Genomic DNA, 198239 nt, shown 5'->3' with positions numbered 1-198239 from the left:
GGTACAGGGCGTGGGGTGGGGTAAAGCCTGCACCGTATGGCAAGGCGGATCCGGTTGGCGCGGATAACCGGATCCGGTTCCAGGGGCAGTATCATGACGAGGAGACGGGGCTCGCCTATAACCGGCACCGGTATTACGATGCGCAGAATGGGCGGTTCATCAGCAAGGATCCGATTGGGTTGGCGGGTGGGGTCAATGTTTATCAGTACGCGCCAAATCCGGTGCAGTGGGTCGATCCGTTAGGACTTGATCGCATCACGAATGCGGTTGAAGGTGCGCGGCGCGAAGATGTGTTCAACGCGCAGATGCGCGCGAAGCATCCGAATGCGACGGTTCAGTGTCAGTGCTATCTGCGCAACGCGCAGGGTCAGTCGGTGAAAGATCCGGTGACGGGTGAGCGCCGACGCGTCGATACTGCTGTGATCGAAAATGGACAGGCACAGACTTATGAAGTGACCAGTCCAACGGCCGACAAGACTGCTCAACTAGACAAGGAAACAAACATTCTTAATGCAGGAGGTACATATGTTCGAGATCGAACTACGGGACAGCTTGCACCGGTAAATGGTCTTTCAGAAATCGTGAGGCTACCTTGACAGATACGGACAGCAACTATTCAGTGTGGGGCACAGCCGAGTCCATAGTCCAGGCATATAAGCTCATGGACGCAAGCGGCAACATTGTTCCCGATCTGGAGTCACAATCTGTTGTGAGACGCATGCTCATTTCGCGTGCGAAGTTCTTTTCGGACAACGGTTTGCTGACGGTTGATGCATTTGATAAATCGGGTAAATTGATTGATCGACAATACTTTAAAAATGACTTTACTGAAGAAGGCTTGGCGTTGTGTCGGCGCAAGGTTCCTGCGTGGATGAGTTCGAAAGGATCGAAGAAAGACCCGCCGGATATGAAGCTGCTGGAAAAGGCGCTAGCCGAGATTCGGGCCGGGAAGTAAGCCAATGAGTGCTAGTACATATGAACCGCGATACGGGTACGATTTGATTCCGATCTACTCTGGTCAACTGTCGCGCGATGTTGGGATGCCCTGCTACACAAAGCTTTGTCGCGAGTGGGCCGACGAGGTGCACCTGTACGACAGGGAATTTGACCCGCGTCGGTGCGGATCATTGCGACGAGTGCCAGGGAACGGGCAACGACGTGTAGACGGGACTCGCTTACAATCGGCACCGGTACTATGATCCTCACTCGGGGCGGTTCCTCAGTAAGGATCCGATCGGGCTGCACGGCGCAACGTTTATGCGTATGCGCCAAATCCGGTTGGCTGGATCGATCCACTGGGGTTAGCTCGATCGGGACAGTGGACCACTGTTGGCAATGGGCGGATCAGAATTGACCCGCCACACGTGCCAAACACGAACCAGCAAGTTCATGCGCATTGCCAATGCAGATCCAGAAAACAAGAGGTCGTTGTCAACAAAGACGGCACTCAAAGTCATGGATCACGCGGCGATGTTTCTGGTCTTACGCGAACAGAGAAGGACTATTTGCGCGACAAAGGATTCGATTTATGACGGAACTTGGTGACTTGAGGATTTGGGGAACACTTGAGGGTAGTGATAAATCGCTAAAGCTAGACGAGATCTCGATTCTTGCGAAAGCGGAAGTTATCCGGGCTCTTGGTGTATTTTTGATTAATGCTGCTTACGAGATGGACGTCAATGAAGTTGAACATGTTCACCTTCAGGATTCGATAGCGAACTTCTCGTACGAAAATCACGTCGATGTGATCGTGAACAATCAAGAGAAAGTGAAGCCGATTTGACGAGAATCTGGTGGAACCGGCGTTCCTCGCGACGGGCACGGATGGGCGCTTTGTGCAGGTGCCGGCAAAGACCCGGCATGCGACGTACTTCTACCAGAATGACCACCTGGGCACGCCGCAGGAGATGGTGGATCAGTCGGGCAAGGTGGTGTGGCTTGCTCGGTATAAGGCGTGGGGTGGGGTGAAGCCTGCACCGTATGGCAAGGCGGATCCGGTTGGCACGGATAACCGGATCCGGTTCCAGGGGCAGTATCATGACGAGGAGACGGCGCTCGCCTATAACTGGTATCGGTACTATGATCCGCAGAATGGGCGGTTCATCAGCAAGGATCCGATCGGGCTGCAAGGCGGCATCAACGTCTATCAGTACGCGCCCAACCCGGTTGGCTGGATTGATCCGCTCGGGCTGACGTCCACCACGCCCCCGGCGTGTGGCTGTTTGGACTGGTCAAGAACTAATCCTAGAACGGGGGAAACTGCAACAGATCATGTGATGCAGCACGGAAATGACATTCCAGTGAAGCCATCACATGGCGTTTTTCGGATGATCCAATTGCGACGACCAACGCGGCTTGGGGCAAGGCCGTGCAGGGTGGAATAACTCCGACTGTTGGCGGCAATGGGAACTGGAACTACGATATTCCCTATCCCGAAGCCGGATTGGGCGGTGGTGTTTCTGGAAACGCGGCAGGAAATCCAATCTTGAACAGCGTGAAGATAGTTACTGCCCCTGGAACTAGTCAGGTAATTACCTCTTTCCCGAAGTAAAAGAGAAGGTGAACCTTGAACGAAAGATACTATGTCGCAATGGCAGCTAGTGTGGATAGCTATGAACAAAGTGACTATCTATGTTTTATACAGGTTGAAGGTAGTGGTGTCATTGGTTACGCCGCCGAATTCGATAGTTGTACGACCGATATAGCTGACGCATGCGTAGCCGAAAACACTCAACGTGCCAGGTGGTTTGCCTGGGATGATGGATGGGAATGGCGTGCAGCAACCCTGGAAGAAATCAAGGCATTGAAGCTGGATAAATATCTGATTGGCTCGAAGAAGGATATGAAACTCAGTACGCCGATTGAGCCGTTATAGAAACGAAGGGCCGCGATTGCGGCCCTTGGTTTATCTACCTGGAGGTCATGCCCGGCCGCGCCTGGATCTACCAGAATGACCACCTGGGCACGCCGCAGGAGATGGTGGATCAGTCGGGCAAGGTGGTGTGGCTTGCTCGGTATAAGGCGTGGGGTGGGGTGAAGCCTGCACCGTATGGCAACGTCGATCCGGTTGGCGCGGATAACCGGATCCGGTTCCAGGGGCAGTATCATGACGAGGAGACGGGGCTCGCCTATAACCGGCACCGGTACTATGATCCGCAGAATGGGCGGTTCATTACGAAGGATCCGATTGGGTTGGCGGGTGGGGTCAATGTTTACCAGTACGCTCCGAACCCGATTAGCTGGGTTGATCCCCTAGGGTTGATGGGGCGTAATGGCGCCTTCAGACAGGCCAAACGTGACGCAGGGATTCCGATGAGCCAACGTCCAGATTCCGTCACGAGGACCCCCATGACTTCACGAGGAGGATGCCCGGTCATTTGCAACGGTAAGCGCGTGGAAACACGCGAGTATCTCTTTACCCGAGAAGATGGAAGTCGGGTCGTTATTCAAGATCATGGTGCGGGACATCAATTCGGCGAAGGGGGCATCGGTGATCAAGGGCCGCATTTCAACGTAAGGCCAGCTGGCGAAACCAGAAATGGTTCGGTGCTTGGGACGGCAGCGCATTATCCTTTCGATCAATGAGTGAGAAACGTGAATCCAATCCTTAACTATTTGGACAACGGAAAATTCCTGTCGTCTTTGTACGGAGACGCTCTTAGTTTCTGCGGCGTGGACTTACAGGAAATTAAGCTTGGATGGGATGGTCCAATCGCACGATTTGTTCTCTGTCTGAAGGACTTTCCTGCGTCCCCTCCTGAAAAGTGGAGGGGACTAAACACAGTTCAGGTTGAGTTATCTCTGTTTCCCCTATATGAGGTAAATATGACATCATTTGGTCGCGGCAATCGGTGCAACCTAGATATAGAGCGCACCGAAAATGGAGTTCTGACGGTAACGCTGTCGGGAGAGTCCACCGCGTTGTTTAAGACCATGTCAGTAAGCGTTGACAGGGTGTCAGCCCTTCTCCGAGACAGCTAATGTCCATGCATATGCGCCGAATCCGGTTGACTGGATCGATCCGCTTGGTTTAAGCGTGACAACTCCGCCGACAATCAGCGCGGCGGATATAACGGACAAAACGCGCACTGAGATTCGAGATCTCGCGAATCAAAGGGGACTCGTCGTGGCGAAGCAAGATGCCTCTGGTGCGCCGATAAAACGGAAATGTCCGTGTACAGGGAAAGAACGTCTCCGACTGGGCCGTGGTCATATAGATCAGACAACAGGATTGCCCTACAACGATCTCAAAGCCGCTGTTGACCATATGCATGCTTATGACTCAACGGGGAAGGTGAAGGTTGTTTCGCCAGACGATGGCAATCCTCATTTCCCAACTAAAGGTGAATAGCAATGCACGCCGGAAAAGAGAAAGATTACTTTGAATCAAGCGATGGAGCGCTTCGGATATGGATCGAGCAAGAGTCATCCATTCATATCAAAGCAGTGACAAAAGAAGGTGATCCAGTCGAATTGTCTGAGTCGGAGGCACTGGAGATAGCAGACGTGTTGAAGAACTTCGCAAGTCGAGTCTAGTTATAAAAGGGGCCGCGATTACGGCCCTTCGTTCTTTTACTTGGCGGTAATGGTCAGGCGCCTGGTATCTGCACCTGAGCAAGCCATACCTTGCGCAGTTCGTCATTGGCGGCCTTGCGCTCGATGGCAACCGCATCATTCTTCGAAGAAGTAAAGCGCCTCCTCAACGAATAACCGCACTACAAAATAAAAAACGCGGCCTTCACCCACCAGGCCGCGTCCCTACTTCGCTACTGCACTACCTCAACCCGCCTCGCTCATCGTCGGCTCGACGCGCGCCGCTTCATGTGCGTCACGCTTACGCAAATCCAGAGCGACGTCGACGATCATATCCTCCTGCCCGCCCACCATCTTGCGGCGTCCAAGCTCCACCAGGATATCGACGGTCTTGATCCCATACTTTCTGGCCGCGATTTCCGCATGCCGCAGGAAGCTCGAATACACGCCCGCATAACCCAGCGCAAGCGTTTCGCGATCCACCCGCACCGGCCGATCCTGCAGCGGCCGCACGAGATCGTCGGCGGCATCCATCAGGCGATACAGATCGCAGCCGTGGTGCCACCCCTGACGCTCCGCCGCCGCGATAAACACTTCGAGCGGCGCGTTGCCCGCGCCGGCACCCATGCCGGCCAGCGATGCATCGATGCGATCGCAGCCTTCCTCGACCGCCACCAGCGAATTCGCGACGCCCAGGCTCAGGTTGTGGTGCGCATGCATGCCGGTCTGCGTATCGGCCTTCAGCACGTCCTTGAACGCGCGGAAACGATCGCGGATGTCGTTCATGCCGAGCGCGCCGCCCGAGTCGACCACGTACACGCAGCTCGCGCCGTAGCTCTCCATCAGCTTCGCCTGTTCGGCGAGCTTCTGCGGCGTGGTCATGTGGCTCATCATCAGGAAGCCGACCGGGTCCATGCCGAGTTCGCGCGCGAATTCCAGATGCTGGCGCGACACGTCCGCTTCCGTGCAATGCGTGGCGACCCGCACGACGCGCGCGCCGGCATCGTACGCGTTGCGCAGATCGTGCATCGTGCCGATGCCGGGAATCAGCAGCGTCGCGATCTTGGCGGTCGTCACGCTCTCGGCTGCGGCCGCGATCCACTCGACGTCGCTATGCGCGCCGAAACCGTAGTTGAAGCTCGAGCCTTCCACGCCGTCACCGTGCGCGACTTCGATGCTGTCGACGCCGGCCTGATCGAGCGCGGCCGCAATCGCCTTCACGTGCGCGATGCTGTACTGATGGCGAATCGCGTGGCTGCCGTCACGCAGCGTGACGTCGGAGATATAGAGCTTCTTGTCGATCGTTGTCATTACACGGCCTCCTTGTGTCCACGCGCGATGCCGGCCGCGATACGGCGGCGCGCCATCATGTCGGCGCAGGCGAGCGCGGCCGACGTCATGATGTCGAGATTGCCCGCGTAGGCAGGCAGATAGTGAGCGGCGCCTTCCACTTCGAGGAACACCGAGGTCTTCAGGCCATGCTTCGGTCCGAGGCCCGGCACGTTTAGCGGCTGGTCCGGCGAGACCAAGTCGAACTGCACCTTCTGTTTCAGGCGATAGCCCGGCACATACGCCTGCACGCTCGCCACCATCCGCGCGATGCTGTCTTCGATCGCCTGCTGGTCCGCAAGCTCGGACAGCACGAACACGGTGTCGCGCATGATCAGCGGCGGCTCGGCCGGATTCAGCACGATGATCGCCTTGCCGCGCGTCGCGCTGCCGAGCGTTTCGATCGCACTGCGCGTCGTCTCGGTAAACTCATCGATGTTCGCACGCGTGCCGGGTCCCGCCGATTTGCTCGCGATCGACGCGACGATCTCCGCGTAGTGCACCTTCGCGACGCGCGACACCGCCGCCACCATCGGTATCGTCGCCTGGCCGCCGCAGGTGACCATGTTCATGTTGGTCGCGTTCTCGGCTTCGAGGTTGATCGCCGGGATCACGTACGGGCCGATCGCCGCGGGCGTCAGGTCGATCACCTGCACGCCATGCTGTTGCAGCACGTCGTTGTGACGCTTGTGCGCGCCTGCCGAGGTCGCATCGAACACGATGTCGATGTCCTTGAACAGATCGAGCTTGAGCAGCCCGTCGAGGCCTTCGGCGGTGGTGGTCACGCCGAGTCGGCTCGCGCGCGCGAGGCCGTCCGATTGCGGATCGACGCCGACCATCGCGCTCATTTCGAGGTGCTTGCTGTTGCGCATTACCTTGATCATCAGATCGGTGCCGATATTGCCCGAGCCGATGATCGCCACTTTGACCTTACCTGTCATATTCACTCCGGAATCATGCTTGATGCTGCTGGTTGCGTGCTCGAGGTTGAGCGGCGCGCCGGCCGGCGCTCTACAGCCGATGCGCTGCGCGGCGCGTCAACCCCTGACGTGAAAGCCCGCGCTGCCGAGCTGTTCCATGTCGACCGACACATACTGTCCCGGCTTGATCCATTCGGCCGGCGTCGCACCGCCCGCCATCACGATCCAGCCGGCCTGCAGCGGCTCGCCGGCTTGCGCGGACAGACGCGCGGCGGCGACCAGCGAGCGCAGCGGATGACCGAGCAGCGCGGCGGTCGAGCCGACCTGCACGACGCGTCCGTCGATGTTCAGCGTGAGACCGAGGTTGCTGAAGTCGGTGCGCGGATCGCGCCACGCGCCGATCACGAAGCCGCTCGACGACGCGTTATCCGCGATCACTTCGGGCAGCGTGAATTTGAAGTCCTTGTAGCGCGAGTCGATGATTTCAAGCGCCGGCGCGATCGCCTCGACGGCCGCGAGTGCTTGCGGTCCGGTCACGTCGCCCTCGAGCGAATGCTTGAGCACGAAGGCGATTTCCGGTTCGACGCGCGGATGCACGAAGCGCGAGAAATCGACCGAGCCGCCTTCCTCGATCTGCATGCCGGCGGTCAGGCGTCCCCAGATCACATCGGACAGGCCCATCTGCACCATCTTCGCGCGGCTCGTGAAACCCATCTTCACGCCGACGCGGCGTTCGCCGCGCGCAACGCGACGCTGGATCGACGCCGCCTGAATTTCGTAGGCCTGATCCAGCGACAGACGGCCTTCGGGGTCGAACTGCGAGACTTCGGTGGCGGTGCGCGCTGCGTCGTCGAGTAGCATCGCGTATTGATTGATCTGACTCATTGACGTGCCTCGTTCGCGTTGGAGGTGGCGGTGTCGAACACGGCTCGCACCGAGCCCAGTCCGTTGATGCGCGCCTCGAAGATGTCGCCGGGCGTAACCGCGACCATCGGGCCGAGCGCGCCGGACAGCACCAGATCGCCGGCTTTGAGCGGCGTGCCGAGCGCGGCCATCGTGCGTGCGAGCCATACGACTGCGTTGATCGGATGGCCGAGGCAGGCCGCGCCCGCGCCGACCGAGACCGGCTCGCCGCGTCGCTCCATCACCATGCCGCACAGGCGCAGGTCGAAATCCGCCAGCTTGCGCGGGCTGTTGCCAAGCACGAAGGCCGACGACGACGCGTTGTCCGCGATCGTGTCGGTAATGCGGATGTTCCAGTTGGCAATGCGGCTACCGACGATTTCCAGCGCCGGCAGCGCGTAGTCGATCGCGTTCAACACGTCGAGCTGGCCGGGATTGCGCAGGTTCAGATCGCGGCCGATCACGAACGCGATTTCCGCTTCGATCTTCGGTTGCGTGAGAATCGACGCGGGAATCGGTTCGCCGTCGCCGTAGCCCATGTCGTCGAACAGCATGCCGAAATCGGGCCGGTCGACGCCGAGCTGTTTCTGTACCGCGACCGACGTCAGACCGATCTTGCAGCCGACCACGCGACGGCCGTCGGCGATACGCCGTTCGGTGTTCACGCGCTGGATTGCGTACGCGTCGTCGATACTCAGTTGTTCGTAGGTTTCGCGCAGCGGCGCGATGTATTCGCGGCTACGTTCGGCTTCCACGAGCGCGCGGGCCGCGGCTTCGATCTGTTGCGGCGTCATTTGGCCTTCTCCTGTGCAGCGGCGATTTCGTCCTTGGTCTGATCGCCGACGGCCCAGTGCGTGGCCGGCGTGACCGTTGCGTAGACGCGAATGGAATTGAGCGGCGCGCCGAGCGTTTCGTGCACCGTACGCGCGACGGCCTTGACGCAAGCCTTGATCGCGGCTTCGTCGCGACCTTCGACGAGGGAAATGTGGATGATCGGCATGATGTCTCCGGGTTGTCCAGGCGGGGAGTAGGCGGCGCGCTGCGCAAGCGATGGGGACTACGCTTGCGGCAATGCGGCGGCGCCAGATGGATCGCCCGCCATGATGGCCGCTCGGGCGACATACCGTCCAATACTGTTTTTTGAAAATCTGATACTGTTTCGGTATGAATCGAATCGCACCCTGAAGCGCGTCAATGCGCACGGAAACGGACCGATGGAACTGAAGCAGATGCGTTATTTCCTTGCGCTGGCCGAGGAGCTGAATTTTGGGCGCGCGGCCGAACGGCTGCATATCGCGCAGCCGCCGCTCACGCGCAACATCCGCGCGTTGGAGGAGGAGCTCGGCACGCAGCTTTTTATCCGCACCAGCAAGGGCGCGGAGCTGACGGAAGCGGGGCGCGCGCTGCTCGAGGAAGTGCCGAACATTCTGGCGCTGTCGCGGCGCGCGGAGGAGCAGACGCAACTGGCGGGCAACGGCTACACGGGCCGACTCGACGTCGGCATTTTCAGTTCAGGGATTCTGAACGTGATTCCGCGTCTGCTCGCCGACTTCCACACCGAGCGGCCGGCGGTGAAGATCGGCTTGCACAACATGTCGAAGGCCGAGCAGATCGCGGCGCTGCGCGAGCGGCGCATCACGATCGGCTTCAATCGGCTGGTGCCGAACGAGGCCGATATCGCGGTCGACTGGGTGCAGCGCGAATCGTATCTGGTCGCGCTTTACGAAGGGCATCCGCTGTGCGAGAAGAAAACCATCAGGCTGCGCGACCTCGATAACGAGCGGATGATCCTGTATCCGAACGCGCCGGTGCATGGGCTCGCGCAGGAGGTCGCGGCGGCGTTTCGCGCCGAGGGCGTGCGTCTGCGCGTCGAGCAGGAAGTCGAGGACGTCGTCACCTGCATCGCGCTGGTGGCGAGCCGTTTCGGCGTGTGCGTGACGACCGAATCGGCGGTCAATCTGCGTCTGCCAGGTGTTGTGTATCGGCCGCTCAGATCGACGCAGTTGCGCGAGATCGAGTTGAGCTGTCTGTATCGGCGCGACGACAGTTCGCCGATTTTGCAGGCGTTTCTGAAGCTGATCCGGGCGTCGCGCTCGAAAGGCGGGAGGGCGCGGCAGGCGGCGGGGTAGACGTGATGTCGTGAAGGCGTGGCGGCGTGAAGAGGAGAAGGAGAGGCCGCGTAAGGCTTCCCCAAACTTACGGCCGCGCAATCCCTGCAATCCACACGGTAAGGTCCTTCGTGTTGTCGCATCGGCGACGCACGAACGAGGACAGGTAATGAAAGGCAGGCTCGCAGCGCTCACGCTGGTCGCGTGCGCACTTGGCGTATCTCTCACCGCGCATGCGCAATCGGATGCGGGCGATTCCGGCAATCGGCCGCCACCGCCCTGTTTCGATCATCCGCCGGGATCGCCGCCGTCGGATTCGGGCCGTCCTCCGCCACCGCCACCGCGCGACGGTAATGGCGGCGGCAATCAGCCGCCGAAGGGACCGCCGCCCGATTGCGGCCGCCCGTCGAACTGAGCGGCAAGCGGGTGAAGCAGGACGCCGGCAGGGCCGATGTCGACGTTAGAACTCGCGACGGCGGCGCGAGTTGCTACAAAGCCGCTACAACGTCGAGGCAACGTCGAGGCGAAGTTACCGCAAGCCGCCGCGACGCCGTAGCGCTCGCGGCAACACGACCAGAACCGCTCAACGCCTCAACCCGCCGATTTCGTTTCGACAAACGCGGCCGCTCCATCGGCCGGCCTGGCGTGGCCGAAGATTCCGAGCGCCAGCATCGACATCCCCGCGAACACCGCCGGCACGCCGACGACGAGGAACAGCGACGGCATCGTCATGCCGGCCGCGAGCATCGCGCCGCCCGACAGCGAGCCCACCACCGAACCGATGCGGCCGATACCGTTGGCCCAGCTCACGCCGGTCGCCCGGCAGTCGGTCGGATAGAACGCGGCGGACAGCGCATTCGCGCCGACCTGCGAGCCCGACACGCAGAAGCCCGCGCCGAACACCGCGAGCGCGGCGAGCCACGGTGTTGCCGTCAGCGTGCCGATCGCCGCGGTGAACACGCCCGCGAGTGCGTAGCTGATGGCCAGCACGTAGTGCGGATTGATGCGGTCCATCAACCAGCCGAGCACGATCGCGCCGAGCGTGCCGCCGACCTGGAACATCGCGGTCACGAGTGCGGCGGTTTGCAGCGACACGCCGGTGCTGCGCAACAGCATCGGCAGCCAGCTCGACAGCAGGTAGATCACGAGCAGGCTCATGAAGAACGTGAGCCACAGCAGCAAGGTGCCGCGCAGCAGATCCGGGCGGAACAGGCGCGTGATCGGCGAGCCGGCGGCCTTGCCTTCCGACGTGACAAAACTCGCGTCCGCGAGATTCTCCAGCGGTGCGATGCGCTGCAGGATCGCGACAATCTGCGGGGCCGGGCGGCCGGCCGCCGCGAGGTAGCGCACCGACTCCGGCAGGAAGCGCGCGAGCACCGGCAGCAGAAGCAGCGGCACGATACCGCCTGTCAGCAGCACCGCGCGCCAGCCGTAATGTTCGATCAGCGCTGCCGCGACGAAGCCGCCGAGCGCCGAGCCGACCGTGAAGCCGCAGAACATCGTCGTGACGAGGAACGAACGGCGCGACGCGGGGCAATACTCCGAAGTCAGCGTGATCGCGTTGGGCATCGCTGCGCCGAGTCCCATGCCGGTGAGAAAGCGCAGCACGATCAGCATCTGCATCGAGGTCGAGAACGCGGATGCCACGCTCGCGACGCCGAAGCCGAACACGCACAGCAGCAGCAAACGCTTGCGGCCGATGCGGTCCGCGAACGGGCCGAACAGCAGCGCGCCCGCCATCAGGCCGGCGAGCCCGGCGCCGAGCGCGGGTGCGAGTTGCGCCGGCGTCAGTTGCCATTGCGTACGGATTGCCGGCGCGATGAAGCCGATCGCGGCGGTATCGAAGCCGTCGATCGCGACGATCAGAAAGCACAGCACGACGATCAGTACCTGAAACGGCGAAATGCCGTTACGGTCGATCATCGCGGTGACGTTGACGGGTCGCGCGGCGTGCGGCGACGGCGAGGCGCTATAAGCGGTCATGGGTGTCTCCTGCGGATTTTTATCGGTTGATCTGCGTTTTATCGGGTGCGATCGGGTACGTCATGAAGCCTGCGTGAGGCAGTCTTCCGCGCGCCAGCCGTGCAGCCAGTGCAACGAGTCGTAGAACTGCTGCTGCGTGCGGCCCGTCCACAACGAATTGCGCACCAGCCGTTCGACGCCTTTCGCGTGATAGATGCGGCCCATCTCGCGGGCCGAGTACAGCACGCGCGCTGTCCGCGGAATGCGTACTTTCTCGTAGAGCGCGAACGCTGCTTCGAAGTCCTGATCGGTCTCGGCGACCGCGGCGCCGAGCGTGACCGCGTCTTCGAGCGCCTGACACGCGCCTTGCGCGAGATATTGCGTCATCGGATGCGCGGCATCGCCGAGCACCGTGGCGCGGCCGATGCTCCAGCGCTCGACCGGATCGCGGTCGGCGGTCGCCCAGCGCTTCCACGAACTCGGGCGATCGAGCATCTGATGCGGCAGCGGATGAATGCCCTCGAAATACGACAGCACTTCTTCCTTGCTGCCTTCGCGCACGCCCCATTCTTCCTGCTCGCGGCTATGGAAGGTGACGACGAGGTTGTACTGGTGGCCGCCGCGCAGCGGGTAGTGCACGAGGTGGCAGTGCGGACCCGCCCACACCACCGGCGCATTGATCTTCAGATCGGCGGGCATGTGCGCTTCTTCGACCACCGCGCGATACACGACGTGGCCGGTCACGCGATGCGCGTCGCCGATCAGCGTCTGGCGCACCGCCGATTTGACGCCGTCGCAACCGACGATCGCATCGGCGCGATAGCGCTCGCCGCGCTGGTCGATCACGGTGACGCCGGTGTCGTCCTGCTCGACGCGCATCACCTGCGTGCTGGTGCGGAACTGGATCAACGGATGCTCGCGCACCGCTTCGAGAATCGACAGATGGATGTCGGCGCGATGAATCACCGCGTACGGGTTGCCGAAATGCGCGCGATACGGCGCGCCCACGTCGATGCGCACGATCTCGCGGCCGTCTACCGCGTCCATCATTTTCATGTAGTCGGTAAACACCGCGCGGCCGCGCGCTGCCTCGCCGACGCCCAGCGCGTCGAGCGCGTTGAACGCATTGGCGGCGAGCTGGATGCCCGCGCCGATCTCGCGGATTTCGTCCGCCTGTTCGAGCAGCTGGATCGCGATGCCCTGACGCGCGAGCGCGAGCGCCGCAGCCAGTCCGCCGATGCCGCCGCCCACGACGATGACGCTCCTCGGGCGCCGTTGTGTCTCACTCATGTCTGTCTCCTTTGATTTATCGCTTACTTGTCCGCTATCTGTCCGCCTGATGCCGGCGCGTCAGCTCACGTAGTCGGGCTGGCGCTGCGGCTGCGCCGCATCGAAGGCCGGATGTTCGAGCGCGTGCCGGTAGATCGCGAGCGCGCGCGGATAGTCGCTCAGGTTGCAGCCCATCCGGTGCGCGTTGGCGATCTGCGGCACGAGGCAGCAGTCGGCGAGCGTCGGTTGCGCGCCGAAGCACCAGGGGCCGGCGTTCGAGCGGGCGAGCAGACGCTCGACAGCCGCCATGCCTTCGGCGACCCAGTGCCGATACCACGCGTCTTTCTGCTCGGTCGTGAGCTTCAGCACGTCCTGCAGATAGCGCAGCACGCGCAGGTTGTTGACCGGATGGATGTCGCACGAAATCAGGTTCGCGAACTCCAGCACGCGCGCGCGTTCGAGCGGATCCGCCGGAATCAGGCGCGGTTCGGGATAGACCGCGTCCAGATAGTCGATGATCGCGAGCGACTGGCCGAGCTGGAAATCACCGTCGACCAGCGCCGGCACCACCGCCGACGGATTGATATGAGCGACGTATTGCGCGTCGCGATTCGCGCCGGTGCGAATGTTGACGGGCACGCATTCATAGTCGACGCCCTTGAGCGCGAGCGCGATCCGCACTCGGTAGGAGGTCGAACTATTGAAGAAACTGTAGAGTTGCACGATAGATCCTGTTTCCGGGTGATAGGGCGCGGTGCGTTTCCGGTCGATGAGCCGCCGCGGCGGCTCATCGCGTGCGCCGGGACGGCTCTGGAGACACGCAGGCGTAACTCAGGCAAAACTCGGGCAAAACCTGGGCAACGCTCAGGCGAACCTCACACCACCTTCACGGTCAGTTCGCCCAGGCGCTCGACGCCGACCGTCATCGTTTCGCCGCGCTTCACCGCGCCGACACCTTCGGGCGTGCCGGTATAGATCAGATCGCCCGGTTCGAGGTGGAAGAACTTCGACAGATCCGCGACCGTCTCCGCGACCGACCAGATCAGATGCGACACGTCGCTCTTCTGGCGCGTCTCGCCGTTCACGTTGAGCCACAGGCCGCCGCTCTCGAAGTGGCCGACATCGCTCGCGCGATGGATCGGGCCGATCGGCGCGGAACGGTCGAACGCCTTGCCGATTTCCCACGGACGGCCCATCTCGCGCATCTTCATCTGCAGATCGCGGCGGGTCATGTCGAGGCCGACCGCGTAGCCCCACACGTGATCGAGCGCGTCGTCCAGCGCGATGTCCGAGCCGCCCTTGCCGATCACCGCCACCAGTTCGGCTTCGTAGTGATAGTTCTGCGTTTGCGCCGGATACGCGAGTTCCAGCGTGTCGCCGTAGTTCACCGGCACCACCGAATCGCGCGGCTTGCAGAAGAAGAACGGCGGTTCGCGATCCGGATCGAAGCCCATTTCGCGAGCATGCGCCGCGTAGTTGCGGCCGACGCAATAGACGCGGCGCACCGCGATCTGATCGCTGCTGCCGACGACGGGAACGGCGACGGGCGCTTCAGGGGTAAAAACGAATGCCATGGTTCGGTCTCACTTGCTCAGAATTGGAAAAAGGGCGTGCCGGGCCGCGGGCGGGCGGCTGGTTGTGTGCCCGCGGCGAAGTTCGGCGGTGGGGTGGTCCGGCTGGGTCGGGCCGCGGCGTCGTATCTGACGCGGCCCGGCTGCGTTGTCCGGTGGCGTTGCTGCTTGCGTGGCTCAGTTACGCTGCTCGCGCAGCAGATTGAGCGCGGCCATCACCGGCCGGTCCGAATAGCTGAACAGCACGCTATCCGCCGATGCCGACAGCCGCACCGGTTGCCACGACGGCACGACGAACACGTCGTGCGGCTCGAACGCGAATTCGCGCTCGCCGATATGCGCGGTGCCGCGCCCTTCGACCACGCAGTAGACGGTCGCATCGGTGCTCTGATACGAGCGGCCGGTGAAGCCCGCGGGCAGGAACTGCATGAACGTCGCGATGGTCGGCATCGGCCAGCCGCCGGTGGTCGGATTCACGTAGCGCAGCTTCACGCCGTCCCACTCGTCGAGCTCGCCATTGCGGTAGAGCGCGTCGAGCGCTTCGCGGCTGCGCTCGTACGGGTAGTTGAAGATCGGCGAGGTCGGGTCGGTCACGCGTTGACGGACCGGCGCCATGTTGTGGCCGAAGCGCGCGAAGCTGTCGCCTTCCGCGCGCGAGAGCGGCTGCGTCGCTTCCGGATAGTTTTCCGCGAAGCCGGCGTCGAGATGCGCGACGAGCGGGATGTCGAGACCGTCGAGCCACACGACCGGCTCGCCGCCTTCCTCGACCGACGGATTGCCGTGGTCGTGCCACGTCCACGACGGCGTGATGATGAAGTCGCCCGGATGCATGGTGGTGCGCTCGCCGTTGACCGCGGTCCACGCGCCGCGTCCCTCGACGATGAAACGCAGCGCCGACTGCGTATGCCGATGGCTCGGCGCGATCTCGCCCGGCAGGATCAGCTGCAGGCCGGCATAGAGGTTCGGCGTCATGCTCGACTTGCCGGGCAGACCGGGGTTTTCCAGCACCAGCACGCGACGCACCGCTTCTTCCGCGCTGATCACCGACCCCGCCTGCATCACCAGATCGCGGATCTGCGCGTACTTCCAGATTGCGGCCTGCGCGACCGGCTGCGGCTGCTTCGGCACGAGGTTATGCAGGGACTCCCACAGCGGCGTCAAACGCTGGTGCGCGATCGATTCGTAATAGGCGGCGCGTTGTTCGCGCTGGGTGGGTGCGTTCATGCGTGTCTCCGTACAACGGTTGTGGGTCGTTCGGCTTCGCCAGGGCTTCGCGATGCGCGAGTTGGCGGCCGGAAATCGCTCATCGTTGCGTATTTATAGGGCAGCGAGGTATAACTCGTAAAATAACGAAATATTCTCATCCATACCATTCGAGATATACCTTCACGGGAGCGTGACGTTATGGACTGGACCCATCGGCTGCGTCTGCGGCATCTGCATGTGCTGTTGAGTCTCGCGGCGACCGGCAATCTGAGCCAGTCCGCGACGGCGTTGAATTCGACCCAGCCTGGTCTTTCGAAGTGGCTCAAGGAACTGGAGGAGGACGTCGGCCTGCCGCTGTTCGAGCGGCACGCGCGCGGTTTGCGGCCCACCGTCTATGGCGAGGCGCTGATCCAGCACGCGCGGCGCATCGAGGCGCGCCTCGACAATGCGCGCGACGACATGCAGGCGTTGCGCGACGGCGGCAGCGGCCTGGTGTCGATCGGTACGTCGGGGGTGGCGGCCGCGGACACGGTGCCGCTCGCGGTATCGCGGCTACTGCAGCAGATGCCGCGCGCGCACGTGCGGCTGCAGGAGAGCACGATGAATCAGCTGCTGCCGCAACTGGCGCGCGGTGAGCTGGACATCGTGGTGGGCCGGTCGGCGCAACATAACGACAATCCCGAGATCCGCGTCGAGACGCTCTATATGGAGCCGATCAACCTGGTCGCGCGGCCCGGGCATCCGCTCGTCGCGCGCGGCGCGCTCGACTGGGACGACGTGTTCGACTACTCGTGGATCGTCTGGCCGCAGGGCACGCCGGTGCGCAACGCGATGGACAACGCGCTCGCCGAAGCGGGCCGCACGATGCCGGCTCATGTCGTCGAGTCGAATTCGTCGATCCTCAACATCACGCTGCTCAATCACACGGACCTGCTCGGCGTTGCGTCGCATCGCGCGGCGCTGCGCTTCGAGCGGCTCAATTCGGTGCGGATTCTGCAGATCGAGCTGGCCGGCGAAGGCGCGGTGTCGATGTACTGGCGCGAGGAAAACCGGGACCGCGCGGCGGTTGCGCTGGCGATCGAGAGTCTGCGCGAATGCGCGCGGGGCCTGCCGGACGAGGACGACGACGGTCAGTCCGCGCGCGGCCTCACAACCAGCGCGGATCGCGCGTGAACGCGACCGTGAGCCAGCGGTCCGGGCCCGCCTCGCCGATCGCGCGCGAGATGCGCTCGCGGATCTGATCGAGCTGGCGCACGCCGGCGTGCTCCATCGTCTCGGGCAGCACGATGTGCACCTCGACAAAGAGCCCACGGCCGATGCGTGTCGCGTAGTGCGAGTGCTTGATGAAGCCGTAGTCGGCGGTCAGTTGCCGCATCAGGTCGCGCAATTCGTGCTCCAGCTCCGGCGGCGTAATCAGCAGCACTTCCTTGATCGCGCCGATCACGGTGCCGATCGGCATCGGAATCAGCGCTAGCGTCAGCAGCGCGAGCACGCCGGGGTCGATGTAGGGCGTCAGATGGCCGTGGCCGACGCGTTCGAGCAGCCACGCGAGCGAGAACGCCACCAGCAGCGCCGCGCTGATGCAGGCCGACATCAGCCAGCTCTTGACGTCGAGTGCGATCAGCTCGGACTCGATCGCGCGATTCACGCGCCGCTCGCGAAAGAACATGAAGAAGCAGAACGACGCCACCACGATCGCGTAGAACACGCCCCAACCGAATTCGAGTTCGTGGCCGCCGTCGAGCAGACCCTTGACCGCGTTGATGAACGCATACGCGCACAGCACCGCCAGCACGCTGCCGTTGAATACGAGCACCAGTGGTTCGATGTGCCAGAAGCCGTGCTGGAAGCGCCGGTTGGTTTCCTGCTGCAGCAGGCGGGTGACGAGTAGCGACAGGCCGCACATCGCGGAGTCGAGCGCGGAGAACATGCCGTCGAAGATGATCGCCAGCGAGCCGCTCAGGATCCCGACCACGATCCCGAGAGCCGCGATCATCACGGTGCAAAGCAGCGATTGTTTGAGGATGCGCTGTTCGAGGTCGGAGGCTTTCATGATAGGAGGCGCCCGGCGGTGAAAGACGTGGGGGGAGTATAGCGGGCGCGGGCGTGAAGTCGGTGGTCCGTGTCGTTTCTATAACGCAACTAACGGTCAAGTTCGCCGTGCCCCCACGACAAACGTCAGAAGCACGGTCTTCATCGGAAGTGGGGAGGCCGGCCAGTTTCGTGCCGGGCAAGACTTCTATCGCGGGCACGACCAGCGACGCGGCCGGCTTGCAGGTCGTGCCCGCACCATACTCCTGCGGGCACTTACGAAGCGCTTACGAGGCAGTCGCGAGCACCGGCGCCTGCGTCGCCGCCGCGCGCGCCACGGCAGCCGGCAGCTCCGCCAGATACAGCGCGGGCTGGCCGTCGCAATCGGACGTGAACAGCACGCTGCGGTTATCCGGCGTGAACGACGGATGCGGGTGCGTGACCTGGCGGTTGCCGTCGAGCACGCGCCACGACGTATGGTGCGCGGCGATGCGCTGCGTGGTGCGCGTGGCCGGTTCGAACAGGTACAGGTAAGGATCGTTCTCGATCGTATGCGCGCCGACGTCGCTGACGTCGACCGGCGTGTCCGAACCGTCGCCGACCAGCAGCGAGCCGTCGTGATTGCTCATCAGATGCGAGCACGGCGGCATTTCCATCAGTTCGACGTCGGTATTGCGCTGCGGATCGAAGCTACGGATATAGCGGCGCGGATCGCCCTTGCGATACGACACGTAGATCATCCGGCTGCCGTCGGGCACCCAGAATTCGTGCGTGCAACTCTCGCCCTCGGCATGCTCGTGCACCTTGCGCACGTTGCCGCCGTCCTCGTCGACGAGCCACATGCGCGTGTCGACGAGGTCGTGCGGGCCTTCGTGGCAGAACGCCACCGTACGATCGTCGAACGGACGATAGATCGGGTGCCCGAGCCATTGATTCGTTTCATGGATCACCTGGCGCGAGCCGTCGCGCAGATCGATGCTGAGCAGCCGGCAGCGCGGCTGCCTGAAATAGAACTCGTGGAACTTGCGCCAGTCGGTGAGCGGCATGTAGTCGCTCGCGGCGATCTCGATGCCGACGACCTTGCTGCAAGCCGAATTCGCGACCCATGTGCCATAGCCGACGTAATCTTCCGGCACTTCGTAGACCACGGATTCTTCGAGCGTCTGCAGATCGAGCCGTTGCAGACGGCGGTCGTTCTTCACGTAGTAGAGGTGCGTGTCGTCGGGCGACAGAAAGCCGCCGAAGGTGTTGTCGCCGGGGCCTTCGGTCAGTTGGGTCGCGACTCCGGTCGGCAGATCGAGCAGCCAGTAGTTCCAGTGACCGTCGAAGCCGCCGCCGAACAGCAGGCGCGTGCCGTCGTTGCTGAAGCACTTCTGATAGAAGTAGTTGCGATGGCAGGTGACGTCCGGCGGCGTGAGGCGAGTGACCTTCGCGCCGGTCAGCGGATCGACGCGTTCGGCGTAGTGCAGTTGCAGCGTTTTACCCTTGCTCATAGTCAGTCCTTCGGAACGGGCGGCGCGCCCGTTCGATGTCGTTCTTGTGTTCTTGTATTGGCAGGTGAAGGGCCACGCTTTCACTTGCGTTCTTCACCTGCATTCGGCGTGTTGCCGGCGCGTGTCCCGTTCAGGTACGCGAGCGCGTCATCTTGCTTTTGGGATTGCGGCGGCGCTCGGCGACCACGGCCATGCGTCCCGCGCTCGCCGAGTGATACAGCCACGCGCCGGGAATCAGCAGGATCGCACCGCAGATCAGGAATACGAAGCGACCGTTCATCGCGTTGGGCAGCAGCGACAGCGCCATGATGCCGAGCGCCGCGAGGCATACGAGCTTGCCGAGCAGACCGCGCTGACGATGCTCGCGCTGGTTGTCGGTCGCGTCGTCGCTGTCGGATTCGACGGGCGTATCCCAGCGCTCGAACAGCTCGCGCCGTTCCGCTGCGCGTTTCGCGTCCGCTTCCGTATAGAACAGGCGAGTCGACACGAAGAAGCCGGCGGTAATCACGACGTGCGCGCCGAGCACGATCGACACCCGCAGGTCGGCCCATTCGCGGCCGCTCAGCTTGATGCCGAACCAGTTTTCGATGGTCGTCTGGCCGATCAGCATGCCGAACACGTACGACACCGCGAAGCCGACCAGCAGCGTCGCCCAGCCCGACCAGTCGGGCGTTTTGCGGATCACGAAGCCGAGCATCGCCGGCACTGCGAGCGGGAACGTGACCATCGCGCTCAGCGTCACGAGAATGTCGAACAACGTCATGCCGTGAATCGCGTTGATCGCCATGCCGACGCCCACCACCATCAGGCCGAATACCAGCGATGCGAGTTTCGACGCAACCATCAGTTCCTTTTCGCTGGCGCTGGGGCGCAGCACCGTGCGATAGAAGTTGCGCACGAAGAAGCCGGCGTTGCGGTTGATACCGGCATCCATCGCCGACATCGACGCGGCGAACATCGCCGCCATCAGCAGACCGAGCATGCCGGCCGGCATGAACTTCGACACGAACGCGACGAACACCGCTTCGCGCGCGTCGTGGCCGAGCATGCCGAAGTCGCCGGCGAAATCCGGCATCCGGAAGTGCATGAACCACGCCGGCACGAACCACACGAGCGGCCCGACGACGCTCAGCACGCAGGTCAGCAACGCACCCTTGCGGGCGTGTTCGCTGTCCTTCGCGCAGATGTAGCGATACGAGTTCAGGCCGTTGTTCATCATGAAGATCTGCTTGACGACGATCATCACGACCCACAGCGCGAACAGTCCGGCATACGCGTAACCATGGCCGATCCAGAAGGTGTCGTGGAAGCTGTCGACGATCGGCGTGATACCGCCCGCATTGCCGAGCGCGACGATCGTGCAGGTGAACGTGACGGCCATCACGATCAGCATCTGCAGATAGTCGGAGGCGACCATTACCCATGCGCCGCCGGCGAGCGCCATCGCGATCACCACGAGCCCGGTCGCGACGATCACCGTGCCGACCGGCAGATGAAACACCGCGCCGGTGATGATCGCGAGCCCGTTCAGCCATTGCCCGGCCGACAGCAGGCCGTCGAGCACGCTAAGCCACACGAAGCTCTGTTCGCTGGTGCGGCCGAAGCGCGAGCGCAGCGCTTCGGTGGCGGTCACGACGCGCATTTGCCGGAAGCGCGGCGCGAAGTACAGGTAGTTGGTCAGATAGCCGACCGCGTTGGCGAGGTACAGCACGACGATCGCGAAGCCGTCGTTGAACGCTTTCGAGGCCGCGCCGGTAAACGTCCACGCGGAGAATTGCGTCATGAACGCGGTGGCGCCCACCATCCACCACAGCACCTTGCCGCCGCCGCTGAAATAGTCGCTGGTATTCCGGTTGAAGGAACGGAACGACAGGGTGATCGCGATCAGAAAGCCGATGTACGCGACTACGACGAGTATGTTGATATCCATGCGTGACTCCGCTAAGCCGGATCAGAAGTAGTGGATCATGCCGAGCGAGATGCCCTGCTCGTTTTTGCCGGGGCTCTGCACGCCCATCGGCTTGATGCTGTAGATCGCGTTCGATGCGTTTCTGAGCGCGACCAGCTGGCCATACAGCGCGGTGCGCTTCGACAGGTCGTAGCGCGTGGTGAAGACGATGTGTTGCGCGCCGGTGGCCGGGCCTTTCTTCACCGCGCCGACGGACGCGCCGACCGGTGCGCTGCCATAACCGCTGCCAGCGACGCCGTAGTTCAGCTCGAAGCCCCACGGTCCCGGCGTATAGCGCGCGACGAGGCCCAGCATGTTCTGGCGGATGTTCTGACGCTGCGCGTTGACCTGGTAGTTCAACTGCTGGACGATGCCGCCGAAGTAGACCGATTGCGTGAGCTGATAGCCGGCGAGAATTTCCGCCGCGTAGTTGTTCTGTCCGGGACCGAGCACGCCATAGTCGCCCTCGAAGCCGATCGCGGCCTGCAGCCGGCCGCTCACGTAGTTGAGCGACGCGGACCACACGTGCGGCGCGCCGAGACCGCCGTTGTTGACGTCCTGATCGTATGCGTAGTACTGGACCGCGCCGAACACCGGGCCGAAGTTCGGCGAGTCGTAGCGGATCGAGGTCGGGTACTTGATGTCGAAGCAGCCTTGGCCCTTCGTGAGACCGGCGGAGCTTTTCATCCCGAGGCCGCAGTTCGACCACAGTATCGTGGTGATGCCGAGGCCCTGGGTTTCGGCGAGCGTGTCGCCGAAGATGCCGTGACGGTCGAACGGCGCCTGGAAGCGGCCCATGCGCAGCGAGCCGTAGGTTTTGCTCGCGAGGCCGACGAAGGTTTCGCGGCCGCCGAAGGTGCCGGTGCCGTCGGTCGTGCTGAACGCGCTTTCGACCTGGAACACGGCCTTCAGGTCAGAGGTCAGCGTCTCCGAGCCGCGAAAGCCCCACGCCGAACCGTAGTTGGCCATCCGCACGCTGCCGTGATTGCCGCCGCCGGTGACCCAGTCGATCGAGTTGATGAAGCGTCCATAGAAATTGACCGAATCGCCGCCCACAGGCGTGTAGGCCTTGTCGGACCATCCGGAGAACTGCACCGGCATCTCCTGGGCCGGCAGTTCGGGCGAGTAGGCGGCGGCCAACTGGCCGATGCATAGTGCGAGAGCTGTGCACGTTCTGGTTACCGTCGACATCCTGATTCACTTCCGTCACGTTAGAAGGCGCGCCCGAGGCTCATTGATGGCCGGGCGGATGTTTTGTTTTTGCGCCGGTCGTTATGATGTTGTTGTATTTATTCGTCATCGTACAACCGACAACGAACATTATCAGTCATCGAACAACTGTCTCAATAGCGGTTTACCCTCGCGGGCGGGTGTGGTGGGAAAGAAAAGGCCCGTGGGACGGGCATTGGCGGGGTGGGTGAGTTGTCCGCAGGCGCGCACGCCGGCGGACAACTCAATGGACAACTGCGAACAACCGGGTGGCGTGCCGCCGCTGTCTAGCTGCGCTGGACGGTATGCGCGGCGATGTACTCGAAGTCGATATCCTCGCCGAGACCCGGCGCCTGCGACAGATGCACGAAGCCGTCGGCGTCCATCGGATCGGCCAGACTACGCAGATACGCGGGCGGCTGGTCGTAATCGAGGAACGGGTGCAGCAGGCCGCGCTCGTACCAGCGGCAGTTCGCGATCGCCGCGGTGACGGCCAGATTGGCCGCGCCGTTGCCGTGAATCTCGCAGTTCATCCCGAACGATTCGGCCAGATGCGCGACTTTCAGCGTCGGCGAGATGCCGCCGACGCCGGCCACGCCCGCCCGCAGGATGTCGCACGCGTTGCCGGCAATCCAGTCCGCGCGCAGATGGTGCTTGCCCGACATCGATTCCGGCCCGACGATCGGCACGTCGAGCTGATCGGCGAGCCATTTGTACGACGCCATGCTCTGCTCGTCCATCATCTCCTCGAACCACGCGAAATTCAGTTGTTCGAGCGCGCGACCGATCCGCAGCGCGTCGGTGCGGCTGTACCAGTGGTAGCCGTCGAGCATCAGCGCGATCTCCGGCCCGACCGCCTCGCGCACCGCCGCGCAGGCCTTGATGTCCATCGTCACGTCCGGTGCGAACGAGACCGGCGGCATCCACGTATGCAGCTTGATCGCCTTGTAGCCGCGCGCGACCAGCCGTTCGGCGAAGCGCGCGTAGTCGTCCGGGGTGGCGAGGCCGCCGGCCAGTTCGTCGCCGCACATCGTGCTGCCGTAGGCCGGCACCTTGTCGCGGAAGCCGCCGATCAGCTGATAGACCGGCGTGCCCAGCGCCCGGCCGGCCAGATCCCAGAGCGCCTGATCGACGACCGCGAGCGCGCGGTCGGTCAACTGGCCGGCACTGCCGCGCTGGCGGTGCGCGAGGTCTTGCCACAGCGCCTCGCGCTGGAACGGATGACGGCCGCTCAGCACGTGCCGCACGTGCGCGGCGAGGAGTTCCTCGCGGATCACTTCGGGCGGCCCGAACGCGTGACCCGCCGCGCCGGTGTCCGTTTCGATGGTGAGCAGGGCCATGCTCGCCTGGCGCTCGTCGCCGGGGTGCGAGTGGCCGCCGCTGTCGACGGCGCGTCGCGTGGGATAGGTAAAGACGGTGCGCGTGACGCGTTCGATCTTCATGGTGCGGTTCCGTGAGAAGAGGAGTCCTGGTTCGCCCGGGGCGCGTAGGTCTGCCGGGCGGTGTGCTTGGATCGCGGGCGCGCGGCGCCAGCGCTATACTCTGTATATCAACTACTGTCAGTCATCATATGACGGACAATGTATCACACCCAACCTGGACGACTCAATGAATTCTCCGTTGCCCGCACGTCGCACCCGACGGCGCGCCGAAAACGTCTTCGACTGGCTCAGCGAGCAGATCAGCACCGGCGCGCTGAAGCCGGGCGATCAGCTGCCCACCGAGTTCGAGTTGATGCGGACCCAGGAAGTGAGCCGCGCGGTCGCGCGCGAGGCGGTGCAGCGGCTGCGCATGTCCGGTCTGATCGAGACGCGTCAGGGCATGGGCAGTTACGTCATCGACGCGGGCACGCCGGCGCCGAGCGTCGGATTGACGACCGCCTCCGCGCGTACGCGCCGCGACGTGCTGGCGATCCTGGAGTTGCGCATCTGTATCGAAACGGAAAGCGCGGGCCTCGCCGCGCAGCGCGCATCGCGCCAGGATCTGGCGGCGATCAAGGCCGCGCTCGACGAACTCGAAGCGCACGCGAGCGCCGGTATCGATGCGGCGCCGTACGACTTTCAGTTCCATATCCAGATTGCGCGCTCGACCGGCAATCCGTTTTTCGTCGACGTGCTGTCGCAGCTCGATCCGTCGTTCGCGCCGCGGCCGCGGCTCGACCCGACGAGCTACGCGACGCGGGTCAACAGCGAACACGCGAATATTTACGAGGCGATCTCGCGCGGCGACGTCGATGGCGCGCGCGCGGCTATGTACATGCACCTGTCCAATAGCCGTGCGCGCTTGCGTAGCGCGGAAGCGGGGGAATGAGCGCGCGGTGAGCGTGCTCAATCAGCGGGCTCAATAAGCAGGCTCAATAAAGCGTGTTGCCGGTCTGTCGCAGCGGGTCGGGAGACTGTTGGGTGAGGCGCAGCACGCCGGACTGGTCGAAATAGAAGTTGTACAACAGTTGCCAGGTGCCGCTGTCCCGATAGCGGTAGCTCCAGACTTCCTCGTTGAGACGGGGCATCGCTTTGGTGGCAGCCGGGCGGCCGAAATGGACCAGCACGTCCTGCTTGGTCCACGCGCCGACTTGCGCCTGGTTGAATTCGTCGGGTTGCAGCACCTGGCGCACGCTCTCGATCTTGCCGTCCGCCGACACATCCGCGGCGATCGTCGTATAGCCGAGCGGCTGGGTCGGCCACATCAGACGTTTGCCGCCGTCGGGCAGGCTATAGGTCTCGGCGGGCTTGCCGAGCCGGGTGGCTAGCAGCGACGCGTCTTCGCCGGGCTGGAATGCGGTCCAGGGCTGCGCGCAGCCGGCGAGCAGCGCGGCGGCGAGCAAGGCCGCTGCGGTAACGGGAAGACGGCGCGCGCGACCACGCGTGGCGGCCGGTTCAAGGCGGAGCGGATTGCCGTCGGGACGGCCTTCGGTGTGTGTCAGCATGATGTCCCTCCCTATGTGATGACATCGCAGATTCGACACTTTATGGCGAATGGAGTTTGCGCGTCGGCGTGGATAGCTACGCTTGCCGGGCGGTGGCGGCGACTTAGGTCGATTCTTCCGCCTGGGCGGTGCCGCCCACCATCCTCGCCGCAATCCGCTCCGACGCCTCGAGCAGCCCCTTCAGATGCCGCGCGGCCATTTCCTCGACTTTAAACAGCCGTTCGATCCACACGATATTGATGCACGCCGCCACCGATCCATCCGGCGCCATGATCGGCACCGCGATCGCGGAGAGGCCGTCGTTGTACGCGGCGCGCGTCTTGTCGTAGGCGCCGCCGAAGGTGCGATCGCGCGCGCCGTAGCCGAGCCGGCGCGTATCGCGCAGCAACTGCGCGACGTAGCGGCGATTGCTGGCGAGTTCGTCGCCGGGGCGTCGCCCTTCGCGCAGCGCCGCGAGAATCTCCTCGCGTTCGTCGTCCGGACAGTACGCGAGATACGCGCGTCCGACCGCCGAGCGCAGGATGTTGATCTCGTAGCCGAGCTTGTCGCGATTGACGACGAAGTACGAGCGCGTGCGGTTCGATTCGCACAGCGCCATCGTCGTGCCGCGCCGCACCGCCAGATCGGATGGCCACAGGATGCTGCCTTGCAACTGCTCCAGCTCCGGCGCCGCGCATTCGATCAGATGATCGACGCGATCGATATGCCGCGCGCGCTCGTGCAGCGTATAGCTCGGCCGGAACAAGCCGTCGGCGAGCCGCTGCCAGATCAGCCCCTGACGCTCCAACGTCAGAAGAATCCGCAGCAGCGTCGCCTTCGGGATGCCGGTGCGCAAGTGCAGATCGTGCAGGCTCGCGGCCTGCATTTCCTGGAGCGTCTTCAGCGTGACCAGTCCGCGTTCGAGCGCGTCGATCGTCTTGACTTTTGGGGACCACATCGCGAATTCCGGTGCGTTTCACTGAGTGAAATTTTAATAGAAATCGCTCGGTAATGCAGCCGCGTTGATCTACCTTAGCTTCACCTAAGGAGATCCAAACGATGGAGACAGTCCGCAACATCCTGTTCGTGATGTGCGATCAATTGCGTTGGGACTATCTGTCCTGCTACGGCCACCCGACGCTCGCGACACCGAACATCGACGCGCTCGCGAAGCGCGGCGTGCGCTTCGAACGCACGTACGTGCAAAGCCCCGTGTGCGGGCCGTCGCGCATGTCGTACTACACGGGCCGCTACGTCGACAGCCATCGCGCGTTCTGGAATTTCGTGCCGCTGCCGGTCGGCGAGCAGACGATCGGCGACTATCTGCGTCCGCACGGCATGCGCGTCGCGCTTGCCGGCAAGACCCACATGGTTGCGGACACGTCCGGCATGCAGCGGCTCGGCATGGTGAAGGGCTCGGAGCGCGCGGTGCTGCTCGAAGAGTGCGGTTTCGAGCCGTACGATCGCGACGACGGCATTCATCCGAACCTGTTCGGCTCGCGCGTCGAGACGCCGTACTGCGACTATCTGCGCGGCAAAGGCTACGGCGGCGACAATCCCTGGCATGACTACGCAAATTCGGCGCAGGGGCCGGACGGCGAAATCCTCAGCGGCTGGAAGATGCGGCACGCGTCGCTGCCCGCGAACATCGATGAAAAGGATTCCGAAACGCCGTACATGATCGATCGCGCGATGTCGTTCATCCGCGAGCAGGGCGACGCGCCGTGGTTCCTGCATTTGAGTCTGATCAAGCCGCACTGGCCGTATATCGTGCCGGCGCCGTACAACGACATGTACGGCCCGGACGACGTCAAACGCGCCGCACGCTCGCAGGCCGAGCGCGACAACCCGCATCCGGTGTACGACGCGTTCATGCAGCACGACGAAAGTCTGAGCTTCTCGCGCGACGAAGTCCGCAGCACCGTCGTGCCGACCTACATGGGACTCGTCAAGCAGGTCGACGATCACCTCGGTCGCCTGTTCGCGTTCCTGCGCGAGACGGGCCGCGACAAGGACACGATGATCGTCTTCACCAGCGATCACGGCGACTATCTCGGCGATCACTGGCTCGGCGAAAAGGAGCTGTTTCACGATGCGTCGTCGCGCGTGCCGCTGATCGTCGTCGATCCGCGCGCCGCGGCCGATGCGACACGCGGCACGGTGCAGCGCAACCTCGTCGAGGCGATCGATCTGCTGCCGACCTTTCTCGATGCGGTTGGCGCCGAGGTGCCGACGCACATCCTCGAAGGTCGTTCGTTGCAGCCGCTGCTGCACGGCGCGGGCGCGAACACGCCGTGGCGCGAAGTGGTCTTCAGCGAGTTCGACTACTCGTTCCGCTCGCGCACGCGTTCGCGGCTCGGCCGCGAACTTGACGGCTGCCGCTGCTTCATGGCCTTCGACGGCCGCTGGAAATACGTGTACTACGACGGCTTCCGTCCGCAACTGTTCGATCTCGTGAACGATCCCGACGAACTCGTCGATCTCGGCAACGACAGCGCGCGTGCGCCGGTGCGCGCGCGCATGCACGAATGTCTGTTCGACTGGCTGCGCCATCGCACGTTGCGGCAGACCGCGCCGGCGCGGATGGTCGAGCGTTGGACCGAGGTGTCGGAGAAGGGCGGGATTCTGCTCGGCGACTGGTGATGCGTAGTTCGTAATTTGTGATTTCGTGATTCGTGATGGGCAGCATCAGGGAGGCAGCGGTGAATAACAGGTGGCAAACGCAAGCACCGGGTAGCAGCAAGCAGTAGCAACAGGCAGCGGGCAACAGGTAATAACAGCAATGCGTGGCGCCTGCCGCGCCGGGCGCCGGCCCCGGTAGTACGAGCCCGCCGGCCAGAAAAATATTTCAAATAGACAGCTTGAGATCGAAGCGCGTGTCAGCGCACGCGCTCCGATCGACAGGAGACAACTTATGTATCGCCTTATCACAGCCGTCCTCGCGGCGCTGTGGATGGCGTTGCCGGCCGTCGTGCAAGCACAGACGACGCTAGTCATCAACGCCTTCCTGCCGCCGCAGCACATCTTCAACGTCGACGTCATGAAGCCCTGGGCGGCCGACGTCGAACGCGTCACCCAGGGGCGCGTGAAAGTCGTGTTTCCGCCGACCAGCATCGGCTCGCCGCAGCAGCAGTGGGACGTGGTCAGAAAGCGCATCGTCGATGGCGCGTACATCTTCAACGGGCTGATCCAGAACAAGGCGCGCCTCGTGCAGCTCGCGCATCTGCCGCTCGGGTCGTCGACCGCGGAGGGAATGTCGATCGCGCTGTGGCGCACTTACACCAAATACTTCGAGACGGCCGACGAGTATCGCGACGTGCATCTGCTCGCGCTCGTGGTGTTTCCGGCCGGCGAACTCTACGGTTTGCATCAGCCGGTCACGTCGCTCGATTCGATTCATGGCGTGAAGTTCTGGGCGCTGCCCGGCGTTGCGTCGACGCTGATGGATCGCGGCGGCGCGGGCGTCGTCGCCACGCCCGCGGCGAAGATGAGCGAGCTGGTGGCGGGCGGTACCGTTGACGGTTTCGCCGGGATCCCGGAGATGGACGCGGCGCGCTTTAACGTGCTGCGCTATGCACGCTACGAAACAACGGTGCCGGGCGGCGTCACCGCGCCGAGCTTCTCGCTGTTTGTGAATCGCCAGGTGTGGGAGTCGATTGCGCCGGCCGATCGCGATGCGATCACGGCGCTGTCGGGCGAGGCGTTCGCGCGTCGGATGGCCACGCTCGACACGGTCAACCGGCAGGCCCGTGAGCAGGCCGTCGCGCAAGGTCTGAAGCTGGTCGAGCCGAGCCCCGCGTTCGTCGACAGCCTGCGCACGCTCGCGCAGCCGCTCGACAAGCAATGGCTCGCGAATGCCGCGCGTCTGCACGTCGACGGTCCGGCGGCGCTCGCGTATTACCGTTCGGTCGCCCAGCAGGAGGCACAACCATGATGCCGTCCAACTCCTCCAATCCGTCCGATCCGCTGAACACGATGGCGACGCGCCACGGCGTCGCGCTCGACAAGGGCTGCGCGACGCGCTGGCTGCGGCGCGTGCTCGGCGCGATCGTCGCGTTGGTGCTGTGCCTGATCATGGGCCTCACGTTCTGCGACGTCTTCATGCGCTACTGGTTTGCCGCGCCGATTCGCGGCGCGTCGGAAATCGTGCGTTTCGCGATGGCGATCCTGATCTTCTCGGCGTTTCCGCTCGTCACGCTCGATCAGCAGCACATCACCGTGAATCTGCTGCAGGGACGGCTCGGCCGCGTCGGCAGCTGGTTGCAGCAGCTGTTCGTGCTGCTCGTCAGCGTGATCGCGCTCGGCATCATGACGTGGCAGCTCGCGAGCGACGGCGCCGATCTGGCGCGCAATCGTCTCACCACCACCGTGCTCGAATGGCCGCTCGCGCCGCTCAGCTACTACATGAGTGCACTGGCGGGCGTGACGCTGCTCGTGCTGGTCGTGCTCACGCTCGTTCATCTGACCGCGCTGCTGCGCCGGGAGGCCGTATGACGCTTGCCCTGACCGCTTTTTTTGCCGTTCTGCTGCTCGCGTTCGTCGGCGTGCCGCTCGGTTTCGCGATGCTCGGCATCGGCGTCGGCTTCTTCGCGCTGATTCGCGGCTGGGAGCCGGCGCTCGCGATGGCCGGCATGACGATCGCCGATCTCGCCGCCAACGAGAACCTGTCAGTACTCCCGATGTTCATCCTGATGGGCACCTTCATCTACAAGGCCGATCTCGCGGAGGAACTGTACGACGCGGCCAATGCGTGGATCGGCCATTTGAAGGGCGGACTCGCGCACGCGACGGTGCTGGCCTGCGCGGGCTTCGCGTCGATGTCGGGCAGCTCGATCGCGACCGCCGCGACGATGACCAAGGTCGCGATGCCGTCGATGCGCCGCCATCGCTACGCGGACAGTCTCGCGGCCGGCTGCGTGAGTTCGGGCGGCACGCTCGGCGCGCTGATTCCACCGAGCTTTCCGCTGCTGATTTACGGCGTGCTGACCGATCAGGACATCGGCAAGCTGTTCATCGCCGGTATCGGACCGGGTTTGCTGCTCGGCACGCTGTTCCTGCTGTCGATCTGGTGGACTGTGCGGCGCGATCCGGCGAAGGGGCCCGGCGGCGTGCGGGTCGACTGGCCGACGCGGTTTCGCAAGCTCGGCAAGATCTGGGGCGTGCTCGCGCTGTTCATCCTGGTGGTCGGCGGTCTGTATAGCGGCATCTTCACGGCGACCGAAGCGTCGAGCATTGGCGCGTGCGGCGCGCTCGTGTTCGCGACGCTGCGCCGCAAGCTGACGCCGAAGCTACTGCTCGAATCGCTGGTCGAGGCCGGCAAGACGACCGCGATGATCTTCGCGATCGCGTTCGGCGGGATGATCTTCGCGAACTTCATCACGCTCTCCGGGCTGACCGCGACGCTGGTCGCGTGGATTCACGCGCTGCATCTGCCGCTGCTCGGCGTGATTGGTGTGATCACGCTGATCTACATCGTGCTCGGCTCGCTGATGGAAGCACTCGCGATGATGCTGCTGACGATCCCCGTGTTCGCCGCGATCGTGCAGCCGCTCGGCGCGAACATGATCTGGTTCGGCATCTACGTCGCGATGATGATGGAGATTGGCATGATCCATCCGCCGGTCGGCATGAACATCTTCATGGTGAAGACGATGCTGCCCGATCTGTCGATCCGCACGATTTTCCGCGGCACGATTCCGTTCCTCGTCGCCAATGTCGTCGCGCTGGTCGCGGTGATTCTGGTGCCGGGGATCGCGCTCGGGCTGGTGGGATTGATGCGATGACGTGCGGCGGCTGGGGCCGATGCTGCGGCAGAGGGCGCTGGGTGTGGCGGCCGCGCCAGTTGCAGCGGTTACGGAACCTGCTGCGCAAACGGATGATCCGGCTGGTGCGGCGGTGAGCATGGATCGGAAGCGGGTGACAACGCAGAAGGTGAAGTAAGCACTGCGTGATGCTTTAGGACGCGCCACGCAGCACGCGCCGCTGACTGACCGCCGGCGAGCTTCGCGCGCGTCTACCCGGGCTTGTCCTGGGGTGGCCGCGTGTGCCCCCGGCTGGTCGGCTCCATTCGCCGCCGAGCCTTGACCACGCTCGTTCCCGCGCCATCCCCCACGATTATTTGCGATTCGCGAATGACGCATTCGTCGCTTGTCCCGTACCTGATGCGCCGCGCTTGCGCCACTCTTGGCCCCGTCGCTACCGCATCGACGTTGCGTCGGGACTGACCCGGGACTGCATCGAAGCGCGGCGCGGCACCTGCATCGAATTCGACGAACCCGGCGGCGCGAGCCGCGCCAGCGAATGCCGTCCGCGCAACAGCGGCCGGTCTATGGAGACACAGATGAAATCGAACGACTGGGACGTGACCTACGAATGGAAAGCCGTCCTGCTGCTCGCCCTGGGCTTCGGGCTCGTGGGCCTCGACCGGTGGCTGATCGCGCCGCTGTTTCCGTCCATCATGAAGGACCTGAATCTGAACGCGCAGGACGTCGGTAACTGCATCGGCATCCTCGGGCTGTCGTGGGGGATTTTCGCGGCGCTGATGGGCGGCATCTCCGACAAGATCGGCCGCCGCAAGGTGCTGATTCCGGCGATCATCGCGTTTTCGCTGCTGTCCGGGTTCTCGGGTGTTGCCGGTGGGCTGATGAGCCTGCTCGCGGTGCGCGCGCTGATGGGCGTCGCCGAAGGCTCGTTCTGCCCGACCAGCTTCGCCGCAACCGCCGACGCGTCGCATCCGAAGCGCCGCGGCTTCAATCTCGGCCTGCAGCAAAGCGGCTTCGCGCTGTTTGGCCTCGCGCTGTCGCCGATCATCGCGACGCAATTGCTGAGCGTGATGAGCTGGCGCGGCGTGTTCGCGCTGGTGTCGGTGCCGGGGTTGATCCTCGGCGTGCTGATGTTCTTCGTGATCCGCGAGCCGAAAGCCGCGTCTGGCACAGCATCGACGAGCGCGCCGCACGGTGCGCCGCAGCACACCGCCCACGCCGCCAACGGCACCACCGCGCCACGCGGCAACTGGCGCGACGTGCTGAAAAGCCGCAACATCCCGGTCGCGATGGCCGCGCTGTTCTGCGCAATGACCGGCGTGTTCGTGCTCGGCGCGATGCTGCCGCTGTATCTGACCGAGTATCTGTCGCTCGATACGCAGCGCATGGGCGTCGTCGTGTCGGCGATCGGCTTTGGCGGCTTTATCGGCCAGTTCGGCTTGCCGGGGCTGTCGGATCTGGTCGGGCGGCGCGTGGCCAGCATCGTCGGCTTTGCGGGCACGGCGGTGATGCTGTACCTGTTTCGCGGACTCGGCGCGCAGCCGGTCCAGCTGTTCGTGGTGCTGTTCGTCGCATCGTTCTTCACGCTCGGCCTTGTGTCGCTGTTGTCCGGACCGGTCGCGACCGAGGCCGCGCCGCTCGGCATGATCTCGACGTCGATCGGCATCGTCGTCGGTGCGGGCGAGATTTTCGGCGGCGGCATTGCGCCGGCGATCGCGGGCTTCGTCGCGACCCACTTCGGAATCCAGAATATCTTGTGGCTGCCGATCTGCGCGGTCCTGCTCGGCATCGGTGTGAGTCTGCTGCTCGAGGAAACCGCGCCGTCCCGGCTGCGTCGTCGCGGCGGCGCGCCCACGCTCGATCTGCCGGCGAGCGAATAAGTTAGCGAATAAGTCAGCGAATAACGCCCGCCATGACGTCGGTCATCGAACTCATTACAAGGCCGCCGTTGCCGACGGCGCGGCGCGTTCACGCGCGCGAGCCCATATACACTGACGGGCAACGCGGGTGGACAAGGACGCAGCATGGACCGTTTTCTGAGTATCGAAGCATTTGTACGCGTGGCGGAGACGAGCAGTTTCGCCGAGGCCGCGCGGCAGTTGGGCGTGACGAGTTCGGTGATCACGACGCGCATCCAGCAGTTGGAGAAGTTCGTCAACGCGCCGCTGTTTCATCGCAGCACGCGTCATGTGCGGCTCTCGGACGTGGGCGAGGCGTTCTATCGCGAGTGCGCGGAGGTGGTCGGGCGCGTCAACGAGCTGACCGACCAGATGCGCGAGCTGCGCGCGACGCCGACCGGCCGCTTGCGCATCCAGATGTTGCCGGGCTTCGCGCTCGGCCACTTCGGCGCGCCGCTCGCGGAATTCAACCGCCGCTATCCGGGCATCCAGCTCGACGTGATCGTCAACGACCGGGTGGTCGATCCGATCGAAGAGGGCTTCGACGTCGCGTTCCAGATCTTTCCGCCGATCGCCGAATCGCTGATCGAACGACGCCTTTTCAAGGTGCGGCGCCTCTTCTGCGCGACGCCCGCCTACGTGAACGAGCATGGCGCACCGCAGCATCCGCGCGATTTGCTGCAGCACACCACGGCGCTGTATTCCGGTTACCCGTCGCGCAATCGCTGGACCATGACGCGCGGCGACGAGGTCGTCGAAATGGAGCTGCCCGGCATGATCCGCTCGAACTCCGTGCATCTGCTGCGCGACTACGCGTTGACGGGCGGCGGCGTGGTTTGCCTGCCGACACTCGTCGCGAGCGCCGCGCTGCTCGACGGTTCGCTGGTGCCGATTCTGACCGACTACACGCTGTCGACGCTGAATTTCGCGGCCGTGTATCCCGCTACCCAACGACAGGCGCTGAAGGTCCGGGCGCTGGTCGAGTTTCTGGCCGAGTACCTGGGCTCCGAGCCCGCGTGGGATCGGCCCCTTATCGAGCGCGGCTGGGTGACATAGCCCTGCCGGGCGAACAGATTTTCGCGCGCGGATTATTTGCAAAGCGCGAATGCTGTAATCGCCCGATCGCCGGTTGTTGCCATCCTGTTGCGCTCCTAAAGTTGATTCCAACGCCACCCGCTTACCGCCGACGCAACGTCGTTGCAAAGGCGCCGAACAAGTGCGGTGCGATAACGCTGACAGACAGGAGACAGCAATGACCGAAGCGCAATTCCATACCGTGTTTGGCTCGCTCGACGGCTACCGCAAGGGCGAGATCGAAATCACCAGCGGCGACGCACGCCATTACGTGTTTTCCAACGTCTTCGAAGTCGCTGCCGAAGCGGCGCCCTACGAGAAAGTCGTGGTCGGCAAGAACCTCGACTACGTGATCGAGGTGCTGCGCACCGATGGGCAGTCGCCGTGGTTCGCCTGCGCGCACGACGAATTCACGATCCAGATGGACGGCGAAGTGCGCATCGATTTCATCAAGCTCGATACGCCGCCGCAAAGCGGCATGGGCACGGTCAGCGGCGGCGCGCAACCCGCCGGCCGCGCGATGGGTCACGTGGTGCTGCGCCGCGGTCATCAGGCGTTGCTGCCGGCCGGCTGCGCGTATCGCTTCACCGCACAGAAACCCGGCGTCGCGCTGGTGCAGACGATGGTCGGCGAACTGTCGGTGCAGAAGTGGGCCGACATCTGCCTGCACTGATACGCGGACCCGAATACGCGTACTCGAACGAACATCTGACCCAATCCGGAGACAAGACATGGCATCCCTCGAAACTCTCGACCATCCCGCAGGCTTTGCCGCCGACACCGTCCGCGCGAGCGAACCCGATGCGGTGACCGGCTATCGCCGCTTCACGCTCGGCGCATTCGAATTCATGCGCGACGAGTACTTCGTCAAGATCCACTGGCCCGCGAAAGGCCAGACCCGCACCCACGCGGTGCCCGCCGACGCGTTCCTGCGCGCGATGATGCGCGACGTCGCGTGGGGCTTCTTCTACGGCTGGGTCAACTTCGATCACGTGTTCGGCACGCGCAATCACTACGGCAAGGTCGACATGTATGCGGGCTCGTTCAACGGCATCATGAAGGAGGCGGGCGTTGATTATTCGGAGACCTTCGAAACGCCGACCATCATGGCGACCTTCAAGGCGATCCTGCACGACTGGACCAACGAAGGCTTCGACCCGTTCGCCGCGCCGGAGGAAACCGGCACCGCGTTCGGCCGCAAGCACGGCGAGAACGAAGCGGCGATCGAGCGCTCGCGGATTGCGACGCGCCGCATGCCCGGCCTCGAAGGCGATTCCCCGCTGCGCAACGATCTGCCGGTCAATCGCGCGTTCGCCGACGTGGTCCAGGACGAACCGGAAGTGCACGTCGAGCCCGGTTTCGAAGGTCAGCTGCACGCGTTCAATCTGTTCAAGTACCTGTCGCGCTCGGACGTGACGTGGAATCCGTCGGTCACGTCGGTGTGCGGTCAGAGCCTGTTCTGCCCGACCACCGAGGAATACATCCTGCCGGTTTTTCATGGCAACGATCGCGTCGAGTGGTTCCTGCAACTGTCGGACGAAATCGTCTGGGACATCGGCGACAAGAACACCGGCGCGCCGCGCGCCCGCATCACGATGCGCGCGGGCGACATCTGCGCGATGCCGGCCGACATCCGTCACCAGGGCTATTCGACCAAGCGCTCGATGCTGCTGGTGTGGGAAAACGCCACGCCGAATCTGCCGAAGCGTTACGAAAGCGGCGAGCTCAAGCCGTATCCGGTCGACTTCTGATTGCCCGGCTGAACCGCAACGCTTCCGCATTCATCGAGGACCATTCATGCAAACCCAACTGTTCATCGACGGCCGCTTCACGGACGCCGTCGAAGGCGGCACGATCGACGTGCTCAATCCGCACGACGGCTCGCTGATCACGAAGATCGCCGCGGCCACCGCCGCCGACGTCGATCTCGCCGTCGCCGCCGCCACGCGCGCGTTCCCGAAATGGGCCGCGCTGGCCGCCGCCGAACGCGGCCGGCTGCTGCTGAAACTCGCCGACGCGATCGAAGCGAACGCCGAAGAACTCGCGCAACTCGAATCGCTCGATACCGGTCACCCGATCCGCGATTCGCGCGGCCTCGACGTGCCGCGCACGGCCGCATGCTTCCGCTACTTCGGCGGCATGGCCGACAAGCTGCAAGGCTCGGTGATTCCCGTCGAAACCGGCTTTCTGAACTACGTGCAGCGCGCGCCGATCGGCGTGGTCGGCCAGATCGTGCCGTGGAATTTCCCGCTGATGTTCACGAGCTGGAAGATGGGCCCGGCGCTCGCGGCCGGCAACACGGTCGTGCTGAAGCCGTCGGAGATTACGCCGCTTTCTACGTTGCGCATTGTCGAGCTGATGGCCGAAGTGGGTTTTCCGGCAGGCGTCGTCAATATCGTCGCGGGCTATGGACATACGGCCGGGCAGCGGCTCGCCGAGCATCCGGGCGTCGGCAAGATCGCGTTCACCGGTTCGACCGCGACGGGTCGGCGCATCGTTGAAGCATCGCAGGGCAATCTGAAGCGCGTGCAGCTCGAACTCGGTGGCAAGGGCGCGAACATCGTGTTCGACGACGCCAATCTCGACACCGCGATCAACGGCGCCGCGTGGGCGATCTTCCACAACCAGGGGCAGGCGTGCATCGCCGGCTCGCGGCTGGTGCTGCACGAGCGCATCGCCGATCAGTTCCTCGAACGCTTCGTGTCGCTCGCTTCGTCGATCCGGCTCGGCAATCCGCTCGATCCGAATACCGAAATGGGACCGCTGACCTCGAAGCAGCATCAGGAGCGTGTGCTGCAATTCGTCGACGTCACGCGCCAGCAGGGCGGTCGCGTGCTGACGGGCGGCAGCGCGCCGCAGGACGCCGCGCTCGCGAACGGCTACTACGTGCGCCCGACCATCGTCGAAGCGGCGAGCGCGAAAGACCGCGTCGCCCAGGAAGAAGTGTTCGGCCCGTTCGTCACGGTGCTGCGCTTTGGTAGCGACGAGGAAGCGCTCGCGATCGCCAACGGCACCGAGTACGGCCTCGGCAGCGGCTTGTGGACGCGCGATCTGTCGCGCGCGCACAAGATGGCCGCGCAGATTCACGCGGGCATGTGCTGGGTCAACTGCTACAAGCGCGTCAATCCGGGCAGCCCGTTCGGCGGCGTCGGTCAGTCGGGCTACGGTCGCGAGATGGGCTTCGAGGCGATGCACGACTACACGGAAGCGCGCTCGGTGTGGGTCAACGTCGACGGCCAGGTGCCGCCGCATTTCAAGCGTTGAGGTTCGTATGGAGCGCTTCGTCTATCAGGGCACGCCGTCGCGCGTGGTGTTCGAATGGGGCGGGCTCGCGGCATTGCCCGCGGAAGTCGAGCGGCTCGGCGCGCGGCGTGCGCTGATTCTCGCGACGCCCGAACAGCGTCCGTTGGCCGATGAAGTCGCGCGCGTGCTTGGCGCGCGCGCGGCCGGCGTGCATGCCGAAGCGGTGATGCATGTGCCGGTCGAAGTCGCGCGGGCGGCGCGCGAGAAAGCCGTCGCGCTCGACGCCGACTGCTGCGTCGCGGTCGGCGGCGGTTCGACGGTCGGGCTCGGCAAGGCGATCGCGCTCGAATCGTCGCTGCCGATCATCGCGGTGCCGACCACTTACGCGGGCTCGGAGATGACGCCGATCTATGGCCTCACCGAAGGGCGTCTGAAGCGCACCGGCCGCGATATGCGCGTGCTGCCGCGCACGGTGATCTACGATCCGTCGCTAACGCTGTCGCTGCCGGCGAATATCTCGGCGGCGTCGGGCATCAACGCGATGGCGCACGCGGTCGAAGCGCTCTACGCGGAAGACGCGAACCCGGTGATCAGTCTGATGGCGGAGGAAGCGATCCGCGCGCTTGGTGAAGCGCTGCCGGCGATCGTGCGCGCACCCGACGATACTGAAGCGCGCAGCCGCGCGCTGTACGGCGCATGGCTCGCGGGCACCTGTCTCGGCGCGGTCGGCATGGCGCTGCATCACAAGCTGTGTCATACGCTCGGCGGCACGTTCAACCTGCCGCACGCGCAGACGCATGCGGCGATGCTGCCGCATACGGCACACTACAACCATGCGGCCGCCGCCGATGCGCTCACGCGCGTCGCGCGCGCGCTCGGCGGCCGACAGGCAGCCGAAGCGGGTCCGCTGCTGTTCGAACTGAACCGTAAGCTCGGGATTCCGGCGGCGCTTGCGCAGATCGGCATGCCGGAGCAAGGGCTCGACGAAGCGGCCGATCTCGCGTGCAAGAATCCGTATGCGAATCCTCGGCCGGTGGAGCGCGATGCGATCCGCGCGCTGCTGCAACGCGCGTGGCAGGGCGTGGAACCTGCCTGAAGAGCGGGAGCCGTCGTGCCGTGCCGCGCGGCCGAAAACAATCATGGAGGAAGACATGGCGATCAATAACAAGGACCCCGAACGGGCGCTCACCGAGCAGGTCGTCGCGAGCTTCGCGAACACGCCCGACGAGCGCCTGCGCACGCTGATGCAGGCGCTCGTGCGGCACATGCACGCGTTCGTGCGCGAAGTCGAGCCGACCGAGTCCGAATGGATGTCGGCGATCCGCTTTCTGACCGACACCGGCAAGATGTGCGATGACCTCGTGCGTCAGGAATTCATTCTGCTGTCGGACACGCTCGGCGTGTCGATGCTGGTCGACGCGATCAATCACCGCCTCGCGACCGGCGCGACCGACACCACCGTGTTCGGCCCGTTCTACATTCGCGGCATGCCCGAGCGCGCGTACGGCGAGAACATCGCGCTGAGCCCCGGCACGCCGGCGCTGGTGCATGGCCGCGTGCTGTCGACCGACGGCAAGCCGATCGCCGACGCGGTGCTCGACGTCTGGCAGACCGCCGAGAATGGCATGTACTCCGGGCAGGACACGGAACAGCCGCACGGCAATCTGCGCGGGCGTTTTCGCACCGATGCCGAAGGCCGCTACGCGATCTCGACGATCGTGCCGGTCAGCTATCCGATTCCGACTGACGGTCCGGTCGGCCGCATGCTCAACGCGACCGGGCGGCATCCGTGGCGGCCCGCGCATCTGCACTTCATGATCGACGCGCCCGGACATCGCACGCTCGTCACGCATGTGTTCGATCGCGAGGACACGTATCTGGATTCGGATGCGGTGTTCGGCGTGAAGCCGTCGTTGCTGGTCGACTATCGCGAGCGGCCGGCGGATCACGAACTGGCACGCCGCTTCGGCTTCGACGGCCCGTTCCGCGAAGCGCGCTACGACTTCGTACTCGACCGGAGCGCCTGACGATGGGACGTTATTTCGCGGTGTTCGCCACCGACAAGCCCGGCATGCGCGAAGTGCGCGAACGGATACGGCCGGTGCATCGGACGTGGTTGCGCAGCGACACGCATCGCGGCGTGTTCGTGCGCCTCGGCGGTCCGACGCTCGCGCCGCAATGCGATGCGATGAACGGCACGTTGCTGGTCGTCGAAGCGGAACGGATCGACGACGTGATGGAGTTCATGAGCAACGATCCGTACATGCAGGCGGGGCTATTCGACTGCGTCGAGATCCGGCCGTGGGACTGGAGTCTCGGCAATCCCGAGCGGCGGGTCTGAGCGATGGATGCCACACCGCTCTGCCTGGTCGACGATGTGCCGGACGGCGGCGCGCGCGTCGTCGATGCGGCGCCTGTCGGCGTGCCGGTCGTGCTCGTACGACGCGGCGAACAGGTGTGGGCGTACGCGAATCGCTGCCCGCATTTTTCGGTGCCGCTCGATTTTGAACCCGGCGAGGTGTTGTGCTACCGCTCGCAGGTGCTGATGTGCGCGCATCACAGCGCGTTGTTCCGCTTCGAGGACGGGCATTGCATCGATGGGCCGTGCGAGGGGGCCAAGCTCGACGCGGTGCCGGTGCGAATCGAGGAGGGGGGGCGGGTGGTGCTGGTCCGCTGAGCCGGTGTCTGAGTCGTTTGTTTTCCGGTGCTTTTCCGATGAGTCCAAGGCAGCGATGCGATACCGCGGCTTGCGCTCAATCGTGATAACGATAGCGTTCGATATTATTTGTGCGCTAACGAGCGGCTCTCTACGATCTCGGGACATTCACTCCGATAGTGTCCCGAAACATGAATACGACCCAAGCCCTTAGAGCCGCGCTGTTTTCCGTTCTCGTTACGTGCGGCATCGTCGGTGCGCAAGCGGCACTCGCGGCTGGACAGACCGTGCGAGTCGGCATCATGTCCGGCGAGGACGAAGACGTGTGGCGCGCGGTGGCCGCCAATGCGGCCAAACAGGGTATCACCGTCAAGATCACCACGTTCTCCGACTATACGCAGCCCAACGAAGCGCTCGCGCAGCACGACCTCGACGCGAATTCGTTCCAGCACAAGCCGTATCTGGATGCGCAGATCGCGGCGCGCCATTACGACATCGTGCCGGTCGGCTTCACCTATGTGCAGCCGATCGGCCTCTACTCGCGCAAGGTGAAATCGGTGGCGGCGTTGCCGCAGAACGCGACGATCGGCGTGCCGAACGATCCGAGCAACGAGGGCCGCGCGCTGCTTCTGCTGCAGGCGAACGGGCTCATCAAGCTGCGGCCCGACGTCGGTCTGCTGCCGACCGCGCGCGACATCGCCGACAATCCGAAGCACGTCCAGATCAAGGAGCTCGACGCGGGCATCGTCGGCCGTGCGATCGGCGACCTCGACGCGGCCGTCGTCAATACCGACTGGGCGATCAAGGCCGGCATCAGGATTCCTCAGGAACGCATCGCGCAGGAGCAGGTGCCGGGCAATCCGTATCGCAACTTCATCGCGGTCAATGCGAAAGACGCGAGCGCGCCGTGGGTGAAGACGATCGTCGATAGCTACCAGCAGGCCAATGTCGCTTCGTCGATTCTGACTGTTTATCACGGTGCCACGCTGCCGGCATGGGATGGTGCGCCTCAGCATTGAGGGGGCGTTTATAGGGCGTTGGGCCGGCGCGCGATGCTGGCGCCCACCTCCACCATCTTTTATCTCATCTCACCGCACCGTTCGCCATGTCCATCGACACATCGCTCCTCGATCGCCGCACTTTCCTGAAACTTTCGCTCGGCGCAGCCGCCGCATCGGTTACTGGCGCGGCGCCATCCGTTTTCGCGCAGGGAAACCCACGCACGCTGCGCATCGGCAACCAGAAGGGCTATCTGAATCTGCTGAAGGGGCGCGGCACGCTCGAAAAGCGGCTGGCGCCGCTCAACGTATCGGTGAGCTGGACCGAGTTCGCGGCGGGGCCGGTGCAACTGGAAGCGCTGAACGTCGGCTCGATCGATTTCGGCGACGTCGGTGAAGCACCGCCGATTTTCGCGCAAGCCGCCGGCGCGCCGCTCGCGTATGTCGCGGCGACGGTGACGCGGCCGCAGTCCGAAGCGGTGCTGGTGCCCCCGCAATCGACGATCCGTTCGGTCGCGGACCTGAAGGGCAAAAGGATCGCGCTCAACAAAGGCAGCAACGTCCATTACTTTCTCGTCAAGCTGCTGCAGCAACACGGTCTGCAATACAGCGACGTCAAGCTCGTGTTTCTCGCGCCGGCCGATGCACGCGCGGCATTCGAGCGCGCCTCGATCGACGCGTGGGTGATCTGGGATCCTTTTTTCGCCGCCGCCGAGAAGACGTTCGGCGCGCGCGTGCTGGCCGATGCGAGCGGAGTGGTGGGCAATCGCGCGTTTTACTTTTCGTCGCAGCGCTACGCGGCGGACAATCCCGACGTGATCCGGATCCTGATCGAGGAACTCGACAAGGTCGATCAGTGGGGCAAGCAGAACCGCGATCAGCTCGCGAGCGAACTGGCGCAACTGTGGGGCGTGCCGAAGCCGGTCGTGGACGTGGTGGTGCGGCGTCAGCAGTTCGGCACGCAGCCGATTACGCACGCGATTCTCGGCGAGCAGCAACGGATCGCCGATACGTTCCTTGAACTGGGCCTGATCCCGAAGTCAATCGATGTGCTGAAGGCTGCGCCGCCGAATCTCGCGTAGCGGCGCGAGGTGAGGCAAGGTGGTGTAAGGCTGACGCGATGAGGGCGGCGGCGGCGCGATATCACCCGTGTGGCGCGGCACAAGCATCACGCGCAGTCAGGCGCGCTGCACACAGTGCGCCGTACTTACGCCGCATGCGCCTCCCGCATGCGCCCCTACCGCTCCGACACCGGCTGCTTCTGCACACCACCACCGTCCGGAGCGCTATCGACCGGATCCGCCATCCGCCGCATCGAGCTGGCGCAGGCCGCGATCAACGCAAGCGCCGCGGCGATGCCGGCAATCAGCGCGATGTGCCGGCCCTGCACGAGCCCGAACACGATGGCGACTGTGACGGCGCCGCTCGACTGGCCGACGAGGCGTCCCATCGATTGCAGGCCGGACGCGCCGCCGCTGCGATGCCGCGGCGCGCTGCCGATAATCACGCGATTATTCGGCGACTGGAACAGCCCGAAGCCAAGCCCGCAGATCGCGAGCCGCCACGCGACGTCGAGATAGGTCGACGCAGCGTCGAGCTGGCACAGCAGCGCGAGTCCGCAGCCCAGCACGAGGAGCCCGACGCTGCTGATGCGTCCGGGCGCGATCCGGTCGGACAGCCGGCCCGCGATCGGCGCGATCAACGCGGTGACGAGCGGCCACGGCGTCATCAGAAAGCCGGTCTGGGTTTCCGAAAGCTTCAGCGTCTGCTCGAAATAGAACGGCAGCACGATGAAGGCCATCGTTTGAGCGGCGAACGAGCAGATCGACGTCGCCATCGACAGGGAAAACACCGGCATGCGCAGCAGGTCGATCGGCAGCATCGGCGTGGCGAGCCGGTTTTCGCGTCGCACGAACAGCACGCCGGCCACCAGCGCGACCGCGACCATGATGAGGCCGCGCCGGGTCGCGCCGGCTTCGCCGAATGCGGCGAGACCGGAGATCAGCAGGCCGAAGCTGAGCGCGTTGAGCACGACGCTCACGCCGTTCAGGCGGGCGGCGGAGGTCGGCGTGGCGGGGAGGGTGCGCGCGCCGATCGACAACGCCAGCACGCCGAGCGGCACGTTGACGAGAAACAGCCACTGCCAGTGCGCGATCGACAGAATCGCCGACGCGATACTCGGCCCCGCCGCCGACGACACGGCCACCACCAGCGACGCATAGCCGACGCCGACACCGAGTCGCGCCTTCGGATAGATGAAGCGCACCAGCGCGATATTGACGCTCATGATGCCGGCCGCGCCGAAGCCCTGGAACACGCGCGCGATCGCAAGCAGCGGCAGCGTGTGCGCATTCGCGCAGGCGAACGACGCCAGCGTGAAGAGCGCGAGCCCCGCGCAGTAGACCCGTTTGTAACCGAGACTGTCGCCGAGCACCGCGAGCGGCAGCAGCGATACGGTGATCGCCAGCTGATACGCGTTGACGACCCAGATCGCGTTCGCGGGCGATACCGCGAGCTCGTTGCTGATGGTGGGCAGGGCGACGTTCACGATGGAGGTATCGAGAACCGACATCGTCATCGCGATGGCAATCGCGAGGAACGCAAACGCACGTTGGGGATTGGGCAGGCCGTCGGTCATGGTGCAAGCGAGTCGAAGGGGATGGCACGCGCGACGGCGTGCTGGGCCAGCACCGTCGCGTGTGCATTGTTGCAACTCTGACTCGCCAGAGCAAGGCAACGCCCGATACCGGGATCACGGCTACCCCCTTCGGCCTGGGCCGCCGGCCTGCCGAGCCGCTAGCCCACGGGCCTGCTGGCCCGGTGCCGCTTACTTCAAACGCCCCGCCAGGAACTGTTGCAAACGCTCGCTGCGCGGACTCGTCAGCACCTCGTGCGGATGCCCCTGTTCCTCGATCTTGCCCTGATGCAGGAACACCACATGATTCGACACGTTGCGCGCAAAGCCCATTTCGTGCGTGACGACGATCATCGTGCGACCTTCCTCGGCGAGCGCCTGCATCACCCGCAGCACTTCGCCGACCAGTTCCGGATCGAGCGCCGAGGTCGGCTCGTCGAACAGCATCACTTCGGGCTCCACTGCCAGCGCGCGGGCAATCGCCACGCGCTGCTGCTGACCGCCCGACAGATGCGACGGATATTTCTGCTCGGTATTGGCAGGCAATCCGACCTTGGTCAGATACTTGCGGGCGCGCGCCTCGGCGTCCGCCCGGCTCAGTCCGAGCACGCTGATCGGCGCCTCGATGATGTTCTCGAGTACCGTCATGTGCGCCCACAGATTGAAATGCTGGAACACCATCGACAGACGCGTACGCATCGTCTGCAATTGCTTCGGATTGCTTACGCGCAGCGAGCCGCCGCGATCGACGCTCGTTTGAATCTCTTCGCCGTTCAGCGTGATGCGTCCCGAGCACGGCGATTCGAGAAAATTGATGCACCTGAGGAAGGTGCTTTTCCCGGAGCCGCTCGACCCGATGAGGCTAATCACGTCGCCCGCCCTGGCCTTGAGCGAGACGCCCTTCAATACCTCGTTTTCGCCGAACTTCTTGTGCAGGTCGTCGACTGTCAGCTTGTACATGCTCTTGTGCTCCATCATGGCGCGCATGCGCCAGGGTTAATGCCCTTGCGGTTTCAGGTAAGCCAGCAAACGGATTTCCATCTTGCGGAAGCCCCAGATCAGCGAAAACACGATCGCCGCGTAGAGGATCGCCGCGATGCCGTACGCCTGAAAAGTGGCATAGGTGGCGGAGTTCACGTCGCGCGCAACCTTCAGGATGTCGGGGACGGTCGCGGTGAACGCGAGCGTCGTCGCGTGCAGCATCAGGATCACCTCGTTGCTGTACGAGGGCAGCGAGCGCCGCAGCGCCGAGGGCAGGATGATGCGCGTATAGAGCTTGTATTTCGACATCCCGTACGCGAGGGCTGCCTCGATCTCGCCGTGCGACGTCTCCTTGATCGCGCCGGCGAAAATCTCGGTGGCGTACGCGCATTCGTTCAGCGTGAACGCGAGCAGCGTGCAATACATCGCATTGCGAAAGAAGCTGTTCAGCATCTCGTGCTCGTGGATGAAATGCAGGCTGTAGAGGCCGGTATAAAACAGCAGCAGTTGCACGTAGAGCGGGGTGCCGCGGAACACGTACGTATAGAGCCACACGGGACCGGAGAGATAGCGGTTGCGCGAGGCGCGCGCGATCGCGAGCGGTACCGCCAGCGCGAAGCCGAGCCCGACGGAGACCACCAGCAGCCACAGCGTGATGACGAGGCCGTTGTAGTTGAAACCATCGGTGTACAGATAGTTCGGCCAGTATTGACGAATCAGTTCGATCACAGCGCGGCCCTCCGCACGCCGATCGAGTAGCGTTTCTCGAGGCGTTTCAGTGCGAGATTCGACACCGTCGTGATGGCCAGATAAATGGCGCCGGTGACGAGCGTGAAGAAGAAAAACGATTGCGTGCTTTTGCCCGCGTCCTGCGAGGCTTTCACGACATCGGCGAGACCGATGATCGACACCAGCGCGGTCGCTTTCACGAGCACCTGCCAGTTGTTGCCGATGCCGGGCAGCGCGAAGCGCATCATCTGCGGAAACAGGATGCGCGTGAACACGCGCCGCGCGCTCATGCCGTAGGCGAAGCCCGCTTCGAGCTGGCCGCGCGGTACGGACAGGAATGCGCCGCGAAACGTCTCGGTGAAATACGCGCCGTAGATGAAGCCCAGCGTGATGACGCCGGCCACGAACGGATCGATGTCGATCTGGTCGATGCCGACCGCGTCGGTCAGATCGTTGAGCCAGATCTGGATGCTGTAGAAGAGCAGCAGCATCAGCACGAGGTCGGGCACCGCGCGGATCAGCGTCGTGTACAGCGTGCCGATGCGCGACAGGATGCGGTTGGCCGATAGCTTGGCGGCCGCGCCGGCGAGGCCGAGCACGAACGCCGCCACGAGCGACAGCAGCGCGAGCTTGATGGTTTCCCACGTGCCCGCGAGGAGCAGCGGACCGAAGCCGTGAAAATTCATGGGAGTGTCCTTGATGAAGGCGCGCTGCGCGTGGCGGCGCGAAAGGCCAGGGCCTGGGTGGACGAGCGCGGCGTGGGCAAGGGCCCGGCCGCGCGCGCGACTAGCCGATCGTTGCGGATCGGCACGCGTCAGGCGAACGGGGGCTTAGCCGCCGTACACGTCGAACGAGAAATACTTCGACTCGATCTTCCTGTACGTGCCGTCCTTGATCATGTCGGCGATCGCCTTGTCGATCTTGTCCTTCAGTTCCGGGTCGTCCTTGCGCAGGCCGATCGCGGCCGCGCCGGTCGGGATTTCCGCGCCGGCGAACGCGAAGCCCGCGCCGCGCGGGGTCTTCAGGAAGCCGATGTCGGCCTGCACTTCGTCCTGCAGCGCGGCGTCGAGGCGGCCCGTCAGCAGGTCGGCGTAGACCTGATCCTGGTTCTGGTAGGGCAGCACGTTCACGCCCTTGGGCGCCCAGTTTTCCTTGGCGTAGGTTTCCTGGATCGTGCCTTGTTCGACGCCGATCGTCTTGCCCTTCAGCGACGCGGCCGTCGGCTGCAGCGGCGCGCCTTTCTTCGCGATGAGGCGCGTCGGCGTATTGAACAGCCTGGTCGAGAACGCGACCTGCTCGGCGCGCTGCGGCGTGATCGTCATCGACGACAGCACGCCGTCGAATTTCTTCGCCTTCAGGCCCGGAATCATCCCGTCGAAGTCCTGTTCGACCCACACGCACTTCGCATTCAGGCGGCGGCAGATTTCGTTGCCTAGGTCGACGTCGAAGCCGACCAGCTTGCCGTCAGGCGCTTTCGATTCGAACGGCGCGTAGCTCGCATCGACGCCGAAGCGCACGGTGGACCACTCTTTGGCGAACGCGCCGCTGGCGGCGAGCGCGATGGCGACGGACAAGGCAAGTTTCTTCATAAAGTCTCCGGGGTTGGACGGCCTGATCTGGAATTTCGGGCAACGGCAGCCTTGCCTTGCGGGCGTGGACCTGAACATGTCCGGGTGTGGTGGCCCATGCTCTGGGGTGCTATGTTGTATAGACAAATTATCCCGTACAGGTAAAGACGAACAATCGGGGTTAGTGCCTAGGGTAGGGTTTTTGTGCTGCGGTGAAATCCGTATAAACGCTTTATTTATATGGGTTTGCGGCGAATTTGTGGAACCTGTGGCCGGTGCCTGATTTTTATTTTTGGCGGCGATTTATTTCACGTGAAACATCTTGTCCATACAACTTGGTTGCGGCTGCGCGCCAGTAGGGATCTGTCCGGATGCGTGCGAGGACGCGCGCAAGCGCCTCGCCTTGCGACGATGCTGCAAGACGGGTGGGCGCCATCGGTGCGATGCGAGGGGGAGGGAAGAAAGAGGAGGGTGAAACCGCGCTACCGCTGCTACTGATGCTACCGCTGCTCTTGATGCGAAGGCTGCTGATACGTCATGTGCCCTTCTTCGTAGAGCGTGTAGATCAGCTCGAGCATCCGCTTGATGTCGGCCGATTCATCAAGCATACGCATGCTCATGATGATCGGCGACACGAGGTTCGGGTCGTCGAGGTCCTTGTATGCGACGTCGCCGCGCTGCAGCCCGTTCACGCTGGCCGGCACGATCGAAATGCCTTCGCCCGCGCCGACCAGCCCGAGCGCGATCTGCAACTCGCGGGTTTCGTACAGCCGATGCGGCTTCAACGCGCGATCGTGAAACGCGGCGAGCACCTGGTCCGCATAACTCGGCCGCGGCGACTTCGGAAAGATGATCAGCGTTTCGCTGACGAGATCGTGCAGCGACAATACCGGTTTCGTATCGACCAGCGGATGCCCCATCGGCAGCGCGACGATCATCCGCTCCTCACGCAGCACGACGCGTCGGATGCTCGGGTCTTCGTGGCGAATACGGCCGAAGCCGACGTCGATACGGCCTTCCTTCAGGGCCTTGATCTGATCCATCGTCGACAGCTCGTGCAGGCTCAGCTCGACCGCGCTGTTCTCGGTGCGAAAGCGCCGGATGATCTTCGGCAGCATCCCGTACAACGTCGAGCCGACGAAGCCGACCGACAGACTGCGCTCGATCTTGCCGACCCGCCGCGTCATCGCCTCGATTTCGGTGGTCTGCGCGAGCAACTGCACCGCGTGCGAATAGAAGAAGCGGCCCGCCTCGGTCAGCTTCAGCGGCCGAGAATTGCGCTCGAACAGTTGCACGCCGAGCGTGTCTTCGAGTTGCTGGATCTGGCGGCTGAGCGGGGGCTGCGCAATGTGCAGACGTTTGGCGGCCCGGGTGACGTTGCATTCTTCGGCAACCGCCACGAAGTAGCGCAGATGACGCAGTTCCATAAAAATACCTTTTAAGTATCGTCGTGATACTAAATCAGTGTTGGACGATGCGAATGATGGGCAACTATCCTTCAGTTACGGCAGACGCACCGAAAAATTATACCTTCCGGGCATTGACACTCGGTTCTGGTCGAAAGCGTCGGTCGGTCCCCCCGGAGACTGCGCGAGCCTCGCTGGCGCATGGGATCCAAGACCTAGAAAGAGTTCAGGAGCAGCAATGAGACATGCTGAAATCGAAACCCTTATGAAAGGGTTCTCTGGCGATACCGCGCAATGCAAAGCGGATCCGCAAGTGGATCCGCTCAGGCACCAGGTCGCGCTTCCCGTGCTGAAGGTCTCGCGCCTACGCACCGTGGCCTGAGCTTCGACGGAGGCACCCCGCCTCCATTCCCCGACGTAACAAGACCAAATCAACCGGCCTCGCCGCAGGCAGGCTGTTCCCTACGCGCGCGCTTTGCGCGCACCGACTGTCCGCATCAGGAGACAACCATGATTCCGATCTACCCGGATCACACTCCGCAACTGAAGAACATCGACGACTTCCTCGTGGAAGACCGCGAGAGCGGCGACTACCGCCTGCACCGCAGCGCCTTCACCGACGAACGTCTGTTCGAACTCGAAATGCAGCACATTTTCGAGGGCAACTGGATTTATCTCGCGCATGAGAGCCAGGTGCCGAACAACAACGATTACTTCACGACCTACATGGGCCGTCAGCCGGTCGTGATCGCGCGCAATCGTCAGGGCGAACTGAACGCGTTCATCAATTCGTGTACGCACCGCGGCGCGATGCTGTGCCGCCACAAGCGCGGCAACAAGGCAACCTATACCTGCCCGTTCCACGGCTGGACGTTCAACAACAGCGGCAAGCTGCTGAAGGTCAAAGACCCGACGGAAGCTGGCTATCCCGACTGCTTCAACAAGGAAGGCTCGCACGATCTGAAGAAGCTCGCGCGCTTCGCCAACTATCGCGGCTTCCTGTTCGGCAGCCTGAGCGAAGACGTGCCGCCGCTCGAGACGTTCCTCGGCGAGGCCGCCCGCATCATCGACATGATCGTCGACCAGTCGGAAGACGGACTGGAAGTGCTGCGCGGTTCGTCGACCTACACGTACGAAGGCAACTGGAAGCTGACCGCCGAAAACGGCGCGGACGGCTACCACGTGTCGGCGGTGCACTGGAACTACGCGGCAACCACCAATCACCGCAAGGAAGAGAACGCGCGCGAAGACAACATCCGCGCGATGGACGCCGGTACCTGGGGACGTCAGGGCGGCGGTTTCTACGCGTTCGAGCACGGCCATATGCTGCTGTGGACGCGCTGGTCCAATCCGGAAGACCGGCCGAACTTCAGCCGCCGCGAAGAATTCGCCGCACGCTGCGGCGCCGAGCGCGCGGACTGGATGATCCAGAACTCGCGCAACCTGTGTCTCTATCCGAACGTGTACCTGATGGACCAGTTTGGCTCGCAGATTCGCGTGCTGCGTCCACTGTCGGTCAACAAGACCGAAGTGACGATCTACTGCATCGCGCCGAAGGGCGAGTCCGACGAAGCGCGCTCGCGCCGCATCCGTCAGTACGAAGACTTCTTCAACGTCAGCGGTATGGCGACGCCCGACGACCTCGAGGAATTCCGCGCCTGCCAGCTCGGCTACGCGGGTCGCGCGGTCGAATGGAACGACATGTGCCGTGGTTCGAAGCACTGGATCGACGGTCCGGACGAAGCGGCGCAACGCATCGGCCTGAACCCGGTGATGAGCGGCGTGAAGACCGAAGACGAAGGGCTTTACACGGTGCAGCACCGTTACTGGGTCGACACGATGAAAAAAGCGCTGAACGCGCAAGGGAGCCTCGCATGAGCAAGATCGCCATCACCGACATTCAGGCCTTCCTGTTCCGCGAAAGCCGCCTGCTCGACGACGAGCAGTGGGACGAGTGGCTGACCTGCTATCACCCGGACGCATCGTTCTGGATGCCGTCGTGGGATGACGAGGACAAGCTCGTCACCGATCCGCAGCGCGAGATCTCGCTGATCTACTACCCGAACCGCCTGGGCCTCGAAGACCGCGTGTTCCGCATCAAGACCGAGCGTTCGAGCGCGACGATGCCCGACACGCGCACGAGCCACAACGTGGCCAACGTCGAAGTGGAGAGCGAGGAGAACGGTGTCTACACGGTGCGCTTCAACTGGCACACGCTGAGCCATCGCTATCGCACGAATTACAGCTACTTCGGCATGTCGCGCTACGTGATCGACTTCAACGGCGCGCAGCCGCAAATCCTGAGCAAGTACGTCGTACTGAAGAACGACTACATCAATCAGGTTATCGACATCTACCACATCTAGCCGGTGCGGTTTCAGGAGCCAGCTATGGAACACACTATTGCACTTCAGTTCGAAGACGGCGTGACGCGCTTTATCAGCTGCCGCGAGAACGAAACGCTGTCGGATGCCGCGTATCGGCAGAAGATCAACATTCCGCTCGACTGCCGCGAAGGCGCATGCGGTACGTGCCGCGGGATGTGCGAGTCGGGTACCTACGATCTGCCCGAGGAGAGTTACGTCGAGGACGCACTGACCCCCGAAGAAGCGGGCCAGGGCTATATCCTCGCGTGCCAGACGCGGCCACGTTCGGACATGGTGGTGCGCGTGCAGGCATCGTCGGCGGCGTGCAAGACCGGTGTGTCGCGTTTCGAGGGCACGCTCGCGGCAGTCGAGCGTCTGTCGGATTCGACGATCCACTTCTCGATCGACATCGATGGCGCGAGCGCGCCGAGCTTTCTCGCGGGCCAGTACGTGAACGTCGAGATTCCGGGCATGACCGGCGAGCATCGCTCGTACTCGTTCAGCTCGGCGCCGGGCGCGACGCGCGCGGCGTTCGTCGTGCGCAACGTGCCGGACGGCAAGATGAGCGGCTACCTGAGCAACGACGCGCAGCCGGGTCAGCGCATTGGCTTCACCGGCCCGTATGGCAGCTTCTATCTGCGCGACCCGCAGCGTCCCGTGTTGTTCCTCGCTGGCGGCACCGGCATCGCGCCGTTCCTGTCGATGCTCGACGTGCTGAAGGCGAGCGGCAACACGCAGCCGGTGCGGATGGTGTACGGTGTGACCAACGACATCGATCTGGTCGCGCTTGAACAGCTCGAAGAAGCGCAGCGCACGCTGCCGAACTTCAGCTACCGCACCTGCGTCGTCGACGCGGCGAGCGGCCATGAGCGCAAGGGCTACGTCACCGCGCACGTCGACAGCGAGTGGCTGAACAGCGGCGACGTCGATGTCTATCTGTGCGGGCCGGTGGCGATGGTCGAAGCGGTGCAGGGCTGGCTGCGCGACGGCAGCGTCGAGCCAGCGAACTTCTACTACGAAAAATTCTCGCCGAGCAACTGATATGACTTCGACCTTTATCGATCGCTTCAAGGACAAGGTTCTCGTCGTGACCGGCGCGGGTCAGGGCATCGGCCGCGGCGTCGCGTTGCGCGCGGCGCGCGAAGGCGCGGCTGTGGTGCTGGTCGACCGTTCGCCGATCGTGCACGAAGTGGCCGAGGAAATCGCACGCGCAGGCGGCGAGGCGCGCGCGTTCATCGCCGACCTCGAAACCTATGCGGGCGCGCTCGCGATGACGGCGTTCGCAATCGACACGTTCGGTCGCATCGACGCGCTGATCAACAACGTCGGCGGCACGATCTGGGCGAAGCCGTACGAAGCCTACGAGGCCGAGCAGATCGAAGCCGAGGTGCGGCGCTCGCTGTTCCCGACGCTGTGGTGCTGCCATGCGGTGCTGCCGGAGATGCTCAAGCGCAGCAGTGGCGCGATCGTCAACGTGTCGTCGATTGCGACGCGCAGCATTTACCGCGTGCCGTATGCGGCGTCGAAGGGCGGCGTCAATGCGCTGACCGCGAGCCTCGCGTTCGAGAACGCCGAGCGCGGCATTCGTATCAACGCGATCGCGACCGGCGGTACCGAAGCGCCGCCGCGCCGCGTGCCGCGCAACACCGCGCCGCAAAGCGAGCAGGAAGCGACGTGGTACCAGGGCATCGTCGATCAGACCATCGGGTCGAGCCTGATGCATCGCTATGGCACGATCGACGAACAGGTCAACGCGATCCTGTTCCTCGCATCGGACGAAGCGTCGTACATCACCGGCACGGTACTGCCGGTCGGCGGCGGCGACCTGGGTTAAAGCCCGGCGCGCTTCGGCTCGCCATACAACGGGGCATCGCGCGCGGCCGAAACGGCTCGCGCCGATGCCCTTCCTGTTGCTGTTCGCTCCTCCCTTCGCATTACGCGGAAATGACGCGGAAAATATGAACGGTGCCCATATGCTCCGCTGCGGTTGTCCTCCATACTGTCGGCCCGGAACGATCTCGCTGCCTGAACGCGCGCAACGCGCTTCGGTTCAGGCCTGGCGCACTGCCTCGACCCATATCAACGATGAATTCCACGAATAGTCAGGCGCCGACGACGCGCTCCATCGCGACCGACTGGTCGGTTTCCGCCATCGTGGCGGGTTTTCTGGCCGTGCTGATTTCCTACGCCGGTCCGCTCGTGATCTTCTTTCAGGCGGCGCAAGCGGCGCACATGCCCAACGAGATGGTGGCTTCGTGGGTATGGGGCATCTCGATCGGCGCGGCCGTGTCGGGCATCTTCGCGAGCTGGAAACTGAAAGTGCCGGTTGTCACCGCATGGTCGGCGCCCGGCACCGCGCTGCTGGTCGGTCTGTTTCCGGCGCTGACGCTGCATCAGGCGGTCGGCGCGTACATCACCGCGGCGGTGATCATTCTGCTGATCGGCGTGTCCGGCTATTTCGACCGGATGGTGCGCAGTATTCCCAAAGGCATCGCCTGCGGGATGATGGCCGGCATTCTGCTGCAGTTCGGCACGCACGCGTTCGCGGCCGCCGCGTCGATGCCGGCGCTGGCGTTCGGCATGATCGCCGCGTACATCGTTTTCAAGCGCTGTTTGCCGCGCTATTGCATCGTGCTGGTGCTGTTGACGGGGGTGGTGCTCGCCATCGCGCTGGGCGACGCGCATCTGAGCGAGTTGCCGCTGCATGCCACGCGGCCGATTTTCATCCAGCCCGAATGGACGCTGGGTTCGACGCTGAGCTTCGCGTTGCCGCTCGTCGTCGTGAGTCTGACCGGGCAGTTTCTGCCTGGCATGGCGATTCTGCGTGTGTCCGGCTATCACACGCCGGCCAGGCCGATCATTACCGCGACGAGTATCGCGTCGATCGGCGTGGCGTTTTTCGGCGGCATCACGATCGTGATCGCCGCGATTACCGCGGCGCTGTGCACCGGCAAGGATGCGCACGACGATGCCGACAGGCGCTATATCGCCGGCATTGCAAACGGTGTGTTCTATCTGATCGGCGGCACTTTCGCCGGCGCGATCGTTGCGCTGTTCACGATGTTGCCGAAAGAGTTCGTCGCGATTCTCGCGGGCCTTGCGCTGATCGGCGCGATCACGACGAACGTGATGGGCGCGATCCAGGACGAAGACCATCGCGAAGCCTCGGTCATCACGTTTCTGGCGACCGCGTCGGGCATGACCTTCCTCGGCCTCGGCTCCGCGTTCTGGGGCATCGTGATCGGCACGTTCGCGTATCTGGTGTTGAACAAGGTACGGCGCTGATTGCGGTTCGGCGACCGCGCGAACGGCAGCCAACCTTCATTGCAGGCGGCCGATGCGGGCACGGGTTGCGCGGCTTTCGTGCCGGGCTTGGCTTCGGCTTCGACGGCTTACGGGCTTGAGCCTCGCGGCTTATGGCTCACACAGCTCACGGCCGCGCGCCAAGCGCCTGATACAGCGCCGCCGTATCGGCATAGCGTTGCGCGGCGGCTTTGGTGCGATCGAGTCCCGTCTGCAAGGCCTGCCGTTGCGTGTCGAGCAGCGTCAACTGACTGATCCCGCCCGCCGCATAGCGCTCACCGGCGATACCGGCGGCGCGTTGCGCGCTGCGCTGCGCGGCGTCGAGTGCCTGCAGCGCGAGCGCATCCTGATCGAGCGCACGCAGCGCGTCGGCGACCTGTTGCAGCCCTTGCAGCACGGTCTGTTTGTAGACGGCGAGCGCCGCCTGCCACGCCGCTTCGGACGAACGCTTGCGAGCCAGCAGCTCGCCGCCGTGAAAGAGCGGCTGCGTGAGACCCGCACCGAAACTCCACACATTGAACCCCGTCAGCAGATCCGCCACGTTCAGGCGTTCCGTCGCCGCGCTGCCCGACAGCGTGATGCGCGGATACATATTCGCGGTCGCGACGCCGACGTTCGCGCTGGCCTGATGCAACAGCGCCTCGGACGCGCGGATGTCGGGCCGCTGTTGCGCGAGCGTCGACGGTAAGGTCAGCGGCAGATCGGTCGGCAGCACCAGGGTATCGAGATCGAGCGAGGCGAGATCGTGCGTGGTCGCGAGTTCAGCCGGGGCCCGGCCCAGATAGATCGCGAGCTGGTGATCGGTCTGCGCGAGCTGGGTGCGCAACGGCGGCAAGCTCGCGCGCGTTTGCTCCACCAGCGTGCGTTGGCTCAACAGATCGACCTCGGCGATTCCGCCTGCCTGATAGCGCCGCCCGGCGATGTCGAGTTGCTCCGTCTGGATAGCGAGCAGTGCTTCGGTGAGCGCGATCTGCCGCGCGAGCGACGCGCGCCGGATCGCCGCCGTCACGACATTGCCGGCGACCGTCAGGCGCGCGGCCTCGAGTTCGTACTGCTGATAGTCGACCTGCGCGGCCACCGCTTCGAGCGCACGGCGATTCGCGCCGAACAGATCGAGCGTGTACGACACCGTGACCTGCGCGCTGTACAGCGTGAACGGCGCGAAGCTGCGGCCCTGCGCGAGTTCGCCGAAGCCGAGTGCTTGCGGATCGACCTTCTCGCGTGTTGTGGAAAGATTCGCGTCGACGCTCGGCCATTGTGTGCCGCCTGCCTGCGCGCGATAGTCCTGCTGCGCCTGTTCGAGTTTCGCGCGGGCCTCGGCGAGCGTCGGGCTGTCGTCGAGTGCCTGCTGGACGAGCGTGTCCAGCAGCGGCGAGCCGAACGCGCGCCACCAGCCGTCGCCTGGCGTCTGCGCGGGCACGAAGTGTTGCGCGGCACCGCCGGGGTCCGCCGATGCGACGGTGCTCGCCGCGAGCGGTGCGGTGGTGTAGCTCGACACCGCGACCGCGTCGGGGCGATGGAAATCGGGGCCAACGGTGCATGCGCTGAGCACCACACCCACGCCGCAGACGGCAAGCCGCTGCACAGCCGCAAGCAACGCGTTGCTACGAACGGCGCTGTAACGAACAGCAGCGCAACGTACGGGAGCGCAACGAACAGCGCGACAACGAAAGGCAAAAGCGGCATCCATGGCGGCCTTCCTCAATCGAGCGTGCGCCGGTAGAACTTCACGGCAATGCCCATCACCACACACAGAAAGATCAGCAGCGGCCACACGTGCGGCCACATGTCGGTCCACCCGACACCCTTGAGCAGAATGCCGCGCACGAGCCGGTTGAAATAGGTGAGCGGCAGCAGGTTGCCGATGAACTGCGCCCACTTCGGCATGCCCGCGAACGGAAACATGAAGCCGGAGAGCAGGATGTTCGGCAGGAAGTAAAACATTGTCAGTTGCATCGCCTGCAACTGGTTTTGCGCGAGCGACGACAACGTGATGCCGATGGTCAGATTGGCCGCGACGAACAGCAGCGCGGACAGATACAGCGCGACGAGGCTGCCCTCGAACGGCACATGAAACACGAAGCGCGCGGCGACCAGAATGATGCTCACCTGGACCAGGCCGATCGCCACGTAAGGCACGATTTTGCCGGTCATCACTTCCATTGGCAGCACCGGTGTGGCGAGCAGATTTTCCATCGTGCCGCGCTCGCGTTCGCGGGTGATCGCGAGGCCGGTCATCATGACCATCGTCATCGTCAGGATCACGCCCATCAGGCCCGGCACGACGTTGTACTGGGTCACGCTCTCGGGGTTGTAGAGACGGTGCAGTTGCACGTCGAACGCGGTGGGGCCGCTCGCGAGCGAGGTGAGCGGACCCGTGAGGTCCTTCTGCAGCACCGATTGCACGATCGACGGCAGCGCGCCGAGCGCGGTGGAGACCGCGGTCGGGTCGGTCGCGTCGGCTTCGACGAGCAGCGAAGGATGCGCGCCCTTGACCAGCTCGCGCGTGAAGCCGACCGGAATGTTCAGCACGAACAGCACCTTGCCTTGCGCGAGCGCGCGGCGGCCGGACTCTTCGTCGGGCAGTGTCGACACGATGTCGAAGTAGTCGGAGTTGCGCATCGCGACGACGAAGCTGCGCGTGAACTCGCTGTGATCGGCGGCGATCACGGCGGTCGGCAGATGCTTCGGGTCGGTGTTGATCGCGAAACCGAACAGCGCCATTTGCATGATCGGCAGGCCGATCATCATCGCAAACGTCACGCGGTCGCGTTTCAGTTGCAGAAACTCCTTACGCACGATGCTCCACCAGCGGGTCAGCGAAAAGCGCGGCAACGACGATAGCGGCTTCACGATGCCTGATCCGCGGACGATGCGGCGTAGTTGTCGGTCGAGCGGTTCATCATGAAGATGAAGACGTCTTCGAGACCGGTGTCCTGCGGTTCGATCCGCAGCGACGGTTGCGAGTGCGCCAGCTTTTCGAGCGTCGCATGTAGCGCGGGCGTGTCCGGGCCGCTCACATGCAGCGACGAACCGAACGCAACCGTCTGTTCGACGCCGGGCGAGCGGCGCAGTTGCTCGCCGAGTTCGACGAGGTTCGCGCCGTACACGGCCCATGTCGAGAGACCTTGCGCCGCGATGATCTCCTGCGACGTACCCTGCGCGAGCAGCTTGCCATACGCGATATAGGCGAGCTTGTGGCAGCGCTCGGCTTCGTCCATGTAGTGCGTGCTGACCAGCACGGAAATGCCGTTTGCCGCGAGACGGTGCAGCTCTTCCCAGAAGTCGCGCCGCGCGCTCGGATCGACGCCCGCGGTCGGCTCGTCGAGTAATAGCAGATCCGGCTCGTGCAGCATGCACGCGGCCAGCGCGAGGCGCTGTTTCCAGCCGCCCGACAGCGCGCCGGCCAGTTGCTTCGCGCGGCTTGCGAGGCCGAGCTGTTCGAGCGCGCGGTCCACCGCCTCGCGGCGATTCTTCATTTCGTAGATGCGCGCGACGAAGTCGAGGTTTTCGCGGATCGTCAGGTCTTCCCAATAGGAGAAGCGTTGCGTCATGTAGCCGGCGTGTCGCTTGATCTGCGCGCTGTCGCGCACGATGTCGTAACCGAGACACGTGCCGCTGCCGGAGTCGGGCGTAAGCAGACCGCACATCATGCGGATGCAGGTGGTCTTGCCGCTGCCGTTCGGACCGAGAAAGCCGAAGATCTCGCCGCGTCGCACGCGTAGCGATACGTCGTTGACGACGTGCTTCGTGCCGAAATGCTTGTTCAGCCCGTGCACGTCGATCGCGTACACGGGTTCGTTCGCGTGGCCGGCGGTGGCGGCGGGCGTGTTCATTGCAGCGTCACCATGACGGGCTGGCCGGGGCGCAGCTTCGGCGCATCGGCCGGCTGCGGTTTCGCTTCGACCATGAAGACGAGCTTGGAGCGGTTTTCGTTGCTGTAGATCACCGGCGGCGTGTACTCGGCCTGGTTCGAAATGAAGCTGAGCACGGCGGGCACGTCGGCCGCGCAGCCGTCGCAATGAATCGACACGTGCCGGCCCGGCGCGAGCGAGCCGACCACCGCCTCGGGCACGAAGAAGCGCACCTTGACGTTTTCCGGCGGCAGCAGGCGCACGACCGGACTGCCGGCCGGCACCCATTCACCGCTGCGATACATCGTGTCGAACACGAGGCCGCCGTGCGGCGCGCGCACGCTTTTCTGATCGAGCTTCCATTGGGCCTGGCCGAGCTGAGCCTGGGCCGCGTCGACCTGCGCCTGTTGCGCGCGGATCTGTTCGAGACGTCCGGGCAGTCGCGCGACGCTCACCTGGCTTTGCAGTTCGCGCACGCGCGCCGCGCTCGACAGCGCATTGGCGCGCGAGTCGTCGAGCTGGCTTTGCGCGATGCCGCCCGCGCGCAGCTGCAGTTCGTCGCGACGATACTGGGTCGCGGCGCGCGCCGCGTCGGCTTCGGCCTGCACGAGTTGCGCGCGGGTCACGTCGACTTCCGGCGGGCGCTTGCCGGTGCCGAGGTCGGCGAGTTGGGCACGGGCCGCGCGGAGTTGCTCGTTGGCCTGCGCGACGGCTTCGGTCTCGTTGCGCGCTTCGAGCGTGAAGAGCGGCGCGTCCTGTGCGACAGTCTGTCCGCGCGCTACCGACAATTCGGTCAGTTGTCCGGCCTGTGACGACGCGAGATAGACGAACTCGCCTTCCACATAGCCTTGCCATGTATTCGCGGGTGGTCGCGAGCAGCCCGCGACGATGAGACACAGCGCGAGCACGGCAGTGAGCGGCGATTTCCGCGGGACTTTCATCGGCAATTTGAGCGCGAGCGCAATCATGACGGCTTCCTGTTCGCGCGACGAGCCGGAGGTGTCGGCGCGTCCGCCGCATTCACACTCATTCCATGCGTCAGCAGCGCGACGACATGGCGTTCGAGCGACGCACGCCCGAACGAGGCGCGCGGATTCAGACGCTGCCAGATTTTCGCGGTGGCCTGCGGCAGCATCACGAGTGCGAGCACGGAGTTGAAAAGCAGCAACGGCTCGATCTGCGTATTCAGTTGGCCCGACGCGCAGCCGCGTGCGATGTTCTGCGCAAATCCGGCAAGCCTATGCACGGGGATGTGCGCGAACGCGCGTTCGCGTAGCAGTCCGCCCTCGTTGACGATTTCCCGCAGCCATAGCGAAGGCAGCCACGGCATTTTTTCGGTGACGTCGAACATCCGCTTGACGAGACCTTGCGTGAGCGCGAGCGGATCGTCGTGCTCGGCATCGACCGGATCCCAGATCACGCCGAACGCGGCGACGAGCTTTTCCTCGAAGAGCGCATCGAGCAGTTTTTCGCGCGTCTGGAACCAGTAGTGCACCATCGCCGACGTCACGCCGCTCGCCGCCGCGATCTGCGCGACCGTCGTATTGGCGATGCCGCGCTCGGCAAACAGCGCCACGGCGACATCGAGCAGATGTTCGCGCGCGTCGAAGTCCTGCGCATGAGGACGGCGACCCGTGCGGGGACGGGCTGGTGCGCTCATATCGAATGACTAATTGATGAGTTAGTTAGTTTTAAGTCATTGATAGTAGGAGATTTTCAGGCGAGGTCAGGGAGGGGAAACCCTGGCTCCGGGCCTTGGCCTTGGCCTCGGGTGGACGGCGCCGCTGGGCCAGCGGCGGCGCGTTGTTCGCTATTTGTTCGCGGTTACTTCGAAGAACTACAGATACTCGACATTGCCATCCACGCTGATCGCCTGACCCGACACATTGCGGCCGGCCGGCGACGCCAGAAAGAGCGCCATCGCGGCGATGTCGTCGACGGTGACCATGCGGCGCAGCGAGATCTTTTCGAGGTACTCGCTCTTCATCTGCTCGAAGTCGATGCCAAGCGTTTGCGCGCGCGCGGCAATCACGCGGTCCATCCGCTCGCCTTCGACGACACCCGGCAGAATCGCATTGACGCGGATATTGCTCGGCCCGAGTTCGACCGCGAGCGACTTCACCATGCCAACGATCGCCCACTTGGTCGCCGCATACGGCGTGCGGAACGCGTAGCCGAGCCGGCCTGCCACCGACGCCATCGCGATGATGCACGGCTGCGTCGAGGTTTCCTTCAGCAGCGGCACCGCGCGATGCAGGAAGTAGTACTGGCTGTTGAGGTTCGTCTCGACCGTGCGTTCCCACTGCTGCGGATCGATTTCGTCGACGCCGCCGGTCGGCCCCGCAATGCCCGCGTTGTTGATGAGCACGTCGAGTCCGCCGAGCTTGCTGCGGGCATCGTCGACGATGCGGTCGACCTGCTCGCGGTTCGACACGTCGGCGACGCCGACATGAAGGCGCGGGTTTGCGCTTTTCGCCTTGTCGATGGCGGCCGGGTCGACGTCGCATACGTAGACGTTGGCGCCGACGTCGAGAAACGCTTGCGCGATCGCCGCGCCGATGCCGGCGGCCGCGCCCGAAATCAGCACGCGCAGACCGGGGGTGGGTTTCAGAAGATCGATGGTTTTCATATTCGTGTTCGTGTTCGTGTTCGGTATTCGGCTATTCGGTGACGCGTCAATCGCGTCGATAAGCGTCGATAGAAGTTGGTACGCGCGCCGGTTCGGCACGGCGCCTTACGACTCCGCATTCACCAGCGCCTGGTTCGGCGCCGCGTCGCCCAGCCCTTGCGATTGAATCGCCTTCGCCAGCAGCGGCACCAGCAACAGCCCGAGAATTGACGCGCCGACCACCACGGAGAGGCCCGACGAACTCTTACCCGACGCGCTCTCGGCTAGCCCGAACAGATAAGGCCCGACGAAGCCGCCGATCAGCCCGATCGTATTGATGAACGCGAGGCCGGCCGCGGCCTGGATGCCGTGCAGCCACTTCATCGACATCGCCCAGTAGAGCGGCAGTACGCCACCCGCGAAGAACGCGGTCACGACGAACAGCACGAGTTGCGCCGGCACCCAGTTCGTCGTCTTGAACAGCAGCGCGCTGACGACGAGCCCCGCGGTCAGCACGCCGAGATAGCGGCAATCGTTGCTTACGCGTCGATGAATGCGCGGCACCACCAGCACGCCGATCAGAAAGCCGATACCGACGCCGCCCGACAGCAGACCGATCATGAACGGCGACTGCACGTGCATCTGCTGGATGATCGACGGTGTGAAGAACACCAGCCCGACCAGCGCGACCTGATTGAGGAAATAGATCAGGCCGATCAGCACGGTGGCCGGGCGCTTCAGTGCCGCGATCCAGTCGGGCGAGAAGAGACCCGCATGCGCGGCTTCGGGCACCGCGCGCGCTTCGAGCACGGTCGCTTCGTCGCGCGAGAGCCAGCGCGCGTCGGACGGCCGATCCGGCAGCTTGAACCAGACGAGCACGCCGACGAGGATGGTCGGAAGTCCTTCGATCAGGAACAGCCATTGCCAGCCATGCAGACCGCCGATGCCGTCCATCTGCATCAGCAGGCCGCCGATCGGATTGCCGATCACCAGCGCGAGCGCGGGCGCGATATAGATCCAGCCCACCACGATCGAACGATCCTTCGGCGCGAACCACAGCGTCACCATATACATTAGCGCCGGGAACAAGCCTGCTTCGGCGATGCCGAGCAGCACGCGGATCGTGTAGAACGACGCTTCGCCCTGCACGAACATCATCGCCGCCGACAATGCGCCCCACGTGACCGCGATCCGCGCGATCCAGCGGCGCGGCCCCACCCGATGCGCGATGAGATTGCTCGGCACTTCGAGCAGCGCGTAGCCGATGAAGAAAATGCCCGCGCCGAGACCGTATGCGGCGGCGCTGATGCCGAGGTCGGCCGCGAGTCGGGCCTTCGCGAGCGACACGTTGGTGCGGTCCAGATACGACATGAAATAGATCGCGCACATTAGCGGAATGATCCGCCACATTGCCTTGTGCGTCGCGAGACGATGCAGCAGATTGCCGTCGCCGGTGAGCTGGTTTGCCATGTTGTCTCCACCAAATATTGCGCGTTGTTGTTGTCGGGTTGCGTCGCGCTTAGAAGTTGACCTTGTCGGCGCCTTTCAGGCCGAGCATTTGCCGGGCTTCGGCCGGCGTCGCGATGTCGAACGACAGCTCTTCGAGAATGCGGCGAATCTTGCGCACCTGCTGCGCATTCGTTTCGGCCTTCACACCCTTCGCGAGATACACGCTGTCTTCGAGACCGACGCGCACGTTGCCGCCCATGATCGCGCCCATCGTCACGAATGCCATCTGATGACGGCCCGCGCCGAGAATCGAGAAATGATAGTTTTCGCGGCCGAACAGACGATCCGCGGTCGCGCGCATCACCGTCATGTTCTCGGGATCCGCGCCGAGTCCGCCGAGAATGCCGAACACCGACTGAATGAAGAACGGCGGCTTGATCAGTCCCTGGTCGACGAAATGCGCGAGATTATAGAGGTGGCCGACGTCGTAGCATTCGAACTCGAAACGCGTGCCGGTCTCGCCGAGTTCGAGCAGGATGTGCTTGATGTCCCTGAAGGTGTTGCGAAAGATCGTGTCTTCCATCCCTTCGAGGTAGTCCTTCTCCCAGTCGTAGCGCCACGACGAAATGCGTTGCGCGATCGGATGGATCGAGAAGTTCATCGAGCCCATGTTGAGCGAACACATCTCCGGCTTCGCGAGGCGCGGATAGGCGAGGCGATCCGCGAGCGTCATGCGCGTGCTGCCGCCGGTCGTGATGTTGATCACCGCATCGGTGGCCGCGACGATCTGCGGGACGAATTGACGGAACACGTCGGGCGACGGCGTGGGCCGGCCGTCGTGCGGGTCGCGCGCGTGAAGATGCAGGATCGCGGCGCCGGCCTCGGCCGCTTCAATCGATTGCGCGGCGATTTGCGCGGGCGTGAGCGGCAGATATTCCGACATCGACGGCGTATGCGTCGCGCCGGTGACCGCGCATGAAATGATGACTTTGCGGTTGAGCAAGCGTGTCTCCTGGGTCGGTGTATCGGTGGCGGTCCGTCGACGGACCCGCCTGTTGTACTACCGATACTAGTGAGATACGATTGCGCCGGAAAGGTCATTTCCGGACAGCCGGATGTTGTCGCGGGACATTCTGGGGGGAAGCGGTGTCGTCGAAATTGCCATTGCTGAACGAGCGCATTTACGCGCCGTACAAGATCGCGGCGCTCGTCGAAGTGCTCGGCGAGCAGGGCATCGCGCCGGAAGACATCCTCAAGGGCAGCGGCGTCGAGGTCGACCGCATTTACGACGCGGCCGCGCTGACGTCGGTCCGGCAGTACGCCGCCGTGTGCCGCAATGCGATTTCGTTGTCGTGCAGTCCGGCCACGCCATTTATCGTCGGCTCGCGGCTGCATCTGTCCGCGTATGGGATGTACGGTTACGCGCTGATGTCGTGCCTGTCGCTGCGCGACTATTTCCGGCTCGGCGTGAAGTACCACCAGCTCGCCACGCCGACGCTGACGATCGAATGGACCGAGTATCCCGACGAAGGCATCTGGACGTTTCCCGATGCGTTCACGTCGGGTACGTCGAAGGAATTGAGCGAATTCCTGATCGAGCAGCAATTCACGCAGCACGTCACGCATCTTCAGGATGTGGCCGGACGACGCTGTCCGCCGACCAAAGCGTGCTTTTCCTATGCCGCGCCCGCGCATGCGGAGCTTTATCCGCAATACCTCGGTTGCCCGTGCTACTTCGATCAGCCGCAATGCGAGCTTCACTACGATAGCGGCATCCTCGAACAGCGGCCGCAACTCGCGCACCGGCTCACCGCCACGTTGTTGCAGGAGACCTGCGACCGGCTGATCGGCCAGGCCAAAACGTCGGTCGGCGTGTCGGGCGAGGTCTATCAACTGATGATGCGCAAGCCCGGTGAGTTTCCCGACATGGAGGCAGCCGCCGGCATGCTGAAGATGACGAGCCGCACGCTGCGTCGGCGGCTTGAAGCGGAGGGCACGTCGTTCGTCGCGATCGTCGACGACGTGCGCTGTTCGCTCGCGACCGAATACCTGAAGACGACCCGCATGAGCACCGACGACATCGCGATGCTGCTCGGCTTCAGCGACGGCGCGAATTTCCGGCGCGCGTTGAAGCGGTGGACGGGGAAGGGGCCGAACGAGTTGCGCGGGTGAAGCGACGGGCGCCCGGGCTTTCGCCGCGATGCCAGGCCGTTGGCCGCCAGGCTGAGCGCGCGGTGCGGTCCCCTACGCGTTCGCCTCACGAGAGTTTGCCGGGGTGGTCGGCGACTTCGGCTTCCTGAGTCTCTTTCGCGGGCAGCTTGCCGTCGACCGGTTCGAGCCGCAACGCCCCCCAGCCTGGCGGTGCAAACACCTGGCCACCCGCCAGTTCGACCAGTTCCACGAAACGTTCCAGCGATACCCCAGCGGCGATCCGCACCGGCGCGTTGGCGATGAAATCCTGCGTACGCAACCACGGCGCCGCGCCGCGATTGATCTCGTTGACGCTGAGCGCGCGGCCAGCGTAGCCGGCGTCGGGCGTCAGCAGCGGGCCGTCGAACGCGACGGTCAGGATCTGCTGCGCGGCGTCGTCGTAGGGCGGGCCGGCGTGTTGTGCGTAAGGCGCGCGCTCCCAGCCGTCGCCCCACTGCTGATCGAGCGGCAGCCGCGTGAAATAGGCCCACGGCAGGCGGACAAAGCACAGACCGTACACGCGCCGCACGCCGTCAAGATTGGTGACGAGACTCATGGCGATAGCTCCTTCGATGACGACGGCACACGACGCGCCGCAAGACCTCAGGCGTCTTCGCCTGTCGCGAACACGCTGTTTTCCGGTTCCGTCTGTTCGGTGTCGATGCACTGCACGCGCCAATGTCCGGTCATCAGCTGGCGGCCGCGTTCCGCACACCATTGCACGTTGCCGACCTCGCCTTCGAACGGACCGTCGGCTGCACGCAGATCGAGTCCTTCGAGCACGCATACCGGCGTCATGCTGTGCGGCGCGCACACGAGTGTGTTGCCGCCGTCCATCTGCAAGCGGCCCCAGTCGGGCAGATCGAGGCCGAAGTGGCCTTCGCGCGACCAGCGCCGCGTGTCCCTGTCGAGCCAGAGAATGACGAAGGCCATCGGGTGAACATGATCGAACGTGTCGAGATGAACGGTAAGACGCATGACAACTCTCCAGAACCTGATGAACTTGTTTTTCGCGTCACCGCTATTAGCGGCGACCGGCGCGTCGATTGCCTATTGACTCAATACCCATTGCACGAGCGTGTGCGCTTCCTCTGCCGACAGCGGCCCGCCGCGTTCGACCGCGGGCGGCATCGGCGTATCGCCCCAATGCGCTTTGCCGCCGAGCCGCAACTTGTGTTCGAGCATCGTCTGCGCGTTCGGGGCGTTGCGGTAGTGCTCGGCGATCTGCTGGAACGATGGCGCGAGAAACGGCGCATCGCGGGTATGGCAGAACATGCAGTGCTGCTGATCGACCAGCGCGGTCGGCTCGGGTTCGCCATACGCGACGTGGATGGTCAGCGCGGTCGCGGCGCATGCGAGCAGGCAGTGTCGGAAGAGCGCAATCACGGCATAGGTTTTCGCGTAGAGGGTAAGGTCAGTGTAGGGGCGGTGCGCCGAGCCCAGTTGACTTCGATCAAGCGAGCCGGCCTGCGGTGCGGGTTGACCGATGCCGCGTCGCGCCTATGCTGAGGGAAGGCGCTGGCGTGCGTCGGTGTGCGTCGTCATGACGCGTCCGCTGTACGCAACGCAGGAGACAGGAGAACGCAATGCGAGCGATGGTGTTCGACGGCAGTTCGGCAACGCTGCACGAACGCGACGTGCCGGACCCGCGGCCCGGTCCGGGACAGATTCTGCTTCGAGACGACCCCGTACGCGCTGAGCGACGCGAATCGCGCGCTCGACGAACTGCGGCGCGGCCACCTGACCGGCGCGGCGGTACTGACGATCCGCTCGTGATCGGTTGGCGGTTGATGCAGATCAATCGTGCAGGAATGTCGGCCGCCATCATGTAAGCGTGCGGCTAGTTGCGCCTAAGCGTCGTCGGTGCGCCGCCGTCGATACGCGACGCGGCACGATGCGGCGGCGCCAACGTTTGCGGGCGGCGCGTTTAGATGGCCGCGCATGCGCATCGCACGGCGCGTCGAATGGCCCAACCTGATCCCACTCAGCGGAGAACCGTCATGTACCAGCACATCCTCGTTGCGCTCGACGGCAGCGGCTCGTCGAAACGCGCGCTGCTCGAAGCGGCGAAACTCGCCGCGTTGACGAAAAGCGTCGTGCATCCGGTTTTTGTGGTCGACAAGACGCCGCTGTTTTCGTATGCCGGCTACTACGATCCGCTCACGCTCGTCGATGCGCTGCGCAAGGGCGGCCACGCGGTGCTCGACGAAGCGCAGGAGGTTTGCGTCGCCCACGAAGTGCCGTGCCGGCCTGAACTGATCGAATCAGAGAGCCTGTCCGACGACATCGCCAGCGTCGTGCTGCGCCACGCGGAGCAGATTCACGCCGATCTGATCGTGATGGGCACGCATGGGCGGCGCGGCGTACGGCGGCTGGTGCTGGGCAGCGTCGCCGAGCGGGTGCTGCGCTTTTCGCACTGCCCGGTGCTGCTGCTGCGCGAAGAGAGTACGGACGAAACGACGCTCGCGTAGCGGCTGGGTAGGGCGGATGCGTAACCGCTGCGGTGCGCCGATATGGCACGCCTATACGGCGCGCCGATGCGCGGTCGAGCGGCGCAGCGCGGTTACGCGAGCGCGTCGGCGGGTAGCTGGATCGACATCCGGAAGCCGTGTCCCGGCGAACTGGCGAACGATACCTGCCCGTGCAACTGCCGCACGCGCTCGCGAATGCCTAGCAGCCCGAACGAATTTTTTTGTGCTGTCTGTTCCAGCTCGACGCCCGTGCCGTCATCCTCGATATCGAGTGAAACGGTCGGCTCCGTGGCCGTCATTTCGATGCGCACGCGCCGCGCGTTCGCGTGCCGCGCGACGTTGGTCAACGCTTCCTGAACGATCCGAAATAGCGCCGTCGACGCGAATTCGCCGAACACCGGTTCGGCCGGTTCGAGATGCACGCTCGCCTGCACGCCGTAGCGTTTCGTGAAGTCTTCGGCGAGCCAGCTCAGCGCGGCGGCGAGCCCGAGGTCGTCGAGCACGGGCGGGCGCAGGTCGGCCGCGATACGCCGCAACGCGACCGCCATCCAGTCGATCTGCGTCTGCAGTTCGTGCATTTGCGCTGCGAGCGGCGCCGACGAAGGCTGCGCATTCAGTTTCGCTTCGAGCAGCACGACGCTCATTTTCAGTGCGGTCAGCCGCTGGCCGAGGTCGTCGTGAAGTTCGCGGGCAATGCGTTTCTGCTCGTTTTCACGGGCGATTTGCACCTGGGTGGATACTTCATTCGCACGTTCGAGGTCCGCGAGGCGCATGCGCTCGGTCAGATCGCGCGTGACTTTGGCGAAACCGAGCAACGTACCCGACGCATCGTGCACCGCGGAAATGACGACGTTGGCCCAGAACCGCGAGCCGTCGCGCCGCACGCGCCAGCCTTCGTCCTCGACGCGGCCTTCCGCCGCGGCGATTTCGAGTTCGCGGGCGGGTTTGTCGGCCGCGATGTCTTCCGGCGTATAGAACGTGGAGAAATGCCGGCCGATGATGTCGGCGGGCGCATAGCCTTTGATGCGCTGCGCACCGGGGTTCCAGCTGGTCACGCGGCCGGCGGTATCCAGCATGAAGATCGCGTAATCCTGCATCGCCTCGATCAGCAGAAAATTGCGGTACGCGACCGGGATGTCCGAGGCCGACGCTGAATCTGTAAAGCGGGAAGATTCGTCACTCGACAGACCCATCGCTCCTCCATGTGGTCCGGCAGCTTTGCTTACCGCAGTTCGACGATTTATATCATGTCGTGAGAGTTGATGGTATCTCATGGGAGGCGAGCCGTTATTCGAATGAAGGGGGCGTGTCATCGGCTCTGCGCGGTGCTGAGCGTACAGAACAGGGATTTTTCAGGGGTTGGAGCGATTGTCGCGGCTATGTGCGCGAGTGCACGTAGTCCAGCAGTTGATGCGTGTTGATTGGGGGGGCGCAATGTGCGATGCAATCCGCGACGCGCAATGGTCTCGCGCGACGCACCCTGACGTGCCGGAAAGCGACATCGATCAGTGGCCCGCGCAGCGCACGATGCGTGCGCGGACCGCCTTCGGTACATAGCTCAATGCGCAACTCAGGCTGTGAAATGCCTGGCTCGAATCAGCACGTCAGCAGCGCAAACCCGAGCTCAAACCTGAGCCAGCCCTTCCGGATCGACGATACGCACCATCTTGCCGTTCGCTTGCACGAGCTGCTCGCGCTGGAATTTCGAGAACATCCGGCTCACCGTTTCGAGCTTCATACCCAGAAAACAGCCGATTTCCTCGCGCGTCATGCGCAAATGAAATTCGGCGGACGAGAAGCCGCGCGCCTTGAAACGCTTCGACAGATTCAGCAGAAACGTCGCGACGCGCTGTTCGGCCGTCATCGTGCCGAGCAGCAGCATCTGCCGCGACTCGCGCACGATCTCGCCGCTCATCAGCTGATAGATATGGTGCTGCAGCGGCTTCATTTCGCGGCAGATCGCCTCCAGTTGCGCGAACGGAATGATGCACACGACGCTATCTTCGAGCGCAATCGCATCGCAGTTCTGCTTGCCCGCGCAGATGCCGTCGAGGCCGAGCGGGTCGCCGGCGATCTGGAAGCCGGTCACGTGTTCGCGGCCGTCGCGATGCATGACCACGGTCTTGAACGAGCCGGCGCGCACCGCGTAAATGCTCTGAAACGTGTCGCCGGTGCGATACAGCGCTTCGCCGCGCCTGATCGGGCGCGTCGTGCAGATGAGCGCGTCGAGCCGGGCGAATTCGTCGGCGGTCAGCTCGGGCGGCATGCAGATCGCGCGCAGCGAGCAGGCTGAGCAGCGCGGCGTGCCGTGGTGCGTCGCGTGCTCGGGCGCAATGGCGTGAATCGGCGTGACGCCCATGCCGGATAGTGCGGGATGAGGCCGGCCTTCAGGTAAGGGGGCACAGGCGGCTGCGGTCTGCATGTCTGTCTCCGGTAAGGGGGGCGCGCTGCCTGTTCGTCGTCAGGCGCGTCGTCGGGTATGTCATCAGGCACCCCGTCAGTCGCGTCGTCGAGGAGGTCGACCGTCGGGACGGCGGCTGTCGTGGCGGTGTCTACCGCCAGCAGTATCGGTAGCCATATCTCAAAAATGTATCGGCGCTGCTTTAAGCACGGCCAGGAGTTCAGGTAGTCGTTGTAGGAATATTCCTAGTGACCAGCGATGCAGTCGCCGCATGCGGGGGCGGAGTGAGGTCATGCGGAGGAGGGCTACAGGTCGTTTTCGTCGTCGAACAGCTTGTGGCGGATCGCGTAGCGGATCAGTCCGTTCTCGTTGGGCATCTGCATTTTTTCGAGGATGCGCGTTTTATGTGTGCTGATCGTTTTTACGCTCACGCTGAGTTCTCGCGCGATTTCGGTGATGCTCTGACCCGCGACGATGCGCCGGAATACGTCGAATTCGCGATTGGACAGCCGCTGATGCGGCAGCGTATCGGCGGGTTCGTGCAGATTCTGCGCGAAGCGCTCGGCCATCGCGAGGCTCACATAGACGCCGCCCGAGGCGATTTTCGTCACCGCGCCGACCAGTTCCGCGCTCGCGCTTTCCTTGGTCAGATAGCCGGAGGCACCCGCCTTGAAAGCGCGCACCGCGTATTGCTGCTCGGCGTGCATCGTCAGCACGAGAATTCGCAGCGCCGGCTTTTCGTCCTTGATCTGCTTGATGAGTTCGATGCCGTTGCGACCCGGCATCGACAGATCGAGCACGAGCACGTGCGCGTCCGTCGCGCGGATCAGCGCGATCGTCGTCGCGCTGTCGGACGCTTCGCCGGCGACGTCGAAGTCGCTGGCTTTCTGCAGGATATGGCGCAGCCCGTCGCGCACGAGCGTGTGGTCGTCGGCCAGCAAGACCTTGATCATGGATCGATCTGTTCCTGTCGCATCGACTGCAGGGGAAACGTAACCGTGATCGCGAAGCCCGCGCTTTGCGCGGTATCGATCTGGACCGAGCCGCCGAGCATGTGCGCGCGCTCGCGCACACCGATCAGGCCGAACGCTTTTTCGTGGCTATTGAGTGCCGGCTGAGGTGGGGCTCCGCAGCCATTATCCGCTATGCGCAGCAGGCAGTGAGTGCTGTTTGCATGCAGTGTCAGCTCGACGGTGCTCGCCTCGGCGTGACGCGCGACGTTGTTCAGCGCTTCCTGAACGATGCGAAACAGCGCGGTCGCGCCTTGCTGCGAATAGCTCGCGCCGGGTGGATCGATGCGGCGCACAACGTCGATGCCGTAGCGGTTCGTGAAGTCGCTGGCGAGCCATTCGATCGCGGCGACGAGGCCGAGATCGTCGAGCATGACCGGTCGCAGATCGGCGGCGATGCGGCGCAGCGAAGCGACCGCGGTGTCGATCACGCGCCGCATGCCGTGCAGCTGATTCGCGATGTCGAGGTCGACGACGTCTGCTTCGTCGACCTCGAACAGCGTCTGCTCGAGCGTCGCCAGGTCCATTTTCAGCGCTGCCAGCTGTTGGCCGAGATCGTCGTGCAACTCGCGCGCGATGCGCTGCTTCTCCTCTTCGCGCACGTTCTGCAGATTCGCCGACAACTCGCGCAATTCCTCGCGCGAGCGCTTCAGCGCGTTTTCCGCGTCGACCCGTTCGGTGACGTCGCGCAGCATCACCGTGTACAGTTTGCCGGCGTCTTCCTCGATCTGCGAAATCGACGCTTCGAGCGGGAATTCCTGGCCGTTCGCGCGCAGGCCGGGCAGGATGCGCGGGCCGTCCATGCGCGCTTCGGCGGCGCCGTTGACGCCGAAACTCGCGATATGCGCCGCATGCGCGGTTCTGAAGCGCAGCGGAATGAAGCGCGCGAGCGGCGTGCCGATCGCCTCGGCGGCCGTCACGCCGAAGATGCGTTCGGCCGCCGGATTGAAAAACACGATGTTCTGCGCGTCGTCGATCGTGATGATCGCCTCCATCGACGCGCGGATGATGCCCAGCATGCGCGCCTCGTCGTGGCGCGCCGCATTGTGCGACAACGCGGCCAGCGCGCGCGAGGCCGTGACGAGCCAGATGAGCGTGGCCAGCAGCGCGGCAACCGTCATGCCGGCGGCGACGGTGACGATCGCGGCGCTTCGGTTGGCGACGCTGCGCGCGAGCACGAGCGTGAGCGCCGCCGCCAGCGCATACGTCAGGACGCCCAACGCCGCCGGCGTGCCCAGCGACGATCTGCGCGCGTCTCGGGGCGGGCCGGCGGCATGACGGGGAGCGAGCATGGGTTCCATTTTTCGTCCTGAGTCGCGGGAGCTGCATCGAAACCGGGAGCGTGCCGGGCCGGTACGGCCGCGTGGCTATTGTGCGCGCATGCGGTGTCGTTGCCACCCGCCCCCGCGCAGACGGCCGCTTGACCTGAGTCAACCCGGGTGCCGGCGCACCCCACACACTGTCGTAACCGATGCGCGACGTCGCCCCTTTCGGGCCACGCGGTCGCATTCGGCGGGAGGCCATCATGTACGAACGGATTATGGTTGCGCTCGACGACAGCCCGAGCGCGCAGCGCGCGCTGGCCGAAGCGCTCAGGCTCGCGAAGCTGACGGGCGCGACACTCGACGTCTGCTGCGTGGTCGAGCGCGGCAAGTGGCCGGAGGCTCGCAATACGGGCTTCGACCCCGAAGCGACGGGCGCGCCGCAAAATGCCGCCGACAGTGCGCTCGACTCGGCGCAGACGCTGATACGCGAAGCGCAGGTGCGCGGCGCCGTGCGGGTCGTCGATGCGTACGGCGAAAACGTGTCGGCCGTGCTTGCGCGCCTCGCCGACGAAACCGAGGCCGATCTGATCGTGATCGGCACGCACGGCCGACGCGGCGTGCAGCGCTTTCTGCTCGGCAGCGTCGCGGAATTGCTCGTGCGGTCGACGCAAAAGCCTGTGCTGATAGTGCGGCATGATTCTTCCCGGCACGTGCGGCCCTGAATATTCTCGCGGCGCCCGGAAGCGCCGCGCCTGACGCGTCGGCACGCGTGCCGTGTCGCGCGCTTCGGTGGTTAGCGTCGCATACGGCGGCGGCTCAGTGCGCCATCAGCACCGGCACCGTCATCGATTGCAGCAGCGTGCGCGTCGCGCCGCCCAGCACGATTTCGCGCAGACGCGAATGCGCGTACGCGCCCATCACGATCAGGTCGCAGCCCAGGTCGGTCGCTTGCGACAGCAGCACGTCGCCCACCGGCGTGTCGTGGCCGACGCTCGACTCGCGCACGTCGAGCCGGATGCCGTGACGGGCCAGCGTCGGCGCGATGTCGGCGCCGGCAATCCGCTCGCGCGGCGCCGCGTCGCTGGGCGAATGGACCGCCAGCAGCGTGACTTTCGACGCGTGCGCGAGGAACGGCAGCGCATCGTGGATCGCGCGCGTGGCTTCGCGGCTGCCGTCCCAGGCGACCAGCACGTGTTGCCCCGGCGGCGCGAAGCTGCCCGCCGACGGCACCAGCAGCACCGGCCGTCCCGCCGACAGCACGAGGTGCTCGACGAACTGCTCGGCGACGAAGGCTTCGGCGTCGTTCGGGTCCGTTTGTCCGAGCACGATCAGATCGGCGAGACGGGCGTACGGCGGCACGACATCGTTTGCGTAGCCGTCCACGGCGAGCCAGCGGCCGTCGACGTTCGCACGGGAAAGTTCCGCATGAAACAGCCGCTCCAGCGCACCGGCCCGCTCGTGGCGCTGGCGCTCGTGCTCCGCGTAGTACCCGGCGGTACCGGACATCACGACGAACGCGTGACGCGGCGGCACGTAGGTGGAAAACAGGCCGGTCAGCGTCGCGTGAAACCGGTGCGCAAGCTGCAACGCCATTTCCAGACGCGCATGCGCGCGAACGCTCGTATCGAGGTGGACGAGAATGCTTTTGTAGCTCATCGACGGGCTCCGTGACGGCAACGGGAACGGGCGAAGGCCCGCGGTCAGATGGAGTCTATGAGCCGGGAGGCCGTGACTTTTGATGCAGGTCAAGCGACGGCGACCGCGCGCTCGTACAGTGGGACCAGCAATGGGCGTGGCCGCGTGCTGCCGGCACGTCGATGCCGCGCTCTGGAGGGCAGCGATCATGATTCGTGAAGCCGATCCGCACGCCGCGTCCGCAACCGACGCGACGCGCGATTCCCACACGCCGCACCATCCGCGCACGTCGCACGCTTCGCGAAGCACGTCGCGGCCGCGCGGCGCCCCCGCCGCTATGTCCGATTGGCCGCCGGCCTGGCTCGCCTACGCCGCGGCCTGTCAGAGCGCGCAGATCGCGGCTCGCGACTATGCGGAGCAAAGCTTCGCCAACTGGAGCCGGTCGATCGGTTTCGCCGCGCAGCGCGAGGCCGACTGGTTCGACGCGGTCAACCGGTCGTTCGCCGCGTGGTATGCGTGGTGGGCATCGTGGCAGGCGGCATTCGGTATTCAACCCGGCATCGCGCCAGGCCTCGCGTCGTTCGCGAGCATTCCGGGTGCGTGGTGGTGGGCCTCGCAGAACGCACTGCCGTTCGCGGGCCTCGTGTAGCGGCGCGCGGCGATTCGGGCGCTGCGCGTATCGGCAATGATGGACACGACAAGGAGAAGCTCAGATGGGAACGGATCGCGTGGCATTCGTCACGGGCGGCATGGGCGGCCTGGGCGCGGCAATCAGCCGGGCGCTTCACGACACCGGGATGACGGTCGCGGTGTCGCATTCGAAGCACAACGACCACGTGGCGACATGGCTGCAGACCGAGCGCGACGCGGGCCGTCATTTTTATGCGTACGAAGCCGACATTGCGGATTTCGATTCGTGCGAGCGCTGCGGGCAACGTCTCATCGACGAACTGGGCCCGGTCGACGTACTGGTGAACAACGCGGGCATCACGCGCGACACGACTTTTGCGCGGATGAGCAAGCAGGACTGGGACGCGGTGTTGCGCACCAATCTCGACAGCCTGTTCAACATGACCAAGCCGTTCCTGCGCGGCATGCTCGAACGCCGTCACGGCCGCATCGTCAATGTCGGCTCGGTCAACGGCGCGCGCGGCGCTTACGGACAGAGCAATTATTCGGCGGCGAAGTCGGGCCTGCATGGGTTCACCAAGGCGCTCGCGCTCGAAACCGCGAAGCACGGTGTGACGGTGAACACGGTGTCGCCCGGCTATCTGGCGACCGCGATGGTCGAAGCGGTGCCGCGCGAGATTCTCGACACGAAGATCCTGCCGCAGATTCCGGTCGGCCGGCTCGGGCGTCCGGACGAGGTCGCGGCGCTGATTGCTTTCCTCTGCTCAGACGCCGCGGCTTTTATCACCGGCGCGGACATTGCTATCAATGGCGGCATGCATATGCATTGAGCCGCCTCCATGCCTCCACGCCTCCATGCCTCGACCGCCTTGACGTCATAACGCCACGAGCTCACGCCGCGATGCGCGACCTATGACGCACGCCGCTCGACACACGACGCAGCATTCCTGCCACGGGAGATCCCCACCATGAAAGCACTCGTTTACCACGGCCCCGGCAAGAAGTCGCTCGACGAGCGGCCGATGCCCGAACTCGCGGCGTCCACGGACGCGATCGTGAAAGTAACGCGCACGACGATCTGCGGGACCGATCTGCATATTCTCAAAGGCGACGTGCCGACCTGCGAGCCGGGGCGCATCCTGGGTCACGAAGGCGTCGGCGTCGTGCATCGTGTCGGCGATGCGGTGGCCGGGCTCGAACCGGGCGATCACGTGCTGATCTCGTGCATTTCGTCGTGCGGTCGCTGCGACTATTGCCGGCGCGGCATGTATTCGCATTGCACCACGGGCGGCTGGATTCTCGGTCACCGGATCGACGGCACCCAGGCCGAGTACGTGCGGATTCCGCATGCACAGAGCAGCCTGTACCGCATCCCGGCCGGCATGGACGAAGAGGCGCTGGTGATGCTGTCCGACATTCTGCCGACCGGCTTCGAATGCGGCGTGCTCAACGGCCGCGTGCAGCCGGGCAGCACGGTGGCGATCGTCGGTGCGGGGCCGATCGGGCTCGCGTCGCTGCTGACCGCGCAGTTCTATTCGCCGGCGCAGATCATCATGATCGATCCGGATGCGAACCGGCTCGAGGTCGCGCGTCGCTTCGGCGCGACCGCGTGTATCGACAACGCGCATGCCGACGCGTTCGCCGAGGTGCGGAAGCTGACGGAATCGGTCGGCGCCGATTGCGTGATCGAGGCGGTCGGCATTCCGGCGACGTTCGAATTGTGTCAGGCGCTGGTCGCGCCGGGCGGCACGATCGCGAACGTCGGCGTACATGGGGTCAAGTGCGATCTGCACCTGGAACAGCTGTGGGACCGCAACATCGCGATTACCACGCGTCTGGTCGACACCGTCAGCACGCCGATGCTGATGAAGACGGTGAAGGCGGGGCGGCTCGATCCCGCGCGCCTGATCACGCATCGGTTCGGATTGAACGAGATTCTTTCGGCTTACGAAACGTTTGCCGGCGCGGCCGATACGCATGCGCTCAAGGTGTTGATCGAGGCGTCGTAGTCGTTGGGCGGTGGGACCGCATTGCAGTTGGAGATAGCGTCGGCGGTGTCGCCGACGCGATGCATAGCCGCTCGCTCGTCGGCTCAGTCCATCTCGACCACGATGCGCCCATCCACCGTGCCCTCGCGCAACGCGCCGAACACTGTGTTGATGTTCTCCAGCTTATCGCGGTGGATATGCGCGCGCACGCTGCCGTCGGCGGCGAAATCGAGCGATTCCTGCAGATCGCGCCGCGTGCCGACGATCGAGCCGCGCACCGTAATGCCGTTGAGCACGGTCGAGAAGATCGGCAACGGGAAGTCGCCGGGCGGCAGTCCCACCAGCGACACCGTGCCGCCGCGGCGCAACATGCCGAGCGCCTGCGCGAACGCGCTGCGCGACACGGCCGTCACCAGCACGCCGTGCGCGCCGCCGATTTCCTTCTGGATCACGGCCGCCGGGTCTTCGGTTTTCGCGTTGATCGCGAGCTTCGCGCCGAGCTTGCGCGCGAGTTCGAGCTTGTCGTTGGCGACGTCGACGGCGACCACGTGCAGGCCCATCGCGATCGCATACTGCACCGCCACATGACCGAGTCCGCCGATGCCCGAGATCGCGATCCACTGGCCGGGCCGCGTGTCGGTTACGCGGATGCCCTTATAGACCGTCACGCCGGCGCAGAGGATCGGCGCGATTTCGTCGAAGGCGACGCTGTCCGGCAGATGGCCGACGTAGTTCGGGTCGGCCAGCACGTATTCCGCGTAGCCGCCGTTGACCGAATAGCCGGTGTTCTTCTGCTCGTGACAGAGCGTTTCCCAGCCGCTCAGGCAATGCTCGCAGTGGCCGCAGGTGGTGTAGAGCCATGGCACGCCGACGCGGTCGCCTTCCTTGACCGCCGTCACGCCGCTGCCGACCGCCGCGACGAAGCCGACGCCTTCGTGTCCCGGGATGAAAGGCAGCGATGGCTTGACGGGCCAGTCGCCGTCGGCCGCGTGCAGATCGGTGTGGCAAACGCCCGAGGCCTTGATGTTGACGAGAATCTGTCCGGGCCCGACCTCCGGGACCGGCACTTCCTCGATGCGCAACGGCGCGCCGAACTGGTGAACGACGGCGGCTTTCATGTGACGGGTCATATGACGCTCCTCGAATGAACCTGTCCAGTCTGCGCGCGCCTGGCGACCCACGGGCGACGCAGGTCGGGCGAAGCACACGCAACTCGCGCGAGCGCGCGGCGCGAACCGATACGGCCGAACACGCAGCGAACCGCGTAACACGCCGAAGCCGGTGCGAGAGGACGATGGACAGGCGTTCCGTCGGGCACCGTGAGCGTCGGCTTGTCCCGCTGCGGACGGACGGCGTCCGCGAGGTTCAGAGGCAAGCGGTGACGCGATGCATTGTAGCGCCGTGTCGCTGCGTCGTAACGTTTGCGCCGCGCGGACAAGCGATCGTAGCCGCCGCCTTGCGTCGCACTTGACCCAGGTCAATGAGCGCTGCTCAGGCAGGCACACGATAAGCCTGTGGCACGCGGCGCTCGTTGCGGACGGCGCGGCAAAGTGCCTGGCCAGGGTCCGGAGCGGGAGGGCAAGATGGGCATCGGCATGCAGATTGTCTATCTCGGCTTCGCGGGCGCGGCGCAGCTCGAGGCGGAGGCGGGCGCGCAACTGGTGCGTCTTGCGCGCTTCGGTGCGCTGGTATCGAACTGTCATCTGGCCATCGAGGCGCTGCGGCCGGGTTCCGCCTACACCCTCTACGACGTGCGGCTCGATCTGATTACCGCCGCGCACGAACTCAGGCCCATCGCTCATTGCGCGGGCGACAACGCCGAGGCGGCCATTCGCTGGGCGTTCGACCTGGCCGAAAAGGAACTCGATGCGACGGCGGCGCGAGCGCGTATGCATTGACCGTATGTATTGACCGGTTCGCGTCCCGCGCACCACCCGAAGGGGGGGCCATGCCTATTTCGTTTCCCGCCAGCTTGCCCGAATATTGCGCGCGCGATCTGGTGCTGGCATTTCCGGCGCTCGTCGACGAGCGTCCGGTGCAGTGCGCGATCACCGCTGAAGCGCTGGAGGATCATTTCGGCGCGCGTTCGCTACGCGAGGACGATCTGGTCGACGCGTTCGTCGAGCATCGCGCCCAGATCGAGCTGGCGGCCCAGCGTTTGCTCATGGAGGTCGGCGCGAAGCCCATCCTGCTGCACAGCGGGTTCTTCCGGTTCTGCACCTGATTGACCCGTTTGCCGGCGGCGCGTGAATCGTCCGCTCCGGGCGTCTGCGAAAGATGGCCGACGCGCCATGACCGACGACCCGGCCGGGCACGCCACCGTGCTTGACGTGGATCAACGAAACGACGTCGCGCCCGACTACGCTGAACACAGCGCCCGGAAGGCGCTCGCGCGTGCGATGTTGCGATGTTGTGTCAGGGGCTCGCGGCGTGCGTGCCGTGGCCGACGCTCGCAGCGGCGAGCGATACGCGGCCAACGCGGCTGCTAACCGACAAGGAGTCTACGATGGTGCTTTCCGCAAACGTGCGGCAGGGAACCTGGTCCGTCGCCGTGCACACGGACGCGGCACAAGGCGGCGGATACCTGTCGACGATCCATGTCACCCATGCGTCGCCGAATGGCGAGTTCGAACACACGTTCCCTCACGCGAGGATCTTCGACTCGGAGCGCGAAGCGGTGCTCGAAGGCTTGCGCGAAGGCATGACGTGGATCGCGCTGAAGACGACGCGGACCATCGACGTCTGAGCCGTGCGAATAGAGACGGACGGCTCGACGGAGCGGCCTGCAAGCCGTCAGAAGATCTTGTGATGCGGGATAGTCTGAGCGGTTAAGACCGCATTGTTTTGAGCTTGATCAAAGTGTGCACGCAGTATTTTCATGTGAACGCCGATCCGGCATAGCTCGACAACCATGCGGCATGACGCTGCGAAATAACGTTGCAAATCCCGTTGTGTAATTCGATTTATACCGCGCGATATCTGGCTGTCTCGCGGCACGGCTTATCCGACGTCGCTCGTCAATCCTCCGCCGCCTCGTTGCCGCCGCGCGATGCTTCATCGATCCGCTTCATGCTGTCCAGCAGCTTCAGCAGATAGTGCAGCGCATGCGTGATGTCGTCGACCGAGAAATCGGTCAGCACGTCCGCGTAATACGCGTTGATCTTCGGGATCGCGTCGTGTGCCCACAACTGCCGCCCCGATTCGCTCATCCGCACGAGGCGCGAGCGGCGGTCGCGTTCGTCGGCGACGGTGGTCAGATGGCCGTCGCGTTCCATCCGGCTGATCAGGCCCGACAGATTCTGCCGACTCACCATCAGGTAGCGCGCCAGATCGCCGACGCTCATGCCGTGCGCCGATTCCTCGCGCGACAACGCGCCGAGCACGGCCCACTGCTGCGTGGTCAGACCTTCCTCTTCCACCGCCCGCGTGCCAGTTTTATGCAACATATTGCTGCATTGATACAGGCGGAAGAACAGCCGGTTGGCGAGGTCGAGTTTCGCTGAATCCGCATTTTTCTTCATGTTATTTGAGGGTTTTCCCTGAATGATCGGTGCTTGTCTGGCGCGGTACTAGGTCCTAGTATACGTCAATATATTGACGTAATTTGCTTTTACCCGCTCTTTTCGAGCTCAATGGTACCCCGACGTTCAACGGAGACACAGCATGGCAAAGTTCGCAGGCAAGACGGTCGTCGTGACAGGCGGCGGAGGCGGCATCGGCGGGGCGACGTGCCGCCGCTTTGCCGCGGAAGGCGCGCGCGTGGCGATCCTCGATCGGTCGCTCGCGGCCGCCGAGCAGGTGCGCGATGAAATCCGCGCGGCGGACGGCGTCGCCGAGGCGCTGCAATGCGACATCACGAGCCGTATCGAAGTCGATGCGGCCATCGCCGCAACGGAGGCCCGTCTCGGCACGATCGACGTGCTGGTCAACAACGCCGGTTGGGACGTGTTCCGTCCGTTCGTGAAAACCGAGCCCGCGCAATGGGACAAGCTGATCGCGATCAATCTGATCGGCGCGCTGCATCTGCATCACGCGGTGCTGCCGGGCATGGTCGCGCGTAAGAGCGGGCGCATCGTCAATATCGCGTCCGACGCCGCGCGGGTCGGTTCGTCCGGCGAGGCCGTCTACGCGGCCTGCAAGGGCGGGCTGGTGTCGTTCTCGAAGACCATCGCGCGCGAGCATGCGCGGCATGGCATCACGGTCAACGTCGTATGTCCGGGCCCGACCGATACGGCGCTGTTCGCCGACTACAAGGAAGGCGCGGGCAACCCCGACAAGCTGCTGGAAGCGTTTCAACGTTCGATCCCGCTCGGCCGCATCGGCCAGCCCGGCGATCTGCCCGGCGCCATCACATTCTTCGCCAGTGACGACGCGGGCTTCATCACCGGCCAGGTGCTGAGCGTGTCGGGCGGGCTGACGATGGCCGGCTGAGTCGACTGGGCTCGACCGGACTCGAGCCGAGCCTCCGCCAAATCGCACGCAATCATTGCAAGGAACCGATATGAACTACGAAGACATCCTGTACGAAGTCCGCAACGGCGCGGCGTGGATCACGATCAACCGCCCCGACAAAATGAACGCGTTTCGCGGCCAGACCTGCGACGAGCTGATCCACGCGATCACGCGTGCCGGCTATGCGCGCGAGATCGGCGTGATCGTGCTCGCCGGCGCCGGCGAGCGCGCGTTCTGTACCGGCGGCGATCAGTCCGCGCACGAAGGTCAATACGACGGGCGCGGCACGATCGGTCTGCCGATGGAAGAGCTGCACAACGCGATCCGCGACGTGCCGAAGCCGGTGATCGCGCGCGTGCAGGGCTACGCGATCGGCGGCGGCAACGTGCTGTGCACGATCTGCGATTTCACGATCGCGTCGGAGAAAGCCGTGTTCGGTCAGGTCGGCCCCAAAGTCGGCTCGGTCGATCCGGGCTTCGGCACCGCGTTTCTCGCGCGCGTGGTCGGCGAGAAGAAGGCTCGCGAAATCTGGTATCTGTGCCGCCGTTATCCGGCCGCCGAGGCTTTGGCGATGGGCCTCGTCAATGCGGTCGTGCCGCACGAGCAGCTCGATGCCGAAGTGCAGAAGTGGTGCGACGAGATCATGGAGAAGAGCCCGACCGCGCTCGCCATTGCGAAGCGCTCGTTCAACATGGACACCGCGCATCAGGCGGGGATCGCGGGCATGGGCATGTACGCGCTGAAGCTTTACTACGACACCGAGGAATCGCAGGAGGGCGTGAAAGCGTTTCAGGAAAAGCGCAAGCCCGACTTCCGCAAGTACGCCCGCTAGCACGCCCGCTAACCGCGACGAGCCGGCGCATCGTCCGCGCCTGCCCGTGTCAGGAGACACAACTTGAATCCGTACCTCGACGAAGACTTGATGGCGCTGGGCGAGCATGCCCGGCGTTTCGCGCGGGAAGTGGTCGCGCCGGGCTTTCTCGAACGAGACCGCACGCGCGTGCTCGATCGCGACATCATGCGCGAGATGGGCCGCATGGGTTTCATCGCGCCCGAACTGCCTGAGGCGTACGGCGGCCAGGGTCTGGGTTGCCTTGCCGCCGGCGTGATTCACGAGGAGATCGCGCGGGCCGACCTGAGCCTGTCGTATATCAATCTGCTCGCGTCGCTCAATGGGCAGATTCTCGCGCAGCATGCACGGCCCGAGATCGCGAGGCCCTGGCTCGAACGGCTGGTTCAGGGCGATGCGCTGCTCGCGATTGCGCTGACCGAACCGCGCGGCGGCTCCGACGCGGCCAACCTGCGGCTGAAGATGGAACGCGTCGGTGACGAATACGTGCTGAACGGCGAGAAGACGTCGATCTCCGCCGCCGATCAGGCCGATGCCGCCGTCGTGTTCGCGCGCAGCGGTTCGGTCGACGAAGGCGCGCGCGGTGTGTCGGCGCTGCTGGTGCCGATGGACCTGCCGGGCATCACGCGTAACCGCTTCGATTGCCATGGCCAGCGCGCGATCGGCCGCGGCTCGATCTTCTTCGAGAACGTCCGGGTGCCGGTCGATCATCGCCTCGGCGACGAAGGCAAAGGTTTCGTCCAGGTGATGCAGGGCTTCGATTTTTCGCGCGCGCTGATCGGTCTGCAGGTGCTGGCGGTCGCAAAGGCGAGTCTCGAGGAAACCTGGGAATACGTCGCGCAGCGCGAAGCGTTCGGCAAACCGCTGTCGGCGTTTCAGGGCGTGTCGCATCCGCTCGCCGAGTACGAGACCCTGGTCGAGGCAGCGCGGCTGCTGTGCCTGCAAACGCTGTGGCTGAAAGATCGCCAGCTGCCGCATACCGCCGAGGCGGCGATGTGCAAGTGGTGGGGGCCGAAGCTCTCCTACGACGTGATTCATCAGTGTCTGCTGTCGTTCGGACATGGCGGCTACGATCGCGGACCGATGGAGCAGCGTTTGCGCGACGTGCTCGGCTTCCAGATCGGCGACGGCACCGCGCAGATCATGAAGACCATCATCGCGCGAACCCAGGCGGGGCGCGACGCGGTGCCGGCCTGATCCGGCGATGCACGTACCGAAGCAGAACAACTATCGCGGAGACCTCGGATGAAGTTCGATCCCGTACTGATCGGGCCGCGTCGCGCGGAAAGCGTTGCCAACGGCTGGTGGCTGGATCGCACGATCAACGATGCGCTCGACGCCGCGCTCGCGCAATGTCCGGAGCGTATCGCGTTGACGGCGGTGCGCGTCGAGGATGGCGCGCGCGTGCGCTTCAGCTATCGCGAGATGGCGCGCATGGCGGATCGCATCGCGGTCGGCCTCGCGCGGCTGGGTGTGACGAGCGGCGACGTGGTGTCGATGCAATTGCCGAATTGCTGGCAGTTCACGTTGCTTTATCTGGCCTGCTCGCGCATCGGCGCAGTGGTCAATCCGCTGATGCCGATCTTTCGCGAACGCGAGCTCGCGTTCATGCTCGCGCATGCGCGCAGCAAGGTGATGATCGTGCAGAAGCGCTATCGCAATGTCGACTACGAGCAGATGATCGACGGACTGCGCGCGCGTCTGCCCGAACTGCGGCATCTCGTGGTGATCGATGCGCAACAGGATGGTCGGCCCGCGCCGCACAGCTTCGATGCGTTACTCGCGTTACCCGAATGGGAGCGCGAGTCCGATGCAGCGGCACTGCTGAGCCAGCATCGCCCGACGGCCGACGACGTCACGCAATTGCTCTACACGTCGGGCACGACCGGCGAGCCGAAAGGCACGATGCATACGGCGAACACGTTGATGTCGAATATCGTCGCGTACGCAGAGGCGATGCGTCTCGGTGCCGACGACGTCGTGCTGATGGCCTCGCCGATGGCGCATCAGACCGGCTTCATGTACGGACTGATGATGCCGATCGTGCTGCAGGCTCACGCGGTGCTGCAGGATGTGTGGGACCCGGCTGCGGCGGTGCGTCTGATCGACGAAGAGCGGGTCACGTTCACGATGGCATCGACCGCGTTCCTCACCGATCTCGCGCAGACGGTGGCGGCGAAGCGAACCGGCGTGCCGAGCCTGCGCGCATTTCTGTGCGCGGGTGCGCCGATTCCGGGGCCGCTGGTCGAGCAGGCACGCGTCTCGTTGGGCGCGAAGGTGGTGTCGGCGTGGGGCATGACCGAACTGGGCGCGGTCACGCTGACGAGCCTCGACGATGACGACGAACGTTCCTTCAATACCGATGGCAAGCCATTGCCGGGTGTCGAACTGAAGATTCTCGATCACGACGATCGACCGCTCGGACCGGGCGTGACGGGGCGTCTGTTCGTGCGGTCGTGCTCGGGATTCGCCGGTTATCTGGAGCGCGCGCATCTGAACGGCGTGGACGACGACGGTTGGTTCGACACCGGCGACATGGCTTACCTCGACGAGCGCGGCTATATGCGCATCGCCGGACGCAGCAAGGACGTGATCATCCGTGGCGGCGAGAACATTCCGGTGGTCGAAATCGAAACGCTGCTGTATCGCCATCCGTCGATTGCCGATGTTGCGATCGTCGCGTATCCGGATGCGCGACTCGGCGAGCGCGCGTGCGCGGTCGTGGTGCCGAAAGAAGGCGCGCGCGTCGAACTGGCGGACCTCGTCGATTTTCTGAAGCAGCGCCAGGTCGCGCTGCAGTACATTCCGGAGCGCCTGCTGGTGCTCGACGCGATGCCGAGCACGCCGACGGGCAAGGTGCAGAAATTCAGGCTGAGGGAGATGGTTAGGGATCCTGCTGAGGGGCGCGAAGGGTGAAGCGTTCTTCAGCAGGATTCGATATTCGTCGTGGTCGTCAGCGTACTGGCGTTTCGTTTTTCTTTTGATCCGGTGCGGCCGGTTGCGGCGGCGTCATATCTGGCGAGGCCGGCGTTTGCGGTTGATTGACATCCTCAGCGGTTCCTGCCTGCGCGTCGTAGCCGACGAGGGGAGGTGGTGCGCCGCGCCGTCGCGCGGAGCGTCCCGCATAGGCACAGCATGCGCCGACGGCAAAAGCACCGAACGCGGGCAACGGTAGCGACACGGCGAGAAACACCGAGCCGGTGCCGATAGCGACCCACGCGACGAAAGAAAAATTCTTTCGCTTGAATAGCGCGCGGTGAAGGATCGTCATTTTGTCTGGCGTGTGCGAGAAAGCGGGCCGCGACTGCGGCTCAGATCTCTTGCGCCGGATCGATGCGGGATGCGGGGATGGTCGACGTCTGCGACGCAGGCTGTTTCATGACGGGTCTCCCTGACAGCGATGGAATACCTGCCTCTCGCAATGCTCGTGCCTGACCGTCTGCGAGCCAAAAATCTCAGGGAAATGCGTGTTTTTACAGCGTTTGCCTGTCGTCGCACGGAAGCGGCGGCAAATTTGACCTGAAAAGGCGGATCTGTCTGTGCTTCGCGCTGTGTTTCGCGATCTCGCGTGTGCGTGCATCGCGTCGTCCGGTGCGTTTCGTGATCCGACCTCGTCCTTAAGGCGCTCTTAATGCTCCATCGCCGATCCTACCGAGCTGGCGCCATCGGCGTTTGATGAGGGAAGGATATGGAAAGCAGTCTACGTAGGACGATGGAGTATTCGGTCAGCAAGGTGCCGCAGGTCACGTTGGGCTTCTGGATCGTCAAGATCGTCGCCACGACGCTCGGCGAAACAGGGGGTGACTGGGTCACCATGTCGCTGAAGCTGGGCTATCTGATCGGCTCGGCGATATTCGCGGCTTTCTTCGTGGCGCTCGTTGCCGGGCAGATCAGTGCGCGGCGTTTTCAGCCGCCGCTGTTCTGGGCGACGATCGTCGCCACGACGACGCTCGGCACGACGATGGCGGATTTCTTCGACCGCTCGCTCGGGGTCGGCTATCCGGGCGGCGTCGACATCATCTTCGCGTTGTTGCTGCTGAGCCTGCTGGCCTGGTACAAAACGGAAGGGACGGTGGCCGTGCGTAGCATTACGACCCCGAGAGCCGAATGGTTTTATTGGATCACCGTGCTCTTTTCGCAAACGCTCGGCACGGCATTGGGCGACTGGGTCGCGGGATCGGATCGCGGCGGCCTGGGCCTCGGGTACGAATACGGGGCGATGATATTTGGCGGGGCGCTGGTGATTGTCGGTGCGCTCTATTTCTGGCCACGCGTATCGCGTACGGCCGTTTTCTGGGCCGCGTTCGTTCTGACTCGTCCTCTCGGTGCAACGCTCGGCGACTTTCTCGACAAGCCCCTCGCGGATGGTGGCCTCGAATTGAGCCGCTTGTACGCTTCGCTGATTCTGCTGGGGATTGTCGTCGCGTGGGTGGCGCTGGTACCGCAGCGCGCCGCCAGCCATGCGGATGGTTGAGCGTCGAGCACCGCGAATTGAATAGTTTTTAAAACACTCCTTTTCAAATCTTAATAAAAAGATCAGCCCGTCTATTGAAGGCAATTTGCGCTTGCTCAATGCAAGATGCGATAGAGCCGGCGAGTTGCGGGTTTGCAACGGTGTATTCAAAGGCACGGCGCTATATTTCGATTCCGGAAAGAGGCAGCCGTGCCTTATTCATCTGTTTCAGCAGGTGAATATGTATACCGGAAAAGGAATAATCGTGAAGAAAACCACTCTCAGCAAGACCCTGATCGCATTTGCAGCCCTTGGCGCGTTCAGCGTCGCAGCACACGCGCAAAGCAGCGTTACCCTCTACGGCTCGCTGGATGCGGGCCTCGCGTACGTCAATAATATTGGCGGTCACAGCACGTGGCTCCAGTCGAGCAGCCTGCTGTCGAATACGTACTTCGGCCTGAAAGGTGAGGAAGACCTCGGCGGCGGCCTGAAGGCGATCTTCAAGTTGGAGTCGGGCTTCGATCTGTCGAACGGCGGCTTTAGCGACGACGGCATGTTCAATCGTCAGGCCTATGTCGGTATCGCAAGCCGTGACTTCGGTACGTTGACGCTCGGCCGGCAGTACGACTCGGTGGTCGACTACCTGTCGCCGTTGGCGCTGGCCGGCCAGGCAGGTGACGTCAACGTCGCCGCGCACCCGTTGAACAACGACAACATCGGCGCGCAATATTCGATCAAGAACGCGGTCAAGTACGAGAGCGTGAACTACTCCGGCTTCCACTTCGGCGGCCTGTACGGTTTCAGCAACCAGCCCGGCCAGTTCGCGAACGGCCGCGCGTGGAGCGTCGGCGCCGGCTACTCGATGGGCCCGCTGAAGCTTGCGGCAGCGTACGACCAGACGAACTCCGACACCAACTCGGTGAACAACAGCGCGGCGGCTACGGTGCCTTTCGGCGGCAACGTGAAGCGCACGTTCGGCGTTGGCGGCAACTATACGTTCGGCCCGGCGACCGCCGGCGTGCTGTGGACGCGTACCCGTATCCAGGGCGCGACGGTGGCCGGCTTCGACGGCATGGATGCGCGCTTCGACAATATCGAAGTCAACGGCACGTATAGCCTGACGCCGTCGCTCGCGCTGGTCGGCGAGTACACGTACACCTACGGCAAGACGACCGGCGGCGGCACCGACGGTTCTTCGCCGAAGTGGCACTCGGCCACGCTGGCAGTCGACTACTCGCTCAGCAAGCGTACCGATGTCTATGTCGCCGGCGCCTATCAGCATGCGTCGGGCGACATCTACAACAACGGTTCGTACTCGGTCGCGAACACGGCGAATATCGCCGGCCTGCTGGGCAACTCGTCCACGCAAAGCCAGGTGGCGGCAACGATCGGCATGCGCCACCGCTTCTAAGTTCGGGCGTATCTGCCGAATCGATAAGCAGGGGAGAAAAGACGCGCCATCCTGGATGGCGCGTTTTTTTATTCTTTTATCTCAATAAAATTATGCGACGCCGAATTGATTTCGAATAAATTCGCATTCGCTGTGTGTTGTTAATATGGTTGCAGGGAAATCCAACTTCCCTGCAACTCGTTTCATGTGTATTCCGGGATTTACGCCGCCTTTTAATGGGCGGCTTTTTTTTGGCAATCGGCCGGGCGACGACCCTCAGGATCTGCTGCCGGTTGCCGATTGCCGCGAGCGCTTATTCCTCGTCGACTTCGCGATTGTTCAGCGGATTGACGTCGCGGTGATCGTCGGGGAACAGTCGGCGAAACACGTCGATCTGCGCCTTCGACAACTCGATCGGTTGCTCCAGCATGATCCAGTTCACCTGCTCGGTGCAGGGCGGCGTCGTCAGCGAGCCGGAGTAGATCAGCGCGCGTCGCTCGCGCGGCAGCAGCGCATCGGGATCGATGGTCACGGGCGGCATCGATGCGCCTTCTACGGGCAGATGGTCGAACAGCCGCGCGAGTGCCGCGTTCGCTTTGCCTTCCTTGATGAAGACGCCGAGCACGGTCAGACTGCCGTGGCTGTCCTGATGCACGAGGTGAAGCTCCATCGGATAGTGCGCGCCGTTTATCTCATGTTCGCTCGGCGTGTGGAAATGAAACTGCTTCAGCGTGTAGGTATTCGAACGCAGGTCCAGCACGTTCGACGTATCGATGGCGCTGGCCTGGATCGTGTGTCCATTGTTCACCGCCGTGAAGCTCGCGGGCCGATAGTGGATCGTGAATTCGCGGCCGTGTTTGTGCATCGCCGACGCGGGATGCAGATCGATCGGCGATTGCGCTTTGCCGTCGCGGCATGCCGCGTTCGTGGAGGACAGTTCGCCCCAGTGCGCGGGGCCGCTGTCGCCGTGATACGACCAGTGCGGTGCGTCACTGGGAGGAGCAGCATAGGCGAGCGCTGCGCACAGGCTGCCGGCGAGCGCGAGATATCTCGTGAATTTCATGGTGAAGTAGTGGATTGTCGGGACAGAGGAGGGGCGCACGCGCAAACGCGATGCCGGGATTCGGCGGACCGATCATCGATCGCGTGACGGGATGCAGGCGGCCCGTTATTCCGGTTCGTCGCTTGTGCGTTCGGATGGTGTGTTCGACCTGCCGTGCGGCTTTTGCGTGTGTCGACTGATTGAATGCGTGCTACACGGCGGGGCGATTATAGGGGCGTGCTATCTGCTCTGGGGCCGCCTCGCGCTCGACTCTTGCGCTCGCGCAAAGTTTGTCCGTGCCGATGGTTCATCGCGCGGACAGCACTTCGTCGAGGAAGGCGACTACGCGACGATGCAACGGCGCCGAGGGTGACGTGAATTCCTGGAGCAGACTGAAATGATCGGCGCTGGGCGCGATGTCGAGCGTTGCAGGATTGCCGGCCTGTTGCCATGCCTCGCACATGTGCCGGCTCTGCGCGACGAACGCGGCCGTTTCGTCGCCGCCGACGCCGAAGAGCGCGTTCACGCAACCACGCCGCGCGCGATGCAGCGGCGAGTGGCGCACCGCGTCGGCGGCATCGAGCTTCAGATTGCGGTTCAGGGTGGTCGCGACGAGCGGCGCGAGATCGTAGATGCCGCTCAGCGCAATCACGCCTGCGAGCGTCGGGCCCGGCGATACCGAGGCAGCCGAGGCATCCGATACAAGTGCCAGCGCCAGCTCCACCGCGAGATGACCGCCGGCGGAGTGCCCGGACAACACGAGCGGCAACGCGCGGCCATGCGTAGTGCTCACGTTCGCCACCGCATCGAGCGAAGCGCGCGCCGAGCCGATCAGTTCGGCGAGCGTCACCGTTGGGCACAGCGGGTAGTTCACCAGCGCGACGTTCAAACCGAGCCGCGTGAAGGCTGGCGCGATGAAGCGGAACGTCGACTTGTCGCGCGATTGCCAGTAGCCCGCGTGGAAATAGACGAGCGTGCCACGCGGTTGGTCGGTAGCGGCGCGGAACAGATCGAAGGTTTCGCGCGGCGCCGGGCCGTAACGCAGATCGAGTTCGACAGACGCTGCTTTCGCTGCTGCCGCGCTCTGCGCTTCGAACCCGGCGAGCAACGCGGGAAAGCTCGGGCGCGCCTGTCCCGTGACGTATTCAAATTCGGCGCTGCCGATGGACGTGTCGTTCATGAGGCGATGGAAGTCGAGGAACGGTGAGCGTAAGTGCGCTGTTGCAGCATCGCGGCAGTCTGCTCGGGACGAATCCAGAGCACCGCGGCGAGGCCGGTGCCGACCAGCAGCAAGCCGGTGAGCGTGAACGCGTCGCCGAGGCCTGCCGCGAGTTGTAGCGGGCTGCTGTGGCCCTGCGCGGCGAGCGCATCGCCGGCGCGCTGCACGAACCAGCCGAACACGGCCGGCGACACCACGCCGCCAATCGACGCGATGCCGACCATTGTCGATATGACGGCCGCGCGTTGCCCGGGATTGACCGCATAGGCGACGGCGGTCGGCGCCATCGGAAACACGAGGAACGCGCCCCAGCCGACGGTCGTGAGCGCGAGCGCCCAGACGCCGGACGCGTGCGGCAGACCCAGCAGGCAGACGCCCGAGACGAGCAGCGACATGCCGAAGAGTCCCGCCACCGCGACGCGCGCGGAGCCGCCGCCTCGCATGATCCTCCGTCCCGCGAAGCCGAGCGCGATCAGTAACAGCGTGCCGAAGGCCCAGGGCAGTGCATAGACGAGGCCCACCCGTGTCTGCGGCACGCCGAGCACGCCACCGATGTACTGGGGCACCCACGTGGTCATCGCGGCTTGCGCCCAGAAGCACGCGAACCCGGCGAGTGTCGCAATGAGCCACATCCGGCAACCGAAAACGCGCCGCAGCGGCACCGTCGCGAGTTTTTCCGTGGCCGAGCTGGCGACCGCCATACCCTCGCTCGCGCCGTGCAGGTTGCGATAGGGACCGTCCTTGCCGATGCAGGCCCATGCGATGCCCCACAGCAAGCCGGCGATGCCGAGCAGCCCGAACGCCCAGCGCCAGCCGAGCGCCGGCGACGCAATGATCCACGACAGCGCGGGCGCGGCAACGGCCGCGCCGATGGTCGGCCCGACCGCGATCAGGTTACTCGGCAGAGCGCGGTCCTCGGCGGGAAACCAGCTGTGCGTCGCATGCAGTGCGATGGGCAGCGCCGGGCCTTCGCCCGCACCGAGAATGATCCGGCAGACCAGCAGCGCGGTCGCGCCGCCGCCGGCGAGGATCGGGAACTGGACCGCGGCCCAGATGAGCGCGAGCGCAAACACCAGCCAGCGACTCGACATGCGATCGGCCACGAAGCCCACGACGATCGCGCTCAGGCTGAACAGAAAAAAGAAGCTGCTGCCGATGAAGCCGAATGCAAACGGCGAGAGACCGAGTTCGGCCATCGCGGGCCGTGCCACGAGACCGAGCAGGGCCTTGTCGGCGAAATTGAACACCATGAACAGCGTGAGCATCGCGGTGATGCCCCAGGCTTTGCGACGCGTCGCGGCGCCTTCGACGGACCGGCCCTGCGTGCCTCGTGTGCCGTGCGTGACGCCGTCGTTTGCCAATGTTTCCATCGCCTCGACCTCCGGTTATAGAGCCGATCCCCGCGTCGCGCACCACAGTATCGACGCGGGCGCTCGCACGATCAAGCCGCCGACGAAACCGGCGGCGCGAACACCACGTCGTACTCGCGTGCGACGCGCATCACTTCGGCCGGGCTCGACATATTGTGGATCCGTCGATAAAGCTCGAGCAGCTTGCCGGCGGGCGCGGCCCAGAACAACGCGGTCACCGGCTTGCCGGTGTTGTTGAAGAACGCGTGCTCGATGCCGCGCGGCATGCGCACGAGGTCGCCGGTCGAGGCCGTGGTCCGTTTGCTGCCCAGCAGCAGATCGATCTGACCGTCGAGCACATAGATGTACTCGTCCTGATGAGGATGCGTGTGCGGTGGCACGAAGGTCTCTTCCGGGAAGGTCGCATGCCAGGCGATGCTGTCGTCGCTGACCTGCTTGGGCACGTAGACCTGCCCGAGAATATTCCACGACACGCCGTCGAGGCCGGTCCGCGTGCGCGTGATGTCGGGCGTTTCAGTCGTCATGTTCATATTCGACTCCTTGAGGTTGGGTCAGCCGATCGAGCGTGGACTTGACCAGCGGGTTGGAAGAGGCAAAACGAGGCTTGAAGGTCGTGCGCGCCTGCGCGAGATCGTCTTCGTCCCAGTAGCCGATCAGGATGCCGCCCTCCGAAATGCGCGGCTGCACCTCGATCGATTCGATGGTGCCGTCGGCGATCGTCACGCGTTGGCGCGGCTGACGCGCCCAGCGAAACAGCGCTTCGTGCAGACGCGCGCGCACCGCCGCATGCTCGGGCGCGTCGGACGCGCCGAGATCGCGGAATTCGTTCGGGTCGGTTTGCAGGTCGAACAGCATCGGCCGGTAATCCTCGAACAGCACGTATTTCCAGCGGCCGTCGAAGATCATGCGCATCCACGCGTTGCGCGGCTTCGTGCCGAGCGCGATGCGCGAGTCCTGAAACGCGAAGTCGTATTCGCAGACCACGTGCTCGCGCCAGTCGGCGGGCTTCGCGCCGAACAGCAGCGGACGCAGCGAGTGGCCGTCGATGATGTGTGGCACCGGTTGGCCGCCATAGACGTCGAGAAAGGTCGGCGCGAGATCCACGGCCTCGACGAGCGCGTCGCAGCGCGTGCCGCGCGTGACGTCGGCGCGTGGGTCCGGGTCGTAGACGATGAGCGGTGCGCGGATCACGGGCTCGTGGAAGAGGTCCTTCTCGCCCATCCAGTGATCGCCGAGATAGTCGCCGTGATCGCTCGTGAAGACGATCATCGTGGTGTCCATCAGGCCGCGCTCTTCGAGGAAATCGAACAGCAACCCTAACTGATCGTCGATCTGTTTAATGAGGCCCATATAGCCTGGCATTACCGCATCGCGCACCTCGTCCTTCGAGAAGGTGCGCGACACGCGATGCGCCATCATCGCGTCATAGACAGGGTGCGGATCGCGCTGCTCCTCTTCCGAGCGCACGACGGGCAGCGCATCTTCCGGGCCGTACAGACTCGCGTAGGATTCGGGCACGACGTAGGGCCAGTGCGGCTTGATGTAGGACAGATGCAGGCACCAGGGTTCGTCGCAGGCTTCGCGGATGAAGTCCATCGCGCGCCGCGTGATGTAGGGCGTCTCCGAATGCTCGTCGGGCACGCGCGCCGGACGGTTCGAGTATTTGAGGAACCAGCCCGAGCGGATCGTGCCGTCTTCGTCCACGGTCGAATTGGCCCAGTCTTCCCACGGGTTATCACCGTCGAAACCCTGTTCGCGCAGGTAGTCGCTATAGGCCGGGTCGGGATCGTGACCGGACCACGGGTGGATACCGTCGTCGCGTTCGTACGGGTCGAAGCCGCATTCGGCGATGCGCACGCCGATCTGCGACGTGGGATCGATGCCGAGACGCGACATCCCTGCGAGGTCGGCGCGCATGTGGGTCTTGCCGACCAGCACCGAGCGCACGCCGAGCGGACGCAGATGATCGCCGATCGTCATCTCGCCCGCCTTGAGCGGCACGAAATTCCAGCTCGCGCCGTGCGAATGCACGTAGCGGCCGGTGTAATAGCTCATCCGCGAAGGGCCGCAAACGGGCGATTGCACGTAGGCCCGATCGAAGATCACGCCGCGCGCGGCGAGGCGGTCGAGATTCGGCGTCTTGAGGGTGGGGTGACCGAAGCAGGACAGATGATCGGCCCGCAACTGGTCGCACATGATGAACAGGATGTTTCGCACAGGCTTTCGCAATTGATGCTCCCAAGGCATGGGCGATTGATGGGGACATGGCGCGGGCCTCTGACCGGCTGCGGCCTATCCTTGATGTGAGTGCATCGTATGTGGAGAAAAAACGAAAAACGCTTCACATTTAGTCAATTCGATTACCATGGGTTATCACCCCCTATGGAGAACCCCTGGTGCGGCTTCAACAACTCCATCTGCTGCAGGCGATTGCCCAGACCGGCAGCCTGCGTGCGTCGGCCGATCTGCTCAACGTCACGCAGCCTGCGTTGACGAAGGCGTTGCGGCAGCTGGAAGAGGAATTCGGCACCGCGCTCGTGCTGCGCTCGCCCAAGGGCGTGCGTCTGACGCCGCCCGGCGAGTTGCTGGCGGCGCGCGCCAATACGGCGTTGCGCGAGCTCGACCGCGCGCGCGAGGAAGTGGAGTGGCATCTGCGGCATGCGCGGGCGCAGGTGACGATTGGTGTGTCGCCTGTCGCGGCGATTCTGCTTGCGCCCGGCGCGCTGGAGCGCTTCAGCGTTCGCTGGCCGCAAGTCGTGTTGCGGGTGCGCGATACGCTGTATCCGCGCGCGCTCGAACAGTTGCGCGCGGGCGAGCTCGACCTGGCGCTCGGGCCATTGCCGATCGAAGGATTCAGGCGCGACCTGCTCGTGCATCCGCTGTTCGAGAGCCGCATCGTGATTGCCGCGCGACGCGGTCATCCGCTCGCCGCCGAGACGACGCTCGCGGGCCTCGCGAACGCCGACTGGGTGCTGACCGGGCCCGCTGGCGGCCCGGGCGATCCGCGCAATCTGTGCAACGAGGCGCAGGTCGAACTGACGCCGAAGGTTCGGCTCGAATGCGAGTCGTTTGCCACGCTGCTTGCGCTGATGCCGCGTATGGACGTGGTCGGCATCATGCCGAAGGGTTTCTTCGACCGTCATGGTCCGGCGATGGATCTGCTCGAGTTGCCGATCGGCGATGCGTTGCCGACGACCACCATTCACGCCGTGTACCGCGCCGACGCACCGCTGACGGTGCCGGCCCAGCGCCTGCTCGAAACCTTCACCGCCGAGGCGGCCGCGCAGAATGCGCAGCGAGGCGCGCGCTAAACACCGGGCTCAAACGCAGGCAAAAGCGGTTACGCAGGAAGTGAGCCGTGGTGCGCCGGATCGTCACCACCCGACCCGCAATGACCCATCGCCACGGCGGTTTGCAGCGGCGCCAAACACACGCGGTTAGCGATGAATTCCCATTGCCGATTTGGCAATGCTTCGGGCCAAACTCGGCAATTGTCACAACGGAATTGGCTTCCTAAAATCGGGCGAACTCCTGCACCGTCCCGTTTCCGGAGACAGATTGTGCGAACGGGGAGTCAAACGACAACGGGATTTTCATGCAAACAGTGACGGCGCGCGGCGAGGTCGTAAGCAGCAAACACGAAGCATCCCGAGGCGCGGTGGTCGCGGCCGTCATCGGCAATGCGCTCGAGTTCTACGACTTCACGGTCTACGCGTTCTTTGCCGCGATCATCGGCAGAGAGTTCTTTCCCGCCGATAGCGCGTTGGGCGCGTTACTGCTTTCGGTCGCTGCGTTCGGGGTGGGGTTTCTGGCGCGCCCGCTGGGCGGAATCGTTATCGGGCGCTACGCGGATCGGGCGGGGCGCAAGCCCGCGATGCTGCTCACGCTTGCGCTGATGGCCGTCGGTATGGCGATCATTGCGTTTGCGCCGCCCTATGCATCGATTGGTCTGGCGGCGCCGGGACTGATCGTGCTGGCGCGGCTCATCCAGGGTTTCGCGTGGGGCGGCGAGGCTGGGCCGACGACGTCGTTCCTCGTCGAAACCGCGCCCGCCGGCAAGCGTGCACGTTACGCGAGCTGGCAGGTGGTCAGTCAGGGGCTGGCGGTGCTCGTCGCGGGCACGATCGGGGTGCTGGCTTCCGCGTCGTTGTCCGCCGAACACATGCAGGCCTGGGGCTGGCGGATTCCGTTCGTGCTCGGACTGGCGGTGATTCCGGTCGGTCTGATCCTGCGCCGTAACATGCACGAGACCGGCTCGCCGGCCGGCACGGCGCCGAGTTTCGCCGCGGCGACGGCATCGATGCAAGGACGCTACTGGAAGTGCGTGACGCTGGCCACGCTGATCATCATTCCGAGCACCGTGACGGTTTACGTCAACAACTACATGACCAGCTACGCGCTGACGCTCCTGCACTTTCCGATGACGATGTCGATCGCCGTCACGATGATGGTCGGCGCGTGCATGGTCGTCGCCGCGCTGACGGGCGGCATGCTGGCGGACCGGTTCGGCCGTAAGGTGGTGATGATCGTGCCGTGCGCGCTGCTGATGCTGGTCGCGTATCCGGCGTTCGTGGTGCTGAACAGCTGGCATTCGCTGATCACGCTGTTCGCGGTACCGGCGGTGCTCGCGTTGCTGACCGGATCGCACGCGGCGGCCGTCATCACGATCATCCCTGAGACGTTTCCGAAAGTACTGCGAAGCACCGGTCTTTCGATCAGCTACGCGATCGCCGCAACGGTATTCGGCGGTAGCACGCAATTTGTCGTGACCTGGCTGCTGCGTGTGACGGGCAACCCGCTGTCGCCGGCGTTTTACATCATCGGGGCCTGCGCGCTGGGTTTGCTCGGCATGACGCTGTTGAACGAGACGCGCGACGCGGCGCTCGACTAGCCGAATTAGCCGAATCCGGCTCAAGGTATTGAGGAGTAGCGATGCTGATCGACGCGCATCACCATCTGTGGCGTATCGCCCGCAATGACTATGGCTGGCTGACGCCCGACACCGGCTTTCTGTATCGCGATTACGAACCGGCGGATTTCAAGCCGCTACTCGACGCGCACGGTATCGAGCGTGCGGTCGTGATACAGGCGGCGCCGACGCTGGCGGAGACGGACTTCCTGTTGTCGCTGGCGGAACGGCACCCGTATCTCGGCGCGGTGGTCGGATGGGTGGATTTTGCGGCGAGAGATACGCCGGAACAGCTCGACCGCCTGTCGCGGCATCCACGGTTTCGTGGCGTACGGCCGATGATTCAGGACATTCCCGAAGACGACTGGATGCTGCGTCCGGAGTTGCACGAAACGTTCGTTGCGCTCACCGAGCGCGACCTGAGTTTCGATGCGCTGATTCAGCCACGCCATTTACGCGCGCTGCTCGAACTGGTGGGGCGGCATCCGTCGCTGCGGATCGCGATCGATCATTGCGGCAAGCCGGAGGTGCGCGACTGGCAAGCGGGCGATGCCAGTTTCAACGCGTGGCGCGACGGCATGACCGAACTGGCGCGGTATTCGAATGTCGTGTGCAAACTCTCCGCGTTGCCGACGCGCTCGGCGCCGAACTGGACCGCCGACACTTTCGCCGCCTATGTCGACGTGCTGATGACCGCCTTCGGTGAGACCCGTCTGATGTGGGCGAGCGACTGGCCGATTCTCGAGCGCAATGGCCGCTACGCGGACTGGCTGCGGGTCGCTCGTCAGCTCGTGCCGGAAGCGGCGCATGCCCGCGTTTTCGGTGCCACCGCGCAGGCGTTCTATCGGATCGAATAACAACGCGACGGTGGACCGACGCGTTGTTGCCGCGTTGTTATTGCGCTCAGCGGTGGGTGTCGAGATAACGGATCAACCGCGCGACGCCCACCTCAATGCGCTCCGGCGTGCTCGCATAACACCAGCGCAGAAAGCCTTCGCCTTCCGGACCGAACGCGGCGCCCGGCGCCAGTCCGAGCCCACCCTCGGCGACCAGTTGCCGGCAGAACGCGAGACTGTCCGTGACGCCGTCGACGCGAAAGAACGTGTACATCGCACCGGGCGACGGCGCGGCAAGCTGCACGCGCGGGACTTCGGCCAGACGCAGCGCGAGCAGATCGCGCGATTGTTTGAGCCGGGCCACGGTGCGCGCGATTACCGGTTCGCCGTGTTCGAGCGCATGCAGCGCGGCGTGCTGCACGAAGCCCGGCGTGCAGGTGGTGCTGAACTCGATGAGCTTACCGATCTCTTGCAGGAGCGCCTGCGGCACGACGATCCAGCCGATGCGCCAGCCGGTCATCAGCCAGGCCTTCGAGAACGAATTGCAGCTGATCACGCGGTCGCTGGCGTCGGTCAGATCGAGGAACGACGGCGCGCACTGCGTGCCGTCGTAGTAGTAGCGCTCGTAGACGTCGTCGGTGACGATCCAGATGCCGTGCTTGCGGCAATGGTCGAGTACGGTGCGTTGGGCTTCGGCGCTCATCACCCAGCCGCTCGGATTGTTGGGCGAATTCACCAGCAGCGCGCGTGTGCCGGGCGTGAGCGCGTCGAGTAGTGCGGCGAGGTCGAGTTGCCAGCCGTCCGCGCAAAAGTTTAGCGACACGGTCTCCACGTGGGCGCCGAGCACTTTGGGCATCTCGACCAGGTTCGGCCACAGCGGCGTGACCGCGACGACGCGATCGCCCGGACTGACGATGGCCTGCATCGCCAGCATCAGCGCCGTCGTGCCGGAACTCGTGACGGCGACCTGGCCGACGTCGAATGGCGCATGCGGCCGATGCAGTCTGCCGAGGTACGCGGCGATGGCTTCGCGCAATGCCGGCAGACCGAGCGTCTGCACGTAGAAGGTGTCGCCCGCGTCGAGCCGCTGCGCGGCGACGGCACGCACGTCGGCAGGCGTGGGTTCGTCGGGTTCGCCGAACCAGAATGGCAGCACGTCGGTGCGTCCCATGCCGGCATTCGCGACTTCGCGGATTTTCGAGGAGCGCAGTGCTTGCACGGCACTGCGCGCGTGCAGGGAAAAGGGTGAGGTCGTCGACATGGCGGAGGGTCAGGAGAAGTCAGGAGAGGTGAGCGTTGGACGGCTGCAGCGCTTGCTGGTGGGAATGGATGTGCGGCATCGTCGATGGACTCCGGGTTGAAGTAGGTCTTAACGATAGCGCTCTCGGCGAGGCGTATTTTGCTGAAGTGCGAAGTAAAAACCGCACGCGTGCGCAATGAACGAAGCGCGATAAACGGAAACGTGAAATGAACGAAGCAGAGGTCAGAATCGACCGGGCGGATAGCCTGATTCTCAACGCGTTGCGCAGCGACGGGCGGCTATCGAGCCAGGAACTTGCCGAGCGGGTTTCGTTGACCGCGTCGCCGTGCTGGCGGCGCGTCAAGCGTCTCGAGGAAGCCGGCGTGATCCGTGGCTATCACGCGGATATCGACCCGAAGCGACTGGGTTATCAGGTCATGGCGTTCGCGCTGGTGGCGCTGGAAAAGAAGGACGCCACGCATATTCGCGCGTTTGAAGAGGCGGTAAGAGCGAGTCCGGAAATACTCGCCTGTCATTGCATCAGTGGGCGCTACGATCATCAGCTGACGGTTATTGCTCGAACGCTCGATAGCTTTGGCGATTTCATCCGGCTCAAGATCGGCAGCTTGCCGAACGTCCAGGAAGTTCACACTTCACTGGTACTCAAGGAAGTGAAGGCGTTGGCGCATGCGGCGATCGAGATCGTGTGATCGTCGATGCGAGCGGTTACAGCGGCGACGGCATCAGCCGTTACACCGCACGGCGCCCGTCAGGCGCGTGCCCGACGCGAGGTCCGCGCCTCGCGTGCCATGCCCGGCACGCGCCTGAGTTCCGCCACCAGAAAATCGGCGAATTCCCGAACCGCGACGGGCAGCGTACGTCCCAGCATCGTCTGAACCTGGATGCGGCGTTGGTGCACTTTGCCCGCCAGCGGCACCGCGACGAGCGCGTCGTTGGTCGGCTTGCCGCGAACCGTTATCGCGCTGGAGAAGGTGATTGCGCCGGATAGCTGCGCGTAGCGGTAGAGCGCCTCGCTATTGTTGGTCACGAACACGGGCGTGAGCGCGATGCCCTCCGCGCCCGCCGCGACGTCGATGAGCGTGCGAATCGTCGTGCCGGGTTTCGACAGCAGGAGCGGATGTTCGGCGATTTCCGCAAGCGACAGTTGCCGGCGCGTTGCCAGCGGATGATCGCTGCGCATCAGCGCGAACACGGGAGCCCGGCACGCATGGATGATGTCGACGTCGGTCTGAACAGTGAGGCTGAAAGTGAGCGCGAGATCCGCGTCGCCGGTACGCACCAGTTGGGTGGCGTCGTCGGGGCGGGTGACCGCCAGCTCGAAGTGCACGCGCGGATTGATCTGCCTGAACCGATGGATCAACGAGGGCAGGAAGTCGGTGGCAAAACCTTCGGAGCAGGCGAGCTTCACGACACTGGCAAGCGAGTTCTGCGCGCTGTCGATGTCGTGCACGATCTGTTCCGCTTCGAGCAGACTTTTGCGTGCGTAGCCCAGCAACGCCTCGCCCGCGCGACTCAGCGTCATGCCGCGCGACTGCCGGTCGAACAGCTGGGCGTGAACCTCGTATTCGAGCTTGGCAATCTGACGACTGATCGCCGACGTCGCGACATGCAACCGCGCGGACGCTTCGGCGATCGACCCGGTATTGGCCACTTCGACGAAGTAACGCAACGCCGTTGAATGAAGGATGTGCGTCATGAGCGCAGAGGATCGCCGGGCAGGGTGGGGCGCAAGAGGAACGTCGCTGCGTTAGACGCCAGCCGCCGCTGCCGCGCGACTCGGGCTTCGGAGCGGCAACAATGAAATCGCGCGATGAGGCACACGAACGCCTCATCGCGCGTGGCGCTTCCCGATCCGGGTATCCAGCGCCTGTCAGCCTCTATTTGGACATGACCGTCTGCTGGATTTCCCATTTGCCGCCGCGGACCTGATAGATGGTGGTCGCTGCCGTCTTCAAGGCTCCGGTCTTGTCGAACTCGATCGGCCCGGACACGCCCTGGTATTGGGTCGCGCGCAGTTTCGGCAGATAGTCGGACGGATTTGACGAGTTGGCTGCCTGCATCGCCTTGATTACCGCCCACGTCGCGTCGTATCCCAACGGCGCGTAGACCTGCATGTTCGTATTGAAGGTCTTCTTGTAGCGGCTTTCGAACTCCGGTCCGCGCGGCATTCTCGACACCGGCAGCCCGTAGTCCAGCCCTTCGACGCCCTCGGCGCTGGCGCCCGCGATCTGCACGAAGTCTTCCGAAACCGTGCCACCGCCGCCCATCAGCCTGGTCGTCATGCCGAGCAGCTTCATCTTCTTCGCGATGCCGGCGACCTGCGGACCCAGTCCGGAGAAGAACAGCAGATCCGCATTGGCGCTCTTGATGTGCGTGAGCTGCGCGCTGAAGTCCATGGCCTTGTCGCTCGTGTACTGCTGATCGACGATGGTCCCGTGCGCGGCGAGCACGGCCTTGCGAAACTCTTCGGCGGCGCCCTGACCGAAGGCGGTCTGATCGTCCATGATCGCGATGCGCTTCGCCTTGAGCGAGGTGACGGCATAGGTGCCGGCGCTGCCGGCGGTTTGCGCATCGGTCGGCACGACGCTGAACACCGTATTGAAACCCTGCTTCGTGATGATCGAATTCGACGCCGCGGGGGTAATCATCGGGATGCCGGCGCTCGCGTAGATTTTCGATGCCGGGATGGTCGTGCCGGAATTCACATGGCCGATCACGGCGCTCACGTTTTCGTCGACCAGCCGTTGCGCGACCTGCACGCCGGTGCGCGGGTCGCCCTGGTCGTCCATGTATTCGGGCGCGAATTGCACGACCTTGCCGCCGAGCGTGATCTTTTGCGCGTTGGCTTCCGCGATGGCGATTCTGACGCCGTTTTCCATGTCCTTGCCATAGGCCGCGCCCGAGCCGGTCAACGGGCCCACCACGCCGATCTTGACGCTGACCTGGGCATAGCTCGACGTGCTCGCTGCCGCGAAGCACAGGGCTGCCATGGCAGCCAGTTGATTTCGTTTCACTGCGTCTCCTCCTTGAACCTCAATAGATGAAAGTGGCCGGTAGCCGGCGCACGCAAAGGCCTCACGCGCCCGCTTGCGCGCAGTTCACGCCGTTTGTTCCCAGACCGTCCACTTCGTAATGCCAGACTTCGCCCTGGACAGGAAAGCGCGTGCGAACCACGCTTCCGGTCATGACGATCTCGCCCGCGCGGAGATGCGATCCTCTCAATGCCAGCTCCTGTGCCAGCCACGCGACGGATGCGAGCACGTGACGATAATCGACAGCGCCCGTTTCCGTCGACGAATCTTGCGAAAACACGCGAGCCGGTCGAACGATGGATTCATCGGGAAGCGGTTGCCAGTCTGCCAATACCACGCCCGCATTCCAGGAGTTATCGGCGATCAGCGACGCGGCATCGAGCGTGCTGTAGTCGGCATGACGGTCCTCTACCAGTTCGAGCGCGGGGCATACCGCCGCGGTGCAGGCCGCGATATCCGCCGTCGACAGCGGCTTGCCGTTGGGCACGATATCGCTGCCGAGCTTGACCGCGATTTCGAATTCCAGACCGAGGTGGACGTAGCGCTTCAGATCGATATGGGCGCCGCTGCGATACACCTCGTCGCTGAGGATGCGGCCGAACACCGGTTTGTCGATGCCGCACATGGTCTGCATCGCGGTGGACGTGAGCCCGATCTTGTAGCCGACGACGTCGGCACGGCGTGCCTCGCGAAACAGCGCGACCAGTTCGTCCTGCACGTCATAGGCCGTGGCGGTGTCGAGTACCTTGCCTGCTTGCCGAAGCGTGCCGAAATGCGTGCGCGCCGCGTGTTGTTCGAAGAGCGCCTGCGCGAGTTGCTGATTCGTCAAGTTCATAGGGATGTCGAGATCGTCGATCAGGTTAAATGCGATGCGGCCCGATGCTAGAACGTGCCGGGATACAAACCACCATCGAGCAGGATGTTTTGCGCGGTCATGTAGCCCGCGTTCCTGCTGCAGAGGAACGCGCACACGTCGCCGAATTCGGACGGCGTGCCAAAGCGCTGCGCGGGAATGGTCTGGCGTTTCTGCTCAGATACCGGCGTGTTTTCTCCAGCCTGACTGTCCCACTTCTCGAACATCGAGCGCAGGCGGTCGGTCAGGAAATAGCCGGGCAGCAGGTTGTTGATGGTGACGCCGCGGTCGATCACTTCGCGCGCGACCGTCGCCACATAGCCGGTGAGGCCGAGGCGCGCGGCGGTCGAAAGACCGAGCAGGGCCTGTGGCTGCTTGACCGTGACCGAGGTGATATTGACGATGCGACCGTGGCGCTGTTCCAGCATGGCCGGCAGAAACGCCTTGATCAGAAAAATGCCGCTCAGCATGTTGGCTTCGAGCGCCGCGATCCAGTCTTCGTGCGACCACTCGGCATACTGGCCCGGCGGCGGTCCACCCGCGTTATTGATCAGGATATCGACATTTTTTGCCTGGCCGGCGATCAACGCCCGACCCGCTTCGGTCGACACATCCGCGGCGATCACGTCCACCTGGACGCCGCTGCGTTCGCGCAGTTGCTGGCCGGCGGCGATCAGCTCCGTCTCGTTCCGCGCAATCAGCGTGACGCGCGCACCCTCGCGCGCGAGCGCTTCGGCGCACGCGTAGCCGAGTCCTTTGCTCGCTCCGCAGACGACCGCGTGCTGATTTTTCAAGCCAAGATCCATCCGATGCTCTCCTGAGTAGGCCCGGTCATCGACCCGCTCGTCATGCCAGACATGCGCTGCGCAGATCGACGTTGGCGGTCGTGTGGGCGTGGCAGCGGGCGTGGTTTTACCTCATCCGCTGATTTTTTGTGAGCAAACTATACGCGTCATGGATAGAAATTGTTTGGTGTAATTTGACGGGGTAGGGGTTTTGATTAAAATGAATGTTTCGTCGTCAGGAAAAATTCGAAATGATCAATGCAGAACATCAAGTGGATCGGGTCGATCTGCAGATTCTGAAAGCGCTGCAGCTCGACGCGCGGCTTTCGAGCGCCGAATTGGCCGAGCGCGTGGACCTGACGACGTCGCCGTGCTGGCGGCGCGTCAAGCGTCTCGAGCAGGAAGGAATCATTTGCGGCTATCACGCGGATGTGGATATGAAGAAGCTGGGCTTTCACGTGACCGCGTACGTGTACGTGTCGCTCGACAAGAAGGACGAGAAGCACGTCAAGGCGTTCGAGGATGCGGTGATCACGAGTCCGCAGATCATCGCGTGCAGCTGTATTTCGGGTCGTTATGACCACCAGCTCACCGTGGTCGCGCGCACGCTCGACGAATTCGGCGAATTCGCTCGCCATCAGATCGGCGCGTTGCCGAACGTCAAGGAGGTCTACTCCGCGTTCGTCCTGAAGGAAGTCAAGTCGCGCAAGCAGACGCTCGTCGATCTGGCGTAGGCGGAATGCGAAGGGGCGCTGCGCCACTCTATATATTTAAATAAATCATTTATTTATCAGAATAAGTCGCCCAGAGAATACATCCGCCTGGCTACTATGCGGGAACTCTTCTCATTCCCACTTCCTGAGTTCCTCTGATGAGTGCCAATCCCGCTTCCGTTGTGCCCAACCGACCTTTGGCGTTCGCCGTGGTTACCGTGCTGACCGGCATCGGCGCGGGGCTCGGCGGGATGGCGCTGGCGCTGTTGCTTCACGCCGTACAACACGTGGCCTACGGCTACAGCATGGGAGAACTGGTCGGCCATCAGAGTTTTCTCGAAGGCGTGAGCGCGGCGTCGCCGTTGCGTCGGGTGGTCGTGCTGTCGCTATGCGGCGTCGTCGCTGGTGTGGGCTGGGCCGCGCTGTATCGCTATGGCCGCCCGCTGGTTAGCATCCGCAAGGCAGTCGGTTCCGCCGACCCGCGCATGCCGTTCGTCAGCACGACGGTGCACGCGTTGCTGCAGATCGTGACCGTCGCACTCGGCTCGCCGCTCGGGCGCGAAGTCGCGCCTCGCGAGATCGGCTCGCTGCTTGCCGGGCGCCTCGCGCATCGCGCGGGCCTGACGAGCGACGATTGCCGCCTGATGGTTGCGTGTGGCGCCGGGGCTGGTCTCGCGGCGGTCTACAACGTGCCGCTCGGCGGCGCCGTATTCGTGCTGGAAGTGCTGCTCGGCACGTTCGCGCCTCGCGCGCTCATCGCCGCGCTGGTGACGTCGACCATTGCGGCGGTCGTCGCATGGAGCGGCCTTGGCAACGAACAGCAATACGTGGTGCCCGCGTTTGTCGCCAGCAATCCGCTAATGATCTGGGCCGTCGTCTGCGGACCGCTGTTCGGCATCGCGGGCTGGGGCTTCGTCAAGCTGACCTCCAGTGCGCGACAGCATGCGCCGAGAGGGTGGAGTCTCGTCGTGTTGTCGATCCTGAACTTCGCGGTGATCGGTGCGCTGGTCGCCGCATTTCCGCAACTCGCGGGCAACGGCAAAGGCGCCGCGACACTGTCGTTCAACAGCGACCTCACGATCGGTCTTGCCGCCGCGCTGCTGGTGCTGAAGGTCGCGATCGAGGCATCGAGCCTGCGCGCAGGCGCGGAAGGCGGCCTGCTCACGCCCGGGCTGACCAATGGCGCGCTGCTCGCGATCGTGCTCGGCGGCGCGTGGGGTCACTTCTTCCCGGCGCTCGCGCCTGGTGCTTGCGCGCTGGTCGGCGCGGGTGCGTTCCTCGCCGCCTCCATGCAAATGCCGCTGACCGCGGTGGTATTGATCGTCGAATTCACGCATGCGAGCCATGACCTGCTGTATCCGCTGTTGCTGGCTGTCGCGGGTTCCGTCATCACGTATCGTGCAATGCCTGCTGTGCTTGCTTATTTCGCTACTTATCTCGCTGGATCGCGTATGCGCGCAGACGCGGATAGTCTGGTCGATCGGACGAATGCCTGAGCATTTACGCGCGATGATCCTGCGCGACGTGGGTCCGATCTGGAGTGATCGAGCTGGATCGGTTTGGTTTATCGTGTGCCTCCCTATGCGGGTCATCAGGAAGAGCGCCGCTATACGGCTGACCCAATCTCCACCGCACGCATCGGAAAGACGCCGGACGATTTGCGCGATCTCCGGTTCAGTGCATACTCCCGCCGGAGAACGTCGGCGTTCGGTTTCCGCTGCCTGGAAATCCGCATTCGTTTTCGTTTGCCGGACGGAGCGAATCGGAATCACTCACGCCGGCTGCATAGAACATCGAACGGCGTGACACGTGACACGTGATACAGCGCCGACTTTCAGGCTCTTTCCATGCGACGTCTTCCCTCCCTGATCGCGCTGCGTTTTTTCGAAGAAACCGCGCGACATCTGAGTTTCAACCGTGCCTCCCAATCGCTTTGCGTGACACAGGGGGCGGTCAGCCGGCAGATCCGGATTCTGGAAGAAGCGCTGGGCGACAAGCTGTTCGAGCGCGACCATCGCGGCGTCAAACTTACGGATGCCGGCGCCGGTTTGCTGCCCTATGTCACCGAGGCCTTCGATACGCTCGAGCGTGGCATGTGCACGTTTTCATCGGCAACAACACGTCGGCGGCTCGTGCTCGCGATGCCGCCCACGTTCGCGACGCAGTGGTTCTCGTCGCGCTTGCCCGAACTTGCCGCGGCGCTGCCCGATGTCGAACTGTCGGTACGCACCAGCCCGATGCCGGACTGTCACTGCACGATCCGTTTCGGTATCGACAGTCTGCCTGGGGTCTATTCGGAAAGAATCGCGGTCGAGCGTCATACGCTGGTCGGCGCGCCCTCGATGAGCGGCGAGTCGCTCGATGCGCTGCTGCGCCGGTTGCCGCGCCTGCACGTGCTGCACGACGGTCAGCGTCTGAATCTGTGGCCCGACTGGCTCAGTTCGGCAGGGTTGCCGGTCGGTGACGGCGGGGATGGCATCGAGTTCTCGACACTCGAACAGGCCATCCACGCCGCCCGCAAGGGTGCGGGCCTCGCGATCGTCGATAGCAACATGATTACCGAAGAGCTTGCGATCGGCAGCCTCGCGCGACTCTCGGACGTGCAGGCAATCGGTCCGTATGGATACTGGCTCGATATCCCGCACAATCACGTTCAGCTTGCGCACGTCCAGTCGTTTGCGAACTGGCTGCGCCAACAGATCGCGGTCGAGCGGTAGCATCAGTAGCGTGTCGTCCTGAGAGCGCGCAGCGCAGTGCACCGTGGCGCCGCGTTACGCGTGGCCCGCCTGATCGAGTGTCAGGTGCCGCGTTTCCGGAGCCCATGCAATCGAAACCAGCATGCCGATCAGCAGGACGGCCGCGAGCGCCATCATCGTCCAGTGGAACCCGAGTTGCGCGATACCGAGCGGCAGCAGGAAAGTCCCGATCGCCGATCCGAGCCGACTGCAGGCAATCGCCAGCCCCACGCCGCATGCGCGCACCGACGTCGGGAAGCACTCCGGCGGATAGACGCCCACCAGATTCGAAAAGGCCGACATGGTGATGGTGAAAACCGCAAACGCCGCGATCATCGCGATCCTGGCCGAATCCGGTAGCACGCTCAGCATCACGAGCGACGCGCAGGTGATCGCAAACGAGCTGATCAGGAACGTGCGACGCGGCAAACGGATCATCAGCCAGATGCCGAGCAACGCGCCGAAGATCAGAAGACCGTTGAGCAGAAAGTCCGCGCCTGTTCCTTCGTTCAGATGCATGGCTTTGAGCACCGCCGGCAGAAACGTGTAGATCGCGAAGTAGGGGATCACGAGGCACACGAAGAACGTGCAGTTGAACAGGGTGCGGTGAATCAGGTCCGCCTTGAACAGGCGACGGAAGCCATCGTTAGTGTGTGTCGATGCACTGGTCGGCGTATCCAGTCTGACGTGAGGACCAAAATAGCGGTGGACGATCGCATGCGCTTCCGCGACGCGGCCCTTGCTTTGCAGCCAGCGCGGCGACTCGGGCGTGCCGATACGCGCCAACAGCACCGCGAGTGCCGGCACACCTGCCGATGCGAGCAGCCAGCGCCACGCGTCGGGCGATGCATCCGCGTAATGAATGCCGAGCACGCTCGCGACCACATAGCCGATTGTCCAGATCACGCTGAACGAGCCCAGCAGGGTGCCGCGATGCTTGCGAGGCGAGAATTCTGCGAGGAACGTGTGGCCGACCGCGAAATCGCCGCCCATGCCGATACCGATCAGAATCCGCAGCACGCAGAGCATCGGCGCTGAGGTGACGTAGAACTGGGCGAACGCGGCGATCGTGATGATGAGGAAGCTCAGCAGGAAGATACGCTGTCGCCCCATCCGGTCGGAGAGCCGGCCGAACACCATGCTGCCCAGAAAGATGCCGATCAGCGCCGCACTGCCGACCATGCCGGTCCAGAACGTGTCGAGCGGGATCTGCTTGCCGAGCGACGCGAGGGCATAGCCGAGCGTACCCAGCGCATAACCTTCGGTGAAATGTGCGCCGAAGGTTAGTCCCGCGATCTTGATGTGGAAGGCACTGACGGGAAGGTCATCGAGGGTGACGGTGTTGCCCGTGTCGGTCGCGGCGTGAGCGGGTGTCCGGGAGCCGGTCCGCGCTTCGTCGAGCGTCGAGGCCCACGAGGATGGGTTTGTCATGATGTCTCCGTGTTGTATTTTTCGCAGGGGTACCGGCGCGGTGCCGGGAGTATGCACACCGCGCGCGCATGCGGCTAGCGGTCGAGGCCGGCCATCAGTACGTACTTCATTTCGACATACTCATCCAGACCGTATTTCGATCCTTCACGACCGAGGCCGGATTGCTTGACGCCGCCGAACGGAGCAACTTCGGTTGAGATGATCCCGTCGTTGATGCCCACCATGCCGGACTCCAGTGCGTCGGACACGCGCCATGCTCGTCCGAGGTCACGGGTGTAGAAGTAGGCCGACAGTCCATACGGCGTGTCGTTGGCCAGCTCGATCACTTCGCTTTCGGTGCTGAAGCGAAAGCACGCGGCAACCGGACCGAAGGTTTCCTCGGACGCGATGAGCATTTCGCGCGTTGCGTTGCCGAGCACCGTCGGCTGGTAAAACGTGCCGCCCAGTGCGTGCGGTTCGCCGCCGGTCAGGACAGCAGCGCCGTGATGGCGCGCATCGGCCACGTGAGCTTCGACCTTGGCGAGCGCCGCCTCGTTGATCAGCGGGCCCTGATCGAATTCGCCCTCCAGTGCATTGCCCACGCGCAGTTGTGCGACGGTTTTCGCGAGCGCCTGGGTGAAGGCGTCGTAGATGCCGTCCTGCACGTAGAAGCGATTCACGCAGACGCAAGTCTGTCCGGTGTTGCGGAATTTCGACGCGATCGCGCCCTGGACCGCGGCGTCGAGATCCGCATCGTCGAACACGATGAAGGGCGCATTGCCGCCGAGTTCGAGCGAGAGCTTCTTGAGCGTGTCCGCCGACTGACGCGCGAGCAGTTTGCCCACACGCGTCGAACCGGTGAACGAGAGCTTGCGGACCACCGGCGATTCCGTGAGCGCGTTGCCGATCGCGACGGCGTCGCCGGAGACGATATTGAACACGCCGGCGGGCACGCCCGCACGCTCGGCCAGCACGGCGAGCGCCAGGGCGGAAAGCGGCGTTTCCTCGGACGGCTTGAGCACCATCGTGCACCCAGCCGCGAGGGCGGGGCCGGCCTTGCGCGTAATCATCGCGAGCGGAAAATTCCACGGCGTGATTGCCGCGACCACGCCCACGGGTTCGCGGGTCACGACGATGCGCGTATGCGGCTTCGGACTGGGAATGACGTCGCCATAGCAGCGCTTCGCTTCTTCGGCAAACCACTCGAAGAAGCTTGCCGCGTAGGCCACTTCACCGCGCGCCTCGGCCAGCGGTTTGCCCTGCTCGCGCGAGAGCAGTTCGGCCAGCGCGTCGCGGTGTTCGAGCATCAGTTCGCCCCAGCGCTTCACGCGTGCGCCGCGTTCTTTCGCGGTCAGCGCGCGCCAGGCCGGGAAGGCTCGCTGCGCGGCGTCGATCGCCTCGCGCGTTTCGTCGCCGCCCGCCTTCGACACCTGCGCGATGATCTCGCCCGTCGCAGGATTGCAGACCGCGTAGGTTTCGGCGCTGGTGCGCCAGCTGCCATCGATGTAATGTCCGGTGCGCAGAAAGTCCGTCATGCTGCCCGTTCCTCTTCGATGAAGGTTTTCGGCGCGCGCGGTTCGCGCGGCACACGTTTGCCGGCCGTATAGTCGTTGATGAGATCGCACGGCGTGTAGTTGCGACCGATCTCGTAGAGCTCGTCTTCGCTCAGGTGCGTACCGAGCGCCGCGAGCGCGCTGTCGAATTGCGCGGGCGAATCGGCGCCCACCAGCATGCTCGACACGCCTTCGCGCGCGAGTACCCACGCCTGGGCGATCTGGGCGGGGCTCACGCCGCGCGCACGCGCCACGCGTGCCACCGACGCCGCGATTTCGCGCGAGGCGGTATCGCCGTACATCTGCGCCGTGAAGAAGTCGGTCTGGTTGCGATTGGATTGCGGATCGCTCGAGAGCAGACCGCGGGCGAGCGGGCTGAACACGGAGACGCCCACGCCCTGGTCGATGCAGTACGGAATCATCTCGCGCTCTTCCTCGCGGTAGGCCGCGTTGAGCTGGAGCTGCATATTGATGGGTCGATGCCAGCCGTTGCGCTCGCACACCTGCATGATCTTCGCGAACTGCCACGTGTGCATCGTCGATACGCCGATATAGCGCGCCTTGCCCATCCGTACGATGTCGTTCAGCGCGCCCATGGTTTCTTCCACGGGCGTGTTCACGTCGAAGAAGTGCAGCATGTAGATGTCGACGTACTCCATGCCGAGTCGCTTGAGCGAACCGTCGATGCCATCCATGATGTGCTTGCGCGAATGACCGCCCGCGTTCTGATACGCGCCCATGTCGTAGCCGACCTTGGTCGTCACGATGATTTCCTCGCGGCGCGTGAGGCGCTTGAGAATGCGGCCGACGACTTCCTCACCCGCGCCGGTCGAATAGAAATCGGCGAGGTCGATGAAGTTGACGCCTGCGTCGAGCGCGTGGCGCACGATGGGCTCGCTTTGCGCTTTGTCGAAAATCCACGGCTTCCATTGCGGCGTGCCCATATTCATGGTGCCGAGGCACAGACGCGATACCTTCAGGCCCGATTGGCCCAGACGCACGTATTCCATTGTTGGTGTCTCCTTGCGAGCGGCCGCTCAGGCTTTCTTCGGCGTGTAGAACGGGTTCGAGACGTCGCGCGCGGCGGCGAACACGTCTTCGCGATGGGGCAGGCCCTGCATGGCGGCGACGATGGCGTTCCTGCAGGCGCGGTAGTTGTTCTCGAACACGGCGTCGAGATCATCGGTCTTCGGGTTGACCCAGTTCGCCGACACGACGACCCAGTCGTTTTCCGCTTCGGGCGGCATCGTACCGTTCTCCAGCGATTCAGCGACGGCCTTCGCGATGCCGGCCTGCGACGCGCCCCACGTGGCATTGCCGTGGAAATCGCCGTCGATCTGCGCCTTGTTCACGTAGAGGGTGAGCGGCTTGGTCGGCACGCCGGGCTTCGCGATCACCACGAACGGCGCGTGACCTGCGGACGGCGTGGCCAATGCCGTGGAAAAAGCCTGACCGGCAGGACCGTTGCGCGGTCCGACCAGCACGTTGATGTGCGCGAGATTGACGCCCGGGCCTTCGAAGCCCTCACCGATATAAAGCTGCTTGTCCATCTTTTCTGCTCCTGCCCAGTTTCAAGGGGAAATCGAGGCCTGATTGTGCGATCACGCGGGGCGGCAGCAGGAGCGATGATTTTTCGTTGGGGTGGCAAGAAACCTCATATCCGGGTTTGTGCCAGGGAGCGGAGAAGGGAGGTTGCTACGGGGATGGGGGGTGTCTTTCGCGTTTCTGGGGGCCGGTTTTGCGGGGTATATCGTTGCCGCCCGGCAGCAGCAAGCTTGATATGCCGGTTCTGTACCGCGGCATCGAAGCAGCGACAGTCGAGGGATGCTCATCGCGTTCCCATTCCGTTGCATGGAACACTCCAGCCCGATGGAAAAATGCAGTTGTGCGAGGCGGTAGCGCCAGTATCGTTCGGTGATTCACCCACGGTACCCACTGCTTCGGCAACGCACCCTGTTCCTGGCCCGATTGCATTGGAAGCCAACGATACAACCGCATTAGGGAGGTGGCAGGATGGCAAAAGAATTCTACCGATCGACCTGCACTTGATAGGCAGTCTTAACGATACCGAACTCGGCACCCGTTTCCGAATGTGCGCTATGACGATCCTTGTCAATTTCTTTGGCGTTTTTGTGGTTCCATACGCTCTCGGACTCCGTCTGCATGAGAGTAGCAACGCGTCTGCTGCGATTTGCAGCGTCCCGACCTCGAAATGAAACGATAAAGCAGATTGTGATGGAAATTTCGGCTGACGTGACGTCGACAGGTACGTTGTCTGTCGTGGAAAACGGGCGTTGCTGCGGCTTCCTGACAAGTGCGGGGCGCCAGCGTCTTTGCGTCGCACGCCATGGGTCATTCGGCGCAGCAGTCCAGCCAGAAACCGGTTAGCTCAACGGGCGTTCCAGGCCGCCATACTCGCTGTGCCTCTATTATCGCGGTGGTCCGTGTAGCGGCCGATGCGACGCGCTAACGATACGTTGAACGCCACCATGTACCGACGCTTGATTGTTGTCGCGCTGGCTGTGACCGTTGCCGGCTGCGACCCGAAAAAACCATCCTTGCCGGCGACGCCACAGGTTCCGGTCGAAACCCTGTCGGGGTTTCCCGACAATGCCAACTTCAGCGACGGACCGTTCACGCTGAAGACGCAGGAGCCCGAGGATCGATCCACGGGGCGCGAGATGCACATGCTCTACCGGGGCTCGCCGATTAGGCATCTGCCGCCGGCGGCGCAGGGCGAGCATCCGCCGCCGCTCCTGCTTACGTTCGCGCGCCGTGTACACAATGGCCCGGCGGCCTATGTGCTCTCCTACGACTGCAAGGCGATCGATCTCGCGATGGAGAACGGCGAGCGGCCGACGGTGACGGTGTTGCAGGAAACGTACGATCCGCCGCTCGACGCCGACATCGGCGAGCAAAATGCCTGCGCAGGCCTGCGCCTGTCCACGAACGAGCTGATCTTCCCCGGCGCACACACTATTGAGGAAAAGCGCGGCGGCACGATGCACCGGTCTACCGTGCAGGACGTCAAGGTGCTTAACACCGATACGCTCGACATTCAGACCTATCGACAGCCCGAGCACGATGTCCTCGCGTGCATGACGGGAAACGCCGACGCTTGCGGCGAAAGGAAGACAAAAAGTACGGAGGCCTCCGCCGATGGCGCGGATGTGTCCGTGAGGGTCGAGATCACGGCGAGAGCGATCGACGACTGGGACCGTGTGCTGCTGATCGGTCATTCTCCCGACGCTCAGGCCGCTGCCTGGATTACGCCGGGCCCGCGTTTTACGACAGACGACTCGGCGCCCCGCACCGTGATCGTGACCGATGCGATGGGGGAGCATCCGCGCAAAGTCGGGATCCCGGCCAGTCTGCAAACCCGCCTGACGGCGGCGACCAGAAGAACGCAGGCGCAGTATCCGATGACGCCGGCATGGCTGGCGACGGCCTTCGACTGGCAGAAGGACCCGCACGGCGAATGGACGCTGGTGCCTCGCAATGCCGCGCAAGCCGCAGCGTCTGCGTCGCAAGGGCTTCAGGCGGTGGCCACCGAAGTGGAGGCCGTGCTCGTCGACGCGGGTTCTATCGACAGTCTGACCCTGGCCGGGCAGCTCCAGGATTCGATGGGCGGCAAAGATGCCGCGCGCGGTGCCGACGGGCAGGTGATTCCCGTCAAGCCTTGGCCGCCTCAAGTCTTCGCCGTGACAGGACAGCGTCTCACGCCGTTTTCGATTGCCGAAGACAAGACCGCCTCGCATAGCGACGCGGATCGTCCCGTTCCCCACGTCCTGATCGGTATCAGCACGAGGGAAAACGGCGGCGAGCCGGGGGGCAGTCTGGTGCTGACATTCACCAGCGACACGCCTTCGCTGGACGACGAGAGTGGTATGGCGTCGCTGCGGGGCAGGCTGGACGCATGGCTGAGTGCCAGACATGCGCCTCATCTGTGGGCCAAACCTTCGGAGCTCAAAAAGAGCGCCGCCCTCGCTCAACGCCTGCGTGATCAACTGGGCTGGCCTGAACCGCAGATTGCCGGCGCCTTTGCGATGCTGGGTAGCGAACAGGTCGATCGCGGGCTCGAGGAGAAAGCCTCGCTTCTCTTCACGAAGGCCGGCGTGTTTCTGCTGGACACGACTTCAGTTGGCATTGCCAATCCGGGATTGGCGTGGGATTTGTGGGCGGTCTACCGATTGCCGTCGCCGGCCCATACGGCCTTCTCCGAGCAGATACGCAACGCCGTGTTGTCCCCTGCCTATGGAGAATATCTGACGGCGTCGTTGCCGACCTGGCTGCAAGCCGGGCAGCTTCTTGACGACACAGCCGATCAGGAGCACCAGCCGGACACGTACCTGCTGCGTCGTCCGGTCGACCTGTTCGGCCTGTCCGCGCTGTCCATCTACCCCGAAGGGGAAGGCTATTCCGTGCGGGTCGACGGCCGCGCGCAAACGGTGCTCGTGGCGCTCGAGACGGCCTTGCAGGGCATGAAAATCCCCTATGTCGTGCTGCCACCCGCAGAGCGGCAACTCAAGGAATCGACGATGACTCGCTTGCGGGAGCAACTGGGCTGGAGTCAGCGCAGGATCGAGGACTGGACGAATAACCAGGAAGCCGGAACAGATCGGGACAGCGGCACGCAATTGATTACGAATCGCGGCGTAATGAGCGTATCGCCGGCAGCGCAGACAGACGACTTCCAGGTGCCGGCCAGCGTTCTGACGATGTCACGGGGCACGTATCCCGGCCATCCGGACTTCGACGCGACGTCGCGGTGAGTGCATCGCGAACGACGCGTCGTGGCGCGTTGGCAGTTTGAATTGTTGATACGCGAAATGCGGTGTCGAGGGGAGGGGGAATGCGTCTGACGGAAGACAACGCGAAGCAAACGTTGGCCGATGCCGACGCGCTGCAGGTTCGCCTGTTGCAGGAAGCGCCCGCGGTGGTCGGCGCGTCTGTCGAACTGGAGGAGCACCTCGCTGCCGCCTGGTTGCGCAAGATCGAGGCACTGGGAGCGCTGGGCAGGCATGCCGATGCGTTGGCCGAGTCCGACGCGTTCACCCGATATTTCGACGAGGGTGGCGCGACGCCGCAGACCACATGGCCGTGGCTGATTCAGGCCGCCTGCCGTAAGGTCGAGGCCCTCGCATGGCAAGGCGAATTGATGACAGCCCTCGCGGCGGCCGAGGCCGTTCAGGCGCGTTTCGAGCATACCGAGGCGCTCGCGGTGCGCGAATGGGTGGCTTTTGCGGCGCTGGAAGAGATCAGGATTCGCACTGCGATGGGCGGGATCTTTGCGCGCGTGGACATGGTGCGTCGCGCGCAGCAACTGGTCGAGCAGTTCGGCGCTGACGCATGGCAGGCGACGCGCGTCCTGGTCGGCCGAATTCGTCTGCACCAGGGCCGGATGCTCGCTGAACTCGACTACGATGAGGAAGCTCTGAAGGCCTATACGGCCCTGTGCAACGATTTTGCGGGGACGGCCGATCCGGATTTGCAGGAGGTGGCGGCCGAGTCGCTGCACGAACGCTCGCGTCTGTTCGAAGCGTTGGGCCGCGATGAAGACGCAAGGGCCGACCAGCAGGCTTTGATTGGTCAATATCTTCATAGCACGCATCCGGGAATCCGGTACATGCTCGCGTTGGCGCAGCTGGGCACGCTCGAACGGGCGCAGATGGCAGCCGATGCAAGCGGCGATGACGCAGAGGATCTCGCGTCATGGATTGCCGCGTGCGATGCGCTGATTGCGAACCACGCCGACAGCCATGATGCGTCCGTGGTCAAGCTCGTCAATGTCGCGCTGCGTTTCAAGGCGCGCGCGCTGCACCGGCTGTCCAGGGTGACGGACGAAGCTGATCGGTACCGGGCCGAGGAGGTCGCCGATGCGCAATGGACGCGTTATCGCGATCATCCCGACGCGCGGGTACAGGCCGTATTGATCGACTCGATGCTGGAGCGGTTCGAGGCACGGAATAATCCGCGACAGGCGCTCGATGGCGCGGAGCGGTTGTTGCAGCATCTGCGGCGCGCCGGATCCACGCAAGCCGTATCGCCGCAGTTGATTCGTACCCTGCTGCTCAAATCCTGGGCCTTGTGTGCGCAGGGACGGCCCGAGCAAGCGCTCGAAGCGCTGCCGTCGGCGGCCGAGTTGTCCGGAACGATAGATCCAGCGTTGCGCGAGCTACGGCTCCGCGTGCAGATTCAGCGAGGCCATTTGCTGCGTCAGATGACGCGGCCGGATGAAGCGCTGCAGGCGTTGGAGGCCGGTTTGCCCGACGATTGCGCCGGATCGGAGGACGCCGGCTCCGACGGGTCTCTGCACTGGCTCGTGGCGCGCGCGATGAATCTACGCATCGACATCCTCGCCGATGCCACGCCGCCCAGCCACGACGGCACGCCATTGGGCCAGTCGCCGCTCGAACCCTCCGAGCAAGCCTACGCGCAGGCCGTGCATGCGCTGGACCAGCGTTTTCACGCGGACGCGGACGGCGCCATCCGCGCGATGGTGGCCGAAGCGCTGTATCACCTTGCGGTCCACCAGCGCGAGCGTTCGCACACGGATGAAGCCATCGCGAGCTACGACCTGTTGCTGAGCCGCTTCGCGGCCGATACGGAGACAGCCATCGAACCGTGCGTCGCCAGTGCGTATCTCAACAAGGCCTATCTGCTTCTGGACGGGCTGGACCGTCCAGACGCCGCGCTGCCGGTCTACGACGCGCTGATGGCGCGCTTTGCCAATGCCACCAGCACGAGGCTGCGCGACAGCCTCGCGAAGGGCGCGGCGAGCCGGTTGACCTGTCTGACCCGGTTGCAGGGCCGTGGTGTGGCCGTGAACTATGGCGAACAGTACGAAGACCTGACGCTGGCGCAGCACGACGCGATCATCGAGACACTCGACCACGCTGACGCACTGAGAGACGAGGACAAATATCGCGAGGCAATTGCTCAGTATGACCAGGTGTTGGCGCAGCATGTCGAATCGCTTCATCCCGAACTGCGGCGCCTGTGCCTGAAGGCCCTGGTGAGCAAGGCGTTCTGCTTCGCGTGCCTGAACCAGCGCGAAGCCTCGCTCGCGACCAATCACGAGGCAATCGTGCGCTACGGCGAATGAATACTCCAACGAATAAACCGCGTCTGGGCAAGTACCTATGAAAAATTTCTTCGTGAAGCTCTCAATTTCTGCGGCAATGCCTGTTGTTTTTTCGGCATGTCATGCCGACCAGCCGGCGACAAAGTTCACCAACAAGGAGGCGACGGCTGCACTTCGTGCAGAGGTTGAAATGATCGCGGAAGCTCAGGCGCGGGTCGCACTTGGAACCTGCAAGCCGGCTCTGAATCCTCGCTACAAGAATCAGATCGCTTGTACCGCAGTGGTGATTAGCCAGGGGGGCACGTCTGAAACACAGGCGGATTTCCATTGGGACGGCCAAAAATGGGTCTCCACGCCATCGGAGTCTCAGGACATCTTGCCGTTTCCCGATCCCCTCCTTGCAGACATTCATCCGTGGACTCAAAACATCGATCAGTTGGAACCGCATTATCTGAAGAACTAGTTGTGCGCGATCTCCAGACCATATACCTGAAATGAAGGCGCGTTGACGGCGTTTTCCCTCTCGTGCTCCTCAATACCGGCACGACCGCGTCCGGAGTAGCCGGATTCAACCCAGAGTTGTCGATCTTCTTCTTTGCGTTCCTGTCGCAATTCATTGATCGCGGCGAAAGCCAGCCCGGGCCTCGCATGCTGGAATGGTCGCTCGTCTTCATGACGATGACGTTCGTCGTATTCGCGGCATATGGAGTCTTTGCGGCGAGTGTTGGTGATTGAATCCTTTCCCGACCCAGAATTCTCAGGTCGATGCGTCGGAGCTTTGCCGTTGCGTTTGTTGCAGTTAGTGTCAAGCTGGCTCATGTGCCGCGACAGGCTCCTTTTCGGTAGTGCGTCAGCATTTGAATATCACCGGGCATCGGAGCGTAATCGATCTAATAAGATCCCCACTGAGCAGTCCATTGATTCAATGCGTTCCGGCTCAGTCTGGAGTGCACGTTACTCGACGGTGCTCTTTACGGCAATTGAATGGCTGGCTTGTAGAAAGTTGACCGACCGAACCGATCGTGGGCTGACAATAGTTGACATCACGTTATGCTGTCGCTCGATAGAATCGCAGACAAGTTTCAGTAGTGATCCCTCCAGATTTGGCTGAGACCCAGAAAGCCCCGATCGCCACGCACGGATTCGGGGCTTTCGCTTTTCAGCCTGTCCGCATAAAAAAGCGCGCCGAACATGGGAGTCGGCGCGCCGGGTTACTGCGAGAGGCCGCGCTGGTTGTCTGCCGGGTTCTGGTCGTGACATCAGACCTTCCTTGTCGATTTTCTGCCGCCGCCGCGACAGGGATAAAGATCGTTGCGCACCAACGCGAGCTATGCCGAACTGCAACCGCTGCTGCCTGAAACCTGGCGGCCGTGCGCGCAGAACAAACAGACGCTAGCCGCGTACATCGACAAACACGGGGCATGGGCGTTCAGGGAAGTGATGAAAATCGGCTCGGCCCCAACGGCTATGGAGAAAAAATCTACACCGGCCGCAATCACCCCGACGAAATTGCCGTGCATGTGCCTGGTGGGGCACTGACGTCTTCTGTTCTTTCACGGGCGAACTGCCTTTTTAGGTGACGCAAATCGCGCGTGGCGGGGCGGTCCGAAAGCATGCCTCCGGTTGCGTCATGCCCCGCCTATGAGAGCGGATTGTCCCACTAGAAGACATGCCGGACCCCAACGCCATACGTGCTGCCGGACGGATGCGTGGAGATTCTGTCGTACGAGTACACACCATAAACATCCGTTCGTTTCGAAAGGTAGTAGTCGTAGGCGATCGATCCGGTGTTGTGTACCGAATTCCGGTTCGACGGTGCACGGAGTCGGGTAAGTGCCCACGAAGCGAGAATCGCGGATACCGGGGTGACCGGTACCGACACACCCAGTTGATACGTATGTGTGCCCACGTGCGATGTCGTCGTATTGGTTGTCTGGACCGCACTGTAGAACTTCGCGAACTGCGCGTTATAGGTTGCACCGGCAAGATAGAGCGTTTGATCCACCCCCGGGGAATTCGGCGCGCCTCGTACCCGCTGCGCGGAAAGCGCCGCCTGAAACGGTCCACGCTCGTACATCAGGTGCAGGCCGAGATTGTCGCGGCCCTGCTGACCGGTCACGCTGCTGACCGAATATTGGACAGCACCCGTCAACCCGTAGAACGAAGGCGAGTAATAGCCAAGCGTGTTGCCCCAGACGGTGTCGCCGATCACCTGGCCGTTGTAGCCTGCCACGTAGGATTGCACGATCAGCGGCGAAAACACGACGGACGACCCGAATGGATTGAGCATGCTCTGGTTGATATATGTCTGCGTCGTCTGCAGCCCAACCTTGAACGAGCCGTAAGTGTTGTTTGCCAGTCCCACGTACGCGTTGCGGGAGAACAGGCCATCGGTGGTATTGCGTCCCATCTGGCCTGTATTGGGCCGGAAGAAGCTTTCGAGCTTGAAAATGACACTGGTCCCGCCACCCAGTGCCTCCTTGCCGCTTACGCCCCAGTACGACGTGGTGAAGCCCCCTCCGCCCATCTGAACCGAGCCGTTGGGTGTCGTGCTGAGCTTCGACTGGACGACGTACGTGCCGATGAGGCCATACAGGCTGACTGAAGAGGAATCGTCGCCTGAAGTTGCCGCTGCATGCGCGGAATTCGCGGATAGAGCAATTGATGTGCAGGCGAGAGACGCGATTTTGATCGAACGAAGATTTCCAAATCTATAATTCTTTTTCATATTTTGTTATCCTGATTAATTATTTTTTTGCGAGATTTCTGTCCCGGACGTTGGTCGCGGCCAGGAGAGACTAACTACGGAAAGGCAACGCGATAGGGCGTCGCCCATACCAACCGATCAGATGCGCCCGGATGTCGCGAAAGTATGCTTCGATGCCACGGGCACGGACGATTCGTCCATCGCCCCTTTCGTTTCTGGCATGAGGAACACGACGGCCAGATACACCAGACTGACCAGCGCGCTGACGACGGCCAGCGTCATCGGTAAAGCGCCTACTTCACTTGCCAGCAGGGACACGAGGGTTGGCATCGAGCCGCCGATGGCAAAGCCCACGTTCCACGAGATGGCCGTGCCGCTCGAGCGGATTTCGGTCGGAAAGCGCTCGTTGAGCACGATCACGAGCGGCGCGTAACAGAACGTGCCGATAGAGCTGAGCGCAACCGTGTAGAAGGCGATAGCGCCGATCCCCTGCGCGTGGGTCAGCCCGAGGTAAAGCAGGGGGATCGATACCAGCGAGATCAGGCCATAGATCAGCATGGCGCGACGCCGGCCGATGCGATCGGTGAGCGCGCCCGAGGCCACGGACGTCAGGCTTACACAGACGGCGGACGCGCTCAGGATCAGCCCCAACGTGGTGTGCGGTACGTGATTGACAATCTTCAGGAATGTCGGCAGGTAACCGGAAGTCAGATACGAGAGACCGCCACCGGCCAGGGTCAACAATACGCATCCCACCGTGATGCCCACGAAGCCTCCACGGAGCGCACTGGCTCTGTTCTGCTGCTTCGTCGGTTCTGCGCGATGTTGCGTGGCGAGCGCCACCCATAGCGGCGATTCCTGAAGACGCGTGAAGACGAAGAGGCCAAGCAGTGAACTCGCAAGGCCGGAGAAGAACATGATGCGCCAGCCCCACGCGGTAAATGCCGCTGCGGGAATCACCGCGCTTACCAGCACGTAGATGAGGGACGCGAAGAGCTTGCCGATTCCCGAGCCGCCGCCGCAGATGATCCCCGAGGCGAGCCCCCGATGCTTCGGCCCTATCGACTCGGTGCCGAGCGTGTGAGTGGCAGCAACCATACCGCCCATATACACGCCCTGAACCAGGCGCAGCAGCAGGAAGAGCATCGGCGCGGCGATGCCGATGCTCTGATAGGTTGGGATCGTCCCCATGAGGGCTGTCGACACTCCCACCCCAATGGATGCCATGACCAGCGTCTTCTTGCGGCCGTGACGATCCGAGTACCGGCCGAACAGATAGCCACCGACCGGACGCATGATCAGGGTCGCCGTAAAGGCCCCATAGACGGCTGCCAGCGACAGCATCTGCCGCGACGAATCGAAGAACACGGTGGCCAGTATCGGTGCCACATACAGCAGGATAAAGAGGTCGAACAGGTCGAATGCCCAGCCGAGGCAGGACATCGCAACTGCCTGCGATTTTTGCCAGGGGGTGAGCACCAGACCTGCGGCGTGGGTAGGCGGGGATTGCACGGTGATGTCTCCTTGTTTTGTGAATCCGTGATGTGACGGATACGAGCGTCAGGGCTTGTTGCCATACCCGTCACGAAGGCCGGCTCAGGTCTCTTCCGGCCAGTAAAGGCGCATCGGGTTGTCGACCAGCAAACTCTTCTGAAGCTGCGCGGTCGGCGCGATCCGTGGGATGAAATCGACCAGTAGTCCGTCATCGGGCATGTGACCGGTGAGGTTCGGATGCGGCCAGTCGGTACCCCAGAGCACGCGATCGGGGAAGGTCTCGACAATGCGGCGCGCGAATGGCACGACGTCGCCATAGGCCGTGCGCTGACCATCCCGCGTCGCCGGACCGGCCACGGAAAGGCGCTCCGGGCAGGTCACCTTGGACCAAACGTTTGCGTTCTCGCGCATGAAGCGCACGAAGAGTTCGAATTCAGGGCCATCGACCGGCTGCGTCACGTCGGGCCGACCCATGTGGTCGACGACGACAGTGGTCGGCAGCGAGGTGAAGAAGTCCCACAACTCCGGAAGATCCGACGCTTCGAAATAGATCACGACATGCCAGCCTAGCGGTGCGATGCGGTGCGCGATTGTCAGCAGTTCATCCGCGGGCGTGAAATCCACCAGGCGCCGGACATAGTTGAAACGCACGCCCCGCACGCCAGCGTCGTGAAGGTGTTGCAGTTGCGCGTCGGTGATGTCGGAAGGCAGCGTGGCGACGCCCCGTGCTCGCCCATTGGAATGGACGAGCGCATCGACCATCGCGCGGTTGTCGGCGCCATGGCAGGTCGCCTGGACGATCACGTTGCGCGCGAAGCCCAGATGGTCGCGCAGCGCGAAGAGTTGCTCTTTCGACGCATCGCAGGGGGTGTACTTGCGCTGCGGTGCGTACGGAAAGTGCTCGCCCGGGCCGAATACGTGGCAATGCGCGTCCACTGCGCCGGCCGGTAGCGAGAAAAACGGACGGCTTGGATTTTCGAACCAGTCGAGCCAACCGGGCGTTTTATCGAAGGGGCCCGTGGTGATTCTCGAGTGCGTACTGGACATGTATGACCTCGCTCAATCGATGTACCGGAGGCCGGCTTTCGCCAGCGACTCACGCATGCCATACATGTCGAGCCCAAGCACGCCGTTAGCGAGTTTTTCGCGCTTGCCCCTCTCACTGTCTTCGCGCATCGCCGCGGCGTCGAGTGTTGCCCTTGCCATGCCTCGCGGCACGCAGACCACGCCGTCGTCGTCGGCAACGATCACGTCGCCGGGGGTGACGAGTACGCCAGCGCAAACCACCGGGATGTTCACCGAACCCGGTGTGGCCTTGATTGTCCCTTTCGCGCTGATGTAGCGGCTCCAGACGGGAAACTGCATCTCTGTGAGCGTCCGGACATCGCGTACGCCCGCGTCGATCACGAGCGCACGGGCTCCGCGCGCCTTAAAACTGGTCGCAAGCAGATCGCCGAAATAGCCATCCGAACATTCCGATGTCACGGCCGCGACTACGATGTCGCCCGGATGGATCTGTTCGGCCACCACATGGAGCATCCAGTTGTCGCCCGGTTGCAGCAGGACGGTGACGGCCGTACCGGAAACCTGCGCACCCGCATAGATGGGGCGCATGTATGGCTTCATGAGACCAACCCGTCCCATTGCCTCATGCACGGTGGCGGAACCGAACTGCGCCAGCGCATCGGCAATGCCAGGCGTGGTGCGCTCGATACGTCGATGGACTACGCCAGCTTCAAACATGTTGACTATCCTTCTTTCGGAGTGCCGCATTCAGACGCGGATAGACGCGGCGAGCGTTGCCTTCGTAGATCTTGTAGCGCTCCTCCGCGTTGAGATTGAGCGTCGCTTCGAGGTAGCGACGCGTGTCGTCGTAGTAGTAACCGGTTTGCGGATCGATTCCGCGAACCGCACCGATCATCTCCGAGGCGAAGAGAATGTTGTCGACGGGAATGACCTTCGTCAGCAGGTCGATACCGGGTTGGTGATAGACGCAAGTGTCGAAGAAAACGTTGTTGAGCAGATGTTCAGTGAGGAGCGGCTTTTTCAGTTCCTGCGCGAGGCCGCGGTAGCGGCCCCAGTGATAGGGGGCTGCGCCGCCACCGTGCGGAATCACGAATCTGAGTGTCGGAAAATCCCTGAACAGGTCGCCCTGGACCAACTGCATGAATGCTGTCGTGTCGGCGTTGATGTAGTGCGCCCCCGTCGTGTGAAAGCACGCGTTGCACGAGGTCGACACGTGGACCATCGCGGGAACGTCGAGCTCCACGAGCTTCTCGTATACGGGATACCAGTGGCGGTCCGTGAGCGGCGGCGATGTCCAGTGACCACCGGACGGATCCGGATTCAGGTTGACGGCAACGAATCCATAGTCCCTGACGCATCGCTCGAGTTCGGCAATGCATGAGCGCGGATCGACTCCGGGCGATTGAGGCAGCATCGCCGCGCCGATGAAATGATCGGGGAAGAGGGTCGAGACGCGATGGATCAGTTCGTTGCAGATTGCAGCCCACGTGCTGCTGACGTTGAAGTCGCCGATGTGGTGTGCCATGAAGCTGGCACGCGGCGAAAACACGGTCAGGTCGGAGCCGCGTTCGCGCATCTTTCTGAGCTGGTTGCCTTCGATGCTCTCGCGAAGCTCGTCGTCGCTGATGCTCAATTCGGCGGCGCGCGGCATCTGTGCGGGATCCGCGATGCCTGCGATCTGGCGATTGCGCCATTCCTCGAGCGCCTTGGGCGCTGTCGTGTAGTGACCGTGTATGTCGATGATCATGGAAGATTTCTGATGAAGGAAAGTGCGATCGCTCACGCCGGTTCCATGCCGTGGCGATGCTTGAGTTCGTTGGTCAGGGGGGAGTGCAGGAACCGCAGCAGCTCGCGAGCCGGCCCGGGACGAGCCGCGCAGGTGCAGAGCGCAGCCGAGAATGTCGTCACGATGGCGCAGTCGTGCGGCATCGTTCCCAGCACGTCGATGCCGGGCAGATTCATGAGTTCGCTGAGTTGCTGGAAGCCCAGTTCCACGCGGCCGTCGGCGACCAGCTGACCGACCGGCACACCAGGCGGAGCCAGGACGAAGCGATCGGCGATCGCATCCTCGATTCCCCACGTCGCAAGCAGCTTCATGAGGGCGGTACCGCTTGGTCCGGTGGAATAGCCGATGCTGCGCGCGGCAACGAGCGTTTCGAGTACAGCCTTTTCGTTATGGATTGCCGGATGAGGCGCTCCAGCACGTACGGCCACGGCAACGCTCGAACGGACCACATCCGTTCTGCTATCGCCTACCAGATGGCCGCTTGCGACCAGAGCGTCGATGGCATCGCTCGCGAGCACGACCAGATCGAACGGATGACCTTCACGCACGAGCCGCGCGGCATCGACGCCGCCGACCGACCTGAAGTGGACGTCGTGACCGCAATGCTCGCGGTATAGCGTGCCGATGTCGGCAAGCAGCAGGCGGGTGGCCATCGACGAGACGCCTGAGAGGCTCGCGTCGGAACGAATAGGGGCAGCGAAATTTTCCATGGCCCGATTCTGGCCATCGGGATATGTGTTGCCTAGTACAACGATCCTACTAGCTGCTATAACGATTCGGCATGGGAAACGATGTCCCGCAGCAGCCGGGAAGTCTGCCGCACGAGTCGACTGGCGGGTTTGTGCGCGGATTCCGCGAGACACAACGTACTGGTCAGCATGGGGTCCCTGAACGGCCGCAGCGTGAACGCTTTCGGCCGGTCAGACGCCGCAAGCGCAGTCTGGGTCAGTACGGCATGACCGTAGCCTGCGTCGACGAGATCCAGGATGGACGGCACGCTCGACACTTCCAGTGCGATGTTGAGCTTCAACCCGGACATTGCGGCCTGCGTGTCGAGAAGCCGGCGCATTGCATGCGTGTGTCCGGGGAGAATCAGCGGATAGTCGGCGAGCTGGGCAAAGGGCAGCGGTTTGACTTTCGCGTCGCCACGCGCGGCGCGGCTCACGAGGCCGAGTGCCTCGTCGAGCACAGGGATGATCTGGAGAGCCGGATTGGGTGGCGGATTATGGACGAGGCCCAGATCTACCCGGCCCATCGCGATCCATTCGACGAGATGGGTAGAGAGGCCCTCGACGATGGCCAAAGATGCGGCAGGTAGTTCGCGACGGAAGGTATCGACCAGGAAGGGAGTAAGACGCCGGGTCATGCTAGGAGGCAGGCCCACCACGATGTGCCCGGAAGGTTCATCGCGGGCAGCTTCGATATCTTCGGTGACGGTTGCGACGAGCTGCAGGATGCTCACGCCATGATCGAAAAGACGCTTGCCGATTTCGGTCAGCACGACGCCTCGGCCATTGCGGATCAGCAACGTGGCGCGCAGATCCGTCTCCAGCAACCGCACCTGACGCGAAAGCGCCGGCTGGGTCATGTTCAGTTGCAGGGCGGCCTTGCCGAAGCTGCCGAGTTCCGCGACCCGGATGAAGTACTCCAGTTGCCTGAGATTCATTTTTCTTTTCGCAAGAGTGGATGCGCCTGACTACCTCGCAGGTCACGTGTTCAAGTCGTCGCGCAGCGTCGGTGCCCTGCGCGACATCTCATAAACCATTTGCAAATTCGAACCGGCTTTGAACAAGGCCCGATCTTCGGAGCAGGCGCGAAGTGTAACGGGCTCGGTGCGCCACCGACAGCGGCAGTCGTGCCGACGAAGCCGCCGCGACGGACGCCGGCGCGGAATCTCCCGGCCGACTGCCCGTCGATCGACATGATTGCAATGGTCATTTTAGTGATTGATTTGCGCAATCGACTACGCGGGATTACACTCACGCATGATCGATTCGATCATTTTTAGATTGCTTCCTTGCGCGAAACAATCACCGCGACGAATAACGTAGGAGACACGTATGGTTCAGATTCCGATCAAGCGCTCGATCGAGCGCATCCCCGGGGGGATGATGATCGTGCCTTTGCTGGTCGGCTCGATGGTGGCGACGTTCCTGCCGGGCATGCCGAAATTCTTCGGTTCGTTCACCAGTGCGCTGTTCACCGGCGCATTGCCGATCCTCGCCGTCTTCTATGTGTGCATGGGGGCGGGCATCGATGTGAAGGCCACGCCGTACCTGATGAAGAAGGGCGGTGCGCTGCTCGTTACGAAAGTCGGCGCGGCTGTGATCGTCGGTGTGATTCTTGGGCGTATTCTCGGCGAGCAACCCATTTCGTCGGGTCTGTTCGCCGGCATTTCCACCCTCGCTGTCGTCGCGGCGATGAACGACACCAATGGCGGCCTCTATATGGCGCTGATGGGCCAGTACGGTCGCTCGGAAGACGTGGGCGCCTATACGCTGATGTCGCTCGAATCCGGACCTTTCCTGACGATGGTGACGCTCGGCGTCGCGGGGCTCTCGGCATTCCCCTGGCAGACGCTGGTGGGCAGCATTCTGCCGCTCGCGTTGGGCATGCTGCTCGGCAATCTGGACCGCGAAATGCGCGTGTTCCTCGCCAGGGCCGTTCCTGTGATGATCCCGTTCTTCGCGCTGGCCCTCGGGGCCGGTCTCGATCTGCACAAGGTGTGGCAGGCAGGCATTCTCGGTATCGGACTCGGCGTCGCAGTCGTTGTCGTGACCGGCATCCCGCTGTACTTCGCCGACCGTCTGACAGGCGGCACGGGGGTCGCTGGCGTGGCGGCGGCCAACACGGCGGGCAACGCGGCGGCCGTGCCTGCGCTCGTCGCCGCGGCGAATCCGGTGTACAACGATGCGGCACAAAGCGCGACCCTGCTGGTTGCCGCGTGTGTCGTCGTGACGGCTATCCTCTCGCCGATCCTGACTGCGTCCATTGCAAAGCGGTACCAGCGCAAACATGAAACGGCGCCCGCGGAGAGTGGCCGGGAGCTGGCATGATGAAACTGCTGATTCTCGCCGATGACCTGTCGGGTGCCGCCGACTGTGCGATAGGCTTTGCCGGCGCGGGGCACCGCACGGTCGTCACGCTGCAGGCGATATACGCGCAGGCGCATGAAGACGTCGACACGATCGCCGTCGACACCGATACGCGCCGCCTCACACCTGGGCAAGCGTCGGCGCGCACAGCGGCAGCGTATGCGGAGATGAGCGTAGGCGGTCAGCGGTTGTACAAGAAAATCGATTCGACGTTGCGAGGCAACTGGGCCGCTGAAGTGGCGGGATTGCACGCCCTTGCCGGTATGGCGATCGTTGCGCCGGCTTTCCCGGCCACCGGGCGTACCGTGCGTGATGGGCGTGTCTACGTCCACGGCGATCCGCTCGAACGGACTGCGACCTGGCAGCTCGAGCACGCCGGCTTGCCCGCGGACATAGCCTCGCAGCTTGGCGCGGCTGGTCTCACGACCGAGCGGATAGACGCCGAGGCATTGCGCGACGAGCCAGAATTGCTCGCCGCCACGATTGACGCGATAGCTTCTCGCGGCACGCAGGCGCTGATCGTCGACGCACAAACCGAACGGGCGCTCGCCGCGCTTGCCAGCGCGACCCTGCAAAGCAACGCGGAATTTTTCTGGGTCGGCTCCGGCGGGCTCGCGCGTGAAATCGCATCGCTCGATCAACGGGAGAACAAACACGGTGATGCGGACGCTGCGGCGTTTCCAGGTGGTCCGATCCTGATCCTCGTCGGCAGTCTTTCGGCGGTGAGCGAGCGACAATGCGCGATGCTGCGCGAGCGTGGCGGTGTCGAGGAACTGATCGTGCCGCCCGCCGTGTTGCGGGCAGGCGCCAGGCATCCTGACTGGAATACGTGGCAGCGACAGCTTGCCGTGTCCATGCATGCGAATCGCGATCTGCTGCTGCGCATTGGACGCGACGATGCATTCGATCCTGCCGAAGGCATGCAACTGTCGACAGCGCTCGCCGCGCTCGTCGAGCCGCAGTTCCCGAAGGTGGGCGGTCTGATTGCGACGGGCGGCGAGACCGCTCGGGCGATGCTCGCGGCCGCGCGCATCGACGATCTGCATCTGCTGGCCGAAGTGGAAGCCGGCGTTGCCGTGGCGCGGCCGCTCGATGCAACCCGCGAACATCGTCCCGGCATCGTCACCAAGGCCGGCGCTTTCGGTACCGATCGCGCGTTGTACGCGGCGTGGCTCACCCTGCGCAATGAAAGCGAACCGGACGTCGCGCTGCACTGATGTCCGGCGAAGAACAGCAGCAAACCCTGAAGTCTAACGAGATCACATCATGAGCAACTATCTTCCTGTAATTGGCATCACGATGGGCGATGCGGCTGGCGTTGGCGCGGAGGTCGTCGTCAAGAGTCTGGCGCACTCGTCGGTCTACGCGCAATGCCGCCCGCTCGTGATTGGAGACGCGAAGCGTCTGGAACGCGCCAATGAAATCGTCGGCGGCGCGATGAAGGTTCGCCGCATCGCGGATGCGGCGCAGGCACGTTACGAGCAGGGCACCATCGACTGTATCGACCTGGGGCTGATTCCCGATGACTTGCCGTTTGGGCAGCTTTCCGCGCTCGCGGGCGACGCCGCGTACCAGTACATCAAGCGCGCGGCCGAACTCGCGCAGGCCGGTACGATCGACGCGATCTGCACGGCGCCGCTGAACAAGGAAGCGCTGCATGCGGGTGGCCACAAGTACCCGGGACACACGGAGATGCTCGCGCATCTGACCGGCGTCGACGAAGTATCGATGATGCTTGTCGCGCCGCAGTTGCGCGTGATCCATGTGACGACGCACATCGGCATCATTGACGCGATCCGCAAGATCGAGCCGGGGCTCGTGCAGCGGACCATCGAACGCGGCAATGCGACGCTCGTGAAAGCCGGTATCGGCAAACCGCGTATCGGCGTGTGCGGAATCAATCCTCATGCGGGTGAAAACGGTCTGTTCGGCTACGGCGAGGAAGAAGAGAAGATCATTCCGGCGGTCAAGCTGCTGCAGGAACGCGGTCTGGATGTGACCGGCCCGTTGCCTGCCGACACGCTGTTTTTCCGCGCTGGCCGAGGCGACTTCGATCTCGTGGTGGCGATGTATCACGACCAGGGGCACGGCCCCGTGAAGGTACTGGGTCTCGAAGCCGGCGTGAACGTTACGGTGGGGCTGGAAGTCATCCGCACGTCGGTCGATCACGGCACGGCATTCGATATCGCCGGCAAGGGGATCGTCGACGAAGGCAGCATGCTCGAAGCGTTGCGACAGGGCGCCGAACTGGCGACGCGCCGTCACTGAGGCGGCGTCCAGGCACAAGGCTCAGGTAAGATTGAAGCCCCTTGTGAGGCCGCTGACGAAGTGAAAAAAACAACCGAACGCCATCAGGCAATTCTTGAGTTCGTCCGCACGCGCGATGCCAGCGTCGAGGAACTGTGCGCCGCGCTGGACGTCTCCGAAGCGACGATCCGGCGCGATCTGACGGTGCTTGCGAAACAGCGGCGGCTGGTGCGCACTTATGGTGGCGCAACGGCTCTCGTTGGCATGCATGAGCCGGAGGCCTCGCTCGACGAACGCAAGGCGACGCAGCGCGAACAAAAGGAGGCCATCGCGCTGGCGGCCGCCGCGCATGTCCGCGATGGCGACACCGTGCTGCTCGACGGCGGCACGACCTGCGCTGCGCTGGCGCGCCGTCTGTCCGTGCGCGAAGAACTGCATGTCGTCACGAACAACCTGCTTGCGGTGATGGCGCTCGCGAATGCGCCCGGGGTGCGGCTCACGCTGGTCGGCGGCGAATTGCGCAGTTCGAGCATGAGCACACTCGGGCCGCTGGCCGAGCTGATCCTGGGCCGGTTGACAGTCGACGTCGCGTTCCTCGGCGCAGATGGGGTGGTGGCAGGCTTTGGCCTGTGCGAGGCGTCGGCGCAGCAGGCGTATCTGAAGGAATGCATCGTCGCTCGCGCTGCCGAGGTCATCGTGCTCGCCGATTCGGCCAAGCTCGGCCGCGCACGTCAGCAGCACTGGACGCCGCTCCTGCGCGACTGGCGGCTCATCACCTCGACGCTGGCCGACGAAGCCATGCTGGCACCGTTTCGCGAACGGGAGGGGGTGACGATCGAACTGGCGCCGGAACTGGAGTGGTCGGCGGTTGCATGAGCGCACGCCTGTGCACGCGGTCATTCTGAAATTTCGCGTCAACCGCGGCGCGGCGTCACCCGGCTCCTTTCGCCGACGCCCGCCATTCAACGCTCAACAGATGCTCGCGCATGCAGCGTGCCGCCGCTTCGCCGTCTCGCGCCTTGAGCGCGTCGACAATATCCTGATGCTGCCGCGCGAAATACTGTCGCGTCTCCTGCGCCACCGTCTTCTCGCGGACTTCCGGTTTCACCCGCATCCCGTTGATGACTTCCATCAGCGCGATCAGCGCGGGGTTGCGCGTGGCTTGCCCGATCAGCAGATGGAACCGGTGATCCCATTGCTGCCACTCATCGTCGTTCTTCGAGCCGGCATTCTTTCGCGCGCACTTTTCCAGCTCCTGCAGATCGTCGCCGCTGGCTTTGGTTGCGGCGAGCGCCGCCAGCGCCGGCTCGAACAGCAGACGCATTTCCGCGATGTCCGCCGGACTGGCGCCCGCGCGCAACCCGCGCAGTGTGGGCGCGAACTTCACGGGTCGAGCGCCCAGGTAAGTACCGCGGCCGACGCCGCGCCAGATGCGCCCCGACGCTTCTAATGACGCCAGCGCAGAACGCAGTTCCCGACGGCTAACTCCCAGATCTTCCGCGAGCTTCCTTTCGGGCGGCAACGCGTCGCCATCCTTGAGTCGATGGCCGGCAATGTAGTCGAACAGCGTATCAAGTACGGATTTTTCCATTCTGTCCACCGAACCAATTAACATTGGTACAAAAGATATCAGAATGGCAGCGGCAAGCCAAAGCTTTCATCTTCTATACGAAAAGGGCTGTTTATAGGCAATTTCGGGTTAACACTGGGTGCAACCTGCCGTCGTTAGACTTACGCTCTCTTCTTTCTGTAATAGAACCATTAAGTATTGGTTCGTCGATTTGTCTTGCTGCCGCGAAAGGAGTCGCCCATGTCGTTTACAACCCGTCCGGAACTGCTCGGCACATTCGGCATGGTGGCCTCCACGCACTGGCTGGCCAGCGCATCGGCCATGGCCGTGCTCGAAAAAGGCGGCAATGCATTCGACGCAGCCGCCGCAGCCGGTTTCGTTCTGCAGATCGTCGAGCCGCATCTGAACGGTCCGGGCGGTGAACTGCCGGTGGTGTTTCATAGCGCGCGCGAAGAGCGGGTACGCGTGCTGTGCGGGCAAGGTGTGACGCCAGCGCGAATGACCATCGAGCGAATGCGCCAGCTCGGGCTCGATGTCGTTCCCGGGACTGGCCTGTTGCCGGCAGTCGTGCCAGGCGCGTTCGGCGCGTGGATGATGCTGTTGCGCGATTACGGCCAACTTCCGCTCGAGGACGTGTTGAGCTACGCGATCGGCTACGCGGAAAACGGCTATCCGGTGTTGCCGCGCATGGCGTCGTCGATTCTCGCGATTCAGGATTTTTTTCGCAGCGAATGGACCACGTCGGCCGAACAGTGGCTGCACAACGGCGAAGCGCCGAAGCCGAACCAGCTGTTCGCCAATCCTGCCATCGCGGAAACGTACAAACGCATCCTGCGCGAAGCGAATACGCGCAGCGACCGCGCCGAGCAGTGCGAACTTGCGCGCAACGCGTTTTATCGCGGCTTCGTGGCCGATGCGATCGACCAGTATTTCCGCTCGACAGCCGTGCTCGACACGTCCGGCAAGCGCAACCATGGCCTGCTCGACGCCAGCGATCTCGCGCGTTGGGAGCCGACCTACGAAGACGCGGTGTGCTATGACTACGCGGGCCTGCGAGTCCACAAGACCGGTCCGTGGGGGCAGGGGCCGATGTTCCTGCAGCAGCTCGCACTGCTGAAGGGTTTCGACCTCGCCGCAATGGACCCGCTGGGGCCCGATTTCATTCACACGGTCATCGAGTGCGCGAAGCTCGCGTTTGCGGATCGCGAAGTGTTCTACGGCGACCCGGCGTTTTCGCACGTGCCGATGGACGTGCTGCTCAGCGACGCCTATAACGACGAGCGCCGCCGCCAGATCGATCCACATCGTGCGTCGTTCGAATTCCGCCCGGGCCGTCTCGGCGACAGCGAACAGCGCGCCGCGCGCATCCTTGCCAATGCCGGCCGCCAACAGGCCGGCGGCTTTGGACAAGGCGAACCGACATTCGCGCCGCTGCCGGAGTTGCGTGGCGACACGGTGCATCTGGACGTCGTCGATCGCTGGGGCAATATGGTGTCGGCCACGCCGTCCGGAGGCTGGCTGCAGGCGTCGCCGGCGGTGCCCGGCCTCGGTTTCAACGTGACGACGCGCGCGCAGATGTTCTGGATGGAAGAAGGCCTGCCGTCGTCGCTCGGCCCGGGCCGCCGTCCGCGCACGACGCTATCGCCCACGCTCGTCACCCGCGACGGCAAACCGTACGCGGCCTTCGGCACACCGGGCGGCGATCAGCAGGACCAATGGTCGCTCCAGCTGTTCCTCAGACACGTGCATGGCGGCATGAATTTTCAGGCCGCCGCGGACGCACCGTCCTTCCAGACCGCGCATTTCCCCGGCTCGTTCTATCCGCGCGCAATGCAGCTCGGCAAGATGTCGGCCGAATCGCGGTTCCCGGAGCGCACGCTCGCCGAATTGCGTGCGCGCGGCCACGACCTGACGGTTGCGGAACCGTGGGCCCTGGGCCGTGTGTGCGCGGTCGGAATTCGCAATGGCCTGATGCGTGGTGCGGCGACGCCGCGACAGATGCAGGCCTACGCGATTGGGCGATAACCCGCGTATCGCGAAGATCGCCGCCAGTTCCTGCCAGGGAGAAGTTGCCGTGTCTGTCGTAGCCGCCCGTCTTGAAAGACTGCCGTTGTCGGGTTTTCATCGCAAACTTCTGCTCATCGGCGGACTGGGGTACATGTTCGATGGACTCGATTCCTCGTCGCTCGCGTTCCTGCTGCCGGTCGTTAGCAAGCTGTGGCAATTGACGAGTGCCGAAACCGGACTCGTCGCGAGCAGTACCTATATCGGATACTTCTTCGGCGCGTTCCTGTCGGGCGTGCTTGCCGACGTGATCGGCCGGCGCCGCATCATGATGAGCGCGCTCGCCATCTACTGTATCGCGTCGCTCGCGAGTGCCACGGCCCACGACTGGCACATGTTCTTCGGGTTACGCGTTGTCGCTGGTTTTGGTTCGGGCGCGGAAACAGTCGTCATCGCACCGTTTCTCGCCGAATTCGTGCCGCGGCGTTACCGCGGCATCTTCTGCGGTGCGCTGGTCGGCTTCATGTCGTTCGGCTATCTGACATCGGCGATTCTTGGCTTCGCAGTGGTGCGCAACTACGCTGACGGCTGGCGCTATCTCGCGGTGATTACCTCGTTGCCAGTGGTCATGCTGCTGTGGTGGCGTAGAACGCTGCCCGAATCGCCGCGCTGGCTCGAAAGTCAGGGACGCGAGGCAGAGGCAAACAGCATCGTGAGCAGCATCGAAGCGTGGTTCACCGGAAAAGGCATCGTCCTCGCGCCTGTCTCAACTGTGAACGTTCTCCCTGCGTCGGTATCGGCCGGCGGCAGCGCGTGGCGCAACGTCCTCGCGCTCTGGTCGCCGCGACTCGCGCGCACGACTGCCGTGAGCTGGCTGATGTGGTTTTCGGTCGCGTTTGCTTATTACTCGTTCTTCTCGTGGATTCCGAGCCTGCTCGTCAAGGAAGGACTCACGATGACAAAGAGCTTTGGTTATTCCATTGCGATTTACGGCGCGCAGATTCCGGGGTATTTCTCCGCCGCATGGCTCAATGAGCGCATCGGCCGCAAAGCGGTGGTTGCCTCGTACATGTTGCTCGGCGGTATCGCCGCCATCACACTGGCGTTTTCGCACACCGGTATACAGATCATGGCTGCGGGCATTGCGCTGTCGTTCTTCATGAACGGCGCGTTCGCCGGCGTGTATGCGTACACCCCTGAAGTGTTTCCGACGGCCGTGCGGACAACCGGCACCGGCTCGTCGTCGTCGTTTGGCCGCATTGGGTCAGTGAGCGCACCGATTCTGGTTGGCCTTATTTATCCGACTCTCGGCTTCCTCGGCGTATTCGCGATGACCACGACCGTGCTGCTGATCGGTGCGTGCGTCGTTTTCTTTCTCGGCATCGAGACGCGCAATCGATCGCTCGAAGACATCGAGGCCGACGGGCGCGAACCCAAGCGGAGCGAGAATAGGCAAAGGCAACTCAACTCGACCAATTTGCACGGCTGACTATCTGACGAATTTTCGAACTCTTCCATGCACACGCCACCAGGTGATCGAACCGAACTTGCGACACCCAATTTTCACGCGCTGCACATCGAGGACCTTGAACGTCTAGCGATGGCGTTACGCGTGAAAGATCAACCGACGGAAATCTTCCGTGCGGTTCATGCAGTGGCCGAAAGAGCGATAGGCTTTCGTCTCCTGACAATCATGTCTTACGACGCGCAGCGCCAGGAAGTGGAGCGCGTCTATACGAACATGCCGGACGTGTACCCAATCGGCGGGCGCAAGAAGAAGCAGGGTACAGTCTGGGCGAAACAGATTCTTCAAGACCTCACGCCGTTTCGCGTGGAAACCTCGCAGGGCATTCGCGACGCATTCGACGATCATGCCATCATGACCGGTATGGGTCTCGGCTCCATACTGAACATCCCGATCGCTTATGACGGCGTGTGCATCGGCACGATGAACCTGACCCACGAGGAAGGCTGGTACACGCGTCGCCATGAAGCCATAGGTCTATTGATCGGCTCTTTCCTTGTTGCCGCCCTCGTCACACAGAAGAAAATATCCGCTACTGGCGCAGCCTACTCATGAAATCGCAATCTGACCTGCAAGAATATCAATCGGCCACGCAAACCGCCGTTTCTCAAGGCCGCTGGCTGCTCGTCTTTATCCTCGGTTATTGCGCGCTTATCGCCGACGGAGCTGATGTGATGATGTACGGCCTGACTCTGTCACGCATCAAGGACGAGTTCGGGTTGACCAACGTCGAGGCAGGTGCGCTTGGCAGCCTGACGCTGTTCGGCATGGCGATTGGCGGGATTGCCGGCGGCTGGGCCAGCGATCGCATTGGCCGCGTACGTGTCGTCGCGTGGGCGCTTGCGCTGTTCTCGCTCGGTGCGGGGATGCTGGGGTTTGCGCACAGCTTCATGGAATTCGCGATCATTCGCTTCATCAGTTCGCTAGGTATCGGCTCGATGGTGCTTGTCAGCACGCTGGTTGCCGAATACGTGCCTACGGAGCGGCGCTCGTTGATCCTTGGCGTGCTGCAGACCGGCATTTCGTCGGGCTATATCGTCGTCATCGCTCTCAGTAACTGGATTCTCCCGCAATACGGCTGGCGCACGCTGTACTACGTGTCGGCGGTGCCGGTGCTACTGGCGCTTGCGATCAAGTTTGCGGTCCCCGAGCCGGCCTCGTGGCTCGCAAGCAGCGCTGCCGTGCGCAAAGGCAAGATGCGGCCCAACTACTATGCGCAGATTTTCAGGGACCGCCAGGCGCGTACCATGTTCATTCTGTGGACCTTCGCGTCGATCTTCATGCTGTCCGGCTTTTACGGATTGAACAACTGGCTGCCGTCCTACCTTGAAAAAGAACTGCACATCAAGTTCAGTTCGCTAACCGGTTATATGATCGGCACTTACGTGGTTGCGTTTATCGGCAAGATCTTCGCGGGCTGGCTAGGCGACCGTTGGAGCCGGCGCGGGGTGTACGTGGTTGGCTGCATAGGTGCGGCGCTTTTTCTGCCGGTGATCATCTTCTGGCATACGCGCGAAAACATCGCAATGCTGATGCTCTTTTTCGGCTTCCTGTACGGTGTGCCACTGGGGACGATCGGCACATTCATGTCGGAGAGTTTTGCGACGTCCGTGCGTGGTACCGCCGTGGGCGGCTCCTATAATTTGGGGCGTTTCTGCTCGGGCGCGGCGCCTATCGTTATCGGTTACATTGCGACGCAGTATTCGATCGGGCTCGGCTTTCTCGTGGTCGGTGCAGTGTTCTTTCTGAGCGGCATGACGGCACTGTTCATTCCGGATCGCCTGCACGACACACAGCATTCTTGAGACCTGGCTTTGCCGAGTTTTTGAGGGAATCCTGGTCGTACCATCGGACCATCTAACGTTGAGTTGATCGTTGGGCCGCCGGCATCCAGGCGTCGGGCAATGAATGCCTCGATGCCATGCCGGCTCTGAACCGCGGAGCCGGACGACGTTCATACTATCCGCGCTGCTGGCCGCCTGGTGAATATCGGGCTTCGTCAAAACGGCCTGTAAGGTAGGAACTTGCCGTCCAAGGTAATGACCGCTCTCGAACCACCTTCTGGATCGTCGACCTTCTTGATATCGATGCGAAAGTTGATCGCACTGACGATCCCATCGCCGAATTCTTCATGCACGAGCGCCTTCAGCGTCGAGCCGTAGACTTGTACCATTTCGTAGAACCGATAGATGGTCGGGTCCGTCGGCACATTGCCCGGAATGCTTCCTCGCACAGGGATGGTTTGTAGCAGCGCGACGGCGTCTGCCTCAAGTCCCAGCTTTTGGGCGACATTTCTTGCCGCGTCTTCAGGCAGTGGATGTTGTCCAAGTAAAGCAGCCGTAACGTATGTCGTGCTAAGCCCGGTGCCTTCAGCGAGTTCAGCATATGTAAGACCTTTTCGAGCCTTGGCTGCGACAATTTTCTCTGCCAATGTCGAGCGCGGTTCTTGAGTGTTTTGCGATTGCATGGAAAGTCCTTAGCTTATAAAAATTTAAGTTACGGGGGAGTTCAACGGCTTTGTCAACTCTTGAATATCGTGTAAAACATTCCTTGACAAAATATGGAATCCTTATTAAAAGGAGCGATGTATCTTGCGAAGCGAATCTGACTCTACGCAAGCAGATTGCTTATATTACGATCGGATAGGTCTGTGCAGCGACAGTTCGGGTTCGTTGCTATGGTCAATGGAGGAGCGATCGCAGCAACCTTGCTGCGAGAAGCCCACAACAGAAAATCTAGCGTATGGCCTGGTTTGCCGACGATGCAGTATAGGTACTCCATGGGCCTTTGACCTTCGCGCGGTTTCGCCCGTCCGTCACAACGGGCCGCCGACAGACCTCAAGATGTCGAGCAACTGACCACTTGGTGATTCTACGAGCCGCATGCTCGTGTCGTGGCAGTTCCGGAATATTGCTCTCGCAGTCACCAACACCAACACAACGATGCTGATTGCTGAGTCGAGCTGTTGATTGCCGCAGATTCTTACAATTCCGCGGAAGATCGACTTCCGCACCTGCATTCCTGTCTGGGTCTATAACGGTCGCGTTGATCGTCGTCAGTGACCATTTCACTGCTCTCAATGCCCGTTCTATCCGGGAAAACGCCTGGCACGCCCCCCATTTTTCGCTGAAATCACCGTTCTATCGGCCGTTCAGGGCGTCTATACCGCGCAATCTCGGAGTTGGCTGACGTCATTGTCATTGACAGTATAAATTGTCTCCGATAAAAATGTCGTCCACTGACATATCAGATGACGACAGGAGGGAAGGATGACAGTTGGAGTCGATGTCCGAGCCGTTGACGGCCTCCAATGCGACGTTCTCGTGATCGGCGGAGGTGCTGCTGGGGTTGCGACGGCCGTGACAGCTAGCCGTCAGGGGTTGAACGTGATCCTGCTGGAGCGCTACGGTTTTTGCGGAGGCGGGGCAGTGGCGGGACTGTCCGGCACCGTCTGCGGCATGTATCTCGCGACCGATCGATCCGGTGCAAAACCCGAGGTAATTGTCTCGGGCTTCGCCCAGGAATTCTGCGACGCGCTGGAGCAGCGTGGAGGTCTCGGCGCACCGGTGCGCTACGGAAAAACCTGGACGCGTGTGCACGACCCGCTGGTGTGGCGAGATGCTGCCGACGCTCTGCTTGAAACTGCAAGGGTCAAGGTGATTTACCACGCTGTGGCAACCGGAGTACTGCTTGACGGTGGCGAACGCGTGGAAGGCGTAACTGCCTGGACGAAGCAGGGACCGTTGAGCATCCGTGCCCGTGTCACCGTCGATGCCAGCGGTGACGCCGATCTCGTTGCAATGGCCGGCTTCGATAGCTTCATGGGTGATGGGGCCCGCGTGCAGAACCCGACGATGATTTTCAGGTTGCAAGGCGTGGACGTCGAACGTTTCACCCGAGCCTATGGCGACGACACGATCATGGGAGAGGCGATTTCCTCGCTGCTGCGCGAACGACAACTCGCCGGTGACGAGCTGCCGCGCTCGAAAATATGGCTGTTTCCGACGACGCGTCCAGGCGAACTGCTTTGCAACTGCACCCGGATTACCGGCTCCGACGGGCGGGAACTCAATGCGATCTTTTACAACGACTTCACAGAAGGTGAACTGAATGGCAGAAAGCAGGTTCGTTCGTATGCGCGATTTCTTAAGGACTACGTAACTGGATGTGAAAATTCATTTGTCAACGATACCGGCGTTCAGGTAGGCGTTCGGCAAACACGGCAAGTGGAAGGTGCCGCGAAGTTGATGAACGCGGACGTCATCACCGCGAGAAAGTTTTCGGACGGTATTGCGCGCTCACCGTGGCCGATCGAATTGCATGCCGGTGCAAAGCCAAAGGTGGAGTGGGTGTTGGACGACTACTACGAGGTGCCGTATGGGTGTTTCGTCCCATCGCGCGGCGACGGGTTGCTGGTGGCAGGGCGCTGTCTATCGGCGGAGCATGAAGCGGTCGCGTCCGCGCGTGTCACGGCGCAATGCTTTTCATACGGCCATGCGATCGGCCATGCAGCGACTCTGGTTGTTCGTGAAGACGCTGAGCCGCGTCACATCGATGCGCAGGCGATCAGGAGTGCACTCAGGCAGGACGGCACGCGTCTATAGCGAAATCTGCAATTGGAACAGTGAACACGGAGGATGTGTCAGTGAATATCGTGAACGTAGGTGAGGTCCGTCAGCTAATGCTGAGCCGGCCGGAGCGCCGCAACGCGCTCGATGGTACTTCGATCGCGGAACTCGAACATGCATTGCAGCAGGCCGATCGAGATCCGGCTGTGCGTGCAATTGTCCTTTCGGGGGCGCCGCCAGCCTTCTGTTCGGGCAGTGACCTGAAAGAACTGGCGACGATGTCGATTCAGGAAATGTGCGATTCCGAATCGGACACCGCACGAGTAGCGCGCTCAATAGCAGGAATGTCGAAACCCGTGATAGCTGCCGTCGAAGGTTTCGCGCTCGGTGGCGGCTTCGTGCTGGCAATTTCATGCGACATCGTAGTAAGCGCGACGGATGTGCGCTGGCATCTTCCCGAGGTGCCCAACGGTTGGCTGCCGCCGTGGGGTCTTCAGGCATTGCTAGCGCGCGTGGGGCCGGTGCGGGCGCGGTTGCTGACGTGGGCAGCGGACGCGATGAACGGCATCGAAGCGCATCGTCTCGGCGTTGCCGACTATCTGAGCGACCCGGGCGCCGCCGACCAGACAGCGCTTGCTCTCGCACAGCGGCTCGCTGCATTGCCGCCCGATGCGGTCGCATCGACAAAGCGTTTCTTTGAGCCGTTTGTCTCGCTCGATGGCGAGCGACTCGACAACGAGGCTTCGCGGCATTTCGCGCGCAATTGCGAAGGGGGCGCGGCTCAGCACATTTTCTCGAAATTCAAGGTGAAGTCATGAAGAAAATCATGTCGGCGGCACAGGCTGTCGCTTCGATTCAGGATGGACAGACGGTCGCGTCTGTGGGGGTGATCGGCTGGGTCGTGCCTGACACCACACTCGAAGCGCTCGGCAGGCGCTTCCGTGAAACCGGCGCGCCTCGCAATCTCACGTTCTATTTTCCGTGCGGCACTGGTGACGCCGTGGATATTCGCGGCATGGATCATGTCGCGCAGGAAGGGTTGATGAAGCGAATCGTATCCGGCTCTTATATCAATCCGGTGAATCCACGCACGGGTGAGCGTCCGGCGTTGATGCGGCTCATTCAGGAGAACCGGATCGAAGCGTATTCGTGGCCCATCGGCGCCTCGATGCACTGGTTGCGCGAGGTCGCGCGCAAGAGTCCCGGTTATATGACGCGCGTCGGGCTGGGCACGTATGCCGATCCGCAACATGGCGGCGGCAAATTTACGAGCCGCTGCGAGGACGATCTGATCCAGAAAATCCGGCTGAACAACGAGGATCTGCTGTTCTATCCGAGCTGGCCGGTCGACGTCGCCATCATTCGTGCAAGTAGTGCCGACGAATTCGGCAATCTTTCGTTCGAAGACGAACCGCTGATTTCCGCCAGCCTCGCACTCGCATTGGCAGCCAAAGCGAGCGGCGGACGTGTGATTGCCCAAGTCCGCCGCATTGTGCCAGGCGGCGAGCGCGCGGCAACTTCGGTGCGGTTGCCGGGTATGTTCGTCGATGCTCTCGTGGTCGAACCGCAGATGATGATGAGTACCGACACGCCGTATGACGAAGCGTACCTGCGCGCTGCCGGCGTAGATGCACGTCTGCCGGCGATTCCATTTGGTCCCGACAAGGTGATCGCACGGCGCGCTGCGCTGGAAGTGCGCAAACACGAGTTGTCGATTTTCGGATTCGGCGCGGCGGCGGATGTGCCACTCGTCATGGCTGAACAGGGTCTTTTCGATCCGGAACATGGCTCGGAAGATTACTGGTTCACGACGGAGCACGGCTCGTACGGTGGCATCGTCATGAACGGTTGGCAGTTTTCGGCGAATCTTCGACCGCTGGCTTTGGTGGATGGCGTCACACAATTCGACGTGATCGACGGAGGATTGTGTCGGTTCGCAGCATTGGCGTTCGCCGAATACGATTCGCACGGAACAGTCAACGTCAGCAAATTTGGCAAGGTCAATCCCGGCGCAGGCGGATTTATCGACATTGCGATGAATGCACAGCGACTTGTATTTACCGGCTCATTTACAACCGGCGGACTAGACATCGCCTACGAAGACGGCCGCATGAAGATTGTGAAGGAAGGGAAGGTCAGCAAGTTTGTCGATACCGTGCAGAGCAGGACCTATCCAGTGGCGAGCGGCGTTGCTGCGGGACAGAGCGCATTGATCGTGACGGAGCGCGCGGTGTTCGAGCAGACCGCGCAGGGCCTGGTGTTGACGGAGGTGGCGCCTGGCGTTGACGTACGACGGGATGTACTCGATCTGATGGCGTTCAGGCCGACTCACATCCTCGATCCGTTACCGCTGATGCACCGGTCATTGTTCGAGGAGAGTGCGGGCCACTGCACGGATGCTGTAGTGGAAAGCTAGCGCAAGGAACGCGGCGCTCCACGCGAGCAAACCGGCGATTATCGCCGCGTAGAGCCAGACGCCGCACCGAACCAAAAAATCCTGCCGGCCAGGTGCGGCGTCTCTACGCGGCATTGGGTACGGTCGAACCATCCTGATCGCCTTGGCGACTCTGGAGGAGACAATCATGAAGTACCGCTGGTTCATCGTTTTCATGCTGTTTCTCGCGTGCGCGATCAGCTATCTGGATCGCGCCGCGCTCTCGGTCGCCGCACCGCTCATCGCGAAAGACCTACAACTGGACGCCGCGCATCTGGGAGTTGTCTTCAGTGCTTTTTTTGTCGGCTATTCGCTCTTCTGCTTTGTCGGGGGCTATGCGGCGGACCGATTTGGCCCGAAGCGAGTGCTGATTGTCGCCATCGGCCTCTGGTCGATCTTTTGTGGGTTGACGGCCACGGCAGCGAGTCTTGCCGGTCTGCTTGTCATTCGCGTGATATTCGGCGCGGGGGAGGGGCCGCTCGCCACATGCACAAACAAGATGATCAGCAACTGGTTCGAACGGAAAGAGCAGACTACGGCGGTCGGTTTTGCTAACTCAGGCCTTCAACTGGGCGCTGCATTGGCTGGACCGATTGTCGGGTTGATGGCATTGCATTGGGGCTGGCGCATTCCGTTTATTGTGATCGGCGTCGTTGGCCTGCTCTGGGTGATGATGTGGTCGGTTCTCTCGACTGACCATCCCGAACATAACCGCTGGGTGCGCGGCACGGTTCCGCTCGCATCGGCCGCACGAGAAGATCAGGGAAAAGCCGCTGTGAAACCGCAGATGTCGTTGGGCGCGTATCTGAAGCGCCCGACTATCTGGGCAACCTCGCTGGCCTACTTCGGCTATGCATACATTCTGTATTTTTTCCTGTCGTGGTTTCCGAGCTATCTGATGATGGAGCGGCATCTGAGCCTCTCGTCGATGAGCATCGTCAACGTGATTCCCTGGTTGCTCGGATTCGTGGGGATCGCGCTGGGCGGCTTCACGTCAGACGTTATCTACCGCTGGACCGGCAATGCGCTGAAATCGCGCAAGATCGTGATCGTTGGTGGTCTGCTGGTCGCTGCCGCATGCGTTGCGTGCGCCGGCACGGCAAGCAGTGTGGGCGCGGCAGTGGCGCTCATGGGGATCACGGTGTTCTTCATGAACCTCACGCTTAGCGTGTATTGGGCGATTATTCTCGATACGGTCGAGCCCGCGAGAATGGGCGGCGTCGGGGGCTTCATGCATCTGCTTGCCAACACGGCGGGTATCCTCGCACCGATCCTCACGGGGGTTCTCGTGCAATGGACGCACGTCTTCACGAGCGCGTTTCTTTTAAGCGGTGGCGTGGCCCTTGCCGGCGCTATAGCGGTGGCGGTATTCGTGAATCCGCCCCGTGCGGATGTCGAAACACGTAGCCAAGGGGTAGGGCTGGGCAGCCCCCAGGCAGAGTAAACGCATAGCCGGATGGCAGCGGTGGCCCTCAGGATTCACGAGGACTGAGGGCCACGTATTGCGCGATTTCAGAAGGTATCTAACGCGGAACGGGTGAAGCGCTCGATAAACTGCATCAGACCATGGGCCGCCGCGGCCGCGCGATCGCCATCGCCATCGGCAATAGCCGTCAGCACCTTGGAGTGCAACTGCGCTCCTTCGATATAAGCGCGATTCTGTACGATATGGTGGTACCAGAAGCGCCGCGACTGTGCGTGAATTGGCAACATGCTCGTAATCAGCATGCTGTTATGTGTGGCTCGAACTTCGGCATCGTGAATCTCGCCACCGGCCTGAATCCAGGCTTCCATGTCTCCACGCTTGGCGGCGATGGTCATCTGCTGTGCGAGCCGCTTAAGATTCTCGCGTTCTTCAGGGGTCGCGCGAAGTGCTGCCACGCGTACCACGAGGTCTTCCAGTGCGCGTCTAACCTCCAGCAGTTCGAGCTGCTGGCGGATGTCGACACCAGCGACCAAGGTCCCGCGTCGCGGCAGCATCTCAACGAAACCGATCTGCCGCAAACGCTGAAGCGCTTCGCGCACAGGCGTGCGCCCCATGTCCATTTCGGCGGCAAGCTGGCTTTCGGAGATCATCGAGCCGGGTGGCAGTTTGCGCGTGATGATCATCTGCTCGATCCGCTCGAAGGCGATGTCAACCAGCAACTGACTGGGCGAGTTGACCGATGCGCGAGGAGCAATGTTTGTGGTGGCGCTTTTTTTCTTCATGGGGCGATTAAAAAAACTGAACCCATTGATTATGCCGTGTATGGCAATGTGACATGTAGATGGCAGCGTGCATGTCCTCACAGGTTATTGCAGTGGCCATGTGCAGCGCCCATGTCTGGTGGGATTTGCCACTGCCTTCGCGCGACGGGGAAACCGCAGGTTCGAACCGGCGCAGCCGAGACTCGTGAAAAATCCGCCACATCTCAAGCTATGTTCCTCTTTTGATTGAAAAAATAGACTGTCTCGCCGTGCGGCGATTGCAAGGCCAAACTGTGGTGCCAACTACCTGCCTCAGCGACGCGGGCGAGCATTGGCTATCACCTCACCGCGCTCCTGAAGACAGCCGATAACGCGGTAAGCGCCTCATGGGGCCGGCCGCGCTTGACCTCCATGTGACGCAGAACCGGCAAGCGCGGCAGCTCAGGGAGCCCGAGCTTAGGGCCCACGTTGACCCGCCAAATGGCTGCATGCGAGCCAATGCGGCAACGCCCAGCCCGGCCATAACGGCCGCCGCTACAGCTGCGATGCCCCCCCGACAAAAATTTCCGTCCAGGGTGCCGCTGCTGCATCGAGGAGTTGCCGGGCCATCACCCGCACACCGCAGGGCTCAGCAAGCGCGGCAATGGGGAAAGGCTCGCCCACGCGTTGCTGTCAACCTGGCGTTGCGAACCAGCAGCATTTCTCTTTCAAAGGAACGCCGCGTCATATTAATAATTTATCACTGAAATAAATGTACATAGCAAATCAGGCGCAGGACGTCGTCCCAATGCGGTGTGATGCGATCGTGGGCCAACACGTTAAGCTCTCCGTAGTCGGCCAGGCATCGACGCGGTAGAACCGCTGTAGGGACCGCCGTCGGGTCTTCCAGAAACGCACCGACGCATAACCCAGGCGACGGCTGTCGCGATCGCTTGATTGCGACTCACTCGCGGTCGTCGTCATCGAGGTGGAAATGCCGCGCCCGTTCATCGGCGAAAAGCGGCTCAGGATATCGGCAGCCGCGTTTCCGTTGTGCGGTGGACAGAACGCTGACCGGCGTGGCATCAACCTGCTTCAATGCAGAAGGTGGCGATATCCCGACTGCGTTGCCCGGTCAGTTCCGGAGGCACGCGTCATCGCGGATTCTCTGATCGCGCGCACCTCAACCTCACTGAGCTTGGGAAGCCTTGCCCGGCACGCGCATCGTGAGCAGCAACACAGAACCTATCATCAGAAGCCCGACCATCACATACAGGCCTGCCGCAAGGCTGCCGGTCGTGGTCCGCGCCCAGCCGATAATTGTCGGACTCAGAAATCCGCCGAACAGGCCTATCGTGTTGATCAGCGCGATGCCGCCGGCAGCGACGTCGCCTTTCAGATAATCGGATGGAATCGCCCAGAACACCGTGTATGCGGCCCACATACCCATGGTCGCGATAGTGATACATGTGAGCGACATCGCAAGATGACCGCCCCACGCGGCGGCGGCCGCGAGTGCAACGGCGCCGGCAAGTGTGGGTAACGCGCTATGCAGGCGTCGTTCGCGGCGCCTGTCGGAGCTGCGACCAAACACGATCATGCCGGCGATTGCCCCCAGATAGGGAATCGTCGAATACAGACCGATATCCACGGTACTGGTCACGCCATCGGACTTGAGAATGCTCGGCAACCAGAAGTTGACTGCATAGAGTCCACAGATGATGCAGAAGTACGCGAGCGCCATGCGCCACACACGGCCATCGCGTAGCACGTGCCTGAACACGTGGTGCTGCGTGCGCTGTGTACCTAGATTGGCGACAAGCAGCTCCCGGTCGTCGGCGCTGAGCCAGGGTGCGTCGTCCGGTCGGTCGACGAGAAATCGCCATGCGATGATACCGAGCACCACGGCAGGTAGCCCTTCGACAAGGAACATCCACTGCCAGCCGGCGAGACCGAGGGTGCCGTGAAAAGCCGTCATCAGCCACCCGGACACAGGGCCGGTCACCACGCCCGAGAATGCGCCGCCCAGCATCACGGTACCAATGGCGCTCGCCATGCGTGTCTCTCCATACCAGTAAGTCAGGTAGAAGATCACGCCGGGCGTAAAGCCGGCCTCAAATACGCCGAGCAGGAAACGCAACGCGTAGAACGTCGTGGCGTTATGCACGAACATCATCGCAGCGGATGTCAGTCCCCACAGCACGAGAATCCGGCTGATTGTGCGGCGCACGCCGATCTTGGGCAACAACAGGTTGCTCGGGATCTCGAACAGCACGTAGCCAATAAAGAAGATGCCTGCGCCGAACCCGTAGACTGCATCGGAGAACCCGAGTGCGTCGCGCATCTGAAGCTGCGCGAAGCCGACGTTCAGACGGTCAATGCTCGCGAGCAGGTAGCAGACCGCGAGAAAGGGCAGCAGGCGCCAGTTTAGCCGGCCATAGAGTGTTGCGAGCCGATCGGCTTCGAGCGAACCTGAGTAGGGGACAGACACGGGCAAACTCCTTCGAGAAATGGCAGAGGTTGAACAATCCGTTCGGTCAAAATGTGTTGAGCGCCTGGCAGGATGCCCCAGCCTCACCTGAAAATTGCCGGGACTGAAGTTTGAACCGGCGCTGCCGGATAACGATCAACCGCGCTTGCAACAGCGTCATACCGGCCGCTCAGGGCACGAGGTAGGTCTGCGCCAGTTTCACCCAGCAGGCAGCGCCCAGCGGCAGCACGCGGTCGTTGAAGTCGTACCCCGGGTTGTGCACCATGCAACCGCCGAATTCGCCCTCGCCGTTGCCGAGCATCAGATAGCAGCCAGGCACTTCGTTGAGCATCCATGCAAAATCCTCGCTGCCCGACAGTCCTTTGGAGGCCTGTGTGCTGACGCTGTCCGCTCCGACCAGCGACGCCGCCACCTGCTGCGCAAGCCGGGTTTCATCCGGCGTATTGACCATAGGCGGAGTCAGCTGACGGTAGTCGATGTGTGCTTCCACACCGAGGCTTTGCGCCTGCAGCGAAACGATCTCGCGAATCCGCGCTTCGATCAACGCCCGCGTTTCCGGGAGAGCCGCGCGTATGTTCAGTCCCAGCACCACCTCCTGCGGAATGACGTTATGCGTCGCACCGCCGCGAATGAAGCCGACCGTGACTACCGCTATTTCTTCGGGCGCGACATTGCGCGCGACGACCGTCTGCAATGCGGTGACGATTGCGGCCGCGGCGGCGATCGGATCGCGGGCACGATGCGGCGTGGCGCCGTGAGCGCCGACGCCCTTGAGCGTGATATCGGCTACGTCCGAAGACAGGCTGATCGGACCTTCCAGCACACGGAAGGTCCCTGCAGCCAGCCCGGGGATGTTGTGCAGCGCGTAGACGGCGTCGCAGGGAAAGCGTTCGAAGAGACCGTCTTCGATCATGGCTCGGGCGCCGCAAAGATTTTCTTCGTCCGGCTGGAAGATCAGGTTGAGCGTGCCATTGAAGTCGCGGCGCTGCGCCAGCCGTTTCGCCGCGGCAAGCAGAATGGCGGTGTGGCCATCGTGACCACACGCGTGCATCTTGCCGTGGTGCTGGCTGGCATACGGCAGGCCGGTGTTTTCAACGATAGGCAACGCGTCCATGTCGGCACGGATGCCGAGACGGCGGCCGCCGTCGCCAACCTTGAGTTGGGCCACTACGCCGCTGCGGCCGATCCCGCTATGCACTTCGTAGCCCCATTCCCTCAGCAGATTCGCGACGAGCGAGCTGGTTCGACCAACCTCGAAGCCCAGCTCAGGATGGGCATGAATCTGGCGACGGATATCGACGAAGGCTTGCGCATCGATGCCGAACTCCTGTACGAGGTCCGGAAGCTGTTCAGGTGTCAGAGTAGGTTCGCGTGTCATGTGTCGATTTCTTTTGCCGGAGATTCAGTGTTGAATGCGTTTGAGAATGCTGGATGTCGCGCGAAGCGTGAGCGCGCCTCTAACGATATCAATGCGGCTTATGGCTTCAAGGCGAGGAATCGCTCAACGAGACGCGTCCAGTAGGCAGCGCCCACCGTGAGGTTATCGTCGTTGAAATCGTAGGACGCGTTGTGCAGCATCGGCGCTCCTTCCCCGTTGCCCAGGCGCAGGAAGCACCCGGGCTTTTCCTGCAGGTAGTAAGCAAAATCCTCGCTACCCGCGATCGGGCCGAATCCGTCGATCACCCGTTCGTCGCCCACCAGCTCACGCGCTACCTGCAGCGCCAGTTCTGTCTCGGGCGCGCTATTGACCACCACCGGATAGCCCGGCACATAGCCGATCTCGATGCGAGCGCCGTAGGCCTCCGCATGCGCCTGCGCGAGCGCGCGGATACGCGATTCGAGGAGTGCGCGGACCGTTGCGTCGAACGAGCGCACGCTGATCTGCAGCCGCGCCTTTTCCGGAATCACGTTCGCGGCATGTCCGGCATTGAACGCGCCAACGGTGACGACCGCGCTCTGCATCGGGTCGACGCTGCGCGAGACGACTGTCTGTAGCGCGGTGACGAGGCCCGCTCCGATCACGACCGGGTCGACGGCGAGATGCGGCCGTGCCGCGTGACCACCGCGGCCATGAATGATCAGCTCGACCGTATCGCAAGCCGCCATGAACGGGCCGCTGCGAGACATGAACGTGCCGCTGGGGTAGCCGGGATGGTTGTGCAGACCGAAGATCGCGTCGCATGGAAAGCGCTCGAACAGGCCGTCTTCGATCATGCGTTTGGCACCGCTGTCCGCGCCGATTTCCTCGGCGGGCTGAAACACGAGGTGCACTATGCCGTCGAAGCGGCGCGTGCGGGCTAGGTGGCGTGCCGCGCCAAGCAGCATCGTTGTGTGGCCGTCGTGGCCGCATGCATGCATCAGGCCGGGCTCGCAACTGGCGTAGGGCAGGCCGGTTTCCTCGTGGATCGGTAGCGCGTCCATGTCGGCGCGAACTGCCACGGCCCGCGTACTGGCGCCGGCCTTGAGCGTGGCCACCATGCCCGTGCCGCCCAGGCCCCGTGTGACCGCGTAGCCCCAATTTTCGAGGCTCTGCGCGACGAAGTCGGAGGTTTTGAACTCCTGATAGGCGAGTTCCGGATGTCGATGCAAATGATGGCGAATTCCGCTCAATTCGTCGCGGAGATCGTGGGTGTCGTCAAGGGAGCAGAACGGCTGGGGAGCTGCCATGGGCATAGGGTTAAAGGCAAGTCAGGAATGACATCAGTATTTCGCCGCAATAAATGCCGATCAATGACGTTTGATGACCGATAATGTTGACTTTCATATCAACAGAAGATGATATGCCGGGCTCTCCCGAAACGCCGTATAACAGCGCGCTCAGCACCCGCAGCTTGCGCTATCTGCATGAGATCGAGGTGCATGGTGGGGTGCGTGCGGCAGCGGACGCACTTTCGATCAACGGCTCGGTCATCAGCCGGCAGGTGGCGCATCTCGAACGGATGTACGGAGTCGCACTGCTCGAACGGCGCGGCCGACGCGTGGCGCTGACGGAGATCGGTAGAAGCCTTGTCGAGCACTTTCGCGATAGCACACGGCGCGACGGGGAGATGCTGGCGCAGCTCGAGGAATACCGAGGCCTGCGCCGTGGGCGGCTGGAAATCGGCATCGGCGAAGGGTTCGTCGAGAACCTGCTTGCCACGGTGCTCGAACAGTTCAGCGTGCAGTTCCCGGACATCGTGGTGGAGTTACGCAGTGGTGCGACCGCCGAGATTATTGTGATGGTCCGAAATGACGAGGTCGATATGGGCTTGTGCGCGGGTGGCAGCAGTGACCCGGCGATTCGCACCCGCGCGTTTCGCTCGGCGCCGCTCTGTGCGCTCGTCAGTCCGCAGCACGTATTGGCAAGCCAACGGAGGATTCGGGTCGAGCAACTGGCTAGCCATCGGTTGATCTTCATGCCAGCCCGCTTCGGGGTTCAGAATTATCTCGACTCCCTGATCCGGGCGGAGCGGCTGAATCTGACGCCGACGTATCGGTGTGATCTGTTCTCCGCAGCTCAGGCGATCGCGGCCGCGGGTCTCGGCGTCGCTTTCATGTCGACAGATGCGGCGCGGCAGTATCTGGACGCGGGAAAGCTCGTGGCACTGGAAATCGACCATCCGATTGCCCGTGAATTTGGTAGTCAGGTGATACGTCGTGTGGGCCGGCGCTTGTCGCCCGCCGCCGAATTTCTGTGGACTCAGCTGATCAAGGTGATGCAACAACGCTGAATTGATCAGAAGCCGCTGACGCCATGACAAGGCCCCGATCTAATCCTTCTGGGGGAACGCTGAAGCTTGGTCCGCCGTCGTCCTGCCGGGTTTCCTCTTCATTATTTAATTTGACATAATATAAAAAGCCTGAGCTAACTTTTAGCTGGCGCTAAGCCTGTGGAGAGAGGCCTCCACAAGCGTTAGCGGATAGCGCCAGCTTCCGAAAACCCTTGGAAAATTTTTCCAATACCTCAATCCAAACCTTCCGCGTCTCCTCGCTTTTTGCACGCTGCGCAAGCATCGATGCGAGAACCGCGGCGCGTGGCACGCCGAGAATGTCCGCCACCTTTATGCAGGTTTCGTCATCAAAGGTCGATTTGCCGTTCCGGTAAGCGCTAACGGCGGAGCGCGTCACGCCCAACACGGACGCGGCCGCGTAATCGGAGGGCAGTTCAAGCGCCTCCTTTACGGCATCCAGCCATTCAATCGTAGTTTTCATTCAAAACCCCTTGTTTCAACCCTACGTCAAGGGTACGCGAACGCTCGCAGCCAGGCAACGTACACCAATAGAAAACGTTCATGTGTAGTTGACATGTTCAGTGGTGGTGAACTATTCTTCGAACCGTCGCCCGGCACCGGTTCTCAACCCCGCCGGATCGGACTTGCTATCCGATTGCCGGGCGAATCTTTTCTTTCACAGTTCAAGGGGTTGAACAGGGGATTGCAAATGTCGGTTTCTCGGCAACAAACACTTACACCTTCGGCGCTCGCGCGCCAGCTCGTCGGACCGCACCTCCGTGCATGGATGGATCGCATGATCGGCTTAGTCCAGAGGTGGACTTGCGCAGTCGTGTGTCAACGCCTCGGGGTGGCCGCATGATTTCCGCCGCGCACGATTCATATCGGGATGTGTACAGGTGGGAAGTCACACATGCCCGACAGGAGCTCACCACGGTCCGCGAGTTGGAGCGGCGCGAGCGCGTGAACCTGACCCTTGCCGAAGCTTCGTTGATCTGCCGCGCTCGCGACGCGCTGCACCTGTTGAACGGCTTGGGCGGGGAGTGGTGAGCATGAAACCGATCCGCTATGAAGTCCTGTACGAAGGTGGGCCGGTCATGATCCTGGGCGAGGCCGTCGAGATTGAGAACGATCTCGGGCTTACGTTCGGCGTCCACTGTAACGGGTGGCTTCCACGCGATGACGCACAGCGCTGGATCGTCACGCACACGGAGTCGGGCCTGATGATCGGTTGGGGCAGCTCACGCGCCGGCGCGGTTCTCTGCGCATCGGAACGTGTCCGCGACGCTATCGCCGCCGGAAGTCTGAAATCAGCCATTGAACGCGCGATGCGGCACCGCGCCGTGGTTATCGCGAAAGCTGCCGCAGTGGGTCCGGTAAAGGACCGGCCGCCGATCCGCGCTCCATAGCCAGCCCGAATCGTCAACCGTCGATTTCGCTAATCGACGCGCATCGCGGACCAACGTCAAAACGCATTGAATCAAGGGGTTGAACAATGAATATCGACAGGACTACTGATTTAAAGGTGGTTGAAATGAACGCAATCAGGCGCCTTATCCGCGCGAGCAATCAGGAACAAATGGCGCGGCGCCGGGGGCTCATCGCTCGGGTGCGCCGCGTCGAGGCGATGAGCATTCAACTGCGGCTAGAAAGCGTCGGGAAAGACGCTTTTCGGATGGTCAATCAGCTCACTGATGATTCCGGTCATAACGTTGACGCTGAACGTCGGCGAGTCCGCCTCAAGCTCAATGCCCAAAGACTTGAGGGCATCAATCAATCTATCCAGACTTGCCTGATCAGTGACGGGATACCGGAGGAATAAGGGTACAACGCGCGCAATGACTGCCCCAACAGTGAAAAGATTCGCCTCACTGAAAGCTGCAACGTCACTCATAGATGCAGGCGTTTTGGAGTTAAGTTTTTTGGCCATCTTTTTTTCGGATAAAGGAAATGAAAGTGAAGAAAACGTCATTTGATGCCTTTGGCGAAGCTGAAACGGCTATCCGTACATTTCTCATGTTGGTTGTGACGCCTGGCACATGGCCTGGCATTGTGCGCGCGCCCCGTTCTGCATGGCGTTACGCAAAAAATACTGCGCGAAACGGCGCGCATTTTAGCCTGAGGCTCAAATGAGCTATCCAACAAATGGCGAGGCCCGCGAAATCGAGCCGGGCATTTTGGAATGTGGCCCGTTTCAAAACACGCCAGAAGCGCGCGGCGGCTATTTCGCATTCAGTGGCCGCGAGCTTCACTGGTACGAGCAATTGAAGGGCGGTCAATTCGGATTGACGCGTGCAGAAGCGCTGATGGTCGCGCGAGATTGCTGTCGAAGAAGCCGGGCGACGCAAACATGAATAAAGCCACGCCCGCAGCCGCGATTGCGGCGCCGCTCATTTCCTACGCTGGCGGAAAGTTTCGCCTTGCCGCCTGGGTGCTTTCGCATCTGCCACCGCATGAAATCTATGTCGAGCCGTTCGGCGGCGCCGCGAGTGTGCTGCTGAAGAAGCCGCGCAGCAAGGGCGAAATTTATAACGATCTGGACGGAGAAATTGTCAATCTGTTTCGCGTTGTGCGTGATCCCGTGCAGCGGGCGCAGCTCGTCGAAGCGCTCACGTTGACGCCATACGCGCGCGCTGAATTCGACGCGGCATGGAACGCTACAGACGATCCCGTCGAGCGTGCGCGTCGTCTTTGCGTGCGTGCGCAAATGGGTTTTGGTGCAACCGGCTCGGCGCGTCTGTCGAGTAACTTGAGCGGATTTGCGGCGGACATGCGAGCTGATGGGGCGGGCGTGTGGTCGCGATATCCGGGCCGGCTTGCGGCCATTGGTGAGCGTCTTCGCGGCGTCATGATCGAAAACAGGCCCGCGGTCGAACTGATCGCACACCACGACGCGCCCGGCGTGCTTTTCTATATCGACCCGCCGTATCTGCCCGCGAGCCGATCCGGTCTCGCGCGCGGCATGGGCCGCGATTACCGGCACGAAATGACAGCGCTACAGCACGCCGATCTGTTGGCGATGCTCGTGAATCTGCGTGGCATGGCAATTGTCAGTGGCTACGCGTCGCGGTTGTATGACCGTACGCTGACCGGGTGGGCTCGCGTCTCGTGTATGGCGCGGGCACAAGGCCAAAAAGGCGTGGCCATGCGTGAGGAAACGATCTGGATTTCACCGGCCGCTTGCGCTGCGGCCGGCATCGAACCGGGTCACGTTGAGCCGTCGACAGATGAAGCCGAATTGCCGCTCTTTGTGGAAGCGGCTGGGCGGACCTGACGTGAGCACGCTCGCCTACACGCCGACGCCGCGGGAAATGCTTATCGAGGATTTAAGCGAGATCGGTGTAGGCGCTGGCGCGCTGCGCGCGCTGCCCGATCTATCTGTTCCGCCGCGCACTACCGAATCAGACCGCGCAGAAGCCGGCGCAATGCAAGTGCTTCGTCCGTTGCTGCGCGAAATCTCGAAGCGTCGTTTTCTTTACCAGTAGAGGTGCGGTGATGCCGGAATCAAAACACAAGATTTTGCCGCTTTGGGCGATCTGGCTGATCGCGATTGCCGTGGTCGTCGCGTGGTGTGTCGCAAATCCCGACGATGATGCGCGGACGGTGGAAGCGGCCCCAGCGCATCGCGCGAGCAACGTATGAGCATTCGATTCGGCTCGGTCTGCTCTGGTATCGAAGCTGCCTCGGTTGCGTGGCATTCGCTCGGCTGGCGCACGGCCTTTCTCAGCGAGATCGAACCGTTTCCGTGCGCCGTTCTCGCGCATCACTATCCGACTGTGCCAAACCTCGGCGACATGACGAAATTCAGGAGCTGGCCCGATGCAACTATCGATCTTCTCGTCGGCGGAACTCCCTGCCAGTCGTACAGCATCGCCGGACTTCGAAAGGGACTGGCAGATCCGCGTGGCAACCTCATGCTTACCTATCTTGCCATTGCTGCACGATATCGGCCCAGCTGGCTGGTATGGGAAAACGTCCCCGGCGTGCTGTCGGTCGACGGCGGAAGGGCATTTGGAACCCTGCTCGGGGGGCTGGCAGAACTCGGGTATGGGTTTGCCTACCGGGTTCTTGACGCTCAGTACGTCCGAGTGGAATCACACGCTCGCGCCGTCCCTCAACGACGACGGCGTGTGTTCGTTGTCGGATATCTTGGAGACTGGCGACCACCTGCAGCGGTACTTTTTGAGCGCGAAAGCCTGCGCGGGCATCCTCCGCCGTGCAGAAAAGCGGCGCAAGACGTTGCCGGAGCCCTTACACGCTGCGCTTTTAGCGGTGGCGCGGGAGGCCGACCCGAGGGAGCCGCAGTAAATCACTTTGTGCCTGTGGTCCCGGTCGTTGCGCGAGCACTGACGGCGAGCAATCAGCGCATCGATGCCGAATCGGAAACGCTGCTCGTCGCGCATGCACTGCGCGGCGAGGGGTTCGATGCGAGCGAGGACGGCACTGGTCGCGGGACGCCGATCATTCCGATTGCGTTCGATTGCAAGGCGTCGGGAAGCAACGGTTTCGGCGTTGGCGAGATTGCATCAACGCTGCGAAGCATGGGACACGCACATTCGCAGCAGAGCGGCGGCGGCCACCTCGCCGTCCTTCAGCCATACACGTTGGCGGTGCGTGGTCGGGCTGGCGGGCACGAACTCGAATACAGGCAGGACGGTACGGCGAACGCGGTCCTGACGCCGAGCGGTGGCCGGGCGGGTATCGGCGTGGGGGCCGTGGCGCTGTGTGATGTAGCTGTTCGTCGCCTGACGCCTCTCGAATGCGAACGCCTGCAAGGCTTTCCGGACGGCTATACCGCGATCCCATTTAACGGAAAACGGGCGGCCGACGGCCTGCGCTACAAGGCTCTCGGAAACAGCATGGCGATTCCGCCAATGCGGTGGATCGGCGAGCGGATACAGCTCGTCGACGCGATGCACGTTGCCCAGCAATACGGGGTAACAGCATGAGCACTCGCCCCGTAATTCACGGCATTTCCGATTGGTGGTGCGACCCAATGCCAGAAGACATGGCCCGCCGCGTTCTCGGATCGGCGCATTTTGACTGGACCGTTGGTCAAGGCGCGCCGTCCTGTGCCGCTCGTGCTGCTGGGGCATGGCAAGCCAATCTGCAGGAATATTTTGGCGCTTACAAGGCGGCAGAGCGCGTCGCGGTGCGAGGGGCAGCACCAGCCGACGAAGATAACTCGCAGGCCTACTGCGAAGGCTGGAACGCGTATGGCGACGGCTCCGTCAATCACTACCCGTTCGGGTCCCGTGAATTCTGCGAGTTTGGGCAGGGCCTCGCCGATGCCAAAGATGAGGCAGCTGACCGCTATGAGGCGGCGGTTGCCGTCTCTACGCCTCTCCGTCGCAGCAGAGGCGGCAGCGTCATCGGCGCAGATGTAGACCGACGGGCGGGCGGGGCGAATCAGGCTGATTGAGAGTAACGATAAAGGGGAAATAAATGAAAACATTAAATGATGCTGTTGACGCTGCGATGGCGGAAATGTCGAACATTTTCCCGCCGCTTCGTCGTTCGGATTGCGAGCGATTGATTCTCGCGGCGATTGCTGCCAACCGGGATACTCGATCACTCATGGGCAGTGGCTCGGGGATGAAAGAATCCACACTTATCGAGCGGTTACGCGATGCAAACATCGCGCTGACGCCGTCCGATCGACATTCGCTGATTCGCATGATTGAGCGGATGCTGTCCGCGACTGCGTCCAACTTGCACGCGGTCGTCGTTCCGCGCGCTGCCGCGCCCGTTGCGGATGCGCAGAACAATTGGCTGCGGCTTGACAAATGCGCCCAGGTTGGAGGGCATCGTTTTGGAGTGGGCGTCAGATGGTCCGATGTGATCGGCGCAGCGCAACGCCATTTCGAGTATATGACCGACCCTGTAGAGCATTCCGCGCGAATCAGGCGGGCTGAGTTAATGGCCGCTTTCGTACAGGGAAGAGGACCGGACACCATATTGCAGCCCGTCGCTAAAGCGATACCGCGCGAAGTTTGGGAGACGCTTCAACGCGTGCGCGCTGGTGTGCCGGCCGCAGTGTTGCGTTGTTGCATTCCAGATGCCGATTTGGGCGACGAAATCGACGCGCTGCTCGCCACCTATTCAATTGGCGTAGAGCCCGGACAGAACGACAAAGCGTAGGCCAGCAATGAACAGCGGATTGCATCAACCGACAGCGGGCTACAGGGTGCCATGAGCTACCGTCGCATGTGCCCTGACGAACAGTGGGCAAAGGAGCGATTGCAGGGGTTGCCGCCGCGTTGGCGCGTGCGCATCGAGCGTCAATGGCGCGAGCGGCATGCCGCTCGCAACATTGACGCGCGCCGCGTCGCGAATCTGTTCCTGCTGAACATCACGGAAAACCTTAAGGCTATCCGCCTTCCGTTGAAAGCACGTGATGAGCATATCTGTGCGTGCGCGGAAGATCGCGCCGCGGAATGCCTGGTGCTCGCATCGGTCTACAGGGAAATCAAACAGCGGCGTGCTGCATTAGAACGTGTCGTGCGCCGGTTTCATTGCGAACCGCCGGAACCGGAGCGGGTATCGATACGAACAGGCGAAATCATCGGCATGCGCGATGAGCCGGCAATTCTTCGGATGACGGATGCGAAATGGTGGCGTAGCCAATTGCGCAAGATGCACGCACAGTTCGTGGAGGCGGCAGCTATTCAGCTTGATTACGTGAATGCGCAAGGCGACATCTATGTATCGAACGAGTCATTCGCGCGGCGCGGCCAGCAAAAAAAGCGCAATCGCCGGATGCTCGAAAACACGATCGCGACGAACGAAGATGGCGATAGTTTTCCTCTGTCCGAGCTTCACGACAAATCGGTCTCATGTCCGCAGATCAAGCGCGGTGAACTGATGACGCGAATTAAAGGCTTCGAGGATATCGCGCGTGAAAACGGTCACGTTGGTTTATTTCTCACGATCACGTGTCCGTCGCGAATGCACCGCTTTACCAAGGGCAAGAAAGTTCGCCTTTCGAAGGGGCGACTTGTGCAGACCAGAAATCAGGTCCGCTCGAATCCGCGATACGACGACACGCTGCCGCGCGAGGCGCAACGCTATCTTTCCGCGATGTTCGCCCGGTTGCGCTCGTTCCTGAAGCGTCACGGCGTGCAGTGGTACGGGTTCCGCATTGCTGAACCGAATCACGACGGCACGCCGCATTGGCATCTGCTCGTGTTCTTTCCGCCGCATCTTTTTCGTCGTCGTCGCGGCGTGCGCGAGCCGGGGCAGCGTGGCCGCGTTAAGGACGTGTTCGCGGTCGACGAGCGTTGTGCATTACTGCCGCGATTGTGTGCATGGGTGCGCCGATATGCGCTGATGGATTCGCCGGATGAGCGCGGCGCGAAACATCATCGCGTTGACTTCAAGCCGATCGATTGGGAGCGCGGCACGGCGGCCGGCTACATCGCGAAGTACGTCGCGAAAAACATTGACGGTCACGGCATCGAATCCGATCTGGCTGGCAATCCGGGGCTGGAAACGGCATTGCGTGTTGAGGCGTGGGCGTCGACGTGGCGCATTCGTCAGTTTCAACAGGTAGGCGGTCCACCTGTCACAACGTGGCGCGAAGCGCGACGCCTCGACAAGGTTCCAGAAGGCGCACCAAAGGTGCTCGACGAAATGTATGCAGCCGTCAACCGGATTCAGCGCGGCGACGACGAGACGGATGTGTCGCCGGCATCGTGGGCAGATTATGTGCGCGCGAATGGCGGTATCCATTGCAGCCGCGATGATCGGCCGGTCCGTGTTTATCGCGAATTCGATTCGCGAATCGGCCGCTATGGTGAACCCGTTGGAGATGTGGTGAAGGGGCTCGAAGCGCGTGAAATCCGCATGGAGCGCGACGGCATTGTCGAACTTCCAAAGTTTCGCAGCATGGTTGTTTTTACGTCCCGTCATACGTGGACGATCGAGCGTCGCAAGCCGACCGACCTCGCGCTCGACCTCGCGCGCCACTCCGGTGCGCAACGTCTGAATCTGCGGGTGGGTTTGGCGCGCCTCGCGCGCCCTTGGACCCGTGTCAATAACTGTACGCACATGCCGCCATCGGCGGCCGGCGCGGGCCATGAGCAAGCCCTAGATCCCGACATAACGGACTGGCTCGCGGACTACGATCGCGCCGATCTAGCGGCGCGAACCGCCGAAAGGCAGCACAAACCAAGGAAATCACATGAACGACATGTCGATTAAGTGCCCGGCGTGCGATGACGCGCTGGAGGCACGTCATTCAGAGCGAATGTCCGACACGCTGCGGCGCCTGTATTTCTGGTGTCCGTCGTGCGGCTTTCGCGCGCCGGCAACGCTTGAAGTGTTGCATTCGCTTTCTCCGCCGGCGCCGTACTACATGCGTGACGATCTGGCGTTACTGCCGGCACGGCCGCTCGGCGGATCGGTCAACGCGCGCACGGCAAAGCAGGCGGGAGGCTGACATGCGGTGGACGATGCCTTGTCCGTGCTGCGGCGCGCGCGGTATCGCGCGGGCAATGCTGCAGACGTCCGATTTGTGCTGGACGGTGGATTTTCAGTGTGATCGCGTGACGTGCGGCCACACATACCGCACCGAATTAACGATGCTGCCGGCCGCGCCGGTTCAGCGGGTCGAGCGACGCGACACGCTGTCGCTTTTTGACGATCTGCCGCCGGGTGGCGGCGCACTATTGGGGGAATGAGGGGAATGACGACTGAAATCGAGGGGCGCGCGCTGAGCGGCGCGGCGTGGTGGGTATGCATCGGACTGGCGGCGGCCGCCACCGGCACCGCGCTTGCGTTGTCGGTGATCAGTGGCTGGCAGCGCGGCGGAACAGCCGCAGAGCGTGGAATCTGGATTGCGCTCGGCGCGGTGCTGGTGGTCAGTGCTCACCTGTTGCCGGCGCTGGTGCGCGCGGCGAGTCGACCAGTGCGCGCCGTTGCGTTTGTGCTGTGGATTGCATGTCTCGCGAGTGCCGGTTACGGGCATGCCGGCTTCTTCCTGCTCGCGCAGCAGCATGCCGGCGAGTTACGCGCGCAGTCGACGGCCGTCGATTCGCCGGCCGCAGCTCGCACATTGCCGGTCGTGATGGCGGATCGCGTCGCGGTTATTCGTCAGTTGGGCGGCGCACAGTCACAGCGCTGCGCGCGGGCATGTCCGGCGATCGAGGCGCGGCGTGCGACGCTGGCGGCCCAGCTCGAGGAGCTCGACGCGGAAGCCGACGAGCTGCGGCGCGCGCGGGGCGCGGTGGACGCGGCCGCAGCTCGTCGTGATGCGCTGAGCGCCGACCCCGTCACGTCTCGACTGTCCGAGCTTTTTGGCGTGCCGCTCGCGCGCGTCGACCTGTTGATCGGTCTCACGCTTGCCGCCGTGCTGGAAGGGGTGGCGTGTCTGTCGTGGACGATCGCACTACGACCGGCATCGCGACCAGTCGCGACGCCGGTCGTAACGCGAGTCGCGACTGGTCGCGCGCAAGCGGCCGACAGTAGCGAACCGGATAGGGCGAAGCCAGTCGCCGGTCGCGCCGCATCTCTCGGGCTCGCCGCGTCTCGATCAGTCGTGAGCCCCGTCGACGACGCGGCGCGACTCGCGCGCGACGTCAAAGCCGGTAGCGTGCGAGCGACCGTGGCCGATATCCGGCGGCATTTGCGCTGCTCGCAGGCGCGCGCGATCGCGCTGCGCCGCGAAGTCGTTGGGTTGGTCGCGGCGTAGGTGCGGGGGAGTCGCGATATGAAGCGAAGACAGGTCCGGAAAGCAGCTCGGCGCGTTCGATACGAGCGGCGCGATGATGCCGCGCTGCTGGATGACGGATTCGAAGCGTTCAGCTGTGCGCCGCGTGACGTTCAGCGCGATCTGTTGTGGCTTGCGTCGGTGATGGCGCAGGAAATATCGGAACTGACGCTGCAGCAACTGGAGCCGGCGACCCTCGCCGGATAAACGATAGCGCGGAGGGTATGTTTTCACTCAAGCGAAAATGTGAATGTCATGTACAAATGGCTCGACATATCCCAGCGCTACGACATCGAATTTCCAACCCACGTCCCACTCAGCAGAAAGGAGTTCGCGCACTGCACCAACCTGTCCTGATGGCACCCGAACAGATAGGTGCATGATTTCGACAGCCTCAACGATCGCTGCGCGTACATCGGCTCGGGCAGAGAGAAGCCACCGAAGATGGCTTACGGTCGGTCCCGATTGTGGCTGCTCCAATTGAGTGTTTCCCACGTTCCCCTCCACGGTTCATGCGTGCGCGGCATTGTCGAGCGCTTCGCGCGCCGCGCGCTCTAGCACGTGTTCCGACCATTGATTGACGCTCTCGTCGGCCATCGCGGCCGCGATCGCGATGCGCGCATGGGTCGCCGGATCGATGCGCAACATGAATTTTCCCGATGCCGGCTTTTGCGGCTCGCGGCCCGCGCGAGCGCAATCATCAAGATAGTGATCAACGGCCGCATGAAAGTCGCGCGTCAACTCGTCGACCGTCTCGCCGTGAAAGCTGATTCGATCGTCGACGCCCAGCACGTGGCCGACGAAAATACTGTCGCGCCCGTCGAATTCAACGCGGGCGAAATACCCCTTATAGGTCATGGCGTTAGTCATGGCTCTTAATCCTCATTTCGATAAACCACTCGCGCAGCTCTTCAACCTGATACCGCTTTGCTTCCTTGCCCGGATGCGGGCGGTGAAGGTAGCGGCGTTTCCCATTCAACTCGAAGGCGATGCGCGACCCGGCGCCTTCGTGAATGCTGCCGCCCAGGGCGACGACAAGAGACTCGATATCCGCGAACACGATTCCGCCGAGGGTCGGCCTCGTGAAAATCGCGCTCAACGTGCGGGCGTGTTTCGTTTTCATTTCTTTATGATATCACAAAGCGATATCATTTTGCAATCAAAAAATGATATCAGATCGTGTTTTGGGGTGAGCCGTTAGGACGCGTTTAGCGGCCCTTTGAGCGGTCGGCGGAACGGTAGGATCAGCGGATCGGGCGGAGCGCGCGGGCCGCGTGGCGGGCCGTGTGCGCGGCCGGAGGGGCATTTCAAGCCGGTCGGTCAGCCGGCGACGAAATTTGCCCGGCCAACGAAATCGAAGTCACCCCCGCCGCGCCTTCGATTAAAAAATGGGGCGTTCTAGACGCAGATTCGAACGGCCCGGCACGCCCGGCCGGCTGGGGCGGGCGCCGGCTTTCGCGCGCAAAACCTAGACGCAGCTTGACGCAGCCAGGGGCGTCCTAGACGCAGGGGCGAAAACTGGCGAATTTCGGCTGCTATGACGCCGCGGCGGTCTTCACCTCGGGCGGGACAACATACTCGCCGAACTGGACGATCTTTTCGCCGGCCCAATCGTTGATCTGCTCAAACTGCTGTTGAAGCGGCACGATTTCATTACGACCGAAAACGCGGGCGGCCGTGTCCGCCGCGCCAAAGCCGCCGGTGTTGCTCGGCACGATTCCGAGAAGCTGCGGGGGTACGCGGTGCGCCGCGAGACTGTCGTCCCGCGTGACATTCTTGATGTTGAAAAACTCGTCGCGCGCGGCGACTTCGGAAATCGGGATCAGTTCGAGGGCGCCTTTCTCGCCGCGGCCGTCGCGGCCGGTCGAGTGAATGAACAGATTCCTGAAGTTGCCGAGATTCTTCGATTCGCGTAACTGCTGGCGGATCGCGTCGACGTCGACGGGGTCGACAGAAGGGTCGTTCAGATAGAGGATGAAACCGGCGTGCGAACCGTTTGCATAGTAGCGGCGGCGAAACAGGGTCGCGGATTCGTTCAGCCAGGCAGATTGCAGGGATGCAATGTATTCGGGCATGCCGTACACCTCCTGATTGACGTCCGCTTCCATTAACTGGAAAACGGAATCCGGCGCGAACTCGTGTACGGTCTGCCAGCCGTCGATCTGCACGAAGGTTCGAAAGTCAGTTTTGCGGCGCGTGTCCTTGGCGAGCGTCGGTCGATAGTTGACGGCGCCGCCGAACGCGTTCGTTTCCCGTTCAAGGTAGCAGTCGCCGAAAGTGAGGAAGTCGAGCGCGAGACGCCGGAACGCGTCACGCGAAAATTTTTTGTGCTCGATGAACGTCGACGCCAGTACGTTGCGCTTGAAATACAGCGCGGACGCATGGTGCGTGCCGGCGCGAAGCGATTTCGCGAGCCCGACGCGACTAATCGGGGGCTCGAAATAGTCATTGACCGTCCAAAGCTCGCGATAGTTGAAAATGTCGGCGCCTTCGAGCGCGGTGACGGCGTCGCCAAACGTAAAGGACGTGAGCGACGATAGCGGCTCGCGCATAACAATCTCGCTGGCGTCGCTGATGGTGGTGAGGGAATTGGACATTAGAAAAACTCCACTGTGCTGCGGGCGCGCTGTGCGCCTTCGAGCGGTTCATTGTCGAGCGCATGCAGACACGCCCACGCAAGATCGGCGTGGCCCGTTTCTTCGCTGCGCGGGGCGGTATAGGTGAGTCGCGTGCCGCTCGCCGTTAGCGACCGGCGAATCGACATGAACGACTGAACGAGATCCGTCATACCGGCGTCGAATTCGAAGCGGCCTTTTCCGATCACGGACAGGCCTTTTAGGATCAGGCGCGTTTTGACTTCCGGTGAGTATTGGAGCGCGCGCGTGCGCGGGAAAAACTGTCGCACGAGCTGATAAACACCGTGCCCAATGCCGGTCGCGTCGATCGTTATGTCCGTCACGTTGTAACGCTGCGTGATCGCGCGGATACTTTCGGCTTGCGCTTCGAAATCCATGCCGTGCCAGCGGTAGCGCTCCAACACGCGGAATTTGCCGCCTGGCTTTGATGGTGGCGCAATGACAACGCAGCCGGCGGCGTCGCCGGTTAGTGCCGGATCGTAACCGATCCACACCGGGCGCAGTCCATAGGGGCGCGCTTCCAGTGGCTTGACGTCGTCCCACTCGACCCATGAGTCGACCATGCACGCTTTCATTGCGTCGAACGGGAAAACTGAAGTCGTGTCGTCGACGAAATCGCACATGTACAGATTAGCGAAGTCGGCGGGGCTGTTGTGCTGACGCAGCTCGTCGACGTCGAGCTTGTCGAAGCCGGCGGCTACAGCATCCTCAACAGTCACCATGTGGCGCCACTGACCGTCAGGGCAGATGAGGCCACGCGCGAGTGACGTATGTGAGAGGTCGATTTCGACGCGGTCTTTTTCGGCGCGGCCTTTGTTGTAATGCGCGCCGGTCCAGAAGGGATAGGCCTCGTGCGTTGTGGTCGACGGCGTTGAAAAGTGCGTCATTCGCAGATGCTTGTGCGTCGCCATGCCTTGAGCGACTTTATTCAGCGTTGCGAAATTGTTTACCCAGAAATACTCGTCGAAATACAGGTCGCCGTTGTAGCTCTGCGCCGTGCGCGAGCTCGTGCCCAGGAAAATAAGCGAGGCCCCGTTCGGAAGGATGATCGGATCGCCGGTCATTTCAACCTCGGCCGCCTCCCATGCGAATTTCTGGATATACGCGCGAAACACGTGTGCCTGTGCGCGACTCGCTGACAGAAAAATCTGGTTGTAGCCGGTCTCCAATGCACGCGCGAGCGCTTCGTGAGCGAAATAGAACGTGGCGCCGATCTGCCGCGATTTCAGGATGTTCCGGCGCCGCATGGCGCGGTTCGCATACCACACATGTTGATGACCGATCAGCGAATCGCGGACGGCAGAAATCAGCTTTTGCGACTGTTCTTCGGATATCGCATTGCGTCGTGATCTGCGACCCGTCGCGCGCGTCGCGTCGCGGCCAGTCGTTTCGGCTGCGCTTTCGCTATTGGCGCGCGCAGCGCGAGCGCGCATGCGGTGGACGCGTTCAACCTCGCGGCCTAGCAGGTCGATTTCCTTGAAGTCCTTGCCGTCCTTGTTCTCTTTCGCGATCAGCACGCGCATGCGTTGTTCGAGCGCGTCGTCGAGCCGTGTGGCCGTGTCCGCTTCGCCCCAGCGTTCGCGCTGTTTCCACGTCTCGACGGTAGAACGCTTTTCCCCGATATAGCTTGCGATAGCTGTGATTTTCCAGCCGGCCCAGAAGAGGTCACGTGCGACACGGCGCACGGCGAGATTGACGATATGGGGGGCTGTTGCGTCGTTGGTGGCGGGGAAGTCGGCAAAGGGGTTAAAGGTGCTCATGCGTCGAGCGTATCGCGCGCGCAAGCGCGAGCGATCGTCGTGCGACTGTACACAGCCGTCCAAGGAGGCCCGCACATTGAAGCCCTGTCGACGCTCGCGCACGATGCGAAAGGTAACGCATCCGGCGATCTGGCAAGGTCGCCGGACGCAACGAACAGGACAGGGAGAAGCACAATGCCGTTAGTGTTTAAACGGGTCGCGACGGAAGGAACGACGACAGACGGCCGCGAAATTTCGCGCGCACAAATTCAGGAAATGGCCGAATCGTACGATCCGGCGAAGTTCGGCGCGCGGGTGTTTTGCGAGCATATTCGGGGTATGGCACCGGACAGCCCTTTTCGCGCCTATGGTGACGTGCGCGCCGTGAAGGCGGAGACGGTGGATGGGGGCAAGCTGGCGCTCTATGCACAAATCGACCCGACCGACGATCTCAAAGCGATGACCAGGGGCCGTCAGAAAATTTATTCGAGCGTGGAAATCGACCCGAACTTCGCTGGAACGGGAAAGGCATATATGGTCGGCCTTGGCGTAACCGACAGTCCGGCGAGCCTCGGAACGGAGGTGCTCACGTTCGCGCAACAACATCCGGACTACTTCCGTACGCGAAAGCAGAAGCCGGAAAATCTGTTTTCGGCCGGTGCGGAAATCGATACCGATTTCGGCACGCCTGATGCGCCGGCAGAAAAAGACGGCATCACACGACTGATCGAATTTTTCTCCAGGAATATCAGTGGCGGCGGCCGACAGGATTCGCCGCAAGCGAGCCCGACACCGCCGGCCGGCAGCGGCGGCACCGCGCCGGCGCCGGTGGCAATGGACGCGGCGACCGCGCAGATGTTTGCGTCGACGCTTACCGCGCTGAACGATGAAAACAAGTCGTTGCGCGCCGAAGTGGCGGGAGTCAGCCAGAAGTTTTCCGACCTGACAAACCGGCTCGAAAACACGCAGTTCAGTCAGACGCGACCGCTCTCGACTGGCGGGTCGGGCGGCGAGCTCACGGACTGCTGAGCGACCGGACGCCACGCAACCGCACAACGCGGAACACGAATAGTAGAAAGGATCAATCAGATGAGACCAGAAACCCGCGCCGCGATCGCCGCATATTCGAGCCGTATCGCGCAACTGAACGGCGTGCCGAGTGCACACGAGAAATTTAATGTGGCACCCAGCGTGCAGCAGACGATGGAACGCCGCATTCAGGAGTCGACCGCGTTTCTCGGCAGAATCAACGTGATTGGTGTCACGGCTCAGCAGGGCGAAAAGCTCGGGCTGCTCGTGGGATCGACCATTGCGAGCACGACCGATACCACGAAGAAGGAACGCGAACCGTTCGACCCGTCGGATATGGACCCGAATGCGTATATGTGTACGCAAACGAACTTCGACACGTCCATGACTTACGCGAAGCTCGATGCGTGGGCACATATGCAGAATTTCCAGGGGATGGTTCGTCAGTCGCTGCTCGTTCAGACTGGGCTCGACCGCATTCGCATCGGCCTGAACGGTACGTCGCGCGCGGCGACTTCGGATCGGTCGGAAAACCCGAATCTCGAAGACGTGAATATTGGCTGGCTGCAGAAGTACCGCGACCAGGCGAAAAGTCAGGTTATGAGCGATCGCATCGTAATCGGCGCCGGCGGCGACTACAAAAACCCTGATGCGCTCGTGCATGAAGCGGTGAATTCGCTGATCGCGCCGTGGCACGCCGACAACCCTGAACTCGTGGTCCTGTGCGGGCGGGAAACAATGCTCGACCGGTATTTCGTCGTGCTCAATGACGACAACCGGCCGGTCGACCAGCTCGCGGCGGCGATGATCGTCAGTCAGCAGCGCATGGGCGGTATCGGTGCGTTGCGGGTCCCGTTCATGCCGCGCGGCAAGCTCTTTATCACGCCGACGAAAAACCTGTCGGTCTACTGGCAGATCGGCGCGCGTCGCTCGACCATCATCGACAACCCGAAGCGGGACCGCTACGAGTTCTTCAATTCGAGTAACGATGCGTACGTGGTCGAGGATTACGAAGCGGGTTGTCTGATCGATAACATCGAATTCGCGGGCGCGGCGGACGCGGCGGCGCAGTGAGGCCCGACATGCGAGACACACCGATATCGCGGCATCTGAAGAAAATTGCCGCCACGCCCGTCGACGCCGGCCAACCCGTGGGGGCTGCGACACGTATGCAGGCGCGCGCACAGGATCTGATGCGCGCGAAGCTGGCGACCGATCAGCAGCGTCTGAAGGCAACAAAATCGATCGCACGGAAGATCGAAATCAAGCGCGAAGTGCTGCCGGACTATGCCGCGTATGTGGCGGAGGTGCTTGCACAGGACGCGGGTACTCAGGACGATGTGCTGCTGACGCTGATGGTATGGCTTATCGACGTCGGAAGCATCGACGCCGCGCTTGCTATCGCGCAATACGCGATCCGACATGGTCTCGCGATGCCCGCCCCGTTCGAGCGCTCGCTGGCTGAGGTGATCGCCGAAAGCATCGCGGAGACGCCCGACGTACCCGCCGGGCTGCTGGCGCGCGCAATCGAACTGACCGACGGTCACGATATGGTCGACCAGGTGCGGGCGAAGCTGTACAAGGCGTACGGGCTCGCGATCGCGGCGGACAGTCCGGCGACCGCGGCCGACGCGCTGCGGCGCGCGCTGGCGCTCAACGACAAGATCGGTGTGAAACGCGATATTGCCCGAATCGAAGCCTCGATTTCTGTGTCTGGCAAGTCCGGTAAGGACGCCGACACGTAACTGTGTCCCCCGCGACAGGGCGGCACGCGCACCACGCGCCGGCATTGCGCCCGGCCTGTTGGTGCGCGTCCACCGCCCACTTTATCTGGACGTACTGTGAGCGGATTTGTCTCTACTGCCCCAATATCGCCGGCTACCGCGCCAGCGCCCGACGAGCCGCCGGTTGAGCCCGTTATTGGCGGCGATGGCTGGTTTCCTGAAATCGATCTGCGCGCCGCGCGTGCGGTGCTTCGTCTCGATGGCACCGTGACGGACGCGCGGCTTCGTGATGCGCTGCTGGAGGGGGTGTTGCATACGGTCGGTGTGCTGACAGACTGGCGCGAAAAACAGGAAGCGCAGGGCGCGGCCGATCTGGCCGCCACGCGTGCGACGACGATTGGCGAGGAGAACGTTCAGGTTGCCCGTTATCGGCGCGCTGTGTACGGCTGGGCGCTCGCGCTGCTGATCGAGCGTTATCGCGGCTATGACACGTCGAAGGATGGCGAGCGGCGCGTCGACGCGATTGCGATTTCGCCGGATGCGGCGCGACGCGACGCCTATTGGGCTGTCAGCGACATCATGCGCCGGCCGCGGCTGACTGTGGAGTTGATCTGAATGAAGGTGCGGGCGCTGCAGGGCGAAACGGTCGATGCAATGTGCTGGCGAATTTATGGCCGCACGGACGGCGTCGTTGAAGCGGTGCTGGAAGCGAATCCGGGGCTCGCGCAGCAGGGAATTTTTTTGCCGGCCGGATTAGAAGTGAGCATGCCGGACCCGACAGGCGTTACGGGCACGGCTCAACTCGTGCAGCTATTCGATTGAGGTTGATATGCGCAACGGTCCGGAATTCTGGAGAGTGCTGATGATTGATGTTGTATTGCGCGCGGGTATTGCCGCGCTCGCGGGATGGGTGGCTGTGGGCGGCTTCCTGATGCCGTATTCGGCAATCGAAATCATGATTTATCTCGACAACGTGGTTGGCGTACTGATTGCCGCCGCGATGATAACGCTCGCCGCGGTACTGGCTATCGATGTGCTGATGAACTTCGTTCCGCAGCCCTTTAGATGGGCGTGGCTCGACAGATATCGACACTATGTGTACGTCGCGGCGGCCGCCTGTTACGTGGTTCCGCCGTTCGTGCTGGCGCGGATCACAGGCGATTCGCTCGGCCTCTGTGCGCCGTGGCTCGGCGTGGCTGTGGCCATCCTGCTCATGGCTTTTATCGATCAGCACGAAAAGCGGCACCGGGAGGGGAAGTGCGAAATCTGAGGCGCTATCTGTGGACGTGGCTCTGGATTGCATTGGTGTGGCCGATTAGCGCGTGGGCGCTTGGCTCCGCGCTGGCTGACGAAGTGTCGAGCCTGTCGCTGTCGGCGGCGCTGATCTGCGCCTTTCTGGCGCTGATTGGCGGGCTCGCCAGCACGCTGCAAAAACTTGCTGACGGCACGCACCAAGGTCGCTCTGTGTGGCTCGAAGTCTTGCGTGACATGGTGACGTCGCTGGTTGCCGGCATCGTTACATTTCTGGCGCTCGAATATTTCAAGTCGGATGCGATTCTTGAGGCGGGGGCAATCCTGATCGCGGGATATGGTGGCTCGCGTGTGCTGAGTCGCTATCTCGATCGCTTCATGCAGGCTGTTGACCGCAATGCGGATGTGCCGAAGTAGGGCGGCAAACGTAGGTCAACCAATATCGATGGGAAAGGGAAATGACGACACCGGACAGGTATATCGAAACGCTGATTCCGCGTGAAGGCGGATACGTCAACCACAGTGCAGACCGCGGTGGCGAGACGATCTGGGGAATTACAGTCGCGACCGCGCGCGCGTACGGGTATGGCGGCGCAATGTCGCAAATGCCCCGCAGCGTAGCGGTCGACATTTACCGGCAGCGTTACTGGTTTCAGCCGCGTTTCGACCAGGTCGACGCGATCGACCCGGAGCTCGCGGAAAAGCTGTTCGATATCGGGGTGAACATGGGGCCGGCGACCGGCGTGCGGTTTGTACAGCGTGCCCTGAACGTGCTGAATCAGCAGGGGCGAAGTTACCCCGACATTTCGGTCGATGGCGGTATCGGACCGATGACGCTCGCGGCGCTGAAGGCGTTTTATGTGCAGCGCGGCACTGACGGAAAGCGCGTGCTGTTCAACATGGTCGCCGCGCAGCAGTCGGTGCGATATATCGAAATCGCGGAAAAGGACGCGACACAGGAGGCGTTCGTGTACGGCTGGCAGTTGAACCGGGCTTTCGGGGTCGCGCAATGACGCTGAGGATTGGCGTCATTCTGGCGGCTGTCATCGCGCTGTTCGGTGGTGTCTACTATGTGCGCGGCCTGCAGGCAGACGTGCAAACCGCGCAACAGGCTGAACGCGACGCCAAACAGTCTCGCGATGAAGCAAAACAGCAGGTCGCCAATCGTGATCAGGTGATTGAAGATCTGAAGCGCAGTGCAGCGGAACGCGACGCGCAGCAAAAGCAGCTCGAAGCATCGCGATCAAAAGTCGAAAGCGAACTCGCGCGCCTGCATGATGATTACCGGAGAATTCTGAATGAATCGCCAGAAGCTCGCGAATGGGCTGATACTCGCTTGCCTGCTGATATTGCCCGCCTGCAAACAGGCGCCGCTATTACCGGCGCCTGTGGTTTCTATCAACGAATGTCAGACGGTGACGCGTTGCAAACTTCCTGCAACGGCACCGACGACGAATGGCGACCTGAACAGCGCATTGACAACCGTTAAGGGAGCTTGGGCGAAGTGCGCAGCGGTGGTTGACATGATATTCGACTGCCAGCAAAAGCGATCGGCGCAGTCGGCTTCAAATTCGGCGGCTGCACCGTGAAAAAAATCGACTCGCTTCGCGCGGCTATCACGGCCGCCTATCCGCGACTTGCGGATAATCCGGACAGTCTGATGGTATTCATCGATCACGGATCGGTGACGGGCACGGCGACCCAATCTGCGTCGTTTCAATGGACGTATGTCGCCTGGTTGGTGTTGACGGATTTCGCCGGCGACAACGACATGCTTATGAGCGCTATTCTTGAATGGGCAAAGTCCCATCAGCCCGATCTACTGGAGAATCGCGACAATGCGTCGACGGGGATTACGTTCGAAGCGGACATTCTGAATAACGCGTGCGTCGATCTGTCGATTCGCGTGCGGCTGGTAGAGCGTGCCGTTGAGGTCAGAAACGCAGACGGCACGCGCTCATTCAAAAGAGTCGACGACAGTTTGCCGGGCAATATCAATCAGGACTCGGCCGGATGGTTGCCGCCGCGCGACGCCGTAACCGGTACGAAGCCGATCGACGATACTGACCCATGAGTGACGATCTGACGGCACCGCTAGAAGCGTGGGCGGGCGAACTGCTGTCGAGGCTCGATTCGTCAAAGCGTCGCGCGCTGCTGCTCAAAATCGCGCGCGCGGTGCGCGAGCGTCAAAGCAAGCGGATCGGCGCGCAGAAAAACCCGGACGATTCAGCATACGAGCCGCGCAAGCGTAATCGCACACGCAAGAGGCCCGGTGCGCGCGCGAGCGTTGGCCGTATCAAACGACAGGCAATGTTCGCCAAACTGCGTACTGCGAAATGGCTTAAAGTCGAAGTGACGGCCGAGGGTCTTGCCGTTGGCTTCGAAGGCCGGGTGGCACGGATCGCTGCGGTTCATCAGGAGGGCCAGCTTGCGCCCGTCGATCCGCACGGTCCGACCTATCGATATCCCCGCCGCGCGTTGCTCGGTTTCACTGACGACGACTACAGACTTATCCGCGATATGCTCATTGAGCATATGGAGCCGTAATTTCCGCGCGCCGCTTCGCCGGCGCGAATATCCCCGATTCTGTACCCAGTCCGAGTCCCGGCGCGATTCGTAGCCCGGCGTGCGCGCGCGCGGCACGATGAGCGTATTCATTACATACGCACGGGATCACGGTGGACAGGGCCAACGAAGCGCAGCGCAGGGCACGAAACGCGAACCAGACGGGGCGCGTGATCGACGTCGACGTCTCCGATCCGTCCGCGCCGCGGTGTCGTGTTGCAATTGGCGACCCGACTGTCGACGATCAGGGGCAGGAATCGGACTGGATTCCGTTCGAGGTGGCGCGCGCCGGCGGCATGCGTTCGTGGAGCGCGCCGAGTAAAGGTGAACAGGTGCGCATCGCATGCCCGAACGGCGATCTGTCGCAGGGAACTGTGACAGGTGCACTGTATTCTGAAGAAAACCCCGCACCGTCTGTGCGTGAAGACGAGCACTTGTTCGACTTCGGAGACGGTGCGCGCATCTCATACGACGAAGAAGCTCACAAGCTAACGGTGGCGTTGCCTGAGGGTGGCGTTATCGCAATGGCCGCGCCGGCTAAGGTCGAAATCACCACAACGACCGCCATGGTGCAGGCGGCAGAATCCATCACGCTTGATGCGCCGCAGACGATCTGCAGGGGCGCACTGATGGTCAATGGGCCGCTCTCCTTCCTGTCTGGTGCATCGGGCGAGAGTGGCCCGGACGGCGGGCCGGTCCTGAAGATGAACGGCAGTGCCGTCTATACGGGCACGGTGACGGCGGCCAACTTCGAGACGCCCAGCGGCGTCAGCCTCGTCGATCACCCACACGACGCGCAGGGCGAGTTTGCGCGCACAAGCAAGCCAATTCCGACCGGGAGCGATTCATGATCGGCATGAACGCGAGCACCGGCCGCACGATCAGCGGGGCGGCACACCTTTCGCAATCGGTCGGGATCATCCTGTCGACGCCGAAGTCGATACGCGTCAAGCGTCGCCCGTTCGGTTCGGACTTGCCCAGTCTCGTCGACGCTATCGGCAACCGCGAAAACCTTGCGCGCATCTATGCGGCCGTTGCAACCGCGCTGATGACGTGGGAACCGCGCCTCGTGCTGGAGTCCGTCACGTTCGATAGTGCGGCGATGACATCCGGCGAATTCAGCGACGGCCGTCTACGCGTGATTATCAAGGGTTACGAAGTCACGAACGGCACGCGCGTGCCGGTGCGCGCGGCCGTGGCGATTGAGGGCAGTCAATGAGCACGGCGCCGATCGATCTTTCGCGTCTGCCGGCCCCCGATATTGTCGAACAGATCGACTTTGAGGCGGCGCTCGCGGAGCGTAAGGCTGGGTTGATCGCGCTCATGCCCGAAGACCGGCAGGCGGAAGTGGCCGCGACGCTGGAACTCGAATCGGAGCCCCTTGCAATTTCGCTGCAGGAAAGCGTTTATCGCGAGATTTACCTGATTCAGAAAATCAACGATAAGGCGCGCGGCATCCTGCTGGCATTCGCAAGGGGAACGACGCTGGAACATCTGGCCGCGTTCTTCGACGTCGAGCGGCTGGAAATCACCGCCGCTGATCCCGAAACCGGCGCAGCCGCGGTGATGGAAGAGGACGACGATCTTCGATATCGAACGCAGCTCGCGCCGCAGGGGTTCTCGGTCGCGGGTCCGGAGCTGGCTTATCTGTCGCATGCGCGAGGCGCGCACGGTGACGTGCTCGACGCTTCGTCGATCTCGCCGGAGCCCGGCGACGTGGTCGTGACCGTCCTGTCACGGAAGGGCGACGGCACGCCCGATCAGAGCGTGCTTGACGCAGTGTCTGAGGCACTGAATGACGAAGACGTTCGGCCGATCACGGACAACGTGATAGTGCAGGGCGCGGAAATCGTACGGTATGGCGTCATCGCACGGATAAGACCGTTTTCAGGACCGGATTCGAGTGTTGCCCTGCAGAACGGGCTCGACCGTCTCGCCACCTATCTTGCAACGTGTCATCGCCTGGGACGCACGGTCGCAAGGTCGGGTATCGATGCGGCGTTGCATGTCGAGGGCATCGAGCGTGTCACGCTGATATCGCCGGCGGACGACATAACGACGGCGAAAGTGCAAGCCCCCTGGTGCGATCCAGCTGACGTGGATGTAGCGATAGAGGATCCCAATGACGACTAGCGTGTTACCGCCGAACGCCACGCCACTGATGCGCGCGATTGCTGCAGTCAATGCGCGCCTGGGCGAATTGCCGGTTCCGCTCGACAGTCTGAAAGACCCCGATGCGATCCCGCTCAATCTGCTGCCGTGGCTCGCGTGGGAACTCGGCGTGCTCACGTGGAGCAACGATTGGCCGGAACGGATCAGGCGTGCTCGCGTTAAAGCCGCAATCCCGATCGCGATGCGGGCGGGAACGGTTGGGGCGGTGCGCCGCGCCGTGCAGAGTTTCGGCGGCAATATCGCCTTGCGCGAGTGGTTCCAGATGGACCCGCCGGGCAAGCCGCACACGTTTGAACTCACATTGACCGTTGCAGCACAGGACGGCAATCCGCCTACGGCTGCCTATATCGAAGACATTCTGCGCGAGGTTGATCGCGCAAAAGCTTTGCGCTCTCACTACACCTTCACGCAAGGGATATCGGCATCGGCAACAGTCGGCATGGTTGCGGGCGCGCAGGCGGTGCTCTACAGGCGAATCGCCATAACTGACGACCTGTCAAACGTGCTGCCGCGCTACTCGGACGGCTCGCCGGCTTCCGATCTCGCGCGTGATGCACAGAACAACGGGGAGGCAGATACGGTGGCCGCGCTCGACGCTCTCAACGCAACGGTAACGGCAGTGATGCCCGCGAATTCCTGGAGCGCATGAAATGGAAGCACTCAGCAGCCGCGTCGCGCGGTTTGAACAGAACGAAGCGAACGTCGATCGATGGGCGAAAGGCGGACCGACCGATTCGATCGATTTCGGCGGCGGCCCCGTGCGTTCGCCCGCACGTCTGATCGCGGATAACCAGGCGCTTTTCGACAAGGCTGCAGCTACGGAAACATACATTACGCCGACTGGCGGCGACGATGCGGCGATGATTCAACAGGCGGTCGACGCAGGCCGGCCGATACGCGTGCAACCGGGCGCAACGTACCTCATGGGGTCGACCGTCGTAAAGGAGGGCGGAATATTTGCCCTGATCGGCAAGGCGACGTTCAAATTGATGGACGGCGTGATTCTCAACAGCGACGCCGATTCGACGAACTTCACGCCGCTGTTTCGGTTGCAGGGAATGCAATGGGTCGATCTGGGCGAATGCACGTTCGACCATAACCGCGATGCGCAGACCTATCCGGCGAGCCTCTCGAAGGTCGGCCGCGGAAGCAATCCATACCGGCACAACGCGACCGTTGAAATATGCCCCGATGCGACCGGGTCCTATCCGTCGACAAACGTGCATGTCAGCAACGCGGCGTTCATCAACAGCTATCTGAACGGTCTGGCGCTCTGGCAGGTAACGAATGCAGTCGTGAGTGATTCCTGGATGATTAATGCGACATGGAGCGGCATCGTCGGCGCCGGGCTTCGCAATGTGAAGTTCGTCAGAACGCACGGCTATCGGTGCGGCGTATCGGCGGCATGGACGACCCAGAGAAATATCGGCGATCGGGCATCAATCCAGATCCGGGAGTTCCCGAAAAACTTCACGACAGAGTCAGAAGGAATCCCATGCATCACGACGGGCGAATTCGCCAACGGCGGCATCAATATCGACGTCGGCTTTACGGGTAACACCGGGGAAGAGTGCGGCGTTGAGACGATTTTCGGGCGCGCTATCAGAGGGCTCTCCGGTAGCGGGAACACGTCACTAAATTGTGGCTATGGCCGCCAACTCGGCGCGCCGTTCTATCCGGCGCACTTCTGGTTCGAATTCTGCCAGGGGTCTTTCACGGGTAACGAAGTTTCGCAGACCGTCGTTCAGCCGGGCGATATGCAGCCGGACGGCTATGTCATCTACCCGATGATAGGCGACGCCTCGGCGCTTTTCCCGTTTGTCGGGGAATTCAGTATCGACGCACGGGCAAACCGCGCACTTTCGGCAAAGGATGACGCGGGCAATTCCCGGCGTGGTTTGCTTTACCGCGGGATCCGCTCGACCGGAAACGTCAACACCGATGGCGCGCATATTGATGGCGTTGACGGCGATGGCATTTACGTGACGAACACCGACGTCTTTCAGGAGAAAGTGCTTAACGCTTCGAATTTCACGTCGAATGATTCGACGGTGATCAATACCAATCTGGTCAGTGGTGGTGGCCCGATCAGGTTTGTGCGATATGGGGATTCAACGACCGGCACGCCCAGCAATATTTTTGCGCTGAACTGCCGTGTCGATGCTGAAAAGGCAGTGATCGTATTCGATGCCAATCTGTCGGCATTTGGAATGTCAAACGTCGCGTTCAGCAGCGGTCCGGGTTCAGTTACCTCTGATGCGGACCAGTTGAATTTCAGTGTGGACGCCGCACTGTGGCGACGGGTGATCAACACGCGCATCAGCGCAAACAACGTCGCCGGCTTTCAGGCGCAGTCGAACGGCGGAAACACCATGTCGATGGGCGCAACGAGTAGCACCTATTCAGGATCGTACGGCGTCGCGGCATCCGCGTTCATTCATGCGAGCGGGGCCAATACAGGAGGCTTGTTTATTACCGCGTCAGGCGGCCCGGTTGTTCTCCGGCCGGGAGGCGCACGCGCGACAACCTTTTTCCCTTCGGGGCGGGTGCGCATCGGCCCGACGACGCTCGACGATGGAAATAAGTTGCAGGTCGACGGGACGATTGGATTGAAGTCGTACGCGGTCGCGGAGTTGCCGGGTGAGCCGGGTGGCGTGCCGTTCGCTTTCGCAAGCGATGGATGCAAGGTAGGCGAGGCAAGCGGAGCCGGAACCGGCGTCGCTGTCATTTACTCGCGCGGTCGATGGCGGACCCTCTCAACAGACGAAGAAGTAAGGGTGTAAGCCGTGCAATGGACGTGCATGGAAACCGATAAATTCGCAGGCTATTGAACATGGAAACGACGGGATTCCCGATAGGTATTACCGATAGCGGTCGGGTGGCAATGGTGTCGCCGGACGGCACCGGTACGAACAAGCGTCGCGTTGTGCAAATCGGTATCGGAGCGGAGCCATTCGAATTTACGACGGGCATAAAGTCACTACCCGGTGAGTTCAAGCGCATCGAGACTTTCGGCGGTATGAATGTCGCACCGGGTCAGATCCACGTGTCGATGCTTGATAGCGGGAACGACCAGTACACCATGTACGCGTTCGGTCTGTATCTCGACACGGGGGAATTACTCGCGGCGTACGTGCAGCCGACACCAATTCTCGAAAAGGCGTCGGCCGCAAACATGCTGCTTTCGGCGGACATCCTCTTTACAGACATCGACGTATCGTCGCTCACGTTCGGCAATATGACGTTTGTCAATCCGCCGGCGTCAACGACGGTCGCCGGGGTCGTCCGGCTCGCTACGCAGGACGAAGTTAGTGCCGGCACCGACGATCAGGCGGTTGTCACGCCAAAGACGGCCGCAGGGCGCTACGCATCGCGCGCGGGCGATATCTTTAGTGGTCCGGTTGTTGTCAATGACACGCTGACGGTCAACCGCTCAGAAGAAGGCCGGATACTGGTCGGCCAGAGCGACGGCTATTTTTTCGCCAATGCGTACCAGGCCGGATGGTGTTCATTGACCCTCGGTTCGTGGGCATACAGCTATGCCGCGCGAAATCTGTACGTCAATGACAATGCGGTATGGCATGCCGGAAACCTGTCGCCGCTCGACGTGAAAACTGGCGGCACGATGGATGCTGATCTGATGTTTGCTTCTGACGCGCGCCTGTTGCTTGGCGAGGGGGGTGCGCTGAATCCGTCGCTAGCGTTCATCAGCGACGGCGCGCGCAGCACAGGTCTCTATCACGTCAACGACGGCATGTTCGCAGTGACGTGCAACGGCACGACGACAGTCCGTTTCACGCCGACCGGTACAGCGTTCGATGTTCCGCTGACCGGCCCAACGCCGCCGGCCGGAGATGCGTCGGCGTTGCTCGCGACTACCGAATGGGTTACGTCGACGATCGCGGCCGCATCCATTGGGCAAATCGTTATCGAGGCGCGCACGTCAGCGCGTGCCGGTTGCCTGAAGCTCAACGGCGCGCTGCTGGTCCGCGCGGACTATCCGGCCCTGTGGGCCTATGCACAGGCCAGCGGCGCACTGGTCGATGAGAGTCAGTGGAGCGCGGGAAGCTGGGGCTGCTTTTCGCGCGGCGATGGAGAAACGACGTTCCGGATTCCTGAGTTGCGCGGCGAAAGCATCCGGTGTTGGGATGACGGCCGCGGCATTGATGCGTCGCGCTCGATCGGCTCGTGGCAGGACAGTCAAAACCGTTCGCATGCGCACGGTGCGAGTGCTGCGGCCGTTGGCGATCACACTCACAGTGCGTGGACCGATACGCAAGGGTTTCACGATCACCCTGTGTCGGATTACGGGCATATCCACGCGACGCGCATCGACGCGAGAGGTGCAAGTTCCGGCGGCAATAAGGGCTATTTTGGTCCGTCCGGTGGGAACGTGAATGAGACAGACGTCTGGAACAGTGACATCAGTCAATCAAATATTGTGGTTGATGGCAACGGCAACCATGCACACAACGTCGGCATGAATGGCGCGGGCGGACACGCTCACGCGATTACCGTGAACGCAGACGGCGGCGCTGAAACGCGCGTGCGCTCGGTCGCGCTACTCGCCATGATTCGCGCTTACTGAGTTCAGGGAGAAAAAAATGCTTATTCACCAATACGACGCGACGACCGGCGCCTACGTGTCGAGCGGTCTTGCTGATATCGACCCTCGAAACGAAAGCCGGTGGCTGCTGCCGGCGTTCGCTACGGCCGATCTATTGCCCGACAGGTTGCCGCGCACATGGCCGTTCTATCGGGATGGCGCATGGGTGCTGCTGCCTGACTATCGCGGGCGGATGCTGTATCGCACCAGCGACGGCGAGCCGACCGAAATCGTTACCCCAGGCATCGAGCCGGCTGAACTCGATCTGACCGATAGCGCGCGCCCGTCGTCGCGTCACACGTGGATCGATGGCGAATGGGCCGTGGCGCCCGAACTGGTCGCGCAGGAAAAGCGCGACGCAATGATGGCGGAATTCGATCGACGTATGGCGAAGGCCCGAAGCGAAAACGCCGGCAAGGCAGATGCGATCGCGGCGGGCCTGCTCGACGACGAACAGGTCTATTACTTCAAGGCATGGGCGGCTTATCAGATGGCGCTTGTCCGCGCGATCGAGAATGCGGCGTCGCCAGACGATATTCAGTGGCCGGACACGCCGGCACCGTGGACGCCGCCGCCACCGGAACCGGAGGCGGCACTCGATGCGGATAGCGTGATGTCGGCCGACACGCAGGAAGAGGAGACTGCGAAAAGCGCAGCGAAACAGAAATGAACCGGCGTAACGCCGCAATACCGGCGGGCCAATCGCCCGCTCTGACGACAGGAGTTCGAGATCATGGCGCAGGATTATCATCACGGCGTAAGCGTAGAAGAATCGGCCGATAGCGTACGGCCAATAACGACGGTTTCGACCGCCGTTATTGGCATCATCTGCACGGCCGACGACGCCGACGCCGACACCTTTCCGCTCAATACGCCCGTTCTTCTGACGGATGTTGAGGGCGCGCTCGGCAAGGCTGGCAAGTCGGGCACGCTGTATAAGGTACTCGATGCGATTTCGCTGCAGGCGCGGCCGCAAACGGTTGTGGTGCGTGTGGAGGAGGGCGAAAGCGCTGCCGAAACGACATCGAATGTGATCGGTACGGTAAAGCCCGACGGCACGCGAACGGGCATTAAGGCGCTCGAGGCGGCGCCCGGCATGCTGAGCGTTAAGCCGCGCATTCTTGCTGCGCCGGCGCTTGACACGCAACCGGTTGCTAACGCGTTAGCGTCTCTCGGGCAGGCCATGCGCGCGATGGCCTACGTTGCGGCGCGAGACGACGACGGCAGCATGGTCGAAACGAAAGAGGCGGCCGCGCTATACCGGCAGGAGTTCGGCCAGCGTGAAATCATGGTCATCTGGCCGGATTTCATTGCATGGGATGACCAGGCGGAGGCATCGGTCGAAGTGCCGGCCGTGGCCTACGCAGTTGGTTTGCGCGCGAAGATCGACCAGACGATCGGCTGGAACCGGACGATTTCCAACATCAGCGTGAACGGCGTAATCGGCATCAGCAAGTCTGTTTCGTGGGATCTGCAAAACCCGGCGACCGATGCAGGTTATCTGAACCAGAATCAGGTGACGACGCTGGTCAATTTCGACGGGTATCGATTCTGGGGGTCGCGCACGACGTCCGACGATCCTCGATTCGAGTTCGAAAGCTACACGCGCACGGCGCAGGTGCTTGCCGACACGATCGCGCAAGCGCAAATGCCCGTTATCGATGGCGTGATCGTGCCGAAGCTTCCGCGCGACATCATCGAGTCGATCCGGGCCAAATTTCGGGTGATGGTCGCGCAGGGCCAGTTGATCGGCGCAGATGCCGACTTCCCGGCCGACCGCAACGGCTCGGCCCAGTTGATCGACGGGAAGCTGGCCATCCGCTATCGGTACACGCCGACGCCGCCGCTCGAAAACCTGACGCTGATTCAGGTGCAGACCGATGAATATCTGATGGATTTCGCGCAACAGGTCGCCGCAGGCTAACCGACTGGTAGGCGCGATCGCGCCGGGTCATCGTTATAGAAAGGAGTGCAAATCATGGGTATGCCTGCAGTGTTGAAACACTTCAACGTGTTTCAAAACGGCGTTTCGTATCGGGGAGAAGCGGAGGAAGTGACGCCGCCGAAGCTGACGCGAAAAATGGAGGAATGGCGCGGCGCCGGGATGATCGGTCCAATCCAGTTGGATATGGGCATGGAGGGCATGGAGTTCGAGTGGTCAGTCGGCGGCATCAATAAAGACATGCTGTCGCAATTCGGCGCCGTGGCTGCCGATGCAATCATGCTGCGCTTTGCCGGCGCCGTACAGAACGACGATACCGGCGACTGGTCGGCGGTTGAAATTGTCGTACACGGACGCCAGAAGGAACTCGATTTCGGCTCATTCAAGCCGGGCGACAAAACGACCGTGAAGGCGACGTTGCCGCTTACGTATTACAAGCTGACGATCGATGGCGAGGACGTAATCGAAATCGACATGATCAACTTTATCGCGGTGATGGGCGGTAAGGACGTGCTCGCCGAAGTTCGGCGAATTCTCGGCATCTGATCGCGAGTTTCGCGCGCGGTCGCATTTTCTCTATTAAATTCTGAACACCGGAGTAAGTAACATGGACGCATCGAACATCGATAACACAACCGTCGACAACAATCTACCGGGCCATTCGCACGTGCTCATGGACCCGGGCCAGGTGCATGCTGTCCGCGACCCCGTAACCGGCCTTTGGGGCGCGTCGAACAGCGTTCCGAACAACGGCGCCGCCGTACAGAAGCCCGATAACACTGTTGAGCTCGACGAGCCGATCCGGCGCGGCAATACCGAAATTCTGGAGGTTGTGTTGCGCAAGCCGAGTGCAGGCGAGTTGCGCGGCATGCGTCTCGATGATCTGCTGAGCGGCGACGTAAATGCGTTGTTGCTTGTGTTGCCGCGCATCTCCACGCCGACGCTGACCAGGCCGGAGGTCGAGGGGCTGGATATCGCCGATCTGGCGAAGTTCGGCGAGGTCATCATTCCTTTTTTTCTACCGCGGGCTCAACGCGAGAAATTGGCGTCCCGATCGTGATCGAAGACGCCATGGCCGACATTGCGACCGTCTTTCACTGGTCGCCGGAAGTGATGGGCGCAATGTCGGTCGACGAGCTTGCAGACTGGCGCGAGCGGGCGCGCGCCCGTTACGAAAGCGATGTGTTGGCCCGTAATCCCTGGGTGAAGAAAAAGTGAGTCGCGATCTTAAACTGCGTGTCGTGTTCGATATGGTGGACCGCGTCGCGCGGCCGCTAAAAAACGTCATGGCGGGCAGCAAGGGGCTGTCACGTGCCATCGCCGAAACCCGCAAGGAATTGGCGGGACTGCAAAAGCAACAGAAAACCGTGAACGCGGTTCGCTCGCTGCGCACGGAAATGGGGCAAACGGCGTCAAGGCTGAAGGAAGCACAGGGCAAGCTTGCCGGGCTACGAGAAAAGCTGATTGCGACGAACGCGCCGACAAAGCGCTTGCAGAACGAATTCCGGCGCGCGTCGGATGCTGTGGGGGCGCTCACGCAGAAACAGGAGAGGCAGCGCAACAGGCTTGGCGAGCTCAGTAGCCGTATGCAGGAAGCCGGGCGCGGCGCGCGCACGCTCGCGGACTATGAGAACTCGTTACGCACAAGCGTCGAGCGCACAAGCGCGGCGCTCGGCGATCAGAACAAGCGCATGCAGACTATGCAGGCTGCTGGCGAGCGTCTGGGCAAGCGGCAGGCACTCGCGTCGAATATGGCTGTGGCTGGATACAGCGCGCGCTCAACCGGCCAGCGCATTCTTGGCGGGGTCGGCGCCTATCTGGATGAAGCCAAAAAAACGCAGCTCGAAGAAACGAAGATCCGGGCGCTAGGCGTGGGCGAGAGTACGACGCGCGAATTGGTCGGTTACGCGAAAAATCACAAGTCTTTCGGTGTGAGCACGAACGAAAATCTTGTGCTAATGCGTGACGCCATGACCATTCTCAACGATAAGCACCACGCCGAAGAAATCATGCCAACGCTATCGAAAATGAAGTTTTCGAACGAGGCACTTTTCGGCGCTGAACATGGCGGAGACAACGAACAGAAGTTCATGAATATGCTGAAGGCGATCGAGCTGCGCGGCGGCACGAACAGCGCGGCCGCCTTCCAGCGCGAAGCGAACGCCGTGCAGAAGGTTATTACGGCAACGGGCGGCCGCGTAGGCGGCGACGAGTGGATGAATTTCATCAAGACAGGCGGCGTCGCCGCAAAGCTGATGAAATCCGATGCCTTCTATTACCAGATGGAGCCGCTTATTCAGGAAATGGGCGGCGACGCAGCTGGCGGCTCGCTCGCATCGGCGCATCAGAATCTGATCGAGGGGCGCACGTCGGTGCGTGCCGCGCGCAAACTCATGTCGATGGGCCTGCTCGATAGCAAGCGGGTTGAATACGATAAAACCGGACACGTTAAGGCATTCGCTGATGGGGCGCTACTCAACGCGGAACAGTTCAAGGGCTCGCAATTCGAGTGGATGGAAAAGACACTGCTGCCGCAGCTCCGAAAGCACGGCATCACGGGCGATCAGGAAACGCTCAGCGCGATCGGCTCAATGTTCACGAACCGGCGCGCGGCGAATCTTTTTTCAACGATGTATTTACAGCGTGGCGCGATCCACAAGAGCGAGGCGCTGAATAAGCAGGCGTTCGGCGTCGATCAGGGATTCGAAGCCGCGAAAGGAACATCACAGGGTAAAGAGCTCGATTTGCATACGCGCAAGGCAAATCTTGAGCGTGAGCTTGGTGAAAAGATTTTGCCGATGTACAACCAGGCGCTTGGCTTGACCGCATCATTACTTGATCGCGTGACCGGATTTACTGAGCGGCACCAGACGGCAACGAAAGCACTGGTGGTGGGGTTGACGGGGCTTGGTCTGCTTATCGGCGCTGGCGGCACGATAACGCTCGGTCTTGCGTCGCTGATCGGTCCGCTTGCGCTGACCCGTTACGGCATGGAAATGATTGGCCTCAAGGGATCCATCGCGGGGCGTGCGCTCGGCCTCATGGGCGGCGGGTTCAAGGCGTTTGGGTCGGCCGTGTTCGCCGCCGGTCGGGCGTTGCTCATGTCGCCGATTGGCTTGATGGTGCTCGGCATCGGGGCGGCGATTGCGTTGACCGCGTATCTGATTTATCGCTATTGGGAGCCGATATCGACGTTTTTCCGGTCCGTGTGGGTACGGGTCAAGGAAGCATTCGGCGGCGGCATTGAGGGTGTGACACGGCTAATACGCGACTGGTCGCCGCTCGACGCGTTCTATACCGTGTTCCGCGGCGTGATGTCGTGGTTCGGCGTCGAGTTGCCCGCGAAGTTTTCGGACTTCGGCATCAACATGATGACCGGGTTGGTCAACGGCATTATGACCGGGCTAGGGGCGGTTAAACAGGCTGTAATGACCGTTGCAGACTCAACGGTTTCATGGTTCAAGGACAAACTCGGCATTCATAGCCCTAGCCGTGTGTTTGGTCTGCTCGGTGGGTTCATCGGGCAGGGCGCAGCGCTTGGCATCGAGGGCGAGCGGCCGCGCGTCGCCGGCGCTGTCGCGGAACTTGCTGGAACGGCTGTCAACGCGTTTGGCGCGGGTGCTTCGATGTTCGGCTCGGACAAACCGATGTTCGACCGGCGTGGGCCGATCGTCGCGGCGCCGATGGCGGCGGCCGCCGGCGAGACGACCTATAACATCAACTTCAATTTTCCAGCGGGCGCAGGCATGCCGGATTCGTCGGCACTCGATGTGATCGAGGGCCGGTTCCGGCAATTGCTCGAGCGGCATGAACGGGACAAGGCGCGGCGCGCGGGATCGAGCTTTTCGGACAGGGGGTAATTCGAAATGGTCGTACTCTGCCTCGGTCGGTTCGTGTTCAGCATGAGCACGGCGCTTTTTCATGAGCTGCAACGCAAGCGCAACTGGAAATACGCGAAGAACTCGCGAGTCGGTGCGCGCGATGCCGGTCAGTTCAATGGTCCGGGTGATGACTTGATTACGCTAACCGGCGTCATTGCGCCGGGGCAAGTCGGCTCGGCCGAATCACTCGACATGCTTACGGACATGGCCGACGCGGGCGCGGGTTATGTGCTCGTCGATATGCTCGGTAACGTCCATGGCGTTTTCATTATCAGTTCGCTTGATGAAACGCAGACCTATCACGACGTCATCGGAATCGCTCAGAAAATTGAGTTCACGCTTACCCTTGAGCGCGCCGACGACCTGACGCTAGCCGGCGCCGCTGCCGCGAGCGGCGCCGCGGCGACTGGCACGCAGACAGCCGGCTCGCTCGATGCCGTACCGGTTCCGGATGCTCCCGCTTATGTGAAATCGAAGAAGGGGTAAGCGTGTCGATCTATTCATTCTTGCCGGCCGCAGCAGCCGGCGGCGTTGCACGACCTCAGGGCGACTACCGGCTCACGCTCGACGGACGCGATCTGTCGAGAAAGGTGGCGAAATACCTGGTGAGCCTCTCGCTCACGCAGTCGCGCGAGGATGAAGCCGACATGCTGAATCTCGTGCTGGACGATTCGCGCGGCGATCTGGCGATTCCGAAGCGTGGCGTCGAAATCCGGCTTGCAATCGGCTGGGTTGGCGCAGCGCTTGTCGACAAGGGAACGTACACCGTCGACGAAGTGGAGCACGGCGGCTCGCCGGACCGGATCACGGTCAGTGCGCGCTCTGCGTCGATGACCGATGAAATGCACGTGCGCCGCGACACGAGTTGGCATCGTAAAACGATCGGCGATATCGTCAGGGCAATCGCTGCGCGTCACAACCTGAAGCCGGCGCTAAATGACGCGCTTGCCAACACCGCTATCGCACACATTGACCAGACGGGGGAGAGTGATCTGTCATTTCTAACCCGTCTTGCAAAGCGTTACGACGCTGTGATGACGGTCAAGGATGGGCGCTTGCTGTTCATGCCGATCGGCGCCGGCGCGAGCGCGAGTGGCCAGCCGTTACCTACGATGACGATCACACGTGCCGATGGCGACTCGCACCGCTACCACGTTTCGCAGCGCGAAAGTTATACGGCGGTCCGCGCGCGCTGGCATGCCGCAAAAAAAGGAAAGCAGGAATCCGTCACTATTGGGGGCGACAACAACAAAAACGTGAAACTGCTGCCAGAAACCTACGCGTCTCGCGAGGAAGCGACGGCGGCCGCAAAGGCAGAATACGCACGCACGCAGCGCGGGCAAGCGACGTTCGACTTAAGTCTCGCGCTCGGCCGGCCGGACGCTTACCCTGAAATGGAGGTGACGGCGACGGGCTGGAAACCGGAGATTGATGCAATTCCGTGGCTAATAAAGCGTCTCGTCTCGAAGATGGACGGTAGCGGAGGATTTACGACCGATCTCGAAATGGAAATGGCCGACGATCCAACGACAAGCCGACATCGATCGCACTTTTCGAAAACGAGGTAACGGCCGCGGGAATGCGATTATCGCGGGGACACAGGCGCGTTGCTGCCTTGAAAAAGTGGTCCATCCCGCCATCGTCGAACCTCGACCTTTGCCAGTTCGCGCCATCGACGCAGCACGTCGCGGAATTGCCCGGCTGCTTTCGCGCGCCGGATTTTGCCCGCGACGTCCCATCCCTTCAGGTAATGCTCGTAAGCGTGCCGACTCGAAAGAAAGTGAGGCGCGGTGACGCTCACCCATGCGAGACACTCCTGTTCTTCGGTCACGACATTGGCTAGCGCAGAGTCTTCGGGAAGCACGCGCGCATCAGGATCGGCGTCGAGATTGTGACGCCATATCCGCAAAAATTCGATACGCCACCAGGGAACGGGGGAGCGGCCGGCGCGCCAATTCCGGACGCTGCGCGTGCAGCACCGCAGCACTTCTGCAACTCGCTCAATCGTCAACCCGTCGATCAGCGCAAGGAATTGTTCGCGTCTCCCGTCATCCACGTCAGTGCACTGCATGGACACTCCCGCAGAGGCATACGGCGCTACGCGGCACTCGGCTTGCTACAGCCGATGCTGTGTGGGAGTTATACAAATTTTGCAAATTCAAATGTAAATTTATTTTGACTTTCTATCGCATTAAGCAATAGATTTTTTGGATTAGTCGTTTGAAACAACGTGAGCGGATCGGATGTCTTGCGGTTAGTCTGCAGGCTAGTTGGAACGTTGTTTGCTCACGACAGTCTGTGGTCTGTTGGGATGGATACGGGGTGGTGGATGGCTAGCTCGGACTTTACATAATATAAATTATCAATAGAAATGATGTCGGTCCCAAACAGAAATGTCCGGTACCAGATGTGATTTTTTGGAACACCTCTATGCGCGATTTGAAGTATTTTTTCTGAAGCACACATCACAGACTGTCTCCACAAACCCCGCAGGTACCCTTGCAGTCGGTGCCGGACCGAGGGATCAAGGACCCGACAGGTTCAACAAGGAGACAGTAGTGTCAGATATCCCGTCCAGCACGGCCGCACAGCAATATCGCGGCGTGACCCCGGCCATTCGCACCCGGTTGGCGGGCTGCATTGGACATGCGATCGAATGGTTCGATTTTTCGATCTACGCAAACTTTGCGATTTTCTTCGGCCCCCAGCTGTTTCCATCGACGGATCAACGCTCTGCGCTGCTCGCGGCATTCGGCATCTATGCTATTGGCTTCGTCATGCGCCCCGCCGGTGGCTGGATTCTTGGCGCCGTCGCCGACCGTCACGGTCGCCGTACCGCGCTCGCCATCTCCGTTACCTTGATGGCGCTTGGCTCCTTGCTCCTCGCGGTATTGCCGCCCTACGCAGCAATCGGCGTTGCCGCCCCCGTCGTTGCGACGATTGCCCGGCTGCTCCAGGGCCTGTCCGTCGGTGGTGAATTCGCGGCAGCCTGTTCGTTCCTCGCCGAGACGGCGCCACCGCACCGGCGCGGATTTCATGGGAGCTTTCTGTTCTTCGGCACAGGCATCGGCCTGATCGCCGCCTCGGCCATCGCCTGGGTGCTCAATCGCGTGCTTACCCACGAGCAGATGCTTCATTTCGGCTGGCGCATTCCGTTTCTGATCGGCGCGTTTGGCGGGCTGTTCGGCTACTGGCTGCGTACACGCGTAGAGGAAACCGAAGCGTTCCGACGCACCGCCTCGCGCTCGACGGAACGCAAAGGCTCCATACGCGTTCTTTTCACGCAGTATGCGAAGTCGACATGGACACTCATCGGCACCAGCATTCTCGGGGCCTTCGCCTTTTATCTTTTCATTGTCTACGTGCCGGTGTACGCAATTCATCGCTCTGGCGCGGAACCGGCAACGGCCTATGCGGCGAGCACATTCAGCCTCATCGTTTTTACCGCGGTCCAGCCACTTTTCGGCTGGCTCTCGGACCGCATCGGCCGCCGTCCGCAACTGATCGTGATGGCAGCGGCGTACACCGTGTTTGTCTATCCGGTCGTGCTTTCAGTTGGCAATTCGTTCTGGTCGATTGCACTCGTCGAAATCTTCGGCATTGTTCTGTATGCGCTCTACACGGCGATTGCGCCGGCGCTCATGGCTGAACTTTTTGGTGCGGAGATCCGCTCGCTCGGCATCGGGCTCCCGTTCAATCTGGTCGTGGCGATTCTCGGCGGAACGACGCCGTATCTGATGACGTGGCTTCAGGGGCGTCAACTGGAATACCTGTTTCTCATCTATGTCTGCATTGGGTCGGCAGTCAGCCTCGTCACCTACATCCTGATGAAGGAAACGCGCGGCATCGATCTGGACTCCGAATATTGACGCCATGATCGACGTACTTCACGAGCGCCTTTCGCGGGCGGCGATCACCACTCAGGGTAACGAGTGCGCCCTGAGCTACATCGATCTCGGTGACGGACCGCCTCTTCTGTTGATCCATGGTGGCCACGGCGGCTGGTATCACTGGGTAAGCAATATCGAAGCTCTCTCCACGCACTCGCGCGTGATTGCGCCGGACTTGCCGGGTTTCGGCAAGAGCACGAAGCCGCAGAGCGACTTCACACTCAAGCTGGCGGCAAGCGAGTTGTTCGCATTCCTCGACCGGCTTGGCGTCGTCACGTTCGATATCGCGGCCTTCTCGTTCGGTGCCTGTGTCGCCGCCCAGATGGCCGTGCAGGCTCCTCATCGGGTGCGGTCGCTCGCGATGGTGAATCCGGCCGGCATGGGACCGGTATCCAGGCGGCTCGACGGCATTCAGAACGCGGCGGCACAGGCCGCGAAATCGCACGGCCTGGAACAAGGCGTGCGCATTTCGCTGGAAAGCATCATGGTCTCGGACGCCCGCCTCGTGACAGAAGAGCTCTGCGTTATCGCGGCGAATCACGTGCGTGCGACCCGCGTGCAAACTCGCCCCATTGCGCGGACGCATCCCACGCGCGCCTTGCTAGAACGTGTACGCGCTCCGATGTGGCTCGTCCTGGGTTCGCAGGATCCCCATCAGCAGTACGAACTGGATCTGCGGTCGAACTTTGTGCGGGCAATATCCGAGGGCAATACCGCGTCGATTGCCCACACCGCACATTGGCTGCAATTCGAAGCGGCGCCGTGGTTCAACGACAGCCTGAGTACATTTATCGACCGCGTTCGCAGCAAACGTGTGACACCCCGCACCATCGATACCGGATGCCCGACATGATTCTCGACACCTTTGCGCAATACGTTGCCACTCAGGCGGAAGTCGATTTGCCCGCGCCCACGCGACACGCCGCCAAGCGCGCGCTGATCGACTGGTTCGCCGCGCTGCTGCCGGGGACGCTCACGGCACCCGCCTTGCAGCTCAGGCGTGCGCACAGCGAGGAACTGGGATTTGGGCGTTCGAGCCTGCCGGGCGCCGGCACGAGCGCGTTCCCGGCGACGGCAGCATGGATCAACGGCAGCACTTCACATGCCGTCGAATTCGACGATATCTTTCGCGACGCCGTCTACCATCCAGGCTGTCCGACGGTTGCCGCTGCCCTTGCGCTGGCCGAGGACGGCAACGTCAGTGGCGAAAAGTTGCTGAAGGCGATCGTTGCAGGCTACGAAGTCTCGACGCGCATTGGCGCCGCCGTGCAGCCCGCCCACTACCGCTTCTTCCATACGACCGGAACGGTGGGCAGCTTCGGCGCCGCCGCCGCGGGAGCGCTATTGACCGCCCCGGCCTCCAGCGACGTCGCTCGTCACGCAATGGCCACGGCGGCGACGTTCGCCTCCGGCCTCCAGCAGGCGTTCCGCTCCGATGCCATGACCAAAGCGCTGCATGCCGGACACGCCGCCGCCGTGGGCGTGCGCGCGGCGCAAGGCGCAGCGGCGGGCCTGACTGGCGTGACCGACATCCTTGAAGGCGCGGCGGGATTCGGAGCGGCATTATGCGAGTCGCCGAACTGGGACGGCGTGACCGACGGCCTGGGCGTGCAATTCAATATCGAGCGAATCACACAGAAAAATCACGGCTGCTGCGGGCATACCTTCGCTGCGATCGACGCGTTGCTCGAACTGAAGCGCGAGCACGACTTCAAAACTGACGCGATCCGCAAAGTCACCGTGCGGACGTATGCGGCAGCGCTCGATGTGGCGGGTATCCGCAAACCGCAAACGGCCTTTGAGGCGCGTTTCAGCCTGCCATACGTGATGAGTCACGCGGCGATATACGGCTCGGTGCGGTTGAGTGCATTCGAGCCCGCGCGTCTTGCCGAGCAGCCCCTGCGGGCATTGATGGAAAAAGTCGATCTCGTTGCCGACCCGACCTTAACGGCCGCGTTCCCGAAGCAACGTGCCGCGCGGGTGGCGGTGTCGCTCGAAGATGGTCGCACCGTCGAGACGTTTGCACCGTATCGTCGCGGCGACCCTGAAGCCCCACTGACCGACGCTGAACTCGACGCCAAGTTCACTGAGCTGGCAACGCCGGTCATCGGCACCACCGCCGCGCGATCGCTGCTGGACCGGCTCTGGAGCATCGACAAACACCGCGTTGCAGACCTCGCATTGCCCAGGCTCGTTGCAGCGCGCGCATAAGTCAGCCCGTCGTCAGCCCGTCACTCCGCCATGTCCTCTATCTCTGGCATGGTGGAGATTTCGTCCATCAGCCATGAGCGGAACGCGGCGATCTTGCGCGAAGGCCGGCGGCCTTCGGCGATCAGCAGGTAGTAACCCAGTTCGCGCTTCACGGGACGTTTGAACGGGCAAACCAGCGCACCCGATGCAATATCGTTAGCGAGCAAACGGGTTTGCCCCACCACCACGCCGAGACCTTCGATCGCTGCCTGGTAGGCGAGCAGCGAGTTCTGGAATCCGCCGCGCTGCTGCTTCACGAGTCCTTCCAGATCGCTGCGCCCCACCGCGCGCAGCCAGTCAAACCAGTCCTGCCGACGGTATCGCGATTGCAGCAGCCGATGCTTCGCCAGGTCCGAAATCGTCTTGAGCGGCGGCCCGTTGCGTAATAGCGCCGGGCTGCAAACCGGCTCGATGACGTCGTTGAAGAGAGGCTCACTGCGGATGCCGGGCCAGTTGCCGTCGCCGAACTGGATGGCTGCGTCGGCCTCGACCTCGTTGAAATTCATTGGCGCGACAGTCGTGCTGATTTCCACCGGAATGTTCGGATAGCGCTGCTCGAAGCGTTGCAGCCGGTGCATCAGCCACTTCGCTGCGAACGTGGTGTACACGTTGAGCCGTAGCGCCTCACCTTCCGCGCTCCCCACGATGCTTTCCGTCGCCGCCGCAATGGCCGCGAACGCCGGTCCCACGGCCTTGTGATAGGTCGCCCCCGCTTTCGTCAGCCTGACCCCGCGAGGCTCGCGCTCGAATAACGTCACCCCGAGATATTGCTCAAGTGTGGTGAGCTGTCGACTCACGGCCGAGTGCGTGACGCACAGCTCGGCCGAAGCCTTGGTCAGGCTACCCAGGCGGGCGACTGCGTCGAAGACATGGAGAGGATTGAGAGGTGGAACCGTGCGGGACATAGCAAGCTGAGTGGCCAGGCTGACTGGTCGGAATTGATGTTCCAAAAACTCACATCAACGTACCGTATGCGAAGTAGTGTGTCAATCCCAGGACGGGAATAATCACCTCACGATGAATACGTACCTGGAGACGAAGAGGAGAGCCATGGACTTCCATCTCAATGAGGAGCAAACAGCCTTCGCAGACGCCGTGCGGCGGTTCGCGAAAGACACCCTTGCCGACGGCGCGCTGCGACGGGCACATGATCCTGGATACGCGTTCGACGTCGCACGGCTACTGGCTGAACAAGGCTTGCTCGGCATCACAATGGCCGAGGAAGACGGTGGCCAGGGCGGAACGCTGATGGACGCCATCATCGCGATCCAGGAAATCGCGCTAGTTTGCCCAAAGAGCGCGGATGTCGTGCAGGCCGGCAATTTCGGGCCCATTCGCACTTTCGTCGAATATGCGAGCCCGGAACAAAAACGCCGCTACCTGAAGGATCTGCTCAGTGGCCGCACGGTCATCGCGCTCGGCATGACCGAGCCGGGCGCGGGGTCGGCCGTCACCGAACTCCGGACCTCCGCACGCGAGGAAGGCAACGAGTACGTCATCAACGGCACGAAAATTTTCTCGACGCACAGCCCCGAGGCAGACCTCTTTCTCATCTACTGCCGCTTTGGACCGGGAACAAACAACATCGGCTCGGTGCTGATCGAAAAAGGAACACCGGGGTTCACCGTCGGCAACCCCTCGTGCTTCATGAGCGGTGAGCCATGGTCGCAGCTGTACATTGAGGAATGCCGCATTCCGGCGGAGAACATTCTGCTTGGGCCTGGCGGCTTCAAGAAGCAGATCTCCGGCTTCAATGTTGAGCGGCTTGGCAATGCCTCGCGCGCCCTCGCATTGGGCCGCCACGCATTCAATCTAGCACGCGAGCATGCGACCATGCGCGAGCAGTTCGGCCACCCTTTGTGCGAGTTTCAGGGCATCCAGTGGAAGTTCGCCGATATGGCGCTCAAACTCGAATCAGCCCAACTGCTGCTCTACAAGGCGGCTAACGTTGCCCGCGGCACGCTGCCTTCCGCCAACGACACGGCACTTGCCAAGCTTGCGTGCAACCTCGCCGGCTGGGAAGTCTCAAACGAAGCGCTTCAAGTGATGGGTGGCATGGGCTACAGTCAGGAGTCGCTCGTTGAATACTGCGTGCGACGAACGCGCGGTTGGATGATTGCAGGCGGATCGATCGAAGTTCTCAAGAACCGCATTGCCGAAGGTGTTTTCGAACGCCGCTTCGACCCGCGCAAGTGAAGGGACAACATGAGCATGAACGAGACCATGGAGCCGACTCACCGCGCCGCAGTACGTGACATCTCCCTTGCGCGCTGTGTGCTCGCTCCCGAAAGCGTCGCGCTGATCGGCGCATCGGACGACCCATCGAAAACCGCGGGCCGCCCCCTGCGCTATATCCGGCAGGCCGGATACGAAGGCCGCGTCTACCCGATCAACCCCAACCGTGATGTCGTGCAAGGCGAACGTGCCTGGCAACGTGTTGCGGACCTGCCCGAAATCCCCGAGCACGCATTCATCCTCACGCCAACGGAAGCCTCAATCGACGCGCTCGAAGCGTGCGCCGCCTTCGGGATTCCCGTGGCCACCGTTCTCGCTGCGGGATTCTCCGAGACCGGCCCGGAAGGAGAGGCACGCGAGCAGCGCGTGCGTGACATCGTCGCGCGCACGGGCATTCGCGTACTTGGGCCGAGCGGCCTCGGCATGGTGAACGTGCGCACCAGGCTCGCGCTCACGGCCAATGCCGCTTTCGCGGAGCCGGACCTGCCTGTGGGCGGCGTGTTCGTCGCCTCTCACAGCGGCAGCATGATCGGCGGGCTGCTCTCGCGCGGCAAGGCCAAAGGCATCGGCTTCGCCGGTCTGGTTTCCGTTGGCAACGAAGTCGACCTCAGCGTTGGCGAGATTTGCGCAGCAACGCTCGACGACGCTGCCATCACCGGCTACATGCTCTTTCTCGAAACCCTGCGCCATGCGGACAAACTGCGCGCCTTCGCGCTGGCGGCCGCAGAGCGCGGGAAGCCCGTCGTCGCGTACAAGCTGGGGCGCTCCGCAGCGGCGGCAGAGCTTGCTGTCTCGCACACCGGTGCGCTCGCCGGTGAGGACGATGTCGCCGACACCTTCCTCAAGGACTGCGGCATTGCGCGTGTGGACACGCTCGAAGCGTTTCTCGAGAGCCTCCCCCTGCTTCGGCAGATGCCTCTGCCCAGGCCCAGCGAAGCCGCACGCGCACCGCGTGTCGCAGTAGTGACCACGACCGGTGGCGGTGCGGCCATGGTTGTCGATCAGCTCGGGGTTCGCGGCGTCAACGTCGTGCAACCGCGAGAAGACACTTTCGCGCGGCTCGCGAAAGCAGGCGTCCAGGTGTCCAGTGGACGCATCGTCGACCTGACCCTGGCAGGCACGCGCTACGACGTTATGAGCGCGGCACTGCGCGTGCTGCGGACGGCGCCGGAATTCGATCTCGTCATCGCTGTTGCGGGCTCCTCCGCGCGCTTCGCGCCGGAACTGGTGGTTCGCCCGATTATTGACAGCGGCATGAATGATCCGCAGTTGCACGCGCTGGCCGCGTTCGTGGTCCCGGAGGCGCCCGAGGCACTTCTGCGCCTGACCGAAGCGGGCGTGCCGTGTTTTCGCACGCCCGAAGCTTGCGCCGATGCGATCGCCGCGGCTGCGTCCCGGCGCGCGCCGAAGCCTTTCGCGACACGCCCGGTGCCGGGAAAAAGCCACACGGACTATGCGGAAACCGTCTTGCTCGACGAGCTGGCTGCGTACGAACAGCTTGCGCAAGTGGGTGTTCGGCATGCCCCCGCCACTGCTGTACCGGTACGGGAAGACGCGCCGCTGCCTGAAGGCCTCCCCTATCCGCTCGCGGTCAAGGTTCTCTCTGAGCGGCTGCCTCACAAGACGGACGTTGGCGGCGTCGAACTCGGTGTCGTCGATGCAGCGCAATTGCAGGCAGCCACCGCACGCATCATCGGGAACGTGAAACAGCACGAGCCAGATATCGCAGTCGAGCACGTTCTCGTGCAACCGATGACGAAGGGCCTCGGCGAGGCGCTGATCGGTTATCGGCTAGATCCGCAGGTGGGACCGGTCGTGATGGTCGCGGCCGGTGGGATCTACACAGAGCTTTACCGTGACCGTGCGCTTCGGTTGGCCCCCGTCGATGTCGACGAAGCGCGTGCGATGATCGCTGAGGTTAAGGGCCTGCGCGCGCTCGACGGTTATCGCGGCAGAGCGCGAGGCGACCTTGACGCTTTGGCTGAAGCTGTCGTGTCGATGTCGCGACTCGCTATCCTCGCCGATGTCTGCGTTGTTGAAGCCGAAGTCAACCCGGTGATGGTTATGCGTGAAGGAGAAGGTGTGCTCGCCGTCGATGCGTTAGTGCGCATCAAAAAATGAAGCGTGACGCGCGTGCTGGAGCTTGAGGACTGACATCCTTTTTCCAGTTCGCGCGTCTCCGCTGGTCATTCAGATGCCACGTGGGCGGCCACTTTGCTTACCGAACCCGCACCACGCCCGCTGCGCGTCTCAGTGTGCCCGTCGCAGCGACCCGCTGGCGCCGTCCAATCACGTGTTCGTACATGCTGTCGCGAGGGTCAATAACCGCGCATAGAACAGCTACCAACCGACGCGCTGGCGTGAGCACAGGATGCAGGAATTACGTGATCCACGACGCACGCAGCGATTTCTGTCAAATTCCAGGCCGGTCCGGCAACGCTTCGCTTTACCCCGTCACTGCATGGGCGCTGCAGCTCACCGTGTGCAACTGAAGAAACGTCTCGACAGATGGGATGACTGGAGCACGGCACGGCCCTATACCTCGTCTGATAATCGTCTGGATTCCTGCACGTTATCCATTTCACCGCCTTCTTGTCTTGAACTTGACGTTCCCGTCGTCGCGGCCGAGCACATTCGCGTCCAGGTTCGGTAATTACTCCAGTTTCCCCGAGACCGACCGCGCGAGGAGTATCAAAGGCCCCGCTATCTGGTGACCCAGAGAACGCTTTACATTGCGACATATTCCATCAAAGACGGCGCCCGTTGTTCGCTCTCGCGTATCTCCTGCACGCGTGGCCGACACCGTATTTTACGGATCAAACACTGCTCCGCCTGCGCAAAAAATCCATTCTCGGGCATTGATCGCTATGCTGGCTTTTCATTCGAGCCGGTGTATGTCATGATGAAGCGTATGAAGATTCGAAACGTCACGACCTATCTGCACCACCATCACGGGCGACTTCCGTTGCGCCGTGGTCCGTTCGCATCTAGTCACTGAATCGGGAACGTTCCCGATCGGGACAACGACCAAGGCGCCTTTGGCGCCTTTTTTGTTTTTGGACGCTTTGAAACCATGCCGCGCCGATCGATCGATAACGTGAGGAGTGTCTCCAATGCAACAATCGTGGAAGGATGTGTCCTTTGCGGATTTGCCGCTTCGGGAGGATCTCAAGTTGCGGCACGCATACGGGGCGCCTCAGCTCGATGTGCCGGTCTGTCTAAACGTCAACGAGAATCCGTACTCTCCGTCGTCGGCGCTCATCGAGCGTATCGCGGCGGCTGTATCCGACGCGGCGCACCGCGCAAACCGCTATCCGGACCGCGACTTTTTAGAACTTCGGGCGCAACTGGCAGATTACCTCACGCACGACACCGGCTTGACGGTTGACGCGTCGTGCGTCTGGGCAGCCAACGGCTCGAACGAAGTAATCCAACAGATTCTTCAGGCTTTTGGCGGCCCGGGGCGCTCGGCGCTGGCCTTTACGCCCGCATATCCAATGTATGACGAATACTGCCGAACGACCTTCACGCGCCTGCATACCTTGCCTCGTAACAAGGATTTCGCGCTGGATCTGAATCATGCGATCGATGGCATTCGCGCGCATCAGCCAGGCGTGGTTCTGCTTACCTCGCCAAATAATCCGACCGGGACCGCGCTTCCCATTGAAGATATCCACGCGATACTCGACGTCGCGCCGGGCATCGTGATTGTGGACGAGGCTTATGCAGAGTTTCGACGCTCTGGCGTCCGCAGCGCGGTGACGCTCCTGCCCGACCACCCGCGGCTTATTGTGATCCGCACGCTCAGTAAGGCGTTCAGCTTCGCGGGTGCCCGCGTGGGATATTGCGCTTGCAGACCGGCGATCGTCGAAGCGCTGAAGCTCGTTCGGCTTCCATATCACCTCTCCGCATTTACCCAGGCGGCCGCCAGTGCGGCGCTCTTCGAGCGTGACGAGATGCTTTCCCAGGTAGAAACGATCAAAGCCGAGCGCGACTCAACCGTTAGCTGGCTGCGTAGCCTGGGCCTCGTGGTCGCCGATTCGGATGCGAACTTCGTGATGTTCGGCAAGTTTGCGGATCGCCACCGAGTATGGAGCGGACTTCTGCACCGCGGCGTCCTGATTCGCGAAGTCAGTCCTCCGGAGTACTTGCGGGTGTCGATTGGTACGCCTGCGGAGATGGGCGAGTTTCGCAATGCTTTGCTTGCCGTGATGGCCGATGCATGACCAGCGGCTGTCTTGAAACTCGGAACCTTGGCATATAGCGATGTGCAGTGCGATTGGACGGCTTCGACACGACCGGATCGCACACTTTGGTGAGCTGTCGGGCGGCAGACAGGTGTTCTCACCAGACAACGAGCGTTAGCGGAGGCTTTGGACACTCAAGTCCCCTATCGGCATCCTCTTGCCAGCTTCAGCAACCATACTTCAATGTTTCGTACGACTGGATTCCAATCGCCTTCGTGAGTCTGACGTAGTACGACCAGGTCTTTGATCCAGGGGCTACCAGGTCCTCGACTTCCACATTGCCATTCTGCTCACGAACCAGCGGACCTTGCAGCGGCGGCGTAACGGGGCAGTCCGCGGCAGACACGTCCAGCTCGAACTGGCGACGCTCGAAAGCGTACACACTGGGCAGCCCATCGAGGCCGTTGTCGTCTGTCGACGCAATCCGGACGAAATACGTACCCTCCGGCAGATCTTCGAAGTCTGCGTGCGAGGTAGCCACGCGCCGATCGCGGACCATATCGAGTTGCCTGGCGTCACGCGAAATCTGCCAGTGATAACCAGCCGCATGCTCATCCAGTTCGACCTCGAAAGTGACCGCTTTGCCGTCCTGGAGGCGGCCAGGTTCCACAAGCGACGGTGCCGGCAACAGCATCACAGGTCTTCCGATCGCTCCCCCGGCGGGGCTGACGTTGCCGAAGCCAGCTGTCAGGAGTTGCTCCGCCGCGTCAAGCGGCATGCCGGGCACCAGCGCAACGCTTCGGCCATCCAGCGTCAGTGGATCGACTCCGACCGCGCCCTTGAGCACGGAGATCGCTGTGGTCTGCGCTGCTACGTTGTAATCGACTTTGAAATGAGTGCCGCGGACGCCGGCAACCACCGATGGCGAGTGAATCTGGAACAGGTCGCTGCGCCGCGTCGCCAGTGCGACCTGACCTTCGACCTCACCCTGGTGCAACCCGAAGATCCAGCTCGTCGCGCCGGTCAGCGTGATGTGCCGCAATTTCTCGATACTAAGTTCGCTTTCCTGCGAAACCACCACGTGCGAGCCATCGGGCAAATCGAGTGTTGTGAATCCATTCGGACCGGTGATCAGGTGCTCTCCTTCGATAAGCGTTTCGCCAACCTGCAATGGCAGTTTTGGACCTGGGCCCAACTTGTGCTCGACAGGACCGCTCGTCGCGAACACGCGGGTCGCGTCCGAGTCCTCCCGAAGCCGGCTGGTGGGTAAATACAGCACGATGCCGGCCGGCATCCGTCGCGGCACGGGCACGCGATTCAGGTGACTAAGCAATACCCAGTCCGCTGAATCGCTCATATAGCGAGCAGCGATGTTGTACAACGTGTCGCCGTCGCGTGTGGTGTAGATGGCGTACGCCGGCGGCAGCTTCGCGCCAGCCTCGCCCTCCATGTCCCGCGCTTGTGCCGGGCCGCCCCCGCTAGTCGCGCCCGCCAAAAGCAGGCATGCGGTCACAAGCCATGCTGCCACGCGGCGGCCCTTCGGGGCTGCGACGGGCATGACCTTGTACACGAGAACCGTCACGGCTCCTCCGCTTCGCAAAGGCATCGACTATCAGGCTAGGGAAGCGATACCGTCAGCACATCGAATTTTTATCTTTGAGAACAAGCGCTTTCAACGACTCGTATCATCCTCTACCGACATTGGTGAGGCCGCCATCATCTCTGTCCAAAGATTAGCAACAGATAACTACTACGAAGGGTTAATATTTTTTAAAAAGTAACAGTGCTTACTGATGAAAATCGGACATGAATAAACGTGTGAGAAAAGTCGCCCACGTGTCGACAGCGAGTACGACGCCTAATGCTTCGACACGAATCGAGGTATGCGATCAATTCAGGTGCTACGGTGACAAGATCCTGTTGAAAATAGCCGATGGGTCCGCAACTGAATATCGCTACCGCTGCTTTTCTGATCGCCGATTCGGCGCTCGTTGCCATGCTCATGACGGAACACCGACTTGCGCCAAGCTCTTATCTCAGTGGGATGGGAATACGGATGGCCGCTTTCGAGCGACGCGAATACCGCTTCAGTGGCGCGTGCTGTCGACAGGCGAAACCTTTAGCCAACGCTGTGCTGGTCGTTCGTATGGGACAGTGGTCGGCAATCAGGAGAGGGAATTCCATTGCAACTGGCGCCGACTCTTCTTTCTCGGCACGATCGGGTTTACCGTTTCCCGTTGCTGCCCGCGATCTACCTACCGACGCAGTCCTCAAGTAACTTTGGGACTACTACCTTCCGTCCCTACGGTGTGGGATTCATCTCTGCCAGCCGCTCCAGGCGGTATCCGAAACCGTAGACCGGTGTGAGCCGGTAGCCACTTTCGGGGCGCAATGCCAGTTTCTGACGCACACCCGAGATGTGGGTGTCCATTGTCCGGGAAAGCACGTCAGGCGGTTGCCTCCACACCCGCTCGGCAATGTGCGCGCGAGCCAGCGGACGGCCTAGATTCTGGAAAAGGAGCAGCGCGAGCGCAAATTCACGCTGGGTCAGCTTAACCTCCTCCCTGTTCCTGAAGACTCGCTGCGCCGCCATGTCAAACTCGACATCGTCAAAAACCTCTTTCGTTGCAAGGGGATCGATCGCATACATGCGGCGCAGCAGCGCGGTGATACGGGCAAGCAGCAGGGGCGGTGAAATGGGTTTGACGAGATAATCATCCGCCCCTTCGTTCAAGATCGCGGTAATGTCAGTCTCGCGGCCGTACGACGTCAAAAAAATGACCGGCACCCGGGACGCCACGTTCTGTTTGACCCAGTTCAGGACCTCCCTGCCGGTCATGTCGGGAATCTGCCAGTCCAGGATCAGCACATCGAACGTCTCTCGCCGCAGGGCATGAATGAGCGCAGCGCCTATTTCAAAGTGGTGGCAGTGATGTCCCGCCGCGGTCAGCGTCCCTGATACCGACGCGGCCTGGACTGGGTCGTCTTCCAGCAGTGCAATTCTCATAGCGCCCTCCACGCATGCCGTCCGGCTAACCGGCTCGTATTTTGCATTTCTCACCATTCTAGAAATTGCGGCAGAAGTATTCACTTGATGCGAACCCGAAGTGCTGGAGGTCAGAGGCTATTCGCTGGAGCCATTCCCCGGCTGCACATCCAGCACCGCACCGAGCTGTGCGGTTATCGCCAGCGCCATGCGTTGCCAGCACAGCCAGAACGGGATGAGACGACCCCGTTGCTAATCCCGCTGCGCGGCGACAGCCACAACATGACGACTGTGGGCGCGCACACGACGACCGATCACAGCGATCGGTGAATGTCGACGATCTCATCTGCGTGTCGCCGCGGTGGCACTCGTCAGCGCGACGCGGCGACTTCGGACAGCCGCTGTCGGTCCCAGTTTGAGACATTCAGTCATGGGACTACATCGTCGACGATTAGCTGTCGGTATGCGAGCCGCCCTTCCTCTCAGGACACGGGAACGGCCATCTCCAGCCTCCGACCGTTCGGGCCATATATATGTTGGCTTGCATTAATGGTCGAAAGCATAATTTAAACAAGAATAATATATATGAAATATGCAATTCAAATATTAATGCGTCTGGAATAATGTGACTTTTACGTGTCATATTTATTGCATTTTTGTTAAACGCAATCCAGAATAGACATCTCAAAAAACGGCCACCACCTTTCAAGGTGAACGCTACGAAAAACCCAATATGGAGACGCTGACATGCGCCTGACGCATGTCGCCGTATGCTATGCATAGCAATTTATTCGAGTCGGAATCGAACGTGCGGTCTTATTGTCGCAATTTTCCGGTTTTGTTGAAGACGGCCAGAAATTCCGTAATTCAATCATCCAGTGGCATGGAGTATATTGATTTTCTTGCGGGCGCTGGATCTCTCAATTACGGCCATAATCATCCGAAATTAAAATCGGCATTGCTGGATTATATTGGCAATGACAACATAACCCAGAGCCTCGATCTTTATACCGAAGCGAAGGCCGCTTTCATCGACACCTTCGTCGGGACTATCCTTGCACCGCGCGGTCTGGACTACAAGCTTCAGTTCACCGGTCCGACCGGGACCAATGCCGTGGAGGCGGCGCTCAAGCTGGCTCGCCTCGCCAAACGGCGTCCGA

At 62.6% G+C, this 198239-nt stretch carries 192 protein-coding genes and 7 pseudogenes (1 of these 199 only partly in view); 119 read left to right on the top strand and 80 right to left on the bottom strand.

The window, feature by feature from the left end:
• From HHL14_RS33810 to HHL14_RS33955, 8 genes and pseudogenes are all read left to right on the top strand, one after another.
• On the top strand, nucleotides 1-596 hold a 596-nt coding region (locus HHL14_RS33810), incomplete at its 5' end, for an RHS repeat-associated core domain-containing protein (protein WP_329601662.1).
• A gap of 65 nt (nucleotides 597-661) precedes the next feature.
• Nucleotides 662-955 carry a hypothetical protein gene (locus HHL14_RS14030; RefSeq protein WP_169498194.1) on the top strand — a complete coding sequence of 98 codons (294 nt, stop codon included), beginning with the start codon at nucleotides 662-664 and terminating at the stop codon, nucleotides 953-955.
• A 209-nt stretch (nucleotides 956-1164) separates the two neighbouring features.
• Nucleotides 1165-1307, top strand: a pseudogene (locus tag HHL14_RS33960) (RHS repeat-associated core domain-containing protein); the annotation flags it as partial.
• A 221-nt stretch (nucleotides 1308-1528) separates the two neighbouring features.
• Complete coding sequence (locus HHL14_RS14020) at nucleotides 1529-1783, top strand: Imm32 family immunity protein (RefSeq protein ID WP_169497937.1); 255 nt, start codon at nucleotides 1529-1531, stop codon at nucleotides 1781-1783.
• Nucleotides 1784-1793: 10 nt separating this feature from the next.
• A complete protein-coding gene (locus tag HHL14_RS33805; protein ID WP_169498193.1) occupies nucleotides 1794-2384 on the top strand; it encodes an RHS repeat-associated core domain-containing protein in 591 nt (196 codons plus the stop codon).
• A 182-nt stretch (nucleotides 2385-2566) separates the two neighbouring features.
• Nucleotides 2567-2875: a hypothetical protein gene (locus HHL14_RS14010; RefSeq protein ID WP_169498192.1), complete on the top strand. Its 309-nt coding sequence runs from the start codon at nucleotides 2567-2569 to the stop codon at nucleotides 2873-2875.
• Nucleotides 2876-2922: 47 nt separating this feature from the next.
• The gene (locus tag HHL14_RS33800; RefSeq protein WP_169498191.1) at nucleotides 2923-3585 is read left to right on the top strand and encodes an RHS repeat-associated core domain-containing protein; all 663 of its coding nucleotides are present in this window, start codon (nucleotides 2923-2925) and stop codon (nucleotides 3583-3585) included.
• Nucleotides 3586-3981, top strand: a complete 396-nt coding sequence (locus HHL14_RS33955; protein WP_144157391.1) for an Imm50 family immunity protein — start codon at nucleotides 3586-3588, stop codon at nucleotides 3979-3981.
• A 798-nt stretch (nucleotides 3982-4779) separates the two neighbouring features.
• Here HHL14_RS33955 and dmpG read toward each other — a convergent pair.
• From dmpG to HHL14_RS13975, 5 genes are all read right to left on the bottom strand, one after another.
• Nucleotides 4780-5844: a 4-hydroxy-2-oxovalerate aldolase gene (gene dmpG, locus HHL14_RS13995; RefSeq protein WP_169498189.1), complete on the bottom strand. Its 1065-nt coding sequence runs from the start codon at nucleotides 5842-5844 to the stop codon at nucleotides 4780-4782.
• Nucleotides 5844-6803, bottom strand: a complete 960-nt coding sequence (locus HHL14_RS13990; protein WP_169498188.1) for an acetaldehyde dehydrogenase (acetylating) — start codon at nucleotides 6801-6803, stop codon at nucleotides 5844-5846. The genes dmpG and HHL14_RS13990 overlap by 1 nt, the downstream gene beginning before the upstream one ends.
• Before the next feature lie 96 nt (nucleotides 6804-6899).
• Entirely contained in the window at nucleotides 6900-7667 is a 768-nt protein-coding gene (locus HHL14_RS13985; protein ID WP_169498187.1) for a 2-keto-4-pentenoate hydratase, read from the bottom strand.
• Nucleotides 7664-8479, bottom strand: coding sequence for a 2-keto-4-pentenoate hydratase (gene mhpD, locus HHL14_RS13980; protein WP_169498186.1), 816 nt, complete (start codon nucleotides 8477-8479; stop codon nucleotides 7664-7666). The genes HHL14_RS13985 and mhpD overlap by 4 nt, the downstream gene beginning before the upstream one ends.
• Nucleotides 8476-8685: a tautomerase family protein gene (locus HHL14_RS13975; RefSeq protein ID WP_085485941.1), complete on the bottom strand. Its 210-nt coding sequence runs from the start codon at nucleotides 8683-8685 to the stop codon at nucleotides 8476-8478. The genes mhpD and HHL14_RS13975 overlap by 4 nt, the downstream gene beginning before the upstream one ends.
• Before the next feature lie 214 nt (nucleotides 8686-8899).
• Between HHL14_RS13975 and HHL14_RS13970 the strand changes: the two genes are divergently transcribed.
• Complete coding sequence (locus HHL14_RS13970) at nucleotides 8900-9814, top strand: LysR substrate-binding domain-containing protein (RefSeq protein WP_169498185.1); 915 nt, start codon at nucleotides 8900-8902, stop codon at nucleotides 9812-9814.
• 148 nt (nucleotides 9815-9962) lie between these two features.
• Entirely contained in the window at nucleotides 9963-10208 is a 246-nt protein-coding gene (locus HHL14_RS13965; RefSeq protein WP_169498184.1) for a hypothetical protein, read from the top strand.
• Nucleotides 10209-10384: 176 nt separating this feature from the next.
• Here HHL14_RS13965 and HHL14_RS13960 read toward each other — a convergent pair whose 3' ends face one another.
• From HHL14_RS13960 to gtdA, 5 genes are all read right to left on the bottom strand, one after another.
• Nucleotides 10385-11776 (bottom strand): MFS transporter, encoded by a 1392-nt coding sequence (locus tag HHL14_RS13960; RefSeq protein ID WP_169498183.1) that lies wholly within the window; start codon nucleotides 11774-11776, stop codon nucleotides 10385-10387.
• Nucleotides 11777-11836: 60 nt separating this feature from the next.
• Nucleotides 11837-13045 (bottom strand): 3-hydroxybenzoate 6-monooxygenase, encoded by a 1209-nt coding sequence (locus HHL14_RS13955; RefSeq protein WP_169498182.1) that lies wholly within the window; start codon nucleotides 13043-13045, stop codon nucleotides 11837-11839.
• A 60-nt stretch (nucleotides 13046-13105) separates the two neighbouring features.
• Nucleotides 13106-13747 carry a maleylacetoacetate isomerase gene (gene maiA / locus HHL14_RS13950; protein WP_169498181.1) on the bottom strand — a complete coding sequence of 214 codons (642 nt, stop codon included), beginning with the start codon at nucleotides 13745-13747 and terminating at the stop codon, nucleotides 13106-13108.
• 152 nt (nucleotides 13748-13899) lie between these two features.
• Nucleotides 13900-14598 (bottom strand): fumarylacetoacetate hydrolase family protein, encoded by a 699-nt coding sequence (locus HHL14_RS13945; protein WP_169498180.1) that lies wholly within the window; start codon nucleotides 14596-14598, stop codon nucleotides 13900-13902.
• Between the two features lie 174 nt (nucleotides 14599-14772).
• Entirely contained in the window at nucleotides 14773-15819 is a 1047-nt protein-coding gene (gene gtdA / locus HHL14_RS13940; RefSeq protein ID WP_169498179.1) for a gentisate 1,2-dioxygenase, read from the bottom strand.
• 180 nt (nucleotides 15820-15999) lie between these two features.
• On the opposite strand from gtdA, the gene HHL14_RS13935 reads away from it, so the two are divergent.
• The gene (locus HHL14_RS13935; protein ID WP_169498178.1) at nucleotides 16000-16974 is read left to right on the top strand and encodes a LysR family transcriptional regulator; all 975 of its coding nucleotides are present in this window, start codon (nucleotides 16000-16002) and stop codon (nucleotides 16972-16974) included.
• Here HHL14_RS13935 and HHL14_RS13930 read toward each other — a convergent pair.
• The 5 genes from HHL14_RS13930 to HHL14_RS13910 form a co-directional block, all read right to left on the bottom strand.
• Nucleotides 16949-17854 carry a cation diffusion facilitator family transporter gene (locus HHL14_RS13930; RefSeq protein WP_169498177.1) on the bottom strand — a complete coding sequence of 302 codons (906 nt, stop codon included), beginning with the start codon at nucleotides 17852-17854 and terminating at the stop codon, nucleotides 16949-16951. The genes HHL14_RS13935 and HHL14_RS13930 overlap by 26 nt on opposite strands.
• Before the next feature lie 265 nt (nucleotides 17855-18119).
• Nucleotides 18120-19325 carry an oligogalacturonate lyase family protein gene (locus HHL14_RS13925; protein ID WP_169498176.1) on the bottom strand — a complete coding sequence of 402 codons (1206 nt, stop codon included), beginning with the start codon at nucleotides 19323-19325 and terminating at the stop codon, nucleotides 18120-18122.
• A 130-nt stretch (nucleotides 19326-19455) separates the two neighbouring features.
• Nucleotides 19456-21255 (bottom strand): sodium:solute symporter family transporter, encoded by a 1800-nt coding sequence (locus tag HHL14_RS13920; RefSeq protein ID WP_169498175.1) that lies wholly within the window; start codon nucleotides 21253-21255, stop codon nucleotides 19456-19458.
• A 21-nt stretch (nucleotides 21256-21276) separates the two neighbouring features.
• The gene (locus HHL14_RS13915; protein ID WP_169498174.1) at nucleotides 21277-22413 is read right to left on the bottom strand and encodes a porin; all 1137 of its coding nucleotides are present in this window, start codon (nucleotides 22411-22413) and stop codon (nucleotides 21277-21279) included.
• 356 nt (nucleotides 22414-22769) lie between these two features.
• Nucleotides 22770-23924 (bottom strand): mandelate racemase family protein, encoded by a 1155-nt coding sequence (locus tag HHL14_RS13910; protein WP_169498173.1) that lies wholly within the window; start codon nucleotides 23922-23924, stop codon nucleotides 22770-22772.
• 166 nt (nucleotides 23925-24090) lie between these two features.
• Between HHL14_RS13910 and HHL14_RS13905 the strand changes: the two genes are divergently transcribed.
• Entirely contained in the window at nucleotides 24091-24792 is a 702-nt protein-coding gene (locus HHL14_RS13905; RefSeq protein WP_169498172.1) for a FadR/GntR family transcriptional regulator, read from the top strand.
• Nucleotides 24793-24835: 43 nt separating this feature from the next.
• Here the strand turns inward: HHL14_RS13905 and HHL14_RS13900 are convergent, their stop codons facing one another.
• Nucleotides 24836-25408 (bottom strand): hypothetical protein, encoded by a 573-nt coding sequence (locus HHL14_RS13900; protein WP_230413029.1) that lies wholly within the window; start codon nucleotides 25406-25408, stop codon nucleotides 24836-24838.
• 103 nt (nucleotides 25409-25511) lie between these two features.
• Nucleotides 25512-26345 (bottom strand): IclR family transcriptional regulator domain-containing protein, encoded by an 834-nt coding sequence (locus HHL14_RS13895; RefSeq protein ID WP_169498171.1) that lies wholly within the window; start codon nucleotides 26343-26345, stop codon nucleotides 25512-25514.
• 101 nt (nucleotides 26346-26446) lie between these two features.
• Here HHL14_RS13895 and HHL14_RS13890 point away from each other — a divergent pair, with 101 nt between their 5' ends.
• The 15 genes from HHL14_RS13890 (at nucleotide 26447) to HHL14_RS13820 (ending at nucleotide 42100) form a co-directional block, all read left to right on the top strand.
• Nucleotides 26447-28030, top strand: a complete 1584-nt coding sequence (locus HHL14_RS13890) for an alkaline phosphatase family protein (RefSeq protein WP_169498170.1) — start codon at nucleotides 26447-26449, stop codon at nucleotides 28028-28030.
• Nucleotides 28031-28301: 271 nt separating this feature from the next.
• Nucleotides 28302-29321, top strand: a complete 1020-nt coding sequence (gene dctP, locus HHL14_RS13885; RefSeq protein ID WP_169498169.1) for a TRAP transporter substrate-binding protein DctP — start codon at nucleotides 28302-28304, stop codon at nucleotides 29319-29321.
• Nucleotides 29318-29881 carry a TRAP transporter small permease gene (locus HHL14_RS13880; RefSeq protein WP_169498168.1) on the top strand — a complete coding sequence of 188 codons (564 nt, stop codon included), beginning with the start codon at nucleotides 29318-29320 and terminating at the stop codon, nucleotides 29879-29881. The genes dctP and HHL14_RS13880 overlap by 4 nt, the downstream gene beginning before the upstream one ends.
• Nucleotides 29878-31170 (top strand): TRAP transporter large permease, encoded by a 1293-nt coding sequence (locus HHL14_RS13875; protein ID WP_169498167.1) that lies wholly within the window; start codon nucleotides 29878-29880, stop codon nucleotides 31168-31170. Before HHL14_RS13880 ends, HHL14_RS13875 begins: the two co-directional genes overlap by 4 nt.
• Nucleotides 31171-31727: 557 nt before the next feature.
• Complete coding sequence (locus HHL14_RS13870) at nucleotides 31728-33029, top strand: MFS transporter (RefSeq protein WP_169498166.1); 1302 nt, start codon at nucleotides 31728-31730, stop codon at nucleotides 33027-33029.
• A 144-nt stretch (nucleotides 33030-33173) separates the two neighbouring features.
• The gene (locus tag HHL14_RS13865) at nucleotides 33174-34103 is read left to right on the top strand and encodes a LysR family transcriptional regulator (RefSeq protein WP_169498165.1); all 930 of its coding nucleotides are present in this window, start codon (nucleotides 33174-33176) and stop codon (nucleotides 34101-34103) included.
• A gap of 196 nt (nucleotides 34104-34299) precedes the next feature.
• Nucleotides 34300-34794, top strand: coding sequence for a cupin domain-containing protein (locus tag HHL14_RS13860; protein WP_169498164.1), 495 nt, complete (start codon nucleotides 34300-34302; stop codon nucleotides 34792-34794).
• A gap of 58 nt (nucleotides 34795-34852) precedes the next feature.
• Complete coding sequence (locus HHL14_RS13855; protein ID WP_169498163.1) at nucleotides 34853-35872, top strand: hydroxyquinol 1,2-dioxygenase; 1020 nt, start codon at nucleotides 34853-34855, stop codon at nucleotides 35870-35872.
• Between the two features lie 46 nt (nucleotides 35873-35918).
• On the top strand, nucleotides 35919-37385 hold the full coding sequence (locus tag HHL14_RS13850; RefSeq protein WP_169498162.1) for an aldehyde dehydrogenase family protein: 1467 nt from the start codon (nucleotides 35919-35921) through the stop codon (nucleotides 37383-37385).
• Between the two features lie 7 nt (nucleotides 37386-37392).
• Nucleotides 37393-38460, top strand: coding sequence for a maleylacetate reductase (locus HHL14_RS13845; protein ID WP_169498161.1), 1068 nt, complete (start codon nucleotides 37393-37395; stop codon nucleotides 38458-38460).
• Between the two features lie 55 nt (nucleotides 38461-38515).
• On the top strand, nucleotides 38516-39391 hold the full coding sequence (locus HHL14_RS13840; RefSeq protein ID WP_169498160.1) for an intradiol ring-cleavage dioxygenase: 876 nt from the start codon (nucleotides 38516-38518) through the stop codon (nucleotides 39389-39391).
• Between the two features lie 2 nt (nucleotides 39392-39393).
• Nucleotides 39394-39705, top strand: a complete 312-nt coding sequence (locus HHL14_RS13835; RefSeq protein ID WP_169498159.1) for a YciI family protein — start codon at nucleotides 39394-39396, stop codon at nucleotides 39703-39705.
• 3 nt (nucleotides 39706-39708) lie between these two features.
• Nucleotides 39709-40041, top strand: coding sequence for a Rieske (2Fe-2S) protein (locus tag HHL14_RS13830; RefSeq protein ID WP_169498158.1), 333 nt, complete (start codon nucleotides 39709-39711; stop codon nucleotides 40039-40041).
• Nucleotides 40042-40211: 170 nt separating this feature from the next.
• Complete coding sequence (locus HHL14_RS13825; protein WP_169498157.1) at nucleotides 40212-41039, top strand: MetQ/NlpA family lipoprotein; 828 nt, start codon at nucleotides 40212-40214, stop codon at nucleotides 41037-41039.
• 86 nt (nucleotides 41040-41125) lie between these two features.
• The gene (locus HHL14_RS13820) at nucleotides 41126-42100 is read left to right on the top strand and encodes a sulfonate ABC transporter substrate-binding protein (RefSeq protein WP_169498156.1); all 975 of its coding nucleotides are present in this window, start codon (nucleotides 41126-41128) and stop codon (nucleotides 42098-42100) included.
• Nucleotides 42101-42255: 155 nt separating this feature from the next.
• Here the strand turns inward: HHL14_RS13820 and HHL14_RS13815 are convergent, their stop codons facing one another.
• The 6 genes from HHL14_RS13815 to HHL14_RS13790 all read right to left on the bottom strand — a co-directional run bounded on the left by HHL14_RS13815 (nucleotide 42256) and on the right by HHL14_RS13790 (nucleotide 48358).
• Nucleotides 42256-43656, bottom strand: a complete 1401-nt coding sequence (locus HHL14_RS13815; protein WP_169498155.1) for an MFS transporter — start codon at nucleotides 43654-43656, stop codon at nucleotides 42256-42258.
• Between the two features lie 189 nt (nucleotides 43657-43845).
• Complete coding sequence (locus HHL14_RS13810) at nucleotides 43846-44613, bottom strand: ABC transporter ATP-binding protein (protein WP_169498154.1); 768 nt, start codon at nucleotides 44611-44613, stop codon at nucleotides 43846-43848.
• 36 nt (nucleotides 44614-44649) lie between these two features.
• On the bottom strand, nucleotides 44650-45363 hold the full coding sequence (locus HHL14_RS13805) for an ABC transporter permease (protein ID WP_169498153.1): 714 nt from the start codon (nucleotides 45361-45363) through the stop codon (nucleotides 44650-44652).
• The gene (locus tag HHL14_RS13800) at nucleotides 45360-46049 is read right to left on the bottom strand and encodes an ABC transporter permease (protein WP_169498152.1); all 690 of its coding nucleotides are present in this window, start codon (nucleotides 46047-46049) and stop codon (nucleotides 45360-45362) included. Before HHL14_RS13800 ends, HHL14_RS13805 begins: the two co-directional genes overlap by 4 nt.
• Before the next feature lie 144 nt (nucleotides 46050-46193).
• Entirely contained in the window at nucleotides 46194-46952 is a 759-nt protein-coding gene (locus HHL14_RS13795; protein ID WP_169498151.1) for an ABC transporter substrate-binding protein, read from the bottom strand.
• Between the two features lie 479 nt (nucleotides 46953-47431).
• A complete protein-coding gene (locus tag HHL14_RS13790) occupies nucleotides 47432-48358 on the bottom strand; it encodes a LysR family transcriptional regulator (RefSeq protein WP_169498150.1) in 927 nt (308 codons plus the stop codon).
• Nucleotides 48359-48847: 489 nt separating this feature from the next.
• On the opposite strand from HHL14_RS13790, the gene benA reads away from it, so the two are divergent.
• From benA to HHL14_RS13765, 5 genes are all read left to right on the top strand, one after another.
• Nucleotides 48848-50215, top strand: coding sequence for a benzoate 1,2-dioxygenase large subunit (gene benA, locus HHL14_RS13785; protein ID WP_169498149.1), 1368 nt, complete (start codon nucleotides 48848-48850; stop codon nucleotides 50213-50215).
• Nucleotides 50212-50703, top strand: a complete 492-nt coding sequence (gene benB / locus HHL14_RS13780) for a benzoate 1,2-dioxygenase small subunit (RefSeq protein ID WP_169498148.1) — start codon at nucleotides 50212-50214, stop codon at nucleotides 50701-50703. The genes benA and benB overlap by 4 nt, the downstream gene beginning before the upstream one ends.
• A gap of 24 nt (nucleotides 50704-50727) precedes the next feature.
• Nucleotides 50728-51744 (top strand): benzoate 1,2-dioxygenase electron transfer component BenC, encoded by a 1017-nt coding sequence (gene benC, locus HHL14_RS13775; protein WP_169498147.1) that lies wholly within the window; start codon nucleotides 50728-50730, stop codon nucleotides 51742-51744.
• Between the two features lies 1 nt (nucleotide 51745).
• A complete protein-coding gene (locus HHL14_RS13770; protein WP_169498146.1) occupies nucleotides 51746-52537 on the top strand; it encodes a 1,6-dihydroxycyclohexa-2,4-diene-1-carboxylate dehydrogenase in 792 nt (263 codons plus the stop codon).
• Between the two features lie 251 nt (nucleotides 52538-52788).
• Nucleotides 52789-53988 (top strand): benzoate/H(+) symporter BenE family transporter, encoded by a 1200-nt coding sequence (locus tag HHL14_RS13765; RefSeq protein WP_169498145.1) that lies wholly within the window; start codon nucleotides 52789-52791, stop codon nucleotides 53986-53988.
• A gap of 145 nt (nucleotides 53989-54133) precedes the next feature.
• On the opposite strand, the gene HHL14_RS13760 is transcribed toward HHL14_RS13765, so the two are convergent.
• From HHL14_RS13760 to HHL14_RS13725, 8 genes are all read right to left on the bottom strand, one after another.
• Entirely contained in the window at nucleotides 54134-55696 is a 1563-nt protein-coding gene (locus HHL14_RS13760; protein ID WP_169498144.1) for an efflux transporter outer membrane subunit, read from the bottom strand.
• A gap of 11 nt (nucleotides 55697-55707) precedes the next feature.
• Complete coding sequence (locus tag HHL14_RS13755; protein ID WP_169498143.1) at nucleotides 55708-56859, bottom strand: ABC transporter permease; 1152 nt, start codon at nucleotides 56857-56859, stop codon at nucleotides 55708-55710.
• Complete coding sequence (locus tag HHL14_RS13750) at nucleotides 56856-57842, bottom strand: ABC transporter ATP-binding protein (RefSeq protein WP_169498142.1); 987 nt, start codon at nucleotides 57840-57842, stop codon at nucleotides 56856-56858. Before HHL14_RS13750 ends, HHL14_RS13755 begins: the two co-directional genes overlap by 4 nt.
• Nucleotides 57839-58801, bottom strand: coding sequence for an HlyD family secretion protein (locus HHL14_RS13745; RefSeq protein ID WP_169498222.1), 963 nt, complete (start codon nucleotides 58799-58801; stop codon nucleotides 57839-57841). The genes HHL14_RS13750 and HHL14_RS13745 overlap by 4 nt, the downstream gene beginning before the upstream one ends.
• Before the next feature lie 23 nt (nucleotides 58802-58824).
• A complete protein-coding gene (locus HHL14_RS13740) occupies nucleotides 58825-59520 on the bottom strand; it encodes a TetR/AcrR family transcriptional regulator (RefSeq protein WP_169498141.1) in 696 nt (231 codons plus the stop codon).
• Nucleotides 59521-59697: 177 nt separating this feature from the next.
• Nucleotides 59698-60489 carry an SDR family oxidoreductase gene (locus tag HHL14_RS13735; protein WP_169498140.1) on the bottom strand — a complete coding sequence of 264 codons (792 nt, stop codon included), beginning with the start codon at nucleotides 60487-60489 and terminating at the stop codon, nucleotides 59698-59700.
• A 105-nt stretch (nucleotides 60490-60594) separates the two neighbouring features.
• Entirely contained in the window at nucleotides 60595-61938 is a 1344-nt protein-coding gene (locus HHL14_RS13730; RefSeq protein ID WP_169498139.1) for an MFS transporter, read from the bottom strand.
• Nucleotides 61939-61987: 49 nt separating this feature from the next.
• The gene (locus HHL14_RS13725; protein WP_169498138.1) at nucleotides 61988-62920 is read right to left on the bottom strand and encodes a BKACE family enzyme; all 933 of its coding nucleotides are present in this window, start codon (nucleotides 62918-62920) and stop codon (nucleotides 61988-61990) included.
• A 143-nt stretch (nucleotides 62921-63063) separates the two neighbouring features.
• Here HHL14_RS13725 and HHL14_RS13720 point away from each other — a divergent pair, with 143 nt between their 5' ends.
• Nucleotides 63064-64089: an AraC family transcriptional regulator gene (locus tag HHL14_RS13720; protein ID WP_169498137.1), complete on the top strand. Its 1026-nt coding sequence runs from the start codon at nucleotides 63064-63066 to the stop codon at nucleotides 64087-64089.
• 85 nt (nucleotides 64090-64174) lie between these two features.
• On the opposite strand, the gene HHL14_RS13715 is transcribed toward HHL14_RS13720, so the two are convergent.
• The 3 genes from HHL14_RS13715 to HHL14_RS13705 all read right to left on the bottom strand — a co-directional run bounded on the left by HHL14_RS13715 (nucleotide 64175) and on the right by HHL14_RS13705 (nucleotide 65493).
• Nucleotides 64175-64663, bottom strand: coding sequence for a hypothetical protein (locus HHL14_RS13715; protein WP_230413027.1), 489 nt, complete (start codon nucleotides 64661-64663; stop codon nucleotides 64175-64177).
• A gap of 47 nt (nucleotides 64664-64710) precedes the next feature.
• The gene (locus HHL14_RS13710; protein WP_169498136.1) at nucleotides 64711-65085 is read right to left on the bottom strand and encodes a DUF3564 domain-containing protein; all 375 of its coding nucleotides are present in this window, start codon (nucleotides 65083-65085) and stop codon (nucleotides 64711-64713) included.
• 72 nt (nucleotides 65086-65157) lie between these two features.
• On the bottom strand, nucleotides 65158-65493 hold the full coding sequence (locus HHL14_RS13705; RefSeq protein WP_169498135.1) for a c-type cytochrome: 336 nt from the start codon (nucleotides 65491-65493) through the stop codon (nucleotides 65158-65160).
• A gap of 200 nt (nucleotides 65494-65693) precedes the next feature.
• Between HHL14_RS13705 and HHL14_RS13700 the strand changes: the two genes are divergently transcribed.
• Together HHL14_RS13700 and HHL14_RS13695 are read left to right on the top strand one after the other, a co-directional pair.
• The gene (locus HHL14_RS13700; protein WP_169497936.1) at nucleotides 65694-65939 is read left to right on the top strand and encodes a hypothetical protein; all 246 of its coding nucleotides are present in this window, start codon (nucleotides 65694-65696) and stop codon (nucleotides 65937-65939) included.
• Nucleotides 65940-66107: 168 nt separating this feature from the next.
• Complete coding sequence (locus HHL14_RS13695) at nucleotides 66108-66578, top strand: universal stress protein (RefSeq protein ID WP_169498134.1); 471 nt, start codon at nucleotides 66108-66110, stop codon at nucleotides 66576-66578.
• Nucleotides 66579-66670: 92 nt separating this feature from the next.
• On the opposite strand, the gene HHL14_RS13690 is transcribed toward HHL14_RS13695, so the two are convergent.
• The 4 genes and pseudogenes from HHL14_RS13690 to HHL14_RS13675 form a co-directional block, all read right to left on the bottom strand.
• Nucleotides 66671-67771, bottom strand: a complete 1101-nt coding sequence (locus HHL14_RS13690) for a PAS domain-containing sensor histidine kinase (RefSeq protein ID WP_169498133.1) — start codon at nucleotides 67769-67771, stop codon at nucleotides 66671-66673.
• A 431-nt stretch (nucleotides 67772-68202) separates the two neighbouring features.
• Nucleotides 68203-69000: a fumarate/nitrate reduction transcriptional regulator Fnr gene (fnr, locus tag HHL14_RS13685; protein WP_407945284.1), complete on the bottom strand. Its 798-nt coding sequence runs from the start codon at nucleotides 68998-69000 to the stop codon at nucleotides 68203-68205.
• A gap of 284 nt (nucleotides 69001-69284) precedes the next feature.
• Nucleotides 69285-69932, bottom strand: a complete 648-nt coding sequence (locus HHL14_RS13680; protein ID WP_169498132.1) for a response regulator — start codon at nucleotides 69930-69932, stop codon at nucleotides 69285-69287.
• Nucleotides 69929-71149: pseudogene (locus HHL14_RS13675) on the bottom strand (PAS domain-containing sensor histidine kinase); the annotation flags it as partial. The pseudogene HHL14_RS13675 and the gene HHL14_RS13680, both read right to left, overlap by 4 nt.
• 365 nt (nucleotides 71150-71514) lie before the next feature.
• On the opposite strand from HHL14_RS13675, the gene HHL14_RS13670 reads away from it, so the two are divergent.
• The gene (locus HHL14_RS13670) at nucleotides 71515-71976 is read left to right on the top strand and encodes a universal stress protein (protein ID WP_169498130.1); all 462 of its coding nucleotides are present in this window, start codon (nucleotides 71515-71517) and stop codon (nucleotides 71974-71976) included.
• 94 nt (nucleotides 71977-72070) lie between these two features.
• On the opposite strand, the gene HHL14_RS13665 is transcribed toward HHL14_RS13670, so the two are convergent.
• Nucleotides 72071-72910, bottom strand: a complete 840-nt coding sequence (locus HHL14_RS13665; RefSeq protein ID WP_169498129.1) for a universal stress protein — start codon at nucleotides 72908-72910, stop codon at nucleotides 72071-72073.
• A gap of 187 nt (nucleotides 72911-73097) precedes the next feature.
• Between HHL14_RS13665 and HHL14_RS33215 the strand changes: the two genes are divergently transcribed.
• From HHL14_RS33215 to HHL14_RS13650, 3 genes are all read left to right on the top strand, one after another.
• A complete protein-coding gene (locus HHL14_RS33215; RefSeq protein WP_230413026.1) occupies nucleotides 73098-73538 on the top strand; it encodes a hypothetical protein in 441 nt (146 codons plus the stop codon).
• A 64-nt stretch (nucleotides 73539-73602) separates the two neighbouring features.
• Complete coding sequence (locus HHL14_RS13655; RefSeq protein WP_169498128.1) at nucleotides 73603-74349, top strand: beta-ketoacyl-ACP reductase; 747 nt, start codon at nucleotides 73603-73605, stop codon at nucleotides 74347-74349.
• A gap of 138 nt (nucleotides 74350-74487) precedes the next feature.
• A complete protein-coding gene (locus tag HHL14_RS13650; protein ID WP_169498127.1) occupies nucleotides 74488-75528 on the top strand; it encodes a zinc-dependent alcohol dehydrogenase family protein in 1041 nt (346 codons plus the stop codon).
• An 83-nt stretch (nucleotides 75529-75611) separates the two neighbouring features.
• Here HHL14_RS13650 and adhP read toward each other — a convergent pair whose 3' ends face one another.
• Nucleotides 75612-76637 carry an alcohol dehydrogenase AdhP gene (gene adhP / locus HHL14_RS13645; protein ID WP_169498126.1) on the bottom strand — a complete coding sequence of 342 codons (1026 nt, stop codon included), beginning with the start codon at nucleotides 76635-76637 and terminating at the stop codon, nucleotides 75612-75614.
• A 453-nt stretch (nucleotides 76638-77090) separates the two neighbouring features.
• Between adhP and HHL14_RS13640 the strand changes: the two genes are divergently transcribed.
• The 3 genes from HHL14_RS13640 (at nucleotide 77091) to HHL14_RS13630 (ending at nucleotide 78253) form a co-directional block, all read left to right on the top strand.
• On the top strand, nucleotides 77091-77405 hold the full coding sequence (locus HHL14_RS13640) for a hypothetical protein (protein ID WP_169498220.1): 315 nt from the start codon (nucleotides 77091-77093) through the stop codon (nucleotides 77403-77405).
• Between the two features lie 50 nt (nucleotides 77406-77455).
• Complete coding sequence (locus HHL14_RS13635) at nucleotides 77456-77731, top strand: DUF1488 family protein (RefSeq protein WP_169498125.1); 276 nt, start codon at nucleotides 77456-77458, stop codon at nucleotides 77729-77731.
• A 282-nt stretch (nucleotides 77732-78013) separates the two neighbouring features.
• Entirely contained in the window at nucleotides 78014-78253 is a 240-nt protein-coding gene (locus HHL14_RS13630; protein ID WP_169498124.1) for a hypothetical protein, read from the top strand.
• 271 nt (nucleotides 78254-78524) lie between these two features.
• On the opposite strand, the gene HHL14_RS13625 is transcribed toward HHL14_RS13630, so the two are convergent.
• A complete protein-coding gene (locus tag HHL14_RS13625) occupies nucleotides 78525-79028 on the bottom strand; it encodes a MarR family winged helix-turn-helix transcriptional regulator (protein WP_169498123.1) in 504 nt (167 codons plus the stop codon).
• A 142-nt stretch (nucleotides 79029-79170) separates the two neighbouring features.
• Between HHL14_RS13625 and badH the strand changes: the two genes are divergently transcribed.
• The 6 genes from badH (at nucleotide 79171) to HHL14_RS13595 (ending at nucleotide 86673) form a co-directional block, all read left to right on the top strand.
• Nucleotides 79171-79938, top strand: coding sequence for a 2-hydroxycyclohexanecarboxyl-CoA dehydrogenase (gene badH, locus HHL14_RS13620; protein ID WP_169498122.1), 768 nt, complete (start codon nucleotides 79171-79173; stop codon nucleotides 79936-79938).
• 70 nt (nucleotides 79939-80008) lie between these two features.
• Nucleotides 80009-80791 carry a 2-ketocyclohexanecarboxyl-CoA hydrolase gene (gene badI / locus HHL14_RS13615; protein WP_169498121.1) on the top strand — a complete coding sequence of 261 codons (783 nt, stop codon included), beginning with the start codon at nucleotides 80009-80011 and terminating at the stop codon, nucleotides 80789-80791.
• A gap of 63 nt (nucleotides 80792-80854) precedes the next feature.
• Entirely contained in the window at nucleotides 80855-82006 is a 1152-nt protein-coding gene (gene aliB / locus HHL14_RS13610) for a cyclohexanecarboxyl-CoA dehydrogenase (protein WP_169498120.1), read from the top strand.
• Between the two features lie 48 nt (nucleotides 82007-82054).
• Nucleotides 82055-83725 carry a cyclohexanecarboxylate-CoA ligase gene (gene aliA / locus HHL14_RS13605; RefSeq protein ID WP_169498119.1) on the top strand — a complete coding sequence of 557 codons (1671 nt, stop codon included), beginning with the start codon at nucleotides 82055-82057 and terminating at the stop codon, nucleotides 83723-83725.
• Nucleotides 83726-84521: 796 nt separating this feature from the next.
• Nucleotides 84522-85283: a COG4705 family protein gene (locus HHL14_RS13600; RefSeq protein WP_230413025.1), complete on the top strand. Its 762-nt coding sequence runs from the start codon at nucleotides 84522-84524 to the stop codon at nucleotides 85281-85283.
• Nucleotides 85284-85527: 244 nt separating this feature from the next.
• Complete coding sequence (locus tag HHL14_RS13595) at nucleotides 85528-86673, top strand: porin (RefSeq protein ID WP_329601660.1); 1146 nt, start codon at nucleotides 85528-85530, stop codon at nucleotides 86671-86673.
• Nucleotides 86674-86965: 292 nt separating this feature from the next.
• On the opposite strand, the gene HHL14_RS13590 is transcribed toward HHL14_RS13595, so the two are convergent.
• The 5 genes from HHL14_RS13590 to HHL14_RS13570 form a co-directional block, all read right to left on the bottom strand.
• Complete coding sequence (locus HHL14_RS13590; RefSeq protein ID WP_169498116.1) at nucleotides 86966-87715, bottom strand: carbonic anhydrase; 750 nt, start codon at nucleotides 87713-87715, stop codon at nucleotides 86966-86968.
• A gap of 286 nt (nucleotides 87716-88001) precedes the next feature.
• The gene (locus HHL14_RS13585) at nucleotides 88002-88874 is read right to left on the bottom strand and encodes an alpha/beta hydrolase (protein ID WP_169498115.1); all 873 of its coding nucleotides are present in this window, start codon (nucleotides 88872-88874) and stop codon (nucleotides 88002-88004) included.
• Nucleotides 88871-90283 carry an MFS transporter gene (locus HHL14_RS13580; RefSeq protein ID WP_169498114.1) on the bottom strand — a complete coding sequence of 471 codons (1413 nt, stop codon included), beginning with the start codon at nucleotides 90281-90283 and terminating at the stop codon, nucleotides 88871-88873. Before HHL14_RS13580 ends, HHL14_RS13585 begins: the two co-directional genes overlap by 4 nt.
• Before the next feature lie 71 nt (nucleotides 90284-90354).
• The gene (locus tag HHL14_RS13575; protein ID WP_230413024.1) at nucleotides 90355-90813 is read right to left on the bottom strand and encodes a cupin domain-containing protein; all 459 of its coding nucleotides are present in this window, start codon (nucleotides 90811-90813) and stop codon (nucleotides 90355-90357) included.
• Nucleotides 90797-92500, bottom strand: a complete 1704-nt coding sequence (locus HHL14_RS13570; protein WP_329601659.1) for an alkaline phosphatase family protein — start codon at nucleotides 92498-92500, stop codon at nucleotides 90797-90799. Before HHL14_RS13570 ends, HHL14_RS13575 begins: the two co-directional genes overlap by 17 nt.
• 179 nt (nucleotides 92501-92679) lie before the next feature.
• Between HHL14_RS13570 and HHL14_RS13565 the strand changes: the two genes are divergently transcribed.
• The 3 genes from HHL14_RS13565 to HHL14_RS13555 all read left to right on the top strand — a co-directional run bounded on the left by HHL14_RS13565 (nucleotide 92680) and on the right by HHL14_RS13555 (nucleotide 96049).
• Complete coding sequence (locus tag HHL14_RS13565) at nucleotides 92680-93594, top strand: LysR family transcriptional regulator (RefSeq protein ID WP_169498112.1); 915 nt, start codon at nucleotides 92680-92682, stop codon at nucleotides 93592-93594.
• Nucleotides 93595-93878: 284 nt separating this feature from the next.
• Nucleotides 93879-95174, top strand: a complete 1296-nt coding sequence (locus HHL14_RS13560; RefSeq protein ID WP_169498111.1) for an MFS transporter — start codon at nucleotides 93879-93881, stop codon at nucleotides 95172-95174.
• A gap of 41 nt (nucleotides 95175-95215) precedes the next feature.
• On the top strand, nucleotides 95216-96049 hold the full coding sequence (locus tag HHL14_RS13555; RefSeq protein ID WP_169498110.1) for an amidohydrolase family protein: 834 nt from the start codon (nucleotides 95216-95218) through the stop codon (nucleotides 96047-96049).
• A 46-nt stretch (nucleotides 96050-96095) separates the two neighbouring features.
• On the opposite strand, the gene HHL14_RS13550 is transcribed toward HHL14_RS13555, so the two are convergent.
• Nucleotides 96096-97289 carry a pyridoxal phosphate-dependent aminotransferase gene (locus HHL14_RS13550; RefSeq protein WP_169498109.1) on the bottom strand — a complete coding sequence of 398 codons (1194 nt, stop codon included), beginning with the start codon at nucleotides 97287-97289 and terminating at the stop codon, nucleotides 96096-96098.
• Nucleotides 97290-97495: 206 nt separating this feature from the next.
• On the opposite strand from HHL14_RS13550, the gene HHL14_RS13545 reads away from it, so the two are divergent.
• Nucleotides 97496-97978, top strand: a complete 483-nt coding sequence (locus HHL14_RS13545; protein ID WP_169498108.1) for an Lrp/AsnC family transcriptional regulator — start codon at nucleotides 97496-97498, stop codon at nucleotides 97976-97978.
• A 59-nt stretch (nucleotides 97979-98037) separates the two neighbouring features.
• On the opposite strand, the gene HHL14_RS13540 is transcribed toward HHL14_RS13545, so the two are convergent.
• From HHL14_RS13540 to HHL14_RS13525, 4 genes are all read right to left on the bottom strand, one after another.
• Complete coding sequence (locus HHL14_RS13540) at nucleotides 98038-98985, bottom strand: LysR family transcriptional regulator (protein WP_169498107.1); 948 nt, start codon at nucleotides 98983-98985, stop codon at nucleotides 98038-98040.
• Between the two features lie 181 nt (nucleotides 98986-99166).
• A complete protein-coding gene (locus HHL14_RS13535; protein WP_329601658.1) occupies nucleotides 99167-100303 on the bottom strand; it encodes a branched-chain amino acid ABC transporter substrate-binding protein in 1137 nt (378 codons plus the stop codon).
• A 61-nt stretch (nucleotides 100304-100364) separates the two neighbouring features.
• Entirely contained in the window at nucleotides 100365-101156 is a 792-nt protein-coding gene (locus HHL14_RS13530; RefSeq protein ID WP_169498106.1) for a 2-keto-4-pentenoate hydratase, read from the bottom strand.
• A 47-nt stretch (nucleotides 101157-101203) separates the two neighbouring features.
• Nucleotides 101204-101980 carry an SDR family oxidoreductase gene (locus HHL14_RS13525; protein ID WP_169498105.1) on the bottom strand — a complete coding sequence of 259 codons (777 nt, stop codon included), beginning with the start codon at nucleotides 101978-101980 and terminating at the stop codon, nucleotides 101204-101206.
• 230 nt (nucleotides 101981-102210) lie between these two features.
• On the opposite strand from HHL14_RS13525, the gene HHL14_RS13520 reads away from it, so the two are divergent.
• The 3 genes from HHL14_RS13520 (at nucleotide 102211) to HHL14_RS13510 (ending at nucleotide 105389) form a co-directional block, all read left to right on the top strand.
• Nucleotides 102211-102693 (top strand): Lrp/AsnC family transcriptional regulator, encoded by a 483-nt coding sequence (locus HHL14_RS13520; RefSeq protein ID WP_169498104.1) that lies wholly within the window; start codon nucleotides 102211-102213, stop codon nucleotides 102691-102693.
• Nucleotides 102694-102830: 137 nt separating this feature from the next.
• The gene (locus HHL14_RS13515; RefSeq protein WP_169498103.1) at nucleotides 102831-104168 is read left to right on the top strand and encodes a chloride channel protein; all 1338 of its coding nucleotides are present in this window, start codon (nucleotides 102831-102833) and stop codon (nucleotides 104166-104168) included.
• Nucleotides 104169-104519: 351 nt separating this feature from the next.
• Nucleotides 104520-105389: a LysR family transcriptional regulator gene (locus HHL14_RS13510; RefSeq protein ID WP_169498102.1), complete on the top strand. Its 870-nt coding sequence runs from the start codon at nucleotides 104520-104522 to the stop codon at nucleotides 105387-105389.
• A 54-nt stretch (nucleotides 105390-105443) separates the two neighbouring features.
• Here HHL14_RS13510 and HHL14_RS13505 read toward each other — a convergent pair whose 3' ends face one another.
• The 4 genes from HHL14_RS13505 to fae all read right to left on the bottom strand — a co-directional run bounded on the left by HHL14_RS13505 (nucleotide 105444) and on the right by fae (nucleotide 109920).
• On the bottom strand, nucleotides 105444-106838 hold the full coding sequence (locus tag HHL14_RS13505) for an MFS transporter (RefSeq protein ID WP_169498101.1): 1395 nt from the start codon (nucleotides 106836-106838) through the stop codon (nucleotides 105444-105446).
• 74 nt (nucleotides 106839-106912) lie between these two features.
• Nucleotides 106913-108352 carry an NAD-dependent succinate-semialdehyde dehydrogenase gene (locus tag HHL14_RS13500; RefSeq protein WP_169498100.1) on the bottom strand — a complete coding sequence of 480 codons (1440 nt, stop codon included), beginning with the start codon at nucleotides 108350-108352 and terminating at the stop codon, nucleotides 106913-106915.
• Complete coding sequence (locus HHL14_RS13495; protein WP_169498099.1) at nucleotides 108349-109380, bottom strand: aldo/keto reductase; 1032 nt, start codon at nucleotides 109378-109380, stop codon at nucleotides 108349-108351. Before HHL14_RS13495 ends, HHL14_RS13500 begins: the two co-directional genes overlap by 4 nt.
• 27 nt (nucleotides 109381-109407) lie before the next feature.
• Entirely contained in the window at nucleotides 109408-109920 is a 513-nt protein-coding gene (fae, locus tag HHL14_RS13490) for a formaldehyde-activating enzyme (protein ID WP_169498098.1), read from the bottom strand.
• A 927-nt stretch (nucleotides 109921-110847) separates the two neighbouring features.
• Here fae and HHL14_RS13480 point away from each other — a divergent pair.
• The 3 genes from HHL14_RS13480 (at nucleotide 110848) to HHL14_RS13470 (ending at nucleotide 115917) form a co-directional block, all read left to right on the top strand.
• Nucleotides 110848-113142, top strand: a complete 2295-nt coding sequence (locus HHL14_RS13480; RefSeq protein ID WP_169498097.1) for a hypothetical protein — start codon at nucleotides 110848-110850, stop codon at nucleotides 113140-113142.
• 80 nt (nucleotides 113143-113222) lie between these two features.
• The gene (locus HHL14_RS13475; protein ID WP_169498096.1) at nucleotides 113223-115475 is read left to right on the top strand and encodes a hypothetical protein; all 2253 of its coding nucleotides are present in this window, start codon (nucleotides 113223-113225) and stop codon (nucleotides 115473-115475) included.
• Nucleotides 115476-115512: 37 nt separating this feature from the next.
• Nucleotides 115513-115917 carry a hypothetical protein gene (locus tag HHL14_RS13470; RefSeq protein ID WP_169498095.1) on the top strand — a complete coding sequence of 135 codons (405 nt, stop codon included), beginning with the start codon at nucleotides 115513-115515 and terminating at the stop codon, nucleotides 115915-115917.
• Between the two features lie 2 nt (nucleotides 115918-115919).
• Here the strand turns inward: HHL14_RS13470 and HHL14_RS13465 are convergent.
• Nucleotides 115920-116021, bottom strand: a pseudogene (locus tag HHL14_RS13465) (N-acetyl-gamma-glutamyl-phosphate reductase); the annotation flags it as partial.
• Between the two features lie 744 nt (nucleotides 116022-116765).
• On the opposite strand from HHL14_RS13465, the gene HHL14_RS13460 reads away from it, so the two are divergent.
• Nucleotides 116766-116993, top strand: a complete 228-nt coding sequence (locus tag HHL14_RS13460; protein ID WP_169498094.1) for a hypothetical protein — start codon at nucleotides 116766-116768, stop codon at nucleotides 116991-116993.
• A gap of 121 nt (nucleotides 116994-117114) precedes the next feature.
• Here the strand turns inward: HHL14_RS13460 and HHL14_RS13455 are convergent, their stop codons facing one another.
• The 7 genes from HHL14_RS13455 to HHL14_RS13425 all read right to left on the bottom strand — a co-directional run bounded on the left by HHL14_RS13455 (nucleotide 117115) and on the right by HHL14_RS13425 (nucleotide 124133).
• Complete coding sequence (locus tag HHL14_RS13455) at nucleotides 117115-118182, bottom strand: porin (RefSeq protein ID WP_169498093.1); 1068 nt, start codon at nucleotides 118180-118182, stop codon at nucleotides 117115-117117.
• Between the two features lie 117 nt (nucleotides 118183-118299).
• On the bottom strand, nucleotides 118300-119673 hold the full coding sequence (locus HHL14_RS13450; protein ID WP_329601657.1) for an MFS transporter: 1374 nt from the start codon (nucleotides 119671-119673) through the stop codon (nucleotides 118300-118302).
• Between the two features lie 84 nt (nucleotides 119674-119757).
• A complete protein-coding gene (locus HHL14_RS13445) occupies nucleotides 119758-120702 on the bottom strand; it encodes an amidohydrolase family protein (protein WP_169498092.1) in 945 nt (314 codons plus the stop codon).
• A 12-nt stretch (nucleotides 120703-120714) separates the two neighbouring features.
• Nucleotides 120715-121398, bottom strand: coding sequence for a 4-carboxy-4-hydroxy-2-oxoadipate aldolase/oxaloacetate decarboxylase (gene ligK / locus HHL14_RS13440; protein WP_169498091.1), 684 nt, complete (start codon nucleotides 121396-121398; stop codon nucleotides 120715-120717).
• Entirely contained in the window at nucleotides 121391-122428 is a 1038-nt protein-coding gene (locus tag HHL14_RS13435; RefSeq protein WP_169498216.1) for an amidohydrolase family protein, read from the bottom strand. The genes ligK and HHL14_RS13435 overlap by 8 nt, the downstream gene beginning before the upstream one ends.
• Nucleotides 122429-122460: 32 nt before the next feature.
• Nucleotides 122461-123177, bottom strand: coding sequence for a substrate-binding domain-containing protein (locus HHL14_RS13430; protein ID WP_230413023.1), 717 nt, complete (start codon nucleotides 123175-123177; stop codon nucleotides 122461-122463).
• A gap of 56 nt (nucleotides 123178-123233) precedes the next feature.
• Entirely contained in the window at nucleotides 123234-124133 is a 900-nt protein-coding gene (locus HHL14_RS13425; RefSeq protein WP_169498090.1) for a LysR substrate-binding domain-containing protein, read from the bottom strand.
• Between the two features lie 394 nt (nucleotides 124134-124527).
• On the opposite strand from HHL14_RS13425, the gene HHL14_RS13420 reads away from it, so the two are divergent.
• Genes HHL14_RS13420 through HHL14_RS13405 form a run of 4 tightly spaced genes read left to right on the top strand, consistent with a single transcriptional unit; the run spans nucleotide 124528 to nucleotide 128685 of the window.
• Nucleotides 124528-125523: a 2-keto-3-deoxygluconate permease gene (locus tag HHL14_RS13420; protein WP_169498089.1), complete on the top strand. Its 996-nt coding sequence runs from the start codon at nucleotides 124528-124530 to the stop codon at nucleotides 125521-125523.
• Nucleotides 125523-126779 (top strand): four-carbon acid sugar kinase family protein, encoded by a 1257-nt coding sequence (locus HHL14_RS13415; RefSeq protein ID WP_169498214.1) that lies wholly within the window; start codon nucleotides 125523-125525, stop codon nucleotides 126777-126779. Before HHL14_RS13420 ends, HHL14_RS13415 begins: the two co-directional genes overlap by 1 nt.
• A 49-nt stretch (nucleotides 126780-126828) precedes the next feature.
• Nucleotides 126829-127830 (top strand): 4-hydroxythreonine-4-phosphate dehydrogenase PdxA, encoded by a 1002-nt coding sequence (gene pdxA, locus HHL14_RS13410; RefSeq protein WP_169498088.1) that lies wholly within the window; start codon nucleotides 126829-126831, stop codon nucleotides 127828-127830.
• A gap of 60 nt (nucleotides 127831-127890) precedes the next feature.
• Nucleotides 127891-128685, top strand: coding sequence for a DeoR/GlpR family DNA-binding transcription regulator (locus HHL14_RS13405; protein WP_169498087.1), 795 nt, complete (start codon nucleotides 127891-127893; stop codon nucleotides 128683-128685).
• 55 nt (nucleotides 128686-128740) lie between these two features.
• Here the strand turns inward: HHL14_RS13405 and HHL14_RS13400 are convergent, their stop codons facing one another.
• Nucleotides 128741-129400 (bottom strand): FadR/GntR family transcriptional regulator, encoded by a 660-nt coding sequence (locus HHL14_RS13400; protein WP_169498086.1) that lies wholly within the window; start codon nucleotides 129398-129400, stop codon nucleotides 128741-128743.
• A gap of 219 nt (nucleotides 129401-129619) precedes the next feature.
• On the opposite strand from HHL14_RS13400, the gene HHL14_RS13395 reads away from it, so the two are divergent.
• The 4 genes from HHL14_RS13395 to HHL14_RS13380 are packed head-to-tail and all read left to right on the top strand — an operon-like array spanning nucleotide 129620 to nucleotide 134713.
• The gene (locus HHL14_RS13395) at nucleotides 129620-131404 is read left to right on the top strand and encodes a gamma-glutamyltransferase family protein (protein WP_169498085.1); all 1785 of its coding nucleotides are present in this window, start codon (nucleotides 129620-129622) and stop codon (nucleotides 131402-131404) included.
• 49 nt (nucleotides 131405-131453) lie between these two features.
• Nucleotides 131454-132872, top strand: coding sequence for an MFS transporter (locus tag HHL14_RS13390; RefSeq protein ID WP_169498084.1), 1419 nt, complete (start codon nucleotides 131454-131456; stop codon nucleotides 132870-132872).
• A gap of 27 nt (nucleotides 132873-132899) precedes the next feature.
• On the top strand, nucleotides 132900-133463 hold the full coding sequence (locus tag HHL14_RS13385) for a GAF domain-containing protein (protein ID WP_169498083.1): 564 nt from the start codon (nucleotides 132900-132902) through the stop codon (nucleotides 133461-133463).
• A complete protein-coding gene (locus tag HHL14_RS13380) occupies nucleotides 133460-134713 on the top strand; it encodes an MFS transporter (RefSeq protein WP_169498082.1) in 1254 nt (417 codons plus the stop codon). The genes HHL14_RS13385 and HHL14_RS13380 overlap by 4 nt, the downstream gene beginning before the upstream one ends.
• A gap of 194 nt (nucleotides 134714-134907) precedes the next feature.
• On the opposite strand, the gene cynS is transcribed toward HHL14_RS13380, so the two are convergent.
• Nucleotides 134908-135375 carry a cyanase gene (gene cynS / locus HHL14_RS13375; RefSeq protein WP_169498081.1) on the bottom strand — a complete coding sequence of 156 codons (468 nt, stop codon included), beginning with the start codon at nucleotides 135373-135375 and terminating at the stop codon, nucleotides 134908-134910.
• Nucleotides 135376-136177: 802 nt separating this feature from the next.
• Here cynS and HHL14_RS13370 point away from each other — a divergent pair.
• From HHL14_RS13370 to HHL14_RS13355, 4 genes are all read left to right on the top strand, one after another.
• Nucleotides 136178-137512, top strand: a complete 1335-nt coding sequence (locus tag HHL14_RS13370) for an FAD-dependent oxidoreductase (RefSeq protein WP_169498080.1) — start codon at nucleotides 136178-136180, stop codon at nucleotides 137510-137512.
• Between the two features lie 20 nt (nucleotides 137513-137532).
• Nucleotides 137533-138294, top strand: a complete 762-nt coding sequence (locus tag HHL14_RS13365; RefSeq protein ID WP_329601656.1) for an enoyl-CoA hydratase/isomerase family protein — start codon at nucleotides 137533-137535, stop codon at nucleotides 138292-138294.
• Complete coding sequence (locus tag HHL14_RS13360; protein WP_169498079.1) at nucleotides 138291-139892, top strand: CoA-transferase; 1602 nt, start codon at nucleotides 138291-138293, stop codon at nucleotides 139890-139892. Before HHL14_RS13365 ends, HHL14_RS13360 begins: the two co-directional genes overlap by 4 nt.
• A gap of 166 nt (nucleotides 139893-140058) precedes the next feature.
• Nucleotides 140059-141354 carry an MFS transporter gene (locus HHL14_RS13355; protein ID WP_169498078.1) on the top strand — a complete coding sequence of 432 codons (1296 nt, stop codon included), beginning with the start codon at nucleotides 140059-140061 and terminating at the stop codon, nucleotides 141352-141354.
• Between the two features lie 68 nt (nucleotides 141355-141422).
• Here the strand turns inward: HHL14_RS13355 and HHL14_RS13350 are convergent, their stop codons facing one another.
• The 6 genes and pseudogenes from HHL14_RS13350 to HHL14_RS13330 form a co-directional block, all read right to left on the bottom strand.
• Nucleotides 141423-142118: a GntR family transcriptional regulator gene (locus HHL14_RS13350; RefSeq protein ID WP_169498077.1), complete on the bottom strand. Its 696-nt coding sequence runs from the start codon at nucleotides 142116-142118 to the stop codon at nucleotides 141423-141425.
• Between the two features lie 317 nt (nucleotides 142119-142435).
• Nucleotides 142436-142790, bottom strand: a pseudogene (locus tag HHL14_RS33210) (LysR family transcriptional regulator); the annotation flags it as partial.
• A gap of 160 nt (nucleotides 142791-142950) precedes the next feature.
• Nucleotides 142951-143175: pseudogene (locus HHL14_RS33205) on the bottom strand (hypothetical protein); the annotation flags it as partial.
• A gap of 90 nt (nucleotides 143176-143265) precedes the next feature.
• The gene (locus tag HHL14_RS13340; RefSeq protein ID WP_169498076.1) at nucleotides 143266-144573 is read right to left on the bottom strand and encodes an MFS transporter; all 1308 of its coding nucleotides are present in this window, start codon (nucleotides 144571-144573) and stop codon (nucleotides 143266-143268) included.
• A gap of 163 nt (nucleotides 144574-144736) precedes the next feature.
• Nucleotides 144737-145945: a M20 aminoacylase family protein gene (locus HHL14_RS13335; RefSeq protein ID WP_169498075.1), complete on the bottom strand. Its 1209-nt coding sequence runs from the start codon at nucleotides 145943-145945 to the stop codon at nucleotides 144737-144739.
• Nucleotides 145946-146043: 98 nt separating this feature from the next.
• Nucleotides 146044-147234, bottom strand: a complete 1191-nt coding sequence (locus tag HHL14_RS13330) for a M20 aminoacylase family protein (protein WP_169498074.1) — start codon at nucleotides 147232-147234, stop codon at nucleotides 146044-146046.
• Between the two features lie 113 nt (nucleotides 147235-147347).
• On the opposite strand from HHL14_RS13330, the gene HHL14_RS13325 reads away from it, so the two are divergent.
• Nucleotides 147348-148277, top strand: coding sequence for a LysR family transcriptional regulator (locus HHL14_RS13325; protein ID WP_169498073.1), 930 nt, complete (start codon nucleotides 147348-147350; stop codon nucleotides 148275-148277).
• Nucleotides 148278-148428: 151 nt separating this feature from the next.
• On the opposite strand, the gene HHL14_RS13320 is transcribed toward HHL14_RS13325, so the two are convergent.
• Nucleotides 148429-148758 (bottom strand): helix-turn-helix domain-containing protein, encoded by a 330-nt coding sequence (locus HHL14_RS13320; RefSeq protein ID WP_169498072.1) that lies wholly within the window; start codon nucleotides 148756-148758, stop codon nucleotides 148429-148431.
• Between the two features lie 571 nt (nucleotides 148759-149329).
• On the opposite strand from HHL14_RS13320, the gene HHL14_RS13315 reads away from it, so the two are divergent.
• The 14 genes from HHL14_RS13315 to HHL14_RS13250 all read left to right on the top strand — a co-directional run bounded on the left by HHL14_RS13315 (nucleotide 149330) and on the right by HHL14_RS13250 (nucleotide 158193).
• A complete protein-coding gene (locus HHL14_RS13315; RefSeq protein ID WP_169498071.1) occupies nucleotides 149330-149686 on the top strand; it encodes a hypothetical protein in 357 nt (118 codons plus the stop codon).
• 86 nt (nucleotides 149687-149772) lie between these two features.
• Complete coding sequence (locus HHL14_RS13310; RefSeq protein WP_169498070.1) at nucleotides 149773-150099, top strand: hypothetical protein; 327 nt, start codon at nucleotides 149773-149775, stop codon at nucleotides 150097-150099.
• A gap of 128 nt (nucleotides 150100-150227) precedes the next feature.
• Complete coding sequence (locus tag HHL14_RS13305) at nucleotides 150228-150410, top strand: hypothetical protein (RefSeq protein WP_169498069.1); 183 nt, start codon at nucleotides 150228-150230, stop codon at nucleotides 150408-150410.
• A complete protein-coding gene (locus tag HHL14_RS13300) occupies nucleotides 150407-150631 on the top strand; it encodes a hypothetical protein (protein ID WP_169498068.1) in 225 nt (74 codons plus the stop codon). Before HHL14_RS13305 ends, HHL14_RS13300 begins: the two co-directional genes overlap by 4 nt.
• Entirely contained in the window at nucleotides 150628-151551 is a 924-nt protein-coding gene (locus tag HHL14_RS13295) for a DNA adenine methylase (protein WP_169498067.1), read from the top strand. Before HHL14_RS13300 ends, HHL14_RS13295 begins: the two co-directional genes overlap by 4 nt.
• Before the next feature lies 1 nt (nucleotide 151552).
• Entirely contained in the window at nucleotides 151553-151762 is a 210-nt protein-coding gene (locus HHL14_RS13290) for a hypothetical protein (RefSeq protein WP_169497935.1), read from the top strand.
• Nucleotides 151763-151915: 153 nt separating this feature from the next.
• A complete protein-coding gene (locus HHL14_RS13285) occupies nucleotides 151916-153226 on the top strand; it encodes a DNA cytosine methyltransferase (RefSeq protein ID WP_169498066.1) in 1311 nt (436 codons plus the stop codon).
• Nucleotides 153223-153699, top strand: coding sequence for a hypothetical protein (locus tag HHL14_RS13280; protein WP_169498065.1), 477 nt, complete (start codon nucleotides 153223-153225; stop codon nucleotides 153697-153699). The genes HHL14_RS13285 and HHL14_RS13280 overlap by 4 nt, the downstream gene beginning before the upstream one ends.
• 23 nt (nucleotides 153700-153722) lie before the next feature.
• Nucleotides 153723-154418: a hypothetical protein gene (locus HHL14_RS13275; RefSeq protein ID WP_169498064.1), complete on the top strand. Its 696-nt coding sequence runs from the start codon at nucleotides 153723-153725 to the stop codon at nucleotides 154416-154418.
• 51 nt (nucleotides 154419-154469) lie between these two features.
• The gene (locus HHL14_RS13270) at nucleotides 154470-156479 is read left to right on the top strand and encodes a replication endonuclease (protein ID WP_169498063.1); all 2010 of its coding nucleotides are present in this window, start codon (nucleotides 154470-154472) and stop codon (nucleotides 156477-156479) included.
• Nucleotides 156460-156717, top strand: coding sequence for an ogr/Delta-like zinc finger family protein (locus HHL14_RS13265; RefSeq protein WP_169498062.1), 258 nt, complete (start codon nucleotides 156460-156462; stop codon nucleotides 156715-156717). Before HHL14_RS13270 ends, HHL14_RS13265 begins: the two co-directional genes overlap by 20 nt.
• A 1-nt stretch (nucleotide 156718) precedes the next feature.
• Nucleotides 156719-156958 (top strand): ogr/Delta-like zinc finger family protein, encoded by a 240-nt coding sequence (locus HHL14_RS13260; protein WP_169498061.1) that lies wholly within the window; start codon nucleotides 156719-156721, stop codon nucleotides 156956-156958.
• 5 nt (nucleotides 156959-156963) lie between these two features.
• A complete protein-coding gene (locus HHL14_RS13255; RefSeq protein WP_169498060.1) occupies nucleotides 156964-157968 on the top strand; it encodes a hypothetical protein in 1005 nt (334 codons plus the stop codon).
• Nucleotides 157969-157986: 18 nt separating this feature from the next.
• Nucleotides 157987-158193: a hypothetical protein gene (locus tag HHL14_RS13250; RefSeq protein ID WP_169498059.1), complete on the top strand. Its 207-nt coding sequence runs from the start codon at nucleotides 157987-157989 to the stop codon at nucleotides 158191-158193.
• Between the two features lie 303 nt (nucleotides 158194-158496).
• On the opposite strand, the gene HHL14_RS13245 is transcribed toward HHL14_RS13250, so the two are convergent.
• The 4 genes from HHL14_RS13245 to HHL14_RS13230 all read right to left on the bottom strand — a co-directional run bounded on the left by HHL14_RS13245 (nucleotide 158497) and on the right by HHL14_RS13230 (nucleotide 162382).
• Nucleotides 158497-158856, bottom strand: coding sequence for a type II toxin-antitoxin system HicB family antitoxin (locus tag HHL14_RS13245; protein ID WP_169498058.1), 360 nt, complete (start codon nucleotides 158854-158856; stop codon nucleotides 158497-158499).
• Nucleotides 158849-159109, bottom strand: coding sequence for a type II toxin-antitoxin system HicA family toxin (locus HHL14_RS13240; protein WP_169498057.1), 261 nt, complete (start codon nucleotides 159107-159109; stop codon nucleotides 158849-158851). Before HHL14_RS13240 ends, HHL14_RS13245 begins: the two co-directional genes overlap by 8 nt.
• A gap of 412 nt (nucleotides 159110-159521) precedes the next feature.
• Nucleotides 159522-160538: a phage portal protein gene (locus HHL14_RS13235; RefSeq protein WP_230413039.1), complete on the bottom strand. Its 1017-nt coding sequence runs from the start codon at nucleotides 160536-160538 to the stop codon at nucleotides 159522-159524.
• Nucleotides 160539-160582: 44 nt separating this feature from the next.
• Entirely contained in the window at nucleotides 160583-162382 is a 1800-nt protein-coding gene (locus HHL14_RS13230; RefSeq protein ID WP_169498055.1) for a terminase large subunit domain-containing protein, read from the bottom strand.
• A gap of 174 nt (nucleotides 162383-162556) precedes the next feature.
• Here HHL14_RS13230 and HHL14_RS13225 point away from each other — a divergent pair, with 174 nt between their 5' ends.
• The 25 genes and pseudogenes from HHL14_RS13225 to HHL14_RS13105 all read left to right on the top strand — a co-directional run bounded on the left by HHL14_RS13225 (nucleotide 162557) and on the right by HHL14_RS13105 (nucleotide 183099).
• Nucleotides 162557-163390 (top strand): GPO family capsid scaffolding protein, encoded by an 834-nt coding sequence (locus HHL14_RS13225; protein WP_169498054.1) that lies wholly within the window; start codon nucleotides 162557-162559, stop codon nucleotides 163388-163390.
• A 60-nt stretch (nucleotides 163391-163450) separates the two neighbouring features.
• Nucleotides 163451-164464: a phage major capsid protein, P2 family gene (locus HHL14_RS13220; protein WP_169498053.1), complete on the top strand. Its 1014-nt coding sequence runs from the start codon at nucleotides 163451-163453 to the stop codon at nucleotides 164462-164464.
• Between the two features lie 8 nt (nucleotides 164465-164472).
• A complete protein-coding gene (gene gpM / locus HHL14_RS13215) occupies nucleotides 164473-165135 on the top strand; it encodes a phage terminase small subunit (RefSeq protein WP_169498052.1) in 663 nt (220 codons plus the stop codon).
• Between the two features lie 96 nt (nucleotides 165136-165231).
• A complete protein-coding gene (locus HHL14_RS13210) occupies nucleotides 165232-165729 on the top strand; it encodes a head completion/stabilization protein (RefSeq protein WP_169498051.1) in 498 nt (165 codons plus the stop codon).
• Nucleotides 165730-165936, top strand: coding sequence for a tail protein X (locus HHL14_RS13205; protein WP_169498050.1), 207 nt, complete (start codon nucleotides 165730-165732; stop codon nucleotides 165934-165936).
• Between the two features lie 40 nt (nucleotides 165937-165976).
• Nucleotides 165977-166384 carry a hypothetical protein gene (locus HHL14_RS33200; RefSeq protein WP_169498049.1) on the top strand — a complete coding sequence of 136 codons (408 nt, stop codon included), beginning with the start codon at nucleotides 165977-165979 and terminating at the stop codon, nucleotides 166382-166384.
• Between the two features lie 83 nt (nucleotides 166385-166467).
• Nucleotides 166468-166782: a phage holin family protein gene (locus tag HHL14_RS33195; RefSeq protein WP_329601655.1), complete on the top strand. Its 315-nt coding sequence runs from the start codon at nucleotides 166468-166470 to the stop codon at nucleotides 166780-166782.
• A gap of 41 nt (nucleotides 166783-166823) precedes the next feature.
• Complete coding sequence (locus HHL14_RS13190) at nucleotides 166824-167378, top strand: glycoside hydrolase family 108 protein (RefSeq protein ID WP_169498047.1); 555 nt, start codon at nucleotides 166824-166826, stop codon at nucleotides 167376-167378.
• Between the two features lie 285 nt (nucleotides 167379-167663).
• The gene (lysC, locus tag HHL14_RS33190) at nucleotides 167664-167954 is read left to right on the top strand and encodes an Rz1-like lysis system protein LysC (protein ID WP_230413021.1); all 291 of its coding nucleotides are present in this window, start codon (nucleotides 167664-167666) and stop codon (nucleotides 167952-167954) included.
• Nucleotides 167951-168439 (top strand): phage tail protein, encoded by a 489-nt coding sequence (locus tag HHL14_RS13180; RefSeq protein ID WP_169498045.1) that lies wholly within the window; start codon nucleotides 167951-167953, stop codon nucleotides 168437-168439. The genes lysC and HHL14_RS13180 overlap by 4 nt, the downstream gene beginning before the upstream one ends.
• Nucleotides 168436-168912 carry a phage virion morphogenesis protein gene (locus HHL14_RS13175; protein WP_169498044.1) on the top strand — a complete coding sequence of 159 codons (477 nt, stop codon included), beginning with the start codon at nucleotides 168436-168438 and terminating at the stop codon, nucleotides 168910-168912. Before HHL14_RS13180 ends, HHL14_RS13175 begins: the two co-directional genes overlap by 4 nt.
• Before the next feature lie 131 nt (nucleotides 168913-169043).
• Nucleotides 169044-169781: a phage baseplate assembly protein V gene (locus HHL14_RS13170; protein ID WP_329601654.1), complete on the top strand. Its 738-nt coding sequence runs from the start codon at nucleotides 169044-169046 to the stop codon at nucleotides 169779-169781.
• The gene (locus HHL14_RS13165) at nucleotides 169778-170149 is read left to right on the top strand and encodes a GPW/gp25 family protein (RefSeq protein ID WP_169498043.1); all 372 of its coding nucleotides are present in this window, start codon (nucleotides 169778-169780) and stop codon (nucleotides 170147-170149) included. The genes HHL14_RS13170 and HHL14_RS13165 overlap by 4 nt, the downstream gene beginning before the upstream one ends.
• On the top strand, nucleotides 170146-171063 hold the full coding sequence (locus HHL14_RS13160; RefSeq protein ID WP_169498042.1) for a baseplate J/gp47 family protein: 918 nt from the start codon (nucleotides 170146-170148) through the stop codon (nucleotides 171061-171063). Before HHL14_RS13165 ends, HHL14_RS13160 begins: the two co-directional genes overlap by 4 nt.
• Nucleotides 171053-171592 (top strand): annotated as a pseudogene (locus tag HHL14_RS13155) (phage tail protein I); the annotation flags it as partial. The gene HHL14_RS13160 and the pseudogene HHL14_RS13155, both read left to right, overlap by 11 nt.
• A gap of 160 nt (nucleotides 171593-171752) precedes the next feature.
• On the top strand, nucleotides 171753-173885 hold the full coding sequence (locus tag HHL14_RS13150; RefSeq protein WP_169498040.1) for a hypothetical protein: 2133 nt from the start codon (nucleotides 171753-171755) through the stop codon (nucleotides 173883-173885).
• Between the two features lie 50 nt (nucleotides 173886-173935).
• Nucleotides 173936-175690, top strand: coding sequence for a phage tail protein (locus HHL14_RS13145; protein ID WP_169498039.1), 1755 nt, complete (start codon nucleotides 173936-173938; stop codon nucleotides 175688-175690).
• 16 nt (nucleotides 175691-175706) lie between these two features.
• Nucleotides 175707-176378 carry a tail fiber assembly protein gene (locus HHL14_RS13140; RefSeq protein ID WP_169498038.1) on the top strand — a complete coding sequence of 224 codons (672 nt, stop codon included), beginning with the start codon at nucleotides 175707-175709 and terminating at the stop codon, nucleotides 176376-176378.
• Nucleotides 176379-176441: 63 nt separating this feature from the next.
• A complete protein-coding gene (locus HHL14_RS13135; RefSeq protein WP_169498037.1) occupies nucleotides 176442-177632 on the top strand; it encodes a phage tail sheath protein in 1191 nt (396 codons plus the stop codon).
• Nucleotides 177633-177686: 54 nt separating this feature from the next.
• The gene (locus tag HHL14_RS13130; RefSeq protein WP_169498036.1) at nucleotides 177687-178196 is read left to right on the top strand and encodes a phage major tail tube protein; all 510 of its coding nucleotides are present in this window, start codon (nucleotides 177687-177689) and stop codon (nucleotides 178194-178196) included.
• 61 nt (nucleotides 178197-178257) lie between these two features.
• On the top strand, nucleotides 178258-178710 hold the full coding sequence (locus tag HHL14_RS13125; RefSeq protein ID WP_230413020.1) for a phage tail assembly protein: 453 nt from the start codon (nucleotides 178258-178260) through the stop codon (nucleotides 178708-178710).
• Nucleotides 178711-178721: 11 nt separating this feature from the next.
• Nucleotides 178722-178868 (top strand): GpE family phage tail protein, encoded by a 147-nt coding sequence (locus HHL14_RS13120; protein WP_169498210.1) that lies wholly within the window; start codon nucleotides 178722-178724, stop codon nucleotides 178866-178868.
• Nucleotides 178865-181510, top strand: a complete 2646-nt coding sequence (locus HHL14_RS13115) for a phage tail tape measure protein (RefSeq protein WP_169498035.1) — start codon at nucleotides 178865-178867, stop codon at nucleotides 181508-181510. The genes HHL14_RS13120 and HHL14_RS13115 overlap by 4 nt, the downstream gene beginning before the upstream one ends.
• 6 nt (nucleotides 181511-181516) lie before the next feature.
• On the top strand, nucleotides 181517-182017 hold the full coding sequence (locus HHL14_RS13110; protein ID WP_169498034.1) for a phage tail protein: 501 nt from the start codon (nucleotides 181517-181519) through the stop codon (nucleotides 182015-182017).
• 2 nt (nucleotides 182018-182019) lie between these two features.
• Nucleotides 182020-183099, top strand: a complete 1080-nt coding sequence (locus HHL14_RS13105; RefSeq protein WP_329601653.1) for a phage late control D family protein — start codon at nucleotides 182020-182022, stop codon at nucleotides 183097-183099.
• A gap of 17 nt (nucleotides 183100-183116) precedes the next feature.
• Here the strand turns inward: HHL14_RS13105 and HHL14_RS13100 are convergent, their stop codons facing one another.
• A complete protein-coding gene (locus HHL14_RS13100) occupies nucleotides 183117-183602 on the bottom strand; it encodes a helix-turn-helix domain-containing protein (RefSeq protein ID WP_169498033.1) in 486 nt (161 codons plus the stop codon).
• A 487-nt stretch (nucleotides 183603-184089) separates the two neighbouring features.
• Between HHL14_RS13100 and HHL14_RS13095 the strand changes: the two genes are divergently transcribed.
• Genes HHL14_RS13095 through HHL14_RS13085 form a run of 3 tightly spaced genes read left to right on the top strand, consistent with a single transcriptional unit; the run spans nucleotide 184090 to nucleotide 187632 of the window.
• Nucleotides 184090-185400: an MFS transporter gene (locus tag HHL14_RS13095; protein ID WP_169498032.1), complete on the top strand. Its 1311-nt coding sequence runs from the start codon at nucleotides 184090-184092 to the stop codon at nucleotides 185398-185400.
• Between the two features lie 4 nt (nucleotides 185401-185404).
• Nucleotides 185405-186274, top strand: a complete 870-nt coding sequence (locus HHL14_RS13090; protein WP_169498031.1) for an alpha/beta fold hydrolase — start codon at nucleotides 185405-185407, stop codon at nucleotides 186272-186274.
• Nucleotides 186271-187632: an MmgE/PrpD family protein gene (locus HHL14_RS13085; protein ID WP_169498030.1), complete on the top strand. Its 1362-nt coding sequence runs from the start codon at nucleotides 186271-186273 to the stop codon at nucleotides 187630-187632. The genes HHL14_RS13090 and HHL14_RS13085 overlap by 4 nt, the downstream gene beginning before the upstream one ends.
• 20 nt (nucleotides 187633-187652) lie before the next feature.
• On the opposite strand, the gene gcvA is transcribed toward HHL14_RS13085, so the two are convergent.
• Nucleotides 187653-188576, bottom strand: a complete 924-nt coding sequence (gene gcvA, locus HHL14_RS13080) for a transcriptional regulator GcvA (RefSeq protein WP_169498029.1) — start codon at nucleotides 188574-188576, stop codon at nucleotides 187653-187655.
• Nucleotides 188577-188721: 145 nt separating this feature from the next.
• Here gcvA and HHL14_RS13075 point away from each other — a divergent pair, with 145 nt between their 5' ends.
• The 4 genes and pseudogenes from HHL14_RS13075 to HHL14_RS13065 all read left to right on the top strand — a co-directional run bounded on the left by HHL14_RS13075 (nucleotide 188722) and on the right by HHL14_RS13065 (nucleotide 194132).
• The gene (locus tag HHL14_RS13075; RefSeq protein ID WP_169498028.1) at nucleotides 188722-189867 is read left to right on the top strand and encodes an acyl-CoA dehydrogenase family protein; all 1146 of its coding nucleotides are present in this window, start codon (nucleotides 188722-188724) and stop codon (nucleotides 189865-189867) included.
• Nucleotides 189868-189882: 15 nt separating this feature from the next.
• On the top strand, nucleotides 189883-192027 hold the full coding sequence (locus HHL14_RS13070) for an acetate--CoA ligase family protein (protein WP_230413018.1): 2145 nt from the start codon (nucleotides 189883-189885) through the stop codon (nucleotides 192025-192027).
• Nucleotides 192028-192196: 169 nt separating this feature from the next.
• Nucleotides 192197-192436, top strand: a pseudogene (locus HHL14_RS34105) (IS6 family transposase); the annotation flags it as partial.
• A 583-nt stretch (nucleotides 192437-193019) separates the two neighbouring features.
• Complete coding sequence (locus tag HHL14_RS13065) at nucleotides 193020-194132, top strand: histidinol-phosphate transaminase (protein WP_169498027.1); 1113 nt, start codon at nucleotides 193020-193022, stop codon at nucleotides 194130-194132.
• Between the two features lie 187 nt (nucleotides 194133-194319).
• Here HHL14_RS13065 and HHL14_RS13060 read toward each other — a convergent pair whose 3' ends face one another.
• Both HHL14_RS13060 and HHL14_RS13050 read right to left on the bottom strand, forming a co-directional pair.
• Complete coding sequence (locus tag HHL14_RS13060; RefSeq protein WP_329601652.1) at nucleotides 194320-195675, bottom strand: FecR domain-containing protein; 1356 nt, start codon at nucleotides 195673-195675, stop codon at nucleotides 194320-194322.
• Nucleotides 195676-196395: 720 nt separating this feature from the next.
• Nucleotides 196396-197100 carry a response regulator transcription factor gene (locus tag HHL14_RS13050; protein WP_169498025.1) on the bottom strand — a complete coding sequence of 235 codons (705 nt, stop codon included), beginning with the start codon at nucleotides 197098-197100 and terminating at the stop codon, nucleotides 196396-196398.
• A gap of 754 nt (nucleotides 197101-197854) precedes the next feature.
• On the opposite strand from HHL14_RS13050, the gene ectB reads away from it, so the two are divergent.
• Nucleotides 197855-198239, top strand: the 5' portion of a protein-coding gene (gene ectB, locus HHL14_RS13045) for a diaminobutyrate--2-oxoglutarate transaminase (RefSeq protein ID WP_169498206.1). Its footprint extends 878 nt past the window's final position; only the first 385 of its 1263 coding nucleotides appear in the window; its start codon is at nucleotides 197855-197857; the stop codon falls past the right edge of the window.

This window comes from Paraburkholderia antibiotica (assembly GCF_012927125.1).
GTDB lineage: Bacteria > Pseudomonadota > Gammaproteobacteria > Burkholderiales > Burkholderiaceae > Paraburkholderia > Paraburkholderia antibiotica.
This window is presented reverse-complemented; position numbering and strand designations above follow the sequence as displayed.

Excerpts from the sequence above, each read along its gene's own strand:
- HHL14_RS14030 (WP_169498194.1), top strand. The coding sequence starts at position 662 with ATGGACGCAAGCGGCAACATTGTTCCCGATCTGGAGTCACAATCTGTT.
- HHL14_RS14020 (WP_169497937.1), top strand. The coding sequence starts at position 1,529 with ATGACGGAACTTGGTGACTTGAGGATTTGGGGAACACTTGAGGGTAGT.
- HHL14_RS33800 (WP_169498191.1), top strand. The coding sequence starts at position 2,923 with ATGCCCGGCCGCGCCTGGATCTACCAGAATGACCACCTGGGCACGCCG.
- dmpG (WP_169498189.1), bottom strand. The coding sequence starts at position 5,844 with ATGACAACGATCGACAAGAAGCTCTATATCTCCGACGTCACGCTGCGT.
- HHL14_RS13990 (WP_169498188.1), bottom strand. The coding sequence starts at position 6,803 with ATGACAGGTAAGGTCAAAGTGGCGATCATCGGCTCGGGCAATATCGGC.
- HHL14_RS13985 (WP_169498187.1), bottom strand. The coding sequence starts at position 7,667 with ATGAGTCAGATCAATCAATACGCGATGCTACTCGACGACGCAGCGCGC.
- mhpD (WP_169498186.1), bottom strand. The coding sequence starts at position 8,479 with ATGACGCCGCAACAGATCGAAGCCGCGGCCCGCGCGCTCGTGGAAGCC.
- HHL14_RS13975 (WP_085485941.1), bottom strand. The coding sequence starts at position 8,685 with ATGCCGATCATCCACATTTCCCTCGTCGAAGGTCGCGACGAAGCCGCG.
- HHL14_RS13970 (WP_169498185.1), top strand. The coding sequence starts at position 8,900 with ATGGAACTGAAGCAGATGCGTTATTTCCTTGCGCTGGCCGAGGAGCTG.
- HHL14_RS13965 (WP_169498184.1), top strand. The coding sequence starts at position 9,963 with ATGAAAGGCAGGCTCGCAGCGCTCACGCTGGTCGCGTGCGCACTTGGC.
- HHL14_RS13960 (WP_169498183.1), bottom strand. The coding sequence starts at position 11,776 with ATGACCGCTTATAGCGCCTCGCCGTCGCCGCACGCCGCGCGACCCGTC.
- HHL14_RS13955 (WP_169498182.1), bottom strand. The coding sequence starts at position 13,045 with ATGAGTGAGACACAACGGCGCCCGAGGAGCGTCATCGTCGTGGGCGGC.
- HHL14_RS13945 (WP_169498180.1), bottom strand. The coding sequence starts at position 14,598 with ATGGCATTCGTTTTTACCCCTGAAGCGCCCGTCGCCGTTCCCGTCGTC.
- gtdA (WP_169498179.1), bottom strand. The coding sequence starts at position 15,819 with ATGAACGCACCCACCCAGCGCGAACAACGCGCCGCCTATTACGAATCG.
- HHL14_RS13935 (WP_169498178.1), top strand. The coding sequence starts at position 16,000 with ATGGACTGGACCCATCGGCTGCGTCTGCGGCATCTGCATGTGCTGTTG.
- HHL14_RS13930 (WP_169498177.1), bottom strand. The coding sequence starts at position 17,854 with ATGAAAGCCTCCGACCTCGAACAGCGCATCCTCAAACAATCGCTGCTT.
- HHL14_RS13925 (WP_169498176.1), bottom strand. The coding sequence starts at position 19,325 with ATGAGCAAGGGTAAAACGCTGCAACTGCACTACGCCGAACGCGTCGAT.
- HHL14_RS13920 (WP_169498175.1), bottom strand. The coding sequence starts at position 21,255 with ATGGATATCAACATACTCGTCGTAGTCGCGTACATCGGCTTTCTGATC.
- HHL14_RS13910 (WP_169498173.1), bottom strand. The coding sequence starts at position 23,924 with ATGAAGATCGAACGCGTCACGCGCACCGTCTTTACCTATCCCACGCGA.
- HHL14_RS13905 (WP_169498172.1), top strand. The coding sequence starts at position 24,091 with ATGAATTCTCCGTTGCCCGCACGTCGCACCCGACGGCGCGCCGAAAAC.
- HHL14_RS13900 (WP_230413029.1), bottom strand. The coding sequence starts at position 25,408 with ATGCTGACACACACCGAAGGCCGTCCCGACGGCAATCCGCTCCGCCTT.
- HHL14_RS13895 (WP_169498171.1), bottom strand. The coding sequence starts at position 26,345 with ATGTGGTCCCCAAAAGTCAAGACGATCGACGCGCTCGAACGCGGACTG.
- HHL14_RS13890 (WP_169498170.1), top strand. The coding sequence starts at position 26,447 with ATGGAGACAGTCCGCAACATCCTGTTCGTGATGTGCGATCAATTGCGT.
- dctP (WP_169498169.1), top strand. The coding sequence starts at position 28,302 with ATGTATCGCCTTATCACAGCCGTCCTCGCGGCGCTGTGGATGGCGTTG.
- HHL14_RS13880 (WP_169498168.1), top strand. The coding sequence starts at position 29,318 with ATGATGCCGTCCAACTCCTCCAATCCGTCCGATCCGCTGAACACGATG.
- HHL14_RS13875 (WP_169498167.1), top strand. The coding sequence starts at position 29,878 with ATGACGCTTGCCCTGACCGCTTTTTTTGCCGTTCTGCTGCTCGCGTTC.
- HHL14_RS13870 (WP_169498166.1), top strand. The coding sequence starts at position 31,728 with ATGAAATCGAACGACTGGGACGTGACCTACGAATGGAAAGCCGTCCTG.
- HHL14_RS13865 (WP_169498165.1), top strand. The coding sequence starts at position 33,174 with ATGGACCGTTTTCTGAGTATCGAAGCATTTGTACGCGTGGCGGAGACG.
- HHL14_RS13860 (WP_169498164.1), top strand. The coding sequence starts at position 34,300 with ATGACCGAAGCGCAATTCCATACCGTGTTTGGCTCGCTCGACGGCTAC.
- HHL14_RS13855 (WP_169498163.1), top strand. The coding sequence starts at position 34,853 with ATGGCATCCCTCGAAACTCTCGACCATCCCGCAGGCTTTGCCGCCGAC.
- HHL14_RS13850 (WP_169498162.1), top strand. The coding sequence starts at position 35,919 with ATGCAAACCCAACTGTTCATCGACGGCCGCTTCACGGACGCCGTCGAA.
- HHL14_RS13845 (WP_169498161.1), top strand. The coding sequence starts at position 37,393 with ATGGAGCGCTTCGTCTATCAGGGCACGCCGTCGCGCGTGGTGTTCGAA.
- HHL14_RS13840 (WP_169498160.1), top strand. The coding sequence starts at position 38,516 with ATGGCGATCAATAACAAGGACCCCGAACGGGCGCTCACCGAGCAGGTC.
- HHL14_RS13835 (WP_169498159.1), top strand. The coding sequence starts at position 39,394 with ATGGGACGTTATTTCGCGGTGTTCGCCACCGACAAGCCCGGCATGCGC.
- HHL14_RS13830 (WP_169498158.1), top strand. The coding sequence starts at position 39,709 with ATGGATGCCACACCGCTCTGCCTGGTCGACGATGTGCCGGACGGCGGC.
- HHL14_RS13825 (WP_169498157.1), top strand. The coding sequence starts at position 40,212 with ATGAATACGACCCAAGCCCTTAGAGCCGCGCTGTTTTCCGTTCTCGTT.
- HHL14_RS13820 (WP_169498156.1), top strand. The coding sequence starts at position 41,126 with ATGTCCATCGACACATCGCTCCTCGATCGCCGCACTTTCCTGAAACTT.
- HHL14_RS13815 (WP_169498155.1), bottom strand. The coding sequence starts at position 43,656 with ATGACCGACGGCCTGCCCAATCCCCAACGTGCGTTTGCGTTCCTCGCG.
- HHL14_RS13810 (WP_169498154.1), bottom strand. The coding sequence starts at position 44,613 with ATGTACAAGCTGACAGTCGACGACCTGCACAAGAAGTTCGGCGAAAAC.
- HHL14_RS13800 (WP_169498152.1), bottom strand. The coding sequence starts at position 46,049 with ATGAATTTTCACGGCTTCGGTCCGCTGCTCCTCGCGGGCACGTGGGAA.
- HHL14_RS13795 (WP_169498151.1), bottom strand. The coding sequence starts at position 46,952 with ATGAAGAAACTTGCCTTGTCCGTCGCCATCGCGCTCGCCGCCAGCGGC.
- HHL14_RS13790 (WP_169498150.1), bottom strand. The coding sequence starts at position 48,358 with ATGGAACTGCGTCATCTGCGCTACTTCGTGGCGGTTGCCGAAGAATGC.
- benA (WP_169498149.1), top strand. The coding sequence starts at position 48,848 with ATGATTCCGATCTACCCGGATCACACTCCGCAACTGAAGAACATCGAC.
- benB (WP_169498148.1), top strand. The coding sequence starts at position 50,212 with ATGAGCAAGATCGCCATCACCGACATTCAGGCCTTCCTGTTCCGCGAA.
- benC (WP_169498147.1), top strand. The coding sequence starts at position 50,728 with ATGGAACACACTATTGCACTTCAGTTCGAAGACGGCGTGACGCGCTTT.
- HHL14_RS13770 (WP_169498146.1), top strand. The coding sequence starts at position 51,746 with ATGACTTCGACCTTTATCGATCGCTTCAAGGACAAGGTTCTCGTCGTG.
- HHL14_RS13765 (WP_169498145.1), top strand. The coding sequence starts at position 52,789 with ATGAATTCCACGAATAGTCAGGCGCCGACGACGCGCTCCATCGCGACC.
- HHL14_RS13760 (WP_169498144.1), bottom strand. The coding sequence starts at position 55,696 with ATGGATGCCGCTTTTGCCTTTCGTTGTCGCGCTGTTCGTTGCGCTCCC.
- HHL14_RS13750 (WP_169498142.1), bottom strand. The coding sequence starts at position 57,842 with ATGAACACGCCCGCCGCCACCGCCGGCCACGCGAACGAACCCGTGTAC.
- HHL14_RS13745 (WP_169498222.1), bottom strand. The coding sequence starts at position 58,801 with ATGAAAGTCCCGCGGAAATCGCCGCTCACTGCCGTGCTCGCGCTGTGT.
- HHL14_RS13740 (WP_169498141.1), bottom strand. The coding sequence starts at position 59,520 with ATGAGCGCACCAGCCCGTCCCCGCACGGGTCGCCGTCCTCATGCGCAG.
- HHL14_RS13735 (WP_169498140.1), bottom strand. The coding sequence starts at position 60,489 with ATGAAAACCATCGATCTTCTGAAACCCACCCCCGGTCTGCGCGTGCTG.
- HHL14_RS13730 (WP_169498139.1), bottom strand. The coding sequence starts at position 61,938 with ATGGCAAACCAGCTCACCGGCGACGGCAATCTGCTGCATCGTCTCGCG.
- HHL14_RS13715 (WP_230413027.1), bottom strand. The coding sequence starts at position 64,663 with ATGAGTCTCGTCACCAATCTTGACGGCGTGCGGCGCGTGTACGGTCTG.
- HHL14_RS13710 (WP_169498136.1), bottom strand. The coding sequence starts at position 65,085 with ATGCGTCTTACCGTTCATCTCGACACGTTCGATCATGTTCACCCGATG.
- HHL14_RS13700 (WP_169497936.1), top strand. The coding sequence starts at position 65,694 with ATGCGAGCGATGGTGTTCGACGGCAGTTCGGCAACGCTGCACGAACGC.
- HHL14_RS13695 (WP_169498134.1), top strand. The coding sequence starts at position 66,108 with ATGTACCAGCACATCCTCGTTGCGCTCGACGGCAGCGGCTCGTCGAAA.
- HHL14_RS13690 (WP_169498133.1), bottom strand. The coding sequence starts at position 67,771 with ATGGGTCTGTCGAGTGACGAATCTTCCCGCTTTACAGATTCAGCGTCG.
- fnr (WP_407945284.1), bottom strand. The coding sequence starts at position 69,000 with ATGCAGACCGCAGCCGCCTGTGCCCCCTTACCTGAAGGCCGGCCTCAT.
- HHL14_RS13680 (WP_169498132.1), bottom strand. The coding sequence starts at position 69,932 with ATGATCAAGGTCTTGCTGGCCGACGACCACACGCTCGTGCGCGACGGG.
- HHL14_RS13670 (WP_169498130.1), top strand. The coding sequence starts at position 71,515 with ATGTACGAACGGATTATGGTTGCGCTCGACGACAGCCCGAGCGCGCAG.
- HHL14_RS13665 (WP_169498129.1), bottom strand. The coding sequence starts at position 72,910 with ATGAGCTACAAAAGCATTCTCGTCCACCTCGATACGAGCGTTCGCGCG.
- HHL14_RS33215 (WP_230413026.1), top strand. The coding sequence starts at position 73,098 with ATGATTCGTGAAGCCGATCCGCACGCCGCGTCCGCAACCGACGCGACG.
- HHL14_RS13655 (WP_169498128.1), top strand. The coding sequence starts at position 73,603 with ATGGGAACGGATCGCGTGGCATTCGTCACGGGCGGCATGGGCGGCCTG.
- HHL14_RS13650 (WP_169498127.1), top strand. The coding sequence starts at position 74,488 with ATGAAAGCACTCGTTTACCACGGCCCCGGCAAGAAGTCGCTCGACGAG.
- adhP (WP_169498126.1), bottom strand. The coding sequence starts at position 76,637 with ATGACCCGTCACATGAAAGCCGCCGTCGTTCACCAGTTCGGCGCGCCG.
- HHL14_RS13640 (WP_169498220.1), top strand. The coding sequence starts at position 77,091 with ATGGGCATCGGCATGCAGATTGTCTATCTCGGCTTCGCGGGCGCGGCG.
- HHL14_RS13635 (WP_169498125.1), top strand. The coding sequence starts at position 77,456 with ATGCCTATTTCGTTTCCCGCCAGCTTGCCCGAATATTGCGCGCGCGAT.
- HHL14_RS13630 (WP_169498124.1), top strand. The coding sequence starts at position 78,014 with ATGGTGCTTTCCGCAAACGTGCGGCAGGGAACCTGGTCCGTCGCCGTG.
- HHL14_RS13625 (WP_169498123.1), bottom strand. The coding sequence starts at position 79,028 with ATGAAGAAAAATGCGGATTCAGCGAAACTCGACCTCGCCAACCGGCTG.
- badH (WP_169498122.1), top strand. The coding sequence starts at position 79,171 with ATGGCAAAGTTCGCAGGCAAGACGGTCGTCGTGACAGGCGGCGGAGGC.
- badI (WP_169498121.1), top strand. The coding sequence starts at position 80,009 with ATGAACTACGAAGACATCCTGTACGAAGTCCGCAACGGCGCGGCGTGG.
- aliA (WP_169498119.1), top strand. The coding sequence starts at position 82,055 with ATGAAGTTCGATCCCGTACTGATCGGGCCGCGTCGCGCGGAAAGCGTT.
- HHL14_RS13600 (WP_230413025.1), top strand. The coding sequence starts at position 84,522 with ATGGAGTATTCGGTCAGCAAGGTGCCGCAGGTCACGTTGGGCTTCTGG.
- HHL14_RS13590 (WP_169498116.1), bottom strand. The coding sequence starts at position 87,715 with ATGAAATTCACGAGATATCTCGCGCTCGCCGGCAGCCTGTGCGCAGCG.
- HHL14_RS13585 (WP_169498115.1), bottom strand. The coding sequence starts at position 88,874 with ATGAACGACACGTCCATCGGCAGCGCCGAATTTGAATACGTCACGGGA.
- HHL14_RS13580 (WP_169498114.1), bottom strand. The coding sequence starts at position 90,283 with ATGGAAACATTGGCAAACGACGGCGTCACGCACGGCACACGAGGCACG.
- HHL14_RS13575 (WP_230413024.1), bottom strand. The coding sequence starts at position 90,813 with ATGAACATGACGACTGAAACGCCCGACATCACGCGCACGCGGACCGGC.
- HHL14_RS13560 (WP_169498111.1), top strand. The coding sequence starts at position 93,879 with ATGCAAACAGTGACGGCGCGCGGCGAGGTCGTAAGCAGCAAACACGAA.
- HHL14_RS13555 (WP_169498110.1), top strand. The coding sequence starts at position 95,216 with ATGCTGATCGACGCGCATCACCATCTGTGGCGTATCGCCCGCAATGAC.
- HHL14_RS13550 (WP_169498109.1), bottom strand. The coding sequence starts at position 97,289 with ATGTCGACGACCTCACCCTTTTCCCTGCACGCGCGCAGTGCCGTGCAA.
- HHL14_RS13545 (WP_169498108.1), top strand. The coding sequence starts at position 97,496 with ATGAACGAAGCAGAGGTCAGAATCGACCGGGCGGATAGCCTGATTCTC.
- HHL14_RS13540 (WP_169498107.1), bottom strand. The coding sequence starts at position 98,985 with ATGACGCACATCCTTCATTCAACGGCGTTGCGTTACTTCGTCGAAGTG.
- HHL14_RS13530 (WP_169498106.1), bottom strand. The coding sequence starts at position 101,156 with ATGAACTTGACGAATCAGCAACTCGCGCAGGCGCTCTTCGAACAACAC.
- HHL14_RS13525 (WP_169498105.1), bottom strand. The coding sequence starts at position 101,980 with ATGGATCTTGGCTTGAAAAATCAGCACGCGGTCGTCTGCGGAGCGAGC.
- HHL14_RS13520 (WP_169498104.1), top strand. The coding sequence starts at position 102,211 with ATGATCAATGCAGAACATCAAGTGGATCGGGTCGATCTGCAGATTCTG.
- HHL14_RS13515 (WP_169498103.1), top strand. The coding sequence starts at position 102,831 with ATGAGTGCCAATCCCGCTTCCGTTGTGCCCAACCGACCTTTGGCGTTC.
- HHL14_RS13510 (WP_169498102.1), top strand. The coding sequence starts at position 104,520 with ATGCGACGTCTTCCCTCCCTGATCGCGCTGCGTTTTTTCGAAGAAACC.
- HHL14_RS13505 (WP_169498101.1), bottom strand. The coding sequence starts at position 106,838 with ATGACAAACCCATCCTCGTGGGCCTCGACGCTCGACGAAGCGCGGACC.
- HHL14_RS13500 (WP_169498100.1), bottom strand. The coding sequence starts at position 108,352 with ATGACGGACTTTCTGCGCACCGGACATTACATCGATGGCAGCTGGCGC.
- HHL14_RS13495 (WP_169498099.1), bottom strand. The coding sequence starts at position 109,380 with ATGGAATACGTGCGTCTGGGCCAATCGGGCCTGAAGGTATCGCGTCTG.
- fae (WP_169498098.1), bottom strand. The coding sequence starts at position 109,920 with ATGGACAAGCAGCTTTATATCGGTGAGGGCTTCGAAGGCCCGGGCGTC.
- HHL14_RS13475 (WP_169498096.1), top strand. The coding sequence starts at position 113,223 with ATGCGTCTGACGGAAGACAACGCGAAGCAAACGTTGGCCGATGCCGAC.
- HHL14_RS13470 (WP_169498095.1), top strand. The coding sequence starts at position 115,513 with ATGAAAAATTTCTTCGTGAAGCTCTCAATTTCTGCGGCAATGCCTGTT.
- HHL14_RS13455 (WP_169498093.1), bottom strand. The coding sequence starts at position 118,182 with ATGAAAAAGAATTATAGATTTGGAAATCTTCGTTCGATCAAAATCGCG.
- HHL14_RS13445 (WP_169498092.1), bottom strand. The coding sequence starts at position 120,702 with ATGTCCAGTACGCACTCGAGAATCACCACGGGCCCCTTCGATAAAACG.
- ligK (WP_169498091.1), bottom strand. The coding sequence starts at position 121,398 with ATGTTTGAAGCTGGCGTAGTCCATCGACGTATCGAGCGCACCACGCCT.
- HHL14_RS13435 (WP_169498216.1), bottom strand. The coding sequence starts at position 122,428 with ATGATCATCGACATACACGGTCACTACACGACAGCGCCCAAGGCGCTC.
- HHL14_RS13430 (WP_230413023.1), bottom strand. The coding sequence starts at position 123,177 with ATGGAAAATTTCGCTGCCCCTATTCGTTCCGACGCGAGCCTCTCAGGC.
- HHL14_RS13425 (WP_169498090.1), bottom strand. The coding sequence starts at position 124,133 with ATGAATCTCAGGCAACTGGAGTACTTCATCCGGGTCGCGGAACTCGGC.
- HHL14_RS13420 (WP_169498089.1), top strand. The coding sequence starts at position 124,528 with ATGGTTCAGATTCCGATCAAGCGCTCGATCGAGCGCATCCCCGGGGGG.
- HHL14_RS13415 (WP_169498214.1), top strand. The coding sequence starts at position 125,523 with ATGAAACTGCTGATTCTCGCCGATGACCTGTCGGGTGCCGCCGACTGT.
- pdxA (WP_169498088.1), top strand. The coding sequence starts at position 126,829 with ATGAGCAACTATCTTCCTGTAATTGGCATCACGATGGGCGATGCGGCT.
- HHL14_RS13400 (WP_169498086.1), bottom strand. The coding sequence starts at position 129,400 with ATGGAAAAATCCGTACTTGATACGCTGTTCGACTACATTGCCGGCCAT.
- HHL14_RS13395 (WP_169498085.1), top strand. The coding sequence starts at position 129,620 with ATGTCGTTTACAACCCGTCCGGAACTGCTCGGCACATTCGGCATGGTG.
- HHL14_RS13385 (WP_169498083.1), top strand. The coding sequence starts at position 132,900 with ATGCACACGCCACCAGGTGATCGAACCGAACTTGCGACACCCAATTTT.
- HHL14_RS13380 (WP_169498082.1), top strand. The coding sequence starts at position 133,460 with ATGAAATCGCAATCTGACCTGCAAGAATATCAATCGGCCACGCAAACC.
- cynS (WP_169498081.1), bottom strand. The coding sequence starts at position 135,375 with ATGCAATCGCAAAACACTCAAGAACCGCGCTCGACATTGGCAGAGAAA.
- HHL14_RS13370 (WP_169498080.1), top strand. The coding sequence starts at position 136,178 with ATGACAGTTGGAGTCGATGTCCGAGCCGTTGACGGCCTCCAATGCGAC.
- HHL14_RS13360 (WP_169498079.1), top strand. The coding sequence starts at position 138,291 with ATGAAGAAAATCATGTCGGCGGCACAGGCTGTCGCTTCGATTCAGGAT.
- HHL14_RS13355 (WP_169498078.1), top strand. The coding sequence starts at position 140,059 with ATGAAGTACCGCTGGTTCATCGTTTTCATGCTGTTTCTCGCGTGCGCG.
- HHL14_RS13350 (WP_169498077.1), bottom strand. The coding sequence starts at position 142,118 with ATGAAGAAAAAAAGCGCCACCACAAACATTGCTCCTCGCGCATCGGTC.
- HHL14_RS13335 (WP_169498075.1), bottom strand. The coding sequence starts at position 145,945 with ATGACACGCGAACCTACTCTGACACCTGAACAGCTTCCGGACCTCGTA.
- HHL14_RS13330 (WP_169498074.1), bottom strand. The coding sequence starts at position 147,234 with ATGGCAGCTCCCCAGCCGTTCTGCTCCCTTGACGACACCCACGATCTC.
- HHL14_RS13325 (WP_169498073.1), top strand. The coding sequence starts at position 147,348 with ATGCCGGGCTCTCCCGAAACGCCGTATAACAGCGCGCTCAGCACCCGC.
- HHL14_RS13320 (WP_169498072.1), bottom strand. The coding sequence starts at position 148,758 with ATGAAAACTACGATTGAATGGCTGGATGCCGTAAAGGAGGCGCTTGAA.
- HHL14_RS13315 (WP_169498071.1), top strand. The coding sequence starts at position 149,330 with ATGAAACCGATCCGCTATGAAGTCCTGTACGAAGGTGGGCCGGTCATG.
- HHL14_RS13310 (WP_169498070.1), top strand. The coding sequence starts at position 149,773 with ATGAATATCGACAGGACTACTGATTTAAAGGTGGTTGAAATGAACGCA.
- HHL14_RS13305 (WP_169498069.1), top strand. The coding sequence starts at position 150,228 with ATGAAAGTGAAGAAAACGTCATTTGATGCCTTTGGCGAAGCTGAAACG.
- HHL14_RS13300 (WP_169498068.1), top strand. The coding sequence starts at position 150,407 with ATGAGCTATCCAACAAATGGCGAGGCCCGCGAAATCGAGCCGGGCATT.
- HHL14_RS13295 (WP_169498067.1), top strand. The coding sequence starts at position 150,628 with ATGAATAAAGCCACGCCCGCAGCCGCGATTGCGGCGCCGCTCATTTCC.
- HHL14_RS13285 (WP_169498066.1), top strand. The coding sequence starts at position 151,916 with ATGAGCATTCGATTCGGCTCGGTCTGCTCTGGTATCGAAGCTGCCTCG.
- HHL14_RS13280 (WP_169498065.1), top strand. The coding sequence starts at position 153,223 with ATGAGCACTCGCCCCGTAATTCACGGCATTTCCGATTGGTGGTGCGAC.
- HHL14_RS13275 (WP_169498064.1), top strand. The coding sequence starts at position 153,723 with ATGAAAACATTAAATGATGCTGTTGACGCTGCGATGGCGGAAATGTCG.
- HHL14_RS13270 (WP_169498063.1), top strand. The coding sequence starts at position 154,470 with ATGAGCTACCGTCGCATGTGCCCTGACGAACAGTGGGCAAAGGAGCGA.
- HHL14_RS13265 (WP_169498062.1), top strand. The coding sequence starts at position 156,460 with ATGAACGACATGTCGATTAAGTGCCCGGCGTGCGATGACGCGCTGGAG.
- HHL14_RS13260 (WP_169498061.1), top strand. The coding sequence starts at position 156,719 with ATGCGGTGGACGATGCCTTGTCCGTGCTGCGGCGCGCGCGGTATCGCG.
- HHL14_RS13255 (WP_169498060.1), top strand. The coding sequence starts at position 156,964 with ATGACGACTGAAATCGAGGGGCGCGCGCTGAGCGGCGCGGCGTGGTGG.
- HHL14_RS13250 (WP_169498059.1), top strand. The coding sequence starts at position 157,987 with ATGAAGCGAAGACAGGTCCGGAAAGCAGCTCGGCGCGTTCGATACGAG.
- HHL14_RS13245 (WP_169498058.1), bottom strand. The coding sequence starts at position 158,856 with ATGACTAACGCCATGACCTATAAGGGGTATTTCGCCCGCGTTGAATTC.
- HHL14_RS13240 (WP_169498057.1), bottom strand. The coding sequence starts at position 159,109 with ATGAAAACGAAACACGCCCGCACGTTGAGCGCGATTTTCACGAGGCCG.
- HHL14_RS13235 (WP_230413039.1), bottom strand. The coding sequence starts at position 160,538 with ATGCGCGAGCCGCTATCGTCGCTCACGTCCTTTACGTTTGGCGACGCC.
- HHL14_RS13230 (WP_169498055.1), bottom strand. The coding sequence starts at position 162,382 with ATGAGCACCTTTAACCCCTTTGCCGACTTCCCCGCCACCAACGACGCA.
- HHL14_RS13225 (WP_169498054.1), top strand. The coding sequence starts at position 162,557 with ATGCCGTTAGTGTTTAAACGGGTCGCGACGGAAGGAACGACGACAGAC.
- HHL14_RS13220 (WP_169498053.1), top strand. The coding sequence starts at position 163,451 with ATGAGACCAGAAACCCGCGCCGCGATCGCCGCATATTCGAGCCGTATC.
- gpM (WP_169498052.1), top strand. The coding sequence starts at position 164,473 with ATGCGAGACACACCGATATCGCGGCATCTGAAGAAAATTGCCGCCACG.
- HHL14_RS13205 (WP_169498050.1), top strand. The coding sequence starts at position 165,730 with ATGAAGGTGCGGGCGCTGCAGGGCGAAACGGTCGATGCAATGTGCTGG.
- HHL14_RS33200 (WP_169498049.1), top strand. The coding sequence starts at position 165,977 with ATGATTGATGTTGTATTGCGCGCGGGTATTGCCGCGCTCGCGGGATGG.
- HHL14_RS13190 (WP_169498047.1), top strand. The coding sequence starts at position 166,824 with ATGACGACACCGGACAGGTATATCGAAACGCTGATTCCGCGTGAAGGC.
- lysC (WP_230413021.1), top strand. The coding sequence starts at position 167,664 with ATGAATCGCCAGAAGCTCGCGAATGGGCTGATACTCGCTTGCCTGCTG.
- HHL14_RS13175 (WP_169498044.1), top strand. The coding sequence starts at position 168,436 with ATGAGTGACGATCTGACGGCACCGCTAGAAGCGTGGGCGGGCGAACTG.
- HHL14_RS13165 (WP_169498043.1), top strand. The coding sequence starts at position 169,778 with ATGATCGGCATGAACGCGAGCACCGGCCGCACGATCAGCGGGGCGGCA.
- HHL14_RS13160 (WP_169498042.1), top strand. The coding sequence starts at position 170,146 with ATGAGCACGGCGCCGATCGATCTTTCGCGTCTGCCGGCCCCCGATATT.
- HHL14_RS13150 (WP_169498040.1), top strand. The coding sequence starts at position 171,753 with ATGGAAGCACTCAGCAGCCGCGTCGCGCGGTTTGAACAGAACGAAGCG.
- HHL14_RS13145 (WP_169498039.1), top strand. The coding sequence starts at position 173,936 with ATGGAAACGACGGGATTCCCGATAGGTATTACCGATAGCGGTCGGGTG.
- HHL14_RS13140 (WP_169498038.1), top strand. The coding sequence starts at position 175,707 with ATGCTTATTCACCAATACGACGCGACGACCGGCGCCTACGTGTCGAGC.
- HHL14_RS13135 (WP_169498037.1), top strand. The coding sequence starts at position 176,442 with ATGGCGCAGGATTATCATCACGGCGTAAGCGTAGAAGAATCGGCCGAT.
- HHL14_RS13130 (WP_169498036.1), top strand. The coding sequence starts at position 177,687 with ATGGGTATGCCTGCAGTGTTGAAACACTTCAACGTGTTTCAAAACGGC.
- HHL14_RS13125 (WP_230413020.1), top strand. The coding sequence starts at position 178,258 with ATGGACGCATCGAACATCGATAACACAACCGTCGACAACAATCTACCG.
- HHL14_RS13120 (WP_169498210.1), top strand. The coding sequence starts at position 178,722 with ATGGCCGACATTGCGACCGTCTTTCACTGGTCGCCGGAAGTGATGGGC.
- HHL14_RS13110 (WP_169498034.1), top strand. The coding sequence starts at position 181,517 with ATGGTCGTACTCTGCCTCGGTCGGTTCGTGTTCAGCATGAGCACGGCG.
- HHL14_RS13100 (WP_169498033.1), bottom strand. The coding sequence starts at position 183,602 with ATGCAGTGCACTGACGTGGATGACGGGAGACGCGAACAATTCCTTGCG.
- HHL14_RS13090 (WP_169498031.1), top strand. The coding sequence starts at position 185,405 with ATGATCGACGTACTTCACGAGCGCCTTTCGCGGGCGGCGATCACCACT.
- HHL14_RS13085 (WP_169498030.1), top strand. The coding sequence starts at position 186,271 with ATGATTCTCGACACCTTTGCGCAATACGTTGCCACTCAGGCGGAAGTC.
- gcvA (WP_169498029.1), bottom strand. The coding sequence starts at position 188,576 with ATGTCCCGCACGGTTCCACCTCTCAATCCTCTCCATGTCTTCGACGCA.
- HHL14_RS13075 (WP_169498028.1), top strand. The coding sequence starts at position 188,722 with ATGGACTTCCATCTCAATGAGGAGCAAACAGCCTTCGCAGACGCCGTG.
- HHL14_RS13070 (WP_230413018.1), top strand. The coding sequence starts at position 189,883 with ATGAACGAGACCATGGAGCCGACTCACCGCGCCGCAGTACGTGACATC.
- HHL14_RS13065 (WP_169498027.1), top strand. The coding sequence starts at position 193,020 with ATGCAACAATCGTGGAAGGATGTGTCCTTTGCGGATTTGCCGCTTCGG.
- HHL14_RS13050 (WP_169498025.1), bottom strand. The coding sequence starts at position 197,100 with ATGAGAATTGCACTGCTGGAAGACGACCCAGTCCAGGCCGCGTCGGTA.